We start from the raw sequence: 202,270 nt of genomic DNA on the forward strand, positions 1-202,270 counted from the left end.
TTCATTAACACAATGGCTGGGTGTTTTCCTGGTCATAGCTGCCATCCCGCTGGTGAACTCGTCAACCAAGAGAAATGTATAAAGAATAAGGCATGTGCTGTTTAAGGACATCTTAATTTCATAAAAAGATTTATTTAAAGTCGAATGGTGTCACACTGCCCAATAGACACTTTTTATGCTAGTACTTTGAGCAGAATCCCACCGAGGGAAAACGCTAACAACAACTCCTCCACCGGTATTGCATCCCGCTGATATTGGCATGATTCCAGTACAGTCTGACAAATTCCGGATGTGACGCCGCCATAGCGCTGAAGAACAGAAAATAAAATCCGGTTAAATTCAAGGCACGCCTGATGACATTGACTAACAGGTCCGGACGGCACAGTACCGTGGCGAGGTCACCATCCAGCAGACTCCACGATGCGATATAAATTGAATTCCACAAAGTCTGCCATTCCAGACTGATAAACAGACATACGGGGGAACTCAACAGAAGTTTGTGGTAGCGATGACGCCGGTTGTGCTTCTCACATTCCGCAACGGGAATGAATTTGTAGGTTCGAAACATCCCGTAGAGACTGCTGACCAGCCCCCAACGGCGAAGGAAAAGATAATGCTTTCCAGATAGAAGCCGCTTGTTGCACCCAAATCAAACATGGTGAGAGGAAACCAATATTCGGGATAGAAAAGCAGTTCAGACAGTCCTAACGGGGGTAGTACCGAGACTCATCGCCAGCATCTTTATTCGTTGTGACGTTTGTACCACAAATACCACTAGCAAAATGACTAGCAGAATCAAGCTCCAGAATAGGTAGGTATATTGCATTTCCACTATCGATCACCCTCTGAGTCAACGAGCATGGACAGTAGAGGTATCACAGTGGACGCGATAATAGCCGTCACTAGTGTCATCAACACCAACGCGATCATGGCATGATGTGACAAATGCCCCTGTTGAAGCCCTACACTGGCAACAACGAGAGCAACCTCTGCCCGGGGTAACAACGCAACCCCAAGCAGCCAGCGTTCGCGCATCGTCATAACGCCAGCTATCCCCCAGGGCGCAAGCAATTTTCCAATTACTGCGGCAACAATAACCAACAGTGCATAACTGATCAATCCTCCATCTTTCAGGGGGATTGCTGTTATTTGCAGGCCAATCGCCAAAAAAAACAACGGAGAAAAAAAACGGCTGATCCCAGAAAAAAATCCGCTGTCGCTGGCACTATTATTATTTCGTCTAACCAACTGATCCTTGAAGCCGGAGGCAACGGCACCGGCAACGAATCCCCCAACCACCGGAGAGAGCCCAAACCGCGCCGTCACCCAGGAAGATAGCAGTGCCAACGCAACAGCCGTTGCCCGACGAAAAGCGACAAACCGAACTACAGTCAAACGAGCGATCAACGCATTCAACAGACAAAGCAGCGCGCTTAACCCCGACAAAACGAGGAAACTCAATAACAGCGAGAATAGAATGACAGCCATACCACCGTCACTAACCAGACCCGCATGGGTAGCCGACAATAAATACAACACCAGAATGTCATCAACGATAGCTGCCGCCAACAAAATTTGGCCTACCTTGCTTTCGAGTACCGATGCATGACTCAACAGTGCGACACTGAGACCGATACTGGTAGCAGAAAGCGCGATACCTACATATAAAGCTTCGTCAATATCTTTCGACAAAAAATACGCAGCGGCGAAACCTGCCAGAAGACTTGTGACAATTCCGGACAAGCCCACCCATATTCCCGGCTTGATAGCAGCGATAAAGTGTGACCATTGAATGTTATAACCAGCAGAGAACAGCATAAGTATCACCGCGAGTTCAGACAGAGTATGTTCAAGCTCACCAATCTGAATGACATCGATAGCGGATGGCCCCAGCAAAACACCGACAGAAATAACCACAGCCGCTTGCGGCAGTTTAAAACGTTCAAATACACTACCGCAGGACACCATAAGAAGTGACGTAGTTAAAAAAATGGTCAGGTTAAAGATCAAATCTCGATTCCTTGCAGATTTATTGAATCACTGCCAGAACACCAAAAGGCAACTGATGACGGCCACAAAATAGGTTCTCGGACCAGATGTCCACGCCCATTTATAGAAAACGTCGTAGTGAAATGGGGTATTTTTTGTATCAAATTCACCCTATTCACAGCCAGCGTTTTATTATCATGGCTACCCGACCTTGCCATCGCGGTAAACCGCCGCGCCGCTCCCATACCTGTGATAAAATACGCTCCGCCAACGTCAAATCCTGCATAAATTGCTGCTTCAGTTCACCTGCTAGTTTCTGGTCAACAGTTGCCAAATTCAGTTCGTAATTAATAAATAAACTGCGATAGTCCAGATTGGATGTTCCTACTATAGAACAGTTGTCATCGATCACAACGGTCTTTGCGTGCAGCACACGCGGAAGGTACTCATATATTTTAACTCCAGATTCGAGTAGATGGGTATAAATATGACGAGCGGCCCAGCGGGCGATACGTACATCGGTTTGGCGAGGGACCAATAACCTGACATCCACACCCCGCTCTGCCGCCTTGCATAATTGCCTGAGCGTATGATTGTCGGGAACAAAATACGGTGTCGTCAAGAAAATATACTTTTTCGCATTGCTAAAGGCTTCCCCATACACGCAACTCAAACGGTGACGACAGGTCAGTGTTTGATTGTGTAGAAGTTTGCTACCCTCTGCCTTTTGCATAGGCTGCGTACGCAGCTTCCCGCGCCAAAATGCATCAAACAATTGCGCGGCCACAGCGACTAGAGTGCCATCAAAACTCACATGCGTATCGCGCCAGCGATCATCCCCATAGTATTTGCGGGAATTTTCTTTATGAATATTGAAGCCACCGAGATAGGCAATGCGATTATCAACTATCAGCAGCTTACGATGATTACGGCGGTTGTAGCGCCAGGGTCTGCGCCAGCTCCAGCGGTGAAACCAACGTAATTGAATACCATGAATGCGCATGTGGTTTTGCATCCCGCGAGAGAACCAGAATAGAGAACCCGCGGCATCGATATGAACTTTCACTTTAACGCCAGCCATCGCCCGTTCAATCAATGCTCGACAAAACTGTTGTCCCAAGCTATCGTCGGCAAAAATATAGCTTTCCAACAGTATGCTGTTTTCCGCCTTCGCAATAGAATCCAACATCGATGCATAGAGTGCGTCTCCCTCGTTAAAGACACAAAAGGACTCGCTCCCGATACTCAGGCTTTCTAGACATCCACAAACGGAAGGATTCGTGTCTATGATGCTATGCATTTCAATATACTCCTCCGTAAAACAGAACTAACGCTGATCATCAATGAGCTGTTCCAACTTAGCTTGCACAAGTGACAAAAATAAACTGATGCAATTCCAAATCCCGATTTTTAATACCAGTACTTTGGCAACATATTTATTCCCCCTTTCCAAGTTGTTGTAAAGTAAATGAAAATGATTTGCGTAAATATGATTACAGGACCAATGTCGATGAAAGATCCATGACCAATCCATATAATGAGATGAACAACTACTTTAACATATTGCAAAAAGTTTTAACTTACCTGGTAGGCTCAGTTATTATTGATGCTGTGTTTCTATTTCCTGCCACTTACGCTATTGTTAGAAAAGCTTTGCTCCTCTCTTTAGCTTTTGGAGAATATAAACACTCAACGACCATATCTGCATCAATCTATATTAGATTGTAAAGCATCGGCGCCAATTTCCAGGATACTGTTATCGAGGTACTGATGAGGTGGAATAATCAAATTAGTCGGTGCGGGCACGCCTTTGAATACCCTTCCAGCCAAATCAAATTTCGAACCGTGGCAGGGACAAAAAAACAAGGCATGCTCTACACCTTTCATTCCTTCAGGCTCATAGTTCGGCACACACCCCAGGTGTGTACAAACCCCCACCGCCACAAATATGTCATCTCTGATACTGCGGTAAGATTTTTTGGCGTACTCCGGCTGTTGATTAACTTCCGAGTCCGGATCTAGCAATTTGTCACGATGATCGGGCTTATCAAGACTCTGAAGGTTTTGAGGTGTGCGCCTCAGCACCCATACCGGCTTGCCCTGCCATTCAGCAGTAATCATGGTGCCCGACTCGATCTTGCTGACATCCACTCTTACCGGGGCACCCACCGCCCGCGCCTTAGTGCTTGGATTCCACGATTGCACGAACGGGGTGGCGACACCCACGAGGCCGGCACCGGCCACAAAAGAGGTAGCGCCTATCAAAAACCTGCGCCGGTTTTCGTTGGGTTCATTTATATCATTCATATACTTTTTCCCAAGTTAACAACGTGATTTTTTACTTTGAACAGCAGACATCAATGCTGATGCTGGTGCTTACCGTCTTCGTCTAGTAGTCGTTGCCGTCTATTCGAATGCAAGAACCAACCCTCGCCCGCTGCGATGAGTAACATCGTGATAAGGGCAACACCGATAACCCACGGGTCAGCGTTCAGTTTCACCCAAACAAAACCGATCAGTGCCAGCAAATCGAAAATAATGGCTACAATCGGTACCCAACGCATTGCTTTAATTTCATCCGCCAAATATCGAATCACGCCCCAGTGAATGGCGATGTCCATGACCAGATAAAAGACAATACCCAGGGCGGCTATCCGCGACAGGTCAAAAAAGGCCGTAAGAAAAATACCGAGTACCACGGTATAGACAAGTGTATGTTTTTGGATACTTCCCGGCATGCCGATATGTCTGTGGGGAACCAGTTTCATTTCGGTCAACATAGCCAGCATCCGGGACACCGCAAAAATACTAGCAAGAATGCCGCCCGCAGTTGCCGTCATGGCAATTGCGACTGTAAACCATACTCCGTATTCTCCAAGCGCTGGTCGCGCAGCCGCTGCCAGGGAATAATCGCGAGTATCTATGATTTCACTCAGGGATAGGTTACTGGCCACTGAAAAGCCAACCAGGGTGTAGATGACAACACACGCAACAATAGAAATAACGATAGCTCTTCCAACATTTCGCTTAGGATCGATTACCTCGGATCCACTGTTGGTAATGGTGGTAAAACCTTTAAAAGCCAGAATTCCGAGAGCGGTAGCGCCGAGAAAGTTTCCGGAGGTTTCAACGTTACCCGTGTGACCGAAATCTAGCGCTAGGCTATCGGCCACCCACACACCGATAATGCCGAAAATCAAAATGCCGCCAATCTTTAACACCCCGATAAACCCAGCTACCTTTTGAATAAAGCGGTTACTCAACAAATTGACGATAAACGAAAAAATAATCAGTCCCACACCCAGCATCGCCACCATTCGCCCGGATTCATCACCGCCGAATAATTGCATGGTATAGGAGCCAAAAGTGCGTGCCAGGAAGCTCTGTGCAATCACCATGGAGAAGTACATCAACAATGCATTGAATGCCGTCGGTAAGCTGTCGCCATAAGCCTTGTGTAAATACATTCCTATCCCTCCGGCAGAAGGGTAGGCATTTGAAATTTTGACGTAAGAGTAGGCACTGAAAGAAACGACCACCGCTGCTGCCAGAAATGCCAGCGGGAACAGTACGCCCGCCATTTCCGCCATTTGCCCGGTCAGTGCAAAAATGCCTGCGCCTATCATGACTCCTGTCCCCAGCATCACGGTACCGGAGAGCGTTAGGCTACCCTTATCATAGTAAGTCGTGCGATCTGTGTCTCGTTTCATTCAATCTTCTCCCGAACTTATTCTTTGTAGAATTTCAGCAACGATGAATTTGTCACTACACTGATTCGCTTCCAGCAAGCCCTGCGTATCCAATGTGCCACCGCGATTGCGATACCCAAATGCCAGGCAGCGGTCATGGCCCAAATCCAGCGGGCGACAAATGCCCAGCAATATTTCCGGCCGCAAGTGAGAGACAAAAACACGCAAACGAACCGCATTGTCAAACAGCCGCGACTGTTCGGCTGGTGTGCTGACAAAAGCCTGTTCGTGTTCATCGCGTGGAAGACGAAAACGACCGGGTTCAAGCAGATATGTGATACGGCTGCCAATACCGTTATCACGCAATGCCTGACGGACTTCCTGGCACACCCGTAACTGGTAGGCTCCAGCGGCCACCAGTTCCACATCGACGGTGTCATCCGCTTCCACTATCAGCGCACCCTGTTCGACCAATTCTTGTGCTTGCTCAGCGCTGAAAGTGGTCGTTATCTCCTGTTTGGGAATGGTCATGGCCCAAATCTGTCCGTGACTCTGGTAGCAGGCATCGAGACAGGCCACCGCACTGTTGGCATCGGCGGGATAGACCACCCGCGCCATATCGCTCATCTCCCCCATCAGCACTTCGCCAAAGGCGGAATCCTGGTGCGATTGCTCATTTTTTCCGTTTTCCCACAAATGCGAAGTTGCAATAACGGGCAACGATAGCCAGCGTGGTGTTCGATCCAGTTCTTTCTGGTGCCTCGCAAAAATAATTTCCTGGCGCAATGCGCCGACCATTTTCATGGCAAAAGCTTCGTAGCTGACCACCAGATTCATGCCAGCTTTATTAGCCAGTGCCGCGCTGACTACCGCCTCCTCATTAAGGGCTGTAATAACGGAACCGTGTATCGATTCGGCAACGCCATCTTCCGGCTTCAGCACCCGGTGCTTGAGTAGATCCAGCGCCTTTCCCATACGGTTACTGCGCAGCTCATCAGGATTGCCGATACGCACGCGTACATCAGGATTGGCAAGGTGCCATAGACACAGCCGTTCATCGACTGCGGACATAGGCGATAACTTTTCGCCTTTTTCGTACTGTGAAGCTTCAGTAGGCGTTTTCAGCACAACGTCACGCCGACAGAGTGCATGGTGCTTTTCTGGTACCCGATTGTCTGACTCGTGCTGGGAGATCCGCGCGATGGAGTCGTCTAGCTCAGTTTTCGACACAAACAATTGCTCCGCGTGATCGTTAAATAATTGGCGGGAGGTTTCGTCATCTCTTGGATTTCTGGGCAAGGGTGTGCCGTGCGCGGCATTGGTACCCGCGCCATAAAACCCGTAGCCTTTTTCCGTTTCGGCGATCAGGTACGGCAGCTTCACCGGATAACACATTTTGCCTGCATGGATATGCGCGCTACAGGCTTGCAGCCGCGATTCCGCTTCAAAAATCCCCCAGATAAACTCGGCGGGATCACGACCGTCGATGGCGATGGGGTGAAAGTCATTCTGCTCAAGGTGCGCGTAAAACCAGGACAGGCCGCCCTGCTGATACATGGTGGAACGCTGGTCGATACGCCGACCGTTGGCGATCATTACAGGCGTCACAAGCCCGCAATCATCAGCCCGCCACCAGCGGCTGGCCCAGTCGCTGCCACGCTGTTCCTCAAAGGCGCCATCGCTTAAAAACGCCACCAGCCGCTCTCCAGGCAGGGGCATATGTACATATTGCAATTCGGCAAAGCCCAGATAGCCACCCTCGATCAGGCCGCCGGCGGTATGGGGGTTCACATGGCTCCCCAGCGGTACACCAGGGCGACCGTCGTCAGCAATGGCGTAACTGTAAAAATCTCGGGCCAACTGCGACAACCCTACGTCACTCAGGGGATAACGCTCCGCCTGTTCCGGATAGAGGTTTTGCAGCAACACGTTGACCGCATCGATCGCCGCCACACAGTGGCCCTGCCCCATCGACCAACTACGGGTGATTCCAGCCAGGCGGTTGGCGACCATATAGGCCACATAGGCGGGGACCATGTTCAGCGAGCCACCGGTGTGCCCCTGAGGATTGGATTTAAAATCCTCAGCATCGAGTGCGATACCGGAAAAATCCACTTTCGTGCTGTAAGTCATGTGCACTACCAGCCACATGGCCGCGCTAGTTAAACGATCGGCGGCACTCAATATTTCCAATACCTCGTCAATGCCTTTGAAACGCCCCTCACAGACCAGTTGCTGGCACAAGTCAAACACCCGTACCTGGGTCTCGTCGCGGTGTTGAATCACCCCATAACCCTCTGCCCAATGAGCGAATGCCGGGTAGGTCTCACGATACATCCTAGCTCGTTGTTCTATACGGTGATCATTTTGTTGATCAATGACATACATGGTGAACCCTTAGCCAGCCGCCGGCTGGACTGTAAAATCATTTGGGAATTGTTCTTGTACTGAGTGCAGCATTGCACCCGCCTCATCTGCGGCGACAACCCAACACTGCACTTGCGATGTCGATGAGGAGAGCGATAACGGCAGGTTGCTCTCGACGGGTTCGGTGTGTATTTCAATGCCCAGATGCGACAGCCCCGACAACAGCTGCTGGCAGAGGGCCGGATTGTGTTCTGCGATACCGCCGCTGAGAACAATGCCGTCCAGTCCACCTAAAACAGCAAAGTATGAGCCCAATGTTTTCTGAAAGCGGTAGCGGAATAGAGCAAACGCCAGACGGCACTGCGGGTGGTCACTGACAAAAAGTTCGGCCATATTGTCAACGCCGCCGGACACCCCCCGCCAACCGGCTTCGTGATTGAGCTGATAATCGATTTCATCGGAGGACCAACCTTCCTGCTGCTGTAACCAGATCAACAAACCAGGGTCTATATCGCCGCTTCGTGTACGCATTAGCAAACCTTCATTGGGCGTAAAACCCATAGAGGTATCCACTGGTTTTCCATCGCGAATAGCCGCCATGGAACAACCGCTACCGAGCTGCGCGGTAACAACGGCGAAGTCTTGCCGGTGAGGATTCTTTTGCAGCCACTGCCTCACCATATCCTGGTGCGCAAACCCATGAAAACCATAACGGCGTATACGGTGCTTTTCGATTAATGCCCTTGGCAGGCCATAGGCCTGAGCCACAACTGGCAGGTCGGCGAAAAAATCTGTGTCAAATACGGCAAATATCCTGATTGTGTCATCCAGTCGATGCCAACCTTCGATAAGATTGATCGCTTTTTTATTGTGCAACGGCGCTAGCGAGACCATGGACCTCAATTGATTCAAGCTGCCGCCACTCACCTCTATCGGACTTGAAAAAACCGATCCACCATGGACCACTCGCACGATTAATGCGCTAAGGGCATGGTCGGCAGTGACTGTGCGCAGCTGTTCAATCGCATTCTTGCATTTCTCCACATTGATATGCCCCTCGGCAATGATGCTTGGTATTCCCGACCTAGGCTCTGGCGATGCACGGAACACCGTCCACTTAATGTTGGAACTACCGGGATTAAGTACTAGTATATCAGGCATAGCGGATGCTGAAACCAACAGGGTATTGACAGAATAATTATGACTCAATTCAGCAACCGATTATAAATAGCGGCAATCAACCACCCGGTAAAACCAGTCACCACAGCCCAGGCTACCAACCCCCAAAGCGCGCCAACCAAGGTTAAATGCCACCCCATATCCTGTAACTGCATATGTACCATGTCACCAGAAATGGACAACATCATTGAGGGAATCAACGCTACCAGGATACTGCAGATCACCCAAAGCACGCTGGCACTGACCGAACAGGCCAGGCCAAACTTCATCGCATGTAATTTCATATCATAATCTCCTCTTTCGTATTGAATTTGGTATCTATAAATCGCCAAGTCGATTGGACGATTGCGCTAAGCGCATCACCTCGTGTTCTTCCAGCGAACACAAGGACTCCAACAATTCCCTAGTCGACGAAATAGCCGCCCGTGAGGCGAGATAGCGATACAACTCGATGACCTGCTGGTGCTGATCGACGATCACATCCATAATTTGCGCGGTATCCAGTTCAACAAAGGGCGCATCGCAGTGAACATGCCGGGTAATCGGATTGTGGTGAACGTATTGATAGCACCAGGTGTTAAGGGCGTGCTCATCTCCGTTTTTTTCAAAACCACTGACCACATCGGTAAGCGTTTTTTCGTGTTCGGAAAGATAAGCCAGTATCATACGAGCCCGCTCGTCAGTGTTATTATCCGCGCAGTGGGACAAGCACTGGCTCAGCTGTTGGTGAAAATCTTTGGTCCAGTGCAATACATCTCTAATGGTTTCGATTTGCATCATTTTTTCCTCTAATTAATCAGCTCCGTATTTCGAAAAACATCTCGATTACAGAGATAAAATATCACGATAACCGGCCACATCAACCTTAAACTGGGTATGCTCTTGCAAATGCACTCGCAGCCCTTCAAGCGCTTCGGGATCACCGTGAATCAGTTTGATCGGCGTTGTCTTGGTCAATTTTGATTGGTGCAGCCACTTAGTGAGCTCAAGATAGTCCGCATGCCCCGAGAGCCCGGAAATCTCGTCAACCTCCGCCCTTAGTGGAATCCAGTTACCGTGGATTTTCACCGCATCGACACCTTCAAGCATCTTGGCACCGCGCGTACCACCGGCCTGATAACCGGTAAACAGAACCATGGTCCTGCTATCACTCAACAGCCGTTTAAAGTGGTGAAGAATCCGCCCACCGGTAGCCATGCCGCTGCCAGCAATAATGATGTGCGGAAACGCTTGACCCGCCAGTGCTTTCGATTCGTCCACTGTACGGGTATAGGTAACCAAGTCGCACATATGGTGACATTGCTCATGGCTTAAATGATGCTGATCGCTGAAGTGGCAAAAAATATCCGATACCTTGATGGCCATGGGACTGTCGAGATAGATGGGTAATTTGGGTATGGCACCCTGCTCCATCAAATTTGCCAGCAGATGCTGTAAAGCCTGCGCCCTACCCACGGCAAAAGCCGGCACCAGCAATACACTACCGGACTTAGCCACGCGGTTAACCACCGAGGCTAACTGCTGCGCAGCGTCCTGGGGATTGTGTTGTCGATTACCGTAGGTGGATTCCATCAGCAGCAAATCGAGTTCAGGCAGTGGGCGCGGCGGACGCATCAATAAATCATCGAAGCGGCCTACATCGCCGGAAAATCCAATGCGCTTGCCTTCTGCCTCGACGATAATGCTGGCAGCACCCAGAATATGTCCCGCAGGTTGCAGGTGAAAGCGGATATCGCCGACTTCAACCTGTTCATCAAAGTCAACTGATTGAAACAACGCCATACTCGATTCGGCGGTGTGACGGTCGTAGAGTGGTTCGGGCTGTTCGCGTTTGCTGAGCTTATGTTTGCTGTAGTATTTCGCGTCTTCTTCCTGAATATGACCGCTGTCGGCCAGAAGAATTTGGCACAAGGCCTTGGTGGCATGATGGGTAAACACCGGGCCGCGAAAACCGTGCTTATATAAGACGGGTATGTAACCGGAATGGTCCAGATGCGCATGGGTCAGCAAAACCGCATCCAGTTTGTCGATATCCAGGGGCAGCGATTGCCAATTGCGCTCCCGTAACCATTTATAGCCTTGATAAAGACCACAATCTATCAACACTTTGGTACGCTCGGTCTCCAGTAGAAACTTCGAGCCGGTAACGGTTTCAGTGCCGCCTAGAAAGGTAATTCTCATGATATTGCTCCTGTTGAATCCAACCTTGTTGATTGCAGCATGGAGATAACGGGAGTAATTAGCTGCGGCGTGATATCAATGGCATTGGATGAATGGGGAATGGTATTGGAGGTTGCTAATTGGCTGAGGCCGGCATGGATCAGAGCATGATCCGAGCCGTCGGCGAAAATACCGTGTACGGCGACACATTGGATGTGTTCAATGCCTTTGGATTTAAGGGCTTTGATGCACTCAAGAATGGTCTGCCCGCTGGATATGACATCATCAATAATGACGGCAGTTCTACCCATATATTCATCAATATTGGGAAGCGATACTTCAACATGACGATCACCGAAGCGTTGCTTTTCTCCGATTACAAAAGGGTGTTGGCTATAATCGGCTATATCGGATACCCACTGTTCACTCTCGCTATCTGGCCCCACCAGCAGCAGGTCGTTTTGTGTCTTCAGCCATTGCGCCAATGCCGGGGCACCTTGCACGACACGGCTGGGTACGGAATAAATCTCGTTCAGCGAGTGATAGCGATGCAGGTGAGGATCGACCGTCACCAACCAGTCAATATGCTGAGACAGGCATTTGGCAAAAATTCGGGAAGTAACGGCCTCTCCATCAACAAAACGGCGATCCTGACGCATATAGCTGAGGTAGGGTGCTACCAGGCCTACTTGCGAGGCGCCAAGTTCTCGCAGCGTTTCGACCAAAAACAGTAACGGCAGATACTTTGTATTGGGGTTTGACAAATCTGCCACAACAATACAGGCACGGCCTGCCACATCAGCGGTGATACGCAAATAGGATTCGCCATCGGGGAATTGGCGTGCACTAAATTCTCCCCGCTGCACACCCATCGCCTTTGCCAACGAATCTGCCAAAGGGTGTTCCTGCAGGCAAAACACCAAGGGCGGCTTCCTTGATAGAGATTGCAGTTTACTCATGAGACTACTCCAATAGTAAAAATGTTCGCTTGCCGGTAATAGGCCAGTGCGTATTGCAGTTCGCCTTCTGTATCACTGAGCAGTGTGAACAATGGTTCACCTCGCTCTACCTTATCACCGACACGCTTATGCAAGCGCAAACCCGCTGCCGCGACATTGGGCGCTCCCGCCAATTTCGCCAATCGCGCCAGTTGGCGATTATCAATGGCCTGCAAGGTGCCGGTTGATGTGGCGGTTTCCGTATGTTGAAAATCTGCAGAAGGCAAAGACTTGATCCCGCCCTGGGCTGTTAATATCCGCTGAAATTGTGTCCACGCCGCACCGCTGTCGAGAATATCTTTCGCTCTCTCCAGCCCTTGTTCATAACGCTCCTGAAAAGCAAGCGAGAACAGATGGGCAGCCAAAAACAGAGCCCGTTCACGCAGATCTTCAGGTGCATCGTTACCTCCCTGTAACACGGCCAATACATCACGGGCTTCCTCAACAGGGCCAACGCCGCGCCCGACCGGTTGACTACCATCGGTGATCAGGCAGCGAATCTGAATACCACAGGCGGCACCAACTTGTGTGAACAGTGAAGTCAACCGCTCGGCTTCTTTTTGCGAGCGAACTTTAGCTGTAGGTCCGACGGGAATATCGATTACCGCATGCGTGGAACCGGCAGCAATCTTTTTCGACAGTACCGAGGCGATCAACTGTCCTTCACCGTCCAGATCTAGGGCACGCTCGATCCTAATTAATAGATCATCCGCGGGGCTTAGATTCACGGCCCCACCCCAGGCGAGACAACCGTGAGTTTCTGCAACAACTCGCTGAATATCCGCAAGGCTGAGATTGACGGTCGTCAGCGCCTCCATAGTGTCGGCAGTACCCGCCGGTGACGTGATGGCGCGAGACGATGTTTTCGGGATGGTTAATCCTGCAGTGCTGACGATGGCTACCACCAGCGGTGTGGTGCGATTGCCCGGCAGGCCACCAATACAATGCTTATCCAGCACCATGGGGGAATCAGGCCAGCTGAGACGCTTACCGCAAGCCACCATGGCCTGTGTCAAGGCAATGATTTCATCAACATCCAGACGACTTCCTGCACATACACTGAGAAAACTGGCAATTTCAATATCGGAATAACGGTGGTCACTGATGTCCTGTACGATCTCGGTGACTTCCTCGTCGTTGAGCTTATGACCAAATATTTTTTTGCGAACAGCTGCCAGCGATGTCACCACTGGTGCATGACTGACGCTAATCGATGCCCCTTCGGCAACTCCCAACCGTTGCATGGCGATTTTGGATAAGCCAGCGTTGCCTGGCTCAAAAACCTTCTCATCCACCACGTTGATCGTTGCGACTATTTGGTTTTCGCCATAATCCACTGCAACGCGACTGTTCGCCGTAAAGCCCTCGGAGCGGCAGATATGGCAATCACTACGCATATACACCACCGGTTCATGGTAGGTATCAATGCCTATATCAATTACCTTTAGAGTGTTTAATGCTTCCATAGGATTTCCCGTAAGATTGACTTTACCGTTTGCGTGTATTTCCTTGAGAGGATTTGTGGCAGCTCCATGGCTCATGCCCCGCGTTTTCCTGCACGTTTTCATCAACAAACTTGTAATAGCTTTCTTTTAAGTGAGTCCACCAATCGTGGCCAACCTCAATGCCAAATTTCATCAGTACATCTTCAATGTCATCTAGGCAAATGCGTGATGCATCATAAGCAAGATTCAAAACCTGCGTTTTTTCGTCGAATGAAACAGCATCCAGTCCATACAACTTATCGATTTCACTTATAGCCTCGTTGATATTTGCATCATTTTTCAGGTCGATCTTCAAATGGCGTACGACTAGGTTGACTTCGGATACTCCCAAACGGTGCTCAGTTTTTTTCACGTTAATTCTCCTTTATTTGTTAGGGTAATCATTTCATCGATATCATGGTGAGAGGCGTCATAGGCTATTTTGAGATTCTGTTTTGTCTTACTAGGTTATACTGAATCAATACAAGCAAGTTCTTCGAGATCAATGACAATCAGTTATACATTATGTTTATTTAACCCGGAAAGACTCAGTATGTACCTGGTAACGAACCCAGGATTTATGCCAGGTTGATGCTCGCTCATTGGCCTACTCCTTATTTGACAACATCGATAATCTATTTTTTGTGTTTATGCACGGGCGCTTTTTTCGCTTCTGATTCGTGAACCATTATCTGCCCCATCATCATTTGCATCATGGCCATACGCTCTTCCATCATATCCATGCGCTTCATCATCTCCGTGGTCATGTGCTTTTTCCGCAAAGACCGGCGAAGAGATTGCAGCGACAAGAACGGCGATGGAAAGCAGTGTTTTATGGTGTTTTTCATCGCGCTTTTCATAAGGAATTCCTCAATAGGTTGATGCTGTATTTTCGGTAGCAAATTTTGGAATCCACGCAGGTGTGGATTTCATATAGTGTCGATACTCATCGCCAAACTCTTCAAGAGACATTTTCTCTTCCCGTTTCGCCAGACGCACATAGACAATCACAAGAATGGGAAACATCACCAGCGTAGGCAAAGTTGGCCACTGCAGGAGAAAGCCAAACATAATCATAATGAACGCAATGTATTGTGGGTGACGGCAGCGGGCGTACCAACCGGTTGTCGCCAATGAGCGGGTTTGTTGCGCTTTATGCAACACGTTCCACGCCGACGCGAGCAGGAAGAAGCCGAGCACGATTAGAATATTACTGGCGATATGCAGCGGATCCCAATGTGCATTACCTTCTAAGCCCAACAATGTGTGAAGTAAATGGCCATTTTCATGGGAGAGAAAGTCCACCCCAGGGTACTTTTCTGCCAGCCATCCGGACAGAAAATATATCGTCAGCGGAAATCCATACATCTCGGTAAAGAGCGCAATAATGAAGGCAGAGAAAGCCCCAAAACTGCGCCAGTCGGTTTTGGTTTGTGGCTTGGCAAAACTGAACGCAAAGAAAATAAATACTGCAGAATTCAGTATCACCAGTGTCCAGAGACCATAAGCTGAATCACCGTGCATTATCGTTCTCCTGTTTTCAATCAGTTTAATGGTGATGCCGATGTTCGCTATCCCGGCGCCCATCTTCTAATCCGCGCTGGTAAGCATCCTGATCTGACTCACCTTCATGCTGATGGCTCGCACTATGACCACCGTGCCCTCGGTTGACTCCATGTCCTCTGTGCATAAAAAAATGCATAAAAGGACATGCCAGCAAAATCAGAAACGGTAAAAACTGCCAGACATGCTGGCGGTGTTCGATCAGCAGAAAATACGTGGCAGCACCAATTAGGCCCAATGCTGCCAGTCCTTTCGGTGCTAACCAGAATGATGTTTTTTGCGTTGCCATATCACACCTCACGGATGAAATTGAAAATCGCTGTCTGTCGCACTGCACTTATCATGAATCCAGAACAAGTCATTCACCGGAAGAATGCAAACCAACCCTTCGCTATCAGCGCTCACGTGTGCCGCCTCCACAACCACTTGCGCGATGTCATTAGCCTGCTCTGACCTGGCGTAAATATCCATTTGAATGTGCTTAACCAAATGATTCTTGTTAAAGCTGTCGAAGTATCGGCCACGACCACGCACCGGGTGCAGGGTAAAGTCTCTAACGCCGTGTTTGATCAGCGCATCTTCTACGTCTTTCAATCGAAATTCGTCAAAAATGGCGGTCACTTTTTGGATCTTCATATTGCCTCCGAAGGTTGTCTTGTTGTGGCCCTATTCCCTAATTCACTGTGATCTGACCGCGATACATCTGCATCTGGCAATGAAAGACATACTCGCCCGACTTCAATGCTGGCAACTGGATGGATTTCAGTTTGTTGAGCGGTAAAGTGTCGCTGATTTGCAGTTCGGGAATCAGCAATGTTTCGGAGCAGGGTGATTCATCTTTACGTATGAATTTAAGTTCAACCGACTCCCCTGCTGGTACTTTGATTCGCGAAGGTGAGTAGGTGCCATTTTCTACGGTAATCACCAAATCACTTTCACCCAGTTCAGTCTCTTTGGGTTTGTAAAGCCAAAACCACCACACAAAAAGTGCGATTAAAACAATGCCTGCAATATTAATTATTAACATATCTACTCTCCCAAACGGGTTGCTGTTGGAATTGCCATTAGTGTTCCTGCGCCTTGAAAAAGCGTAGTCGATTGGCATTGGTCACGACCGTAAGCGACGAGAATGCCATTGCGGCACCGGCAATCACTGGATTCATAAGCATACCTAGCAAGGGATAAAGAACTCCCGCGGCCACGGGAATACCCGCCACGTTATAAATAAACGCTCCGAACAGATTCTGTTTGATGTTACGCAGTGTTGCCTTGCTCACGGCAATGGCATCAGCGAGTCCATGCAGTGACCCGCGCATCAGGGTAATATCAGCGCTCTCAATGGCGACATCGGTGCCTGTACCGATGGCAAAACCCACATTGGCAATTGCCAGCGCCGGTGCATCGTTAATACCGTCGCCTGTCATGCCGACCACTTCGCCCTCCATTTGCAGCTCCTGAACTTTTTTTGATTTTTCTTCCGGTAATACCTCGGCGAAAAACTCCTTAATGCCCGCCTTTTCCGCAACAGCTTTTGCAGTGGCGCGGTTATCGCCGGTCAACATAACGACGCGGATGCCGTTGTGTTGCAACCGCTTGATTGCGGCAATGGAGTCTTCCTTAATGGGGTCAGCCACCGCGATAATCGCAGAAAGTTGGTTATTCACGGCAAAATACATCGGTGTTTTCGCCTCGGACGCCAGGTTTTGCGCCTTTTCAACAAAACCGCTGAGTCCAATATTACGTTCCCGCATCAGTTTTTCATTGCCGAACAACAAGTTTTTGCCATCCACTTCCGCCATCACTCCGTGTCCGGCGATGGCATTGAAATTAGAGACCTTCCCTGTTTCGATACCTTTTTCCTGGGCAGACTCGACAATTGCCAGCGCCAGCGGATGTTCGGAGCCAGATTCCAGCGTTGCCGCCAATTTCAGTATGGTCTCTTCATCCTGCTCTCCGGCGACTACAATGTCGGTAACCTTAGGGGCACCCAAGGTGATAGTGCCGGTCTTATCCAGAATCATTGCCGATATCTTTGATGCGGTTTGCAGGGCTTCGCCGTTACGAATCAGCACACCCGCCTCGGCGGCTTTGCCCACCCCCACCATGACCGACATGGGTGTCGCCAAACCCAAAGCACATGGGCAGGCGATAATTAGTACCGTGGTGGCCGACACGATGGCATACGCCACGGCGAGATCGGGGCCAAAGTTGAGCCAAACCAAGGCACTGGTAACAGCTATAATCATCACCACAGGAACAAAATATGCGGAAATTACATCAGCCAAACGGCCGATAGGTGGTTTGGAGTTCTGCGCGCGTTTGACCATATTGATGATTTGCGCCAAAGCGGTGTCTTTACCGACACGGGTGGCCTTGAACAGAATGGAGCCGGTTTTATTAATGGTGCCTGCCGCAACACTATCGCCAACAGCTTTTTCTACGGGCATGGGCTCACCGGTTAACATAGACTCGTCAATGGCGGTATGACCTTCAATTACATCACCATCGACAGGGATTTTTTCACCGGGACGCACACGTACCATGTCGTCCATCAGTACCTGTTCAATGGCGATATCCAGTTCCTTATCATCGCGAATCACTCTAGCTGTTTTCGGCTGTAGACCAATCAGTCTCTTAATGGCCTCCGATGTCCGACCGCGAGCTTTTAATTCCAATGCCAAACCCAAATCGATCAGGCCGATAATGATCGCCGTGGCCTCAAAGTAAACATGGCGAGCTTGCTCAGGAACCGATTCAGGGAAAAACACCACTACCATGGAATACAACCATGCTGTACCAGTACCCAGCGCAATCAGGGTATCCATATTGGCGGAGTGATTCAGGAAGGATTTCCAGGCCCCGACAAAAAAATGTTTTCCCGAGAAGTACAAAACGCCAAAGGTCAGTATGCCCACGATCAGCCAGGCAACCCGTTCGGTCGTGGTATTGACATTGACCTCGCCTGTAATCAGCGCATAGGCCATCAAAGGTCCCCCCAGGGAAAGAGCGATCCAGGTTTCTTTCATCAGGCGCTTGTAATAAGCCTGATCCGCCTTTTCTTTTTCCGCCAGCGCATCATCCTCGCTTTCTGCGGCCGCAAGCTTGGCGTTGTAACCCGCTTTTTCCACCGCCTTTACCAGATCAGCGGCTTCGGCATTGCCCTTCACACTGACGGTACGCTGGGCAAAATTCATCTCTGCATTTTCAACCCCGGGCACTGCCTTTAAAGCCGACTCGATTTTCGCCACGCAACTGGCACAGCCTGCCCCCTCAATGATGAGTTCATGTAGACCAGCGTTACCAACTTGATCGTGATGATGTGCATGATGATCATGAGGCGGAGTTGCTGCCCCACCTTCATGGCAAGAGGCGCTGCCGGTTTCCGTATTCAGTGAACTCATACTAGACTCCTGATTTGTTCAATAACAGTTAAAAGATGACTACTGCGGGAAAGCCCCCACGTTGCAATGCTTCAACAAGCTGATCTGCCTCAACTATGCCAACGACTGAAGCAATACCTGTTGTCAGGTCCATGGATGCCTCACTAACCCCGGAAACGGATTTCAAAGTCTGCTCGATACTTTTCACGCAACCCCCACAGGTGGCACCCTGAACCTGCAACCTATGAAGGGGTTGTGATGGTTCTCGGACATTGTTGGCATCAGGGACCGTAGATGAAACAGATGACTTGCCTGCGCAGCAACAATTAAGTTGTTGCTGACTTCCGTTCAACGTTTGGTGTGTATTCATATTCACTCCTCCACAGAGAATTCTTCAATTAAATGGCAAAGCATATGACCCGTAGGTTCCTTGTCAGGCTTCTGATTCCACTCCAACACAGCGCGTTGCATCCGCTCCTTTAGTTTCAAAGTTTCAGCAAGCCTCTCTTCGGTTTCATGCAGGCGCTGATCAATCAGGCGACGCACTGTCGGGCAAGGTGTTTTTTTCTTGTCCGCATGACTGAGAATTTCTTGAATATCTTCGACCGAAAATCCCAACTTCCGTGCGCTCAACACAAAGCGCAATCGCTTAACATCTTTGTCGCTGAATTCCCGATAACCATTGGCCTTGCTTTTGGTGGGATTCAGAATTTTGATTCGGGTATAAAACCGTACTGTGTCTGCAGTAACCCCCAATAGTTTGGCAACCTCGATGACTTTCATGCCACCCTCCTTTTGATCCAGTCATGTCTTTCTAAGCTTCCGCCGGAACCAGGATCTTGATCTGAGTCAATCAGCGGCCTTAAACCTGAGAACTATATAACCGCGTGCTATAGGAGGTTATACACCTCTGTCCAAGACACAGGTCAAGCAATACCAAATACAGAGTAATGTCATATGTTAATAATTATGCTAACGGAGTAGAGGTGACAGGTAGATGACCCCATCATTACAGATTTGTAATGATGGGGTCTATGGATTGATCTTGATCAGGTAAAACTCAAGTCACTTGGACTGTTTTTCTTTTGGATTTCTCCAAAGAAGGTAAACAACTGGTAGAACTAACAGTGTAAGAATGACTGCGCTCAACATTCCTCCTACCATGGGTGCCGCAATTCGGCTCATGACTTCTGAACCGGTGCCTGTTCCATACATAATCGGTAATAACCCCACGATAATAGCAGCTGCTGTCATCATAACTGGACGTACTCTTAAGCCTGAACCTTGTAAAACAGCCTGACGCAGAGTTTCCAGTCGAGGTTCAACACCTTGCCGCTTGCACTCGTCCACCATATGCCGATAGGCCTGATTTAAATAAACCAGCATGATGACGCTGATTTCTACGGCAACACCAGCAAGGGCGATAAAACCCACGCCTACCGCTACAGAGAAGTTATAACCAAGCAAGTACATTAACCAGATTGAACCCACCATGGCAAGGGGCAAAGTGCCCATGATGATGGCTACTTCTGCAAAACTTCTAAAGTTAAAATAGAGCAATATAATAATGATAGCCAGTGTCAGAGGCACCACATAAGTCAGTTTTGCCTTTGCGCGCAGCATATACTCATATTGTCCAGACCAATTTAGTGAATAACCTGCTGGTAGATCAACCTGCTCCTCCACAACCTCCATTGCATTTTTGACATAACTACCAATATCAACCCCATCAATATCAACAAAGGTCCAGCCGTTAAGCCGCGCATTTTCACTTTTGATGGCAGGAGGCCCGTCTTCAATGTAAACATTCGCCACATCAGCCAACGCAATTTGCTGACCACTCTCAGTTACAATCGGCAGTAAGGCAAGCTGTTCCGGGGAACTGCGAAGATCCTGTGGGTAACGAAGATTGACAGGATAGCGCTCAAGCCCCTCGATAGTTTGAGTGACATTCATCCCTCCAATAGCCGTAGCTACAATTTGCTGGACATCTGCGATATTTAAACCATAACGAGCGGCTTTATCACGCTGAATATCCACTTTAATATAGCGGCCACCTGCCACTCGCTCAGAATATACAGAGGCAGTTCCTAGTACATCTTTTAAAACCTGTTCCAACCGCCTACCAATTTTTTCTATTTCTTTGAGATCTGGGCCAGCCACTTTAATACCCACCGGTGTTTTGATGCCGGTAGCCAGCATATCGATACGAGTTTTAATTGGCATAACCCAAGCATTTGTCAGCCCTGGAATTTTAACTAGAGCATCCAACTCTTTTTTAAGCTTGACTGTGGTCATCCCTTCTCGCCATTCTTTTCTTGGCTTTAATTGGATAAAAGTTTCAATCATGGTTAAGGGGGCTGGGTCGGTGGCTGTTTCTGCCCTCCCGATCTTACCGAAAACACTTTTAACCTCAGGCACAGTTGCAATTAGCTTGTCAGTCTGTTGCAAAATTTCTCGCGCTTTGCCGATGGATAAACCTGGATAAGTAGTTGGCATGTACATTAGATCACCTTCATCCAGAGGTGGAATAAATTCACTACCAATCTTATTCACTGGCCACAGCCCTACCACAGTGATAATGAAGGCCAATGCAAGAGTTGATCTTGGGTAATGAAGTACAGTCCTTAATGCTGGCATATACACGGCGATGAGTGCTCGGTTTAGTGGATTTTTATGTTCGGGCAAAACCTTACCGCGGATGAAATATCCCATAAGTACCGGAACCAGAGTTACCGCCAATGCGGCGCTGGCTGCCATCGCATAAGTTTTGGTGAAAGCTAGTGGCGAAAACATGCGGCCTTCTTGAGCTTCCAGTGTAAATACTGGTACAAAGCTTACAGTTATAATCAACAAACTGAAAAAAAGGGCTGGACCTACTTCTGCTGCGGATTCTGCGACAACTTGCCAGCGATTCTCTTTCGTTAACGGAGTTCGCTCCATGTGCTTATGCATGTTTTCGATCATTACGATGGCACCGTCTATCATCGCACCAATTGCAATAGCAATCCCTCCCAGTGACATGATGTTGGCATTGAGTCCTTGAGCATGCATGACGATAAAGGCTGCCAAAATACCAACCGGCAGGCTGACAATTGCTACAAGACTAGAGCGGACATGAAATAGGAAAGCTATACACACTAAGGCCACAACAATGAACTCTTCTAATAACTTGTACCAAAGGTTTTCAACTGCACGTTCGATCAGGCCAGATCGATCATAGACAGTCACAAGCTCAACACCCTCCGGTAGCCCATTTTTAAGGGTGTCAAGTTTGGCTTTGACACCATCAATGGTTTTTTGTGCATTCTCGCCAAAGCGCATTACTACTATGCCACCGACGACTTCACCTTCACCGTTGAGTTCTGCGATTCCACGACGCATTTGTGGTCCAACTGTAATATCAGCAACATCTTTGAGTAACAAAGGCGTGCCATTGACATTTAAACCAAGAGGTATATTGGCAAGATCTTCCTTCCCTTGGATGTAGCCGGAAGCGCGAACCATGTACTCAGCTTCAGCCATTTCTACCACTGATGCACCTACTTCCTGGTTCCCCCTTTGGATCGCCATTTGAATATGAGAAAGTGGAATATTGAAAGCTCGTAATTTATCCGGATGCACCTTTACTTGGTATTGCTTAACCATACCACCGAGGGCAGAGACTTCCGATACTCCAGGTACTGTTTGTAGTTCGTATTTTAGAAACCAATCTTGCAAACTACGCAACTGACTAATGTCGTGCTTTCCGGTTCGATCCACCAGAGCATATAGATAAACCCAACCAACCCCAGTGGCATCAGGACCGAGTTGCGGCTGGGCATTACTCGGCAAGGTTGGAGCTACTTGAGATAGATATTCTAGTACTCGGGAGCGAGCCCAATAAGCGTCTGTGTCCTCGTCAAAAATAACATAGACATATGAGTCCCCAAAAAATGAATATCCGCGAACAGTTACCGCACCCGGTACCGACAACATAGCAGTAGTTAAGGGGTAAGTGACCTGGTCCTCGACTACTTGAGGTGCTTGCCCAGGATAGTTCGTTTTAATTATCACCTGAACGTCTGATAGATCAGGGATCGCGTCTACTGGTGTGTTCTTAAGTGACCAACCACCAATCCCAGCTAGGATTAGCGTGGCAAGTAACACGAAAAAGCGGTTTTTGACAGACCAGCGAATTATACCTTCAATCATGGCTGAACCTCCATGTTTTCTTGAACATGATCCATATCCATTCCCTCATGATTTTTCGCTTTGTGTTGACCGTGACTCTTTTCCAAATATTCATTCTGCGAAGACTGATGTTGGCTGTGGTCCATTTCAATATCACTATGACCACTACTATGAACTTCTTGATCCTCCGCTTTATCCATTTTCATTTTATTCGTAGCATCAGGTCGATGAATTTGACTAACAATATATTCGTTATCAATTTGCTTAGTGATTTCCACATGCAGTCTCATATCAGGTTTGAGCCCCATTAAATCTACATTGGCGGCGACAGAAAAATCCATAGTCATAGCAGGCCATTGCCAGGCATCTACGGGATCATGTTCAAGCACAAGCATGCGGTGGTTGTCCATAATGCTTTCAATGCGAGCCGCTACCCATACCGATTGCGGCTGAGGGGTTGCGCCAGCATTGCCAGATTCATGGTTCATCCGTTGGAAATCTGAAGTCTTGCTCGACTCAGAATCAATTAGGAAATGTGCAGAAGTTACAATGCGATCACCAGCTTCGAGACCCGAAATGATTTCCGCCTGTTCGTTGTTGATATGTCCTACCTTAACAGCTACCGACTTAAAATGCCCTCCTTCCATTGCCAGTACAACCCGGGACTGGTTCCCAGTACGAATCAGAGCTTCCCGTGGGATTAATAAGACATTTGACATCGGCTTTGCCTCAATCCGCATCTGAGCGAACATACCCGGCTTGAGATAAGAATCGGGATTATTGAAATGTACTCTAACTTGGGCTGTACGAGTGACGTTATTGAGTGATGGGTAAATATAATCGACCCTTCCCAGCCATTCACGACCAGGCAAATAATTAAGATGCATACGAACAACATCCCCAACACTTACAAAGGAAGCCTCTCTTTCAAAGACTTCGCCAATTACCCAGATGTGATCTAATTGAGCGATTGCCATTATGCTCTCACCCGGTTTGACAAACATTCCTTCCCTAACCATTAACTTATCTACGACTCCTGCTTGTGGTGCACTCACTTGAATGGTCTGACTGACTTGACCAGTTTTTCTTACACGACCAATTTCTGATTGGGGAACTTGTAGAGCGGCCAGTCGCTCGTTTGCAGCTCTTATAAGGATTGGATCTTTGCGTCTAAGAGCCAAGAGCAGCTCTTCCTGAGCGTTGACTAATGTTGGAGCATAGAGTTCATATATTGGCTGACCTTTAATGACCGGTTCGCCCGCTGCTTTAACATAGAGTTTGTCGATCCAGCCTTCGACCCTGGGGTGGATATGTAACAAACGGTCTTCGTCATACTGGACGTATCCTACAGTTTGTACAGTGTTGTTCATATCACCACTCTTAACTTCAACTGTACGTACGCCCAAGTTGTTAACTACATCGGGATTTATACTGATTGTACCTTGTGACTTACCGTTACCTTTCTCCTCATATACAGGAATCAAGTCCATCCCCATAGGCGATTTACCGGGTTTATCACGTTTATAGTTAGGATCCATAGGCGCAACCCAATACAAAGGTTTTTCCTCATTGGAGTCGGTAGTAGTGTTAGATAATAACCAGACTCCCATAGCTCCCAAAAAAGCACCGATCAAAACACCGGTTATTGTTTTCGTTAATAGGTTCATATTTGCTCCTGAAAATTTATTTAACCGACTGGGCGTTTGTATCAGCCTTACCCACCAGTAGGTAATTAATTTGAGTAATCACATAAAATCGCTCTACTGAGATCTCTAGCGCTTCAATTTTCGCGTTCAGTTCAGCAATACGTGCGCGAACGGCTTCGGCAAAATCTCCATCGTCATTGTTATAAGCTGTAAGGGAAGCCTCTGCTTGCTCTGCCATTTGTGGTAAAAGTTCCTGGACATACAACTTTTGACGTTCGTTCAAACGGTTTAGCTGACTAATCGCAGTATCCAGTTCAGCTATTAATTTACGCACTAAAAGTTGTCTTTCGGTTCGAATGGCTTCGGCTCTTGATACAGCCGCACTGACTTCCTTATCCTGTAAATTGTCAGTAAAGATTGGCAGATCGAAGCTGATACCAACTGAAAACATGTCTGCCCGCTCACGTCCAAAGGAATCTTCTGCCCGATTACCATACTGGGCATTTAGTCCCCATTCAGGTTTATATTTCTGACGTGCTAATTCAACTTCTATTTCCATAGAATTAATTCGCTGATCCACCGCCTTTAAAGATGGGTGTTGATGTATCTTTTCGTACAATACCTCCAGTGCCATATTAGCTTCATTGCCTATAATAGGATTGAGGGTACTGACTTCTGGGAGATTATTGGGAAGTATAGGGTTCGGGAGGAAGCCAACCCACTCAGTTAGCCGCTGCAAATTGGCATCCTTCTCTTGTTGCAACACAGTTAGGCGATCATCTATCCGGGTCAACTCCAATTGAGCACGGACTAAATCTTGTTGTCTTGCACGCCCAACCACTGAGGAATAACTGGCTTTTGTTGCATCCAATAGTTGTTCAAACAAAGCAAGATCTTGCTCTATTAGTCGTATGCTCTCCTGTGCTTTAAAGACTTCTAGCCATAACCGTGTAACGATGACTCGAACTCTAGCAGCACGATCTTGACGTAAAAGAGGTTCTTGCTTAGCGAGTTCTATTTTTTTGCGGCTTCCTAACTCGAGAGTTTGGCCACGAGGAAACTTCTGGCTAACACCAATGCTTAGCTGGGTCATCGGCTCTTGATTAATGTCAAAACCGTCGGTTGGTAGATTAGCTGCCATTAGACTAACCTTAGGATCAGGTAGCGATAAAGCAGAAATTGATTCACTGGTCAATGCATCCTCACGGTAACGACTAGCATTCAGCCAGGGATCGGAAGTAATTGCCAAAACAACCGCGGATTCTAAGGTTAAATTGTTTTGAGTATGCATACGCTGCGTGTTTATAAATTCTTCCAAGGTATAAGCTTGAGAATTTACTCCTACCAGCAAAACTATTGGAAATAGCAATTGAATCTTCATTGTGATTTTACCTTTTGCTGTTCTTGACTAATTATTGAAGTAAATATTTCAGCTGAACCATCCTTTTTTAGTAGCAATACTTTATAAGGCATAAACTTCTGCCCCACTTCCATTCCAGGACTGCCCACCGGCATTCCCGGAACACTTAGACCGATTGCATCCTCTGGTGGATTTTGCAGAAACTGCTGTATAAAACGACCAGGTATATGGCCTTCGAATACATAGCCATCGCTTGTAACTGCTGTATGGCAAGAGCGGTATTTGGGCTGAATTTTATAATCGCTTTTAATGCTATATAAATCGGTTGGATGATAAATCTTAGTGGCAAAGCCGGCGTCTTCAATGTGGCGAATCCACTTTTGACAGCATTTGCAAGACTGACTTTTGTAAACATTAAGCAAGGCAATAGATGAGGTTTTTTCTGGCTCTTGTTCACCCTGTGAACAAGCGACTAGAAATAACAAAGAAAAAAACATTACAGTATGAGACAGATAATTCGATACGAATTTCATAGTAACTCCCGGTTAATTAGCGCGATGAGAGCTTTTAATAGCTGTTCCGCAGTACATTTAATATTTGAGTAGTAAAATGGTTACAAACCCGTATTTTAGGCGTAGTAACCCTATATCACTGGGAGATGGGGGGGCGAAACAGTGAAGTCCTCTCTTGGGTTTGAAAGGAAATTGTATTTTCTAAGTTGGGCATGTAAGACAACTTTGCGAGGAAAGTCTTAACAGTGCTCAGAACTGCAACCTTAGTATAGTTACAGTCCATCTGAGTGCATTCAACCTGGCTGCAGCAGATGTGGGAATCTACCTTTGCGATACCTATGGACGTTGTGCGATCTACATGATGTTGCCGAGTAACCAAGCCTAAGTTTACAGTTCCTTGAACAACAGTAATATCTTTAGGCTTCATTTCTTTGCATGACAATCCATCAACGCCAAAAAACTGGAAAGTAAAGGCCAGTAAAGCGATAATTGTAATGTAATATTTTAAACAAACTTTTCGCATGCAGTGATGATGAAACCTTTTTGGTAAATATTATCTAGTTACAAATCTAAAGATGTGACTGCTTATCTTTATCAATAGATCTGATGTTTAAAATTAATTTGCTCGTAATTTCTGATCAAATAAACTATTTCACACCAATTATCGAACAACTCCGCTGACAGCATTATGACGCCAAGATTACAATGTTGTAATAATTTGAAATAAACAAGATCTTAGTATTTAACTATCTTGTATTTAAGTTCGAATATCTATACCATCTGATTTCTTTTAATGACTGGCCGATACTTTGCTAGCACGTCGACTCGCACACAGTTTTGTTTTGCTCTTGCTAATACAGGCAGTCGCTCCTTTGGCTGATGCCTTTCAGTTATATGGCCAATATGCGGAAGGCTACACCTGCTCTTTAGCAATTAATTCTTTGGAATGTACGACAGAACTTGATGTTGATAAGGACACTTTTCATTTTGAACAAGAGCTATTGAGTGACGACTGTTCCGGATGTGTTAGTTGTTATCATTGCCATACATGTCATATCTATATGTATTTCCTCAAGGAATTCACTCTCTCCTTTTACTCCATAAATATTAAACCAAACAGCTTCAACCTCTCAGGTGAAGTGGGTGTAATCACTTCTTTGGAACGTCCTCCCAGACAATAGACGCATCATTAAAATCACATTAATTAACAGATTTTGATAAAAGCCCCTTTGTTTATTGGTTTGGAGAATAATTTATATGTTCTATGAGCACGTACGTCCTGCCGCTTTGCGGTTAATGATTTTGTTTTTTTTCGGAGTTGTCACATTACATGCGCCACAACAGTCGATTGCTATGGAAAATATGTCTGTGGCAAAGCTAACACTAAATTTACAACAAGCATTAAAAATGACTTTAGACAGCAACCCTGAACTGGAGCTATTTCAGTACCAGTTTAAGGAGCTTGAAGGTGCTATGACTACGGCATCAGTTAAACCCAGCTACCAGCTTGGTGTTGAACTTGAAAATTTTTCTGGTAATGGAGAGTATAGCGGATTAGACAATTCAGAATTGACCGTTTCACTTTCTTCAGCAATTGAGCTGGGTGGAAAGTTGGATGCCCGCCAACAAGTCGTGACAGCAAATAATGACTATCTGGGTACACAAAAACGACTTAAGACATTGGAATTGCTGTCTGAAACGACTAAACGATATCTTGAGGTTCTAGCAGCTCAAGAGCGAATAAAACTTGCCGAAGAGTCAGTACAGATAGCACAAAAAGCTATTACAATTGTTAAGCGGAGGGTGAAGCTTGGTGCCAGTATGACGGCTGAAGCGAGTAGAGCTGAGGCTTCTCTTGCTCAGGCAGAACTAACACTCAATAAAGAGCAATCTAATTATCGCGCAGCGCAAGTAAATCTCGCTTCTATGTGGGGAGAGTTGGATGTGTCCTCCTTTGCCGTTCAAGGAAATCTTTATCAATTTGGAAAGAGTCGAAGCCTCGAACAGTTACTTACTGAAATACAGAATAACCCATCAATCCGGCAATATGCTGCACTTGAACGTATCAGGGATGCTGAGTTAGATCTGGTCAGATCAAACAATCAAAGTGACCTGAACTGGTCTGTTGGCGTTGTTCGTAACGAGGCCAGTGGCGACATAGGGTTAAAAGCAGGGTTCAGCATGGAGCTGTTTACCGAGTCGCGAAATCAAGGCGCTTATCAACGCGCTCAAGCAGCAAAAGAACAAACCTTTGTTAGCAAGAGAACTGCCCTGCTTCGCCTACAGACTCAACTAGCGAAAACCTATCAATATAGAGAGCAATCGATAAAGACTACTCAACGTCTTGAGCAGGATATTATCCCTGCCCTTTTGTCTGCGCTAAGTGATTCTGAAGAGGCATATAAGCGCGGTAGATATAGCTATTTTGAGTATGTTTTGGCTAGACAGGAATTGATTGCTGCCAAGAGAAAACTGATTGATGAAGCTGTTGCTGTGTTGTTGTTTGGAGTGACCATTGAGCAATTAATTGCACAGCCACTGACTCAACCTGCAGTCGAACTCTAAAGCTATGTTAGCGCATAAGTTACAAACAGAATTCAGGACATTAAAAATGAACCTACAAAAGACACAATTTCTTAAACGTTGGTCGCTGCTTTTGCTGATTCCATTGATGGTCTTAGCCCATAACGTGACAAACGCCTTTGCACAGAGCGCCGAAACTAATAAAAGTCTCCAACAAGCTAAAGGCCCGAATGGCGGGAAGATACTAAGTGACGGCAATGTTACCTTAGAACTGGCGATTTTCGAACGTGGTGTTCCACCCGAATACCGTGCGTGGATTACACAAGATGGAAAACCTGTTAAAGACGCAAAACTGACGGTAACTTTAACACGTCTAGGTGGTCAGCAAGATATATTTAACTTCAACCAAAACAACGACTATTGGCTTGGTGATGGCGTTGTAACTGAGCCACACTCATTCGATGTGTCAGTGGACTTGCGTCTGGATGGCAGTAATTACCAATGGCAGTGGCAATCCTATGAAGGACGAATCCAAATTAAGGAAGACATGGCTAAAAAAGTAGGAATTACTACACAGCCTGCCGGTCCCGCTAGCATTGAGCGTCATTTACCAGTTTATGGCCGTTTGGTTACGCCTCCCGATCAGAAAGCGCACATTCGTGCACGATTCCCAGGCGTGGTGACTGCGGTTCATGTCAACATCGGTGACCAAGTCAATAAAGGGGATGTTCTGGCAATTATTGAGTCAAACGAAAGCCTGCAACGTTATGAATTGCGCGCCCCAATCGCTGGCATCATTCAGGAGCGCTCCGTCAATGTAGGTGAAACTGTTACTAATGCCCCGCTCTTAACATTGGTTAGTAACAAAAAGCTATGGGCCGAATTCAAAATCTTTCCAGGCCAACGCTCAGAGGTTCAAGCCGGGCAAATTGTCCATATCATCCATAATAATCACACTGACGAGAGCAAACTTACTCACATCACTACTACCTCCTCAGGATCACCGTATGTCATCGCTCGAGCAGTTTTAAATAATGAGGATGGTGAAATGGCGCCTGGTGATTTAGTTCAAGGTCAGATTGATGTCGAAAAAATTGAAGTACCCCTTGCCGTAGACAACCGAGGCTTGCAGAGTTTTCGCAACTGGACGGTAGTATTTATCAAAGTTGGTGATACCTATGAGATTCGTCCTCTGAAACTAGGGCTTAGTGATGGACGCTATACAGAGATTCTGATCGGTCTAAACCCTGGCGATAACTATGTGGTGGAAAACAGTTATTTGATCAAAGCCGATATCGAAAAATCCGGCGCTTCACACGATCACTAAGCGGGAGGCCAACATGATTAATGCAATTTTGCGCCTCTCTATAGAGAGACGCTTCCTGATTATGATCTTGATGCTGGCAGTAATTGGTATTGGGATCTGGAGTTACCAAAAGCTGCCAATTGATGCCGTGCCAGATATCACGAATGTGCAGGTGCAGATCAACACGGAAGCACCGGGGTATTCACCTCTGGAAGCTGAGCAGCGAATAACTTTTCCTGTAGAAACAGCACTCTACGGCTTGCCGGAACTTGATTATACCCGTTCACTATCACGCTACGGATTGTCACAAGTTACCGTAGTGTTCAAGGAAGGAACGGACATTTATCATGCCCGTAACCTTATAGATGAGCGCTTGTCTGCGATAAAAAGCGTGCTTCCTGCTGGGCTGGAGCCTGAAATGGGGCCTATCGCTACAGGTCTGGGTGAGATCTTCGTCTACACCGTCGAAGCGGCTCCAGAAGCTACACAGGAAAATGGAAAGCCCTGGGATGCCATGGCACTGCGCGAGGTACAGGACTGGATCATAAAGCCACAGTTGGCACAGGTTCCCGGAGTGGTAGAAATCAATACTATTGGCGGCTTTGATAAGCAATATCACGTACGTCCCGATCCACAACGATTGTTGCAGATGGGTGTTACCATGGAGGATGTGGCTAGCGCTCTGCGCAGTAATAACAACAATCGTGGTGCAGGTTATATCGAAAAGAATGGCCAGCAGTTACTGGTTCGTTCACCCGGTCAGCTTGCCACTATTTCGGAGATTGAGAGTGTCGTCGTTGGTCGCTTTGGCAATGTGCCAGTAACCATCAAGGATGTTGCAGAAGTAGCAATAGGCAAGGAATTGCGGACTGGTGCTGCGACCCGTGATGGGCACGAAACGGTCATGGGAACAGCGATGATGCTGATTGGTGAAAATCCCCAGGTCGTAGCTCAGGAGCTGGCGCAAAAGCTTGAGGAAATTAAGCTTTCTCTGCCAAAGGGGATAGAGGTAGAAGCGGTGTATAACCGCACTTCTTTGGTGGACAAAACCATTGCCACTGTACAGAAAAACCTGCTCGAAGGAGCGTTGTTGGTGATTGTGGTCTTGTTTCTTTTGCTTGGCAACATTCGTGCAGCGCTGATTACAGCTGCAGTGATACCTTTGTCAATGCTGGCCACTATCACGGGGATGGTACACACTGGTGTTTCAGCTAATCTGATGAGCCTTGGTGCATTAGATTTTGGTCTGATCGTTGATGGCGCTGTGATTATTGTTGAAAACTGTATCCGACGTCTATCCGAATCCCAGCAACAAACTGGCAAACGACTTGAACTTCGCGAGCGGCTGGAATTGGTCTATCAGGCAACCAGTGAAGTCATTCGACCCAGTTTGTTCGGGGTTGCGATAATCACCGTGGTCTACATCCCAATATTTACCCTTACTGGTGTGGAAGGAAAAATGTTCCACCCAATGGCTGCAACCGTAGTTATGGCATTATTGTCGGCTATGTTTCTGTCACTGACCTTTGTGCCAGCTGCCGTCGCTTTATTCATGGGCGGCAAAATCAGTGAAAAGGAAAGCCGTATTATTGTAGTCAGTAAGTCTTTCTATCGACCGGTTCTGGAGATGGCACTTCGATTTCGTTGGCTAGTGGTATCTGCCGCATCAGCACTGATTGTCTTCAGCGTTTGGTTACTGACGACTTTGGGTTCGGAATTTATTCCGCAACTGGATGAAGGTGATATTGCACTCCATGCGTTACGCATTCCTGGTACTGGCCTTGAGCAGTCCATTGATATGCAGGAGGTTCTTGAAGAGCGCTTAAAAGATTTTCCTGAAGTCGATAAAGTTTATGCAAAAATTGGGACACCCGAAGTAGCCACCGACCCCATGCCACCCAGTGTGGCGGATAACTTCGTAATTCTAAAGCCCCGCAGTGAGTGGCCCGATCCTGATCGCGAAAAGGCTGATTTAGTGGCGGAGATGGAAGCCGCTGTCACGCAACTGCCTGGTAATAAATACGAATTTACCCAGCCAATTCAGATGCGTTTTAATGAACTGATCTCAGGTGTACGGGCCGATCTGGGTATTAAAGTTTTTGGCGACGATCTGGATCAACTGGTCATAACAGCCAATGATATCCTGAAAGTACTTAAAGGCATTGAAGGCTCCGCAGATGCCCGTGTAGAACAGGTCACTGGCCTTCCCATGCTGTCGATTATCCCTAAACGTATGATGTTGGCACGCTATGGATTAAATTTGAATGACCTCCAGGAACTGGTTGCAGCTGGTATTGGTGGCGAAGAAGCAGGCTTAATCTATGAAGGAGATCGCCGGTTTAAACTGGTGGTTCGCTTGCCGGAAGCAATACGCACCGATATTGATAATCTGGCGTTTCTGCCCGTCCCTCTTCCTGATGGAGGCTTCGTGCCTTTGAATGAAGTAGCTGAACTGGCACTCAAGCCAGCGCCTGCACAGATTAGCCGTGAAAACGGTAAGCGTCGTGTGGTGGTCACTGCCAACGTGCGCGATAGGGATTTGGGCAGTTTTGTTGAAGAGGTTAAACAACGGATAAACCAGCAAGTAAATATCCCCAGTGGTTATTGGCTGGATTACGGGGGCACCTTTGAGCAGATGGAATCTGCCAGTCAGCGTCTTACGATTGTGGTACCGATTACCCTGTTAATTATCATTGCCCTTCTGGTGATGGCTTTTGGTTCGCTAAAGGATTCACTGATCATCTTTACCGGGGTGCCCCTGGCCTTAACTGGCGGTGTGTTAGCCTTATGGGTTAGAGACATGCCGCTATCAATTTCAGCTGGGGTTGGCTTTATTGCTTTATCCGGTGTTGCAGTATTGAACGGCTTAGTTATGGTGGCTTTTATCCGCGATCTATGGCATCAAACTGGAGATCTGACCAAAGCGGTGATTGATGGCGCATTGATTCGTCTTCGCCCCGTTCTAATGACTGCGTTGGTGGCGAGCTTAGGCTTTATTCCAATGGCGCTCAATACCGGCACTGGTGCAGAAGTTCAGAGACCTCTGGCAACAGTAGTCATCGGAGGAATTATTTCCTCTACTCTGCTGACGCTGATAGTGTTACCGATTTTGTACCAATTAGTTCATCGCGGTAAAAAATAAAGACCACCTACACCTAATAAAAGCAGGATAAGTCCCTGCTTTTATTAGACTCTGTCTAACTTTCTCAAGTTAAACTTAGCTTTTATTCTAGGCACTCCATTTAAAACTGGGTAATGTGAAGAAATTGTACCGTGCCACGAAACTATCCAGTAAATAATTCTCACTATACAACCAAATTTGGTTAACACACTTTGATTAGTAAAACCTGAAAAAATATTAAGTAATTTATACTTATTACAAACAAATGTGTTTAATTAAAGAAAAACTAATAAAGCCGTATAATTTCCAATAGTATATGTACAAATTATTTATATAAGATATTGAATTTTAAAGAGATAATTTACAAACCAAGGTGTAAAGAAGCGACTACGCAGATATTCTGTGGTAGACTGCGCATCTTATTATCACTCCACTCTCATATATCAATTTATATCTCATGCTAGATACCACTTTAATTTTACTCTTTATTCCTACGTTTCTATTGATTTCTGCCACACCTGGTATGTGTATGACACTTGCCCTGACACTTGGCATGAGTATCGGTGTTCGACGAACTATGTATATGATGTGGGGTGAATTGATTGGTGTAGCACTGGTGTCCGTGTTGGCTGTGGTAGGTGTAGCCACTATCATGCTGAACTACCCTGCTGCATTTTTGGTTCTTAAATATGGCGGTGGCGCCTATCTTATTTATTTAGGAATCCAGATGTGGCGCTCCCGTGGCAAGATGGCTATTGATTTGTCTAATAACCAACCCCAAACAGTTTCCGGAAAGCAGCTGGCCACACAAGGCTTTATTACTGCGATCGCAAACCCTAAGGGCTGGGCATTTACCGTTTCATTATTACCTTCATTTATCAATCCCGATATGCCAATGCCACCACAACTTGCCGCTCTTGTAGTCATTATCTTATTAAGTGAATTTACTTTTTTGATGCTCTATGCCACAGGCGGAAAGACTTTGAGACGTATCTTGCAGCGTAGTGATAATGTAAGAATAATCAATCGACTATCGGGAACCCTAATGATAGCAGTTGGTATTTGGCTAGCATTCGGTTAAATATGTAAACTCCTACTCATTTCATGGGTAGGAGTTTTTTATAATGCTATTGTCTCTGCTTGGGCGCTAGTTTCTCTTCAATTACCTGGCCATCCTGACGATAGATAACACCATTTTTCATGACAAAATCTACGTCTGAAAGTATGTTCATGTAACGCAAAACATCGCCTTCAACAGCAATAATGTCTGCCTGCTTCCCAGGAGTTAAGCTTCCCAGACGATCCTGCACTCCCATCATAACTGCCGGCCAGTATGTTGCTGAGCGAATAACGTCCATCGCTGGAATATTCATATCATTTGTCAAAACCGCCATTTCATTCCAAGTGCTTTGGCAATGGAATTTTGTCGGAATGCCACTATCAGTACCGATCAAGAAAACCACTCCGGCTTCTTTAAGTTGTGCAATTTTCTTTTTCAAAGTGGGTTGGCGAAGTGGCGTTAGCTGCATATAGTCCAGTTTACCAGGGTCGGTTAATGATGCTTTGATGTCTTTAATGGTGTCTGGCTTTAAGCCACGATGCCAGCATGTATTATCCAGACGCTCTGGGTTCTTAATTAGCTCAGGGTATTGATAGAGCCCTTCTACGGTTGGAGTCCAAAATAAAGGCCCTCCCGCTACACGCCCGGTTGCCGTACGCTCTTTGAGCAGCTTCATGACATCTTCTGGGTACTCTGGCGCTGTGGTTAATCCTGTATGCTCGAAATTATCAACACCTATTTTCAAACCCACTCGGATCTCGTCAGGTCGATGCGAATGGCCTATGACTTTTAGATTGTTCTCGTGTGCGGTATTGACTATAGCTTGTGCAACTTCGAGATCCATTTGGTCCTGATCGACCAGTTTAATCATGTCGACACCAGCTTTTGCTAGCTGTCTGACTTTTTGTTTGGCTTCACGAACTGTTTTTACGCCCCAGCGATAATGCTCGGAGCCCGGATAGAGTTCGTATTGTAAAAATGGACCTGAAACGAATAGGTTAGGACCTGCTATCTCGCCCTTCTCTATCTGACTTTTAATTTCAATTGAGTCTTCAAGGTTTGCGCCTAAATCTCGAGCACTGGTTACGCCAGCAAGTAATAATTGAACTGCGCTTGCCGGCATGATTTCACTGACCTGACGCTCACGATAAGTCGGTTGCCAATGACTATAATCCGCATGCCCATTCAGCATCAGGTGCGCATGACTTTCCCATAGGCCCGGCAATACATCCATACCTTCAGTCGAAACTATTTTAAAATCCTCTGGTATATCAAGCTGCCCAACCTGCCCAACGGCTTTAATGACACCATCCTCAACCAGAATAATGCTGTTAGCCAATGGCGGACCACCATAACCATCAATCAATCGACCGCCCTTTAGAGCATATTTATCAGCAGCCGCTTGATGAGATACCAGTAATAGCAGGAGAGTTAAAAAGGTAGATAGGAATTGAGATCTTGTCATTATTACCCCCAAATATTTATCAGAAAAAATACCTTAGCTTTAATGGGTGAATGACGCAAGAAGAGACCGCTGTTGATTTACTGAATAATCAAAGTAGCAAGAATGTAATAGCGCAGGAACTTACCGGTTGTCACAAGTAAAAGGAACCACAATAATCTTATACGTAATATACCGGCCATAACGGTGAGCGGGTCTCCAATGATTGGCACCCAGGCAAAAAGAAGCGCAATAATTCCATATTTCTTAAACCGTTCTTCAGCTCGCACAAATTCATACTCAGACATTCGCAACCAGCTCTGAATAACGGTTTTACTTGCCCAGTAACCTAAGCCATAGTTTGTTAACGACCCAAGGACATTCCCCAGGGTCGCAATTAAGACCAACGTTAATGGCGGTAAACCATTGAGTACTAGAGCGGTTAAAACCAATTCAGAGCTAAGAGGCAGGATAGTCGCCGCCAGAAATGCTGAAATGAAAAGGCCTAAATAGCCATATTCGATGAATATATCCATCAATGAAAGTCTTAAGTCATCATATATCGAAAGAGAATCATAGCACCGCTATTAGGACTTCTGTATTAATTACCAGGTATGTTTGTATTGAATTCCAAGGGCAAGGTTATTCACATCGCTTCTACGATATTGATTCAATCGCCACTCAGCTACAGCGTAGAGACCGCCCGTTATTCGATAACCCAGCTGAGCTTCCATTACAACCGGATTATCTGGAATATCAACGGGTAAGCTTTCATTAAACGTATGATCGATAAAACCGGCAAGGTAAAGACTGTCTGAAAATTCTGGTGCTCTTAAGAAGAAGCTATGCTCCATCTGCCATACATGATTCGGATCGTTATCGAATTGAACCAGGTGAAAATTAACTGCATAGGTTAGATGTATCGAATCAAAGGCTTCGCTCAGTAACTTTGTGTCACTCAGCCTCCACCTCAATCCCAAACGATGTCTATCATTGTTATCACCAGTTCTAAAGTTAGACTGAAACGTTAAATCAAGTGGGCTGTCCTCACTTATCTTCCATCTTAAATTCTGTTCGCTGTAATATGTCGTAGTATCATTCAGCTCACCGGTATTATCTTGATTGTAAAAGTTGAGTAAGCTGAAATAAGAAAATTGATTACCTAAATCCGCTGCAATGTTTAAAGTGAAGACACTATCAGAATCAACATCTGATAAATACGGGTAAGCATTAAAATCTAAAAATCCATGCAGCTCTTCACCTTCTTTAGCAAGAATTTGGCTTGAGAAAAAAACCAATTGCAAGAATAACCAGGATAGAATGATAAATTGAGCGGCATCAGATAGTTGCCGTTGAGCTGGCTGACTTTTACAAAAGTTTCCTAACATTTATTATCCCCTGGCAATAATTAATTGTGGGTAATACGCTGCAAATAATTGACACTGAATAAATCGTCATCATCCAACCAGCTTTTTTGCAATCTAAACCCGGCTTTTTCAGCAAGTTGAGCAATACCATCCAGCGTATATTTATAAGAATGTTCTGTATGAATTAACTCGCCTTGCTTAAAGGCGATAGTATAACCAAGTACCGAGCATTCCTGCTCAGCCCTGCTTTCTAAATACATTTCAATGCGTTGTTGTTGCGGATTATAAAGAGCAATATGTTTAAAGTTTGTAATGTCGATTTCAGACCCAAGAATCTGGTTGATATGCCTAAGTGTATTGAGGTTGAACTCAGCAGTTATGCCCTCCTCGTCATTATAAGCAGCGTGCAAAATATCATTATCTTTGTGCAAATCCACTCCTAATATTACTCCTCCATTCTCACCCACAAGTATATGCATATTTTTTAGAAACTGAACTGCGTCATCAGGCTCAAAATTTCCAATAGTGGAGCCAGGATAGAATACATGCTTTTGCATATTTTGATATTTGTCGGGCAAGACAATAGGTTCGGAAAAGTCACTGGCTATCGGCTCAACATGCAACCATGGGTATCGAGAAGACAATCGTGCTGCTGACTTTTGCAGGAATTCCTCTGAGACATCCTGAGGTACATAAACACTAGGATGAAGAGCTTCTAAAAGATATTCGATTTTTGTACAGTTGCCAGCACCTGGCTCAATAATCAGTGAGTCTTTTTGAATATATTGAGCAATATCTTGAGCATACTCATGTAAAATGGTGAGCTCAGTTCTCGTGGGATAATATTCTTCAAGCTCAGTAATTTGTTCGAACAACTTAGAGCCTCTATGATCATAAAAATACTTTGGGTTGATGTGTTTTTGCTCACTAGTTAAGCCATCAAGAATGTCTTGTTGCTCTTGGCTTATTGCTTGTGCTTTTGAATTCATGTCATAAGGCTCAATTAATATTAATGATCACGGGCTAAACGGATGCCAGAGAACTGCCAGCGCGCATCAGGATAGAAAAAATTGCGATAGGTTTTACGAATGTGGCTTCTGCTGGTAACGCATGAACCTCCTCGAAGCACATATTGATTGCACATAAACTTACCATTGTATTCACCAACTGCACCAGCGGCTGGCTTAAAGCCAGGATAAGCCGAGTATGAGCTGGATGTCCATTCCCACACATCACCGAATAACTGCTGTAACTGCTCATTGTCCGCAGCGGGTACTGGATGAAGGACATTATCCTCAACAAAATTATTCATAGCAGTTTCGGGTGTGTTACTGATAGCTATCGATTCCCACTCCTGCTCCGTTAATAAGCGTGCCCCACTCCAGCGAGCAAAAGCATCAGCTTCATAATAACTGACATGCGATAAAGGTTGATTAAGCGGCAACGGTTGCACACCGTTCAGGGTATAAATAAACCAGTTTCCATCTTTTTTGAACCAATACAATGGAGCTTGCCATTGGTGATTTCGAACTGCATCCCAACCATCGCTTAACCAATACTGAGGGTCGCTATAACCACCGTGCTCTATAAACTCTAGATACTCGCCATTAGTTATTAGTCGATTGGCGACTTCAAAAGAATGTCGGTAGAACTTGTGCCTGGGTGTTTCATTGTCGTATACAAAATCAGATTGGCTGATTGGTGCATCGGTTTGATTGACTCCAATGGACACCAGCTTTTCATCAAAAGTTATCCATTTAATTGATTCTAGTGAAGGTTCTTTGGGGGAGTATTGTGGCAAAGAATCTTCTGAGTCCCGATAAGCAGGATGCAAAGGGTTTTGAAATAAATTGTATTTGATGTCGGTCAACAGCAGTTCCTGGTGTTGCTGCTCATGATTGATTCCTAACCGTAACAAGCTCAACACATCATTAAGATTATTGCTATTAGCCTCTACTAAGTCGCTAACCAACTGTTTGATTTGCTCGGTGATAAATTGGCGATACCGATATACTACTTTAACATCAGGCTTTGATAGCAATCCCCTCTGGGGTCTGGGATATTGCTCACCAATAGCGTTGTAATAAGAATTGAAGAGGTATTCGAATTGAGAGTTAAAGCATGTATAGTCTGGTAAAAACTTTTTCAGGATAAAGGTTTCAAAAAACCAGCTTGTATGAGCCAGATGCCACTTGGCTGGGCTGGTTTCAGCGATAGCTTGCAGATTATAGTCTTCAGGTTTTAGTGGTTCACATAGCTTTTCAGAAAAAGTACGAACATCAACAAAGTCTTCTAAGACTTGTTCAAGATTGTCACTTAGTCCTACAGGCTTTGTCTGATCAAGCATCGATTATAACCTTTCCAGAAATCCAAACTGTTGCTTCTGCCGCTCCAGAGAGCTCTTGCGATTCGCATTCAATATCAATCACAGCACCCACATCTGATAGCTGCTGTGCTTTCAGTGTATGCAGTTTTAATCGCTTATTCCAATAACTACCCAGCACCCTGTTTGCAGAACCAGTAGCCTTATCCTCATTAACACCATGCTGTGGAGCAAAATATCGCATATCGTAGTCGAAACCTTTCGTTTTGGACTTCGTTGTTGCTATTAAAGCTCGCTCTGTTGCAAAGGTTAATTTATCAAAATTAACAGCGAGATCCTTCAAATCAAAAGTCTCGGGCCATTCAAAAACCCAGTAACCATTACATGGCCCCACTTTAGATACTTCAGCAGGTAAAATGTTACAGCAATCTTCAACCCAGTTTGGAATTGATGTTGGCTCAATTAGTGCCGGTTCAAATCCAATCCAGATTTGTTGTTTGTTATCTATTCTAGTACGGATATGTGAAGATTGAGTGATAAATGAAACAGGCATTTGTGATTGTTTAGAACGGCTTTCATAAAGGACTTTTGCCGCTGCCAATAAGCCGTGGCCACAAAGCTGAATTTCAGTATCTGGATTATAGAAACGAATGTGATAAGACGAGCTGTTATCAGAAGGCCAAACAAAACAGGTGGCCGAGATATCTTTGCGCTTTGCTATACCCTGCATTTCTTCGCTGGAAATAGGTTCATCCAGCAAAAAAATTAAAGCCTCAGTACCGGCATAGAGCTTGCCGAAATAATCACCGCTAAAGACTGACACATGAAAAACGGATTGGCCATTGAAACCTTCCATAAGCTCCCTCAAATTTGAATATAACTTCTAGCCTACTTGATTTGATAGATTATTCAAGCATCTGATTTTATTGAGTTTTATTCTTGAGAACTCGTAGGAAAACAAGCTCGCCAACCACAATCACAGTTAAGCCAATTAAACTTGCCCAGATAACGAATGGGTCCATTTGCCATTTAATCCAAAGAAAGACTGAGAGTATGATGGCATCAAGCGTAATCGCAATTAAAACAATTATCGGATTAGCGCCAACATCATTTCTTAACTTAACCAATACGCCCCAGTGAATGGCAATATCCATGAGGATATAAAAAATCACACCCATGGAAGCAATTCGACTTAAGTCAAAAAATAGAGTCAAAAACATGGCAATAACGACCGTGTAAACCACATTATGCTTTTGAATACTGCCGGGCATACCCAAATGACTATGTGGAACCAGTTTCATCTTGGTAAGCATGGTTAACATTCTTGAAACTGCGAAAATACTAGCAATAACACCGGAGACTGTCGCTACAATCGCAAATAGCACGGTAATGGTCAGCCCCCATTGTCCAAAGGCTGGTCTTGCTGCTTCAGCTAAAGAATAATCGCGAGCAGAAACTATTTCAGGAATACTAAGATTACTGCTAACTGAAACCGCGACCAGCAAGTAAACTAAGGTACAAATTCCAATTGCAATAGCAATGGCTCTGGGAATATTCTTTTTTGGCTCAATGAGTTCATCACCGCTATTCGTGATGGTTGTAAATCCCTTATAGGCCAAAACACTTAATGCCACTGCTGAGATAAAACCCCAGGCCGGATAAATATCTAACTTCTCAGTGAGTTGAGAACGGTTAGCGGTATCAAGCAAACTATTGAAATCGAATCCGGCCGCCCATAATCCTCCGAGAGCTAGAAGAAATAAACCAATAGCCTTAATGAAAGCCATGGCTACCGATAATCTTTCAATATACTTATTACCAATAATGTTAATCAGAAAAGCAAATACCAGTAACAATGCCCCTAACAAAGGAACTGCCCACTGTCCTAACTGGTCAATCTCAAAAAGCTGTAATGTGTAAGTACCAAATGTTCTGGCAACCAGGCTTTGATTGATGATCATTGAAAAGAACATCAATAATGCAAAAATCGCTGTGGTGGCACCCTTACCATAGGCCTTTTGCAGAAACATGGCGATACCGCCGGAAGAAGGATAGTTTTGTGAGAGTTTGATGTAGGAATATGCGCAAATACTGGTAACAATCATGCCAGCAAGAAAAGCCAGCGGAAATAAAGCATTAGCTAATTCAGCAATTTGCCCTGTTAAGGCAAAGATACCAGCGCCAATCATAACGCCCGTGCCCATTGAAACAGCGCCTAATAACGATAGCGATTTTTTCGAATCACTCATGCAAGCTCCATCAATCGGTTTTCAACCAGCCTACGTGAATGAAATAAATTTTCAAGCGTGAGCCTTTTCCTCCATAAGCCCCACTAGATTGTTATCAGGATCTCGCAGAAAACCAGTCCACAGATCATGGTCAGGCATATTGGCCGCCAATTGGGGTTCACGCTCCGCTTTCGCGCCCTGCTCTACAAACGCCTTATAAGCAGACTCGATATCATTGACGTTAAAATAAAGTATGGAATTGGCACCAACAGCTCCAGCGCCTTGAGGTGTGCTTAGCATAATTCTAACTGCATCAGCATTGAGGAAAGCTAGGTTAGGACCTGCGCTAAACAAAAACTCCAAACCTAAGATGTCTCTATAGAATTCTAAAGCTTTATCAACATCACTTACCGTAATGGCAATTTGTTTAATGCTGGACACTTTTGTAGTCATAATAAGTCCCTTCAAAATTATAATGTAAACACAGATAGTCTATTGCTAGTGCCTTTTGCTCCAGCTTGAGTTGCACCAGCAACTACATAAATACTATCGTTTATGGCTACTGCGCCCAGGCCGTGGCGAGGAACAGGCATTTCGCCAATGTGTTGCCACTTGTCTTCTTGTGGTGAATATTGCCATACCTTTTTATAGACGCCACCGCCATTATCAAAATACTCACCGCCAAAAACATAGATGTGATCATTCATCACCGCTGCGGCTAGTCCACCTTGCGCTTGCGGCAATGGTGCACGACTGTGCCATTTGTCAGCTTTATAATCATAGACTTCATGTTTGTCGAGATTGCCGCCTTCGACGGTACGCCCACCAATAACGTGCCAAAGCTCGTTGAGATATGCGCCTGCAGCACTGTTACGAGCGGTTGGAATCGGATGTGCACAATCCCAGGTCATGCTGGAAGGATCAAACACTTTATGGCTACTGGCGTCACTATGGTCACTCCAGTTGCCATTATTCAATCCTTTGGGTCTTCTTCCACTTGCTAAGTGAATGCGTCCGTTGATAGATGTAGCAACTGTTTCACACAGCGGATAACTCATATGGTTGGGATATTTGCGCCAGCGTTTATTTTCTTCATCAAGTACCAAGACATCTCGACTTCCCGTCCAGCTACCACGCTCAGAAACGGTAAAGCCACTGAAAGCGAATAGTTTGTCATTATGAGAAATTAGAAAAGGATGGTGCCTGGGTTCAGGCAAAGCAATGGATTGCTGCCACGAGTCAGCGGTTGGATCATAAACAACTACATCTGAAAGCACTTCAAGTTCATTATTGTTAACCGTTAAACCACCAGCCACATAAATCTTACCTTTATGTACCGCTGGATATATTTCCTGAACATTAAAAGGCAGCGAAGCCTTAGTTTCCCACTTAGCCACACCGGGCAAAGCAATCGCCGAAGCAGACAATAAAGAACCTTTTAGAAACGTACGGCGTGTGAACATAGTGTGTGCTCCTATTATGCGTAGGTTGCCCTACAAGAGCTAATACTAGACGTACCTTTGTGAATTGCAATAAAAAAATGCCTGTGAGCTATTCAACAAACAGGCACAACTGTGACTAACGTTAAGGGGAATTTAGTCTATTAATTACCTTGCCAGATAACCACCATCGATATTTATCGCTTGGCCAGTCACGAAGCTGGATTTGTCAGAACAGAGCCACATGACGCTGTCGGATATTTCTTCGGGCCGCCCTGCACGTTCCATTGGCTGCAATTTTGCAAACTCTGCCTGAATCGCCGGATCATGATTGGTAATCCTTTCAACCATCTCGGTCATAATAACTGCTGGGCAAATGGCGTTGACGCGAATATTACGAGTGGCGTATTCAAGCGCTGCGGTTTTGGTGAGCTGAATAACGCCGCCTTTTGAAGCGCAGTAGGCAGGTAAATTCATGAAGCCGACTTCGCCGGCAATGGAGGAGATGTTGACGATCACACCACTGCCCTGCTCGCGCATGATGTCTAGTTCATGTTTCATACCGTAGAAGACGCCATACAGATTGACTTTTATAGTGCGGTCAAAGTTTTCGAAGGTGCAGTCAGCTGTTTCATTCTGCTCGCCTTCAATACCAGCATTGTTGACTGCATAATCCAATCGTCCATATCGATCTTTGATAGTTTCAAATAGATATTTAACTGACTCAAGATCAGACACATCGGTTTTAACGAATAAAGCATCACCACCTTTCTGCCGAATGCTGTCAGCCAGTTTTTCACCACGCTCCTGATCGAGGTCGCTAATGACTACAGAGTCTTTACGTTCCGCAAATGCTTCTACAATAGCTTTTCCTATTCCTGCGCTGCCGCCGGTTACCAGTGCTACTTTACGTTCTGTCTGTGCCATAGTGTTTCCCTTTTCCTTGATATTGGCCTTAGAGTTAGATTAACTCTTTATAGGCTGGATTTCTTGATATATATCAAAAGAAAGGTCAATTTTAGTTTATAGTAGAATGTACTGAATTTAATGATTAGGGAGGCAAATGCATGAGTAACCTTGCAAACAATGAACTGGAAATACAGTGTCAGGAAAAGCCCTGCTCGGCTATTGAGCGAGTCATTAAGCCCCGCGATAAGGATTTAGGTGAGTTTATGGTTCGTCGCTCAATACCTACTCACGAACAGAAACAGATTGGTCCCTGGGTTTTCTTTGATCACATGGGTCCTGCAGTATTCCAACCCGGCCAAGGCGTTAACGTTCGCCCACATCCACACATTAACCTTGCCACCGTCACCTATTTGTTCGCAGGTGAAATCCTCCATCGTGATTCACTGGGTAGCGAGCAGCCCATTCAACCTGGCGATATTAATTTGATGGTTGCTGGCAAAGGCATTGTTCACTCTGAACGTGAGCGCCGCGAAGTAACAGATTCAGTTCATCAGTTGCATGGTTTACAGCTGTGGCTAGCCTTGCCCGAAAAAGATGAAGAGATTGAACCAGCCTTCTATCACTACCCGAGCGCCGATATTCCTGAGCTTGAGGTTGATGGCATAACAGTAAAGGTAATGATGGGTAGTGCCTTTGGTAAAACCTCGCCGGTAAAGACTTTTGCGAAGACTATTTATCTTGAGGCAAGCATGGATCATGAGCAAACTCTGGCGCTTCCTGATGCCGATGAACGTGGGCTTTATGTAGTCGAAGGTGAAGTAGAAATTGATGGTGTCACTATTGAAGAACACTCCATGGCTATATTGAACGGAAATCCCGAGTTAAAAGTGACCGCTACAAAATCCAGCCGCGTGGCACTGATTGGTGGCGAACACCTTGGAAAGCGCTATATTGAGTGGAACTTTGTTTCCAGCCGTAAAGAACGTATCGAACAGGCTAAGCAAGAATGGAAAGATGGTAAATATCCCAAAGTCCCGGGGGATGAGTTAGAATTTATTCCTCTTCCCGAGTAAATTTCAAGCCTGAAGCAGTCTCATTTTTAATCAAGTAGAACATTAAGAAGGAATACTAAATGATTGATATTAATTGGAGTTTGGTGGGCATGCACAGCATAACCCTTGCTGCGGCATATGTACTAGCACTCCCCATTGCACTCAATCGTGAAGCAAAAGCTCGCGGTGCTGGCTTGCGTACATTTCCTCTGGTCAGTATAGCAGCATGTGGTTTTGTATTGATTGGAATTGACATATTCGATGGCTCAGATGCTGAAGCGCGAGTTGTTTCAGGAATTATCACCGGTATTGGTTTTATTGGCGGTGGCGCGATTTTGAAAAATGATAATAAAGTCAGTGGTACTGCAACTGCCGCAAGTATCTGGGCAACGGGTGCAATTGGTATTGCTGCAGCTTATAGCAGATACGAAGTCGCTCTATTAATTAGTGTCATTACATTCTTTACATTGCATTTTGGCTACAACGCCAAGAAAGTGGTTAAAGAAAGCGATGTTGAAACAGAAGAGAAGTGTTAAAATCCAGCGCTTTTCATACCCTTAATAAATAGAATGCTTACATCACAAGAGCTCATTCATTACAGTCGCCACATCATTCTTCCTGAAATTGATGAACATGGACAGGAAAAGCTCAAGCAGAGTTCTGTGCTGATCGTTGGTGCGGGTGGTCTTGGTTCTCCGGTGGCGATGTATCTCGCAGCGGCGGGCATTGGGAAGCTGATTATTGCAGACCATGACACGGTTGAACGCTCCAATTTACAAAGACAAATTATCCACTCTCTGGATTCTATTGGTAATGCTAAAGTCGAATCAGCAAAAGATACGCTTGAGAAGCTCAATCCATGGCTTAGGGTTGAATTAATCGAAACAAAGTTGCAGGAAGAGTCATTAAATACAGCAGTGTCTGGGGCTGATTTAATTGTCGACTGTTCTGATAATTACCCTACCCGTTTTGCGCTTAATCAAGCCTGTGTTGGAGTAGGCAAACCATTAGTATCTGGCTCAGCTGTTCAGTTCAATGGACAAGTTGCCGTATTAAATCAGTCACCCCACTCCGCCTGCTATCACTGTTTATATCAAGACGGGCTGTTCAATGAAGAAAGCTGCGAAAGTCAGGGGGTTTTAGCACCTGTTGTAGGTGTAATCGGTTCATTACAGGCTACCGAAGCCCTAAAAGTGTTGCTTGGTATTGGAAACAGCCTTGATAGTCGTTTATTAATTTATGATGCCCTCAACGCAACCTTTAAAACCATTGGCATCACCAAAGATCCCGCCTGTGAGGTTTGTAGTCATTCTTAAAATCGTGTCATTGCGAGCGACTCTAAGTAGCGTTATTGAAGGAAATGCCTTCGGGTGCAATCTTGAAGGGTATAAGCCCTATTCAAGTGTTTCTAAAACCTCGCCTAGTGATCTACCAAGTAGTCCACCCGGTATGACTTCCTTAATAAAATCAATTGCTCCCTCCTTCGACGAAAGTAATCCAACCAGATACATGAGCTTCTCATCAATGAAAGCCCTTATATCTTTATGATCAGTCCGTAAAATGCATATGGAATCAACGTTTACTGGCCTGCCTATCAACGGCGGCAGAATATATTGCTTTGTGAGTTGTTCCCAATAACCGTAAGGCAGCATTTCTGGTTTTATGATATGCACCCACACTCTCAGAAATGCAGCATCCATTAGCTCAAAACTTATTGAACAGTAAGTATTCGAATGTATTTCTTTAACGAAAAGAGCTTTTCCATCAGAGGTCTGCTGCTTAAAACCTATAGTCGATAGTTTATTGCTGAAAATTGGTAGAATGTAGTTAGTAAGATAGAGTGAATCTAACGTTTTATTGGAAGGTTTATAAGAACCTAAACCTTCTGAATCAAGACAAGGAAACTTCTCGTTTAATGTTGCCAGTTCCTTATTAGAAAGAGTCTTTTCATTAGACTCAGTCGATAATATAGAAAGAACATTTTTAGTACTCTTGATATCATAAAATAGCTCAAACCATGGTAACACCATTGATTCAATTAATTGGGAAATATCTTGAACGCTTGAATCAATGCTCTCATCCTTATCTATGTCGATAAAACCATTCCCACAAACTCTAACCTTGGATACCTGTCCTCCAACCAATGGCTCATATTTACTGGGAAAGCTATTAAGCTCTGCGATACTCTGCACCAAATAAGGAGACCATATGTCAGCAAAGAGTTTGATTCTATAACCTGCTTCTGACCTAGATGTTCCTTTATCTAAAACTATCTGGACAACATGAAAAACATGATTTATGTTTCTTACGAAGTGCTTGCCAGGTGTTAAGATACTAAAACCTTTACTGTATAACTGGTCATCTAACTGCTTAGATAGGTTAGACTCGATTTCTTGTTTCATAGGTCTATAAATATTACTCACAAGACAAGCTTAGTTCAGACAGGCTTTCTAGAACTATCCAGAAATTTAACTCTTCATCAACCATGCTTCGAATATAAGCAAACTTCATAAGGTACTCAAAGTTCGGAAATCGGGCAGCACCTGGTAACTCTGAGCTCATAAACCAGGCCTCCCAGCCATCTCCAACTTCTTTAGCGTTAGGCACTAGTAGATACAAACCTGAGTCAACCAGCTCAGAGATTGCTATAGCATCTTTCAAAAACTCTGGAGGAAAGGTGGCAGGATCTTGCTCGTTATAATCATTAACATACTTTTTGGTAAACTCACCAGGCTGTTGCTTAGCCCATAAATCGTACCACTCTGGGTATTTATCACGAAGGTAACCCACATTAGTGGAATCTAATAACAATCCATCTTCAGCATCCAACTGCAACTGAATCCAACCATCGGTGGCACTGAGAAAATCTGTGTAAGAAACTGGGAGCGAGACTCCTAGCGTTTGCTCTAGCTGATTAATATCTTCCTCTGAAGCAGGTTCAAACATTTGTTTTTGCGAAGAAAAAACTTCTTTCTCATACTCTGTATACAACTCTTCCTGAGTGGATAGTTTGCTAAAAGTTTGCTTTTGCCAGCAATATAGAAAGTCATTCCAATCTTCGGTTGTAGATTCGTATTTATAGCTATCCATTCGCTCCCTACTCTCGTTACAGCCTAGTAAAACAATGACTGTAATGAGTAACATCAAGATTCTTAACATTTTCTAGGCCAATTAACTAATCAAAGGCTCATCATCCCAAAACTCTTTAACGAAGCCAAACCCTTTTAATCCAGAGTAAAGTACTCGCTGCTTAAACCGCTCAGAAACATAGCATGTTGTTTTACTGTCAGGTAAAACAAAAAGATCTACTCCTTCTAACTTTGACTCGTCAAAAACCCATGTATGGATAGAAGAAAAATATTCGGGACGTTTTTCGTATCCAGTGCGTTTACCAGTACTTTTCTCCCTATCAAGACAGTCAACTTCTGTTGTAACAACAATCATATAAAAATCTTCGTTAGGCGCATCCTTAAGTTTCACAGGATACAATTTTGCATGCTTATCAAATATATCCGATAAAGCATCAACAGCTTTTTGGCTAACCAAATGAATAACTCCAGATGAAGGGGCGTCACCTATGGGACTAGGTTTTCTTTTCTTTTTGCCATCACCTAAGTACTGTTCTAGTAAAGGTGGCTCCCATTCATTCATAGAGGTCGGCAGTGGCACGCCCATTAAAGGATCGTACCATTGCATTTTCTCATCGTCAGACTCACTTACAGCAAGGTAACCTGCGTAGGTTAAATTTGGATACGACCACTCATAAAACATATTTATAATGCTCTGGATTCTATTTTTTTGAGAGTATCTTCTTTCCAAACATCGAACTCTTTAGGGATTTCTTCTTGTTTGGAGGAAGCTAAAAGTATATCTAAAAACCTTACCCTTTCATTAATTTCTGCTTTGGTAAATTCTTCATCTTCTTTCACTCTAAGGATGTTTTGCTCACAGAGTGTTATTGCATCATCATATTGGCCAAGTTTTGAAAGACAAATAATTTCTTCGTAATCAAATAAAGCTTTATTAGGGTCACTGTGTATTTTCCCTAAATACTCTTTATAGCAATTAATCGAATCAAAAAACTCTATAGACTGAGTACTGGCCATACTCGCTATATCCTGTAAGAGCAATTCAATATCGGACTCATCATCTTCTGGCGCAAGCCATGCTCGCCCATTAATAGGGTTTCGGTCTAATCGAAAGCCAACTTTATAACTACTTAGATGATTAGCTAAAGGATTAACTAAAAGATTAATAAAGCTGTGTAAATACAAAGAACCTAAGCTTCTACCTACTTGTATAGAGACTACATCAACGAAGTCTCCTCTTACTCTGTAACAAGTAACTTTATCTCTGCATAGCATGAAGCCATTGCTGAGCAGAGGCTTCAGGCTTATGTTTGATACTTTTGCTTTCAGATTCGCTCTTGTTAATGGCATCAATATCTCTCTGTAACAACAAGTTCGGGCACACCAGAAAACAAACTCTCTAAATACTCACGTTTTTCAATGTACAGACCATATAACTCAGAACCTTTTAACAAAACTGGACGGAACTTAAGTCCTTTAAGGTTGTGTTTTTTATAAAAATCATAGAAGCTCTTACTAACGCAGCACAGCCCTGAACCATCTCCCGTCAAATTTTCCTGAGTAATATTCAAATCTTTTAACTCAGTGTTATCTAGCTTTCTTTGTTCAAACATTAACAACGTATCAAGGCTGTAACCCCATTCAGAAGTTGTCAAATATTTGTTATCTTTAATCATTTCAGGTAGCTCGTGACTGACTCCGAGCAAATGCAAACCCTCAAGCTTCTCTTGAGTAACCGGGTGTATCACCGGACACCTTGACCAACCAGTAATCCCAGCGTTATGCATTAAATCTGCAATATAATTTCCAAAAAAGAATTGCGAGCCACTCCCAGAACAAACCGCAAATGACTCTTCTTTTAACGTTTTAGCTTTTTTAAGATAATATTTCTTATAATCAAGCCTTCTAAACCCAAAAGGTTTTGCCTCTGACAACTTCCCAAGTTCTCGACTGTAATCAAGCATCTTATTGATACTCATGTCATCCTGAGAGATAAACTTAGTACCAAAAATTGTATAAAGTTTACAACTGCTAAGTTCTTTTTTAGTGAAGTTTGACACAAGTTCAATCCGATAACCAGTATGATGCTTATGCCCTAACTCAACTAAGCGTTGAATGATATCCATGTCATTCTCAAGTGATACTTTATCAACTCTTCTAATATACGGGTCTAACTTTTTACTAACAACCTCGTCAGCTTCAAGAATGTCACGAAACTGTACGGCATATTCATCTTTTGCATCTATATATAGTTCAAACTTCATATAAATCCTATAATAATAGTGAGTTGCCGCAACGCCCCCGACAACTCCAGTCCTCGGTGGTCCAATCAAGTAATTGACTTGCAGTTACCAAGCCAATAAATGGTACGATTCCTGGCATTTATCACAAAGTTGGCCGACATTAGCAGTATCAAATAACAGTCCATCTTCTGCATCCAACTGTAACTGAATCCAACCATTGGTAACAGTAAGAAAGTCTGTATAAGAATCTGGGAGCTTGACTCCAAGTCTTTTCTCAAGTTGATTAATGTCTTTCTTCGAAGTAGGTTCAAACATTTGTCTTTGTGAAGAGAAAACTTGCTTTTCATACTCTGTATATAGCTCTTCCTGACTGGACAACTTGGTTACAGTCTGTTCTTGCCAGCAAGTTAAGAAAGCATTCCAACCTTTAGGGTTTGATTAGTATTGGAACATATTATTTCCCCCACCATCCTTACTACACCCCAACAATAATAGGATGATCATAATGACTAATTCCTTTCTGAGCATAATTTTCTTTACTTTAAATAGTTAGGTGTTCATTAATCACTGTATTAGATATACAGGCCATACTTTTGAAAGGGTTGGTATGCTTTAGCTTTCTTTGAAACTTGGTTAACAATATCAGATGCTTTAGGCTTATAGTAACGAGTTCCGTCAAGACGTATGTATTCAAGACCATGATTAGAAAGCAATGACGAAATATCGCTTTCTGTGAATTTACTACCCCCTCCTACTGCAAGGGATTTTAAGTGTTTTAAGGGGGACAGGAAGGAAGCTGACTCTATATCGGTACCGGTCAGGAGCGCGAGCTCAAGTAAATCAAGGGATTTAATAAACTCCAGGTTGGAAAGCCTTTTACATGATTCTAACCTTAAATATTTAAGGTGTTCGCATTTGGTTAGAGCATTGCAATCAACCAGTTCTGGAGCAGAATAAACTTCTAAATATTCGATACTTGGAATTTTTGAAATACATTCCAAACTCATTAGACCCACCGGCTTTCTGAGGCTAAGATACTTTAGGTTCTTCAATTCCCCTAGCTCAAAGTACTTTTTCTTCCACCCGTTAATCTTAAGCGTTTCTAATTGCTCAAGGTCAGTTAAGCCATTAAAGGTTTTAGAATAGGTTAGCTCCAAGAATTTGAGTCGCTTTAGATTTTCAAATGACAATGGAGATTTAAACTTACCACCGATATAAAGCTCTTCCAGGTTCTTAAACTGAGATAGAAAACCTGGTTCTACAAACTCTGTTCCCAAGTGAAGGCTTGTAATTTTTTCAGCCGTTTCGTCAGCCAACACTAAGCTTTTCCAACTACCACTTTCAAATATTAACTCATTGTAATCATAAGAGTTAAAAGCTTCATACATTTCATCTATGTACTTACCGGAAACTGTGAGTTTCTTATAAATAACCTTGTTATCAATGTGAAACTCTTCATGCTCACATTTGATTCTGATACTTTCCTTTTCATCAAAAGAATTAACAAAAGTCGTGACTCTTGTTAGCTCAGTTTGATTATTATTTTCAAAAAGATATTCCTGTGTTTGGCTTGCTTTATATTTCATTAAGATTGCTTTATGTATGCTTCTAATAAATTCTGTATTTTGGTAGTGATGTTAAGCTCTTCAATAAACAGTTCTTCTAGCGCGATATCATTTTCTGACAATTCGGCTTGTCTAACTTTTTTTTGGATTTTCCTTTCTTCCTTAAGGAGCTTAAGATGCTCATCTCTTGGTACCCCAAACATATATTCAAACTTCCAGGCAGTCCATGAATAAAAGTCATTGACATCTGTAGGGAACTCTAACAATTTAAATCCTGCAAGCTTTAACTGTTCAACCATTTCCTCATAAGACAGGTTGTCTATAATAAATGGTTTCCAGAAAAACTCAGTATTGATAAAAAGGTCTTCGGGCTGCTGACCAAAGAAGTGATTTAATACTGATAGCGGTGGTATGCACTGACTTGAACTAATCATTGGTAATGACATTACAAGCTCGGATAACTCAATGGTTTCTTCGCTTACACCTTGTATTTCAACTTTAATTTCCATTTCTTTATTAGTTATATTTTGATACCAGGTTAATAGTCACTAACAATCATGATTACTATGCTATTAATTTCTTTAAATCAATAGCTTAGCTAAGAATACACACTTTGTTGACAAGTTCAAGTTCAAAGTATCTAAATACATAGTCATGTCAGGTCTTACCACACATCCTGCCCAACTCTTTCTAGCCCCAGCTTGATCCAGGTCAAGAGCTTTTGGCTCGCTAGCCGTTAATCTTACGCTCACATTTATATAGCTGAAAATATGGGGCTTCTGTTATGTCACATGCAACCAAGCATACTGATAATCATAATTATTTAGGGCTACGAGGTATCGAGTTTACTGAGTTTGCCAGTCCAGATAGCGATTACATGGAAAAGGTTTTCGCGGCTTTTGGCTTTTCTAAGCTAAAGAAGTTTAAAGGAAAGGACATCTTTTATTTCAATCAAAATGATATCCACTTTTTAATTAATCAGGAGCGAGCTGGCTTTTCGCGTGAATTCGCCAAAAGTCATGGACCAGCTATTACCTCAATGGGTTGGCGGGTAGATGATGCCGAAAAAGCATTATCCATTGCCGTTGACCGTGGTGCCATAGCTGCGAAACCAGAAGATACCGACCTTCCCTACCCTGCAATTTATGGTATTGGTGATAGCCTGATTTATTTTATCGATACCTATGCCGGCTCTGACAGCACTTCTCAAGACAATCTAGGTTCAATCTATGAGCAGGATTTTGAAGATTTAGATAACCCTGTCATGGTTGAAAACAAAGGTTTCTTACGCATCGATCACCTGACAAACAATGTTTACAAAGGCACCATGCAGAAATGGGCTGACTTTTATAAAAACGTATTCGGTTTCAGCGAAGTTCGTTATTTCGATATTAAAGGTCAGGAAACAGCGCTACTTTCTTATGCTTTGCGTTCACCAGATGGAAGCTTCTGCATTCCTATCAATGAAGGTAAAGGCGATGACCGTAATCAAATTGACGAATATCTACGCGAATACAATGGTCCAGGAGTGCAGCACATTGCCTTTGAAACCAATGATATTTTGGGTTCGTTAGATAAGCTTGACCATTCGGTGATTGATACTCTGGATATCCATGAAGACTACTACAAAACAGTTTTCGATCGTGTGCCGAATGTGCGAGAAGATCATCAACGAATACAGGATCATCAAGTACTGGTTGATGGGGATGAAAACTCCTACCTTCTTCAGATTTTCACTAAGAATTTATTTGGTCCTATCTTTATCGAGATTATTCAGCGAGCCAACAATCTTGGGTTTGGCGAAGGTAACTTCCAGGCTTTGTTTGAATCAATCGAGCGCGACCAAAAGAAACGCGGCGTACTGTAAAGGAGAATAATATGAAAATTGAACAGATACACCACGTGGCCTATCGCTGCAATGATGCAAAAGAAACCGTCGAGTTTTATACCAAAGTCTTGAACATGAACTTCATTCTGGCAATTGCAGAAGACCGAGTACCCTCTACTAAAGAACCCGACCCATATATGCACCTGTTTATGGATGCTGGTAACGGAAACATACTGGCTTTCTTTGAGTTGCCTAACTCACCACAGATGGGTAAAGACCCTAATACCCCAGAATGGGTACAGCATATTGCACTGCGCGTTAAGGATGAAGATGCCTTAATGGAAGCGAAAAAAGAAATCGAAGCGCATGGTATTGAAGTACTTGGCCCGACAAACCACGAGATCATCAAGTCGATTTATTTCTTTGACCCGAACGGTCATCGCTTAGAACTTACCTGCGTGACCGCTACTGATGACATGATGCGAAAGCTCGATGAAGTAAAGTGGGATATGTTGGAAGAATGGAGCAAAACTAAAAAAGCTCCTAAACACGCTGACTGGCTGCATAGCGAAGAGTTTGCCGAGGTATAAACCATGAGCGCTTATCAAGCTAAAACGCCCGATGAAAAAGACTTTGTCGCTTATACCGAAGAAGAAAATGGCACTTGGGAAATCCTTTATAAGCGGCAAATGGAGCTTATTAAAGGACGTGCATGTGACGCTTATATGGATGGCATTGAACGCCTTCAAATGTCCAGTAACAGTATTCCTCAGTTACCTGACATTAACCGTGTTCTACGCAAAGAAACTGGCTGGGAAGTTGCTGCAGTTCCAGCTTTGATACCGTTTGGTAAGTTCTTCGAATTATTAGCCAATAAGCAATTTCCAGCTGCAACCTTTATTCGAACTCGTCAAGAAATTGATTACTTACAGGAACCTGATATTTTCCATGAAATTTATGGGCACTGCCCGCTTCTAACCAATCCGGTATTCGCAAAGTTTGTAGAAAACTACGGTAAACTCGGCCTGGCTGCCTCTAAACAGGAGCGAGTCTATTTGGCTCGTGTGTTTTGGTTTACGGTTGAGTTTGGATTAATTCAACAGGCTAACAATGATCTGAAAATCTATGGTGCCGGAATTCTGTCTTCTACTGAAGAAACAGTCTATAGCTTGGAAAGTAACAAGCCTGTTCGCAAACCGTTCGAACTCATGACTGCATTAAGAACCCCTTATCGGATCGATATTCTGCAAACCACTTACTTTATCATTAAGCAATTTGAAGATATCTATAACATCATGGACAGCAACATTATTGAACGTATCCATGAAGCGATGGAGCTTGGTGATTTTGCAGCAAACTTTCCCGCAAAGTCAGAAGAACCGAAGAGTAACCATTCAATAAAACACGACTGCTAATTCAATCCTCACTTATGAAAATACCTGAACTACTGTCCCCTGCTGGGACTTTAAGAAACATGCGCTATGCTTTTGCCTACGGTGCAGATGCGGTTTATGCAGGACAACCTCGTTATAGCCTGAGAGTGCGTAATAATGACTTTGGGTTGGATAATATCGCCATTGGCATCGAAGAAGCTCATTCGCAAGGTAAAAAGTTCTATATAGCCAGCAACATTGCGCCTCACAACAGCAAAATCAAAACCTTTATGGATGATATCAAGGAAGTGATCGCCTTAAATCCAGATGCTTTGATCATGTCCGATCCCGGGCTGATAATGATGGTTCGTGAGGCTTACCCAGAACAGGAAGTCCATCTTTCTGTGCAGGCTAATGCAACCAACTATGCAACGGTAAAGTTCTGGTATCAGCAAGGTATCAAGCGAGTCATCTTATCCCGCGAATTATCGATCAAAGAGATTGAAGAAATTAAAACCCACTGTCCCGAGATGGAACTTGAAGTGTTTGTGCACGGTGCTTTGTGTATGGCCTACTCTGGACGCTGCCTACTCTCTGGATATTTTAATCATCGTGATCCTAATCAGGGAACCTGCACCAATGCCTGTCGTTGGAAATACGATTTGCATGAAGCAACACAAAACGAAGCTGGCGATATTATTGCAGTAAGCCAATCAGAGCCAACTGTGCAAACAGTCGACCCTCAGTCTGTATTTTTATTACAGGAAAAGGAACGTCCTGGAGAGTATATGCCGGTGTTTGAAGATGAACATGGCACCTACATAATGAACTCAAAAGATCTCCGCGCGGTGCAGCACGTTAATCAATTTACACACATGGGTATTGATTCTCTCAAAATTGAAGGCCGTACCAAATCACACTATTATGTTGCCCGGACAGCCCAGGTCTATCGCCAGGCCATTGATGATGCTGTGGCAGGGAAACCCTTCAATATGAAGCTGATGGATGAGCTTGAAAAACTGGCGCACAGAGGATACACCGAAGGATTTTACCGTCGGCACGTACACGATGAGTATCAAAACTATGAAACGGGCAATTCAATTCGCGACCGCCAGCTCTTTGTCGGTGAGATAAGTGATAAAAGCGAAAACACCATAACAGTTGAGGTGAAAAATCGTTTTGAAGTCGGTAATACCCTGGAAATCATGACACCACATGGAAACCAGTACTTTCAGCTCAATGATATGGAGTCTACTAAGGGGCAGTCTATAGATATTGCTCCAGGTTCAGGCCATCGAGTTGTTATACGGCTACCGGATGGCATGACTACAAACAATATCGACTCTATGCCATTGTTAATGAAGAATTTGTAGAAACGAGTAGTTTATTACTCGCTTCAGGTAGGGGCGGACCTGTGTTTCCGCCCATTTGTTTTCAGACACAGGCAAAGATCTTTCCATAAAGATGCATTAAAAATGCATTTATTGACATATATCAAAGTGGCGTTGATTTATTTCGGTAAGGTATCTAATGCCGAAAACAAAAATAGCTTATTGGAGCTGACTATGACTCATCTGACAAAAATCACCATTGCAGTTGCAAGTGCCTTGTTGCTTAGCAGCAATTTTGCACAGGCAAATGAATCTCAAGAGCAGGCAACCTCGTTTGCGGAGTCGCTTGAAAACACTGAGGTTAAGTGGCATTTCCGCTATCGCCTTGAGGATGTTGATCAAGATAATGCACTGGAAGATGCAACCGCTTCTACCCTGCTTTCCAGGGTAACACTGGATACCCAGACCTATAACGATTTCAGCTTTAAACTTGAGGTTGATAATGTCAGCGCTGTAACCAACAGAGATGACTACAACAGCACATTAAACGGTAATACCGATTATTCTGTAGTAGCCGATCCAGAAGCTACAGAAATCAATCAGGCTGCATTGACCTACAGTGGTTTCGATAACACAAAAGTGATTGCTGGCCGCCAAAGAATCAACTTAGGCACGCAACGTTTTGTCGGTGGCGTGGGCTGGCGTCAGAATGAACAGACCTATGATGGTGTTCTGATTAATAATAAGTCCATCAACAATACCAACCTTACCTACGCTTATGTAAACAACATCAACACTATTACCGATGGAAATGTTGATACACGCAGTCACTTCGTAAATTATGACTGGTCATTCTTAGATAACATGAGCCTAAACTTCTATGGATATTTCCTGGACTTTAAGGAAACTCCATTAAGTTCAACCAAAACCATTGGTGCGCGCTACAGTCTAAAGCCGACGTCTGACACTCCCTTCTTTGTGAATGCTGAATATGCGAAGCAATCGGAATATGAAGATAATCCAACCAATTTAGATACCGACTATCAGTTATTGGAAGTTGGTTACCAAATGCAAAATATCAACTTCATCATTGCACAGGAAGTCCTGTCTGGTGATGACTCGGTATCAGGACAGGCATTCCAAACTCCTTTAGCCACTAAACATAAGTTCCAGGGCTGGGCTGATCAGTTCTTAGTAACACCAGACGCAGGCATTGAAGATACTTATTTCGCAGTTAACGCAAAGTTCTCTATGCAATCATTTGGATTGGTTTATCACGACTTCAAGGCCGAAGCCACTTCGCAAGATTATGGTTCTGAAATTGGAGTCAACTATACCGCCAAAATTGATGAAAACTTAACATTTGTAGCTAAGTTGGCTGACTATTCATCGGATGGTTATTCCGTCGATACACGAAAAGTATGGCTCATGTTAGTAGCTAACTTTTAAGTATTTGACATGACTATTTTTTGGCTTAAATAAATATAGAGAGATTATGATGGAAGCTACGCAACTTACAAACCTGGCGCCGACACTGCGCCGCAATGCCATGTTTAACTGTCTCAGCGATGAACAGTTACAGAAGCTACTATCCATCAGTAAACTGACCTACTTTAAGCCAAACAAACCGGTAATCAGTCAGGGACAGCCCGCCAAGTACTTTTTCCTGGTACTTGACGGGCAAGTCAAGCTGCATCTGATTTCAACCGAAGGTAAAGAAAAAATCATAAAGTTCGTGAATGGCAACGATACTTTTGCAGAAGCCTTAATGTTTTTGCAAAAAAAGTTCTACCCAATAAATGCTACCAGTACAAAGCGCACCCAAATTTTAGCAGTACCCAGCGAGTACTTTTATAACTTACTACATAACAACAGTGACCTTGCCATGAAGATGCTTGGTAATATTTGCCTTAAAATGCGTGGCCACATTAATGAAATAGAAATGCTGACGGTGCTGGATGCTTCACAGCGTGTGGCTCGCTTTGTCTACGACATGATGCCGCATGATATTGAAGATGGTGGAACATTCCCGATCAATATTTCAAAAAAATCTATAGCCGGAAAGTTATCCATTCGACCTGAAACTTTCTCCCGATTACTAAAGAAATTTGAAGATGAAAATGTATTTTCCTTTAGTAATGGTAAGGTAACGGTTTTGCAGCGTGATCGCTTATCAGAGTATTACTTAGAATCCAGTGAGGGAGTAGCTAGTTTATAAATCAACAAACCCGTTACTCAACCCACCTAAACTTCTCAAATAAGGGTTCTATAGCAGCGCAAAGCTGCAGACGGGTTTGTTTATCAATCATAGAGTAGGCAAATTCATCGTTTTGCAAACTTTTATCAAGAGTGTTTTTGTTACGAGCTATTTGCAAGTTATAAGTTGTCACACCCTTTTCGGCAAGTGTTTCTGCCAGCTTTAATACCCGTTCTGGATTGGTTAAATTCCAGTGAATAGTTGTACGACATTCGTAATCCACACCACTTTCCAGCAGCATATCCAGACTTTGCCAATTAGCCTCGGCAGCTCCATTAACTCGTATGATGGCATCTCCATACTCTGGTAAGTCTTTGACATCAAAACCGACCCAGTCCACATTTGGAAGAATTGCTTTAAATCGCTTCGGTGCTGAACCTCCGGTATGTAAACCAACTTTAAATCCCATGTTCTTTACGGTTGCTATTGCCTGCACCAGAGCTGACTGTAATAGCGGTTCGCCACCACTAAACACCACTGCTTCCAGAAGGCCTTTGCGCTTATTCAAAAATTCTATTAGAGACTGCCAGTCATACGATTGATCGGCCTGAGTAGGAATTAATTCAGGGTTGTGACAATAGCGACAGCGCCAGGCGCAGCCCTGACAATAGACAACGCAGGACAGGTGGTTAGGGTAATCAATAGTCGTAAGGGGCGTTAAGCCCCCTACTCTCAAAGTAACCTCGTGTTCGACATTACTTATAGGTTGAGCCACTTTGAGCATTAGGCACGCTCTTTGAAGTGTTGCCGCTCTTTGTGCTCAGATTGTTTGCCCTTGTTAAAGGCTGACACTGGACGATGATAGCCCATGACGCGTGTCCAAACTTCGCACTTTTGACGGTCTTGATTATTAAGTTGCATAGTAGATTTCTCCTTTGTGGTTGAAAGCTTTAGGTCATACTTATTTGAGTGATACAAATTCACTAATTCAGCATCCTGTAAATAAAATTCAAACATCAGCAACACACCTTTTCACTATTCTGCCCACCTGACTTTTGAACCAGGACTTCATCACATCGAGGGCAATATTCGTGTTCACCCTGCAAATAGCCATGCACAGGACAGATCGAGAATGTTGGCGTTATGGTGATATAAGGTAGTCTGAAATTGGTTAAGGTTTTGCGCACCATTTTCTTACAGGCTTCGGCACTTGAAATTCGCTCACCCATATACAGATGCAGTACTGTGCCACCGGTATACTTGCTTTGCAGCTCATCTTGAAGCTCAAGCGCTTCGAATGCATCATCGGTATGCCCTACTGGTAACTGTGATGAGTTAGTGTAGTAAGGTGCGTCCTCATAGCCTGCCTGAATAATGTCCGAGAAGCGTTTCTTATCCTCTTTGGCAAAGCGATAAGTGGTACCTTCTGCCGGAGTGGCTTCCAAGTTGTATAAATGTCCGGTTTCTTCCTGGAACTGCACCATACGCGCACGAACATGATCGAGTAACTCAATGGCTAATGCATGACCTTCTTTTGAAGTAATATCATGCTCATCATTGGTGAAGTTTCGAACCATCTCATTAATACCATTAACACCAATCGTCGAGAAGTGATTACGTAGCGTGCCTAAATAGCGTTTGGTGTAAGGGAATAAATCACTATCAATATAGTGCTGAATAACTTTGCGTTTGACTTCCAAAGAGTCCTTAGCCATTAGCATCAACTCATCAATACGATCCAGTAAAGCCTTCTTATCACCTTTGTATAGATAGCCCAGTCGCGCACAGTTGATGGTTACAACGCCTAATGACCCCGTCTGCTCTGCCGAACCAAACAATCCATTACCCCGTTTTAACAGCTCTCTGAGATCCAGCTGTAATCGACAGCACATGGAGCGGATCATGTTGGGTGATAATTCTGAATTAATGAAATTCTGGAAATATGGCAATCCGTACTTTGCCGTCATCTCAAACAGTAAATCTGAATTTTCAGATTCCCAATCAAAATCAGGCGTAATATTGTAAGTTGGGATTGGGAAGGTAAAGACACGTTTCTTAGCATCACCTTCTATCATAACTTCAATATAGGCACGATTAATCATTTCCATTTCTTTTTGCAGATCTCCATAAGAGAATGGCATTTCCTCACCGGCTATAATCGGTATTTGCTCACGAAGATCTTCAGGGCAAACCCAGTCTAAGGTAATGTTGGTAAATGGTGTCTGTGTTCCCCAGCGCGAGGGTACGTTAAGGTTATAAATGAACTCCTGAATACACTGCTTCACATCCTCATACTTCATGGCGTCTTTACGAATATAAGGAGCCAGGTAAGTATCAAAGGAACTGAACGCCTGTGCTCCAGCCCATTCGTTTTGCAAAGTGCCTAAAAAATTTACCATTTGGCCAATAGCGCTGGATAAATGCTTTGGCGGACCGGAGTCAATCTTCCCAGGTACACCATTTAAACCTTCGTGTAACAAGGTTCTTAACGACCAGCCCGCGCAGTAACCTGCGAGCATATCAAGATCATGAATATGCAGATCTGCGTTTCTATGAGCCTGCCCGATTTCCGGTTCGTAAATATGATTAAGCCAATAGTTGGCAATGACTTTTCCAGAAACATTTAAAATCAACCCTCCTAGCGAATACCCCTGATTAGCATTGGCTTTGACGCGCCAGTCGGAGCCCGATAAATACTCTTCTACGGATGAGGTAATATCTAAAAGCGTACGCTTATTTTCACGTATTTGCTTATGCTTTTCGCGATAAAGAATATAAGCTTTTGCCGTAGCAAAATATCGATTCACAGCAAGACAATGCTCAACAATATCCTGAACCTGCTCGACCGTTGGGACGGTTAAGTTTGTAAATCGAAAGCTCAGAACATCAATAACCTGACGAGTCATCTTATCAGCAATATCAGCTTCAAATTCTCCTGATGCTTTACCTGCTTTAAGTATCGCTTCATAAATTTTAGCGCGTTCAAATTTGGCTTCTGTTAGATCCCGCTTTACAATCTTGAGTGGCATCGGTGCCTTTTCTGTTTCTATACCCATATCGTTATCTCCGTTCGTCTCTGCTGGTTTTAAAACCAATCAGATTCAATATATTGTGTTTTCGAAATTGATTTAATCAATATGTGGTATAGCTATCCTTGATCTAGCTCAACTAAGAACTATATTTTTGCTGCACCCTGATTGACTCAGATCAATTGCTAAATCTCTTGTAAGCGTTACATTGGCCAGCCAGCTAACAGAGACATTTTGGTTGGTGTTTAATGGCAACTAACGAGAAACCTCTTGTTTATTCATGCTCAGGCTGTTCAAACCTGGCGCAAACGGCAAATCACATAGCAGTTACTCTTAATGAGGAGCAGAAAGCGGAGATGTCGTGTATTGCAGGCGTCGGTGGGAATGTTCCTTCATTGGTAAAAAAAGCTAAATCTGGAAGGAAAATTATCGCAATTGATGGCTGCCATCTGGCCTGTGCCAAGGCCTGTCTGTCCAATCACGGAGTAACACCTGAACAGCATTTGGTATTGACCGAGTATGGCTATAAGAAGCGTTATAACCAGCCAGTTTCGAAAGATACTGTAAATGACCTGCTTATAAAAATTCGTTTGGTGGCAGAAGAGCTTTCAAATACCTAGTTTCTGATAGATTAATCTCCAAAAGCATTCTTGTTGATTATGATCAATACGCCCTTGGGTGAATCGCACTACTCTGTTTAAAACATCTTAGGATAAAAGATCATGAGTTTAGAATTTTTAGCACCATACTTTTTAGGGCCTTATGGAGAAAACAATGACGTTTTCGAAAAGGTTCTAACAGAGTTATTGCGGGACCATATTTATTGGCGCAGAAATATTCACCCCGAAGATTTACCAGCAATTTCAACTTTTGCTTCACAGTCTCCCGAGTATCAGGAAGCGATAGCAAAAATGCGAACTGAACTGCATAAATTAACCGCATCACTTAAACAGTCAGTTCCATTCTTTAGTCCACGTTATATCGGGCACATGTGTTCCGATTTGATGATGCCGGGTTTAATAGCGCAAATGGTTACGACTCTATATAACCCCAATAATGTATCATTTGAAGCAGCAACGGTGACTGTTGATTTGGAACTCAAGGTGGGTAAACAGTTTGCTGACATGTTTGGCTTTAATACTGATGAAACGAAATCACCTTGCGCCTGGGGCCATTTAACGTCAGGTGGAACAGTTGCTAACTATGAAAGCCTCTGGAATTTCAGAGCTGCAAAATATTATCCCGTTGCTCTTGCTGAAGCAGTAAAAGAGCTAGAACTGAAATTACCGAACAGTATTATTCTTAATGGCAAGCTGGCAGAAGCCAATTTATGGCAATTGACTAACTTATCGATTGATAACGTTTTAAGTCTAAAACATGAAACAGAAAAAGCCATAAGTGCTGCTTATCCAGAGGTAGCTGAAAGCTTTAATGACTGCGTAGAACAATATCGAATTGAAAGCGTAGGTCCAGCCTACTTCTATTCTAATCACCTTGGGCTTAAGCAGCCATTAGTCCTGGTGCCTGGCTCTGCACACTACAGCTGGCAAAAAGCAATGCGCGTGATGGGCTTCGGTTCAGATCAATTGGTTAAGATTCCAGTTCATTCCAATATGCGACTAGATGTGAAATCCTTGCGAAAAACTCTTGAGGGCGCATTAAGTAAAAATATTCCTATATTGGCATGTGTTGGCATATTGGGAACCACTGAGTTTGGCACAGTAGATCCCATCCATAAAATTCTAGAGTTACGAGATGAGTTTAGTGCAAAAGGCTTGGACTTTTATGTTCATGTCGATGCTGCATGGGGTGGTTACCTTGCAAGCATGTTCCGCCAGCAAGATGGTTCAACTATAAGTCATAGTAAGGCCAAGAAAATGTTCAAATACTTCCCCTCGAAGGAAGTATTTAACTCAATAACAAGTGTTAAAGATGTAGACTCAGTTACTATCGATCCGCATAAACTTGGCTACCTTCCGTTTGGAGCCGGCGGCTTTATCAGTCGCAATCAGAATATTACCGACCTGCTGACACAGGAAGCTCCCTATGTCTTTGAAGATATGGACAAGTCGGTAGAAACACCTGCGACTAAGCAGTTTGAAAAGTTGGGACAATACATCTTGGAAGGCTCTAAACCTGGCTCGGTAGCTGCTGCTAGCTATGTTACCAATCAAGTATTGCCACTGGACTACAAAAATTTTGGTAAAGTTATTCGACAAAGCATTAAGACATCGGAGTATTTTTACGACAAACTGCTTGAGTTAAAAGACAAAATCAAAAGTCGAGTAAATCTATGTTTACCATACACACCTGATACAAATTTGATCTGTATCGTCATTAATCCAGTAGGTAATAAATCCATTACCTACTTGAATGACTTCACTAAGCAAATTTATCAGCACTTAAAAATCTCCAGAGACAGCTCGCCTAAGGATCGTGAGTTTATCGGTTCCAGTACACAGATCATGCGTAAGAATATCAGTGACCATCATGCAGTAGAGTTGTGCGACATGCTGGGAGTCCAGGAAAAATATTTTGTTAGAGAAGTTAAAAACAAAACTCTTGAAAGTGATCGTGTCATGTTGCTTCGCCATACCATAATGAATCCATGGTTAGCTAATGACACTAATGGCAATGATTATGTGGTTAAGTATTGTGACTATCTTGAGTCACTAATTTTGAAATACTTGGATATCGCATAGACAAGATTAATAACTCTTGTGTGACATGGCTAGATATAGATATGTCACACAAAAGCTCTCTAATACCACTTTTTATACTTAAACCAAGCAAGCAGTGCGACGGCAATAACGATGCAAAATATAGAGACATAGATAAAAGCGTTTTCCTGCTCCAGACCGGGTAATCCCGCTACGTTCATACCAAACATACCGGTTAAAAATGTTAGTGGTAAAAATATTGCTGAAATTATCGCTAGAACATATAAGCGGCTATTTTGCTGATGAGCAATTCTTGCGAGATACTCTTCTTGCAAGACAATGGTTCGTTCACGTGTTAATTCGATATCCTCTAATAACCGAGTAAATTTATCGAGGTCATCTCTGATATTGTCTAGATCTTGTCGGGTGATAAATGGACTTTGACTACGATACAATTTTTCCAGGGCATCTTTCTGTGGTGTTAAGTAGCGTTTGATGGTCGCACTCTGGCGTCGTAGGTGACTAATTTGCGCATAAAATTCATCAAAACCCATACCAACTAATGTATCTTCCTGCTTATCGAGATTTACATCAATTTCTTCGAAAAACTCTTCAACCCGTATTGCCAATCTTTCCACCAGCAAAGAAATAAACTCACCGCTGGTCTTTGGGCCTGCTCCCTGCTCTAAAGCCTGCTTAATATCGGAAATCGACCAGCTATGGCGATTACAGCTGGAAATAATGGTATCTTCCGTAATCCATAGCCTGATTGATATCATATCCTCCGGCTGTGAACCAGGATTGAGGTTTACACCACGTAAACACATCAGCATAAAGCTATCTTCCATGTAAAAGCGTGGGCGAGTTTCTGCGCGTAACAAAATATCCTGCGCCACCTCGTTGACCCGAGGTTCCTGGTCGAGCCAATCTTTAGCTATTTGAGAAGTATAATTAATATGATGCCAAGTCAATGTTTCACCTGATTGCATCGTATCAATTGAATCGGGGCTGACTAACCCTCCTTTACGATTTAAATGCAGGCTTATAATCGGTGGATGATATTTTTCTGTCATATCGACTATCCTTAGCTCTGTTTATGGCTTTTTTCAGTTTCTTCAACCGAGCCTTCAGCTTGCTCACCTTTGGACTTATCTTCAATAGATTGCTGAGAGCCTGAGCTTTCAAGTTTTTTAGCAAGTTGCTTAGCAACGTCATCTGCAAAATGCAGATGCACATCTCTTTGTGGAAATGCGATAACAATGTCGTTTTCACGGAATTTCTTATCAATTTCGAACCTCAGATCACTGCGGATACCACGTAGCTCCCTAATGGTATTAATCTGTGCCCAGTACCAAACCTCAAAGAGCAATGCGCTATCACCAAAGTCTTCAAATATTACCGATGGCTCAGGATCCTTTAGTACGTTTTCGTTGTTGCTTAAAATGTCGAATAGAATGTCTCTAACTTTTTCTACGTCGCTCCCATAAGCAACACCAACTTTAATTGAGTTACGAATATTAGGATCGACAAGAGTCCAGTTAATAAGGTTGGATTGGAGTAATGTGCTATTTGGGATAACCATATGAGCACCATCAATTCGTCGAATCATGGTAGAACGGTTACCGACTTGAATGACTCTTCCCAGCTGGCTATCCATTTCAACCACATCATTAATCCGAACTGGGCGTTCTGACATCAATATCCAGCCACTGATAAAGTTATCCATGACGTTCTTTGCACCGAAACCAACACCGATGGCAATCGCACCAGAAATAAAGGCAAATGCTGTTAAAGGAACATTGAGGAAGGACAGGACCGTAATGACAATAATGCCGAGCATCACAAAGAAAACGAGCCGCTGAATAATGATGACATTATCATCACTAATGTTCATCATTTTGAGGATCTTACGACCAATAAACTTCGCCACAAAACGACTGACAAGCCATGCAATAATGACAAACAATAAAGCAAGTAACAGCTGCCAAAGGTTAATACTTGACCCCTCTTTTAAACTTATAAGAGGCTTGCTCATTATCTCTTCAAATTTTGAAAGCGTGCTTAACAAAGTGGGTAGTGCTTGCATTAATTAGTCCCGCAATAAGTTTCTAAATCCTTTTTATTATATCTCATACAAAAAAGCCAGCGGAATGCTGGCTTAATCGTAAAGGAGTGATTAGTTTTTAACCGCTTTTTGTTCGGCTAGAAAATTGGCCGCGATTTCAGGCTTTTCTCTTATCATGATTAAATCCGATAAGATATTGGCGGCTTCCTTAAGGAACAAGTCTTTTTGGTCTTCATCAACGATATCTGTAATATCACTGGACTCTGCTTCTTCCCCATCTTCTTCAGAGGCTAACTGCTCTAAAGGTTCAAGACCTTCAATTTTCCGACGAAGATTTTCACGTTCCAGTCGTATGTCATCATTGCGTTTACGCTCCGCCAACCGCTTTTCATAGTTCAGCGAAACCACTTTTTCATCACGACGTTCTGTTGCTCGTGTGATGTCCTCTTCTAAGAATGAAAACTCCTGACTTGAGGTCTTACGTTCGTGATGCTTAGAGCGTAAGAATGGAATGACTTCCTGTAAACCTTCAGTTTTCTGGAAGTTAGTCGACTTTATAGTATCCCAGGCCAAAGCGTTGTCATAAGAGCTTTCACCGTATTCTTCAACGTCAAAAATAGTTGGAAACTCAATGTCAGGTTTAACCCCTTTATTTTGAGTACTCTCACCGGTAATACGATAGTACTTTTCAACAGTTAACTTAAGAGCACCGACCTGTGTTTCAGGATTTCTGATGTATTGATTCAAATCAGCGACACTTTGAACGGTTCCCTTGCCAAAAGTATTTTCGCCAAGAACGATACCTCGACCGTAATCTTGGATTGCACCGGCAAAGATTTCCGACGCGCTGGCGCTGCCACCGTTAACCAACACCGCAAGAGGACCATGGTAAGCAACTCCGGAGTCCGTATCTCTTAAAATACGCAAGCGACCTCTGCTGTCTCTACCCTGCACAACAGGGCCTTTATCAATAAACAGCCCTACAAGATTGACAACTTCTGATAAAGAGCCACCGCCATTATTTCTAAGATCTATGACCAAACCATCAATGTCTTGCTTATCAAGCTCTTTAATGAGCTTAGCAACATCTTTAGTTGTGCTGGTAATTTCACTTTTACCATCACTATTGGAAGCTACAGATTCTGAGTAGAAGGATGGTAATTCAATCACGCCCATTTTAAAGTTCTTGTCGTACTGCTCTACTTCAAGAACTTTTGATTTGGCAGCCTGGTCTTCAAGTTTAATTTCCTCACGAACCAAGCTAACGACCTTAGGCATTCCATCACCTGATTTGGTATATGGAATTATCTGTAGTCGGACTATACTACCTGCTTCACCGCGGATTAAATCAACGACGTCATCATTTCTCCATCCTATAACATCGACCATCTCGCCCTTTTCACCTTGAGCGACACCGATAATCTTATCGTTAGGATGGACTTGGCCAGACTTGTCAGCAGGGCCTTTGTTTACGATTGAGACAATTTTGGTGAACATGTCTTCCTGAGTGAGTACCGCACCAATGCCCTGTAGCTTGAGACTCATATTGATTGTGAAGTTTTCAAACTGCCTTGGCGTGTAATAATTGGTGTGTGGGTCGATAGCTGCACTAACCGAATTCATGAAATAACCGAAAACATCTTCACTTTTGGTTTGTGACAGTCGACGAATAGCAGATTCATATCGCTTAGATAACTTTTCTTTAATCTGCTCATCAGTCTGCTCAGCAAGCTTTAGATTTAGAGCATCATTCAGCACACGCTTTTTCCAAATCTCATTCATCTCCTTCTCATCTTTTGGCCAAGGAGACTCACGACGGTCATACTCGAACTCACTTTCGGAATTGAAATCTAGCGGTTTCTTGAGCTGTTCTAAAGCAAACATATAGCGATCACGAAAACGTTCTTCGAAGAGTGCAAAGAAATCATAGGCCAATTCAATACGGCCAGTCCTTAGGGCATCATCAAACAGCGTCTTGTAATCATTGAGTTGCTCTATATCTTTTTGATAAAAATAACTGCGATTAGGGTCAAGAGCTTTTAAGAACTGGTTATAAGCTTCTTCTGAGAGTTCATCATCAAAATCAGGATGCTCATAGTGACTTTGCATTAACAGGAATGAAATTACTCTGCCTGTTTCACGAAACTTATTTTCTGGCTTTATACTTAAACTGGCGGGCTCAGGAATGACGAATTCTTCCGCCTTCTCTGAAGATGCATTTTTAACTTCTTCCGCCTGAATACTTAGCGGAATTGTTAAAGCCAGTAACGTAACCAACCACTTATTTTTGTTCATCTATATACCTTTTATGGGAAATCTTTCCAATAATGACTCTTCTCTATGCTAAAGGTTGCGTATATTTACGTAAATTACAAGCCATAGAGTGTGTAAAAGTATGTAATAAAATAAAAAATCTTTAAATATCAATGCCGTACTGAACGATGAAGAACCAGCCCATTCGGCCCAGCAGCTATTTCAGCTTCTTTCTGGTTACCATAGACGCCCTCAAAAAACTGAATATCTCTTGCAGCGTCGTAATTTGAAGCAGTATAGACTTCATCGGGATTTGGCTGATATCCGCGAACAGGCACTTCTACAACTTCGGGTTTGCCATGCAACTCGTGGCTTTCGACATAGCGTTGCGCCTTAGGTTTCTGGTCAAAAACGGCAATATCCTGGTCGCCATCCAATAAATGAGTTTCAATGACATAGACTTTCATAAGACCTCCTTGGACTTTTGACTACCTACTTTTCAGTGTAGCGCTCAGATTTGTTTCTCACAAGTGAAGCATGTATAAGTCAGTTAAATGTCACAAAGCTTGGCTAAAAACCAAACAAATCAACCTTTGCAGCCATAAAAAAAGGGCCTTGGAAGGCCCTTTAAAATATATAAAACAGCTTACATGAAAGCCTGCAATCCGGTCTGAGCACGACCAAGTATCAGGGCATGGATATCATGAGTGCCTTCATAGGTATTAACAGCTTCTAAGTTCATTACATGACGAATCACATGGTATTCATCTGCAATACCATTACCGCCATGCATATCACGAGACATACGAGCAATTTCGAGTGCTTTTCCGCATGAATTACGTTTAACCAATGAAATCATTTCAGGCTTAAAGCGTTTTTCATCAATTAGACGCCCCACTCGTAATGAGCCTTGCAGACCTAAAGCTATCTCTGTTTGCATGTCAGCAAGCTTTTTCTGGAACAATTGCATTGAGGCTAATGGCTTGTTGAACTGTTTACGATCAAGACCGTATTGACGCGCAGCATGCCAGCAGAACTCAGCGGCACCTAACGCGCCCCATGAAATACCGTAACGAGCTACATTTAAGCATCCGAAAGGACCTTTTAGGCCTTTGATTTCAGGAAACTTGTTTTCTTCTGGTACAAAAACATTGTCCATCACGATTTCACCAGTGATCGAGGCGCGTAATGCAAACTTACCTTCGATCTTGGGTGCTGAAAGACCTTCCATGCCTTTTTCCAGAATAAAGCCACGAATGTCGCCTTCATCATCTTTAGCCCAAACAATGAACACATCGGCAATTGGTGAGTTAGTGATCCACATTTTACTGCCGGTTAAACGGTAGCCACCATCAACCTTCTTGGCACGAGTTTTCATACTCGCTGGATCAGATCCTGAATCAGGCTCAGTCAGACCAAAACACCCTACCCACTCGCCGGAAGCTAATTTTGGCAGGAATTTTTCTTTCTGCGCTTCTGTGCCGTAAGCATTAATAGGATGCATAACCAAACTGGACTGGACTGATAAAGCAGAACGATAACCGGAATCAACTCGCTCAACTTCGCGAGCTACCAGGCCATAAGCAACATAGGATGCACCGGCACAGCCATAACCATCAATGGTTGAACCTAGCAAACCAAGTTCGCCTAGCTCGTTCATGATTTCGCGATCAAAAATTTCATGACGGTTAGCCTCTAGTACGCGAGGCATCAGTTTTTCCTGACAATAGTCACGTGCAGCATCACGGATCATGCGCTCTTCTTCCGTTAACTGCTCATCGAGTAATAGTATGTCGTCCCAGTGGTCAAGTAATGCTTTAGACATGATAAAAATCTGTTTGGTTAAGGGTAAAAAATTGAAGCACCGAATATACGCAATCTGGTCATAATTAACCAGTGGTTATGTACACATCTGACCAGAAAATATAAGAAAAGTGCCCAATCCTTGGGCTAGATCAATCCTTTATCAGGAGGGATAGAACTTATCGTGCGTTGTATAAGCGAGTCATTGCAACCGCAAAGCCAGCGCGAGTCATTTGATTATAAGGATTAAACTGAGCTTTGATGGTTGGCTCCAGGTCAAACATACCCTGCTCTACCGAAAATTGAGCATTCAGAATACCCAGGTCAAGTGCAAGCTGGACATAACCTTTGAACTCTTGAGGGATCATGGCCTGATCTTCAAGTACCACTCTGTCAGCACCAAAGATTGCAGTAATATCACCCGAGAAGCTATTGGCGAGTTCCTCCAGTCCAAGCGACTGAACCAGTGAATAAGCTACATCCAATTTGCTTACACCCGCGTTTGGGTTAAACATGTTGCCGTTTGCTGTCATAACTGGATCGGTTACTTGCGCTCTATCGCGAAGTGGAGAACCGCTCTGTGTTACAGCATTAATTGCTGAAGTATCGATGGTTACATCAATGAACTGAACACTATCTGCTGCATTTGACTGTCGAATACCGGCACCAAGTGTCAGATAGTCAGCCATTTGTGAGCGACTAATTACCACATCAGGTGCAAATCCATCGTCTAGTGCATCGACAAGTTGCTCGCTAACCGCAGCTTCAATGAAAGCCTGCGCAGGGTGACCAACAACATCATTGAGACCAACGAAGCCATCAGTGCGAGTGATTTTAACAACCGCATCAATTTCGCCCGGTAACGCATAACCATTAGTGGCATTCACAGGATCAACATCGACTCCAGAGACTCCACCAATGCCATTGGCGCGCAATGTCCAGGTCCCGGCTTCCGCAGGAGCTGTTACAGCGATGTTCTCACCCAAGACAGGCAGAGCAATGCTTGAGCCATAACGTTTGCCGCTAGGGCTGGTTAAAGACATTCCAACAGTATTTTCGGCAACATTGGCGCGAACCATCAACAATGAAGCTTCATCATTTACTTCGAAAGTTACGCCTTCATTCTCACCAACAGGGCTAAATGGAACGGTAATCTCAAACTCGCCTGCAACGGATGTTTGCGCCGCTGCATTAAATTCACGTTGGATTTTCGCCGTTTCGCCAAAGCTTTTAGACTCATCAAGCACTGCTTTTACCGCAGCATAAGCATTCACATATCCGGCACCGCTTTCCCATGGCTCAAGTCCCGGCATATTGGTTGCCGTTTCCTGAAGAATGCGCTTAACTTCACGCCAGGTCAGATTAGGATTGGCTTCAAGCATTAACGCAACAATACCTGATGCATGAGGTGCTGCCATCGAAGTACCACTCATAACCGTGTAATAAGGTACATGGTTGGCATCCATTACTTCGCTATCAGAAGTAATGCTTAATGCACTCAGACTTGATAATGATGCGCGCGCTGAAATAACATCCACACCAGGTGCAGTAATCGTTGGGCGATCTTCCCAGGTGAAGGTTTCGCCATCAACCACCGCTTGGCCTGTTTTACCTTTGACACCGCGTGAGCTGAAGTCGGCTAAATCGCCTTGCTTGTCACCTGCAGCAACTGTAATAACCCATGGAGCCTTTTTGAAGTTACCAGTAATGGTCGCTTCGCCTGATCCTGAGTTACCCGCAGAAAAAACCACAATAACTCCATTATCACTCAAGGCTTTGGTTGCTACGTTGGTTGGATCGTCAGGATTGAAGTCAGTACCTGTGTCACCGGTATTACCAAACGAATTTGAAATGACTCGGATGTTGTAGTCAAACTGATGAGTTAAGGCATAATCAAAGCCGCCCAGCGTATCTAGAATAAATAAACCAGCACCTGAACCATAACCAATCAGTTTCGCGCCCGGAGCTACACCTTGGTAAAGACCGCTCGACATGGCACCGTTACCACCGATAATACCCGCAACATGCGAACCATGGCCGCCGCCGATATCAGTGTTGGCAACATCTTCCTGATAAGTAATAGGCAGAATGCCTGACAAGGAATTCAAATTAACCTGAGCCAAAACATTTTGCGTGACATGATTGGGATACTTAATGTCGCTATGAGTGCCATCAACACCTGAATCGTTGATAACTACACCGATGCCACGGCCAGAATATGGCATACCCATATTACGCATTGACTGATCATCGCGTAAACGATCAACGCCTGTCAGCTCTGTGGAGCCATCATTTTCCAGAGTTAATGGTGCGTTGTACCAGACTGAACGAACATCATCACGCGAATAGATTGCATCAATTTGTTGCTTAGTTGCTGTAATACCCACCATCGGCAGACTGTTGAAACTTACACCGCTACTGACACCCAGGCTTTCAAGCGCCTGTAGTTGTGAAAGCGACGCAGGCTCATTGCCTTCAAAGGTTACGATAACCTCGAACACTTCTTGCTCAGTTGCCTCTGACAAAAGGTCAGAAAGCTGTGGACCAATTGATTTGGCATGACCTGCCACCGCAGATATACCTAAACCGGCAGCCAAAATGGCTCCGTAAATAGGCTTTGTTTTTAAGTTGAATTTACTCATGTTAGGAAACCCCCATTGGATTGAGGGTTTGAGCATCCCACAAAGTAGTAAAAAGAATAATTGGGGAAAACCCCTATTGGAAGTTAGTGATAGTACCCTCGTATGGCCAGCTTGCTGAATTTAAATAAATTTATAGCCAGCAATTAGGCCAAAAGGAACTGAGGTTATTAAAGCTATAACCAAGCCATAGATTCCAAAACCAAACATTTCACTGGGGCTAGCTTTAAAGTATAAAGCCCCTATTATCGCTGAAAGAATAAATCCAACGATTACACTAATAAATATCAAGGTAACTTGATTCAGGATGAATGTTTTTTTAATTGGCTTAATGATTGCGAAAAATGTTAATAGCATTGCGGGATAGATTATGGCTAATGTCACAAAGATAATGATGTGAGCGATCCAATCTCCTGGTAAAAATATTAAAGCAACTACCCAAAGTAACAGGCAGCTAATTAAAGGAGCGACAACTAATGCCAGTTTTTCTTTCGAACTAGTAGAATTTATATCTGTTACCATCATTTAAACCAACAGATTATGTTTCGCTGCATAGCGAACTAACTCAGCTGTATTGGATACGCCAAGTTTTTCCAGCACTTTTCCTCGATGATTTTCAGCAGTTTTCACGCTGATATCTAACGCTCGGGCAATGTCCTTTGTAGTCTTACCGTCAACTACTAGATGAAACACTTCACGCTCACGCTGGGTTAAGTTTTTATAAGGATCTTGCCATTCTTGATCGGGTTGCGAGTACTGAGTTGCCAAAACACTGGCTGCATACTGACTGTAGTAGGTTTTGCCACTGGCCAGCGCTTTAACCGCATCAATCAACTCTTCACTGGCACTGTCTTTTAATAAATAACCTGAAGCGCCGGCACGAACCATGTGAATGACATATTCCTGTTCTTCATGCATGGTCAAAACCAGAATTTTGCATTCCGGTAATTTGTCATGAATTCGCTTAACAACTTCCATGCCATTAAGTTCAGGCATTGAAATATCGATAACCGCTACCTGCGGCCTGGTTTCGAATGCTTTCTCAACAGCTTCCAGACCATTGGAAGCCTCCGCTACAACAGTGCAATCAGCGTCTTTACTTAATAAACTGACCAGACCTTGTCTAAGAATCGTATGATCATCAGCCAGCATGACACGTATCATGTTAATGCACCTCCCTCACCTATTGACCCCGTGATGACTACTTTAATTTCACAGCCTTCACCCGGTTGAGACTCAACCATCAATTGACCACCAAATGCTGCAACTCGATCACGCATGGCAGACAGGCCAAAGCCTTCAGCAGATTCAGATGTGTCTTGGGTCATACCCACGCCATTATCCTTAATTTTGATCACCAGCATCCGCTCGGTTGCAATTACCGTAATATCAATGTGGCTCGCTTTTGCATGCTTTATGGCATTTGTAATAGCTTCCTGCACCACTCTGAAAACCAGCGTCTGTGTTTCATCATCAAGATTGACTGATAATTGCTCATGGAGATCAATCTTAATCGAGTTTCTTTCGCTCATCACACGGGATAACCATTGCAACGCGGGAATCAAACCCAGGTCATCAAGAATTCTGGGGCGCATCAATCGTGATATTTCACGAGTATCACTAAGCGCCTGTCTAGCCAGAGTCAAAGCCTCATTAAGCTCCGCAGGGTCAGGTTCACCTTCCTTGTGCATTTGCTGTAATTGGTTAATTAAAGCGGTCAATAACTGCCCCACCCCGTCATGCAGTTCACGAGCAATATGCTTTCTCTCATCTTCCTGAACTCGCCATACTCGTTTCGCTAATGTGCGCATTTGCTGATTACCGCTAAGAAGTTCCTGTGCAATCTTTTGCTGTTTCTGACTAAGTTCATTTACCAGCTCTGAAATATCTTTTTCACTATTCATCGTTAACACTGAGCTCCATTAAGTCATCATCAAAAGCAACAATGTTTTGTTGTTCTATAAATACCATACGAGAGTCCTCTGGTAGTTGCTTTAATAGATGATTAAGTTGTTGTTGTGCTCGTTGGCGATAAAGTGCTGGTGATTCACCTGAGTGTTCTACCAGTAAAGCCCGAAGGCGATTGAGCTGGAAGCTTCTCCAGTAATCTCCCATTCTTCGCAAAAGCTGGTCTGCCTCATTTAACGATTGCTCCAACCTTTTCCAATCATTATTAATGAAAGAATAGGCAGCTTCTAATTCTAATAGATAAATATATTCATATTGATGAAGGGCCATGTCATAAAGGCGTATTTTTTCAACAAACTCAGGAAAACCTTCTTTATTTGTTTTGAGCGAGCGCCTGGCCTGGTCAAGTAAATATCGTAATTTGGTTGCCTCAGGTATGTTAGTTTTATCAAACATATCAAGCAGAAATTGTTCAGACTGTAACGATTGTTCCTCAGTGCGTAACAGCAAGGTCTTAAAGTAAAACTGTTGCTCTACACTTCCTTTATCAACCACCAAATCATTTATTGTTTGCAGCTGCTCCTGTAAAGCACCGTGATTACCTGTGAGTGAATGCCAGTCTGCCAGCCATAAGCCAAACTCAATCACGCCGCGGATATCATTACGTTCCTGCAATTGTTGATAAAGGGAATCTAACTTAGGAAGACTTTGCTCGAAATTACCCTGCAAAAAACTGAGTTTTGCGAGATAAGCTTCAGCCACTAGAGCCTCTTCAAATAATCCCAGCTCTCTAGAGTCCTGCAATGCTTTTTCAAATATGAAATAAGCACTGCGCCAATTCCCCATAGCTAGTTCCATCTGACCAAGGTTTTCGCGAACCCTGATAACGCCAACGGGATCCTGAACTTTTTGATACGCCTGCTCGGCCTGCTGCCAATAAACTAAAGCATTTTCTGGGTTTGAAAGTAAGTAGTAAATAAAGCCGATATTGTTCATGCTCTCAGCTTTAAGCCATTCGTCTCCAAGATTGATACGCAGGGATAATGCCTGACGATAATTCTCAAGCGCTTTTTCATACAGACCCTGTTCCTCATCAATGATACCCATTTCATTAAAGGCGTTGGCCTTGCCTTCCATGTCATTTAAGGACTCATAAACAGCAAGGCTCTGCTCAAGATAATTAGTAGCCTCTTCGTGCTGTCCCTGAATAGAGTGAACAGATGCAAGGTTTGACATACTCGTTGCCATACCATTTTGATCATCGGCTGTTTTACGCTTGTATAACCCCTGTTCATAATAGTCTTGTGCAAGCGCTAAATTACCAAGACGCTGGTATGCAACCCCCATTGCATTCAACACATCACCTTCTAAATTAATGTCTTTGAGTTTTTTAGCGATGACCAGTGCTTTTACCAAATAGTCATCAACAGCTGTTTGTGCGTCACCTGACCAAATTGATACTTTAGCCAATTCAAACCAGGCGCCAGGGTGATTAGGATCGAGAGCTACGACTTGTTGAAGCGTCTGTTCAGCTTTTGGAAACTGTTGCGTTGAAACGTAGAGTTCAGCAAGTGAAAATTTAATATCAATGTTTAAAGGATATTGTTCAATAAGACTAAGATAATCTATCTCAGCCTGGTCAAACTTTTCAGCAAGCTCATTTAATATGGCGGTTGAATGGATATGGATGAAGCTTTGAGCTGGACTTAACGATTGGGATTTGGCAAATGCACTTTCCGCCTGAGAATTTTCTCCCATGTTTAAGTACACCTGACCAAGCTCAAACCATAAGTGTTCGGAATCAGGCTGCTGATTAATTAACTCAGCAAGCTTGGTTGCTGCCTGTTGCCATTCACTATTCTTAATTAATTCTTGTACTGCACTTTGTAGAATAAAAGCTTCACTGCTTTCTATTGATGGCTGTTGGTTAATCTTCAAAGCCTGATTGAGATCAGAAACTAGCTGCCTAACTATTGAGTCAGCGGAATCGGACTGCATGACAACTTCAGAAACCGGTTGCTTATTTACAGTATTGCCGGATATGGATAACACTTCCACAAGCAATGTATTTTGATCGCTACTGGAAGCTATCACCCTTGCATTAACAATTTTGTTTACTTTAAGTAAATCAGCTAGCAGAAGTATCTGGTTATCATTTAGGGTGGATTGGTAGCCTAGCAAATCAAGAGTTTCTAATACACGCTCATTATTTACCAGTCTTAACTCTGGGTATTGAGTTAGCTGATAATTAAGATAGTCAGGAATACCGTATTTAACCCAGCTATCAACAGACTGGCCTCGTGTCTCACTCTCAAAAGGTAAAATTGCCAGCGAGGTATATTGCGATGAAACTATTGGCTGATTTTGATAACGCCACCAGAAAACTGCAGCCAGTGAAATAAGGATAACTGCAGCGACCAAACCAAAAACCTTATTTGCTCTGGCTTTAGGTGGCTGCTTGATGAAGGCATAATCAATCGCTAACTGTAAATCTACAGCTGATGGGTAGCGTGAATTACTGTATGGAGAAATTAGCTTAAGTACTACCGACTTAAATTTTTTGAAATCTGATCTTGCTGCTGGAAACTCTTTGGTTCCTTTCTGTTTTTGCTCAATAAGTATATCAAGTGAATTTCCATCAAAAGGCAATGTATTACATAAAATTTGATAGAGAATGACTCCAACGGCATAGAGATCGATGCTACTGCTTATTTCATTTCTTTGCAGGTATTCGGGTGGCAAGTATTGTGGCGTTCCACTAATAACGCCCTGTTCCTTTGATTCAGATAATACTGCAAGGCCAAAATCTGCCAGATAAAGCTGATCATTATGAGCGATAAGGATATTTTCTGGCTTAATGTCGCGATGATAAATATTATGACTCTCGGCAAAACTCAGGGCACTGATAATCTGATTAATATAGAGCTCAATCTGACTTTCTGAGAAAGTATCACCCGATTTATTATTGTGCTCCATTTTCTGTTCAAGGCTTTCCCCTTCAATCCAGTCCATGGTAAAAAAGTGTAGTTCGTTATCGCTATAGTATTCATGCACCCGAACGATATTGGGATGGGAAAGTTGCCTTAGGAGGAGAATTTCTTTTTTGAAGTCAGCAAGGGCTTGCTGATTTTTTGAGATAACCGGATGCAAGACTTTTAGCGCAACTATGACATCGAGCTGCAAGTCTTTTACTTTATAGACAGCACCAAATCGACCTACACCCTGTAATTTTTCAACTTGGAAACGTCCAGCCAGAAGGGTTCCAGTTTCAAGAATTTCAAAGTCTTCAATTACTTGAGTCTTTGATAAGTCCCCAGAATCATTTTGGCTTTGCTTCGGGTCATCATTCACCATTGAAGCTTAACCTTATAGTGTTAATGCACGAGTTGTAATATCGGTTTATTTAACAGGCTATCATAACTTCTTGATTCTGGCACCAGATTCATGAGATTGGTTATTTGATTTTGTAAAACAATCGCCTCGGAACTTAAAGTTATTTGCTGACTAATTATGGATAGGATATCCATATCTAGTTCAGTCAACACTTTGGTAGATTCTTTGCTGTCTGTATAGACCACACCAATTAACTGATTATCAGAAAATAACGGTACACAGGCCAATGCAGCAATTTGCTTGCGCTGAACACTCTCACGCTTTGCCAGCATGGCATCTTGACTGACATCCATTGCTACTACGGAATTAGCGGTATTGATGGCTTTCATCATAGCACCGACACTTCCTTCGAATGAGCGGTTATCAAAGTCAGCTGAAGACATGCCAAGTACAGCACCGACTTTTAAGCTTTGGAAATCGTTTCCGAGCATCACCAGGCCACGTTGAGTACCCATTAAACTGATAACGGAATTCAGTTGCTCCTGCAGGGTTTCGACTAACATGCCATCTGCTACATGATTAATAGATTTAGTCTGCTCCAAACGCCAATGGTTATGCGCCTCAATAGCTTGTAGCTGTTGTGCAGTCTTTGCTTCAAATAAACAATCTACGTCACCCACAGAAATCAGCTCATTGCCGTTCAGCAAGCTTGCCTCAACTTTTACCCCATTAACTTTAGTACCATTCTGGCTCGACTGATCATTCAAGTGCCAGCCATCGGCTAGATGAGACATAAGCGCATGTTGTCTGGAAACGGTTGGATGTTTTAAGACCAGGTCACAGGAGCTAGCCCGACCAATTCGATAGTCGGACCGCTCATAGAGAAATGCTTCAGTTGCGGGTTGGTCTGAATAACAGACCGTTATCTTTGCAGGCATAGTCGTCTATTCAAATTTAGTTAACAAGACGTAGGCTGAATCTAAGCGTATTGGCATACGCAATCAGCTCACCGGCAACATTGTCGATATCACGACTTGAGCGCCAGACATTGGGAATATCGGCTGGATCTGCCTGTTCAATGATTCGACTAAATTCATCTACTTTATTACTGGCCAAGGTGTAGTTCTGTTGAGTAATCAGTTGCTGTACTTCGCTCAACTTACTGCTTAACTGGCTATAAAGCACTGGGTCAATCTGGGTTGAGAAAGTTGCAAGACTGTTACTTAAACGGTTGTACTTGGTGTTCACAACCGTAAGAACTGGTCTTAAGTCAGCAACAATCAGAAACTGCGAGAACTTACCTGTTGTTCCGCGCGCACGATAACTCCCGGAACCCATGGTTGCAGTAATATCTTCAAACTGACCATTTAGAGGCGCCTTGAAGAATCGCAGTGGTGTACCCGGCAAGTAATCTAAATTATGGGTATGGATATCTACTGTAGCCAATCCTGAAAAAGCGAACCCTTTATTTGATGGGGGCTCAATCGTAATCAGCATTGGAAAAGCAGCCTGAAGATTGATATTGGTAACATCTGAAAGTCTATTAAGGATATTTATATCCGTAATATCAATTAACTCTGCAGTGATACCGATGTTATCTGCGGTTAATCCCACAGAATTTTCAAAAGTTAAAGTTAAATCAGCTGATACGTTCCCTGTAAGATTGATTACGGCTTCAACTTTGTCACCCTGGACCGTAAGTTCTACTGGATTAGCTTTACTGGCGATCGAGCCAAAGCTCATGAATAGAACGACTACGCTTAAGGCTAGAGCTTTAAAAGCTGACATCATCTTTACCTCGCAACGTGAGAGAAATATTTCATTAGATATAACTAATGCAACACTCCATTTCAAAATACTTAAATTTATGCCCTAAAGCAAGAATGCATTACAACAAATTGATTAAAAAGTAGGCATCCCTGCCTACTTTTCTCGTATATTCAATAGTAGTTAACAAATTTCTGAATGAGTTGCATCCAATTAATAAGCTAACTTATTGATAATACGAATCGTAAAAGCGACCAATTAATACAGCGTACTCCGCACGGCTAACAGTTTCAGCAGGCTCGAAGTAAGCGACCAATTTAGACTGTAGGTCAAATGGTCCCTGCTCAACATCAAAGCGTACGCCAACTATTGATAGATCCAGTGCTAACTGGACATAGCCACGTAGCTCAGCTGGAATATCATTCTGGTCAAGAACAGGAATGACTTCACCATTGTAATCGACCGTTACATCACCGCTGAAAGCCTTTGCTTCAGTTTCCAAACCTAAGCTTTGTACTAATGAATAAGCAAGCTCGACTCTACTGACATTGTCATTTGGGCGGAACTTATCGCCATTGCTCAACATGACTGGCTGTTGAGTTTGAACGCGGTCTTTTAACGCTCCTCCTTCAGCACCAGCAGATTCCGCATAAGGAGCTAGATCAGATCCTATATCCGTAAAGTTAACAGCTTGCTCGCCTAATAGATCTCGATACTGTCTTACGGCAGCACCCATCACTAAATACTGAGCCAATTCTTTACGCTTCAAAGCACGATCAGGACGGAAGAACTTGTCATTAAAGCTATCAACCAAGCGCTCACTGGTAGCAAACTGAATAGCTTTTTCCGCTGGGTGTCCGCCAATATCATCAAGACCTTCGTAACCACCTGAAGTAAAGATGCCAATTTGGCCACTGACTACTTCTGGTACGCCTGGTCCATTTGTTGCTCCTGTTGGGTCAGCTTCTACCCCAGAAAGCGATGTTAAACCATATGCGGAAAGTTTCCATGTACCCTCTTGAGCTGGCGCAGAGACACGCATTGAAGTCGTTAACACTGGTAGCGTCAAGTTTCCGAAGTACTCGGTACCATCCGGAGCTTCTAATTTTAGTTTGATGGTATTTGCTAGAGACTCAGCAGAAGCAGAAATCCAGACAGCATCAGGGCCCACAGTAAACTCATGAACTTCTGGCTCTCCTACTGGAGAATAAAGCACTTCAAACGCTTCTGGATCGGTAGGTGGTAGTACAATGGCATTACCGTTAAAGGTGTTAAAGTTGTTCACCGTAACTTTATGACCAGTGTCGTAATTAAGTGCTGCGGCAACTGCGGCATAGGCATTAACATAGCCGGCCCCTACTTCCCAGGTTTCATAACCAGGCATGTTAGTAGCAGTTTCCTGAATCAGGCGCTTTGTTTCAAGCGGTGTCAGGTTTGGATTAGCCTCAAGCATCAGAGCAATAATGCCGGCGACATGCGGCGTAGCCATCGAAGTACCGGAAATCATGGTGTAGTAAGGAAGATATTCAGTTTCGATAGCATCAATATCAGCATCGCCACCATTTGAAACCAGGTTGGTTTTGGCGCGAGTTGAAATAATATCGACCCCCGGAGCAACCACCGAAACCTCATTACGGTAAGTCCACTCGGTTCCATCAGGCATAGTAAATGTACCTGTCTCATCGCGCTGACCACGAGAAGAAAAGTCAATCAATGTACCCTGCTTGGTACCAGCACCAACAGACATACCCCAAGGGATCTGTGCATAAGGGTTGTGAGTATCTTCACCTGGGCCATCATTACCAGCAGCAAAAACAGAAATCATGCCTAACTTATAAGCTTTGTACGATGCTACAGAAATAGGACCATTTGGTTCATATTTACCGCTTGAGCCCCACGAATTGCTCATCACACGAATGGGCGAATTGAAGTCATAGATATGGGTAATGGCATAGTCATACCCACCAAGCGCATCAAGAATTGATAAGCCCGCTCCAGAACCATAGCCAACCAATTCAGCATCAGGAGCTGCGCCTTTGTACTTACCATCTGAGTTTGTACCCCAACCTGCTACCGTACCGGCACAGTGAGTACCATGACCAACATTAAGATCCGTATTCAACTGCCCCTCAATCCATGCTCCGCTGAAGCCTGTGAGAGATAACGCTTGTGCGTGTGTGAGAGCTTGAACATTTTCAACAACCTTAGTTCCGAACTGCAGGTCATCATGAGTCGCATCGATACCAGAGTCATTGACCATGACGGTAACGCCCTTACCGGTAAAGCTAATGCCATTTGTTTGCATAAACTCATCACTTTGCAACTTTTCTGCACCGGTTAATTCGCGAGCTTCAGCGTTGAAATATTTCAGGTTACGGTTAGCAAACACAGAACGGACACCATCCATTTTGCTGATTTGCTCAATCTGTAGCGGAGTTGCAACAACACCGATTATTGGCAGAGACTGGAACTGAACACCTTCAGTAATTCCCAAGTCCATCAATGACTGGATTTGCTGAGGTGCTAACTGATCAAGTTGATCGAAAGTCACCACAGCCATAGTGCTGTCAGTAACTGACATGGTCTGTAAGTTCTGCTGCAGCTCACTACCGATAACGGCTTCTGCTGCTGCATTCATGCTAAAGCCAGCTAATGTAGCCGCTAGCGCTAGTCGTTTGATTTGTGTGTTCATTAATACACTACCCCTTTGTGTGTTTAATAGATTGATGTTTCATCATCCATTGCAAGTCATTTTTGACTTATTAGCTATCGGTGCAATTACTTAGATTCCCTTAGGGAAAACCCCTATCAGAGATTGTTATTGTTTGAACTTTGTTAATGTGATTTCGCAGGAATTAAAAAAGAGGGCCCGAAGGCCCCCAACGCCTCTCACGAGCAGTTACTGGATCAGGTTCGATACTTCTACATCTATCGTGTAGTCAGTCGAAACACTAATATATCCGTTCACACGTAAGGTGTAGTCACCAGCCTGTTCTGGTCTGAATGAAATGACCTCAGGGTTATCCAGAGATGCACTGCTAGCAACAACATTTCCTTCAGCATCTAGCATTTGGAAATCGAGGTCAGCCACACCGCCCCAGCTCAATACTGCATCAATGGCTACTGCATCAGCACCAACGCTAATTACATGATCATTGAACTGGATGTTTTCAGCCGAAGGGCCAATGTTACCCTCAATAACCTGCTGGTCTGTAGTAATAGAGGTCCCGTTGTCCACTAGTTGACCATCCATTTTCAGGCCATCAAAGTTAATGGTGCCTTCAACGTTTTTGATAGACAGGCTGTGAACCTGTGAAGTATTTAAATCGCGCAGAACAAAAGCCTTTGCTGTTGACTCCGGAGCATAGAAGTCGATAACTCCTTTGCTTTGACCATTCAGGAAAACTTCACCATGGCCACCTTTTGAGTTGGCTGTGTAAAGAATCTGAATGCTATCACCGATGAAGTTAAACATGACTTCAGCATTGTTACGGCGGCTTTGCTGATAGCTACCCTCAGTACTTTCAGAGTCAGACTTAGTGCTCCAGCGTGAAACATAGTCAATCATAGAATCATTCTCTGAAACCACTTTCCAGTTACCCTGAGATGACCATTTTGTTTCGCCAGCTAGGAACTCAGCACGCTTACCTTCTGTAACGCGAGCAAGCTCTATCGCTGCTTTAACATTGATGTAACCGCCACCCACTTGATGGAATTCAAAACCTTCCATTGGGTCAGCTGTATCACGAATGATTTCTTCAATCTGGTCAGGAGATAGGTCAGGATTAACCTCAAGAAGTAAGCCTGCTACACCAGCAACGAATGGAGTAGCCATAGAAGTACCACTCATTCCGGCATAATAAACATCATACTCTGGATACTCAGGGTCAAGCACTGGACCTAATAGTGGCAGAACGGTATTCAATGCTTTTGTAGAGATGATATTACTACCTGGTGCAGTCACGTCAGGAGCTTTGAATTCATCTCCGGCAACACCGCGACTTGAAAAATCTGCTAAACCGCGATTTTCTGTACCCGCTGCAACATTAATAGTCCATGGAGCAACACCATAAGGGTTAAGAGTGTTATCACCTGGGCCGTCGTTACCCGCAGCGAAAGTTACAATGATGCCCTGTTTGTAAGCTTCGTATGATGCTTGATTGGTTGGGCTATTAGGGTCAAAGTTGGCGCCGCCCGAAGTTCCCCAGCTATTGGTGATTACATCAATGCCATATTTATCTTTGTTGCCAATTGCATAATCAAAACCCGCAATTGCATAAAGAATCGAGATGGCATCACCAGCACCTAAGCCAACCAGTTTTGCGTCAGGAGCAATACCATCATGGTAATTTGCACGGCGAGCATCATCGGCAGAAGCTGCACCGGTACCTGCAACCGTACCTGCTACGTGGGAGCCGTGACCTGAGCTGGTATCACTGTTTGGAACACCCTCAAGAAACACATTCAAACCGCCAGCCAAATCGAGATCGCCAACGATTTTAACGTTTTGTACAACTTTAGAACCAAACTGTAAATCAGGGTGTGTAGCATCAACTCCTGAATCTAATACAGCAATGGTTGCACCGCGGCCCGTGACATTTTCAACATCATGTACATAATGGCCGCCAGTGATTTCACCAGAGTTGTAGTTGTAATATTTTAAAGGCGCATCATAGTAGATACTTTTAACGCGCTCATCTTTAGCGAGTGCATTAATTTGCGCTTTAGTCAAAGTTGCACCAGCCATAGGCAAGGTTTTCATCGCCAGGTATGGCTGACCAAGGTTAGCCATCACATCATTCAGTTGTGATTGGTCATGGGTAGTCACAATAACTTTGGTTGGCGTTAACGCTGTAGGTAACATTTCAGTTAACTCAGGTCCGATAATAGCGTCTGCGTGAGCGGTCCCTGCTACGGCTGCCAAAACACTGGCTGTGATAATTGATACAGTTGGTTTCATGGTTTGGTCCTCGTAGTCAAAATAATAATTTTTAGGTCTCGACTACGACTATGCACAAAGCCAATGAAATCAGGTATTGGGTAAAGCCCCTAGATCATGCAGGGGTTTTCCCCTAGTTACTTGGCCACAATAAAAAAAGCCACCTGCATGAGGTGGCTTTATTGGCATTAAATTGATGCCTTAATTATAAAGGGTTTCCTTTTCTATCTAACATTATCGGTTCGCCATAACCAAAAGCTTTGACTCTCTCTAGCTGAGTTGCGGCATCACCAACGATAACATAGATCATTTCCTGCTCATCAGCATATTTTTGATAGATAATTTTCACTTCTTCTACCGTCATAGCCTCAAGCTGGGCCTGCTCTTTTTCAATAAAGTTAAATGGTAAATCAAACTTACTGACCTCATTCAACATAGTCAGTAAATTATTGATGGTTTCGTATTCACGCGTACTTCGTTTAATCAGAAGGTTTTTGGTGGTTTCCAGATCCTGCTGAGTAAAAGTTTCGTCATAGTTTGCAATAAGATCTTTGAAAATCTCCAAGGATTCAAGAGTAACGTTTGCACGTACCTGCGAATAAGCCATGAAAGGTGCTATGTAACGGGCTTTACCAATGGTCGAATAAGCTCCGTAGGTATAACCCTTTTCAATTCTCAAAGTCTGGAATAAACGCGCACTGCCGCCTGCTCCTAGACGGTTTTGCGCAACTGTGAATGGGAAATAATCAGGATCGTCACCACTTAAACCCCGCTTACCCACGATAATGACAGATTGCTTGGCATCTGGAATATCAACAAAAAAGACTTTAGGCGAATCAAATGTCTTTGGTTCTTCATACTCAGGCAAAGCAAGCAGCTCTCCAGTCCATGATTGAGACAGCTGCTTAATAGCTGACTTTGCCTGCTGATGATTGATTTGGCCTACAACATGAATCGCTGCATTTTTTGGTGATAGCGCTTTATCATAAAAAGCTTTTACGTTATCTAAAGTGATAGTCGCAACTGACTCGGAGGTGCCACCAACAGGAATACCTGCACGATGCTCATTGCCATATATCTGGCTATAGAAACCTCTGCTGGCAACTGCAAAAGGACTGGCTTCGCTCTGCTTAATCTCATTCAGCTGCTTAGCCTTCAACCGCTCGAACTCTTTAGCATCAAAGCGCGGCTCCAGTAACATTTCAGTCAGCAGCTCCATGGTTGGTTTGTAATTTCTTGCTAAGGTTGTGCCTACTACTGAAATTGAGTCGATACTGGCATCAAATCTGATACTTGCGCCTAACAAGCCAATGGCATCTTCTAACTCTTCAGGAGTTTTATTTGCAGTCCCTTCATTCATCAACTCAGCTAATAAATTAGCAACACCATACTGACCTTCGGTTTCTAACCAGGCGCCACCATCAATGCGCATGGCGAAACTGACGATTGGAAGCTCGTTATGTTCCATCGTGTAGATTTCCAAACCATTATCAGCAACTGACTTAGAAATCTCAGGAATAGATACCTTGGGTGTTTCACCCAATGGCGGCTCTGAACGATCATGTTTGGTAGGCGTTTTTTCATAATCAGCTAATGCATCAGCATCAAACTCTTCTTCCGCACCTTGAACAATCTGCTCTTCCACAACATTAGCTTTTTGTGAACCCTCGACAATTAAAGCTGGTTGATCTTGAGGTACGAAGCTGGTCATGATGAAGTTCTGACCTTTAATATACTCATCATAAACGCGCATAATGTCTTGGTGAGTTACGCTTTTGATATTAGCAATATCTTTCGCAACGTATGCCGGATCACCCGCATACTCATTATAGATACCTAACTGAAATGCTTTACTGAGAACGCTCGAAATACCATTGTAAAAAGAAGTCTCCTGTCTGGCTTTAATGCGTTGCAAATCATTATCACTGAAACCTTCTTTCTCAAAGTTAGCAAGAGCTTGTTGAATGGCTTGGTAGACTTCATCCAGGTCAACGCCCTCATTGGCTCTTACTCGAATAGTGAAAGTACCTGCTATTTCGTTCGAGCCGTTATATGCTGCGACGGATGGCGCTAATTTTTGCTCTTCAACAAGGGCTTTGTATAGATGCGCTCGTTTACCACGACTTAGGATTTCTCCTAATGCATCCAGTGCATAAGAATCTTTGTGGTATTGCTCAACAGTCGGAAAAGTTAATCGAATTTCTGGAACCTTAGCAAAGTTATCCAAATGATATAATTTTTTGGTTTCTTCCAACTCTACCGACATCGGTTCAGGATCGCTTACTGGCTCAGACGACTTTATTTCACTAAACCATTTAGCAACCATTTTTTTGGTTTCATCAAAATCAATATCACCAGCAATGACCAATGTTGCATTCGATGGGCCATAGTATTCGCTATAAAACTCTTTAACATCTGAAAGTGTTGCAGCCTGCAGGTCATCCAGATCACCGATAACGGTCCAGTTGTAAGGATGTCCTTCTGGATAAAGGTTTTTGAGAATCACATGCTGAGTATGGCCATAAGCTTGGTTATCAACGCGTTGTCTTTTTTCATTCTTAACAACCTGCTTTTCTCTTTCCAAAGCCCCTTCGGTTACCGTATTGATCATAAAGCCAAGGCGGTCTGAATCGATCCACATCAATTTTTCTAACGCATCCTTTGGCACAACCTCGTAATACATAGTACCGTCAGTCCAGGTACCACCATTACGCGTGCCACCTAACTCTTCGATCATCTTACGGTTTGCGCCTTGAGGAACGTTTTCTGAGTCATTAAATGCCATATGTTCAAAAAAGTGTGCAAAGCCTGTGCGGCCAGGTTTTTCACGATTTGAACCCACATGCACGATGGTCGCCATGGCAACAATAGGATCAGACTTATCCTGATGCAGAATAACTGTTAGCCCATTATCCAACTGATATTTTTCGAAAGGGATTTTAAATTCGGTTTCTTGGTTAGACTGTGACTTTTCAGAGGCTGGCTGTTTATCGCTCGTTCCGTTATGTTGGCAAGCAACGATGACAAAAGATAGACATAATAGAAGCAATAGTTTTTTCATTGATACATCCTGACTGTCTGACTAAAACTTAGTTTCGCATGATTTATAGCATTAGGTGATTGTAACCACGCTTTTATTAAATAGCATTTTGTAATTGTTAGCAGTTATTTCACACAACTCGTCATAATTAATGTGGTGTAAATCAGCAACGAACTGCCCTACTTCTTTAACATAGGCAGGCTGGTTACTTTTCCCTCGATAAGGTACAGGAGCTAAATAAGGAGAGTCTGTCTCAATTAAAAGTCTATCTAGTGGTATCTGACGGCATACTTCTCTTAACTCTTCGGCATTTCTAAATGTCACAATTCCTGAGAATGAAATATAAAAGCCCAGCTCCAATGCAGCCTGAGCCATTTCTAAACTCTCAGTAAAACAGTGCAATACACCGCCGCACTCTTCGGCTTTTTCTTCGCGCAGAATATCAATGGTATCCTGACGAGCATCGCGGGTATGGACAATTACTGGTAACTTAGCCTGACGAGCAGCCTGAATATGCTTGCGAAAACTGTCTTGTTGTAATTTATGATTATCAGGATCTTTGTTGTAGAAGTAATCAAGCCCAGTTTCACCGATAGCCACAACTTTAGGGTGTTTTGCTTTTTCAACCAGTAACTCAACATCTGCTTCAGACACCGCATCATAAAGCGGGTGGATACCTACTGAGCATGAAATATCATCATGAGCTTCTGCAATAAGCCGAACGTCATCGAACTTATCCAGAGTAATGCCGACACATAGCATGTGCTTAACACCACGGCTACGGGCAAAATCTAGAGCTTTATTGAGGTCGTTATCGTATGCACCCAGATCAAGGCGATCCAGGTGACAGTGTGAATCTATGAGCATAAGAAATTATATTGAATTAGAAATGAGTTACATCGTGTGGGTGGGTTTGTCAGAATCAAGACGACCGGCTAGCAAGTTTTCAATTTTATTTTTAGTTTGACCATTATCCTGATCGCTAAACTGAATACCGATGCCGGCGCGCTTATTACCCTGAGAACCAATTGGTGTGATCCAGACAACTTTACCAGCAATGGGCAATTTTTCTGGCTCATCAATGATGGCAAGCAGCATGAAAACATCATCGCCTAAGTTATATTCTTTATTGGTTTGAATAAAGATACCGCCATTCTCAAGGAACGGCATATAGGCTTTGTAGAGATCTTCTTTGTCTTCGACATGAATGGTTAATATGCCGGGACCGGTTCTTTCTATCCGCATCGGGTAACTGCCTTAATCATGAAAGTCTTAATAACCATCAACCAGTTTATAATAAAATTAACCTAATGACTTGTATTTACTGGCAATTTGGGTGACAAAAATCAATAAGCTTTGCCACGATGCCATTAGATTAACGGGACTTTTTTGCTTAATCAACCGTTGTAGCTCATTTATTTTCTCGAGCAACATCAACCAGCCCTGACCATTTATCGCTTTTGACAAGGTCACTAACTCCTGTTTTTGTTGAGCAAAAAGCAATTCGGCCTGATCACCGGCCTGCTGAATTAAGAGAACATCGCGCACCATTAACTGCATCCAGAATGCCACATCCGCAAGCTCTTCATGCCAGAACTGAGCCATTTGTACAGGGCTTTGGTTGCCTTGGACCAAATCAGTCATCTGTACAATAAACTCGGCATATTTGAGTGTATCACCATTAACTCCAAAGTCTTCGGCTTTATAGGGTGCCTGTGGGAACAGGTTTAGAGCAGCTTCAAGAGCCTGGGTCATATGCCCTTGTCGTTCCGTTAGCCATTCTTTGACTTGCTTATGATCGTCTACGCTAAGTGATAATAATTGTGCTCGACTACGTATGGTCGGTGGTACTCCCTGCAACTGTGAGGTTTGAAGAATCAGCAACGTATTATCCTGTGGTTCTTCAAGGGTTTTCAGCAGTGCATTGAACGAGCTGGCGTTCATAGCCTGAACATTGGCAATATTGGCAACTTTCCAGCCGCCCTGATGTGAAGATTCCTGCATTGAAACAATCAACTCACGGACCTGGCCGACTGATATTTGCGTTTTATCCTGCTCAACATCAAGAAGATGATAATCAGGATGATTACCGGCCTCAAATAAAAAACAACTTTTACATTCACCACAGGCTTCCTGTTGGCGATTGAGGCATAACAACCACTGCGCCAAACTTTCGGCGAAGGTTTCGCGTCCAATACCCTCTGGCCCCATTAAAAGAATGGCATGAGGTAATGAACCCTGCTGAAACTGATCCTGTACTCGCTTAAATTGACTTTGATTCCAAACTTCAACTTGCGTCATAGCACAGAATCCTGCTGTTGATAGAACTGAATGAGAACCTGTTCAATTTGCTGCTGAACCTCTTCCAGGCTACCTCTAGCATCAACAACCTTGACTCGCTGGGGCTCTTGCTCGGCAATTTGTAAATATCCACGGCGAACCTGCTCGAAAAACCCTATCTTTTCTTCTTCAAAGCGATCCACCGGTCCACGCTCCTGAGCACGAGAAAGACCAATCTCCACAGGCAAATCAAGCAGAATCGTCAAGTCAGGCTTGAAGCCTTCAAGGACCCACTGATCAAGTTCAACTAATTTCTCAAGGCCTAATGCCCTGCCTGCGCCTTGATAGGCAAAACTGGCATCACTGAAACGATCACACAAAACCCACTGGCCCCGCTCAAGCGCTGGTTTGATTTTCTGGCTAACATGCTGTGCGCGTGCTGCGTACATCAACAACAACTCACTTTTTGCATCAACCTGTTCATCACGCTTAGATAAAAGCAGTTCACGGATCTCTTCTGCGAATGGCGTTCCACCCGGTTCACGCGTATGCAGCAACGAAATATTCTTTGCCTCGAACCAAGCTTTGATAAAAGCAATGTTAGTGGACTTTCCAACGCCCTCAGTGCCCTCAATGGTGATAAATTTGCCTGTTTGCTTATTAGTCATAATTTCCATTGATCACTATCGGTTTAATTGATACTTACGAACTGCGCGATTGTGTTCTTCGAGAGTCTTACTGAAGTGGTGACTGCCATCACCTTTTGCCACAAAATATAAAGTGTCACCGGGCTTGGGGTTCAGTGCCGCCTGAATAGCTTCCCGTCCAACCATAGCAATCGGTGTTGGTGGCAAGCCTCTGTGTACATAGGTATTCCAAGGGTGAGGATTTCGAATATCATTGCGTCGGATATTGCCATCAAACTCAGGTAATAAGCCGTAAATAATGGTTGGATCCGTCTGCAGTAGCATATTCTTTGCCATACGGCGTACAAACACACCGGAAATTTCAGGACGTTCGGCCGGTACGGCGGTTTCCTTTTCTATAATCGACGCCATAATCAAGGCTTGATAAGGTGTCTCATATGGCAGGCCGTCAGCCCGACCAGACCATTCTTGGTCTAAGATAGTCAGCAGCCGATCGTGCGCACGCTTAAGAATATCAAGGTCGGAGTCGCCTTTAATGAATTGATAAGTGTCAGCATAAAACATGCCTTCTGGGTGCGACTGCCCAACAAATTGCATAGACCTAAAGATATCAGCATATTCCTTCTCATAGTTAAGCTCATGCACCAAGTCTGGATTTGCCTGCAATGCAACCAGCAACTCGTAAATATTGGAGCCTTCAATCACTGAAAACTGGTACTTGATGACATCCCCTGCAACTAGCTTCTGTAACACATCAACTGCTGTCATATCTGGAGTAATTTTGTAATTACCCGCTTTAATCGAACGTAGCTCAGGTTTCAACTTGAGCAGTAATTGGTAATAGTAAAATTGCTCAATAACGTCTTGTTTCTGCCATTTACGACCAAGACTATAGGCACTTGTGCCCTTCTCAACATCAAGCTCTTGTTCAAGACCCAATGGCTGTTGTATAAATTCCTGGAAGCCATTCCATAAATACCAGGTAATACCGGAAAAAATGAGAACCAGCAAAATAAAGAAAGTCAGAATTGGTTTTTTCATCAATACTCTTTTAAATCATTTATTGTAATAGGAGTTATTGTTTGCACTCTGAGAATGCAGACTGTCGATAGCTATGAGCTAATTCCTGCCAACCAGTAAATAGCTCATAATGAGTTGCCCCAATGGCGCACACTGGAATAATACCGACTATTGCATTAGATACCAAGCAGTAGCGAGCTGTAGCCATGTCTTTGTGCGTAATATCGCTCTCTACAAAGTAATGCTGGTTATTTAACAACCAACGCCGAACTGTGCCATTAACTCCTGCCAAGTCTAACTTTGGTGTTTGCCACTGCTCATTAAGATAAAAATAGATATTCGATTTAGTGCCGCATATCACCTTGTCATTAAGACTCATAATGCCATCAAAGCAATTTGCAGATATTTCCTCGGCAGCTAAGACCTCGGCAAGACGGTTGCAGTGCTTTATCCCCGCTAGCATAGGATTTAAGCTCGGTGGCGTTGAACACAAAGACAAACTGACACCAGAGTCAAAGGTAGTCGATGTGTTAATGGGCGCCCAGCTCAAGATACGCTGCACATCTGGAGAAGCAGGCGCTTTATAACCTCTTACCCCAGAGCCTCGACTAATGGTCAATCGGACAACACCATCCACTGATTGCGTAATGTCCGACTGTTCTTGAACGAAAGCCTGCAACTCCTCTTCAATGAGTGTTAAATCTGGAGAAGGAAAACCAAGCCTGCGAGCACTTTCGATCAACCGTTCGCTATGTAACATCCAGTGCTCGACACGCCCATCAGTAATTTTAATCGTCGTGAAGAAGCTATCACCATACAGTAAACCTCGATCATCAATTGCAACCTTATGATAAGGCGAACCATTGAGCCAGGTATTGTTAGATGACTTATTGATATCTTTAGAATTCATCAAAGCATTCTAATGCAAAAACAAACAAGATACAGCGCAAATTTATGGGCATTTATTTAAAACCCGGACAACAAAAAGGCCCTCAATTGAGAGCCTTTGTTAAGTCTAGAACTACTTATTACAACTTACTAAATATCAACGTGCCATTGGTACCACCAAAACCGAACGAGTTACAGATCGTATTATCAATCTTAGCTTCTCGGGCTGTATGTGGTACGTAATCAAGATCACAACCTTCGCTTGGATGGTCCAGATTGATTGTTGGCGGTGCCACTTGGTCACGGATTGCCAAGACGCTGAAGATTGCCTCAACTGCCCCGGCAGCACCAAGCAAGTGACCGGTCATAGACTTCGTTGAGCTGACCATGACTTTACGTGCTGACTCACCAAAAACGGTTTTGACAGCATTAGTTTCAGCCAGGTCGCCAGCCGGTGTTGAAGTACCATGAGCGTTTATGTATTGAATATCTTCAGGGTTAAGGTTGGCATCCTGCAGTGCATTGTGCATGGCGCTTGCAGCGCCTTCACCGTCAGCGGGTGGCGAAGTAATGTGGAAAGCATCAGCGCTCATGCCAAAGCCTGTTAACTCAGCATAAATCTTTGCGCCACGTGCTTTAGCATGTTCGTACTCTTCCAATACCATAACGCCAGCACCGTCACCCATGACAAAACCATCACGGTCTTTATCCCAGGGACGAGACGCAGCATGAGGCTCATCGTTACGAGTTGATAATGCTTTTGCCGCTGCAAAACCACCGATTGAGACAGGTGTTGAACCTTTTTCGGCACCGCCGGCCAACATTGCATCTGCGTCACCATAAGCGATCATACGAGCAGCATGACCAATTGAGTGAACACCAGTAGTACAAGCGGTAACGATTGAAATATTCGGACCCTTTAGACCATATCGAATCGATAGGTGACCCGAAATCATATTAATAATTGAGCCAGGGATGAAAAATGGTGAAATTCGACGAGGACCACGCTCGTGATTAAGCAACGTCGTTTCTTCTATGGTAGTCATACCACCAATACCAGCACCAACACAGGCACCAATACGATGAGCGTTTTGCTCATTGACTTCAAGACCAGAGTCTTCCCAGGCCTGAGCACCTGCAACAATACCGTACTGGATGAAGATATCCATTTTACGGGCATCTTTCTTTTCAAGAATAGGCTCTGCTTCAAAATTTTTAACCGAACAGACAAATCGAGTACTTAAATTGCTGGCATCAAAGTCCTCGATCATATTAGCACCGCTTTTCGATGCCAAAATGCCGTCCCATGAATCTTTAATGTTGTTACCAAGCGGGCTTAACATGCCCAAACCTGTAACTACAACTCTACGTTTACTCAAGGAAATTACCTCTCGCTAAGTATACAGTTATCAGTTCTTATTAAGCCTTAATACTTAAAGCTTATCAGAACAATTCTTCAGCCGTTGACTGGGTGCGTGCCCAATTTCTGATCTTATAAAAACACAAATGGGCAAAATACTTTCGTATTTTACCCATTTTAGATTCGCTAATTATTACGAATAGATTGCAGACGAGTTAAATTACGCGTCAACATTCGCCTTAATGTAGTCAATAGCGGCTTGAACTGTGTTGATTTTCTCAGCTTCTTCGTCTGGAATCTCAGTATCAAACTCTTCTTCAAGAGCCATAACCAATTCAACGGTATCCAATGAATCCGCACCTAAATCATCAACAAAAGAAGCTTCAGCAGTCACTTCTTCTTCTTTAACACCTAATTGCTCAACAACGATGTTCTTTACGCGTTCTTCGATAGTACTCATCTGTTTTAAATCCTCGTATATATCACAGTATTATACTGCGTCGGTAGTTTAGTTAACTCCAGCAAAGTTGCAAGCCTAAATTGACTTTTTTAGCAAAGGTCAGACCTGCATCAAATTTTGCATAATAGCAGAATTGGCCGGCATTTTAATATGATAAATCATGAATTTAAAGCGGTTATCAGTCCTGTAACTCAAATAGCTCTCAGATTGAAACAACCGTTTAAACCATATGCATGCCACCATTTACATTAATTGTTTCGCCAGTTATGTATCCAGCGTCATCGGACGCCAGGAAGTTTACGGCACTTGCAATTTCTTCAGGCTGACCTAGTCGAGCCATTGGGATCTGATCAAACATCGTCTGGCGTTGTTCGTCATTTAGGGCCTTAGTCATATCAGTATCGATAAAACCCGGAGCAACAACGTTCACGGTTATGCCACGAGATCCAACTTCTCTGGCCAACGACTTAGAGAAACCAATTAAACCAGCTTTAGCTGCTGAATAATTGGCTTGCCCCGCATTTCCCATGGTACCTACAACAGAACCGATGGTAATAATACGACCCCACTTTGACTTCATCATGCTGCGAAGACAGGCTTTAGAAAGACGGAAGATTGAGGTCAGGTTAGTATTTAAAATGCTTTCCCACTCATCATCTTTCATGCGCATTAATAAGTTATCGCGAGTGATACCAGCGTTGTTCACAAGGATGTCAGGTGTACGACCATATTCACCTTTGATGGCATCCAACACACTTTCAATACTTTCTGGATCAGTAACATTAAGCGCCATGCCAGTGCCATTCAGACCGGCAGCTTTAAAATTCTCAGTTATTTTCTCAGCACCACTTTCAGAGGTAGCGGTTCCAATAACCGTAGCACCTGACTGTGCTAAACGGTGAGCAATGGCCTGCCCAATGCCACGACTAGCGCCAGTTACTAATGCAATTTTATCATTCAAACTCATATCTTTATCCTTTCAAACTCTTTCTAGTTATTGCTGTTTTATTCCGAAAGTGCAGCTTCAAATTTGTCTAGAGTACCGAGTGGTGAAGCGTTCAATTCGCGATCAATTCGCTTTGCTAATCCACAAAGAACATTACCCGGACCACACTCAAACAAGTTTAGCGCATCTTCAGATTTTAATTTTTGTACGGTTTCAGTCCAACGCACAGGACTATATAACTGACGAATTAATGCATCTTTAATGGCTTTTGGCTCAGTTTCTGTAGCCACATCAACATTATTAATCACTGGGATGACAGGTGTATTAATATTGATGCTTTCAAGCATGTGAGCAAGTTTATCAGCAGCTGGGCGCATTAAGGCACAATGTGACGGAACGCTGACAGGTAACGGCAAAGCACGCTTTGCACCAGCCGTTTTACATGCTTCCATAGCACGCTCAACAGCCGCAGCACTACCAGCAATAACGACCTGACCTGGAGAATTATAGTTAACCGCTTCAACTACTTCGTCCTGAGCGGCAACCGCACAGGCATCACGCACTTTTTCATCGTCCAGACCAATAATCGCGGCCATCTTACCGGTTCCTTCAGGAACCGCTAATTGCATGAACTGACCACGTGCTTCTACTAGTTTAACTGCGTCAGACAAATCAATAACGCCTGCAGCGACCAAAGCACTATATTCACCCAGGCTATGACCAGCCAGAAAAGCAGGCTCTGAGCCACCCTCCTGTTGCCACAAACGCCACAAGGCAACACTCGCCGTCAATAAAGCTGGCTGAGTGAACTCGGTCTGGTTCAACTTACCCTCTTCATCCTTTTGCACCAACTGCCAAAGGTCATAGCCTAAAGCCTCAGATGCTTCAGCAAATGTGTGTTCAATGATTGGATACTTATCTGCAAGATCTGCAAGCATACCAACAGCTTGCGACCCCTGACCTGGAAATATAAATGCTGTTTTACTCATGATTAAATCTTTTTATTCAATAAGTTATCTGATTTATTTAAAGCCAATTCTGATAAAGAATCGGCAGCGATTTATTATTAAAGCCATTTAAAGTATGGCTTTTATAGCAAAAGCGGTACCCAAGGGGCAGCCCCTGCGTCACGACGCACCCTACAAGTGATACTGAAACTCAGCACTATCGAAAAAGAGCTAGACAATGCTGAGGCGAGGCATCAACTTTTTAAATATGACTACCTGCAACTCTTCTCTTTAAAGGGCGAGGCTAAGCTGATACGCGGCATAAACCATCGCAAAACAGGGAGTTGAGCTTTTCTTAAATGACCTGTTTTAAGATGGTTTATAACAAAGTATTAGCGACGAATCGCCCTTTAAATTAATAACGTATAAGGGCAGAACCCCAAGTAAACCCACCCCCAAAACTCTCCAACAAGCACACATCACCACGCTTAATGCGACCATCTTCAATCGCTTCACACATAGCTAAAGGAATGGAAGCGCTTGACGTATTACCATGGCGATCAACCGCTACAACGACTTTATCCATAGATGCACCGAGTTTCTTGGCTGTTGCCTGAATAATACGGATATTGGCCTGATGTGGAATTAACCAATCAATATCTTCTTTTTGCATATTGTTGGCTTCCAGAGTTTCATCTACGATCTGGCTTAGGGTTTTTACGGCTACTTTGAATACTTCATTGCCACGCATAACGATTTGTGGCTCTGGAAACTCACCCAACTGCCCTCTTAGACCGTTGTTACAGTACAGAAGATCACCATAGCCACCGTCTGCGTGAATATGGGTAGACAGAATACCCGGCTCGTCACTGCCAGTGACAACCGCCGCACCGGCACCATCACCAAAAATGACACAGGTTGAACGATCATCCCAGTTGACCAGACGCGACAAAACCTCTGTACCTACGACTAGCACGTTCTTACGATGGCCGGTTTTGATAAATTGATCGGCGATACTTAGGCCATAAACAAAGCCAGGGCATGCAGTTGTAATATCAAATGCTGGTACGCCGCCGATGCCTAAGGCATGACCGATATAGCAGGCAACGCTTGGAAACATTTTGTCGGGTGTTGCTGTACCGACAACGATCATATCGATTTCGCTGGCATCGATACCTGAGTTTTCGATGGCCTTTTTTGCTGCTTCGAAACCCAAATCCGAAGCCGACTGGTCATCAGCAGCGATATGACGCTTTTTGATACCAGTTCTTTCGGTAATCCACTTGTCTGTGGTATCGACCATCTTTTCAAGGTCAGCGTTTGTTAACACCTTCTCCGGCAAATAACTGCCCATACCAAGAATTTTTGAATATTTCACACTTACTACCCTTTAATCATTCACCGGATATTAATCTACAAATTGCTTATTTACTGACTTGTGAGAAAAAATCCACATGAGTATCAACAAAACATTACGACCATCTGGCACTATTGAACTTTCGAGTTAAAACTAGTGTTCAACTGGTAGTACTAAATGGCTTACTTTATTTTGGATTTCCTGAGGAACTTGACGTTCAATCTCAGAAATCGCTTTATTAATTGCACACAAAGTCGCTTTGATATCAGCGGAACCATGACTCTTGATCACAATTTCGCGTAATCCTAACAGACTTGCCCCATTATACTGGTCGGGGTTGATGCGTTTTTGAAAACTTTTTAAGACGGGTTTAACCATAGCCGCAATCAGCTTGCTTCGCCAATTACGAGTAAACTCAACCTTCAGTTGATCATACAGGAAACGAGTAATGCCTTCACAGGCTTTAAGGACATTATTACCGGTAAAACCATCACAAACTATAACATCCACATCGCCATTAAATATCTGATTTGCTTCCACATAACCCACATAATTGATTTCAGCCTGCTTGCTTAGGATATCGCCAGCCAATTTAATGCTGTCCCGTCCTTTACTTTGCTCTTCACCGATATTGAGTAAGGCGACCTTGGGGTTATCTTTGCCATCAACTGCCTGACACATGACATGCCCCATCATGGCAAAACTTGTCAATTGCTCAGCACTGGCATCAATATTTGCGCCTAGATCAAGCATATGAGTGACTGTATTCTTTTTATTGGGAAGTTCGGCAACAATCGCTGGTCGTTCAACACCTGGCAGCGTTCCCACAAGAATGGTCGCCAAAGCCATTAAAGCACCGGTGTTACCAGCACTGACACAAGCATCAGCAACATTGTCGCAAACCAGCTGTAAGCTGACGCGCATACTAGAATCGGATTTATTACGAATAGCCTGAGACGGTTTTTCGTCCATAGCAATCACTTCGGACGCATGCCGAATACGCAAGCGGTCACCGAAGATATCAAATGCACTGGGATTGAACTGAGAAACCTGTTTTTTGACCTGCTCTTGATGGCCAACCAGGTAAATGGTGATGTCGGAATGGATTTCCAGCGCTTTTAATGCGGCTGGAATAATAACTGAGGGGCCATAATCGCCCCCCATACAATCTATCGCTAGAGTTTTAGTCACGGTAACAGGTCAACATCATTTGTTTGTTAACGGTAAATTTATCATTGTTTTAGCCAGCTTTGAAACCAGCAATCAACAATAAATCGTTTCGGACCAAACACTAATCTTTTTATAGAGCCTTGAAAAGCCTCTAAAAAAGAATTAAACGACTTTACGACCTTTGTAGAAACCGTCTTTAGTCACGTGGTGACGACGATGAATTTCACCAGTTTCGTTTTCAACTGATAAAGTTGGTGCGCTCAAAGAGTCGTGCGAGCGACGCATGCCACGCTTAGAGCGAGTTTTGCGATTCTGTTGTACAGCCATTAGCGTTCTCCTGCTTAATCAAACTTTAAATCTTTTAAGGCATTAAAAGGATTATCCTTTTCTGCCTGCTCAATTGCTTCTTCTGGAAGCTCACCTGCCTGATAAGTTTCCAGCTCTTTACACTCACCATATAAAGGAATGAGTGGTAGCGATAAAATCAGCTCATCTTCTACAGCTGATTTTATATCTAATCCGTCTTCTCCAACAAGCACCGGCTCAACGTCTTCTGGGACATTAGCCATTTGCTCTTCCGAATACACCGGACGCAAAGTTGCCTGTCGGTCAAGTTTGAACATAAAAGGTTCAGTACAGCCCTGACATACTAATTCGACTTCACCAGTGAGAGCCACATGCAGTGAAGTTGTACGAGTATCTTTAACCCTTTCACCATTGATTTTGCAGTGAATTTCGCCTTTTGAAGAGTTCAACAATTGGCGAAACCGCTCGAAATAATCAATCTCAAGGGTGGCATCTATTTCTTTGCCCTGATCCACAAACTTATTGGGACTGAGCGATGCCGGGAACCTGCGACTTGACATAGGCGCGCAATAATACATATATCTTGTGGTCTAGTCAAAGCAAACCCGCTATTTTTAAGCAAATTTTGCCTATTTGATTGCTTTTTTAGCCAATTCTTACACAATTGCCCCTAAGCAACTGATTCTCTGATAAAAACTGGGATAAAAAAGGCTGATTAATATGCCACAACCACACATTATACTCGCCTCCTCCTCGCCATACCGAAAAGAGCTGCTAGGCCGTATTCTTGAGGATTTCGACGCGGTACCGCCTGATATTGACGAAACGCCTTTTCCTGACGAAGAACCAATAGAACTGGTGGCGCGCTTGGCTCAGCAGAAAGCACTCGCAATCGCAGTCAATCATCCAGAAGCACTGGTCATTGGCTCGGATCAGGTCTGTGTCCTCAATAACCAAATACTAGGCAAGCCAGGCACCATGGATAAAGCCATAGAACAGCTCAAGGCATGTTCAGGCCAGACCGTTACCTTCTACACCTCACTATGCGTCACCAGCGCCAACGAAACAGCCCAAAACACCACAGTTGTCGCTACCAAGGTCCAATTCAGACAATTAGCCGAAACAGAAATCATCAGCTACCTTGAAAAAGAACAACCACTTGACTGCGCTGGCTCCTTCAAATGCGAAGGATTAGGAATTGTTTTATTTGAAGCGATAGAATCAAAAGACCCAACAGCTTTGATCGGATTACCTTTGATAGCTTTGTCAACAAAGCTAAGAGAACTTGGGGTTAAGCTTATTTAAGACCCTACTTTTAATTCCTCTTAGGCAATGCATGTATTCACTACATATCTTCATAGAGTTGATACTTTATAATATTTGATTCCATAAAATCTTCAGCTCGATCTAGTAACAAATAAACATGGCCTTCCAGTTCCACTTGCTTAAACTTTATATCAGCCTTAATAAGCTCCTCCTTATAGTTTTCAAGGAGTTTACTGTTTATCGTCTGAGTCCTCTCTGCAGGTATAATCTTCTGTATACTCTCGTTATAAATCTTTTCAAATTGAGGCATCATTTCCTTATCTACTAGAATGATATTATTGTCTTCTTGAATGTAATCGATACTCTTACCTTTCAAATTTTCAAGAACCATTTCAGTAATAATCGGATCACCAAGGTCTATCTTTATAAAGGCTTTTTCGCCAGCCTGACTAATGCCCACCATAAATAACAAACAGCAGAATAATAATTTCATTAAACTTTTACCTCGATTAATATTTTTTTTATACACTAAATTGTCTTTCACGAATAACAGTAACCCACTACCAGATCTGCTTCCATCTAACCAAAATAATACTGAATCTGATCAACCAAACTGCGGCAGGACTGCAAATAGGAGTTGCCAAACAAATTGTAGTGGTTGAGGTAGTGATAAAGATTGTAGATGACCTTTTTCTGTGGGTAAACACTGGTTCTTGGGTAAACTTCATCATAGGCTTGATAGAAGCCTTCACTAAAACCACCAAACATTTCGGTCATGGCCAGATCCACTTCGCGGTCACCGTAATAGACAGCGGGATCGATTAACCAAGGGCCTTGCTCGTCAAATAGAACATTGCCTGACCATAAGTCACCGTGAACCAGACTTGGATGAATGCAGTGGCGATTGAGCCAGGTTTCCAGTAAATCCTGTCGTTCAAGAATTGGTACTTCCAGTAACTTTTTAACTTTTGGATCTTTTATTAAGTTTGTTTGATACAGCAGCCGCTGTTTAACGAAAAATTGCCCCCAGTGATCGAATTGGCCATTTACCTGCGGATTAAGCCCAATATAGTTATCATCTTCGAGTCCATAATAACTGGCTTTTACTTTATGCAGGTGTGCAAGCCCTTTACCCAGCTGCTCCATTAACTGTGGATTCCAACTTGAACTATTCACTTTCTGCAAGACTAGCTGCTCATCAGAAACCGATTCTATTTTGGGAATATTAAGGTGCGGGACTTGATGCTCTTGAATGGTCTGGCGTAACAGTTCCAGCCCTTTTGCTTCCTGTAAAAGGTGGTCATTGAATTGTGAACTGTTACTTTTATGGAACATGGAATCTTATAGTCTCTGGGTTAAAGCCGATAGGTTAAGAATCAGCCAGCAGTTGTCGATATATCGATACGCTTTCATCATCATAACAACTGAAGATAATTTCTCTTAACGACTCTGCACTATTAGCAAACATTCTGCAGACGTTCACAGCAATAACCGCAGCCTGTTGCTTGGGATAGCCATAAACACCGGTGCTGATACACGGAAAAGCAATACTTCTTAGTTGTTGCTGCTCGGCAAGCTCGAGGCTGTTCAAATAACAACTGGCCAATAACTCAGCTTCATTCTCATTACCACCATGCCAGACGGGGCCAACCGTGTGAATGACGTGTTTAGCAGGAAGGTCATAGCCTTTGGTTATTTTGGCTTCACCCGTTTCGCAACCGCCCAAGGTTTTACACTCTTCCAACAATTCAGAACCAGCGGCACGATGAATGGCTCCGTCCACTCCTCCACCACCAAGCAAACTTTTCTTGGCCGCATTGACGATAGCATCGACGTAAAGCTGAGTAATATCACCTGCATCCAGTCGTAACTTCATTCCTTCTCCCTTCTTGCTTTTAATACATTATTGATAGAGCCTTTCGTAGGTCTCTCTATCTATAGCATATTCAAGAGCTTCAATATCAAATAGAGTTAGCTTTTTGCTAAATGACTCACCTAAACGTTCGGCAACCTTTATTGATGCTTGGTTTTCTGGCTGTATCAGGCTGATTATCCGGTCTAGATTCATGACCTCGAAACCATATCGAATGGCTACTTTGGCGGCTTCAGAAGCATATCCTTTACCCCATGCGTCTCTATGCAATGACCAACCTGCTTCAATGGCTGGCCAACCTTCTGGCTTAAGGAAGCCTGCTCGTCCAACAAACAATCCCGTACTTCTCTCTTCAAGAGCCCATTGCCCAAAACCATTGAGCATCCAATGACCAGCCATAGTTGCAATACTCCGCCAGGCTTCGTGGCGAGACATTGGTTTACCCGAAAGAAGGTAGCGTGTCACATCAGGATCTGCCATCATTTCATAATAGCGCTCTAGATCGGACGATTTGTAGTGTCTAAGGATTAGGCGCTCGGTTTCAAGCACTGGCAATTGAATAATGGTATCTTGGTAAGTCTTCACAGAAAATTGAACTCGCTAGTATTAAGTTACACAATAGTTAATACAATCTTACAAAAGGCAAACGGTAATGAACACTTTATTCAAACACTTATTATTATCGGTATTGGTAGCGTTCAGTTTTGCAGCAACGGCAGAAACTGGCTGGGTTGGTGCGCTGGCACCAGACTTTAAGTTGCAGGACCAGAACGAGGAATGGAAAAGCCTTGAGGATTATAAAGGCCAATGGCTGGTACTGTATTTCTATCCTAAAGATGATACGCCTGGCTGTACCACGGAAGCCAAAAACTTTAGAGATGGTTATCAGACAATCAGAGATTTGAATGCTGATGTTGTGGGCATTTCATTGGATGACGTAGAGTCACACAAATCCTTTGCCGATATTTACAAGCTTCCCTTCAGTATCTTAGCGGATGTCAATAAAGAGGCATCAACAGCTTATGACGTTCTTGGTGGTTTTGGCCCGGTCGAGTACGCTAAACGCCAAACGTTTATCATCGACCCGGCTGGCAACATCGTTTACCACTATGATGATGTTGACCCAGATACTCACATGACAGATGTTGTTGCAAGATTAAAAGAACTGCAGGCAGGCCTAATCGAATAACTGATTAAGCCACCTTAAAGCTCTTTTTGGGTTCAAACTGAATAACTCTGTCGTCGGAAATATCTAACGACAGAGTTTTTTGTTCCATCAGCTCTTTGAGTTGTTTTTCTTCAACTTTAAAGTATGAAGCAATATCACTGTCTGTCACAACTGCAACTAACTTGCGACGGCTTTTGCCTCTAAATCGTAACTCATTAACTTTAGCCCAAGCTAAGAACACCACCCCAAGCAATACAATGACCTGTAGGTATATCAATAAAATATTGGCAAACTCTTTATAACCACCGAGTTCAATCATGTGGTCATAAAATAGTTCAAACCCAAAATACCAGGCAACCAAGCTAATTAGCGGCTGCCACAGATAAAAAATGATAGCCCAAAAAATAAAAGTAACACTTAAGTAGGTCACCTTATGATGTGCTTTTAGTGAGTGGGGCTTATCAATAATTAAATCATTCATCTCTAATTCCTCTATCGGGACTTTTCCATGTAGCTCGAATTCCCTCTTCTCTTAGTAATGCCTTCGGGACCCCCACGATCACGGTGATAACATTGATTAACCAATAGGCTAGCGGGTACCAGATCATCCAGTAGTAATATTTGCCCAAGCCTTTATCGTATGGACTATCAATTGCCAAACTAACTGCAAACTGCATTAGACAGGTCATGGCCAACATGACACCATTCCAGCCTGGAATGATGGTTCCAATGTGAAATGGCTCTGGAATATTGATTACAAGACCTAATAGCCAGAGTACAAAAATTGCCGCAACAACATAGCTCCAAACTGCGCTGGTAATGTATTCAGCAGCAACAATCCACATCCGACGGCTACGCCATTTGAATAGCTGTTTGAAATAACGCTTAAACACTTCCATACCGCCCTGCGCCCAACGCAGCCTTTGTCGCCACAATCCTGAAAATGTTTCAGGCATTAAAATCCAGCACAAAGCATTAGGCTCATAACGGACTTCCCAGTGGTTCAACTGCATCCGCCAGCTGACATCAATGTCTTCCGTAATCATGTCAGTGGTCCAATAACCAATTCTGTGTAACGCAGATTTTCGAAATGCAGAGACTACCCCTGAAACAGTAAAAATCCGTCCATAAATTCTCTGCGCACGTTTAATTAACCCAATGATTGAGGAAAACTCACCAACCTGAATTTTGCCCAATAATGTCGAGCGGTTTCGCACTCTCGGATTTCCTGTAACAGCCCCTACCCTGGTTCCGCCATCATTAATAAAATGGCTTACTAACCAATGAACTGCATGTGGTTCCAGAATCGCATCGCCATCAATACCTACAAGATATTCATATTTTGAAAGCATGGCTGCCATGTTCATGGCCATTGCTTTACCCTGATTAGACTCAAGGTGTATAACACGCAAGTTTTCAAATTCTTCACTAAGCTCATCTAGAACTTCACGGGTGTTATCAGTACTGCCATCATTAACCGCTATGACCTCAAAGTTTGGATAGGTCTGCTGAAATAAGCGCTCAATGGTCTCGCGCGCCAGTTCTCCCTCGTTGAAACACGGCAATAAGATGCTAACACCCGGATAACTTTTTAACTCTGGTGGCTCAAGGTAGGACTTACCTGCTGCGTGCTCCCAGTGAAAGCGATAATAAATAGCGCCAATCATCCACACGTAAGCCATGAATAATGGGTAATAAAAGGCAAATGAAAAAATAGAGCTCATCAAATCATTCATAAACCGCCTCCATTTGTGGGAAGGTGTTAATAGAGACGCCTTTAATGATCTGCTCTAACTCTGGGTGGTTATTGATAAAATCATCTGGATAGTAAGCAATGTTGATAAAGCCCTCCAATATAGCCTGTTTAACTTGCTCTAACAGAACAACATTGGGAACTGGCTTCTGGTTAAGCCAGTCATACGCTTGTAATTCAATCACCACTTTGTCTTTATTGACCTGTTTATCAATATGCATCAATAAATTCATGAACCATGCTTGCGGATCAGCTGCCTGCTCCATAAATGGCATTGCCATGACTGCACTGAAGTCATAAGTCTCGGCAAAAAGTTTTAAGTCTTGAGCAAACCATCTTTTCGCCAAGCTGTTGATGATTGGTTGAGCATAAATATTTCTAGCTGTGATTGTTTCACCATTATGATGTCGAACAATCTCAGCAAGCTCTACAGTGAAATCAATTAAGGCTTTTGTTTTTACTTCTGTCCAAGAATCTATCATCTGCTCAGAACGTAGCTCTTCTGCCAACTCAAACATCAGACCTTGAGATCTGTAGTAATCAAGCGCTTCTGGACTTACGTCTTCAAAGTCGGTGAGAAAAGCATCATCATGAAAAATCACACCTGCAAATGCACTATGCTTAGCCAGATCGTGATAAATATCCTTTATGACCTGTCTTGATGAATCATCAAAGATGGACAAGCGTTGATAATTATTTGCAGAGAGTTTAATACCGCTTTCAGTTAACTCCCTAACACCATGACTTTGATAAAAGTCTGTTCCCAAATCAAAAGCCATAACTGGCATCCAGGCTAAAACTTTCACGTTGGAACGTGTTTTAAGTTGCCAGGCAACTCGATTAAATAAATCGGCTCTCACAGGTAAATGACGATTCGGAAAATATAGAGCCGATGCATTACCGTCACCATCCGGATCAGCAAAAGCCTGCAAATAAACATGTGTGATATTTAAGGCTTTGACTCTCTCAAGCAGTAAACTTAAATTCTTATGTTGCTGAACTGGATCAGGGTCATAGACATAATCAAGATCAATATGAACAGCACGATGAGGTGTTTTGTAACTGTATGGCTCAAGAATAAGTCCCAACTCAATATCGGAAGGATCACCACTGATTAAGTGACGTTGAATATGGCTATCATTTACAGCATTTTTTCCTTGCTCCAAAACCAAGGACTGTTGGTACCCTATGGATTGGGCAAGTGACCAGCTATACTCAGAGTAACTACCATAGGGCCATACAATCGCGCGTGGAGCCTTACCTGTGTTCTGCTCGATTAAGTCATAACTGGTTTTTAAGTCTTTAATGATTCTCTTCTGGAATGCGGTATCAGTCTCATAGCTTTCACTTGAGAACTCTCGGGTAGTCGCTGCAGGTTGAGTATTTCCTTGCGGATTTGCTTGCAGTCCTCGGTGCATATCATGGCTATGCGATGCAATTTCAATTAAGCCCGATTGCTGCATTTCTCGTATCTGCTGCCAGCTTAAAAAATCATCCGCAGGCTTTTTTACGCCGCCATAATTTACAGGCTCTTCGCTTTCAATCCAGCTGGTAACAACGGCAAAGGTTGCCGGATAGTTGTACAGCTTCAATAGCGGGAAAATCTGGGTATAAAAGCTTTTATATCCATCGTCAAAAGTCAGAAGAACTGCTTTCTCTGGCAAAGATTGTTGTCCGCTTTTTGCCTTAATAATTTCATCCAGGCTAACAACCGTATAACCATTGTCTTTAAGCCACTCGAAATGTTCTACTAAATGGCGAGTTGTAACGGTACCTTCATCTGTTTGTTGTAGTGTCAGACCATGCGGCTTAACATCGTGATAACACAAAGCGAAGAAGTCGCCATTAGTCCGAATTAAAGAGCTACTGGCAGCTTGATTATTGGCTATCGTCTGTACGGGAAATAGCCAAAGAAATATTAATAGACAATAAACTGAAAAAGTCTGAAGACGCATCAGAAAGTCACTCCATAACTTAAATTATAATCGGGTCCAGACTCTGTTTGACCGTCGTAAATACGCTGCTTATAGCCAATTGAGTAGTTCAAGAAGCTGCGTTTGCTTAATTGCCACTGATGCTGATAGCGAGCGCTCCAGATATCACCAGAGCTAAAGTTTTTCTGTTGATAAATTCCTGCTTCGAGGCTAATCCCATGCCATAAAGACAAGTCAGAGTACTTGTAAAGCAGGTGCTGATAATTGGCGGTAAGAGAAAAGCCTAGTGCAGACTCTGGATTAAAATAGAGACGGTCCGTATCTTCGCTGTTTTCTTCAAGGTATAAATATTCGTTCAAGCTAAAACGCTGCTTGAATGACTGAAATAAACCTTGCGAACCAGAGATACTGAAAGTTTGACGCTTATTACCATCTGAGAAATCAGACTGATTCCAACTGGCTGAGTAACTTTGCTTGTCGCTATGCCGATAAGTTGTGCTAAATGACTTTAGATCAGAACTCACACCACTATAGAATGCTCTGACCGGTGTTTCTTTATTAAATGACTGATAGCCAGCATTAAAGCTTAAATAGTCACCATGGAAATACTCAATGCTACCAGCAAGTTCAGCACTATTAAGCTCTTCCACTTTAAAGAGCTCAAGCTCCGATATAAAACTCTTGGATATATATTGGCCGCCAATACCAATTGTCATAATGTTTTCATTGTCACCAAAAAAACTGGACTGATTGTTTTGCGCTTTGCTAAACATTCGCCAATGATGATTGAGTAATTGACTGTAGGCAGCCAGCTCAAAGTTTCTGTCATTACTGGAAAACTGCGAACCACTGGAGTTACCACCTGAAGTTGATGCATAGAAGCTTGCATCAGTGGCAATATCATAATCCTCAATTAACCTCTTAACGGAATTGTTGCGTTCTTTTTCAGGAAACTGTTCGATTAATTGATTAGCTTCATGAAACTGTCGATAGGCAATAAAATTATAGGCACGGGATATTTCAAGCGGAAGATAATCTGGGTCGGTAGCCTTAATGAGAGTTAGTTGCTGGTTAGATCGTTTAACAAATCCTCTCCAGCGTAATACATTCGCCAGATTGTATCGGTACTCATTATTATTAGGTGCAACGGCCAATAACTTCTGCAGTGCATCCTCTGCACCTTCTAAATCATTGGTGTAGGCTTTGTGCATTGCCTGCATCAAAGCAACAGTCTGATAGTCAGGATTTGGCTTTTTAATTTGTTTGTCAGCAGAATATAACCAAGCTGGACTTTGACTGATAAGTGTCTCTAGGTATTCCTCAGCGGTGACGAGCGCACCAATATCTAAAGCCGCATAATAAGCTAACTGCAAAGCATCTTTATTACTGGCTGCGATCTGATTATTGTTAAACCCATTATCAATAACATCCAATGCGTTATCCGGCTCTTGCTCTGCAAGGTAAGATTCAGTAATTGAAAGTACTCCATGATCTGGCATCTGAGGAACTAGATGATTCTGCTGTTGAGCGAGACTGATAACTTCCTTGTGTCGTGTGAGCGCATTTAGCAGTAGAACTCTATCAGCGTATGCATATGCTAATTGCTTATCGGTAGTCGAGTCGCTTCCTTGCAACAGCTTCAGGTACTCATCGTTGTTATCAAATGCTTTATTGACCAACTCTTCATTTTCACGAGAGCGGCCATCATTGGCAATTCGACGAATAGATTTAGTATTTTGCGCAGCTCTAAGCTTAATCCAGTCTTCAGTAAGGTATAGTTCTGGCGAACTCTCCATTGCTCGACTTGCAGGAGCAATCAAACCAAGCTCAAGCAAATTCAGCGTTTTAAGACGAGTAATTTCTTGGTCGTCTTGCGCCAGCTCCAGCATTTTGTCATAAACTGAAACCTTCTCCAGAGTTTTGTTATTTTGCTGGTTATATAGAAATGCTAATAAAGATAATCCCTCCTCATTCTCAGGCTCAACAGCCAATACCTTCTGAATATAAGCTTCTGCCTGAACGAAATTATTCTCACGAATGGCAACAGCAGCCAAGCCTAAAATAGCGTCATAGTATTGAGAGTCATCTTTTAATATTTGTAAGTAGAGCTTTTTAGAAAGCGCATAATTGCCGGTTTCGCGGGCAGATATAGCTACCGCGTTTAAGGCATAATGAGGCAGTTGCTGATTAAGCAGCTGATTTGAGTAATAGGACAATGCATCACTAAACTGGCTATTCCAGGTCAGTACAGTGACATAGTCAGCCTGCAATTTACGGTGTTTTGGGAATTGGTTGAGGACTCTTCGATAGATAGCTGCTCTATCAGTGAGGTCTGGGTATTCTGACTTAGTTTTGGATGCCCAAAGATCATAATCTTGCTCGACTAAATTAATCGACAAGTCATTATTGAATTCATCAAAAGCAGTATTTCCTTTTACTGTTGCGTCAGGAGTTTCAGCGATTTGTGATCGCTGCTGAGCCTGAAAGCCATAAACTGGATATAAGATAAAGGAATAAACTGCCAGTATAAGTACCAGCTTAGTTTTCAACGCGCATCCCAAATTTATTTATGATTCTATGCAAGCGCGCATTGTACTGAGTTATTTTTAAGCAGCAATAAATTTTGTGGACTAGATCAAGGTTTTCTCAGTGGATTCATGAAACTAAAGGTCGATCTTGTAAAACAAGCTGACAGAAGTGACTTTCTTTATGGCCTGCTATATTAGCCTTTAAGTTGTCGGATATCATCAATAATGGCCTTAGGCTGACAACTTCGTAACATCTCAATGGTATGAGCGCCAAAAGTTACGCCGATGCTCGGCATTCCAGCCTTTCTAGCCATTTCCAAATCAAATGTCGTATCACCGACCATTACCGATTGCTCAGGGCTGGTTTTGGTGTGAGCCATTAATTTATTAAGCATTTCCGGATGAGGCTTACCCTGTGCTTCATCGCTGGCGATAGTCACATCAAACATTGACTTCAGTCCAGAGTCATTTAATACCCTCTCAAGGCCTTCTCTTGCCTTACCGGTCGCGACTGCAATTAAATGCCCCTGGCTTTTGAGATGCTCAAGGGTTTCAGCCGTACCTTCAAATAGCGGGCTTGGGGTTGGATCACCTTCCACGTATTGGTAACGATATTCTTTAGTGATCCAGTCGTGATCGTCAACTTCCGGGAATAAGCGTCGGTAGCACTCAGTTAGATTTAGGCCAATTATACCGCGCACATCATCAACGGAAGGGACAGGCAATTTTAAATTTGTAGCCGTTGTCTGCATTGCTGAAACAATCCGCCCTGTTGAATCCATCAAAGTACCATCCCAGTCAAAAACAATTAATCGGGTTTGCTTTGATATCATCGACGTAAATACTCCAACATTTTCTGTAAATCTTCCGGTAAAGGAGCCTCTACCTTAATAGCCTTGTCTTCAGGAGTCACTTTAAACGTCAAGGAATAGGCATGAAGGAACAAACGTCCTGAGAGACCTTGCTGTTTGAAACGCTCAGTTATCTCATCATTACCGTATTTAGGATCACCAACTAATGGGTGCCCTGCCTGCTGAGCATGGACACGAATTTGATGTGTTCGACCGGTAACAGGCTCTGCTGATACCAGCGTAAAGTCTTTAAAGTTTTCGACAACACTGAATGAAGTTAATGATGGTTTACCACCCTCGGTCACTCTAACAATTCTTTCGCCTGACTTTAAATGATGTTTCGCCAACGGATAATCAATATGTTTTAACTTAGCAGGCCACTTACCTTCCACTAATGCCCAATATTGCTTACTCATCAGTTTCTTTTGCAGCTGTTCATGCAAAAAGCGCAGCGTACTTCGTTTTTTAGCAATTAATAGACAACCTGAAGTATCGCGGTCAAGTCTATGAACTAGCTCTAAAAATGGTGCCTCTGGTCTTAAGGCACGTAGCGCTTCGATAACCCCGAAACTCATGCCGCTACCGCCATGAACTGCCATACCATGCGGCTTATTCAATACAATCAGGCGCTTATCTTCATACAGAATAGCGTTTTCGAGATCCTGAACGATATTCAGGTTAACAGGGACTTCTGTTTCAGTATTGGTGGTTTTGACAGGCGGGATACGTACCGAATCCCCCTCTTCAATCTTGTATTCAGCTTTAACGCGCCCTTTATTAACACGGACTTCGCCTTTTCTAAGCATTTTATAGATACGAGATTTAGGAACGCCTTTCAGCTTTTTTAGCAAAAAGTTATCGATGCGCTGACCAGCTTCTTCAGTCTGCACTTCAACAAATTGGACTTTTGGACGGGATTCATTGTTCATCGGGCGCAACTATACCTGAAAACACGCCAAATCAATAGCTTAAATCAACAAAAGATTGCCCTGTATATATAAGCAGTCTATAATGCCGAACTGAGCTATATGCTCCGAAAGAGCGCCTGGTGTCGCTCCTTCCGCCTTAAACAAGCAAAGCTTGGGTCTGTTACCAATAGGCCTCTAAGGAAAAGGAAGCAAACAACATCTTATATGTAGGTATTTAATCAGCACAAACGTTAGACAACTCTAAACAAGAGATGAGAAACGTAAAAGCTGAAATACCATAAAAGTTGAAATGATTTTATAAAGCCGGTCACCGGAAAATAGCAGAATTGTAGAGTAGCATAACAAACGTTTATAAGAATAAACGTTCACGTTACTTGGTTAGTTTGGCTTCTTTCGCGCACAAAAAGCGGTAAGACGTGGAATAGCCAAACAGGAAATCAATAGGTTTAACAGTCAAATTAGTGATGAAAAGGCAGTTTAAGATACTGAACTTACAGAAACTCACAATAAAAACCCCTTGTTTTTAAAGGCTTGCTGGGTTTTTAACCCCTATTCCTAATATTCTTGCTAACTCTTCCTGTGTCCGCAGAAATTGAGAGTTAATAACAAATGAGACGTATGTTGATTAACGCAACGAATCATCATGAAGAGTTGCGTGTTGCGCTGGTGGATGGCCAGCGTTTGTATGATTTAGATATCGAACTGGCAGGAAGAGAACAAAAAAAAGGTAACATCTACAAAGGCAAGGTCACTCGTATCGAGCCGAGCCTTGAAGCCGCTTTTGTGGACTATGGCGCAGAACGCCATGGCTTCCTTCCTCTAAAAGAAGTCGCCCGCGAATATATGCATAATGCCCCATCGCGTGGTCGCCCTACCATTAAAGATGCCCTTAAAGAAGGCCAGGAAATCATTGTTCAGATTGATAAAGAAGAGCGTGGTAACAAAGGCGCAGCCTTAACTACATCAATCAGTCTGGCCGGCAGTTACCTGGTTCTGATGCCAAACAATCCTCGCGCTGGCGGTATATCACGCCGTATCGAAGGTGAAGAGCGTGCCGAACTTAAGCAGGTTATGAGTCAACTTCCTGTACCTAATGGTATGGGCTGCATCGTTCGTACCGCAGGTATTGGCAAAAGCCTCGAAGAAATCCAATACGATTTCAACTACTTGATCGATACCTGGAATGGCATTAAACAAGTTGCTGGCACCCGCCCTGCTCCTTTCTTAATTACTCAGGAATCTGACGTAATCACTCGAGCAATCCGTGATTATCTGCGTCCTGATATCGGTGAAATTATCATTGATCGCCAGGAAGTTTATGAGCGTGTAAAAACTGAACTTCAGTACCAGCGTCCTGACTTTGTGAACAAGGTTAAGCTGTATCGCGATGAAATCCCTTTATTCAACCGTTACCAGGTTGAAAGCCAGATTGAAAGCGCCTTCCAACGCGAAGTAAGACTTCCATCCGGTGGCTCAGTCGTTTTTGACCAAACAGAAGCTCTGTTATCAATCGATATTAACTCTGCCCGCGCAACCAAGGGTGGAGATATTGAAGAAACGGCTCTACACACTAACGTAGAAGCTGCTGAAGAAATTGCCCGCCAATTACGCTTGCGTGATATTGGAGGCTTAATTGTTATCGACTTCATCGACATGGGGCCTCCCCGTAACCAACGTGAAGTTGAGCGAGTATTAAAAGAATCAGTTGCTCGTGATCGCGCAAGAATTCAGATTGGTCGCATTTCTCGTTTTGGTTTGCTAGAAATGTCACGCCAACGCTTGCGTCCATCATTGGAAGAATCAAGCCAACACGTCTGTCCACGTTGTACTGGTTCAGGCGTTATTCGTGGTACCGACTCACTGGCCCTTTCTATTCTGCGTCTAATGGAAGACGAAGCAATGAAAGAGTCTACCGCAGAGGTTCAGGCTTTAGTTCCAGTAGAAGTTGCCACATTCCTGTTGAATGAAAAGCGTCGAAAAATCGAGCAAATCGAAAAGCGTCAAAAAGTTCGCCTGGTGGTAGTACCAAATCCTTACCTGGAAACACCTCATTATGAAGTGTTACGCGTCAAAGCTGGCGAAACCTTAGAGGATGCCAGCTACAGTCTAATTGGTGATGCGCCACAGGTTGAATTGGTAAGAAGCAGCACTCAAGCAGCACCTGCAAGTGATCAGCCAGCACTAAAAGGCGTTAAACCAACGACTCCACCGCCAGCACCAAGTAAACCAGTCAAGAAGAAAAAGCCCGGTCTATTTAAACGACTTTGGACTGCTTTATTTGGCGACAGTGATGACAAGAAAAAGAAAACCAAAAAATCACAAAATAACCGTGGTAAATACGACCGTAATAATCGTGGCCGTAATAACCGCTACCAGGGTAAAAAGCGCAACAACCAGAAAGGCCGTAATCAAAACCGCAATCAGCAGCAGGAACAGCGGGATGATAAAGAGAAGCCGCAACAAAAGTCTGGTGGTCGCCCACAAAAGAAACAACAAGACAAGCCGCAAAGAAAACAGCAGGCTGCTCATAAACAAGAACCAAAGCATGAACAGAAAAAAGAGCAGCAACCTGAAGCTAAGCGTCCTCCGCGTAAAACACGTGCTGAGCGTATGGCTGAAGCTCAACAAGGTAATAAGCCAGCTCAGGAGCAACAATCAAGTCCTAACAAAGAGCAAGCTCAACAACAGAAAAAACCTTCAGTTCGCTCAGCGATAAAAGGTAAACAGCCTCAAGCTGAAGTTGCTGAGAGTAAGCCGGCTACAAAGCAAGGTAAAACTGGTAATGAAAAACCTGCAAAGGAACGCACTCCTAAGAGTAAAGCTCAAGCAGAAGACATTATTGTGTATAAAGCCCATAAATCTTTAGAGCGCAGTATTACTGACGTTATGGGTTACACTAAAGACAAAAAGGCGAGTAATGTAGAACCAGATGCACCTGCGCAACAAGCAGCTAATGATTCTAATATTGAGCAGTCTACTTCATCTAAGCCTAAGGCAGCATCAGAGCAAGTCAAAGCTGAGCCTGTTGCTAAAACATTAGATGCAGAAACTGTTGAGCCATTTGTGAATAAAGATGTTGAAGCGGCAAATGAGAAACCTCAACCAAGCTCTGACATCCAGCAAGAAGCTAACTTGGCAAAACCATCTCCTGAAAATGATGATAATGCCAAAAGTAATGCATCTAAAGCAGAGTCGGACTCTAGCCAATCAACTGAGAATTTGGTTGCAAAGAAACATGAATCAACTCATGCTTCAGCGCCAATGGCAAAAGCTGTAACTACAGATACAGTCGTATCAGCAGCATTCACGCCAAAGCCTTATCAATTCTCAGATAGTGACATTATCACTTCTGATATTGAAGACAGCAGTGATAAGCACAGCAACAGCCCAGCAGCTAAAACCAGCTCTTTAAGTGATGCGTAAAAGCTAAGGGTGAGATAGAAAAAAAGGAGGCATAATCGCCTCCTTTTTTATTAGATATACACTTTTAGTAAAAAGTCATTGAGCAATCGTTATCAATCTTTGGTGCACATTTCCTTGTTCATTCTTGATGTGAAAGATGGCACCGTAATCATTTTCTGCTAAAAAAACTTGAGTATCCTGTTTCAAATCCTGCCCTGCAAAAGTTACCTCAAAATGACCTCCAAAAGAAGTAACTATACTTGGAACAGTGTTTGAGTGGCCGATAATCATAATACTCTTACCACAGTATTCCTTATAAACTCTCTCTACAAGTAATGGGTTATTGCTTGGATCGTAAATATAAACATCAAAGTCATATTTTTTCGCTGAAGGATTTATTGATTGTTTAGTTCTAAGATAATCAGTGGAAAAAGCGGCATCAATCTTACTCATGAATGATAGTTCCGATAATTGAATAGCCATTTCCTTGCCAAGAATACTAAGCTCTGGATCTTTATTAACAGGTAATTCTGTTGATACCTCTTTAGGCAGATGTCGCATAACAAAAACCTCGTAGTTTTGACATTCTGCGGTTTCTTTAGCCAACAATGAAAAGCTAGTCAATAAGCCAGAAGCTAGCAAAATGGTTTTTATTGGCTTCATTCATATCTCCTAAAGATTATCGAGAAACGTCTGGTCAAGAACTTCTACGCCTAGCTCTTGCGCCTTTTTCAATTTACTACCAGCACTTGCACCGGCTATTAACGCTGTGGTTTTACTGGAAACGGAGCCTGAGACCTTTGCTCCCAACTCTTCAAGTTTTGATTTTGCTTCGCTTCTACTGATGCCTTCTAGAGTACCCGTAATGACATAAGTCTTGCCCTTGAGTGGTAAGTCATCATCAGATTTCTTTTCTATATCAGGCCAGTTGACACCTAACTGCTTCAATTCATTGATTTGCTCAATGTTTTCTTCATTATCAAAAAAGGCTCGAATGTGGTGCGCGACAATTGGTCCCACATCTGGCACTGACTCAAGCTCTGCCTGACTGGCTGCAATGATTCCATCCAGCGAACAAAAGTGATTAGCGATATTCTTTGCAGTCACCTCGCCAACTTCACGAATACCCAGTGAGTATAAAAACTTTGGCAAAGTGGTACTTTTACTGAGCTCTAAAGCGTTAATAAGATTCTCCGCGGACTTCTCACCCATACGATCAAGAGCAGCAATATCACTGGCCTTTAATCGATAGAGGTCGCTGATTGTGTTAATCATCTCCTTCTCAGCAAAAATCTCTACCAGCTTATCACCGAGGCCATCAATATCCATGGCCTTGCGTGATGCAAAATGCTTGATGGATTCATTACGTTGCGCGGAACAAATTAAGCCACCAGTACATCGAATAACCGCTTCGCCTTCGGTTCTTTCAACTGGCGAGTCGCAGACGGGACAATTGGTGGGTGTTAAAATTTCTTCGGCATCAGATGGTCGCTTTTCAAGAATAACGCTAACAACTTGAGGAATGACATCACCAGCGCGGCGAATAATAACTGTGTCACCAATACGAGCATCAAGTCGTGCAATTTCATCCATGTTATGTAACGTAGCGTTACTAACGGTGACGCCACCCACAGAAACAGGCTCAAGCCTAGCAACGGGCGTTAATGCGCCAGTACGTCCAACCTGAAAATCGACACCGAGCAACTGGGTCATTTCTTCCTGAGCAGGAAACTTATGAGCAATGGCCCAACGAGGAGCCCGAGCTACAAAACCAAGTTCTTCCTGAAGTTCAATAGAATTAACCTTATTGACGACTCCATCAATTTCGTATGCCAATTTATCTCGTTTCTGCAATATCGACTGATGGTAATCCTGACAACCGTCGGCGCCCTTGACGACTTTGACCTCTTCACTAACAGGTAAACCCAAATTTTTAATCTGTTGCAACCGACCGTAATGAGAATCTTCTAATTCATAATCATCAGAGACAAGGCCCATTGAGTAGGCATAAAATGATAGCTTTCGTTTAGCCGTAATTGATGGATCTAATTGACGCAGACTGCCTGCAGCTGCATTGCGGGGATTAGCGAAGGTTTTACCGCCCTGCTCCCTAGCTTGATCATTTAGCGCTTCGAATACCGACTTTGGCATAAATACTTCGCCACGAATTTCAATCCTCTCAGGGATATGCTCACCACGTAACTTCAACGGAATAGCTTGTATGGTTCTGACGTTTAACGTGATATTTTCGCCGGTTGTGCCATCGCCGCGTGTTGCGCCTCTGACCAACTGCCCATTCTCATACAATAAGCTTACGGCCAGACCATCCAGCTTAGGTTCGCAGACATACTCAATGTCGGCGGATGACTTTAAACGGTCTTTAATCCGCTTGTCGAAACTCACCAGCTCTTCATCAGTCATAGCATTATCAAGAGACAACATGGGTAACTCATGAGTCACTTCCTCAAAGCCATTATCTGGCTTTGCGCCGACCCGCTGGGTTGGTGAGTCAGTTGAAACCAGTTCTGGATGCTCTGTTTCTATTTGCTGTAACTCACGAAGCAATCGATCATATTCGGCATCTGGAACTGTTGGATGATCAAGAACGTAATATTGGTAATTATAATTATCGAGTGTAGCGCGTAACTCTGCTACGCGCTTTTCAATTTCAGACTTGTTGTGACTCATGACTCTCGTCTATGTTGGAATTGGTTGGATTAATGTTTATTGAGCAGCTGTCGACGTTCAAACTCGCTGATTTGTTCTTTGTGGTGGGTTTCAATCTGACGACTAAAATTACTTCGACTTCCATCAAGAATACGTCCGCCCAATTGTTGCGTAATAGCTTGCGCGGTTTTAACCATCAATTCATAAGCTTGCATAGGCTTTTTAGGTCCTGGCAGTGTCATAAACAATGCCAGCCCTTTTGAATGCAAATTATCGATGTCATCTAAATCAAAAATGCCAGGTTCAAATGCATTGGCTAGACTGAACTGAACCGCACCACGACCATTTGCCTGGGCATGACGATGGAAAATATCCATATCACCATGTCGCATACCTTGCTCAACAAGAGTTTGCACCAATTCCGGACCGTGATAAGGCTTCTCCTGTGGCGCAACCACGTACAGTGAGAAAATCAGGTCTGGTTCAACTTCGACCGCAGGTTTTTCTTCTTCTACGTCTTCAAAAAGTGATGTTTGCTTTGGTTGCTCTGGCTTAGACTCAACTTTTGGTTCGGACTTAACAGTTTCTTTAGCGGCTTCACGCTTGAAGTGCTCGCTGGTGAATTCAAACAATGCATCATCAAGAACGGGAATATTGTCTTCATCTATAATGGGATCTTTATGTTCGTTCACATCATTCGATAAAACCCTACTCTGCTCATTGTCAGAGGTCATAGGTTTTGTGGCCTGAGTTTGCGCAATATCTTCTGAACCAACAGGTTGAGACATTTGCTCCTCAACATCATGGGCAGCAATCGTAGAAGTCGTTGCATTATTTGAGCTAGCTTCCTGACTATGAGCAGTAGTTGAATCTGACTTTTTGCCGACGACTCTGACTTCACCAATACCATCGGGATCAAAACCCGTCTTATCGCGCTGCTGCTCCAATCGCTGTTCATAAAGCTCACGCTCTACTTTTTCTCGCCTGACTTTACTTCGTCGTTTTGCATCAAAGTAAATAAAGCCAATAATAATTAAGCCTACGATTATCAGTAACAAAGTGAACTGCAAGTCCATCACTTCACCTTTTCATTCATTATATTAATTGTTAAGAAGCGGCTAATGCAGCTGCTTCGTCTACGTCCACTGAAACCACGCGAGAAACGCCTGGTTCACTCATAGTAACACCTAATAGATTGTGTGCCATTTCCATTGCAATCTTATTGTGTGTAATTGCAATGAACTGAACCTGATCGCTCATCTCTTTCACCAGATTGGCATAGCGACCAACGTTGGCATCATCCAGCGGTGCATCAACCTCATCCAGCATACAGAAAGGTGCCGGATTCAATCGGAAAATAGAGAACACCAATGAAATTGCGGTCAATGCCTTCTCTCCACCAGACAATAGATGAATGGTTGAGTTTCGCTTGCCTGGTGGACGAGCCATCACTGCAACACCTGTATCAAGCAGGTTTTCACCCGTTAACTCAAGATAGGCATGACCGCCGCCAAATACTTTTGGGAATAGTTCCTGCACACCCTTATTCACTTTATCGAATGTCTCTTTAAAGCGGGTACGGGTTTCGTGATCAATTTTACGAATAGCACTTTCTAAGGTTTCGAGTGCTTCGATAAGATCTTCATGTTGTGCGTCAAGGTAGGTTTTGCGTTCTTCAGCGGCTTTAAACTCTTCGATAGCAGCTAAGTTAATCGCACCCAGACGCTGAATCTTCCCGGTAATTTCTTCGATCTGATTCAGCCATTGCTGTTCATTAGCTTCTTCTGGCAACTCTTCTAAAATGGTTTCAACATTAGCTTTGGCATCGGCAAGAATTTCTGACTGAGTATTCTGGCGAGTTTTTGCTTCCTGCCAGTCCATGCGCAATTTTTCCAGACGAGAACGAACGCCCTGAGCTTGTTGCTCCGACTCGTGTCGCTGGCGCTCCAGCTTGCGCATTTTGTCATCAATCTCTGACAACTTATTTCGTGCCTGTTTGAGTTCTTCTTCCACCAGCAAGCGCTTCTCTAACGCCTGCTCAAGCTCAATTTGATAATCTTCAGTAGGATCCTGTTCAGAACTCAGTCGGTTCTCAAGCTCTACTTTGCGCGACGTCAACTCACCTATTTGTGAATTAACCCGCTCAAATCCAGCACGAGTTGAATTGACTTCTGCTTTAACGGCACTGACTCGAATCGCTAATTGATGCTGTTCGTCCTTAACTTGACGTGCCTGCTGTCTTTTGGCTTCTAATTGAGCACGCTTCTCTTCACGCTCTGCAGTCATCTTTTCGCGGCGTTCATTATCGTCAGCCATACTGTCAACCATCAGCTCAATCTGCTGACGGCTTTTCGCTAGCAACTCTTCGTCGTCCTGAAGCTGCTGCATCACGTCGCGCTGTTCTTTCTGTAATCGCTCAAGACGATTTTTAGCCTGCTCAAGTTTTGCCTGCTGTGAGCCCACTTTTGCACGAAGCTCGCTATATGTTCTACTGGCTTGAGCGAGTTGTGACTGCTTCGATTGCCACAACTGTTCCTGTTCGGATAACTGTTCAGCGAGACGCTCTTTGGTTTGTTCGTGCTCAGCAAGCACAGCTTCCTGTTGCTCAATCTTTTCAATCAGCTCATTAAGTTCGGCTTCACGTTCAAGAATACCAGCGCCCTGTTCCGACTGCTTTGCAACTCTTAGCCAACTTTTACCTAACCATAATCCATCTTGAGTAATCACCGACTCATCATCTGCAAGCTGAGCACGAATACTCATCGCCTGCTCTAACGAGTTAGCAACTTTAACCTTGCTTAACTGACCTGCAAGAGCATCTGCACCTTTGATTTTACTGTGTAAGGTATCGGGGTAACTGCCAGCAGATGAACTATCAGAAATTAAAATCAACTTACCGCTGGCAAGCTCCGCCAGTGAGCTTGCAAATTCGTAGCTATCGTTTACAACAACGGCTTCAAGATTTTCACCCAATACTGTTTCGGCAGCTAACTCCCAGCCAGAATCAACGGAGATATTTTGGGCAAGGCGAGACTTTGCATCCAGACCCTGTTGCTTTAACCAGTTAACAGACTCTTCGCTTTGACCTCCAAGGGCAGCACTTTGCAATGCTTCCAAAGAAATCTTGCGAGACTCAAGGCCACGCAGATCTTTTCGTGAAATTTCGAGCTTTTGATTATGCTCACGCTGTTGCTGACGAATCTGATTGATTTGCTCAACCGCATTAGAGACTTCTTCTTCTAGACGTTCTGACTGTTCTTCAGCCAGGCTTAATTCTTTAGCTATCTCAACCAGATCATTTTCCATCGGACTGGATTCTTGCTGATTGATTTCAGCGCGGATATCTTCAAGACGTTTGGTATAGCGTGCAATATGTGACTCAAGATGCTGTATGCGAGTTTTTTCCACTTCGGTTTTCTGCGCATTGGCGTGAGCCTGCTGGTTGAAGACATCCCAGTCCTGTTGCCACAGGCGCATATCTTCTTCCATATCCTGTAGCTGTTGTTGCTGCTCTTCAACCTGTTCTGTTTTCAATTCCAGATCTGGTTCAGATTGCAACAACTCAGTCATTAATTCTTCAAGTTTAGATTCATCGAATCGCAACTGCTCGCGAAGCTTATCTAATGAACTTTGTACCTGCGCCTTATCTTCCAGTAATTGAGATTTTTGCTGGCGGGCATGCTCGATGGCCTGCTCCAAACGAGCAATGTCTGCACCTATACCATAGAAGCGCCCCTGCACTTCACTATGTGCATCTGTTAATTCAATGTGCAGCTCGCGTGACTTTTCGATTTCACTGTCGGCGTGACGTTGATCGGCAATTTTGGCTTCAACTTCCGTTTCCATTTTCTGGATCGCATCATCCAGAGCTTCTATTTTAGTGTTGAAGGTCTGCCAACGAATTGCCGCTAACTGAGCTTTCAGTTCACGCTCTTCAGCTTTGTATTCTTTATATCGTTCGGCTGAGGTGGCCTGACGCTTAAGGTGAGAGAGCTGTTTACCTAGCTCTTCTCGTAAATCGGTTAATCGGTCTAAATTATCACGGGTGTGTCGAATGCGATTTTCAGTTTCTTTACGACGTTCTTTATACTTTGAGATACCAGCGGCTTCTTCGAGAAAAATTCGTAATTCATGCGGTTTAGATTCGATCAGGCGAGAGATCATGCCCTGCTCGATAATCGCATAACTGCGTGGGCCAAGACCGGTTCCCAGGAAAATATCGGTGATATCTTTGCGTCGACAGCGAGTACCGTTCAAGAAATAGCTTGATTGAGCTTCGCGGTTAACCATACGCTTAACTGAAATTTCGTTATAGTTGGCAAACTCGCCCTGTACCGTTCCGTCAGAATTGTCAAAAACCAGCTCAATACTGGCCTGGCCGACTGGTTTACGCCCCGTTGAGCCATTAAAAATGACGTCGGTCATTGCATCACCACGAAGGTTTTTTGCAGATGACTCGCCCATTACCCAACGTACCGCATCAATAAGATTCGACTTACCACAACCATTAGGCCCGACAATGGCGGTCAGGTTGCTCGGCAAGGATACCGTGGTTGGATCTACGAATGATTTAAAACCTGCTAATTTAATTTGTTTTAATCGCATCTATGTTATTCGTCTATTTTTTAGTCAAAAGCCAACCCAACATTCTGAACGAACTGGCAATATTATTAATTGTATGAAAGGCCCTGTTACATTTGCAGGGTTATAATCTAAAGCGTTTAAGTGTAAATTATTTTCATCCAATAAGCACATAGTAAACGTAAAAAAATCCACATGGCTCAAAACACTTTTCATGGCGCGCATTATCTCGCCGACGGTTTCCGCATGTTAACCCAAAAAGGCATCAAACGGTATGTCTTGATTCCTTTAGTAATTAATTTAATTTTACTATCTATTGCGTTGATTTTATTGGTTTCTCAGGTTTCCAGCTGGTCACAATGGGTTGAGCAGACCATATCCAGCTGGGGAGCCTGGGAATGGCTTGGAACAGCTCTGGCCTGGCTTATGTGGCCGGTAGTCATTCTGGGTGGCATTCTATTCGTTTTCTTCTTCTTTGCGATGCTCGCAAACTGGATTGCAGCTCCTTTCAATGGACTGCTTGCCGAGGCTGTTGAAAACAAGCTGCATGCCGCAGCAGGCTATGATGAAAAAGTACTCCCAGATCAAGGGTTCTGGGCATTAGTTAAGGATATTCCAAGACTGTTCGGACGTGAATGGACCAAACTTAAGTACTACATTCCCAGAGCATTAATCTGCCTTCTGATCTTTTTTATCCCACTGATTGGTGCGCTGGCCTTCCCTATTTTATGGTTCATTTTTAACGCCTGGATGATGTCAGTTCAGTATGTGGATTATCCGATGGATAACCATAAGGTTCCGTTTCAGGAGATGCTCAAGGCTTTACAGCAGAGACGTGGTGGTACATTTGGTTTTGGCGCCATGGTGATGCTGATGACGATGATTCCATTCATCAACTTGCTGGTTATGCCAGCTGCAGTCTGTGGAGCAACGAAAATGTGGTATGAGCATTACAGAAAAGACATGCTGGGAAGCCAGACAGTAAAACAAAATCAATAAAAAAACGCGCCACGAAAGTGGCGCGTTTGCGGGTTAAGTGGCTAGGAGACGCCACTTGGGGGTTAAGAGACAGATTATTGAGGTTGTGTCTCAATCAGTAAGCATGCAGTAGCTCCCACAAAACTACCTTGACCATCATCAGTTTTGATGAAGATACTCAAGCTGTCAAAGTCGCTCAGTACTCCAGCAGCTATGCCACTACATACGGTTCTATCCTCTGTTGGATCGCTTGGTACTAAGTCACAGCTACCTAGCGGTTGTCCAAATTGAGTAGGACCATCATGGTATACCCAAGCTTTACCAGAACGTGCGGTGTTACCCTGAGCAGCTTTTACTACGAACTGCTGAACAATTGCACCTTCAAGGAAAGGTACGACTACCCCTACTTCAACGTGATGTCCGCCCTGTTGGCCTAACCCCATGTATTTACCTTGCGAACCAATAGTTTGATCGGTTGCGAAGCATAGTAGGTTCGAACCACCACCAGCTGGGCCTGTTTCACCCTGTGGACCTTGAGGACCCATTGGGCCTGTGGCACCTGTATCACCCGTATCACCTTTTTCACCCTGTGGACCTTGGGGACCCATTGGGCCTGATGGACCTTGCGGGCCTGTGGCACCAGTTTCACCCTGAGGACCTGCTGGGCCTTGTGGACCAGTGGCTCCGGTATCGCCTGTGTCACCTTTTGGACCTTGTGGGCCTGTTGCACCAGTTTCACCCTGAGGACCTGCTGGACCTTGTGGGCCTGTTGCACCAGTTTCACCCTGAGGACCTGCTGGGCCTTGTGGGCCAGTGGCTCCGGTATCGCCTGTGTCACCTTTTGGACCTTGTGGGCCTGTTGCACCAGTTTCACCCTGAGGACCTGCTGGACCTTGTGGGCCTGTTGCACCAGTTTCACCCTGAGGACCTGCTGGGCCTTGTGGGCCTGTTGCACCAGTTTCACCCTGAGGACCTGCTGGACCTTGTGGACCAGTAGCACCAGTTTCACCCTGAGGACCTGCTGGACCTTGTGGACCAGTGGCACCAGTTTCACCCTGAGGACCTGCTGGACCTTGTGGGCCTGTTGCACCAGTTTCACCCTGAGGACCTGCTGGACCTTGTGGACCAGTGGCACCAGTATCACCTGTGTCGCCTTTAGGACCTTGTGGGCCTGTTGCTCCAGTTTCACCCTGAGGACCTGCTGGACCTTGTGGGCCTGTTGCTCCAGTTTCACCCTGAGGACCTGCTGGACCGGTGTCACCCTGAGGACCTGCTGGACCGGTGTCACCCTGAGGACCTGCTGGACCGGTATCACCCTGAGGACCTGCTGGACCAGTTTCACCTTGAGGACCTGCTGGACCAGTTTCACCTTGAGGGCCTGCTGGACCAGTTTCACCTTGAGGACCTGCTGGACCGGTATCACCTTGAGGACCTGCTGGGCCAGTTTCACCTTGAGGACCTGCTGGACCGGTATCACCTTGAGGACCTGCTGGGCCTGTATCACCAGGATCGCCTTTTTCACCCTGAGGACCTGCTGGGCCGACACCACCCAAAGTTAAATCATAAAGATCTATTTGCTGGCTGGGGCCACCGGCCTCACCAACAAAGTCAACCAATACAAAACTACCAAATACATCACCTATAAATAAGGGCTGAGAGCATGAAGTATGCAATCCAATCGACTGGCTTAAACCGCCTTCGCTAAAATTAACATTCAGTTCATTCCCCCACTTATTTCCTGCAGCAGTGAAGACAACATCTTCACCAGGATAAATCATGGTTGGATAACTCCATTTTTCAGAGTCTCTTCCTGAGACACTGACAGAAGTCGCACCAATTGCACCAGTCATATCTCCTGAGCAGGTACCGCCCTGGGCGTTATAACCGTTACAGTCTGATGGGATGTAATTGAATGTAAGCGAGCTTGGTTTTTCACCACAGACATCAATCCCACCTTCGACAACTATCTTTAAGAGATAATCACCAGATGGAACCGCTGGTGAGCCGTTATTGACATAAGGTAAGTCCACTACCAGACATTGAAAATCGGTCGGGTCAAGGGGTGGAGCAGGATTAAATGCCATAGCATCACATGCTGACTGATCTGCACTGATAACCAGTGGACTAGCATGGGTACCAAAATACACCTGTGGGTCATCAAAGCCAGTTCCCCAAATTACCAAATTGCTTGGAGCTTCATAGGGATAAGGTTGCACCTCATGAATTTTCGGTGCGGCAAAAGTTAGTTGAGCTGACACTAGTAACCCTAGACCCACTAAGGGTGTACTTAATGCCTTAAGATTAGTGTTCATGAATTTTCCCTCCATTGAACATCCATTGTTAAATAACCTCCCAAAACCCGACTGATTGTGATGCAAGCGCGCATCAATCAGTAGTTTTAAGAACTCAGTGGACCCAAAGTTAATAAAGCGTCTTTGTTTACCAAGAATTGAATTACTTGAAAGTATTAAAGGCGTTGTTACAAATTTAGGACTCTGAAATGAAATATATTTGGAACAGACAAAGCTGTCGAATGTCCGAAATTGATACATTTCAAAGTGATTAAGAAGCTACTAATGTTAAAAAACCTGACCCTTATAAACGATTCTTTACAGTGCTCATTTAGGCTGTATGTTTGATGCCTCTTTAATCCGCACTACAATGCAAATACGCATTAAGATCTTGTTTTTATGCTTATTTTTGGGAACGGTTACAATCCCAGAAAAGGATTATTGCTATCAAAGGAAGTAGTCAGGAATGGATCTGATGGTTTGATATTGTCGGATATCAATACAGTGAAATAGATCAAATTTTGAGAATTAACCCAGCAAATTTTACATTTAGTTTTTAACCCCGCACAGAAAACCTTTTAGAGTGTAATTAGGAGCATGAAAGCTGAGGGTTAAGAATCTGTGCATTTAAGGATCAGCTCCTATACAATCTCGATATTGGAATAAAGATACTAATACTTTGAAAAACATACTCGTTGTAGACGACAGTAAATTTTTCTGCGCATTGATCGAAAAGAAAATCACAGAAAGCCTGGATTACCAGGTTATGTCTGTTGGTACCTATGCGAGTGCAGAAGCTTTACTGGATGTCCTGGATATTGAACAGATTGATGCCTGCCTGGTAGATTTTCGGTTGCCAGATGCTCCTGAAGGTGAAATTGTTCAGCTCTTGGCCAAAAAGCGCATCCCTACCATTGTGTTAATCAGCGACATCACCGCCGAAATTCGTAACTATATCTGGAAGTTCAGAATCGTTGACTATGTTATCAAGAGTGATAACTACGTTACTGAATACATCATAGAAACGCTACAACGACTGCAAATCAACCCGAGCATCAAGATTGCTCTCGCTGATGACTCAAAAACCAGTCTAAGGATTATGAGCACTCTGCTCAGTGTGCACAAATACCAAACATTACAATTTAACGACCCTCTGGTACTGATCGAACATCTAAAGCAACATAGAGACATTAAGCTGGTGATTACCGATTACGACATGCCAGCAATGAATGGCTATGACCTCACAAAAAACATTCGCCGTTTATACAGTAAACAGGAACTGGCTATTATTGGCATGTCAGCTCGTGACGATGTATTAATGTCAGCCAACTTCCTAAAGTATGGCGCCGATGACTTCATCATTAAACAGTCATTTTTAGCTGAGGAATTTTATTTGCGGGTTGCTGTAAATACCAGCCGCGTTATTGAATACGAAAAATTGACAACAGCAGCGACCAAAGATTATCTCACTGGGCTCAATAACCGACGCCACTTCTATGAGCTGGTTGAAGTCATGCACAGTTCTGCTTTCCGTCATTCAACACCTGTTGCCTGCGCTCTGGTCGATATTGATCACTTCAAACAAGTGAACGATACCTACGGTCACCAGGTTGGTGATGCCGTGTTAACCAAGATTGCGCAGATTTTACAAAGCTCAGTCCGCAAGTCAGATGTTGTAGCCCGTTTCGGTGGTGAAGAGTTTTGTATGTATATGGTTGGTATTAACCGCGAAAACTCAGAAATATTCTTCGATAAGCTTTTAAAGCGTATTGAAGGAACGGTCATCGATGTGGATGGTCTAGAAATTAGTGTAACGGTCAGTATCGGTGTCAATATCAATCATCACCATGTTTTGGATAGCATGATAGAAATTGCTGATAAGTGTCTATACGATGCTAAGGAAACCGGTCGAAATAAAGTGGTCATTACTCCAGAGGAGCCCGGCAAATCCTGATCCGAAACTAGCTACAACGAGTCATTAACCCTAATAATAGATTTTCTCCAGCTCATCGAGCTGCTTCTGTAAGCGCTTGGCAGAGATCGGAAAACGAGTCTTTTGGCCTTGAGCAAAAAGTGAAATTCTAAACTCCTCCAACATCCAGTTAAATTCATCCACTTCAAAAGCAGGAATGGCTTTATCCTGTGCTAGGCTTTCGCGCACATCCACCCAATCCGAGATGGCAATCAAAGACTCAGCTTCTTTTAGCGGATTTAACTTAGCTCTTTCTATTCTCTTTTCAACCGCGGAGAGATAACGTTTAAAATCTTTTATTTTTTCCGCACCAAACCTGAAACAAAAGCCCGGCTGGAATAAGTAATCACACTGACCAATGATATCTTTTCGAGTACTGGCTAGAGATTTACCCATACCTTTTGCTTCTGCTAATACCGTCGCTCTCAATTGAAGCACCTGAACCAGATCATCCAGCATTGCAGTAGCAGCCGGTACCAGTTCCTTTTCTGCTTTCTGAGAAAGCGTTTGGTACTCACTCTTTTTATATGGAACATCACTCTCGACTAAGGCTCGTAAACAGGCCATGGCTGCGTCATCAATAAGCTCGTCCACGCTTCCTAAAGTACTAACTGACAGAGTTAACTTCTGCTTGTTGTGATATTTCTTTTTCATGTAGCCAAGCAGTGAGGCTTTTTCCAGCGCCAGTAATCGGCAGACACCACGAACATGTACATTTTGCGCCTGCTTTTTATTAACGACCGCAATAGATCGAACCTTATCACCACAGTCTTCGAGCGCATAAGTAACTGGAATTTTGGTGCCAGCCTCTTCCACCATGCCATCTTTAACAAAATCATCCGGCCAGCTGGTATAGGTTTGTGGTTTACTGTTCTTCTTTTTACTAACACTAATCTTGGCTTTCTTAATATCCTGCGATTGCTCAAGACTGCGACCGCTTTTAAGAGTTTTGCCTTTATCATCGACAATTTCGAAGCGCATTAAATAATGCTCAGGCAAGCTCAGCTCCTGCCAGGCTTCTTTGGGGAGAATTACCCCTGTCATTTTGAATAAGTGTCGACTGATAATATCAATTAAACTGCCCTGCTGCTCTAGGACCTGTTCATAACAGGCCTGTGCAAACTGAGGAATTGGTACAAAGTTTTTACGGAAGCGTTTTGGCAAAGAGCGCAGCATGAACTCAATTTTTTCTTCCAAAAGTCCTGGTACTAACCGTTCAAAATCAGAGTCTTTGAATTGCTGGCTAAGAGATAGTGGTATTTTAACCGTAACACCATCTGTAGGATGTCCAGGCTCAAAGTGATAACTTAAAGGCAACTCAATGTAATTAACCGTTAGCGTTTCAGGGTATAAATTAGCATCCTGCTCTTCTGCCTTGAATAAAACATCTTTATTCAAGGAGAGCAGTTGATTGTTCTGTTGTTTATTTTTCTTTAGCCACTGATTGAGTTGTTTTACATTACAGATACTCTCAGGCAATCGCTTGTCAAACCATGCAATTAAATCACGCTCATCAGCGCGCATATCTGCCTGTCTGGCCTTAGCGACTTCCTGTTCCACTTCATGCCACAGCTGCTCATTCTTCTGTTGAAAGTCATGTCGAACATCAAGCTCTCTTCTAACAAGCCCATGCAGAATAAAAAGCTCACGACACAGTTCAGGCTCTACTGCCGAATAATCGACGGTTCGATTTGAAACAATCTTCAGCCCCAACAATGTCTGCTGCAATGATGCAACCACAGCACCACGCTTTTTCTCCCAATGCGCATCAAAATAATGGCTTTTGATCAGGTGGCCACCGATTCTTTCAATCCAGGGCGTTTCAATCATAGCCGTCAATCGTGCATAGTTCTGGGTAGTCTCAACAATTTCAAATGCCATAACCCATGGCGGCTGCTTCTTAAAGTTTGCCGATTGTGGGTGAATCATAAATCGTGTCTGTCGCGTGCCAAGATAACCCTTCTCAATATCCTTTTGTCCAATAAAACTCAATAAGCCGGTCAATAAAATCGAATGCAGCTTGGCATAATAGACTTTGTCATCAGGATTGATGGGCTCTGCCTGCTTTTGAGTTTGATGATGTTCTGACTTAACTAAAGTCTTAAGCTGACGATAAGTACTTCGCCATTCTCTATAGGCATTGAAATTAATTAACTCTTCCTGGCAATAACGGCGGAATGCATTGTTCGACAAGTCTTCCTGCTGCTGATGCAGATGATCCCATAAATTAATAATCGCGATAAAATCAGATTGAGGATGCCTGTACTTAGCATGCTTCTGCTGAGCCAGTTCCCTCTTTTCAAAAGGCCACTCTCGAGGATCTTTAACCGACAGAAAAGCAGCAAGAATTAAAGCTTCACGGATGCAGGACTCATCCTGGGCAGCCAGAAGTATACGGGCCAGTCTTGGCTCAATAGGCAAGCGAGCCATTTTACGACCAATGGCAGTCAGTTGTTTCTTGGCATCTACAGCCTGCAATTCAGATAATAAATTTAAGCCGTCACTAATTTGCTTTGGTGCTGGCTCGTCAATAAAGGGGAAGGCCTCTATATCACCAAGCCCCAACTGCTTCATCTGCAAAATAACTGCAGCCAGATTGGTACGCAGGATTTCTGCATCGGTAAATTCAGGGCGGTTTAAAAAGTCTTCTTCCTCATACAGGCGAATACAAACACCCTCTGCGACACGACCACATCGACCTTTGCGTTGATTAGCGCTGGCCTGCGAGATTTTCTCAATTGGCAAGCGCTGAATCTTATTGCGCACCGAGTAACGACTGATTCGAGCAAAGCCAGGATCGATAACAAACCGTATTCCAGGCACAGTAACCGAAGTTTCAGCCACGTTAGTCGAAAGAATAATTCGCCGTTTGCCACCAGACGGATGGAAAATCTTTTCCTGCTCGCGCATAGACAACCGCGCATAGAGCGGCAACACTTCGCAGCCTTGAAAACGTTCTTTGCGCAGGAACTTTGCCGTTTCACGAATCTCAGCTTCGCCTGACAGGAATATCAATATATCACCTGGGGCATAATTGATGAGTTCATCAACTGCATGTCCTATACGCTCAACTTGCGGGCTGGGATTTTCCTCATCATCAGGTCGGTACCAGACGTCAACCGGATAAGTACGACCGCTAATCTCCAGTATTGGAGCAGGTTTGCCATCAAGTTCGAAATGTCTGGCAAAGCGCTCAACATCAATGGTTGCCGAGGTGATGATTACTTTTAAATCAGGACGCTTGGGTAAAATATTTTTGATATACCCAAGCAAAAAATCGATATTAAGACTGCGCTCATGGGCTTCATCAATGATCAAAGTGTCATACTGTCTCAGCAATGGATCATGAGTTATCTCATTCAATAAAATCCCGTCAGTCATGACACGAACAGGGGTAACTGGATTCGACTGATCATTAAATCGAATGCTGTAACCAACAACCTCGCCCAGATCGGTTTTTAATTCTTCTGCTATGCGACGCGCAACGCTGGTCGCTGCAACTCGTCGTGGTTGAGTGTGGCCAATTTTGCCATAAACCCCTAAGCCCAGTTGCAGGCATATTTTGGGTAGTTGAGTAGTTTTACCGGAACCTGTTTCGCCCGCAATAACCACAACCTGATTTTCTTCAACGGCCTTTCGAACATCGTCCCTGGCCTGACAAACCGGCAGCGCCAGATCGTACTCAATGTCTTTAGGAATGATTTGTTTACGCTGCTCAACAATTCGCATCGAATCGGTTAATAGCTGTTGAGCTTTATTGATCAGCTTGCTAACTGGCTGGTTATTTTTTTGCCGTTTGGTGATAACTGACTTCAGCTTTGACAGCTCAAACTGATCCACTAGCTGGCAGTCTGCAAGCTGTTCAGCAATCAGTTTCTGAATGGGGGGACTGTTGTTGTGAGAATTCTTATTATTTTCGATGCCAGGTTTAGTTGAAGCTTCTTTGCTGGAATCGTTAGGAGTTTTTGACATAAACGGCAATAAACACTCAGTCAATTGTTGATGGACTAAACAAACAGGCTCCTGCCAGTAGCTGGTTATATCCAGCACCAACAGGAGCTTGATTAAACGATTGAGCTATTGTCGCTTAAATTAAAGACTATGACAATTTCCAGAAATCGTGCGGAGCTCTAACTTCGCCCAAATATTGTGCCACTGGCTTATAGAAGTCTTTATCTTCCCAATAGCCCGTATGACAGGCAGGGTTCCATGAAGTCGCAGCGCTACCAACGTTAATTTCGATATCTTCATCAACTGCCTGATTGTAATCTTCACTAACGTTCTTCAATGGATAAGCAACGACATCATCTTTATCGTAGAAATTTAGCCACTTAACGCGATCTTTCAATCCATCTTCTAGTGCCTTACCAACTTTTGGCATTGGGCCATGGAAGTCATCATGATGTGCAGAGTAAACTCCAAGTGGACTGGCGAAAGTGATAATACCGGCTAAGGTCTGGAAACTCTCAAATGGACTTAAATCTGCGCCGTTATTAGCAAGGTCATGGATATAGTCAGACATGATGACTGAACCAAAAGAATGGGCCATTAATACCATCGGGGTTGAATCTGTATCAACATGACGATGAGTCGCAAACTTAGCCAGGCTTTCCTTAATTCGGCCATGAATCGCTTCATAAAGACCGCTACCACTGCCTTTGCGATAACTTAAACCCAGGCGCATAAAATCAACGAACATGTTACGAACACCCTGATAGGTCAGTTCGTTACGGTAATCTAACTGCTTAAGTAGCTCACCATGCTCATCTTTAACCAAATCGCCCCAATAGATTTCGTGGAACAACAGGTCATCTTCCATACGGTTCTCAGGGTCACCCTTCAGGTACTCCTGAACAATTCGATGTTTTAGCTCAACAGAGAAAAATTCCTTCTCAGATCCGATGCCGTGAATAATAGCTACAGCTAAACGCTTCATTTCCCGCTCCTCAATTTATCTTTATATTTTGTTCACGCCTATATTGTTACAACTGGTCTTTGAGTTCAAGCAGTTACAAACTTTGAAACAAAAAAATCACTCTAGCAAAACTGGTACGATGTGTTATTCTAGGGTGATAAGTTTCCCACAAATCTTTCTTGATAGATTCTCTTAAAAGGTAGGTTATTCCATGAATTTGCTTATCCTCACAATCGTTCTACTAGCAGCTCTAGGTATCACGCTATACCACCGATTGAGCCTGCTGGTATCAACTTTGACGCTGGCTGCTATTTTAGTTCTCTATAGCCTTCAAGTGTCTATTCCTTACGTTCATTGGGTGATATTTCTAGCAATCGCTATCCCTTTGAACTTAAAACCAGTTCGTAAAATCATTTCCAGTAAGTTACTCAAGGTCTTTAAAGGCATCATGCCTACTATTTCCGACACCGAGCAGGAAGCGCTTGACGCTGGTACTGTCTGGTGGGAAGCGGAAGTTTTTGGCGGCAAGCCCGACTGGAAGCGCCTGCATAAGGTTCCGCCAGCAAAGCTTACTGAAGAGGAGCAAGCCTATCTTGATGGGCCAGTTGAAGAGCTCTGTAAGATGATTGATGACTGGACTATCTCGGAATATGACCGCGATATGCCGCCTAAAATGTGGGAGTACATTAAGAAAAACGGCTTCTTCAGTTTTATCATCCCGAAAGAATATGGTGGCCTTGGCTTTTCTTCTTATGCTCAGTCACAGGTACTAACCAAGATTAACTCCTGTAGCGCCACCGTTGGCAGTATCGTATCAGTGCCAAACTCGCTAGGTCCTGCTGAATTACTTCTACACTATGGTACTGAAGAACAGAAGAAACATTATCTACCTCGCCTGGCCAGTGGCGAAGAAGTGCCCTGCTTTGCATTGACATCCGTTGAAGCAGGCTCTGACGCCGGCGGCATTCCTGATAAAGGCATCATCTGTAAAGGTGAATGGAATGGCGAAGAGGTACTGGGCATGCGTTTGACCTGGAACAAGCGATATATCACGCTTGCACCAGTAGCCACCCTACTAGGCCTGGCCTTCAAGCTTTATGACCCAGACGGCTTATTAGGCGACGAGGAAGATCTCGGCATCACCTGCGCCCTTATCCCAACAGATACCCCTGGGGTGAACTTTGGTCGACGCCACCACCCTATCAGCACTCCATTCCAGAATGGTCCAACAACCGGTAAAGATGTTTTCGTTCCGCTGGATTATATTATCGGCGGCGCAAAGAATGCCGGCATTGGCTGGCGCATGTTGGTTGACTGTCTTTCTGCAGGTCGTGCTATCTCATTACCATCAGGTGCAACCGGCGGTTCGAAAGCAGTTGCCTATACCACTGGTGCTTATGCTCGCATCCGTAAGCAGTTCAAAGTCCCTGTGGGCTATATGGAAGGCGTTATGGAAGCATTGGCCAGAATCGCAGGTAAAACTTACCTGATCGATGCTGTGCGTACCTTTACTGCTGCAGGTATTGATACCGGTGAAAAACCATCGGTAGCTTCTGCCATCGTCAAATACCACACCACCAATATGTCGCGTGAAATTGCTACTGACGGTATGGATGTCCATGGCGGCAAAGCAATCATTATGGGTCCTAAGAACTATATGGCTAAGGCTTATCAGAGCGCTCCAATTTCCATTACGGTTGAAGGCGCTAACATCCTGACTCGTAGTTTGATCATTTATGGCCAAGGCTCGATTCGCTGCCATCCATATGTTTTAAAAGAAATTGCAGCAACGCAAAATCCAGACACAAAACAGGCAGTTAAAGACTTCGATAAAGCGTTATTTGGTCACTTGGGCTTTGCAGCAAGTAACAAGATTCGTACCTTCTGGTTAGGTTTAACCAGCAGTCGCCTGGTGTTTAAACCAAAATCTGATTTTACCGGTCGTTACTATCAACACTTAACTCGCTTCTCGAGCACCTTAGCGTTTCTATCAGACGTTACCATGGGCGTGCTAGGTGGCGAGCTGAAGCGCCGCGAAATGATCTCAGGCCGTCTTGGTGACATGTTGAGTTATATGTACATCGCTTCTTCTGTGCTCAAGTTCTATGAGGATAAAGGCCGCCCAGAGCACGATCGTGACATCGTTAAGTGGGCACTGGATTTCTGTATGTATCAAACTCAAATGGCCGCTGATGGAGTTCTTCGCAACTTCCCTATCGGATGGTTGGGCAAGGCACTAAGGTTAGTCGTCTTCCCGCTGGGTATGCCAGTTTCAGCACCTTCTGATAAATTGCAGCGTAAAGTGGCTCGTCAATTACAAGAGCCAGGCGCAATGCGTGAAGAACTCACCCACGGTATGTTTAAGACTGCTGCTGAGTTCAACAATGCTGCTGAAGTTGATCGTGCTTTACGTCTTCAGCTGAAGATTGAACCACTGGTCAAAAAGGTAGCCAGTACTCTGGGTGTCAAACCTGATAATCACGAAGTGGTCATCTACGCCGAGCAAGCTAAAAATGACGGAATCATCACTGAAGATGAATACGACCTGATCATTGAAGCTGAAAAAGCTCGCCTTGATATCGTAAACGTTGATGACTTTTCACCAGAAGAAATGGTGCATGAAAAAGGTTAATCCGTAATACCCCTTGTAACAAGCAACACCCCTCAAAAGGCGTCCAATAGGACGCCTTTTTTTTTACATCAATATCCTAGCTAGGGGCAGGCCAATGTGCTTGCTCTTAAATTTATAGGATGTATAAAAGATTCGGGCGAGCACAAAGGCCCCCTACCGCTCTTGTACGAACAAGAGTCTGAGCCACTGGGTACTCATCAGTTGTCCATACCCTAGAAAACTACCAACCCACATTTGCATTAAACCGCAAAAAAGGCCACACTGAACGCGCAAAAATTTTTGAGGGCACCTTTATATGAAGTTTATTGTCAGTTTATTACTAGCAGGATTTTCGCTATCAGTTTATGCGCAGGACGCCCAACAGATTATCGCCGAAAAGGCCGATGCCATTGAGCCAAAAGTAATCGAATGGCGTCGTCACCTCCACCAGAATCCAGAACTCAGTAATCGCGAGTTCGAAACCAGCAAATACATTGAAAAACATTTACGTGAGCTTGGCCTTGAAATAGAAACAGAAGTAGCTCATACCGGTATTGTTGCTGTACTCAAAGGTGGCAAGCCTGGTCCAGTTGTAGCATTACGCGCTGATATGGATGCTCTACCAATCAAAGAGCGCAATGACTTACCTTTCAAGTCTACCGCAATCGGTGAATATCTCGGAAAAGAAGTGCCGGTCATGCACGCCTGTGGTCATGATACCCACGTAGCCATGTTAATGGGCGTTGCTGAAATTTTGACCAGCATGAAAGACGAGCTACCGGGTACGATTAAATTTTTCTTCCAACCTGCTGAAGAAGGCTCTCCTCCTGGTGAAGAAGGCGGTGCCGAACTGATGGTCAAAGAAGGTGCTCTGAAAAGCCCTGACGTAGATGTGGTCTTTGGCTTGCATATCTGGGCTGGCATTAATGTTGGTGAGATTGGTATTAAGTCCGAAGGTTTGATGGCTAGTGTTGATGACTTTAAGATCACTATCAAAGGTAAAGGCGCACACGGTTCAACGCCATGGCTTTCGGTTGATCCAGTTGTCACCTCTGCGCAAATTGTAAACAGTTTGCAGACTATCGTCAGTCGCAGTATGCCACTGACTCAACAAGCATCAGTGGTCAGTGTCGGTGCGATTCATGGTGGTGTTCGTTCAAACATTATTCCAGAAGAAGTGGAAATGCTTGGTACCATTCGTGCATTAGATGAAGACGATCGCAAAAACATTGCCAAACAGGTAAAAGAAAAAGCTGAATTGATCGCAAAGAGTATGGGCGCCACAGCTGTCGTTGAACTTCCCTACTCTAGCTCACTTCCAGTAACCTACAACGATCCGGAACTAACAGCTAAAATGATGCCAACGCTTGAAAACGTTATTGGTAAAGACAATATTCATATCGTTAACCCAGTAACTGGTGCGGAAGATTTTTCAATCTTCGCAAACGAAGTTCCTGGCATGTTCTTCTTCCTTGGTGGCAAGCCAGTAGACAAGCCGCTTTCTGAAGTAGCGCCTCACCACACTGCAGATTTCTACGTGGATGAAGCTGGTATGAAAACCGGTGTTAAAGCGTTATCACAACTAGCAATTGATTATTTGAATAGTCATTCAGAGTAATGATTCAATATTCAAAAAAAAGGTACTCCAAGGAGTACCTTTTTTGATCAAGCATTACCAATATACCAAAGCTCTGTAATAATTCTGTACAAGCCCTTCATTGCTTCCAGCTTATCCTTATCGACCAACATGTTCGACTGTCGTTGGTACTCCTCAACCAACTCCTGTTCCTGGAGTTCAGAAAGCTCAAAGTTAAAAATGATCCCGGCCAGCTCAAACAGTGGATCACTTAACGCAGCATACTCCCAGTCGACTAAAAACAACTGATGTCCAGACAACAAGTTACCTGGAGAGATATCATTATGGCAGCAATGAGATGCCTCGAAATAATCAGCTAATTTTTGTCCTTGCTCAAATAAGACTTGGGAGCGGATAGGATCTGCAGTCTTATTGGCTCGTGATATTTCATAATATTTTGCAAGGTGCGCATTCATATCAAGCTCGGGTAACGATAACTCAGAATGATGCAGCTCACTCAATAAACGACTCAGTTCAATAATTAAATCAGGGTTATTAAAGTGTTGATTAACAGTTGGGCTGGCATAAAGCCAAATCGATACACGGATTTCTTCGTTATCCAATAAACACTTTGGCAACCACTTAGAAAGTGCTGGATTTTCGCTAGCCAGTCTTGCCTGTGATCGATAGTGACCTCCAGGAAGCTGATCAACCTTTGCCTGATCAGCCAGCTGGACAAAGTAGTCTTGGAAAGTAAGGCTTAATTTATAATTCGAATTGGTATCGCCCTGGCGTAATAACTGCCAGTTAGTCTGGTTTGCACAATGACCAGCAGTATCCGGCTGGAGTTGATTTAACAGCTCCACCAGTTGCTGCCAGCAGCTAGTTGAGTATTGCCACCAGTCAGGCGGTTTTCTGTTGTGCATAATGCTTCTTCCACTGTAACCAGCCAACAATGGCCATGACTGTATAAGCCATAAACAAAATTGCAGTTATCAGCAAACCTTTTTCCCAATATAAAAACACTGAAACAAAGTCGATCACAACCCAGTACAACCAGTTTTCCAGCACCTTCTGCGCTAATAGATAAGTCGTAAACACTGCAAACCAGGTTGTGAATGAATCAACATAGGCAAAATCCTGAGTCGTGTAATTATCGAGCAGGTAACCGCTAATAACGACAACAGCTGACAGGCCTACTATCCAAGCCAAATGCACTTTCAATGACCAGCGACTTATGGGCTTCTCGTTCCCTCGTTTACCGGTAAAGCGCCATTGATAAAAGCCATAAACCGCCATCAACAAATAATAGACGTTAAGCAGCGACTCCATGAATAAATTAACGTCATAGAACAAAACCGTGTAGATCGCTGTACTAAAAAAAGCCGCAACCCAACACCAGATATTTTCTTTAATCGCTAACAGAATGTAAGCAATGGCCAAAGCAACCGCCAGCCACTCCCAACCTGAAGTGGCCGCTACTTGCTGGCTAAAAGTTTCAAAGAAGTCACTCATCTGATTTTATTATTCGCTTCTCTATTAATCGGGTCTACTAATCGGGCTTAACATCGCTGTTTAAAAACTTAGCAACAAACACCTGCTTGCCATAGGTCTTAAAGGAGTACTCAACAGTTTCATTAACCACCGCCATCACAGAATCAAAGTCACCAAAAATCTGCGTACTCATGGTATTTACGATAGCCTCAACACGCTGGTCGCCCATCAAACGCTCGACGATATCCTGAATAATCGGCAGGAATTGATCGTCTAGCGGATACAGGCTCAACTCAACTGAAATCTTCATTGCGTCATTCCCTCAATATTTAAAAGCTGTAGGCAGCACGAACACCAACAATTCTTGGTGTACCATACTGGAAATAAGGTTCGGTTTCATAAAACTTTCTTGGATCATTACCGAAGCTACCAAAGCCACGGTTAACAACCGTTTCGTCGGTCAGGTTGCGCCCATAAAATTCTAATAGCCAATGAGTATCTTCATAAGTAAGCGCCAGATGCCACAATTGATAATCGTCAGCTTTAACCTGATGACGATCTGACAAGTAGAACTCGTCCTTAAACTCGGTTTGTAGATTCAAACTCCAGTAATCGCTCAGATAAAAATCAGCGCCCAGCACCCATTGCAACTCTGGCGAGTGCGCCAGCTCGCGACCAGTCAAGTCATAGGGAACCGGAGGGTTAGCGGTTAAGTCTGCCAAGACATGAGTAAAGCTTTGCAAGTTTTCGAACTCAGTTTTTAATATGCCCATCGAACCATAAAAATGCGCCCAATCCAGTGAACGCCAATTCCATTCAACTTCTGCGCCGTAGCTTTTGGCGCCACCAGCGTTGATGTTGTAGTCAGTGAAATTACAGGGGCACTCGCCGCCTTCCTGCAAGGTACGCCCATCTGCCTGCGACGTCACATAAGATTGCTTGGACTGAATGTCATCGCGGTTTTGATAGAACACTGAGGCCTGCAAAGTGAATCCAGCATCAGGCCACATCCCTTTTACACCAAGCTCATGATTAAGCATGTATTCTGAATCGTACTCGCGTTGTGATTCAGGCAGTTCCTGAGCCGTGTTAAAGCCCCCTGCTTTGTAGCCACGCGACAGTAACGCATAAAGCATGGTCTGCTCATTGGCCTGATATTCAAGAGAAACCTTCCCACCCCAGAAATTTTCAGAACGCTCATCAGCAAACGGCTGGTTGTCATTGTAATCCGCAGTCTGACGCTCGTAACGCAACCCGCTCGCAAGAGTCCAGGCATTATTCAATGGAATGTCCAACTGTCCGTACAATGCAGCGTTGCGGGTGTCGTACTGATTTCTAAAATCAACGGGATTAAAAGTGTATTGGCGTAACAGGTCGACCGACTGGTCGCGGAAATATGCGCCGACTACCCACTGATTCGATAAGGTGTCTGTGCTGCCCTGCCCACCAATCAGTTTCATATCCAGGCTAAGATTGCGGTTATCTCTTAAGAAGCGGTCAAATGACGAATACCACCAATCAAAACCCCAGTCATCGCTGTCGCACGGTGTGCCCTCACAAATCCCGGTATGGCTCCAGTCTTCGTCATAAGCATAATCCAGTTCGCTATCGGCAAACGACAAGGTGCTTTGCAACTTGGTGGAGTCCCAAGCCCATTCAGCGATAAAAGAAGCACCGATGGTTTCCTGGCGATCATGTCCCGGCTCATCAGAATAGGTCTGGCGAGTATTATCCAGACTAAAGGCATCGTAGCCATTGTCCACATCGACAAAAATCAGATTAGAGGTTAAGGAAAAACTATCATCCGGCTGATAGACCAGACGTCCTTTCAAGCTCGATTCATCATAATTCTGAGTATCATCGCGCCCAAGGAAAATATTATCGGTATAGCCATCGCTGCGATACTGTCCCACCGCAATACGATAACCCAGGCTGTCAGACAACTGGTCACTACTAATCAAGGAAGCGCTACGACCGCTATAAGACTCAAGGGAAGCTGTAAATTTCAATAGGTCTTCCTCAGGAGCAGCTGACACCATATTAATCAAGCCGGCCAAAGCGTTAGCGCCATACAATGTGCCCTGTGGGCCACGCAGAATCTCAACTTGCTGCGTGTCCAGCATCAAGGCTCCGCCAGCAATACCCGTCATATCAATGCCATCAACAATCAGACCAACCGAATAATTGACCGGCTCAACAAACTCACTACGCTCGCCCACACCACGAATCTGAATAAAACGGCCCCGCGACGCTCCAGTAGCAAAGTTCACATTCGGAGCCAGATTCAAAATATTATCAAGATGATAAGCATTGTTCTTACGAGCTGTCTCACTATCGACCACCGTCACGCTTGACGGTAAAGTCAAAGGACTCTCAGTCAAATGCTCAGCATTGATTACCAAAGTCTCAATGTCGTCATCCATCTGCTCATCAGCAAGCGCCTGCTCATCAGCAAGAGCACCAAGCGACATCGCCAACAGACTGGTCAAAACAAGAGGTTTAAAAGAACGAATAGCGTGTTTCAAAAGACAACTCCACAAATAACTTATGTTTGGGCTATGCGGAGTAACAACAGAAAAGACAGAAACTTGCAGCGGTTAAACTAACCAGACTTAATCCCTGTCGATAAATGGCTTAAGGTCGAGAATAATAAGCCAGAATCCCAAAATGCAATATCTCTGAACTCCCTGTCCCTACGCCGGTATAACCCGGATCAGGTTCTAAGGGTCTGGCGCTCAAGCAATCACAAACAGTAATCGCAATGAGCCTCATCTCAGGCTAAAAGCCACCCCTCGGGAATGCCCGACATTATACACGTCTTAAAAATAAACAGCGAATGGAAAGATATGTGGTGGTAATACAGGTGTTTTGGATGGCCGTAGGGTGCGTCGCGACGCACCGCTCTTGGAGCTATATGTAGATTAACTGGTGCATCTCGACGCAGGTCCTAGCCTAGGAGCACACCCACCATACTGTAACTCTATTGAACACCTAAAGCTTCTTTACATATTTTTATGCTGACCTCATCACTTGTGCAAGCTGGCAAAGTTACAATATCCTTAATATACTGCTTTTCTATGGGAGATTTAGAATCATTCAAGACAAGGGACAAGAAGTCATGTTTTAGAGATGAATCTTTTATTTCACTTATTAAATCCAAAATAGAATACGCATAAGGCACACCTGAATATGGATTCTTATCATTTAAATCAGTTATGCTTACAATTTTATTTACCATAGCAACATCGAGCCTTTCAATGGCATAGGTAAGTGCTTTTTTATTTCCACCATCAATAAGATCAGAGTCAACACCATTCTCTAGTAAGTAATCTGCCAATTCATGATGTTGATAAAATGCAGCCCAATGCAATATTGTCTCACCAAATCTACTATAAGCTTTAAGGTCATCAACTTGTTTTGCAAGTGGCATAACACAATCAAGCTTGTCGTTACTTAACAAATAAAATATCGCATCATGCAACTGACTATCATTAAGATTGCTAGAGCCTTTTTTATTATTCTGAATAACACTTAAGAGGGCTTTATCGTTATTGTTAACACATGAATACACCATCAAGTGATACAGTTCATCGGGACTTAAATCTGTAGTATTTAACCCTTTCTCTAGAGTTTTCCCATCCTTGATATAAACTAGCTCATTAATTGCATCTGGATATTGTGATGCAAGCAGATTGCTCCCTGTGAACAACATCATTGTGAATATAAAAATCTTCATCACCAAACCTCGAAACATACTAACCTCTTTAATTATTGTATTAATTTTACAAGCATAGGACATCCTAGCTCAGGAGCCGCCTACTAATTTATTGGTGCCTCTCGGCGCAGATCCTGCCCTATGGGTACCCTACGAAAAGCTTAATTTTCAATAACGAAATCCCCTAACAGCCCCTCCTTAACATAAACCCTCTTATGAGATGAATCATCATTGGTATAAAAGATAACAACCCAAATTTTAGGTCTTAGCAGATCAAATGATCGTTTTGCGCGAGTATTAATCTTGATATCTTTAATGTTATCGAATTTGCTCTCTAGAAGAACTCTAATTTCTTCCTCTACAACAAGAGTCGGCTCCACCTTCCTATCCTCTATAGGGTAATACTTCTGAGTGACTATGACGCCTGCCGAAAAGGCAACAAAACACACGAAAGTGAGCTTATTCTTTAGGATAAACTTTAAAGTAGTAACGATTAAAAAAGCCAAGCCTACTAAAGAGAATAAGAGGAACGACTCAATAAACATTGTTCCGTGGTCGGTGGAATGAGGAGCGGAAAGGTAAAACAAACCAGCACCAATTAAAAAACTGAGAGCTGACTGCCAAGTAACTTTTAATATAATCTTTGAAATTTGATAATTATCATCCATGAGTGGCTCACCCCTACGTTTTAAGTAAAAATATATCTAGATTTTTATGTGCTTAAAATTATACTAAGCACAAACGAATCCTCATAAACCAGTAGCTTCTTTTAGTTTTTTGTATCTACTTGCATAAATTGCAGCAAATCTTTCATGAGCTTGCATGACTTTATAGCTTTTAGAGTCTTTGGTTATTAGGCTAGTAATATAATCACTTTTGAAGTCTCTCCTCGTCATACCTTCATCAAAACCAGAATAGTAGTTGTGGTGATTTTTAGTAGATTTGAGACTTTCTAATTCCTCGAATTCGATATTAAGAAGTCGTGCGAACACTATTACTCTCTTATAAGTGATAACCTTTTTATCTAAGTAGAAAGTTGTAATCCTGTAATTTAGACAAAAGGATATACACAGCAACCCCGCGACAATAGCAAGTATTAGCTGGCCTGCATTTTCCGAATCGAACTCAGGAAACCAGTATTGTTTAACAATATAAACAGCCCAAACAATTGCAGCCATTAAACCTAAATACCCAATTAAATTGGCAATGTTTGAGGGCTTGTCAGAGATTATTATTTTATTGTTTTCATTTATGTATGAGTAATTCATTTTTTCCCTTATGTAACTTAATGAACCATGTGGTAAGAGTATACTTAAAGTAAAGCTTAACTATCCAATAAGACTAAACCTGTTCTTTTTCTAAGCATATTAAGGTATTCGAAGTATTTTTCCCAAAACCTTCCATGTATATGGAACAGTTTAATTTTTTTACCTGAGTTTAAGACTAGGAAAGAACTAAAACTATGGTTAGGAGAGATATGTTCTCTATTCCTATATTGCCCCCCATAAGAGTGATCATTTCTTACCGACTTAACCCCTATCACCTCCCACATTTTTAAATAAATCGTTCTTGAAAAGACCAGGTGCTTTACAATTATTATACTGTCAGACTTTAGATCGAAATAAACTGTTTTATAGTTGAAACTAAAAAATACAGTCAACGCTATAAGTAAAACTGGATAGAATGCCCATCCCGCATTCTTAGTATCGAATTCAGGGAGCCAGTACTGATATACGATGTAGGCTAACCATAGAAAAGCAAAAATCAATAATAAAGAACCTATGACTCTACCTTTTAAGCTAGGTTTATTACTTATTGTTATCACATCATTTTTGTCTGAAAATTTATAAGTCATTTCTTTTATTACTTATTAGAGTTATTTAGCAGCAATCCATCAATCTACTGCTTTTAAAGCACGAATTGAAGCTTAGATTAAACTTTCGTTAATTGTCTTTTATTATAGCTCGAATACCTTAGCTTGAGCTTATAGTCCAGTAACCACTTTCAATTCGTTCAAGTACTTAACATACTTTTCACCATAAGTTCCATGGGCCTGAAATAATTTAATCCTCTGCCCATTTTCAAGAACTAGATAACTAATAAAGCTATGATTAGGTTGCAAATGCTCTCTATTCCTGTAGTTTCCACCATAAGTATGGTCAGCCCTAATTGAAGATATTTCTTGTACTTCTGAAAAGCTAAAATGCAGTTTTTTTTGAAAAACCCGCGTGAGTTCAAGAGTGATTCGTTTTTTTTGCACATCTACGATTATAGTTTTATAAGTAAAACAAAAGTAGCAAGTAAGAAGTATCAGGACAATAGGAAAGATTGCAGCCCCCGCATTATCCCTGTCGAAATCAGGAAACCAATAAGCATATAAGATGTAACCAAGCCATAAAATCGACAGCAGTATAAGCAGCTTCCCTATCAGGCTACCTGTAGGGGTGACTTTATTGCTAAGTCGAACAATATTATTTTCGTGAGAATATGTATAATTCATTCTTGTTTATTTAAGTAAAAAGATGTTAAACATTTTAAAGCGTGTTCAGAAAGCACCTACCCTACTTCTAAAATATCAATTTGTCACGCAGCACTTAAATCAAGCTTATACAAATTACTTCGCCTTAATGTTCTCTTCACTTGCTATTTATCATAATTACTCCGCATGGATAACCAGACTATAAGTTATTTGAACACGACTTCTTTATCCCTCTAATAAAAGTTATACTTCTGCCAACTTGTTGAATATACGAATGTCTCCCCTTACGCGGGATTGGCAAAGATTGAGCAATCTATGAAGAAGAAAAAAGTTTATATCGCTTATACCGGCGGTACAATTGGGATGAAGCCTAGTGATAAGGGTTTTGTGCCGCAGGAGGGTTTTCTGGAGAATACTCTAGCGAGCTTTCATGAGTTTAAGCATCCGGATATGCCGGAGATTACGATTCGTGATTACGCGGAGCCAATTGATTCAGCAAATATGACTCCTGAGGATTGGTATCTGATTGCGCAGGATATTCAGGGCAATTACGACGATTACGATGGCTTTGTGGTGTTGCATGGCACCGATACCATGGCTTATACGGCGTCAGCTTTGTCATTTATGCTTGAGGGTTTGCAGAAGCCTGTGATTCTGACCGGGTCGCAAATTCCTTTGACGCAACTACGCACCGATGCGCGCGATAACCTGATTAATGCAGTGTATCTGGCGGCTAACCACCCTATTCCTGAAGTCTGTTTGTTTTTCCATGATCATCTGCATCGCGGCAATCGTTGCAGCAAAACCGATGCCGATGGTTTCGCAGCATTTTCGTCACCGAACATGCCACCGCTGGCCAGTATCGGCAGCACCATTAAAGTGCGCGAGCATTTAATCTTTAAGCAAAACAAACCAGGGCTGAATGTCCAAAAGTTCAGCTCGCCCAAGATTGCGATACTGACTCTTTTCCCTGGTATTTCTGCTGATTTGGTAAAAGGCTTCTTAAGCCAACCACTGGATGGGGTTGTGTTGCAGTCTTATGGCTCAGGCAATGCACCGATTAAGAATCAGGCTTTGATGGACGCTATTCGCGAAGCCTGCGCCAATGGCCAGGTGATCGTTAACTGCACCCAATGCTTAAAAGGCAGCGTTAACATGGCGACCTATGAAACCGGCAACTTGTTGATGGATGCTGGCGTGATTTCGGGTTATGACATGACCACCGAAGCGGCACTGGCAAAGTTGTATTATTTGTTTAGCCGCGGATTGGATAGGCAGACGATTCGAGAAAAGATGATGGATAATTTACGGGGGGAGTTAACAATCCCTCAATAAACAAAAAGCTCCCGAGGGAGCTTTTTTTATGCGCTTTCTTCTAAACTACAAATACTCTTTCAAATACTCGTAGTTCGGCGTTAATTGACCTTTGTAGACGATGACTGCATCGGCAAGGTCTTCGGGTAAGCCACATTCCGCGAATGGTTTACTCAAATCCATTTGCATGATTTGCGGTGCGTAGGTGGTTAACGCTTTGGAAAAGTCATTGGAAGCATCAATCGGTAGTTCACACGGCAAGTTATCAATGGACATGACGGTGACGCCTTCCCAGCTGATGCCGTCTTTGCTTTCGTCGGTGTCGGCGTTGTAGGTAAAAGCTGGGTTGTCGATGTCGGAAGCTTTAGTAGTGCATTCGAGGCTGCCGTTAATGTCGCAGCTGATATCGCCAATCACTAATGGCAGTTTATCTTTGTTTTGCTGCATACGGTCTTTGGTCAGGTGTTTTGGGTACATCTCTTCCCAGTATGGGGTTTGCAGCAGGATGTTAAACTTACCCAAGACTTTGTCGAATGTACTTTCATACAACTCGGTACCCTTGGCAACGAATTCTTTCATGTTGAATTCGCCACCGTCTTTGCGACGGTTAATATGGCGGCTGCTCAAGACAGCATAGAAGCTACCTTCAGGTAAGTTACCTGCCAAAAAGTCTTTGGCACTGACCTTTGGCAAGCCTAACCATTCACACACCTCAATTGACCCTTTACCAACTTTGCCCGTTCCCACCACCAGTGCACGAATAGGTTCACCTTTGGAAAGGTCAATTCCTTCAAGGGTTTCTTTCAGATGTTCTACCGTTCCATAGTTATAGGTCATTTTGAGATCAGACAAGGGTGTGGTTAAGCCTTTCTGCGCCAACTTCTCACCCAAAATTGAAAAGCTATCCACTGCACCAGCAATACCGGCGTAACGACCAAACGCAATGGTTCTTTGCCCAGTAGCGGGATCGACGATTGGCTCATAGTCAAATAGCGTTGCTTCTTCATCCAGAAACTTCTTCAACAACGGCATGTTGTAGTCCTGACCTTTGATAGTGTGCGAAAAGGCTAAGTGCACCTGACCGTGTTTGATGGAATCAACGGGAGGCTCTTTGATGCCTAAAACGAATTCTGCTTGATCTGGTGAAGATGGATAGATGGCGCCGGCGGCTTGGTATTCTTGGTCTGGAAAGATGCGGATATCGCAGGGTTCTAATTCAATGGAGAGGCCTTGTTCGGTTAATGTTTTTACGGCCTTTGGTGTTAAAGGGGCTCGTTTCTCCCACTTGTTCTTATGTTCTTTTCGAATAATCGTTTTAAGCATAACTACCCTATTTTGCTGTAATTTTTTGAAATATTTAGACTGACGACTAAAGTACAGTGCCCTAACCCAGGCTAGTCGTCGGCGTTGTCTGATTGATCCACATCAATCGTCTTTGAATCAATCAGATGCCCTTGTTGGCGTAATCGATCGTTTGCGGACTGTCCTTCAAACTCACTGCGTATTTTTTTGCCGGTCTGGATTTCACCTGAAGCAGAAATAGTAAAAGGCTCATCGCTAGCATTGTGGCGTGCGTTATAAAGCATAATCGCCTGCATGCAGTTTTCGCGCTGTGCTTCTGAAACTGCGCTGCCATCGGGCCACTTGCCCGTTTCAACGGCTTCAGTAAAACGCTCAATGAGGTCGGGTGTTAATGAATCAACCAGTTGACTGTAATCAATTGACACGACAAAAGTCTCCACAACCAATGTTGTCTGAAACAAAATTGGGCGCAATTATCCTCGATTTTGTTATGAGTTGCCAGTATCAAAAAGTATCAGCACTAACCTATTGTTTTTCGTGCATTTCCTTTTCTATTTCTTGTAACTGCTTACGAATGAGCACGATATTGTTCAAAATATGAGCTTCTGTCTTTTGACTGCGTTCCATCGCTTTCTTCTGTTCCTTCACTTCATCGAGATTATTCAGCACTAAAGCGATAAACAAGTTAATGATGATGAAGGTACCAATTACGATAAAACTGACATAAAACATCCAAGCCCAGGTGTGATTGGCTAAATCGAGGTACATAACCTGTGTCCAGCCCTCAAGGGTCACAATGCGGAACAAGGTCAACATGGAGGTTCCAAGATCGCCCCAGAATTGAGGGTTTGTTTCATGGAATAAATTAAAGCCCGCGACAGCATAGATGTAGAAGAGAACTAGCATCAGCACCACCACATGGAACATAGAGGGGATGGTTTTGATTAACGTTGAAACAATAAGGCGCAGCTCTGGCAAGACTGAAATTAAACGGGCTACCCGTAAAAGACGTAGCAAACGACCTATCACAGCAAATTGCCCGGTCATTGGTATCAATGCGACAACAACAATCGAAAAATCAAAGACATTCCAGCCATCTTTAAAATATTTCTTAATATCTGGGGCGCATGCGTAAAGCTTGAGAACGACCTCTATAACGAAAATACCAAGAATCACTGCATGGGCTGTTTCAATCCAACTGACATGAGTTTGCGAAAGCGCCCTACTGGTTTCGAGCCCGATTAAAATACCGCTTAAAACAATTACAGAAATAATAAAGCGTTCGAACCATTTATTGTGTACTAAAGCAATTACCCTTGCGTGCATAGTTTTTGTCTTTTTCTTGGAATCATGACTGACAGGCGAAATTACCAGTAAATAAGGGTTCAGGCAACGACTAAAATGTAACGACAGCTTGCCACACATCGGCTTCAAGCAAGAACAGGCCTATTTATTCGAAACAATTTATAGAAATTGGCTATCAGAAGTAAAACCTGTCAGCCTTTTATACAAAATTTATAGATCTTTTGTATAAATGTGATAGAGTTAACCAATTGCGAACCATTTGGTTCACGTTTGGGGCTAGACTCGTATCACAGGGCACTTATGTCGCTTAAGGTAAAAATTCCTGCTGACTCATTACAGCTAGGCATGTATGTCGTTGAACTCGACAGGCCTTGGCTTGATGTGCCTTTGATGTTCCAGAAGTTCATGATCAAGCGCGAAGTCGAGCTCAAAACCCTCAAAGAATACTGCCAATACGTCTATATTGAAGTCGATGAGCAGTTCTGGTCGTTACAGAAAGACAAGCTCAAAGCTAAAGCGAAGACTGCCCCTCTTCCTGAAAATACCCCATTACATCACGAGTTGAAGCGTGCTCACGGTACTTACGAAGCAGCGCGCGAAGAAGCCATTAACTTATTTGAGCTAGCGAAAATGGGGATGAAGCTGGATATTTCCCATACGCGTCGAATCATTCAGAGCTGCATGATCAGCGTCATGTCCAATGCCAATGCTTTATTCTGGTTAACTCGTATCAAGGACAAAAGCCAATTTACTGCTGAACACAGCGTTCGAGTAGCCATTCTTGCCATTGCGTTAGGAAAGTACCTTAAGCTAGATGAGCAACAGCTAGAACTACTTGGCTTATGTGGTATGTTGCACGACCTGGGTAAAACTCAGATCCCGGAAGAGATTGTTGATAAGCCTTGCCAGCTGACTGAAGTTGAATTGCGTGTCATGCAGAAGCACACCATTTTGGGTTATGAGCTGGTCAATTCCGATCATTCAATCAACTCGACCGTTAAAGATGTCATCAAAAATCATCATGCTCATATTGATGGCACTGGTTACCCTAAACTACCCGCGGAACAGATTAGCTTCTATTGTCGCATCATCAGTATTGTTGATGCTTACGACACCATGACCAGTGATACCTGCTATAGCCGAAGCAGCTCTGCACGAGATGCTCTAAAGGAACTGTTTAACCAGCGCAATAAGCAGTTTGATGGCGAACTTGTTGAAGCCTTTATTCGTATGCTTGGAATCTATCCTCCAGGCACTCTAGTTGAAATGAGCAATGGCGAAGTCGGTATTGTGATTTCAACGCACCCTGAGAAAAAATTAAAACCGAAAGTCGAACTGGTTCGTGATAGCGAAGGAAAACTTCGTAAGTCACTGATTATCGATCTTAGCAAGTCACCTTCTGACAAGTCAGGTATGCGCTACTCAATTAAGCGTCCTTTAGCTGATGGTGCCATGGGCTTTGACATGCGAAGCTATATCCAGCAAACACATCATATTCAATCGAATAATCAGCGTTAATTCTTAACGATCTATTTCTGCACATAATATTGACGTTCAGCCCAATACACTCCCCTGCTTTGCAAATTGACGCCTAAGCGCTTGATTTATAAATCTCAGCGCAAGACAATGAGCCTTCATAACAATAACTCTTGTAACGGAACGCAACGGGAATTTTCATGACTCCAGATTTAGCATTAACCTTATCCGCAGTTTTGGCCATCGGAATTGGTGCTCAGTGGCTGGCCTGGTATTTAAAGCAGCCCTCAATTCTCTTCCTGTTGCTAATAGGTATTATCATTGGTCCCGTGCTTGGATGGTTTAATCCCGATCAGGCTATGGGTGATCTGCTTTTCCCCTTTATCTCGCTTGGTGTTGCAGTCATTCTTTTTGAAGGCTCTTTGACGCTTGAATTCCATGAGGTCAAAAGCCATGGGCGTGTGGTTCAGATGCTGGTTTCAGTTGGAGTTCTGATAACCATTGCAATCGCTGGCGCCGCAGCTTACTTCCTTTTCGATATGCACCCGCTGATTGCTTTACTGTTCGGTGCGCTTGTTTGCGTTACTGGGCCAACCGTTATTATTCCAATTCTGCGGAACCTACGCGCTAATCGTAATATCAGTAATGTCCTGCGCTGGGAAGGTATCATCATTGATCCAATTGGCGCTATCGCCGTGGTACTTGTCTATGAATACATCATATCTGGTGGTTCAGGTGAAAATGCCCTGTTGCTATTCGGTAAGATATTATTGGTGGGAGCAGTATTGGGATTGGCTGGTGCGGCTCTACTTGCCACGCTGCTAAAAAAACATTGGGTCCCAGAATATTTACGTAATATTTTTACGCTTGCATTCGTGCTACTGGTGTTTTCAGTTTCGAATCATATAGAGCATGAATCAGGGCTGTTAACCGTCACTATTTTAGGTGTCGCCCTGGCAAACTGGCCAAAGTTTCCCAAAGACGACATTCTCGATTTCAAAGAATCATTATCCATTCTTCTTATTTCAGTATTATTTATCGTACTTGCAGCGAGACTGGATCTGGCCAGCGTGGAACAGATTGGCTACACCAGCTTAATTCTACTAGCTATCATCATGTTTGTGGCCCGCCCGCTCGGAGTGTGGGTCTCAAGCATCGGCTCAAAGCTAAAAACCAATGAGAAGTTGATGATCAGCTGGATTGGCCCTAGAGGTATTGTTGCGGCTGCTATCTCATCATTATTTGCTATCCGCCTGGAAGAATTTGGGCTGGCAGGAACAGAGTTCTTAGTACCTTTGGTGTTTATCATTATTATTGGTACTGTATTGACGCAAAGCCTGACCGCGGCATTTGTTGGCAACTTGCTGGGTGTAAGAGAGCCATCGAATAATGGCGTATTAATCATTGGTAGTAACCCGGTGGCTTTAACTGTTGCCAAAGCTCTAAAAGATCACAATGTTGATGTTTTGATGGCTCATAACAATTACAGCAATATTGCCAAAGCCCGGATGGAAGGTATTCGAGTATATTTTGGTAACCCTATATCCGAGCATGCTGATAGAAACCTGGATTTGATAGGTTTTGGTCATGTGTTTGCCATGAGTATGGATCAGGAGTTAAACAGTTTAAGTGAGCTTAATTTCAGGCACACATTTGGCAAGCAAAACATCTATCGTTTACGCTCAGCAAAAGATAAGAACAAAAACAATCGTCAGGAAAAAGATGAGTACTATCAATCTCCTTGGTTGTTTGGTGAGTCAGTCACGTATGGGCAACTGGCCAGCATGATTGCCAAAAATGCGAAAATTAAGGTAACCAACATAACTGAAAGTTATAATTTTGAGCAGTATCAAAATGATAACCCTAATTATGTAGCGCTGTTTATGATTGATAAGAATGAAACCATGAAGGTCTTTTCATCAGAAACTGAAGGCAAAAATATCAAAGAAGGAACAAAGATCATTTCTATGATTATGGATTCAGAAGATCCAAAAGGCGAGCGCCCCACTCCCTCTGGTGAGCAGAAAGAACAGTTCCAGAAACTGGCTCAGAAAGAAAAAGGAATGAGTTAACTAGAGAAACGCTGGCTAGAGTAATTGAGTAACTTCAAGCCAGCGTTAATTTTTTGTATATTTTGACTCAACTTTTGACTTAACTTTCGATAGAAGAATTAATTGAGATAATTTTATCTTCAACTGATTTGTCCAAGGCCTGGTTTAAAATTACTTTTAAGCTTTTTCTATCAGGTATACTCTGAATAGATACCCAGCAGTCTCGTTGCTTGTGCTTACCATAATAAAGAGCCTGGTCTGCTAGAAGAACCAGTTTATTCCAAGAAATATCCTCTTCTTTATTGTACAGACAAGGATAAGCTACTGAACCAATCGTTGCAGTCAAGTCAATCGTTTGATTACTTCCTATGTTATAAGGTAATTCAGTAATTGCCTTACGTAGCCGTTGGGCTAAAACATTCAGTCCATCAAGATTCTCAAGCCGAGCCACTAGCAAAAACTCTTCACCACCCCACCTGACAAAAAGATCAGTTTCGCGGATAGCTTCGTTAATTCGACGAGTAAACTCGATCAGAACCGTATCTCCCACTTCATGCCCATAGGTATCATTGATTCTTTTAAAATGATCGATATCGAGTAAATAAATTCCTAATGCTTCTTGACCACCCTTAGCTCGAGAACGCTTAATAAAACTAAATTCTCTACCAATATTCTGCTCAAGGAATCTTCTGTTTTTTAATCCTGTAAGAACATCAATGACACTGAGTTCTTCGAACTGCTCTGCAAGCCTTCTTTTTTGGCGTAAACGAATAACAGTAATGAGAACTAGCAATAGCAAAGCCAGCACAGCAGCTATCATAAAACGGATTTGCCCTTCGCGTTGTTCTTGCTGAGCTGTCTTTAGAGCAATTTCTTTTTCCAGTAACTCATTACGTAAACGCGATTCCTGCTGTTGTCTATGCAGCTCAGCAGTTGATGCAACTGAAGTAGAGCTCTGTTTAATCTGACTTTCCAGTTTGTCCTCAAATAATTTATAGAATTGCTCCATCCCAGCGTATCGAATGCCATCATCTTCCAGGTTGGAAATCCGCTTATATACGTCAATCTTTACCTCAAGTGGCACATTCTCATGGAGAGGTAAACAGACATCAAAATCAACGGGCTGGCCAAGTTTGTATCTAACTAGTGTTTGATAACAATAGAGATAAGAAAACTCACTGTTGTTCACATCAGGCTCGTCATATGAACGAGCAAGAAAACGCTGAGCTTCCTGTTCACGACCGAGTTCAACTGCTGACAAGGCTGAAAAAAGTAACGATGACATTCGAAGGTGCGGAATAGAGGTTTTTGAATTGTTTACTATAGTGAACCACTCAAGTGCTTTTTCGTAATCATAGACATGTAGAGCATAAGCAACACCGATATTAAATTGAGGAATGATGATGGTATTCGGAATATCTCCAGTTCTACCCTCTTCCTTTAGCTTATCCTTTGTTCGCTCAATTGATTTTTTTAGCAGTTCAATTCCTTTATGCACATACTCTTCATCTCCATGAATGATGTACAAGGTGGCTGTGTTTACCATGGCGTCATTCAATGCATAAAATTCTAAATGCTCTCCCATAGATAAAGCTTCTTCATAACTTTTAAATGCTAGCTCAATATCACCATGTCCAGACTGATACCAGCCCATAGAGTTAAGAGTTTGAGCAACCATTTCTTTGTTGTCGGCTTCCATGGCATCCTGATAGAGCCCTAGTAGTTTATCAAGACGATTGTCATAACTGATATCACTGACCTGGATGCAGGCAAAACGGTATCTCAAATCGAACGATAAAGGGGGATTTTTTTGGCAAGCTTCTTGAGCTTCCATGTTTCTATAATTAAAGAAATGCTCGAAAGCTAAAGCTCTTTGATAGTTATAGTTTTGGACGGGAGTTGCGGCTTGGTCAATTTGGGTATTAAGCCAGTCCAGCCGAGCTTCTGGTGATAATTGATCGTAAAATTCGGGAAATGGTTCAAGCTGCTGAAGGTCTTCAAGGGTTATTCCTTCATCATTATTTTCAGCTTCAAGTTTAACTTCAGCTTCTGCTGCAATTACATTTTGTGTAGCTGCAAATATCAACCCAAGGGCTATTACAGCAAGCACCATACGAAGACATCTTAAGAGCATCGTCATAATTTATTATTTATCCCCATGGCCTAACTTGATTGTAACAACCTTAGGGAAATTGTCTATTTTTGAATCAATTCAAAATTAACTAAAAATAGAACAACTTAATATCCATCAGAGAACAATACGCGCTGCACACCCCGAACAGTCCATGGGCCTTTACCACCACCAGCAAGTGGCATCAATCGATAACGCTTTTCACCGTTAGGTTTGGTTTCGGTATTGAGGATGTGCGCAATTTGATTAGCAAGTTTGCTGGCAGCTATTTGCGTTTTCCATGAGCGATAACCGTTTGGCCATGGCAGTGTGTATTGGCGTGGACGTGTACCACCCCAGCCGGGTACTGTGCCAATATGTGGAAAACGATCACCAAGCTGTGTGACGCCTGCTTCAGCCAGCAGAAAATCGAGTCTTGAGATTACTGAGCTGGCAACCCTACTGTTCCAGCTTATGAGTGGTAATCTACCTTGCTCACCTTCTAAATGTGCGGTGCACAAGGCGGCGAGATAAGTCCAGCCACTATTCATTTTTGCCGTCGCATTTTCATCCGCATCGATGGCCGCTTTAATCACTTTTTTAACATTATCAACCGTAACGTCTTTCTGCGGCGTGCCACTGACATTAAACAATTCTGTTGCAGTCTTAACGGCCATGTCGCGCCATTCTTCATCCCAGTCATCGCCTCGCTCCAATGTTTTTGCTAATTCATTGGCGCGATAGTACAAAGGGTCTACAGCCGCATAATGAAGTGCATAGCTTATGCGCGGTTTAGGCCAGAAAAAGGCTAATAACCGATCATGCCATCCTGCCACTGCTTCACCAGCAGGTTTTTTCAGGTAATAAGCCTGATACGGAGCATCTTCAATCCAGCGAACCAAGGCGCGGACAAACTCTAAATCATCGGCATTTTTTTCGGGTATGTAAGGCGGATAAGTATCTTCACCAATAAGTTCGATGCCTTGGTCATCAAGCACCACCGGATCAGCTGACTTAACTTCGATATCTGCCTGTACGCGTGCTTCGGCATAATTCATGTAGGTATCCTGCTCAGCAAAGCTCATACTGTCCCAAAGCGCCAATGCATGGTCACTTAGGCAAGCTGCAGGCTCCTCGCTACCGGAGTCATAACCAATGGTTGTCTGTTGTATAAATTCGATGTGATCGCGGAGGAATGTATCGTCGACCTGAGCATTATTGCGGTAGGCCCAAGGCACCATCATGCGCGCCATAACTTCAAGGGTAAATCGTCTATCTTCGCGGATGAGATCACTTAGACTGCTATCACTTAGGCCAATCGGCATTTTGCCGTACTTCCAGGCATGTCGTTGTGCATCATGGCTGGGTGAGAACCGCTTAAACCAAACTTTCCAGGCGGCAATAAAGAAGCCAGCACTGATTTCGAAGTCTTCGGCCTGTTTGAATATGATTCTCATACTATCCCTAAGTGATTACTTTTAATATCAAATAAGATAGCTGTATTAAAGCGCTTCTGCAAATGGAAAGCTTTAATCCTGAAGCCTGTTCAAAATGTATCGGTGCCTATGTTTTGACGGCCACTATCAACATTTGACCAAGATCGCTATAATTCCGCGGCAATTCTTAAAATCACTAGTCATTAGGCATGAAGCTCGATTTACCGCAAATCACTGATAAAACCAACTTTGTCCATTATCTTGATGGGCTTGCTGGCTCAAGCCGTGCGCTGGCATTTGCTAAGCTTGCTGAGCAGCGCGAGCAACCGATCGTGGTTATCAGCGACGATACCCCTGCGCTGTGGCAGCTACAAAAAGAAATTCAGTATTTTCTGGGTAAAGACTCTGATATTCCGGTTATGGTTTTCCCCGACTGGGAAACTCTGCCCTATGACAACTTTTCCCCGCATCAGGACATCGTCTCAGAACGTTTATTGACGCTTTACAATCTACCGCGCCTAAAACATGGCATTGTATTGATTGCCGTGAACACCCTGCTGCTAAAGCTCCCTCCACAGGAGTATATCGAACAAAACAGTCTGATTGTTCACACGGGACAAAAACTGGATATGCATGAGGTGCGTAAACTGTTTGAAGAAAGCGGTTACCACTCAGTGAATCAGGTTTTCTCGCATGGTGAATATGCAGTTCGAGGCTCTATTCTTGATGTGTTTCCAATGGGCTCGGAAAAGCCACTACGACTGGACTTTTTTGATGATGAAATCGATAGCATTCGCTATTTTGATCCGGAAAGTCAACTATCAGACCAGAAGATTCAAAAGTTTGAGCTGCTGCCAGCCAAAGAGTTTCCACTGGATGACGAAGGCATTGCTACCTTCAGACAAAACTTCCGTGCTGAATTTGAAGTCAATCTACAGCGCGTCTGGCTCTATCAGGAAGTCAGCAATGGCAACTCTCCGGCAGGCATTGAATACTATTTACCCTTGTTCTTTGAGCAGCTGGACACTTTCTTCGATTACCTGCCACAGCAATCGCTGATTTGCACACTGGGCGATCATCAGCTGCATGCTGAACATTATTGGGACGAAATCACAGAGCGCTACGAGCAACGTCGTCATGACATTGAACGCCCTATTTTGGAGCCTAAAAAGCTTTATTTAGCTGCTGATGAACTCAATTCGCAATTGAAACAGCACATCCGCATTCATATCAAGCAAGAACGCCCTGATGCCGACTATCAGGCCAGTCCGATGCCAATGATGGCAATTGATCATAAAGCCAAGGATCCGGTAAACCAGTTTAGAAGTTTCTTAAAGCAGTGGACTGGGCAATGTTTTATCGCGACCGAATCACCCGGACGCCGCGAAGCTTTAAAGGACTTGCTGTCGCGCAACGAGATACAGGCATCAGTTGTCGAGCATTGGAGCGAGGCCTCAGATTCAAAAAATCTGGTCATTGGCGTTGCACCATTAAGTAAAGGTTTCGCTTTATCCGATCTGGCTGTTGTCACTGAAACCGAGTTGTTTGGCGAGAACGTCATTAAAACCCGCCGTCGCGACACCAAAGCAGCTGACCAGGCTGAGGACATGATCCGCAACCTGGCGGAGCTCAAAGAAGGCGATCCGGTCGTCCATATCGAGCAAGGTATTGGTCGCTACCGAGGACTGGTTAAACTGGAAAGTGGCGACATCGAAGCTGAATATCTGATGATTGAATATGCTGGTGGCGACAAACTGTATATGCCAGTGCAATCACTGCATTTGATTGGCCGCTATTCAGGTACCAATCCCGAACTGGCGCCCTGGCACAAGCTTGGAACTGAGCAATGGGATAAAGCTCGCCAGAAAGCTGCAGAAAAAGCACGAGATGTTGCTGCTGAGCTACTTGATATTTATGCCCGACGTGCCGCCAAAGAAGGTATCCAATATCAGCTCGACGAAGCTGAGTATCGTCGTTTCTGCGCTGAGTTTGCCTTTGAAGAAACTGTGGATCAAACCACCGCCATTAATGCTGTGATTCGTGATATGACTTCACATTTACCGATGGATCGTCTGGTCTGTGGTGATGTCGGCTTTGGTAAAACAGAAGTTGCGTTACGTGCGGCATTCATTGCTGCTCAGTCCGGTAAACAGGTGGCGGTACTTGTTCCGACTACCCTGCTCGCTCAACAGCACTTTGAAACCTTTAGTGATCGTTTTGCAGACTGGCCAATGAAAGTTGCCAGCCTGTCACGTTTTGCTACTAATAAAGAAGTTCAGGCAACTTTAAAAGGTCTTGAAGATGGGACTGTCGATATCGTGGTCGGTACCCATAAACTGATTCAACAAGATGTTAAATTTAAACGCCTCGGTCTACTCATAATCGATGAAGAGCATCGTTTCGGTGTGCGTCAAAAGGAACAGCTGAAAAAATTCCGTACCGAAGTGGATATTCTGACACTGACTGCAACGCCTATCCCTCGTACTTTAAACATGTCCATGTCAGGAATGCGTGACCTGTCCATTATTGCGACACCTCCTGCCAGACGCCTGTCAGTCAAAACCTTTGTTCGCGAATACCACAAGCCATTGATTCGCGAGGCGGTGCTGAGGGAGATTCTTCGCGGTGGTCAGGTATATTTCCTACATAATGCGGTGGATACCATTCAACGCACACTTGAAGAGCTTCAGGAGTTGTTGCCCGAAGCACGTATTCAGTTGGCTCATGGGCAGATGCGAGAGCGTGAACTTGAACAGGTCATGCGTGATTTCTATCACCAGCGCTTTAACGTTCTGGTCTGTACCACCATTGTTGAAACCGGTATCGATAATCCTAATGCCAACACCATGATTATTGATAGAGCCGACAAATTCGGCTTAGCTCAGCTGCACCAGCTTCGTGGCCGTGTTGGTCGTTCTCATCACCAGGCTTATGCCTATTTATTGACTCCGGCTGGAAGAAAAATCACCAAGGACGCAGAAAAACGCCTCGATGCCATTGCCTCGCTCGAAGATCTAGGGGCAGGTTTTACGCTGGCAACCCATGACCTTGAAATTCGCGGAGCTGGTGAACTGCTAGGAGACGAACAGTCTGGTCAGATGCAAGCTGTTGGCTTTAACTTATACATGGACATGCTGGAAGATGCCGTCAAGGCACTCAAAGATGGCAAAGAACCCTCGTTACAACAAAGCCTCAAGCAAAAAACAGAAATCGATCTCAGTGTTCCAGCTCTAATCCCTGACGATTATATTGGTGATGTGGCAACTCGACTGTCGCTATATAAACGTATCGCAAATGCCAAAACCAAAGAACAGCTGGATGCTTTGCAGGTTGAATTTATTGACCGCTTCGGGTTACTGCCAGAAGCTTTAAAAAACCTGTTTACCCTTACCGAACTGGCATTAAGGGTACAGCCACTGGGAATTAGTAAAATTGACCTGGTGAAAACAGGAATACGTATTCGCTTTACTCAGGACACTCAAATCGATCCAGGCAAACTCATCCGCCTGATCCAGCTTAACCCTTCCCGCTATCGATTCGAGCAAAATGTGATTTTGAAGATTCTGACCGAAGAGGAAGAAATTGCACCCCTGGTAAAAGAAATTAACGCGGTCATTGAGAAGATTTCCTAAAAGCTGAACACTCGCCCAGTCTTACAATTTAAGGCTGGGCTTTCCTTTCAATCATGGTAAACTCTAACCACTTAAAAGTGTTAACCAGTAATATTATGACCAGAAAAATCATTACCTTAGCCTTGATTTTTAGCCTTGTATTCAGTGCACAGAACAGTACGGCTCAAAGCATATTTGATATTGAGTTTGTGTTCTTCAAGCGCATTGATCAGCAGGATAATTCAGCACAGGTAAAAGATACAGAACTGCCTGAGATTGAAACTGAATTTACTTTTAGCAATTTACCCGAAGGCTTTACCCTTCTTACCGATAGCCAACTCAAATTGCATGGGGTCTGGGATCGCTTAAGAACCAGTCAGAACATTCGCCCAATGCTCCACATTGGCTGGCGACAACCGTTAATGGATAAGTCAGAAACTCCCTGGTTAGCTTATTCAGCAGCAGACGCGCCCGAAGAAACTGGCCTGGATGTCTTCAATGGCCTTATTCGCTTTAGCCGTAATCAAGGTTTATTGGTCGAGCACAAAGTCACTGGCTTTAAACCATTAAATCTACCCGATGAATTTATACAGTCAACTGACGATAACAATGCTGGCTATGAGTATGATGAAGTAGAATCTTTGGCAGCGACTCCGATTGAACAGCCAATGGTGGATATGCAAATGCCTGAACAGCTCCACGGCTATTTCTTACTCTCCGAAAATCGTAAAATCAAACTGGATGAGCTGCATTACTTCGACCATCCAAATATGGGAATTTTATTGAAAGTCACGCCATACAAAGCCAGTCTCGAAGAGCAAGAAGCTTTAGACAACCCAAAATAAGTCATTAAAACAAATATAGATTCAGGAAGAGTTATGAGTAATATTTTAGTCATTGGTGGCGGAATGGTCGGTAGCGTTATTGCTCGTGACCTGTCCGAGAAATATGACGTTACTGTTGCGGATGTCAGCAACACACGCTTGAAGCTTCTAAAAAAACGCCATCCTTCATTTTCTACTCTTGAGCTCGACGTGCTCAATCTGGATGAGCTGAAAAGCGCCGTAGCTCCCTTTGATATTATCGTCTGTGGCGTGCCTGGCCATTTGGGCTTCAAGGCACTGAAAAACATCATTGAAGCTGGCAAAGATGTTGTTGATATTTCCTTCTCTCCAGAAAACTGTCTGGAACTTGACTACCTTGCCAAAAAACACAAGGTAACAGCCGTCATTGATGCAGGCGTTGCACCAGGAATGGATAACCTTCTTCTAGGGTTTCACAATACCCGCATGGAAGTCAGCCACTTCGAATGCCTGGTTGGTGGCTTGCCTAAAATTCGTAAGAAACCATTTGAATACAAAGCTGCTTTCTCACCGATTGACGTCATTGAAGAATACACCCGCGCTGCCCGTTTTTTTGAGCATGGCAGAATGGTTACCCGTGAAGCATTAAGTGATCGAGAGCTGGTCGAGTTTGATAAGATCGGGACACTTGAAGCATTCAATACCGATGGGCTTCGCTCCCTCATGTTTACCATGAATAACGTGCCTAACATGAAGGAGAAAACACTGCGCTACCCCGGGCATGTTGAAGCCATTCGAACACTGAAAGCCAGCGGTTTTTTCAGTAAAGACAAAGTATCAGTTCGAGGCCTTGAAATATCGCCTTTGGAAGTCACCTCTGAGATTTTAATCAATGAGTGGAAGCTTAAGCCTAAAGAAGAAGAGTTCACCATTATGCGTGTAACCATTCGCGGGCTGGAGGGAGAAAAGAACAAAGAATACATCTACACCATGTATGATGAATATGACAAAGTGAAACATGAAACATCCATGGCTCGTACTACAGGCTTCACAGCTAATGCTGTTTGCCAATTGCTACTGAAAGGAAAATTTGATAAAAAAGGTGTGTTTGCACCTGAGCATATAGGTGGTCATACCGACTGCTGTAAAACGGTACTTGATTATTTAGAAGAACGAAAAGTTCGATACCGTTTAGAGGAAACTGTTTTATCAACCTGAGGCCAATGACGGCCTCATTTGTGAGACGACAACATGTCAACTAAAACGCAAAACATGCTTCATCTGCGAGTAGAGCTGGAGCACCTAAACCTTCCTGTTTGGCGCGATATCATTATTGACCCAAGCGCGACCCTTGAAGACCTTCATTATGCTATCCAGGCAATTTTTGGCTGGGAAGACTATCAGCAGCACGAATTCCAGAAAGATGGCAAGCGCTATGGTTATATTGACCCGGAAGGTGATGGCGATGAAGAATGGCAAAATGAAGCAAACATTGCCATAACGGATGTGCTAGCCAACAAGGAAGATAGTATTGAATATACCTATGATTTTGCCGATCACTGGCACCATAAAGTGACTTTGATGGGCTTTAAAGAACCTAAACCAGATGTATACGTTGAGTGTATTGATGGTAAAAATGCCTGCCCTCCTGAAGATGCTGGTGGCGTAGCTGGCTATGAACATTTGCTCAATGTTTTACGCTCCCCTAACCATTTCGAGCATGAAGAAGTCAGAGAATGGTTTGGTGAAGGGTTCTCTCCCAATCGTTTTAGCGTGGCTGAGGCAAATGCCAGCCTTCAGGACAGCTTCACTTACGAAGATGAGTAGCTAAGTCAGTTCAAAAAATTCATTAACAAAATGGAGACCCAATGAAGCCATTAACTGATCAACATATTCAAGAAGTTAAAGAACATTTTGATTATTTCGATACTGATAACAATGGCCAAATCGATCTCAAAGAATTCGAGCGTTTGCTTAAAGTACTATCCCCTGATGCAACTGATGAGCAGGTTAAACGTGGCTTCGATTTAGTCGATAAAAATCACGATACGCATATCGAGTTTGATGAGTTTCTCGAGTGGTGGGAAACCTGTTGGTGGGAATTTTAATTAATCAATTTTTTTCATTAATCAATTCCATACCCTGAGGGCGGCAAAATCAAATAGCCGCCCTTTTCATAAATAAATCTAATCAATAAGTTAAAAGCCATAACCCCTGCCCATATAACAGCTCTGACCAGCGCAACCATTGACTAATCTTTAACCAGCAATACCAAAATTAACTGGCGAAAAATGCCCTCTGGTGGTATGGTAGCGCCGCAAAATTATTAATCGCCAAAGCAATCATAAATCAATAGCTTTGGTGCAGTTTTAACCGAATTTAGAGGTATTTATGGATTTTTTGAAAGAGCTAGGTATCGAAGCCGTCAACCAATCAGCTAGTTGGGGCCAAGGTTACACCGACACTCAAGACGCAGGCGTAATTGAGTCTATCAATCCTGCAACTGGCGAAGTTATCGCAAAAGTAAACGCCAGTTCAGCAACCGATTACGACAAAGTTATGCAGGAAGCCGAAGCTGCTTTTGAAGAGTGGCGTAAAGTTCCAGCTCCTCTACGCGGTGAGCTTGTTCGCAAAATCGGAAATGCCTTACGTGAGCACAAAGATGCTCTAGGTAGCCTTGTTTCTGCCGAAATGGGCAAAATCAAAGCTGAAGGTGATGGTGAAGTTCAGGAAATGATTGATATGGCCGATTTCGCCGTAGGTCAATCTCGTATGTTGTATGGTAAAACTATGCACTCTGAGCGTCCTGAGCACCGCATGTATGAACAATGGCATCCGCTAGGTATCACTGGCGTAATGTCTGCTTTCAACTTCCCAGTTGCAGTTTGGTCATGGAATGCTTTCATAGCAGCTATCTGTGGTAACACAGTCGTTTGGAAACCATCTCCAAAAACTCCTTTAACTGCAATTGCAGTTCAAAATATCTGTAACAAGGTTCTTGAAGAAGAAGGCCTAAAAGGTATCTTCTGCTTGTTCATCGATACTGAAGAGAATAAGTTATCACAGCGCTTCATCGAAGACGCTCGTGTTAAGAAAATGTCTTTCACTGGTTCAAGTGAAGTTGGTCGTATGGTTGGCGTTAAAGTTGCTGAGCGTATGGGCAAAAGCTTGCTTGAGCTTTCAGGTAACAACGCGCTTATCCTTGATAAGACAGCCGATATGGATATTGCAGTTCCAGCAATCGTATTCGGTGCTGTAGGTACTGCCGGTCAACGTTGTACTTCAACTCGTCGCTTAATCGTACACAAAGACGTTGCTGATCAAGTGATTCCAGCAATCGTTAATGCCTACAAGCAAGTTAAAATCGGTAACCCACTGGATAAAGACACCTTGATGGGTCCACTAGTTGACGCTAACGCAGTTAAGAATTTCGAGAATGCGGTCGCTAAAGCTAAAGAAGCTGGTGGTGAAGTTCTTGCTGGTGGTAAAGCCATTGATGGTCCTGGCTTCTTCATCGAGCCAACGGTTATTCGCGCAGAAAACCACTGGGATGTTGTTCAGACTGAAACTTTCGCTTCAATTCTTTACGTTATGACTTATGAAACGACTGAAGAAGCGATTGCGATGCAGAACCACTCTAAAGCTGGTCTATCTTCAGCTATCTTCACACGCGACATGAAAGTTGCCGAGAAATTCCTTTCAGCTCTAGGCTCTGATTGCGGTATTGCTAACGTCAACATCGGTACTTCTGGTGCTGAAATTGGCGGTGCATTCGGTGGTGAAAAAGAAACTGGCGGCGGTCGTGAAGCTGGTTCAGATGCATGGAAAGCATACATGCGTCGTCAAACCAACACTATCTTCTGGGGTGACCAACCTACTCTAGCTCAGGGTATTAAGTTCGACCTGGGATAATCATTGTTTTTAATTGAAGCCGCAACTGTTGCGGCTTCCCTTGTTTATATCCTTATTAAAGGAGATCTTTATGGCAGTTTTTAATCTACGTGCATACGACGATCACGAACAAATCGTCTTTTGTCGTGATGTTGAATCTGGCTTAAAAGCCATTATTTGTATCCACAACACTAACCTGGGTCCTGCGGTTGGTGGCTGTCGTATGTGGGATTATAACTCTGACGAAGGCGCTTTGATTGATGCATTGCGTCTATCTCGCGGTATGACCTATAAAAATGCTATGGCTGGCCTACAAATGGGCGGCGGTAAATCGGTCATCATTGGTAACTCTAAAACTATGAAGTCGGAAGAACTTTTCCGTGCTTTCGGTCGCTTTGTTGAAAAGTTAAGCGGTAAATATATCACTGCGGAAGATGTTGGCATCAACCCAAACGATATGGCTATCGTTAACAAAGAAACCAATTATGTTTTAGGTTTGGAAGGCAAATCTGGTGACCCTTCTCCGGTTACAGCTTATGGCGTTTACAAAGGTATTAAAGCTGCTGTAAAGCATAAACTTGGTCGTGATGATTTAGATGGTCTTAAAGTTGCAGTACAAGGTCTTGGCCATGTTGGTTATTACCTGTGTAAGCACTTAAACGATGAAGGTGCAAAACTTGTTGTTACGGATATCAACAAAGAAAACGTTGACCGTGTGGTTAATGAGTTTGGTGCTGTGGCAGTTGATGTTAACGAGATCTATAGCCAGGATGTAGACGTTTACGCTCCTTGTGCTTTAGGTGCAACAATCAATGACACAACTATTCCTCACATCAAAGCATCTATCGTTGCTGGCGCAGCCAATAACCAGCTTGCTGAAGATCGTCACGGCGATATTCTGCTAAGCAAAGGTATCTTGTACGCACCTGATTATGTGATCAATGCTGGCGGTATCATCAATGTATCATTCGAAGAAAACTATAATCGTGATGCTGCATTAGAAAAAGTTGATGAGATTTATGGCACTTTAACTGAAGTGTTCGAAGCCTCAAAACTAAGTGGCCGCCCAACAAACGTAATCGCTGATGAGTTAGCTCGCCAACGTGTGGCAGCTGCCAAGAATAAATAATCTGATTAGTTATTCTTAGCTCATTTTAGAGCATAAAAAAACGGGCTTTTAGCCCGTTTTTTTATGCCTGAAAGCAACTCTATTAATCAATTGCGTACTGAAAATAAATGCGATATGCCGTTGACCATATCGGATAGTCAACTCTAACAAGATAAGCCGCATACTCTTTTCGAACACAGCCGGTTACCGTAAATAAGGTATCGACCAACTCATTAGCCATAGGATACTTAAGCTTTTCAGAGAAATTAGCATCATGGCTTGAAAGAACCAAGTCAGCCTCATCATGGAAACGGTCATACCAAAGTGCATCAGGACTGGTAATCATGGTTGCCAGTTGAGTATTCATTGAATAGATACCAGCATTAGCAACGCTACGCATGGCATAACTTCGCTCCAGGAAGCAAACCATATACAGACTTTTAACAGGAGTTCGAACCTGAACACTGACACAGCTAGCTTTTTTGCCGCCATAAAACGGCCCTAACTGCTCTTCAGGGTAATTTTTCATAGCAGCAATATTGATGCCGTTATCCTGTTCAGACGCTGCAGGAATGATGACTGAGTTTTCACCACGGGTGAATTCGTTAATACTTTTAACAACTGTGGCACTTGTCAGCTCTTCAATCAACGACAGGTTACCTAGCTTACTGCCTAACTCATCATCCTGAGAAATAAGCTCTGGCTTTTCAAGTTCTAGCTTTTGCTCACAGGGACCAATTGGAATAACTAAAGGACGGGCCGTTTCTGTCTTCTCGCAGTTATCGAAGAAAGTTAAAGTATATTGTTGAAGAAATTTATGATCCTGTTCATTTTCTTTCAGAATACAGGCAAAGAACAAATTCTCCATCTGCTCGCCAGTAACCATTCTCGATGCTTCGAAAAGAGCCTTACGCTGATCGCTCTTATTGCCCTGACTTTGCTTACTTTTATCAGACGCTTTGATCAGCGCCTTAAGAGCTGAGTGACTACGTGAATATTCATAAATCAGGTTTTCAAACCTTACCACCATGGATCTGGCTTCTTCGACCAGCTTAACATTCACTTTGTGCTTTTCTGCCAGATCAATGAAACCTCGAAGGCCTGCTGGCCCAGGTAGTGACTGAATGACCTGTAGACCATCAACCGCCTTGTTGATAGTTTCAACCATACGCTGGCAGGTGGATTTATTGGCATTAAGCCAATTAGCCATCCCAGTGATTGTCTTGGCATGATTAGGAAAGTCATCAACTAGGTTGGATAAACCATTTTTGATGCGCTCCCCTTCTCGATCGATAAGTGCTAATTCTGAGCGGGATAATGTTTTACTCACAGTACTGCCTTCTAGTAATACTTTGCTTTATGTAATTAGATACATTGTGACACAATGTTCTGTATATCTCATATACTATAAGATACTTGCTGTGCAAATTTACATTATTGTCACCATTTAGCAAGTCACAATTGCATCAATACATTAATTATCCTTAAGAAATCAGTGAGGAAGAATAACATCCTGTTATGCCTAGATGCACTATATCTAATTAATTAGCAAGGAATAGTGTCACTTTGGCCTGTGAAGAATATCAATTAAATACAAAAATATACAGTATTAGATACAGATATGATGCATCTAGGATAGTTTGAGGTATTTATCAATTTTCCTCTTCATCACGTCGACGCCAACGAAACCAGATTCCCAAAATATTGGCGAACAGTATCAATCCCGCTCCAAGCAACTGGACTGGGGATAACAACTCATCCAAAAAGACAAAACTGAATAGCATCGCAATCGGTACATACAAATAGTAAACCACCGAAGTGACCACATGATTGAGCTCGGTACTGACTTTGATCCAAAGGCTATGTGCTACCAGAGTACAAACTACTCCAAGAACAATAAGTCCTAACCAGCTTTCGCTCGGAATTTCCCAATCAGCCTGCGGAAGGCCAAAACTGAATATCACCATAGCGACAAAGAATTGACCAAATGTACGGCGCTCTCCGTTAATGTGGCGGTATTTTTGGTGCATTAACGGCAGTAAAGCGTAAAGAAAGCCTGAAATCACAGCAAGGATCAGACCAATGGTCATTCCATCAGCAAGGTTAAAGTCAGGTACTACTAAATAGACACCAACAAATGCCAATAAGACGCAGAATAGTTCTAGCCAATGAGGTGGCTGACGATGAACAAACCAACCCAGTAAAAGCAAATGTGCGCCAAAAGTGGAAACACCAATAGCGGCAATAGAAGCTGTTGATAATTGAATGCTATAAAAATAAGTCAGCCAATGGATTGCAAAGACCAAGCCTAATAATAAGATGAATATCCAGTTCTCTTTTCGAGCAATTAATGGTCTTCGAGTTATGCCTGCAAGCAGTATAAGACCGACCACACTGACAGCCAGTCTGAAGGCTCCAATTAGCCATGGATCGACCGCAATATACTTGATAATTACTGGCACCATAGCCATCAAAAAGACAGCAAAAACAGCCAGTAAAATAAGTCGCCAAAAACCTGTATTCATTCTTTATAAATCAGATGGTTATGATTAAAACTTGATGAAGCTTTTAAATTCAAATCAAGCTGTAAAGCCGACATTCTTTCACAATGGTTTTATAACCGATAGTTTTTTCCTTATTTCTAATCGAATTTTCTTGCATTTTTCGCCAAACAAAGTATAAAGCACATTCCATTTTGTGCTGATTGACTATTTTTTGCTCATGCCACTCCAGCTTGGAGGAACATGACATGATTAGCACGCCTGGTAGGTCTGGGAAGTTTCTATCGTTACGCCCCCAGAAATTTGTAAATAAGCTTGTTTATGGCTTCCCTGTATAGGAGATTAAAGAAGTGTATAAAGACTTCGACTATAACCAAGAGATTGATCCTACTGGCGCAACAGAAACTCAGTGGCCTTCTTTTAAGAACGTCAACGAGAACGATGAGCGAAACGATCATTTCATACACAGAAACGGCAAAATCTTTGCGGGCACTCATTTGATCATTGATCTTTGGGGTGCGTCAAAGTTAGATAACCTACAGCTGATGGAACAGGCGTTCCGCGAGTCTGTGGTAGAGTGTGGCGCTACCCTGCTTCACATTCACATGCACCACTTCACACCAAACGGTGGGATTTCGGGCGTTGCCGTACTAGCTGAATCTCATATCAGTGTGCACACCTGGCCTGAGCGCGACTATGCCGCGTTTGATGTTTTTATGTGTGGTGACGCTGAACCTCATAAAGCAGTAGAAATTTTACGCAAAGCCTTCCTACCTTCGAAAATCGAAGTAAGCGAAATCTTGCGTGGACAAGTTGAGAAATAAAGCCTAAGGCAATAAATCGACATGGCAAAAAGATTTATCGAAACCCTGTACAACACTTACGGGCAGAGCTTCATTGTTGATGAAGTTCTGTTTGAAAGTAAAACTGAGCATCAACATCTGATCATTTTTAACAATGAGCAGTTTGGTCATGTTATGGCGTTGGACGGGGTCATCCAAACCACTGAGAAAGACGAGTTTATCTATCACGAGATGCTAACTCATGTGCCATTATTTGCCCATGGTAATGCTAAACGTGTTTTGATCATTGGTGGTGGCGATGGCGGTATCTTGCGTGAGGTCTTGCGTCATCCGGAAGTTGAACATGTCACCATGGTAGAAATTGATGCTGCTGTTGTGGATATGTGCAAACAATACTTCCCGAAACATTCGGATGGCGCTTTTGATGATCCTCGCGTTAATCTGGTGATTGCCGATGGTGTCGATTTTATTGTTAACAACGCTAACTCAGAGAATGGCGAAAAGTTTGACGTGATTATTTCTGATTCAACTGATCCAGAAGGCCCTGGTGAAGTGTTATTCACATCGCGCTTCTATGAGGGTTGCAAGAATAGCCTTAACGAAGGTGGCATTTTAGCGACACAAAATGGCGTCAGCTTCATGCAAATTGATGAAGTAAAGACAACATTTAATCGCTTTGAAGGCTTATTTAGCGATCGTTGGTTCTATGTAACAGCCGTACCTACTTATGTGGGTGGTAATATGACCCTTTCATGGGGTTCTGATGATGCTTCATTACGCCAGCATACGGTTGAGACGATTCGTGAACGATTTAGTAAGGCTAATTTTAGTACCAGGTACTATAACCCTGAACTGCACGTCGCCAGCTTTGCCCTGCCCCAATACGTTGTTGAGGCGCTCAAGTAAAGCGTGCAAATGAACACAAAGGCGAACTTTCACAGTTCGCCTTTTTTGTATCTGGCATACAGAAATGATAGTTTTATGTGCTAACAAGGTATATAAAGTTTATCTATTTTAATGGTATCGACAGACCTCTGTCGGACTTTAAGGAGAACAAAGCCCAATGGCATTAGAGCAACAAGACGATTGGTCAATTGACAAAGCTCGTACACACTACAACCTTCCTTATTGGAGCGAAGGTTACTTTGATTTAAACGAACAGGGAAACCTGGTCGTAAAGCCGGATCGCAACCGTCCGGAATTCAACTTTGAATTAACAGAAATTTGCAAAGAGCTACAGAAGAAAGGCTTCCAGATGCCTGCTCTACTCCGCTTTAGTGACATCCTACACAATCGCGTCAACAGCCTGTGCGAAGCTTTTAATCAAGCCATCAGAGAGTATGAGTTCAAAGGCCATTACACTATATGCTATCCGATTAAAGTTAATCAGCAGCGTCGTGTTGTAGAAGAAATCGTTCAAAGCCAGGCCGCCATAAACAATAACAATGACAAGCAGATTGGCCTTGAAGCTGGTAGCAAACCGGAGCTAATGGCTGTGCTTGCCTTATCAGAGCACACAAACTCGACTATTGTCTGTAATGGCTATAAGGATCGCGAATATATTCGCACAGCGCTCATTGGTACACAGCTGGGCCATAAGGTTTATATCGTTGTTGAAAAACTGACTGAGCTACAGTTGGTGATGGAAGAAGCCGAAAGCATGGGCGTTAAGCCTACGATTGGTGTGCGTGCTCGCCTTGCTTCTAAAGGCGAATCCAAGTGGCAAACCTCTGGCGGTGACCATTCGAAGTTTGGCCTATCAGCCAGCCAAATTTTGCGCCTGGTAGAGACCTTGCAGGAAAAAGATCAGGTTGATATTTTCAAGCTGCTTCACTTCCATTTGGGTTCTCAAATCACCTCCATTCGCGATATCCAGAACGCTCTAAAAGAGTGTGCTCGTTTTTATGCCGAGCTGCACGCGCTTGGCGTACCTGTTGAAACAGTCGATGTTGGTGGCGGCCTTGGTGTGGACTATGAAGGCACACGCAGTCAGAGCCATTGCTCTATTAATTACAGCTTATCAGAATACGCTAATAACGTGGTCTGGGCGTTTTACGATGTAGCCAATGAAAATGACCTGCCCCATCCGAATATTATTACCGAGTCGGGACGCGCATTGACAGCACACCATGCTGTGTTAATCGCCAATGTTATTGACTCTGAAGCACCCGAAAAAGTTGATTTAGAGGCTCCTTCCGAGGAAGCACCCTTGGTCTTACATAACCTGTGGGAAAGCTATCAGGAAGCTATTAATACCAAAGACAACCGAAAACTCATGGAAAGTTTCCATGATGCCGGTTATTTACTGACAGAAGCACAGGGCATGTTTAGCCACCAGGTCTTATCGTTGGCTGAGCGGGCAATGGCTGAGCGCCTGCATCGTATGATTTTAATGCTGGTTAAAGAGAAATTGGTTCCAGAAATTCAGGAACATCAAAATATTCTGGATGAACTGAATGAAAAGTTAGCTAGCAAGTACTTCGTCAACTTTTCGATTTTTCAGTCTCTTCCGGACGCATGGGCAATCGATCAGATTTTCCCTGTTATGCCGTTGCTCGGTCTTAATGAAGAACCTACCGAAAGCGTTATTATTCAGGATATTACCTGCGACAGTGATGGCGTTTTAGAGCAGTATGTTAATGGTCAGGGCATCACGCCAACTATCCATTTACCGCCCTATAAGCCTGGTGATGAGTATCTACTCGGATTCTTCATGGTAGGAGCCTATCAGGAGATTCTCGGCGACATGCATAACCTATTCGGCGATACCCACACTATCGATCTGGTGCTAACCGAAATAGGTGAAATAAAGATTACTGGTACGGACTATGGTTCGGGCGTTGATGAAATGCTGGAGTATGTTGATTTTGATGCTAAATCATTGCTTGAGTCCTATCGTCGACAACTAAAATCAAGCAATCTAGAGCAGGCACAGCAACGCCAATACCTAGCGGAATTACGTGAAGGTATCTATGGTTATAGTTATCTAGAGGATTAATGGGAATGACTCAGTTAACAAGACGCTGGCCAGCCGAATGGGAAACACATCAGGCAACCTGGATGGCCTGGCCGTGCCGTACAGAAATTTGGACAAACGGGCTTGAAAAAGCCCAACTGGCCTTTGCTGAAGTGGCTAATACCATTGCAGACTATGAGCCGCTTTTTATGTTGGTAAAGCCTGAACACAAAGCATTTGCCACTAAGAAACTTAGTAGTTCCATCACGCTGGTTGAATGTGCAATTGATGATAGCTGGACACGAGATACAGCCCCCATTTGGATTGAAGACAATGGCCAGGCTATGGCTTTAGATTTCCAATTTAATGCATGGGGCAACAAGTTCTCCCCCTATGACAATGACGCCAAGGTTGCAGAAAACATCATCAAGTATACAGGCAGTCAATCACGTCAGTTTGATATGGTACTGGAAGGCGGTGCTATTCATTCGAACGGCAAAGGCATACTGCTAACTACCCAAGAATGTCTGTTAAACTCCAACCGCAATCCATCATTAACTCAGCAACAAATCGAGGCGGAGCTATTGGAACAGTTTGGCGCAGAAAAAGTCGTGTGGTTGGACAAAGGCATTGCCGGTGATGTTGATACCGACGGCCATATAGACAATATTGCCTGCTTCGTTGAAGAGGACTTAGTGATTAGTCAAAATTGCGACAAGTTGAGCGAAAACTATTCTATCTACGATGAAAACCGGGCTATTTTGAAAGAAAGCAATATCAAGCTTGTTGAAATATCAGAGCCTGAAGCACGATATGAAGATGGACTGCGTGTGCCACTATCATACATAAACTTTTATATTGCCAATGATGCCATCATTATGCCGTCTTTTGGCTGCAAGCAAGATGATGAAGCAAAGTCGGTTCTGACGGACCTCTTCCCACATCGAAGCGTTCATCAGATCGATGCTAACGAAATTTTAGTTGGTGGCGGTGGCATCCACTGCATCACCATGCAACAACCCAAGATTTAACGGCTCACATTGGAGCTAATTTAGGTGATAACACTATGAGAAATGTAACATTTGCAGCAACTCAATTTGCTGTCAGTTCAAACTTTGATGAGAACATCGCCAAAGGAGAAGCTTTAGTCAGACAGGCTGCAGAACAAGGCGCAAACGCCATTCTATTGCAGGAACTGTTTGCAGGTTATTACTGGTGCAAAGATCAGGATCCGAAGTATTTTGACTGGGCGGAGCCGTATCCTGAAAGCCGCGTTCTACAACACTTTTCAACCGTAGCAAAACAGCTGGGTGTTGTTTTACCGATTAGCTACTTTGAGAAAGCTGGCAATGCACACTTCAACTCACTGGCTATGATAGACGCTGATGGAACCATTATGGACAATTATCGCAAGATGCATATTCCTGATGGTCACGGTTATCAGGAGAAGTTTTACTTCTCGCCAGGTGATACCGGCTTTAAAGTGTGGGACACAAAATTTGGTCGCATGGGTGCCGCTATTTGCTGGGATCAATGGTTCCCGGAAGCAGCGAGAATTCTTGCGCTGCAAGGTGCTGAAGTGATTTATTACCCTACTGCTATCGGCTCTGAACCACAAGACCCGAATTGGGACTCACGCCAACACTGGCAACGAGTTATGCAAGGCCATAGCGGCGCCAACATGGTGCCTGTCGTAGCGTCAAATAGAATTGGTACTGAACAAGGCGAAACCTGTGGCATCACTTTCTATGGCTCGTCATTCATCACCGATCCATTTGGTGCCAAAGTTCAGGAAATGGACAAAACCAGCGAAGGTGTTATCTGCCAAGAGTTTGACTTGGATAAAGTGGCAAAACAACGTGCCAGCTGGGGATTGTTCAGAGATCGTCGACCTGAGTATTACCAGCGTATTACTCAGTTTTAGCTTTGAAGCTAAAAAGAACAAAAAAAGCCCAGCTAATTGCTGGGCTTTTTACCATTGAGGCCTTAATTATTATGGCATCTGCCATAATTCAATTTTGTTACCTTCGGGATCGACAAACCAGGCAAATTTGCCAAACCCCTCTTCCTCGCACACATCACCAATTTGTTGGCCGCCATTGGCGACTACCTGTTTTATGCAAGCTTCAACATCATCGACTATTAGATTTAGCATAAAATCTTTAGATGATGGTGCGAAATAGTCAGTATCTTCCTTAAAGGTACCCCAAACGGTATATGCACCATCCGGCAAGTCTTTTTTCGGGAAACTGGTTCCACCATAACTGGGATCAATTTTAAAACCTAATGACTTTTCGTACCATTTCCCTAAAGCATCCCTATCGCAGCACTTAAAAAAGACACCGCCAATTCCTAATACTTTTCCAGCCATAATTAATCCATTAGTTTGTACAAACTGTCTTCATTCACACCATTAATGACATTGGTGTAACCCATTGCTTCTAGTTCTTCTTTAGCTTTACCAGCACGATTACCACTTCTGCAATAAACAATAAAGGTTTCATCTTTAGCAAGGTTAAGTTCACCTATTCTCTTACCGATTTCATCAACAGGTATATGAACTGCTCCAGAATAGTGGCTATTGTTATACTCACCATCGGTTCTAACATCGATAATTGTGACATCTTCTAATGAACCTTCTTCTGCAACCACCAGTCTTGCAGTAAACTCATCGGGGCTTAATATAGTACCCTCTGAAGGTAGAGGTTCAAACGACATCAATCCAAATCTTATATTCTCAAATGAATGTACTGAGTTGTCACTAGTATCTAAGGTAAATGATTCAGCAGAATTCGGTGTTAAATATATAAAGCTTAAGATAGCCGATCCTTCGCTTACACATTGCACACCTTTTGGACACCTTGAGTCATTAACAATTTTCAAAAACTCCAAAGAGTTATTCTTGAATCTAACAATGTCTCCTGTAGACATCATGAACTCTTTAGCTTCTAACCTTTGTGTAGATTCAATCTCCTCATCACCACCAGACATAGAAGCACAAGATGCAAGTAAATAAGCAATTGATACTAAAGTGAAAGTTTTTAAAAATTTCATAAGTCCCCCCGATTAATAGAACAAAAGACACTTCCATTGTTATACGTTAGGACCAGAGAATCAAGACAGGAATGGCACCCCCGACAGGATTCGAACCTGTTACCTTCCCCTTAGGAGGGGGACGCTCTATCCAGATGAGCTACGGGGGTGCGGAAGCGTGATTTTTATTTAATATAAGACATTAATGCTTCAGGAATAGTGATAGTTCCATCTTCATTCTGGTAGTTTTCTAAAATGGCTACCAGTGTACGTCCTACTGCCAAACCTGAACCATTCAGGGTGTGTACCAGTTCTGGCTTACCGGTTTCTGGATTACGCCAGCGAGCTTGCATACGGCGAGCCTGAAAATCACCTGTGTTACTACATGAAGAAATCTCACGATAAGTATTCTGGCTTGGTAACCATACTTCGATATCGTAGGTTTTGTTTGCTCCAAACCCTATGTCTCCAGAACATAGGGTTACAACACGATATGGAAGCTCAAGTAGCTGCAAGACTTTCTCAGCATGACCAATTAATCGCTCTAACGCATCCATTGAGTCTTCTGGCTTAGTAATGTGTACCAACTCAACTTTCTCGAATTGGTGTAAGCGAATTAGGCCACGCACATCGCGGCCATATGAGCCCGCTTCACTACGGAAACATGGGGTATGAGCAACAAATTGCAGAGGAAGCTGTTCTGCTTCAACAATCTCGTCACGAACGAGGTTGGTTACAGGAACCTCGGCAGTTGGGATAAGGTACAAAGGTCGGTCATCTTGATTCTTACCCTGAGCTTTGAAAAGGTCTTCTTCGAATTTAGGTAATTGGCCAGTACCCGTTAAACTTTCGGCATTAACCATATATGGAACATAGACTTCTTCATAACCGTGTTCTTTGCTATGCAAATCGAGCATGAACTGAATCAAGGCCCGATGCAGCTTGGCAACCAGGCCTTTTTTGACAATGAAACGGCTGGCAGAGATTTTTGCAGCGCTGGCAAAGTCTAAACCATTGAGAGCTTCACCGACTTCAACGTGATCCTTGGGTTCAAAATCAAACTTGCGCGGCTCACCCCAACGACGAATCTCAACATTCTCGCTTTCGTCCTTACCTTCTGGAACTGACTCATCCAACAGGTTTGGAATGCCATAGTGAATATCATCAAGCTGGGCCATGACCTGATTGAGTCGCTCTTTTGCAGCATCTAACTTGCTGCCTAAATCAGCTACTTGCTCCAATAAGGGTTGGATGTCTTCACCACGTGCTTTTGCCTGCCCTATTGATTTGGAACTGGAGTTACGTTGGTTTTGTAATTCCTGCGTTTCAACTTGAATAGCTTTGCGCTCTTCTTCCAGCTTGTTGTATAGCTCTACATCAAGCTCAAAGCCGCGCTTTGCTAAGTTTTCAGCAACTGCGTCAATGTCAGTACGTAATAGTTTAGGGTCAAGCATTGTCTTTTTAGAATCCGTTATGGTTTGCGGTTAAATTTCAGGCGGCCATTCTACCACCAAGCCAAGCACCAAAAAACACGAAAAGCATGCAAAGTATCAAATTGGCGCTGATATTTAGTCCAGCTTTAAGCCATAGCTGTTGCTGCATTAGCTGAAAGGTTTCAACAGAAAAGGTCGAGAAAGTTGTCAAGGCACCTAGAAAACCAATAACAACCCCCATGCGAATATTATTGGAAACTTGTGCTGTCTGCCAAAAAGTCAACAAGAAGCCAGCAATAAAGCAACCAATAACATTTGCAAGTAAAGTACCCCACAGATAATGCTCGCCAAACAGCCACTCCGCAAGATCTCTACATTTGAATCTCGCAATAGCGCCAAGCGCTCCCCCAAGGCCAATGCTGGCAATAACTGCAATATTCATAGTTAGCCCTTATTAAATTGTTCGCTTTTAGCCTTGAGCCAGGCTAGTTTATCGGCAATCTTCTTTTCAAGCCCTCTGTCCACAGGGTGATAGTACTGGGTTTCCCCTTTCTCATCGGGAAAGTAAGTCTGCCCAGCTGAAAATGCATCCGGCTCATCATGGTCATAGCGATAACCGGTACCATAATCCAACTCTTTCATTAATTTGGTTGGGGCATTTCTGATATGCATGGGAACTTCATAAGTCGGTTCATTTTTCACATCGCGAAGAGCATTGTTATAAGCCATATAGACAGCGTTACTTTTTGGCGCGCAGGCGAGGTATATTATGGCCTGAGCAATTGCCAGCTCCCCTTCGGGACTTCCTAAGCGCTCCTGCACATCCCAGGCATTAAGCGCCAAGGTTAAACCACGCGGATCCGCATTGCCAATGTCCTCACTGGCCATGCGAACCACTCGACGTGCGACATACAAAGGATCACAACCACCATCAATCATGCGGCAGAACCAATAAAGCGCCCCATCAGGATTACTGCCGCGAACCGATTTATGCAATGCCGAAATCTGATCATAAAAATGCTCACCACCCTTATCAAATCTTCGAAGGGATTGTGTAAGAGTTTCCTCTAGCACTTCATCATCAATGACAGGAGATTCATCATCTTTTGCTAACGCCAGTTCGCTGGCTAGCTCGAGAAAATTCAGCAAGCGACGACCGTCACCATCAGCTGCATCGATTAAATGTTTTCGACTTTCTTCTGCGATATAAAGATGATACTTACCCAGGCCAAGATCTTCATCTGTCAGCGCCCTGCTTATTAATTTATCCAGCGCACTTTCTGAAAGATCTTTTAAAACAAACACGCGCGCCCTGGAAAGAAGAGCATTATTAAGTTCAAAGGAGGGGTTTTCAGTTGTAGCACCAATGAAAGTCAAAGTACCATCTTCAACATAGGGTAAAAAAGCATCCTGTTGAGCTTTGTTAAAGCGATGAACCTCATCGACAAATAATATGGTTGGCTTGCCCTGAGCCTGATATTGGCGAGCTTCATCTACCGCAGCGCGTATGTCTTTAACGCCGGCTAAAACCGCTGAAATAGTAATGAAATGAGCATTTGAACTTTGTGCAATTAATCGAGCAAGTGTCGTTTTACCGGTTCCGGGAGGCCCCCAGAAAATTAGTGAAAAAGGACGCTTGGTATCTATTGCCTGACGAAGAGGTTTGCCGGGAGCAAGCAGATGCTCCTGCCCAACGTAATTCTCTAGAGATGTCGGGCGCAAACGATCTGCCAACGGAGCATTGAGCGGAGAGTCTGAAAAAAGATTCGATTGTCCACTCATGAGATTTTAGAAGTCACCTTTCTCTAGTGCAGCACCTTCAATTGAATTTCGGCTATCAATGACATCAATACCTTCTGGAACCTCAAACTCGAAGTGGTCATCTTCAAATTCTGGGTTCATAGTTACATTGGTAAAATCGACTAAAGTAGCCTGCCCAAGGTTGTCTTTAACCTGTAAGGCAACCAGATCGGAACCATGGAATTCTAGAATCAGAACTTCGTATAAAGCATCAGGATCGCGTGGGGTCAGGTGATAGATTAATACGCCCTCACCCTCGCCTTTAACAGCTGCCACTTCATAGTTTGCCGCAACATCTAATTGAGCCTGGCTCAATAAAGCAGCAGGTGAATTAGCCAGAGTTTGATCAAGACTTGAAACATTGATTTGCTCAATATCCATATCAAACTGCCAAAGGTTAATACCATCAGCAACGATTTGCTGCTCAAACGGTTCTACCACAACCCAGCGGAATAACTGTGGACGCTTCAGTTCAAAGTGGCCAGATGATTTGTCGATTAGAGTGCCGAATTCATCTGTTATAACCTGACTGAAATCAGCTTTAAAACTATCAATTGCTGTTAATTTCTTTTCCAGTTCCTGAGGCGCGTCTGCTTGAGCAGCAATACTCAAACCCATTAAAGCGACGGCTGCAGTTAACTGGCCAAACTGTTTCTTTATACTTTTAATCATTTCGTTACCATAATTCGGTCAAATGTAATCACGTTATAACTGCCCAATACTGAATTAGGCCTTAATAGCTCAGTATGTTGCTACATACTTCTTAGAGCGTTAACGGTGCTCACCTGGCACCTCATATCAATTTCCGGTTGAATATCCAGCGTCTGTGGTGCAGCGAAGACTCGGTATTCTTAATTACTTAGTGAGAGTTTACGTGTTTTTGTAAATGACGACACAAAATGATTAAGAACAACAAAGCTATATTCATCCAGCTCTTTGAGCGTTAACGGTGCAGTTAAGACAAGGCATAAAATAATTAAATTGCGGAGTTTAGCTCTCTAAATGACAAAATTTAATTATTTTATAACGCCGTATTAACAAACAACCTACTCTCTTTTCTTTTTAGTAAAACTAAACCTATTAGCATACTTACGCGGATCCAGCGTCAGCTGTGCAGCCAAGACGCGGCGTTCTTTATTATTGAGCGAGGAGTTTACGCTCTTGTAAATGACGACGCGAAATAATAAAGAACAACAAAGTATTGGTAAGCAAGCTAGCTGGATCAGTCTTTAGGTGGCGGCGGAGCTAACACCTCCCTCGCCCCATTAGACCCCATCTCAGACACAATACCCGCAGCTTCCATTGCTTCAACCATACGTGCTGCTCGGTTATACCCAATTTTTAAGCGGCGCTGAATCCCTGAAATAGATGCTCTTCGGGTCTCAGTGACTATAGCAACCGCTTGATCAAATAACTCATCCTGCTCGCTGTCACTATCCGCTCCATCCATACCTGGTATACCCGGAACCGGCACTTCACTGGTACCACTTATCACTTCATCAAGATACTCAGGCTCACCGCGTTTTTTCCAGTCCTCGACCACACGATGTACTTCATCATCATCAACAAAGGCACCGTGGATACGCGTAGGGATATTCGAGCCACCGGGAAGGTACAACATATCACCCATTCCTAATAGCTGTTCCGCACCCATCTGATCAAGGATGGTTCTGGAGTCAATTTTAGATGACACTTGGAAAGCAATACGGGATGGAATATTCGCCTTAATCAAACCAGTTATCACATCAACCGAAGGACGCTGAGTAGCTAGAATCAGGTGAATACCCGCTGCACGTGCTTTCTGAGCAATTCGGGCAATCAGCTCTTCAACCTTCTTGCCGACAATCATCATCATATCAGCGAGCTCGTCAATGACGATGACAATTGAAGGTAACTTTTCCAGGGTTGGCGGCTCTTCTTCCAATCCATCAGTTGGTTGCCACAATGGATCTTTAATCGGCTCACCCGCTTTGATTGCATCTTGAATTTTTTTATTGAAGCCAGCCAAATTACGAACCCCCATAGCTGACATCAATCGATAACGTCGCTCCATTTCTCCAACTGACCAGCGCAATGCATTAGCAGCGTCTTTCATGTCAGTTACCACTTCACATAATAAGTGGGGGATGCCTTCATACACACTTAACTCAAGCATCTTTGGGTCAATCATGATTAAGCGGAGATCTTCTGGCGTAGCTTTATAAAGCATGCTGATAATCATGGCATTAACACCAACTGACTTACCGGAGCCTGTGGTACCGGCAACCAACAGGTGAGGCATTTTTGCCATATTGACAACAATCGGATTGCCCGCAATATCCTTACCTAATGCCATGCTGAGCGGTGCTTTTGATTTTTCAAACTCGTCACAGGCCAATACTTCACGTAAGCGCACTACTTCACGAGATTCATTTGGTATCTCAATACCAACATAAGTTTTACCAGGAATCACCTCAACCACGCGGACAGAAATTGTTGAAAGTGAGCGCGCCAAATCTTTAGCCAAATTTGAAATCTTGCTGACTTTGACACCAGGAGCAAGCTCAATCTCAAATCGAGTAATGACCGGACCTGGATGTACTTCCATGACCTGAGCTTCGACACCAAAATCTTTTAATTTCAACTCGACCAGGCGTGACATTGCTTCCAAAGCTTCCTCGGAAAAGTGATTTTTTGGAGGTTCTGGCTCATCGAGCAATTCCATGACAGGCATTGGTCCAGTTGGAATATCATCAAACAGAGGTTTTTGCTTTGCCTTTTGCACTGCTTTTGGTGGAGTCGAAGGCTGCATAACCTTTGGCTCAATCTTAACTGGGCTGCGCGTTTCTCTTTTTACCTTCTCCTGTTTCAAAGCCTCCTGACGTTTTACAACCGACTCTTTTACAGACTTTTGCTCGAGCTTGCGGTCTTTGAAGTTTTCATACCACTCCAGCAACTTACCCCATGACTTAATAACCCAGACACCCACTTTATCCATGGTTCTAAGCCAGGAAATTCCGGTGAATAAAGTTAATCCTGAAAGAAACAAGGCCAAAAGAATTAAGGTTGTGCCATAAAGGCCTAAGCCATCAATGATCAAACTGATAATAAATTCACCCAGAATTCCACCCGAGCTGTAACTGGGCTGGATAGCCGGGTCAAAAAAGTGAAGACTGCACAGTCCCGCTCCACCGACCACAGCCATTAGCAAACCGAGGCCTTTCACTGCCCAAAACGCTTTAGGATGCTCGTGTTCTATATTGCGTTCTACGTAGAGTAGATAACCTGAGTAGGCAAAAATAATGGGGATCAGGAAAGCCAGATAGCCAAATAAATGAAGAAAGAAATCAGCGAACCAAGCACCACCTTTTCCTGCGGCATTTTGAATTGGACCGCCACTGCCATTGGTAAAGGAACCTGGATCATTGGGGTTATAAGTCAATAAGGCTAGCAAAAAGAACAAAGCCAAAGTAACTAACAGGATCATGCCGCCTTCGCTAAGACGTCTGCGCAGGATAGCTCTGGACTCCAGCGACTGGGGGGACTTTCGAGTAGCAGATTGTTTAGTTTTTGTTTTACTCAAAACACTTTCCTTTCATAGTTTGCAGTTATTCTAAAGCAAGTTTCAGCTATCTCAAGCAGTTAATTGTGGCGAATTCTGAACTGTGAACAAACTTATCGTCTATCAAGATTTATGGGTAATAAATTGGTTTCCTTAACCTCTTCCATCACCATGTAGGAGCGAGAGGCACTGACGCCTGGTAGCATTAGCAGAGTTTCACCTAGTAATTTACGATAGGCTTTCATATCGGCTACTCGGGCTTTGAGCAAATAATCGAAGTCACCCGATACCAGATGACACTCTAGAATCGTAGGAAGTTTAGTTACCGCCTGTTTAAACTCCTCAAATACATCTGGCGAAGTTCTTGATAATCGTATCTCAACAAATACCAACAGTGATGCCGCCAATTTCATCGGATTTAAACGTGCAGAATAGCCTTCAATAAAGCCATTCGCTTCCAACCGTTTAACCCGTTCAAGACAGGGGGTAGCACTCAGCCCCACTTTCTTAGATAGCTCTACGTTTGAAATACGACCATTTTGTTGCAATTCATTGAGTATACGCAGGTCTATTCGATCCAGAATTTGCTTACTGTCACTTTGAACCTTCAAAGCATTTTCCTTGCTTAAAATAAACTTTATTAGTGTTTTATACTACAAAATACACAATAACAGCAAATAATTCTTCCGCTTCGTCATTATAATAGTGCATCCCTCTTCCGAGGCAAACCTTGATTTATTGGAGCTAGAAATATGTTGATTGGGGTCCCTAAAGAAATTAAAAACCACGAATATCGCGTGGGAATGGTACCAGCAAGTGTTCGTGAAGTGATTGCTCATGGGCATGAAGTTATCGTAGAAACCAATGCGGGTATCGGCATCGGTTTCACTGACGAAGATTATCAGGCTGTTGGGGCGACGATTGCACCATCTGCCGAAGATGTGTTTGCCAAGGCAGACATGATTGTAAAGGTAAAAGAACCTTTAGCCGAAGAACGCAAGCGTTTACGCGAAGGTCAAATCCTATTTACCTACCTTCACCTTGCTCCAGATATGCCTCAGACCGAAGATCTGGTTAAATCCGGTGCAGTCTGTATTGCTTATGAGACCGTAACAAGTGCTGCTGGTGGATTACCGCTGTTAGCGCCTATGTCTGAAGTTGCAGGCCGTATGTCGATTCAGGCTGGCGCAGAGTGCCTAGAGAAGTCTAATGGTGGTCGTGGCATGTTGCTCGGCGGCGTGCCTGGCGTTCAACCAGCCAAAGTCGTGGTTATCGGTGGCGGCGTGGTTGGTACTAACGCTATTAAAATGGCTGTTGGTATGGGCGCTCGCGTGATTGTGCTTGACCGCAATGTAAACGCGCTGCGTCGTATTGATGCTGAATTCGGCTCTCAGGTTGAAACAGTTTACTCAAGCCATGATTCGCTTGAGAAACATGTTATTTCAGCTGACCTTGTTATCGGTGGCGTACTGATTCCTGGTGCTGCAGCACCAAAACTGGTCACCGAAGAAATGGTTAAGCGTATGCAGCCTGGTGCAGTATTGGTTGACGTTGCGATAGATCAGGGTGGATGTTTTGAAACTTCAAAAGCAACTACCCATGCCGATCCAACCTATATCCTGCATGACGTTGTTCATTACTGTGTTGCAAACATGCCTGGTGCGGTACCTCGCACTTCAACCTTTGCCTTGAACAATGCAACTCTGCCTTTCATTATTAACATCGCCAATAAAGGCTATAAAAAGGCGTTAGCTGATGATCCCCATTTGCTAAACGGTCTTAACGTTTATCGCGGTAAAGTGACAGAGCGTTCTGTTGCTGAAAACCTGGGCTTTGATTATGTAGAGCCAACGACAGCTTTAGGTATCAGTACTGATACTCTATAACTGTAAACGTTGTTAGACAAAGATAAGAAAGCCACTCAATCGAGTGGCTTTCTTTTTATTTAATGATGGTTAGTTGATAACGACCTGAACCTGAATAAGAGTAAACCACCATCCGATAATATCCTGAATTGGCACTATAGTTTATACTCTCGTTCGAGCTTGGACTTTCTGATACAGCAACCCGCTGCCAGCCATAACCATTCCAACGCTCTAACCGAACATCGAAATCAGCATTGCCCGGGCCGATTAATTCGCCAGAAATAGTCCCTCCATAATAGTAGAACCAACTACCATCTGGCTGAATATGATAAGCATGATGACTCAAGTAACCACTGTAAATATCTCCCTGCTCAGGAGTTCCTGAGTCCGCTATTCCATAGTTATAAATATTTGTCCAAGCACAGTATTTATAGCCATTTCTGGACAACCAGAAGTACCCGCAATTAGAGTCATAACTGCTTCGTCCGGTGCGCACTTCATAACCAGAAAGCTTGATACCATTTAAGTGGTAAAACTGACCATCTTTTTTTAATGAGAAGTGGAGGTGTGGACCTGAAGACTGCCCACCATTGCATAGCGCCTGGGTCGTATCATTTGCATAGTTGGCAATTCGTGTATTTCTTTGCAGATTGCTTCCTGTCGGATATTGAATATTTTCAATGTGATAATAAGTCGTCGACCAGCCATCATCATGGATGATTTCAGAAAAACAGGACGAATGGTTTTTTATAACGCCCGGTGCTGAAGCCGATACCCAGATATGACTTAAATTATCGCCCCAGTATCCACCGGCATTAAAGTCTAATGATGATTGAGGGTAAGTACCGCTACCATGGTTGGTATGACTTCCTCCATTACGCCATGATTCACCTACTCGAAAAGGAAGCTGGAAATAATTATTGATATCAGCAATAACCAACGATTGCGTCTGCGTAGTGCTTTCCTCTTTCTTCGATTCCTCAAATAAGGTTCTATGAGTACGGCTAACCTTTTTACTTGAGCCTTTAGTACCGCGCTCCCGGTTTATCTCAAAAGCTTCTTCAGCCTGCTCAGGAATGACGGCCTCAATCGCACGATAAACATCCTCATCAGTAGTCATGACTTCGTTGCTGCCGGTGTCGCTGTAGGAGTGTCCGCGATAAAACTCTTTGGCAAGTCGAGAACTGATATCTTGGACCTGCTCTTTGAATCCTATTTTTGAGGAGAGGTCACCAAAAGGTCTTGTAATCGTAGTAGCGCTTACTGGATTTGAAATAATACCTGTTTGCTGTTCCATAATTGCGATAAGCACTTTCGGGCTTATTGAAGAGTAACCGGCATAATGAGAAATAATTTCTGCATAGCCCGCCAAATGTGGAGCGTTTGTTTGTAGATACGCTTCAACGTCGAAGTTCAACATTTCATCGTAGCTATAGACAAATTCCTCTTTGGTGATTAACTCATCTTCCGTGCTCTCTTCCTGATAGGCCTGAAGACTTGTACAACACAGGCTGGCAGCGAACAGACAGCTTGCTGTTAACAACCTTCGTGAAATACCCCTGACTATAGATCTCATTCCCCCCTCCTTAATTTAAACAGATAAATCTGAGAACACAGTAGAGTAAGGAGAATCGATTAAAGCATCAACTGAAAGCACTAAACTTGATGGTAAAATCAGTGGTTGGTCAAATATGTACCTTTTGATACAGATGAGATAAAACTAGACGATCATTTATGGGATTAAAACTTGATGGTGGCAGCTACAAATAACAAGACAATTACAACAGCTATGCAGACGTCTCTGACTAAATGGCTTTCTGACTGAGCTGGCTCGTGATAAAGCTCATCTTCTTCAGCAAATAAGTCGGCCTCGTCACTTACGAACTCTGCAGATTGCCAGTCATTAACAATTTCACGGGCAGCAGCATAATCTTCATCTTTCACCCAGACCTTAACATTATTCATAGCAGCAGCTTCGCCAACAGCTCCCTGAAGACCTTCGCCACGAACCTGCGCATAAATATCAGCAGATGCCAACACTCCTACCAGGATATTAGCATCCATACCATTCTCGGCATGATAAACAATTTTCATAAACATCAACCTTGATTGTTTTCTTTTGATGTATTCAGAGCATAAAAAAACCGCGCCAATGACGCGGTTTTTTTAGATCTAAATGTACAATTCTATAAATTATACTTTAGTTACGTTAGCAGCTTGAGCGCCTTTAGGGCCTTGCTCGATATCAAACTCAACACGCTGACCTTCTGCTAAAGTTTTGAAACCGTCACCTTGAATAGCACGGAAGTGTACAAACACATCTTCGCCTTGCTCTTGCTCGATGAAACCAAAACCTTTAGATTCGTTGAACCACTTAACGGTACCAGTGATCTTAGACATAATATAACTCCAAAGCTAATTTGCTTAAAAAATAAAGTTGTTGCCAAAATGGCGGTCTTACTGAGATAAAATTGACACTAACTTAGGTAACAAATAGCGAGGTACGACTTGAAGTGAATCTATGAAGCTAAGGCCCACTGATTTACTTGGTGTATCATCGAAAATGTATCCATTCGATAGCTGTTATTTTAACCAGCGATGAAAAGAATACTATAACCACCGAATAAGTAAAGTTTTATTTTAGCATTTAACCGAAAAGTAACACTTCTGTCATGAGCCAAAATATGCAATAGTTTCATCAACCTAGCAAAACTCAAAGCGGAGCCAGGCATGGCAAAATCAACCAATAAGACCCAACCGAACAACCTTAGCGTAAGTCACTTCATTAATCAGGTTGAGCCGGAGCAAAAACGTAAGGATTGTTTAGCCATTGCAGAGATGATGCGCCAGGCGACACAGGCCGAGCCGAAAATGTGGGGCGATAGTATGATTGGCTTTGGTGAATATCACTATAAATATGCCAGTGGTCGCGAAGGTGACTGGTTTTTGACCGGGTTTGCTCCACGCAAGCAGAATATCAGCCTATATATTATGGCTGGATTTAAGCGTTATGAGGAACTGATGCCTAAGCTTGGAAAATATAAAACGGGCAAGTCCTGTCTCTATATTAACAAACTGGCCGATGTTGACGAGAAGGTATTGAAGGAACTGATTCAGTTATCAGCAAGTTATGTCAAAGATAACCAGTCAGGCTGTTAATGAGCCTGCTGATCTTCAAGTTCGTTATCAGCAATTTGCTGAAGAAGCGCGGAAAACCAAATCTGCTTAACTCTTTCAGCATCTAAGCCATATAAACTGACATCGCTGGCTATTTGTTTAATAGCACTATCAATTTCTTTTTCTTCAGTCAGATACTCTTGTGTCATAAGAATCTCCAATGCATAAGCCTATAATTTAGGGTAATGCCAATTTGAAACTTTATCAATGCATATTTGCATTAACGGAGGCTCAATATCGTTATAACTAGTTTGAAGCTCTATTGGAGCAATAGATTAAGATTATCGAATAAAGGTTTATTTTTACCCTTTAAATCCCTACAATTTGCCCTTAAAAATCATTAATAGATAAGAATTTAGCGGAGAAACCTAATGAGCGAAACTCGCCATATTAAGTGCTTGATTTTGGGTTCTGGCCCTGCCGGATACAGTGCTGCTGTATACGCTGCTCGTGCCAATTTGAACCCTGCCATTATTACTGGATTGCAGCAAGGTGGACAGTTAACCACCACAACTGATGTTGATAACTGGCCAGGTGACCATGATGGAGTTCAAGGTCCAGACTTAATGATCCGCATGCAGAAACATGCCGAACGCTTTGGTACTGAAATTATCTTCGACCACATTCACACAGTTGACCTAAAAAATCGCCCTTTCACACTGACTGGCGATAGCGGCACCTATACTTGCGACGCATTAATTATCTGTACTGGCGCTTCAGCCAAATACCTTGGCCTTCCTTCTGAGGAAGCATTCATGGGTAAGGGTGTATCGGCCTGTGCGACTTGTGACGGTTTCTTCTACCGCCAGCAAAAAGTTGCCGTGGTTGGTGGCGGTAACACTGCAGTCGAAGAGGCTTTATACCTTTCAAACATTGCTAGTGAAGTACACTTGATTCACCGCCGTGAAGAACTCCGCTCTGAAAAAATTCTACAGGACAAGCTGTTTGAAAAGGCAAAGAACGGTAATGTTGTTCTGCATTGGAACCGCACTCTTGAAGAGGTGGTTGGTGATGACATGGGCGTTACAGGTATTCGCATCAAGAGTACTGAGGATGACTCTGTTGAAGAGCTGGAACTACAAGGCGTATTCATCGCGATAGGCCACAAGCCAAACACTGACATTTTTAAAGGCCAGCTTGAAATGAAAGATGGTTACATCATCGTTAAAAGTGGCTTAGCTGGTAACGCAACTGCGACTTCTGTTGAAGGTGTTTTTGCTGCCGGTGATGTTTCCGACCATGTATACCGCCAGGCAATCACGTCGGCTGGTACAGGCTGTATGGCTGCGTTAGATGCAGAGAAGTATCTCGATCAATAATTGAGCAGTTCATCAGAACATAAAAAAGGCCGCAGATGCGGCCTTTTTTGAGCTCAGTTACAGTGTATTAAGCGTACTGTTTTGCGAGCGTCATCCATGATGCCTTCTGCTCTTCAAAGCGCTTACGCAGCTGATGATAATTTTCCATTAGTCTTGAATGTTCTTGCTCATAGCTTTCAATCAGCTTATTTTTCTTGGCTTCCAGCCATTGCTTCTGTGCTTCATACACTTCTGCCAGGTGCTGAACCAGCTTTTCATACTCATCATGAAGCATTTGCATAACTTCTTCAGCATTGGGTAAGTGAGCAACTCGGTCTTTAGCCTTTAGCAATAATGTTTCCGCTTTGGCTTTTTCAATTTTCTCGACCGATACTTTCTTCAAGTTCGAAGTCACACCAATCCAGCTTAATGATTTAATCCACCACTTAGATGGGTCAAAGTGCCACCAGCGAATACCATTACGATAGTCATATTGAAATTTATGGTGATAATTATGGTAGCCTTCACCACCAGTCAATACCGCCAAAATCAGGTTGTCACGCGCTGAGTTTTCTTCAGTATAAGGTCGAGAACCCCACATATGAGCCAGTGAATTAATGAAGAAGGTCAAATGATGAGACCAGACCAGACGTAGAACGCCTGCCACCAGCATCATTTCCCAGAATATGCCATAAGCCAGTCCCAATAATGCAGGAACAAGAATGTTAAGACCAATGCTTAGCGGCCAGTAATATTTGTGCTGGAACATAACAATAGGGTCGCGTTGCAAGTCTTTGCAGCGATCATATTGTTCGTTGTAACGCCCATTATCACGACGCATCAGGAGCCAGCCGATATGAGAATGCCAGAAACCTAAACTGGCTGAATATGGGTCTTTCTCGTCATGGTCAACGTGTTTGTGGTGAATGCGGTGATCCGAAGACCAGTGCAATGCACTATTCTGCAATGCAAGACAGCCACCAATCGCAAGCACAGCTCGCAATAGTGGGTGAGCTTCATAGGCGCGATGCGACCATAGGCGGTGATAGCCCATAGATATTGCTGTACTGGAGAATAACCATAACCCTACTCCCCAAGCCCAGCTTGAGAAATGAAAGCCATATTGGATGCCGTACCATGGGACCAAGGTAATTGCGGCTAAAAAGCTTAATCCGAAAAAGATGATATTTGCCCAGATGGGCTGTGCGTGTTTTTGGGTGGAATCTGTCATGAAGTGCCTCTAACTTAAAATTAGCGTACACTTGTACGCTAAATCTTTGGCTAGTATAACCATCGAATATGACAATTGCAATCCAGCGTACAACTGTACACTTAAGCTATTGTTTTCTATACTGACGAAAACCACTGAGGAGAACGGCATGGCCGGAGCGCGTGCTTTACAGAAAGAAAAGACTCGCCAAGCTATTATTGACGCGGCTTTGATGCACCTATCGGCTGAGCATAGTTTTGCCAGCATGAGCTTGCGGGAAGTCGCTAGAGAAGCAGGCATTGCCCCCACCTCTTTCTACAGACATTTCAATGACATGGAAGAGCTTGGTCTAACTCTGGTTGATGAATCAGGCCTCACACTCCGTGAGCTGATGCGTAAAGCCCGTCAACGAATAGAGAAGAATGGCAGCGTGATTAATACCTCTGTAGAAACCTTTATGGAGTTCGTTGAGCGCAACCCGAATATTTTTCGCCTATTACTGCGCGAGCGCAGCGGAACTTCAGTCAGGTTCCGTGAAGCCGTAGCTCGCGAAATTAATCATTTCAAAGATGAGCTAACCGAGTACTTGATGGCTGAATCGGATTATTCTCAAGAATATGCATTTACACTGGCCGAAGGGCTAGTGACTCTAGTCTTTAATGCTGGCGCTGAAGCGTTAGATCTAAATCCTATTGAACGTGAGAAGCTTAAAGAGCGAACGATTCTACAGCTACGATTCATCACATTTGGCGCAGCCAGTACAAAAGAAAAAGCCTGACAGATTTCTCAGCCAGGCTTAGTTGTAACTCTATGGCTGATTAAGCAAAAAATACTTTAACCTGCTCCTCAATATAGTCCACATCCTTATCACTGATATTTAAATGCATTACCCAGCGCATGGTTTCAGCTGGAATGATAGTGATACCTTTATCTTTCAGGAACTTTGCCAGAGACTCAGCAGTGTCCATTCTTGTTTTCACAAACAGCATATTGGTTTGCACCAAATCCTGATTGATTGAAAGCTCTTCGATTCCCTGTAATCGTTGCGCTAACTGCTTGGCATGACGATGGTCTTCCGCTAGACGCTTAACATTATTCTGTAATGCGTAGATTCCAGCAGCAGCTAATATACCCGCCTGACGCATACCACCACCGACCATCTTTCGCCAACGCCTTGCCCATTTAATAAGCTCTTCACTGCCACATAGCACTGAACCCACAGGAGCACCAAGCCCCTTTGACAAGCATATCGAAACAGAGTCCGCATATTGTGTTAACTCATGAAGCTCACAACCAAGCTCAGTGATGGCGTTAAAAGCTCGCGCCCCATCGAGATGTACTGAGAGTTTTTTCGACTGAGCAAATTCATAAGCTGACTTCATGTACTCAAGGCTAATGACCTTGCCATTATGGGTGTTTTCCAGACAAAGTAGTTTACTTCGAGCAAAGTGATAATCATCTTTTTTAATCACAGCTTCTATCTTGGCAAAGTCCAGAGTACCATCTTGTTCAACTGCAATGGGCTGTGGAACTACACTTCCTAACACTGGCGCCCCACCCGCTTCATACAGATAAGTATGATAACCCTGACCAACGATATACTCTTCACCGCGCTGACAGTGTGCCAATAAAGCCACCAAATTCGACATGGTTCCCGAAGGCACAAACAAAGCCGCCTCCTTACCCGCCATTTCAGCCATCATCGCCTCAAGTCGATTCACCGTCGGATCATCATGAAATACATCATCACCCACCGCAGCCGTGGACATGGCTCGACGCATATCCTCAGATGGGACCGTTACCGTATCACTTCGCAAATCAATCATAGTTTTATTATGTTTAGTAAAGGTTTATTCATTGTAGATAAATTGATTTTTCTAGCAACAAAAAAGGCGCCCGCAGGCGCCAATCACTCTCAAAGATTTAATAAGCTTTAAGCCACTTCCCTCTTATCCATGCGAACGCTGTAATCCCTCTGAGTGAATAAGTCCAATCCACATTCAAGTTTAGAAATCCATTCAAGGAACTGCCGAACACTGAGCTCTCCTTTAAATGGCGAACCATGCTGCGGCACAATCATTTCAACATCCAAGTCTGCAACCATATTGGCCCACAGGCGACAGGCTTTATTGGCAACCATATAGCGCTGATGAAAGCCTTTCATATACTTGGTATGTTCTGCAAAGTCTTTGACACCAGTAAAGTCATCATCATCAACAATCGATGCGCCCATATCACCTGAGAATAGAATCTTACTGACTGGGTCATAGACCTGAAAATTACCAACTGAGTGCAGGAAGTGAGCTGGAACAGCGTACAAAAGATTGTCGCCTAGTCGAATAGCACCGCCCTCATCCTCCAATCCAATGATCCGCTTAGATAATTCAGTTTCATTGACCTGGTTATAAAACGATGATGCAAAGTGCGGCAGGAAGCGCTCCCAAAGCTTAGAACAGATAACCTTGGCTGGAGTTTGCATCATCCAGCGGCCTATCGAAGCAATAATATCTGGGTCTTGATGTGACGCGATGATGTAGTTTAATTGGCTGGTTGGCGACAACTTTTCAATCTCAAGTTTTAACTTGGCATATGTCAGATCGCCGCCAGGATCAAGTAAGGCAGTTTTGTCACCATCGATAATCAAAAACTGGTTAGCCTGAACCGCTTCACCAGTTACCAGGTTATTAAAGGCATAACATTTATGATGCCCATCGTTGTATAACTCAATCGCCTTACTTTTAAACATGCTACTAACCTTGTTTCAGCCCGATTTTTTAAGTGTGTTCAATATAATCGAGGGTAGCTTTAATGGCTTGATCTGGATCAAGCCTATGATAACTAAGGCTATCTTTTGTATGGTTTTTATACACCGATTAGCGGCTGACGCTATATGTGCGAATATGCTAATCTAATCAAGTTAAAAGAGAGAGTTCCCAGCATGACCATGATCAAATCTGTGAGTAACCATGAGTAAAGTTTCCATCCTTAAGCCAAGCGGCCAATATTCCGATATACCACTGTACTCCGGAAAAATATCTGCCGGATTTCCAGGCGTCGTTGATGAGCACATGGAAGATACACTTAGTCTGGATCAGCTGCTTATTCAAAATCCAGCGACGACTTTTTTTGCTAAAGTTGAAGGTGACTCAATGATCGGTGCCGGGATTTTTCAGAACGATATCCTGGTGGTCGATCGTTCTTTAACAGCGAAAGACAAAGATGTTGTCGTGGCAATGCTGGATAATGAGTTTACCGTGAAGCGACTACGCACCAGTGGTGGCTTGCGGCTACAGGCCGAAAACCCTGCTTATAAGGACATCCCCATCACTGGCGAAAGCGAACTTGTGATCTGGGGTGTAGTTACCGGATTGGCGCGGAGCTTGCGCTGATGGAAAAGCTTCATCCAACTTATGCACTGTGTGACGTTAACAGCTTTTATGTGTCATGTGAGCGTATGTTTCGCCCCGATTTATATGGTAAGCCAGTTATCGTTCTGAGCAACAATGATGGCTGCATCATAGCGCTTTCCGATGAAGCCAAGGCACTCGGTATTCAGATGGCCACGCCGTATTTTGAAGCCCGCTCAATCATTCAAAAGCATAAAGTCATCTGCTTTTCGTCCAACTATGGCCTGTATGGTGATATCTCCAAACGTTTTAACTGGATACTGGAGCAACATTGTGATCAGGTTGCTTCCTATTCCGTTGATGAGTCATTCATGCGCTTTGAAGGGTTTGATGATGACTTAACACAGCGAGCACAAGTCATACGCTCGGAACTGTGGCGTTGCTTATCATTGCCGGTTTGTATCGGCCTAGGCCCCACTAAAACACTGGCCAAGGTCGCCAATCATTTTGCCAAGAAACATAAGACCACAACGCATGGAGTCGTGGACCTATCTATTCCCAAAGTTCGCGAGTGGGCGCTTAAGCAAATCGCGGTACCCAAAATCTGGGGAATTGGTCGCCAGCTGTCAAAAAAATTGATCATGCAAGGTATTCATACGGCCTGGGACTTACATAATGCTGACTATAAAACGCTACAGAGACTTTTTTCAGTTAATATGGAGCGCACCATTTTAGAGCTTCGGGGTCAGCCCTGCCTGAAGTTTTCTGAACTGCCAGCACCTAAAAAATCGATTCTTAACTCGCGCTCTTTTGGTAAACCGCTCAGCACTTACTCAGACTTGAAAGAAGCAGTTGCTCACCACACCAGCCGTTGCTGTGAAAAGCTCCGTAACCAGTCATCGCTGGCATCATCCATCACTGTATTTCTTTATGGCCAACGCAAAGAACTGGTTTACTACAATCGACCAAGTGTTACGCTGCAGCTTCCTGAACCAACGGACGACACCAGTATTTTTCTGCAAGCCGTTGAGCAGGGATTAAAGCATATCGTTAAGCCCGGTGAATCCTATAAAAAGGCAGGCATCATGCTTAATGGCATTGTCGACAGTCGTGGTTATCAGCCTGATATTTTCCAGGCAGTGCCACAAAGACCTGAGCTCATGCAGAGTCTCGATAAAATCAATCGTCGATATGGACAGGACACCGTAAAGTTTGGCAGTCTTGGTTTTGCTAAGAACTGGGCAATGCGCGCGAACTCCTGCTCACCCCACTACACTTCACGCTGGCAGGATATATTAAAAGTTAGCTAAAAGAGATTCTGAATATCAAACAAAAAAGGCGCCTAATGGCGCCTTTCGTTTTTATCGCGAAATAATCAATTAGATTAATTCCAAAGCACTGTTTAAAGTTGCACTTGGACGCATCGCCTTAAAGCCAAGATTATCATCAGGCTTGTAGTAACCACCGATATCCATTGGTTGGCCCTGAACTTCATTGAGCTCAGTAACGATCTTATCTTCGTTGCTGGTCAATGCTTCAGATACTTTTGCAAAAAGCTCTTTCAACTCAACATCATCAGTTTGGCTAGCAAGCTCCTGCGCCCAGTACATTGCCAGATAGAAATGACTGCCACGATTATCAAGCTCTTTCACTTTACGTGAAGGCGACTTGCCATTATCAAGGAATTTACCAGTAGCGCGATCTAGCGTATCCGCCAACACTTGAGCTTTCTTGTTATTGGTTGTCTGAGCCATATGCTCAAAAGAAACAGCCAAGGCCAGGAACTCGCCCAATGAATCCCAACGCAAGTGATTTTCTTCCATAAACTGCTGTACGTGCTTTGGCGCAGAACCACCAGCACCCGTTTCAAATAAACCACCGCCATTCATCAATGGAACAATCGACAACATTTTTGCACTCGTTCCTAATTCAAGAATCGGGAACAAATCAGTCAGATAGTCACGCAATACGTTACCGGTTACCGAAATCGTATCTTTGCCATCCTTCATGCGCTGAAGTGTAAACTTAGTTGCTTCAACTGGAGACATGATATGAATTTCAAGACCGCTGGTATCATGGTCTTTCAGATAAGTTTCAACTTTCTTGATCAGCTGCGCATCGTGGGCACGGTTTTTATCCAACCAGAATACTGCCGGCATGCCACTTAAGCGTGAACGGTTAACGGCTAACTTTACCCAGTCACGGATTGGAGCATCTTTAACCTGACACATGCGCCAGATATCGCCCTCTTCAACCGCATGTTCAAATAGAACATTGCCATCTTTATCAGTAACACGCACATGACCATTACCTGTCATTTCGAAAGTCTTGTCATGTGAGCCATATTCTTCAGCTTTTTGCGCCATTAGACCGACGTTAGGTACAGTGCCCATAGTGCGTGGGTCAAATGCGCCATGCTCTTTACAGAAATCAATGGTTGCGCTGTAAACGCCTGAATAGCTGCTATCAGGAATAACTGCCTTGGTATCTTTTGGCTGACCATCCGGTCCCCACATTTGACCTGAATTACGAATCATAGCGGGCATAGATGCATCAATGATGACGTCACTGGGTACGTGCAGATTAGTAATGCCTTTATCAGAGTTAACCATGGCTAACTCAGGGTTCTTAGCATAAACCGCTTCGATATCAGCCATAATTTCATCACGCTTTTCAGCTGGTAAAGATTCAATAGCAGATAACACATTACCAAAACCATTATTTGGATTAGCACCAACTTGCGCTAATGCATCAGCGTGCTTTTCAAACACTTCCTTGAAGAAAACCTTTACCCCATGACCAAAAATAATCGGGTCAGACACTTTCATCATGGTTGCTTTCATATGCAGTGAGAAAAGCACATCTTGCTGCTTGGCTTCTTCGACCTGCTCCGCTAAAAACTTAACCAGAGCATTTTTGTTCATGACGGTTGCGTCAACAACTTCACCCGCCAATAACGGTGTTGATTCTTTAAGAACTTCTACTGAGCCATCATTACCAACAAATTCAATTTTTACGTCATTCTCTGAATCAACCGTTACTGATTTCTCATTTGAGAAGAAATCACCTGACTGCATGCTGGCAACATGTGACTTAGAATCTTTGCTCCACTCACCCATTGAGTGAGGGTTCTTTTTTGCATAATTTTTAACCGCATTTGGTGCTCGACGATCTGAGTTACCTTCACGCAATACTGGGTTTACCGCACTACCCTTAATTTTGTCATAACGGTTACGAATCTCTTTTTCTTCATCAGAGGATGGACTGTCAGGATACTCTGGCAGTGCGTAGCCCTTTTCTTGCAATTCTTTAATGGTAGCTTTCAGCTGAGGGATCGAAGCACTGATATTAGGAAGTTTGATGATGTTAGCTTCAGGCTTCTTAACTAGCTCGCCTAACTGAGCTAATGCATCAGGAATGCGTTGTTCTTCTTTAAGATATTCAGGGAAACTGGCAATGACTCGACCGGCCAAGGAAATATCGCTGGTTTCAACTTCGATACCAGCAGCTTTAGCAAAAGCCTCAACAATCGGTAGCAAAGAATAAGTTGCTAGAGCTGGGGCCTCATCAGTTTTAGTGTAAATAATCTTTGAACTTGTCATGATGCATCCTAATTAGTGTGCAGCTAAAAGTAGCAAGCACGTGATGAATTGAAGTCCCGGGCGCCTTCAATCAAGCACCCTGACGATTGGTGGCGCAAATTATACGCGAAAATTTCATTGCCTGCATGTAGTGTGAGCAAACTTAACATTCAGTTACTGATATTGGTCAATAGAATGGTTACAATCATTTAAAATTCGGTATTACCATTAACCCACTGATTAAAATTCAACCAGATCGAATGCATCTATGAGCAAATTGGTTCTTTTTAACAAACCCTTTAATACACTTTGCCAATTTACCGGAGAGGCTGGCGACAGCACCTTAGCGGACTATATAGATATCCCTGATGTTTACCCTGCAGGCAGGCTTGATAAAGATTCTGAGGGACTACTCCTGTTAACTGATGACGGTCAACTCCAGAACCAGATCGCCAGCCCAAAGCATAAAATGGAAAAAACTTACTGGGTTCAGGTTGAAGGTGCTCCAGATAATGATGCTCTTGAGCCACTGAGACGTGGGGTGACCATTCAAAACTACAAAACAAAACCGGCAAAAGTCAGACTCATGACGCCCCCTGACGTGTGGCCAAGACATCCTCCGATTAGAGAACGTAAAAATATTCCCACCAGCTGGCTTGAAGTTATTATTAGCGAAGGAAAGAATAGACAAGTCCGTCGAATGACTGCGGCTATTGGCTTTCCAACCTTGCGCCTTATTAGAGCCCAGATAGGCCCATGGAAATTGGAGAACCTTACCGTTGGTCAATATTCAATCATTGAAGTCGAACCCTCTCGACCATCATCCAGAACAAGGCATCAGCTATCAAAAAGGTTTAGCCAAAGACATAAATAAGCTAAAATAGCCGCTCATTTCAATCCTGTATCTTAATAGGCTTGCATGCTACCCGTTCATGTCACAGTTGCTGCTGTAATCGAGCACAATAACCGCTTTCTTATGGTTGAAGAGCGAACCTCGCGAGGAGAAATCGTCTTTAATCAACCGGCAGGCCATCTGGAATCAGATGAAAGCCTTATCGAGGCCGTTATCAGAGAAGTTAAAGAAGAAACCGGTTTAATTTTTAACCCGACGGAATTGGTGGGAACCTATACGCTAAACCCAGCCTCCAACAATCAGTATTACCAACGCTTCTGCTTCACTGGGACTTTTGAACAGCCATTTACATTAGCGCCTGAAGATGACGATATTATCGCTGCACATTGGATGACGATTGACGAGATATTAGGAAAAGTCCCTCAGCATAGAACCGGTCTAATCGTGCAATGCCTCAAGGACTATATTAAAGGCCAAAGGTATGCGCTTGACTCAATCCTGTGCAGCCGTGATGAACTCTCTTTACAAAGAGAAGGTATCAACTTTTTAAAGCAAATCGTAACTAAGCAAGAATAGAATGACTGAAAAAGCACCTGAAAATACACACGTGATCGTTGGCATGTCCGGCGGCGTAGATTCATCAGTATCGGCTTACCTGTTAAAACAACAGGGCTACCAGGTTGAAGGCCTGTTTATGAAAAACTGGGAGGAAGACGATACCGATGAATACTGCTCTGCAGCCGAAGATCTTGCTGACGCGCAGGCTGTATGCGACAAACTCGGTATTAAACTAAAAACCGTCAATTTTGCTGCAGAATACTGGGATCGCGTGTTCGAATATTTTCTCGAAGAATATAAAGCTGGGCGTACTCCAAACCCCGATATCATGTGCAACAAAGAAATTAAATTTAAAGCATTTCTGGATTACGCGCAGTTACTGGGCGCTGACTATATAGCAACGGGGCATTATGTTCGTCGTGGTGAGTCAAATGGCAAAGCAACCTTACTAAGGGGCCTAGACAGCAACAAGGATCAATCATACTTTTTGTATGCCGTCAGTCATGACAAGATCGCGAAGACTTTGTTCCCCGTTGGCAAGATTGCAAAGCCAGAGGTCAGAAAAATTGCCGAAGAACAAGGCTTAGTGACCGCGAAGAAAAAAGATAGTACTGGTATCTGCTTTATTGGTGAACGTAAGTTTACGGATTTTCTCCAACAGTACCTTCCCGCGCAGCCAGGTAATATAGAAACACCTGAAGGTGAAGTGATAGGGCAACATAATGGACTGATGTACCATACTCTCGGTCAACGCAAAGGACTGGGCATCGGTGGTAGACAGGACGCTTCAGAAGAACCCTGGTTTACTCTGGATAAAGATCTTGAAAGAAACGTTCTAATCGTTGGCCAAGGTCATGAACATCCACTATTAATGAGTCATAGTCTGGTTGCCAACAAACTGGACTGGGTTGCAGGAGAAGCGCCATCGGATGAGTTTAGATGCACTGCTAAAACACGCTATCGCCAAGATGACGTAGCCTGTACCGCGAAACGCTTGAATGAGACTGAGTGGCTGGTAGAATTTGATGACAAACAAAGAGCTGTCACTCCGGGTCAATCGGTTGTATTTTACCAGGATGAAGTTTGTCTTGGCGGCGGAATAATCAAAGAAATTAAACGATAATATGAATCAATCAAACTATCCCAATATTGTTCTGGCACTGGCAGGAATTTGTCAGGCGTTGGAATGCGTACGAACAATCGCCAGAACTGGTGAAGCCGATCCAACCGACGTTGAAATCATGTTGGAAAGTGTTTTAAAAACAGATGCAGAAAAAGCAGAAGACATTTATAAAAATCATAAATACCTTCATACAGGATTTAAAGTCCTCATAGAGCAGTTATCCGGAAGTAGAGCTGATGCAGACTTTGGCAGATATCTCGTGGGCGTACTCAATTTAGCGAAGCGATTCTTGTCAGACTCAAAGATGAAGGAAGTGATGGCTTCCAGAGTTAAACAAGCCAACAGACTTCATGAATACCACGAAGGTATAAATCATGACCTAATTGAGCAGTTGGCAAATATTTATAAAGATACGATTTCAACTTACTCAGCAAAAATCCAGGTCACAGGGAATGGACGATATCTTGAACAGGCCGCCAACCAGGCAAAAATTCGAGCCTTACTACTGGCGGCTATTCGGAGCGCTGTACTTTGGGATCAGGTGGGCGGTAAAAAGCGTCAATTCTTATTCAGTAAGAATAAAATTCTAGAAACAGCAAAAGCCTACTTAGCTTAAGTAGGCTTTTCTTATATCTAGAATTGAGTATGTCTAGGGCCGGCACTTAGACTCAGAGACCTTCCAAACCACAGGTTTCCAGTAAGCTTCATCAACTAAATTTAATCTTTTTTCAGGCTCAAACTGGGCAGCAATGTGATAGGTTTTATCAGGCTCAATCATTACCTCAAGATTTTTCGCTTTTTCTATACCTGCCTTACGACGAGGTAACATTTGTTCAGGTATGTATTCATGCACTTTAAGGGTATGTTGGCCAGCAGGTAGCTTAATCATTTCACGTAAATGAAACCCAGATTCTCCATCCACTTCAAATACTTTCGCAGGGTATTGATATTTAGTTCCAGGCGGAGTGAAGAATACAGAAACATAGCCACAGCCTATCATCTCAATGCTTTCAGAATTAACGTTCGTGGAGGATACCTCTAGGGTCCAGGCAGGGATGATTTTACTTTTAGCAGTAGTCTGAAGTGATAGTGATTGGTCATGACCAGTTCGGATAACTTCAGCGGAGATTATATTTCCTGCTTTTAACTGTATACCTTCAGACAAATCAGTAACTCTTTCTTCATCGATTTGTAATACAGATATTTTATCACCAACTTTTAAGCCTAAAGCTGCCGCATTCGAGTGAGGACTGACAGAAAGCACAACCTTTGAAACAGGATCGAGTACAGCTCCTAAATTGATAAAAGCAAAACCTGGCTGAGATAAAGAGACTGTATAGCTTTCGGATTGTTCAAGCTGTTCAAGACGGTGAATTTCTGCAAGAGTTTCATTAATTTCCCGTTTCAAATTATCTATCAATATCTGAGCTTCCGCGCTTTTAAATTCAGATACGTTATTGGCGGTTACCTGTATTGGGAGACACAAACAGAAAATTAACACTGTATATTTAATTAACATAATTTGGCTCCTATATATGGGTGACTTGGTAGTTATCTGCATTAGTCATAAGGGTAGTTAGTTTAGACAATGTTCTATTTCTCTGGTGCCACAGTTGTAATTTCTGTTGCAGGTTATCCTGCTCAAGGTAAGCTTCTGCCAAACGATTATTGATTGAATCTAATTCAGCCTCAAGCTGGAACTTTTGAACGTATACGAACTGATTAAATTCTTTATCTTTTAATTTTTCAAAGTCTGCATCTAGCTTATTGGATTGTTCAATAGCTGTAAGTAGAAGATTATTAGCATTAGAGACCTCACCTGCCGCCAAAAACTTCCACGAAATAAAAGCAACTAATAGACTGGCGGCAATGGCAGAGAACCATCGCAAAGTAGACGGCTTTTCTGATTGGCCTTTTCTCGAATGATAATCTTCGAATGCTTGTAGTAGCGAACTTTGAACCTGTTCATCATTGCTATACGGAACCGTATGATCCTGCGAACTTCGCCACTTACTTATAAACTTTTGTTCAATTGTTTGCTTAGTCATATGAACCTACCTTATTACCACTATAGCGCTCTAACTCTGCTAATTGAGATAACTTTTTTAATGCTCGACTGAATATTTGCTTCGAGTTACTCTCGCTTATACTTAACAAGCTGGCAATTTCCTGATGGGTATATTCCTCAATAGAGAATAAAATTAGAACGCTTCTCTCTCTAGCGTTTAAAGTTTCCAACAGTATGTCGAGATCATAATCATCGAATGAATTATGTTGAGGAGCTAAAAAGTCATCGGCGAAATAATCATCATTAACCCCAAGAGATTCACGGCTGTTAGCTCGAATATAATCAATTACACAATTATAGGTAATTCTCTTAATCCAAGAGCCAAGCTTTCTGTGATCATTGATATCGTCTAACCTCGTCATAACTTTTAAAAACACCTGCTGTAATATATCTGAAGAAGCATCTACATCTTGTAACATTCGAAAGGCTAAACTGTATACCGGCTGCTTATAAGTACTATAAATTTGAGCAAAAGCAAACTTGTCTCCTGCTAGAGCCTTCTTGATTATCTTTTTTGGACATGGTGCTGCAAATGACACAAATATAATCCTTCATTAAGTTACCATTTAGACGGGTAAGCTTAGGTGTAAGTGACAATAAACTACTTTAGCATGAAGAACATTACATCACATTCTTAGCGTTGTTTTGATAGATGTGAAAAAGGCCACTATGTGGCCTTTGTTTAACTTATGCATTGTGTATAGAAGGTTCCGTACGGCTCTTTCCACCAACTGCTTGATTGGCCACTATTAAGCTTTTCTTCTACAATAACTCTGTTATTTTTATCAAGTAACCTGCATTTTCGAGTAAAGTTTGCATTATTTTGAATGCTTACTTTCCAGGTACCACTTGAAAGCATACTATAGACAGAGTAGCGAGTTTCACTGTAACGATTTTGCAGTTTCGCAGCCCGCTCCCATGCTCTACAAGTTGCTTTTAAATAACCATTGTTCATTTGCGCTATAAATTTTTCATCAACAGCTTGCCCAGGGCCTGCAAACACACTATTAACGGGTCTTCCATCTAAAGTATGAGAACACTTGATCGTATACTCACTGTTATTTTTTAATGTACCTAACCATTGATTACAGTAACCACCAAACTCATAAGTATAGCCTTCACCATAAATGGTTTGGTAATCAGCTTCATATTGGCATGTTCGTTGCCCACCCATACCGGCATTAAATTCATCTAATGATCGTAAAAATAAATCGCCACAACCTGAAAGTAATAAAGAAAAGATTATTAAACTTATATATTTATACATACATAGTACTCCCCCACCTTCTTATTAGTAGAATACTAATGTGAAATAAGTCACATTTCAACATTTGCTATAGTAATCAACTACTAGTAGTTTGCTGTTAGGGACTCTGAGAGGAAGTTAAACTCAGATTTACTGGATATTGAAATGAATTTCTATTCAGGCAATAAAAAAACCGCGACCTTGCGGACGGTTTTTTGGTATAAGTGCTCGCGTGCCCTTAGGGTATGGCGATGATACCTAAAGGTATTCCCTCCAGCCTTGTAAAGCAAGGCTGTCGGTCGCCTACAGAGAGCAAGCTTAAAATGAGAGGTTATTTTCAATGACGTGCTTCTATTCGGCAGCCTATCCTAATTTTAAAAAGGAATTTCTGAAGATATAAAAAAAAGCCCTAGCATTGCTGCTAGGGCTTTTTCATGATAAGCGCTTGGCGATGACCTACTCTCACATGGGGAAGCCCCACACTACCATCGGCGATGAGTCGTTTCACTTCTGAGTTCGGGATGGGATCAGGTGGTTCCAACTCTCTATTGTCGCCAAGCATAAAAAAATTGAGTATCTATGCTTGTTCAAGTCTTTCAATTCGGCAGAAGAAGTTAAAATCTGTTTGCAGTATTCACCAGTGTTATATCGTTTCAGTTATTTGCTATACAAACCACTTGGGTGTTATATAGTCAAGCCTCTCGAGCAATTAGTATCAGTTAGCTTAACGTCTCACAACGCTTCCACACCTGACCTATCAACGTCGTAGTCTACA

Annotated in this window: 174 protein-coding genes, 1 tRNA gene, 2 rRNA genes and 1 riboswitch (1 of these 178 running past the window's edge); of the genes, 48 read left to right on the forward strand and 129 right to left on the reverse strand. The window is 43.5% G+C overall.

Features of this window, described 5'->3' with window-relative positions:
• Nucleotides 1-82 carry the final stretch of a DMT family transporter gene (locus tag B158_RS0108340; RefSeq protein WP_026309321.1) on the forward strand. The gene continues 818 nt to the left of window position 1, outside the view, so 82 of the gene's 900 nt are visible here — the last part of the coding sequence; its start codon lies off the left edge, out of view; the stop codon is at nt 80-82.
• 749 nt (nt 83-831) lie between these two features.
• On the opposite strand, the gene B158_RS0108345 is transcribed toward B158_RS0108340, so the two are convergent.
• The 24 genes from B158_RS0108345 to B158_RS13015 all read right to left on the reverse strand — a co-directional run bounded on the left by B158_RS0108345 (nt 832) and on the right by B158_RS13015 (nt 26,521).
• The gene (locus B158_RS0108345; RefSeq protein WP_018624915.1) at nt 832-2,010 is read right to left on the reverse strand and encodes a cation:proton antiporter; all 1,179 of its coding nucleotides are present in this window, start codon (nt 2,008-2,010) and stop codon (nt 832-834) included.
• A 154-nt stretch (nt 2,011-2,164) separates the two neighbouring features.
• On the reverse strand, nt 2,165-3,289 hold the full coding sequence (locus B158_RS13000; RefSeq protein WP_156823059.1) for a phospholipase D-like domain-containing protein: 1,125 nt from the start codon (nt 3,287-3,289) through the stop codon (nt 2,165-2,167).
• A gap of 407 nt (nt 3,290-3,696) precedes the next feature.
• Nucleotides 3,697-4,296, reverse strand: a complete 600-nt coding sequence (gene petA / locus B158_RS0108360) for a ubiquinol-cytochrome c reductase iron-sulfur subunit (RefSeq protein ID WP_018624917.1) — start codon at nt 4,294-4,296, stop codon at nt 3,697-3,699.
• A 50-nt stretch (nt 4,297-4,346) separates the two neighbouring features.
• Nucleotides 4,347-5,699, reverse strand: coding sequence for an APC family permease (locus B158_RS0108365; protein ID WP_018624918.1), 1,353 nt, complete (start codon nt 5,697-5,699; stop codon nt 4,347-4,349).
• The gene (locus tag B158_RS0108370; protein WP_018624919.1) at nt 5,700-8,066 is read right to left on the reverse strand and encodes a phosphoketolase family protein; all 2,367 of its coding nucleotides are present in this window, start codon (nt 8,064-8,066) and stop codon (nt 5,700-5,702) included.
• Between the two features lie 9 nt (nt 8,067-8,075).
• Complete coding sequence (locus tag B158_RS13005; RefSeq protein WP_083911926.1) at nt 8,076-9,206, reverse strand: hypothetical protein; 1,131 nt, start codon at nt 9,204-9,206, stop codon at nt 8,076-8,078.
• Nucleotides 9,207-9,250: 44 nt separating this feature from the next.
• Complete coding sequence (locus tag B158_RS0108380; RefSeq protein ID WP_018624921.1) at nt 9,251-9,508, reverse strand: DUF5676 family membrane protein; 258 nt, start codon at nt 9,506-9,508, stop codon at nt 9,251-9,253.
• 34 nt (nt 9,509-9,542) lie between these two features.
• On the reverse strand, nt 9,543-10,001 hold the full coding sequence (locus B158_RS0108385) for a hypothetical protein (RefSeq protein WP_018624922.1): 459 nt from the start codon (nt 9,999-10,001) through the stop codon (nt 9,543-9,545).
• Nucleotides 10,002-10,049: 48 nt separating this feature from the next.
• Nucleotides 10,050-11,405, reverse strand: a complete 1,356-nt coding sequence (locus B158_RS0108390) for an MBL fold metallo-hydrolase (protein ID WP_018624923.1) — start codon at nt 11,403-11,405, stop codon at nt 10,050-10,052.
• Nucleotides 11,402-12,343 (reverse strand): ribose-phosphate diphosphokinase, encoded by a 942-nt coding sequence (locus B158_RS0108395; protein WP_018624924.1) that lies wholly within the window; start codon nt 12,341-12,343, stop codon nt 11,402-11,404. Before B158_RS0108395 ends, B158_RS0108390 begins: the two co-directional genes overlap by 4 nt.
• Entirely contained in the window at nt 12,340-13,848 is a 1,509-nt protein-coding gene (locus tag B158_RS0108400; protein WP_018624925.1) for a thymidine phosphorylase family protein, read from the reverse strand. The genes B158_RS0108395 and B158_RS0108400 overlap by 4 nt, the downstream gene beginning before the upstream one ends.
• A 22-nt stretch (nt 13,849-13,870) precedes the next feature.
• Nucleotides 13,871-14,239 (reverse strand): hypothetical protein, encoded by a 369-nt coding sequence (locus tag B158_RS0108405; protein WP_018624926.1) that lies wholly within the window; start codon nt 14,237-14,239, stop codon nt 13,871-13,873.
• A 262-nt stretch (nt 14,240-14,501) separates the two neighbouring features.
• Nucleotides 14,502-14,726, reverse strand: a complete 225-nt coding sequence (locus tag B158_RS13465; RefSeq protein ID WP_018624927.1) for a hypothetical protein — start codon at nt 14,724-14,726, stop codon at nt 14,502-14,504.
• A 10-nt stretch (nt 14,727-14,736) separates the two neighbouring features.
• A complete protein-coding gene (locus tag B158_RS0108415) occupies nt 14,737-15,390 on the reverse strand; it encodes a methyltransferase family protein (RefSeq protein WP_018624928.1) in 654 nt (217 codons plus the stop codon).
• A gap of 25 nt (nt 15,391-15,415) precedes the next feature.
• The gene (locus B158_RS0108420; protein WP_018624929.1) at nt 15,416-15,718 is read right to left on the reverse strand and encodes a DUF2933 domain-containing protein; all 303 of its coding nucleotides are present in this window, start codon (nt 15,716-15,718) and stop codon (nt 15,416-15,418) included.
• Nucleotides 15,719-15,726: 8 nt separating this feature from the next.
• On the reverse strand, nt 15,727-16,065 hold the full coding sequence (locus tag B158_RS0108425) for a P-II family nitrogen regulator (RefSeq protein ID WP_018624930.1): 339 nt from the start codon (nt 16,063-16,065) through the stop codon (nt 15,727-15,729).
• 37 nt (nt 16,066-16,102) lie between these two features.
• A complete protein-coding gene (locus tag B158_RS0108430; RefSeq protein ID WP_018624931.1) occupies nt 16,103-16,456 on the reverse strand; it encodes a cupredoxin domain-containing protein in 354 nt (117 codons plus the stop codon).
• A gap of 37 nt (nt 16,457-16,493) precedes the next feature.
• The gene (locus tag B158_RS0108435) at nt 16,494-18,830 is read right to left on the reverse strand and encodes a heavy metal translocating P-type ATPase (protein WP_018624932.1); all 2,337 of its coding nucleotides are present in this window, start codon (nt 18,828-18,830) and stop codon (nt 16,494-16,496) included.
• 28 nt (nt 18,831-18,858) lie between these two features.
• Nucleotides 18,859-19,179 (reverse strand): heavy-metal-associated domain-containing protein, encoded by a 321-nt coding sequence (locus B158_RS13235; protein ID WP_018624933.1) that lies wholly within the window; start codon nt 19,177-19,179, stop codon nt 18,859-18,861.
• A gap of 2 nt (nt 19,180-19,181) precedes the next feature.
• The gene (locus B158_RS0108445) at nt 19,182-19,592 is read right to left on the reverse strand and encodes a MerR family transcriptional regulator (protein WP_018624934.1); all 411 of its coding nucleotides are present in this window, start codon (nt 19,590-19,592) and stop codon (nt 19,182-19,184) included.
• 282 nt (nt 19,593-19,874) lie between these two features.
• Nucleotides 19,875-23,003 carry an efflux RND transporter permease subunit gene (locus B158_RS0108450; RefSeq protein ID WP_018624935.1) on the reverse strand — a complete coding sequence of 1,043 codons (3,129 nt, stop codon included), beginning with the start codon at nt 23,001-23,003 and terminating at the stop codon, nt 19,875-19,877.
• Nucleotides 23,000-24,649 (reverse strand): efflux RND transporter periplasmic adaptor subunit, encoded by a 1,650-nt coding sequence (locus tag B158_RS0108455; protein WP_018624936.1) that lies wholly within the window; start codon nt 24,647-24,649, stop codon nt 23,000-23,002. Before B158_RS0108455 ends, B158_RS0108450 begins: the two co-directional genes overlap by 4 nt.
• A gap of 16 nt (nt 24,650-24,665) precedes the next feature.
• Nucleotides 24,666-26,009 carry a TolC family protein gene (locus B158_RS0108460; RefSeq protein WP_018624937.1) on the reverse strand — a complete coding sequence of 448 codons (1,344 nt, stop codon included), beginning with the start codon at nt 26,007-26,009 and terminating at the stop codon, nt 24,666-24,668.
• Nucleotides 26,006-26,521 carry a DUF411 domain-containing protein gene (locus B158_RS13015; RefSeq protein ID WP_018624938.1) on the reverse strand — a complete coding sequence of 172 codons (516 nt, stop codon included), beginning with the start codon at nt 26,519-26,521 and terminating at the stop codon, nt 26,006-26,008. The genes B158_RS0108460 and B158_RS13015 overlap by 4 nt, the downstream gene beginning before the upstream one ends.
• 1,341 nt (nt 26,522-27,862) lie before the next feature.
• On the opposite strand from B158_RS13015, the gene B158_RS13020 reads away from it, so the two are divergent.
• From B158_RS13020 to B158_RS0108490, 4 genes are all read left to right on the forward strand, one after another.
• Nucleotides 27,863-29,065: a TolC family protein gene (locus B158_RS13020; protein ID WP_228127092.1), complete on the forward strand. Its 1,203-nt coding sequence runs from the start codon at nt 27,863-27,865 to the stop codon at nt 29,063-29,065.
• Nucleotides 29,066-29,111: 46 nt separating this feature from the next.
• Complete coding sequence (locus B158_RS0108480; protein ID WP_018624941.1) at nt 29,112-30,350, forward strand: efflux RND transporter periplasmic adaptor subunit; 1,239 nt, start codon at nt 29,112-29,114, stop codon at nt 30,348-30,350.
• Between the two features lie 13 nt (nt 30,351-30,363).
• The gene (locus B158_RS0108485) at nt 30,364-33,471 is read left to right on the forward strand and encodes an efflux RND transporter permease subunit (RefSeq protein WP_018624942.1); all 3,108 of its coding nucleotides are present in this window, start codon (nt 30,364-30,366) and stop codon (nt 33,469-33,471) included.
• 436 nt (nt 33,472-33,907) lie between these two features.
• On the forward strand, nt 33,908-34,531 hold the full coding sequence (locus B158_RS0108490) for a LysE family translocator (protein WP_026309323.1): 624 nt from the start codon (nt 33,908-33,910) through the stop codon (nt 34,529-34,531).
• Between the two features lie 46 nt (nt 34,532-34,577).
• On the opposite strand, the gene B158_RS0108495 is transcribed toward B158_RS0108490, so the two are convergent.
• From B158_RS0108495 to B158_RS0108540, 10 genes are all read right to left on the reverse strand, one after another.
• Complete coding sequence (locus tag B158_RS0108495; RefSeq protein ID WP_018624944.1) at nt 34,578-35,975, reverse strand: amidohydrolase family protein; 1,398 nt, start codon at nt 35,973-35,975, stop codon at nt 34,578-34,580.
• Nucleotides 35,976-36,052: 77 nt separating this feature from the next.
• Nucleotides 36,053-36,487 carry a YqaA family protein gene (locus tag B158_RS0108500; RefSeq protein WP_018624945.1) on the reverse strand — a complete coding sequence of 145 codons (435 nt, stop codon included), beginning with the start codon at nt 36,485-36,487 and terminating at the stop codon, nt 36,053-36,055.
• Between the two features lie 69 nt (nt 36,488-36,556).
• Nucleotides 36,557-37,339 carry a hypothetical protein gene (locus B158_RS0108505; RefSeq protein WP_018624946.1) on the reverse strand — a complete coding sequence of 261 codons (783 nt, stop codon included), beginning with the start codon at nt 37,337-37,339 and terminating at the stop codon, nt 36,557-36,559.
• Between the two features lie 20 nt (nt 37,340-37,359).
• Nucleotides 37,360-38,307 (reverse strand): L-histidine N(alpha)-methyltransferase, encoded by a 948-nt coding sequence (gene egtD / locus B158_RS0108510; RefSeq protein ID WP_018624947.1) that lies wholly within the window; start codon nt 38,305-38,307, stop codon nt 37,360-37,362.
• 20 nt (nt 38,308-38,327) lie between these two features.
• Nucleotides 38,328-39,665 (reverse strand): ergothioneine biosynthesis protein EgtB, encoded by a 1,338-nt coding sequence (egtB, locus tag B158_RS0108515; RefSeq protein WP_018624948.1) that lies wholly within the window; start codon nt 39,663-39,665, stop codon nt 38,328-38,330.
• Nucleotides 39,658-40,497, reverse strand: a complete 840-nt coding sequence (locus B158_RS0108520) for a PhzF family phenazine biosynthesis protein (RefSeq protein ID WP_018624949.1) — start codon at nt 40,495-40,497, stop codon at nt 39,658-39,660. Before B158_RS0108520 ends, egtB begins: the two co-directional genes overlap by 8 nt.
• A gap of 67 nt (nt 40,498-40,564) precedes the next feature.
• Nucleotides 40,565-41,890: an APC family permease gene (locus B158_RS0108525; RefSeq protein ID WP_018624950.1), complete on the reverse strand. Its 1,326-nt coding sequence runs from the start codon at nt 41,888-41,890 to the stop codon at nt 40,565-40,567.
• A gap of 51 nt (nt 41,891-41,941) precedes the next feature.
• Complete coding sequence (locus tag B158_RS0108530; RefSeq protein WP_018624951.1) at nt 41,942-42,322, reverse strand: VOC family protein; 381 nt, start codon at nt 42,320-42,322, stop codon at nt 41,942-41,944.
• A gap of 17 nt (nt 42,323-42,339) precedes the next feature.
• On the reverse strand, nt 42,340-43,332 hold the full coding sequence (locus tag B158_RS0108535; RefSeq protein ID WP_018624952.1) for a Kelch repeat-containing protein: 993 nt from the start codon (nt 43,330-43,332) through the stop codon (nt 42,340-42,342).
• Nucleotides 43,333-43,476: 144 nt separating this feature from the next.
• Entirely contained in the window at nt 43,477-44,235 is a 759-nt protein-coding gene (locus tag B158_RS0108540) for an SDR family NAD(P)-dependent oxidoreductase (protein ID WP_018624953.1), read from the reverse strand.
• A 140-nt stretch (nt 44,236-44,375) separates the two neighbouring features.
• Here B158_RS0108540 and B158_RS0108545 point away from each other — a divergent pair, with 140 nt between their 5' ends.
• Genes B158_RS0108545 through B158_RS0108555 form a run of 3 tightly spaced genes read left to right on the forward strand, consistent with a single transcriptional unit; the run spans nt 44,376 to nt 46,585 of the window.
• Nucleotides 44,376-45,290, forward strand: a complete 915-nt coding sequence (locus B158_RS0108545) for a pirin family protein (protein WP_018624954.1) — start codon at nt 44,376-44,378, stop codon at nt 45,288-45,290.
• 59 nt (nt 45,291-45,349) lie between these two features.
• Nucleotides 45,350-45,805, forward strand: coding sequence for an MgtC/SapB family protein (locus tag B158_RS0108550; protein WP_018624955.1), 456 nt, complete (start codon nt 45,350-45,352; stop codon nt 45,803-45,805).
• A gap of 33 nt (nt 45,806-45,838) precedes the next feature.
• Complete coding sequence (locus tag B158_RS0108555) at nt 45,839-46,585, forward strand: HesA/MoeB/ThiF family protein (RefSeq protein WP_018624956.1); 747 nt, start codon at nt 45,839-45,841, stop codon at nt 46,583-46,585.
• Between the two features lie 78 nt (nt 46,586-46,663).
• Here B158_RS0108555 and B158_RS0108560 read toward each other — a convergent pair whose 3' ends face one another.
• The 8 genes from B158_RS0108560 to B158_RS0108595 all read right to left on the reverse strand — a co-directional run bounded on the left by B158_RS0108560 (nt 46,664) and on the right by B158_RS0108595 (nt 52,675).
• Nucleotides 46,664-47,671: a hypothetical protein gene (locus B158_RS0108560; RefSeq protein ID WP_018624957.1), complete on the reverse strand. Its 1,008-nt coding sequence runs from the start codon at nt 47,669-47,671 to the stop codon at nt 46,664-46,666.
• A gap of 13 nt (nt 47,672-47,684) precedes the next feature.
• Nucleotides 47,685-48,359 (reverse strand): SMI1/KNR4 family protein, encoded by a 675-nt coding sequence (locus B158_RS0108565; RefSeq protein WP_018624958.1) that lies wholly within the window; start codon nt 48,357-48,359, stop codon nt 47,685-47,687.
• A gap of 81 nt (nt 48,360-48,440) precedes the next feature.
• Nucleotides 48,441-49,040, reverse strand: a complete 600-nt coding sequence (locus tag B158_RS0108570) for an imm11 family protein (protein ID WP_018624959.1) — start codon at nt 49,038-49,040, stop codon at nt 48,441-48,443.
• 2 nt (nt 49,041-49,042) lie between these two features.
• Nucleotides 49,043-49,708 (reverse strand): hypothetical protein, encoded by a 666-nt coding sequence (locus tag B158_RS0108575; protein WP_018624960.1) that lies wholly within the window; start codon nt 49,706-49,708, stop codon nt 49,043-49,045.
• Complete coding sequence (locus B158_RS0108580; RefSeq protein ID WP_018624961.1) at nt 49,708-50,622, reverse strand: hypothetical protein; 915 nt, start codon at nt 50,620-50,622, stop codon at nt 49,708-49,710. The genes B158_RS0108575 and B158_RS0108580 overlap by 1 nt, the downstream gene beginning before the upstream one ends.
• A gap of 84 nt (nt 50,623-50,706) precedes the next feature.
• Nucleotides 50,707-50,916: an SMI1/KNR4 family protein gene (locus B158_RS0108585; protein WP_018624962.1), complete on the reverse strand. Its 210-nt coding sequence runs from the start codon at nt 50,914-50,916 to the stop codon at nt 50,707-50,709.
• A 257-nt stretch (nt 50,917-51,173) separates the two neighbouring features.
• Nucleotides 51,174-52,187 (reverse strand): leucine-rich repeat domain-containing protein, encoded by a 1,014-nt coding sequence (locus tag B158_RS0108590; protein ID WP_018624963.1) that lies wholly within the window; start codon nt 52,185-52,187, stop codon nt 51,174-51,176.
• Nucleotides 52,187-52,675 carry a hypothetical protein gene (locus B158_RS0108595; RefSeq protein ID WP_018624964.1) on the reverse strand — a complete coding sequence of 163 codons (489 nt, stop codon included), beginning with the start codon at nt 52,673-52,675 and terminating at the stop codon, nt 52,187-52,189. Before B158_RS0108595 ends, B158_RS0108590 begins: the two co-directional genes overlap by 1 nt.
• A gap of 275 nt (nt 52,676-52,950) precedes the next feature.
• Between B158_RS0108595 and hppD the strand changes: the two genes are divergently transcribed.
• The 6 genes from hppD to B158_RS0108625 all read left to right on the forward strand — a co-directional run bounded on the left by hppD (nt 52,951) and on the right by B158_RS0108625 (nt 58,916).
• A complete protein-coding gene (hppD, locus tag B158_RS0108600) occupies nt 52,951-54,033 on the forward strand; it encodes a 4-hydroxyphenylpyruvate dioxygenase (protein ID WP_018624965.1) in 1,083 nt (360 codons plus the stop codon).
• A gap of 11 nt (nt 54,034-54,044) precedes the next feature.
• Complete coding sequence (locus B158_RS0108605; RefSeq protein WP_018624966.1) at nt 54,045-54,584, forward strand: VOC family protein; 540 nt, start codon at nt 54,045-54,047, stop codon at nt 54,582-54,584.
• Between the two features lie 3 nt (nt 54,585-54,587).
• Entirely contained in the window at nt 54,588-55,409 is an 822-nt protein-coding gene (gene phhA, locus B158_RS0108610; protein ID WP_018624967.1) for a phenylalanine 4-monooxygenase, read from the forward strand.
• Nucleotides 55,410-55,423: 14 nt separating this feature from the next.
• Complete coding sequence (gene trhP, locus B158_RS0108615) at nt 55,424-56,740, forward strand: prephenate-dependent tRNA uridine(34) hydroxylase TrhP (protein ID WP_026309326.1); 1,317 nt, start codon at nt 55,424-55,426, stop codon at nt 56,738-56,740.
• A 102-nt stretch (nt 56,741-56,842) separates the two neighbouring features.
• Nucleotides 56,843-58,147 (forward strand): alginate export family protein, encoded by a 1,305-nt coding sequence (locus B158_RS0108620; protein WP_018624969.1) that lies wholly within the window; start codon nt 56,843-56,845, stop codon nt 58,145-58,147.
• Between the two features lie 46 nt (nt 58,148-58,193).
• On the forward strand, nt 58,194-58,916 hold the full coding sequence (locus B158_RS0108625; protein ID WP_018624970.1) for a Crp/Fnr family transcriptional regulator: 723 nt from the start codon (nt 58,194-58,196) through the stop codon (nt 58,914-58,916).
• Between the two features lie 13 nt (nt 58,917-58,929).
• On the opposite strand, the gene B158_RS0108630 is transcribed toward B158_RS0108625, so the two are convergent.
• The 3 genes from B158_RS0108630 to B158_RS0108640 all read right to left on the reverse strand — a co-directional run bounded on the left by B158_RS0108630 (nt 58,930) and on the right by B158_RS0108640 (nt 61,951).
• Complete coding sequence (locus B158_RS0108630; RefSeq protein WP_018624971.1) at nt 58,930-59,679, reverse strand: anaerobic ribonucleoside-triphosphate reductase activating protein; 750 nt, start codon at nt 59,677-59,679, stop codon at nt 58,930-58,932.
• On the reverse strand, nt 59,679-59,816 hold the full coding sequence (nrdD, locus tag B158_RS0108635) for an anaerobic ribonucleoside-triphosphate reductase (protein WP_026309329.1): 138 nt from the start codon (nt 59,814-59,816) through the stop codon (nt 59,679-59,681). Before nrdD ends, B158_RS0108630 begins: the two co-directional genes overlap by 1 nt.
• A gap of 95 nt (nt 59,817-59,911) precedes the next feature.
• On the reverse strand, nt 59,912-61,951 hold the full coding sequence (locus tag B158_RS0108640; RefSeq protein ID WP_018624973.1) for a ribonucleoside triphosphate reductase: 2,040 nt from the start codon (nt 61,949-61,951) through the stop codon (nt 59,912-59,914).
• Nucleotides 61,952-62,172: 221 nt separating this feature from the next.
• Here B158_RS0108640 and B158_RS0108645 point away from each other — a divergent pair, with 221 nt between their 5' ends.
• The gene (locus B158_RS0108645; RefSeq protein WP_018624974.1) at nt 62,173-62,544 is read left to right on the forward strand and encodes a putative zinc-binding protein; all 372 of its coding nucleotides are present in this window, start codon (nt 62,173-62,175) and stop codon (nt 62,542-62,544) included.
• A 102-nt stretch (nt 62,545-62,646) separates the two neighbouring features.
• On the forward strand, nt 62,647-64,626 hold the full coding sequence (locus B158_RS0108650; protein WP_018624975.1) for a pyridoxal phosphate-dependent decarboxylase family protein: 1,980 nt from the start codon (nt 62,647-62,649) through the stop codon (nt 64,624-64,626).
• A 59-nt stretch (nt 64,627-64,685) separates the two neighbouring features.
• Here the strand turns inward: B158_RS0108650 and B158_RS0108655 are convergent, their stop codons facing one another.
• The 29 genes from B158_RS0108655 to B158_RS0108795 form a co-directional block, all read right to left on the reverse strand.
• Entirely contained in the window at nt 64,686-65,657 is a 972-nt protein-coding gene (locus tag B158_RS0108655; protein ID WP_018624976.1) for a zinc transporter ZntB, read from the reverse strand.
• Nucleotides 65,658-65,668: 11 nt separating this feature from the next.
• The gene (locus B158_RS13025) at nt 65,669-66,619 is read right to left on the reverse strand and encodes a mechanosensitive ion channel family protein (RefSeq protein ID WP_228127082.1); all 951 of its coding nucleotides are present in this window, start codon (nt 66,617-66,619) and stop codon (nt 65,669-65,671) included.
• A 141-nt stretch (nt 66,620-66,760) separates the two neighbouring features.
• On the reverse strand, nt 66,761-68,944 hold the full coding sequence (locus B158_RS0108665; RefSeq protein ID WP_018624978.1) for a carboxy terminal-processing peptidase: 2,184 nt from the start codon (nt 68,942-68,944) through the stop codon (nt 66,761-66,763).
• A gap of 128 nt (nt 68,945-69,072) precedes the next feature.
• Nucleotides 69,073-69,369, reverse strand: a complete 297-nt coding sequence (locus B158_RS0108670; RefSeq protein WP_018624979.1) for a hypothetical protein — start codon at nt 69,367-69,369, stop codon at nt 69,073-69,075.
• A gap of 179 nt (nt 69,370-69,548) precedes the next feature.
• Entirely contained in the window at nt 69,549-70,727 is a 1,179-nt protein-coding gene (locus tag B158_RS0108675) for an acyl-CoA dehydrogenase (RefSeq protein WP_018624980.1), read from the reverse strand.
• A gap of 157 nt (nt 70,728-70,884) precedes the next feature.
• On the reverse strand, nt 70,885-73,347 hold the full coding sequence (locus B158_RS0108680) for a S8 family serine peptidase (protein WP_018624981.1): 2,463 nt from the start codon (nt 73,345-73,347) through the stop codon (nt 70,885-70,887).
• 120 nt (nt 73,348-73,467) lie between these two features.
• Nucleotides 73,468-73,869 (reverse strand): hypothetical protein, encoded by a 402-nt coding sequence (locus tag B158_RS0108685; protein ID WP_018624982.1) that lies wholly within the window; start codon nt 73,867-73,869, stop codon nt 73,468-73,470.
• Nucleotides 73,870-74,508, reverse strand: a complete 639-nt coding sequence (locus tag B158_RS0108690; RefSeq protein ID WP_018624983.1) for a response regulator transcription factor — start codon at nt 74,506-74,508, stop codon at nt 73,870-73,872. It abuts the gene before it with no gap.
• A complete protein-coding gene (locus B158_RS0108695; RefSeq protein ID WP_018624984.1) occupies nt 74,505-75,248 on the reverse strand; it encodes a sensor histidine kinase in 744 nt (247 codons plus the stop codon). Before B158_RS0108695 ends, B158_RS0108690 begins: the two co-directional genes overlap by 4 nt.
• On the reverse strand, nt 75,241-78,606 hold the full coding sequence (locus B158_RS0108700; RefSeq protein WP_018624985.1) for a serine/threonine-protein kinase: 3,366 nt from the start codon (nt 78,604-78,606) through the stop codon (nt 75,241-75,243). Before B158_RS0108700 ends, B158_RS0108695 begins: the two co-directional genes overlap by 8 nt.
• Before the next feature lie 20 nt (nt 78,607-78,626).
• Entirely contained in the window at nt 78,627-79,523 is an 897-nt protein-coding gene (locus B158_RS0108705; RefSeq protein ID WP_033413883.1) for an FHA domain-containing protein, read from the reverse strand.
• A gap of 16 nt (nt 79,524-79,539) precedes the next feature.
• Complete coding sequence (locus tag B158_RS0108710) at nt 79,540-80,376, reverse strand: DUF6689 family protein (protein WP_026309331.1); 837 nt, start codon at nt 80,374-80,376, stop codon at nt 79,540-79,542.
• Nucleotides 80,377-80,578: 202 nt separating this feature from the next.
• Entirely contained in the window at nt 80,579-83,044 is a 2,466-nt protein-coding gene (locus B158_RS0108715) for a S8 family peptidase (protein WP_018624988.1), read from the reverse strand.
• A gap of 207 nt (nt 83,045-83,251) precedes the next feature.
• Nucleotides 83,252-85,312, reverse strand: a complete 2,061-nt coding sequence (locus B158_RS0108720) for a S8 family serine peptidase (protein ID WP_018624989.1) — start codon at nt 85,310-85,312, stop codon at nt 83,252-83,254.
• Nucleotides 85,313-85,496: 184 nt separating this feature from the next.
• Entirely contained in the window at nt 85,497-88,352 is a 2,856-nt protein-coding gene (locus B158_RS0108725) for a M16 family metallopeptidase (RefSeq protein WP_018624990.1), read from the reverse strand.
• Between the two features lie 51 nt (nt 88,353-88,403).
• A complete protein-coding gene (locus B158_RS0108730; RefSeq protein WP_018624992.1) occupies nt 88,404-89,198 on the reverse strand; it encodes a TatD family hydrolase in 795 nt (264 codons plus the stop codon).
• A 27-nt stretch (nt 89,199-89,225) separates the two neighbouring features.
• Nucleotides 89,226-89,576 (reverse strand): PilZ domain-containing protein, encoded by a 351-nt coding sequence (locus B158_RS0108735; RefSeq protein WP_018624994.1) that lies wholly within the window; start codon nt 89,574-89,576, stop codon nt 89,226-89,228.
• A gap of 57 nt (nt 89,577-89,633) precedes the next feature.
• Nucleotides 89,634-90,632: a DNA polymerase III subunit delta' gene (holB, locus tag B158_RS0108740; protein WP_018624995.1), complete on the reverse strand. Its 999-nt coding sequence runs from the start codon at nt 90,630-90,632 to the stop codon at nt 89,634-89,636.
• Entirely contained in the window at nt 90,629-91,279 is a 651-nt protein-coding gene (gene tmk, locus B158_RS0108745) for a dTMP kinase (protein WP_033413884.1), read from the reverse strand. Before tmk ends, holB begins: the two co-directional genes overlap by 4 nt.
• A 15-nt stretch (nt 91,280-91,294) precedes the next feature.
• A complete protein-coding gene (gene mltG / locus B158_RS0108750; RefSeq protein WP_018624997.1) occupies nt 91,295-92,299 on the reverse strand; it encodes an endolytic transglycosylase MltG in 1,005 nt (334 codons plus the stop codon).
• A 34-nt stretch (nt 92,300-92,333) separates the two neighbouring features.
• Nucleotides 92,334-93,188 (reverse strand): aminodeoxychorismate lyase, encoded by an 855-nt coding sequence (gene pabC / locus B158_RS0108755; protein ID WP_018624998.1) that lies wholly within the window; start codon nt 93,186-93,188, stop codon nt 92,334-92,336.
• 118 nt (nt 93,189-93,306) lie between these two features.
• Nucleotides 93,307-94,545 (reverse strand): beta-ketoacyl-ACP synthase II, encoded by a 1,239-nt coding sequence (gene fabF, locus B158_RS0108760; RefSeq protein WP_026309333.1) that lies wholly within the window; start codon nt 94,543-94,545, stop codon nt 93,307-93,309.
• A gap of 201 nt (nt 94,546-94,746) precedes the next feature.
• Nucleotides 94,747-94,986, reverse strand: a complete 240-nt coding sequence (acpP, locus tag B158_RS0108765; RefSeq protein WP_012801122.1) for an acyl carrier protein — start codon at nt 94,984-94,986, stop codon at nt 94,747-94,749.
• A gap of 220 nt (nt 94,987-95,206) precedes the next feature.
• On the reverse strand, nt 95,207-95,953 hold the full coding sequence (gene fabG, locus B158_RS0108770) for a 3-oxoacyl-ACP reductase FabG (RefSeq protein ID WP_018625000.1): 747 nt from the start codon (nt 95,951-95,953) through the stop codon (nt 95,207-95,209).
• A 38-nt stretch (nt 95,954-95,991) separates the two neighbouring features.
• Nucleotides 95,992-96,921 carry an ACP S-malonyltransferase gene (gene fabD, locus B158_RS0108775; RefSeq protein ID WP_018625001.1) on the reverse strand — a complete coding sequence of 310 codons (930 nt, stop codon included), beginning with the start codon at nt 96,919-96,921 and terminating at the stop codon, nt 95,992-95,994.
• A gap of 373 nt (nt 96,922-97,294) precedes the next feature.
• Nucleotides 97,295-98,257, reverse strand: a complete 963-nt coding sequence (locus B158_RS0108780; protein ID WP_018625002.1) for a beta-ketoacyl-ACP synthase III — start codon at nt 98,255-98,257, stop codon at nt 97,295-97,297.
• Nucleotides 98,258-98,389: 132 nt separating this feature from the next.
• Nucleotides 98,390-99,427 (reverse strand): phosphate acyltransferase PlsX, encoded by a 1,038-nt coding sequence (gene plsX / locus B158_RS0108785; RefSeq protein ID WP_026309334.1) that lies wholly within the window; start codon nt 99,425-99,427, stop codon nt 98,390-98,392.
• Between the two features lie 141 nt (nt 99,428-99,568).
• Entirely contained in the window at nt 99,569-99,733 is a 165-nt protein-coding gene (gene rpmF, locus B158_RS0108790; RefSeq protein ID WP_018625004.1) for a 50S ribosomal protein L32, read from the reverse strand.
• Nucleotides 99,734-99,747: 14 nt separating this feature from the next.
• Nucleotides 99,748-100,272 (reverse strand): YceD family protein, encoded by a 525-nt coding sequence (locus tag B158_RS0108795; protein ID WP_018625005.1) that lies wholly within the window; start codon nt 100,270-100,272, stop codon nt 99,748-99,750.
• A gap of 154 nt (nt 100,273-100,426) precedes the next feature.
• Between B158_RS0108795 and B158_RS0108800 the strand changes: the two genes are divergently transcribed.
• Complete coding sequence (locus B158_RS0108800; RefSeq protein ID WP_407635765.1) at nt 100,427-101,017, forward strand: Maf family protein; 591 nt, start codon at nt 100,427-100,429, stop codon at nt 101,015-101,017.
• A gap of 40 nt (nt 101,018-101,057) precedes the next feature.
• Here B158_RS0108800 and B158_RS0108805 read toward each other — a convergent pair whose 3' ends face one another.
• The 4 genes from B158_RS0108805 to B158_RS0108820 all read right to left on the reverse strand — a co-directional run bounded on the left by B158_RS0108805 (nt 101,058) and on the right by B158_RS0108820 (nt 103,436).
• Entirely contained in the window at nt 101,058-101,471 is a 414-nt protein-coding gene (locus B158_RS0108805) for a hypothetical protein (RefSeq protein ID WP_018625007.1), read from the reverse strand.
• 86 nt (nt 101,472-101,557) lie between these two features.
• Nucleotides 101,558-102,313: a fructosamine kinase family protein gene (locus tag B158_RS0108810; protein WP_018625008.1), complete on the reverse strand. Its 756-nt coding sequence runs from the start codon at nt 102,311-102,313 to the stop codon at nt 101,558-101,560.
• A gap of 34 nt (nt 102,314-102,347) precedes the next feature.
• Nucleotides 102,348-102,854, reverse strand: a complete 507-nt coding sequence (locus tag B158_RS0108815) for an O-acetyl-ADP-ribose deacetylase (protein WP_018625009.1) — start codon at nt 102,852-102,854, stop codon at nt 102,348-102,350.
• A 27-nt stretch (nt 102,855-102,881) separates the two neighbouring features.
• Nucleotides 102,882-103,436, reverse strand: coding sequence for a GNAT family N-acetyltransferase (locus B158_RS0108820; RefSeq protein ID WP_018625010.1), 555 nt, complete (start codon nt 103,434-103,436; stop codon nt 102,882-102,884).
• A 67-nt stretch (nt 103,437-103,503) separates the two neighbouring features.
• Here B158_RS0108820 and B158_RS0108825 point away from each other — a divergent pair, with 67 nt between their 5' ends.
• Nucleotides 103,504-104,040, forward strand: a complete 537-nt coding sequence (locus B158_RS0108825) for a peroxiredoxin (RefSeq protein WP_018625011.1) — start codon at nt 103,504-103,506, stop codon at nt 104,038-104,040.
• Nucleotides 104,041-104,044: 4 nt separating this feature from the next.
• Here B158_RS0108825 and pgaD read toward each other — a convergent pair whose 3' ends face one another.
• From pgaD to rluC, 6 genes are all read right to left on the reverse strand, one after another.
• Entirely contained in the window at nt 104,045-104,500 is a 456-nt protein-coding gene (gene pgaD, locus B158_RS0108830) for a poly-beta-1,6-N-acetyl-D-glucosamine biosynthesis protein PgaD (protein ID WP_018625012.1), read from the reverse strand.
• Entirely contained in the window at nt 104,493-105,755 is a 1,263-nt protein-coding gene (gene pgaC, locus B158_RS0108835; RefSeq protein WP_018625013.1) for a poly-beta-1,6-N-acetyl-D-glucosamine synthase, read from the reverse strand. The genes pgaD and pgaC overlap by 8 nt, the downstream gene beginning before the upstream one ends.
• On the reverse strand, nt 105,748-107,727 hold the full coding sequence (gene pgaB, locus B158_RS0108840) for a poly-beta-1,6-N-acetyl-D-glucosamine N-deacetylase PgaB (RefSeq protein ID WP_018625014.1): 1,980 nt from the start codon (nt 107,725-107,727) through the stop codon (nt 105,748-105,750). Before pgaB ends, pgaC begins: the two co-directional genes overlap by 8 nt.
• A complete protein-coding gene (gene pgaA / locus B158_RS0108845; protein ID WP_018625015.1) occupies nt 107,727-110,255 on the reverse strand; it encodes a poly-beta-1,6 N-acetyl-D-glucosamine export porin PgaA in 2,529 nt (842 codons plus the stop codon). The genes pgaB and pgaA overlap by 1 nt, the downstream gene beginning before the upstream one ends.
• A 173-nt stretch (nt 110,256-110,428) precedes the next feature.
• Nucleotides 110,429-111,067, reverse strand: coding sequence for an HAD-IIIA family hydrolase (locus B158_RS0108850; protein WP_018625016.1), 639 nt, complete (start codon nt 111,065-111,067; stop codon nt 110,429-110,431).
• Nucleotides 111,064-112,014 carry a 23S rRNA pseudouridine(955/2504/2580) synthase RluC gene (rluC, locus tag B158_RS0108855; RefSeq protein WP_018625017.1) on the reverse strand — a complete coding sequence of 317 codons (951 nt, stop codon included), beginning with the start codon at nt 112,012-112,014 and terminating at the stop codon, nt 111,064-111,066. Before rluC ends, B158_RS0108850 begins: the two co-directional genes overlap by 4 nt.
• A gap of 609 nt (nt 112,015-112,623) precedes the next feature.
• Between rluC and rne the strand changes: the two genes are divergently transcribed.
• Nucleotides 112,624-115,437: a ribonuclease E gene (gene rne / locus B158_RS0108860; protein WP_026309335.1), complete on the forward strand. Its 2,814-nt coding sequence runs from the start codon at nt 112,624-112,626 to the stop codon at nt 115,435-115,437.
• Nucleotides 115,438-115,512: 75 nt separating this feature from the next.
• Here the strand turns inward: rne and B158_RS0108865 are convergent, their stop codons facing one another.
• Genes B158_RS0108865 through smc form a run of 4 tightly spaced genes read right to left on the reverse strand, consistent with a single transcriptional unit; the run spans nt 115,513 to nt 122,688 of the window.
• Nucleotides 115,513-116,079 carry a histidine phosphatase family protein gene (locus B158_RS0108865; RefSeq protein WP_018625019.1) on the reverse strand — a complete coding sequence of 189 codons (567 nt, stop codon included), beginning with the start codon at nt 116,077-116,079 and terminating at the stop codon, nt 115,513-115,515.
• A 9-nt stretch (nt 116,080-116,088) separates the two neighbouring features.
• Entirely contained in the window at nt 116,089-118,104 is a 2,016-nt protein-coding gene (ligA, locus tag B158_RS0108870; RefSeq protein WP_018625020.1) for an NAD-dependent DNA ligase LigA, read from the reverse strand.
• A gap of 29 nt (nt 118,105-118,133) precedes the next feature.
• Complete coding sequence (zipA, locus tag B158_RS0108875; protein WP_018625021.1) at nt 118,134-119,159, reverse strand: cell division protein ZipA; 1,026 nt, start codon at nt 119,157-119,159, stop codon at nt 118,134-118,136.
• 31 nt (nt 119,160-119,190) lie between these two features.
• Nucleotides 119,191-122,688 carry a chromosome segregation protein SMC gene (gene smc, locus B158_RS0108880; protein ID WP_018625022.1) on the reverse strand — a complete coding sequence of 1,166 codons (3,498 nt, stop codon included), beginning with the start codon at nt 122,686-122,688 and terminating at the stop codon, nt 119,191-119,193.
• A gap of 171 nt (nt 122,689-122,859) precedes the next feature.
• Here smc and cysZ point away from each other — a divergent pair, with 171 nt between their 5' ends.
• Nucleotides 122,860-123,663, forward strand: a complete 804-nt coding sequence (cysZ, locus tag B158_RS0108885; RefSeq protein ID WP_018625023.1) for a sulfate transporter CysZ — start codon at nt 122,860-122,862, stop codon at nt 123,661-123,663.
• Between the two features lie 74 nt (nt 123,664-123,737).
• On the opposite strand, the gene B158_RS13650 is transcribed toward cysZ, so the two are convergent.
• The gene (locus tag B158_RS13650; protein WP_018625024.1) at nt 123,738-125,954 is read right to left on the reverse strand and encodes a collagen-like protein; all 2,217 of its coding nucleotides are present in this window, start codon (nt 125,952-125,954) and stop codon (nt 123,738-123,740) included.
• Nucleotides 125,955-126,612: 658 nt separating this feature from the next.
• Between B158_RS13650 and B158_RS0108895 the strand changes: the two genes are divergently transcribed.
• Complete coding sequence (locus tag B158_RS0108895) at nt 126,613-127,887, forward strand: GGDEF domain-containing response regulator (RefSeq protein ID WP_018625025.1); 1,275 nt, start codon at nt 126,613-126,615, stop codon at nt 127,885-127,887.
• A gap of 30 nt (nt 127,888-127,917) precedes the next feature.
• On the opposite strand, the gene hrpA is transcribed toward B158_RS0108895, so the two are convergent.
• On the reverse strand, nt 127,918-131,877 hold the full coding sequence (gene hrpA / locus B158_RS0108900; protein ID WP_156823061.1) for an ATP-dependent RNA helicase HrpA: 3,960 nt from the start codon (nt 131,875-131,877) through the stop codon (nt 127,918-127,920).
• 127 nt (nt 131,878-132,004) lie between these two features.
• Nucleotides 132,005-132,841: a hypothetical protein gene (locus B158_RS0108905; protein WP_018625027.1), complete on the reverse strand. Its 837-nt coding sequence runs from the start codon at nt 132,839-132,841 to the stop codon at nt 132,005-132,007.
• A 190-nt stretch (nt 132,842-133,031) separates the two neighbouring features.
• Between B158_RS0108905 and B158_RS0108910 the strand changes: the two genes are divergently transcribed.
• Both B158_RS0108910 and B158_RS0108915 read left to right on the forward strand, forming a co-directional pair.
• Nucleotides 133,032-135,452, forward strand: a complete 2,421-nt coding sequence (locus B158_RS0108910; protein WP_018625028.1) for an acyl-CoA dehydrogenase — start codon at nt 133,032-133,034, stop codon at nt 135,450-135,452.
• Nucleotides 135,453-135,747: 295 nt separating this feature from the next.
• Entirely contained in the window at nt 135,748-137,049 is a 1,302-nt protein-coding gene (locus tag B158_RS0108915) for an amidohydrolase (protein WP_018625029.1), read from the forward strand.
• Nucleotides 137,050-137,096: 47 nt separating this feature from the next.
• Here B158_RS0108915 and B158_RS0108920 read toward each other — a convergent pair whose 3' ends face one another.
• From B158_RS0108920 to B158_RS0108960, 8 genes are all read right to left on the reverse strand, one after another.
• On the reverse strand, nt 137,097-137,933 hold the full coding sequence (locus B158_RS0108920; protein WP_018625030.1) for a phosphotransferase: 837 nt from the start codon (nt 137,931-137,933) through the stop codon (nt 137,097-137,099).
• On the reverse strand, nt 137,911-138,522 hold the full coding sequence (gene pnuC / locus B158_RS0108925) for a nicotinamide riboside transporter PnuC (protein WP_018625031.1): 612 nt from the start codon (nt 138,520-138,522) through the stop codon (nt 137,911-137,913). The genes B158_RS0108920 and pnuC overlap by 23 nt, the downstream gene beginning before the upstream one ends.
• Nucleotides 138,523-138,559: 37 nt before the next feature.
• Complete coding sequence (locus B158_RS0108930) at nt 138,560-138,811, reverse strand: thiamine-binding protein (protein WP_018625032.1); 252 nt, start codon at nt 138,809-138,811, stop codon at nt 138,560-138,562.
• A 19-nt stretch (nt 138,812-138,830) separates the two neighbouring features.
• A complete protein-coding gene (locus B158_RS0108935) occupies nt 138,831-141,026 on the reverse strand; it encodes a TonB-dependent receptor (RefSeq protein WP_018625033.1) in 2,196 nt (731 codons plus the stop codon).
• Between the two features lie 147 nt (nt 141,027-141,173).
• A riboswitch (TPP riboswitch) is annotated at nt 141,174-141,304 on the reverse strand.
• Between the two features lie 177 nt (nt 141,305-141,481).
• The gene (locus B158_RS0108940; RefSeq protein WP_169334652.1) at nt 141,482-142,237 is read right to left on the reverse strand and encodes an ankyrin repeat domain-containing protein; all 756 of its coding nucleotides are present in this window, start codon (nt 142,235-142,237) and stop codon (nt 141,482-141,484) included.
• A gap of 140 nt (nt 142,238-142,377) precedes the next feature.
• Complete coding sequence (locus B158_RS0108945) at nt 142,378-142,884, reverse strand: hypothetical protein (protein WP_018625035.1); 507 nt, start codon at nt 142,882-142,884, stop codon at nt 142,378-142,380.
• 81 nt (nt 142,885-142,965) lie between these two features.
• The gene (locus B158_RS0108950) at nt 142,966-143,484 is read right to left on the reverse strand and encodes a hypothetical protein (protein ID WP_018625036.1); all 519 of its coding nucleotides are present in this window, start codon (nt 143,482-143,484) and stop codon (nt 142,966-142,968) included.
• A 716-nt stretch (nt 143,485-144,200) separates the two neighbouring features.
• On the reverse strand, nt 144,201-144,716 hold the full coding sequence (locus tag B158_RS0108960; RefSeq protein ID WP_018625038.1) for a hypothetical protein: 516 nt from the start codon (nt 144,714-144,716) through the stop codon (nt 144,201-144,203).
• A gap of 294 nt (nt 144,717-145,010) precedes the next feature.
• Between B158_RS0108960 and ansA the strand changes: the two genes are divergently transcribed.
• Nucleotides 145,011-146,030 carry an asparaginase gene (ansA, locus tag B158_RS0108965; protein ID WP_018625039.1) on the forward strand — a complete coding sequence of 340 codons (1,020 nt, stop codon included), beginning with the start codon at nt 145,011-145,013 and terminating at the stop codon, nt 146,028-146,030.
• A 45-nt stretch (nt 146,031-146,075) separates the two neighbouring features.
• Here ansA and B158_RS0108970 read toward each other — a convergent pair whose 3' ends face one another.
• From B158_RS0108970 to B158_RS0108980, 3 genes are all read right to left on the reverse strand, one after another.
• Nucleotides 146,076-147,332, reverse strand: coding sequence for a bifunctional lysine ketoglutarate reductase /saccharopine dehydrogenase family protein (locus B158_RS0108970; RefSeq protein WP_018625040.1), 1,257 nt, complete (start codon nt 147,330-147,332; stop codon nt 146,076-146,078).
• Between the two features lie 71 nt (nt 147,333-147,403).
• Nucleotides 147,404-147,736, reverse strand: a complete 333-nt coding sequence (locus tag B158_RS13240; RefSeq protein ID WP_156823062.1) for a YeaC family protein — start codon at nt 147,734-147,736, stop codon at nt 147,404-147,406.
• Between the two features lie 100 nt (nt 147,737-147,836).
• Nucleotides 147,837-148,637 (reverse strand): ion transporter, encoded by an 801-nt coding sequence (locus B158_RS0108980; RefSeq protein WP_018625042.1) that lies wholly within the window; start codon nt 148,635-148,637, stop codon nt 147,837-147,839.
• Between the two features lie 279 nt (nt 148,638-148,916).
• Here B158_RS0108980 and B158_RS0108985 point away from each other — a divergent pair, with 279 nt between their 5' ends.
• Together B158_RS0108985 and B158_RS0108990 are read left to right on the forward strand one after the other, a co-directional pair.
• Nucleotides 148,917-150,134 carry an HD-GYP domain-containing protein gene (locus B158_RS0108985; RefSeq protein WP_018625043.1) on the forward strand — a complete coding sequence of 406 codons (1,218 nt, stop codon included), beginning with the start codon at nt 148,917-148,919 and terminating at the stop codon, nt 150,132-150,134.
• Between the two features lie 158 nt (nt 150,135-150,292).
• A complete protein-coding gene (locus B158_RS0108990) occupies nt 150,293-152,164 on the forward strand; it encodes a cation:proton antiporter (protein ID WP_018625044.1) in 1,872 nt (623 codons plus the stop codon).
• A 79-nt stretch (nt 152,165-152,243) separates the two neighbouring features.
• Here B158_RS0108990 and B158_RS0108995 read toward each other — a convergent pair whose 3' ends face one another.
• Together B158_RS0108995 and B158_RS0109000 are read right to left on the reverse strand one after the other, a co-directional pair.
• Nucleotides 152,244-154,283, reverse strand: coding sequence for a GGDEF domain-containing protein (locus B158_RS0108995; RefSeq protein ID WP_228127083.1), 2,040 nt, complete (start codon nt 154,281-154,283; stop codon nt 152,244-152,246).
• A 98-nt stretch (nt 154,284-154,381) separates the two neighbouring features.
• Nucleotides 154,382-155,710: a hypothetical protein gene (locus tag B158_RS0109000; protein WP_018625046.1), complete on the reverse strand. Its 1,329-nt coding sequence runs from the start codon at nt 155,708-155,710 to the stop codon at nt 154,382-154,384.
• Nucleotides 155,711-155,898: 188 nt separating this feature from the next.
• Here B158_RS0109000 and mfd point away from each other — a divergent pair, with 188 nt between their 5' ends.
• The 7 genes from mfd to B158_RS0109040 all read left to right on the forward strand — a co-directional run bounded on the left by mfd (nt 155,899) and on the right by B158_RS0109040 (nt 165,123).
• Nucleotides 155,899-159,321 carry a transcription-repair coupling factor gene (gene mfd, locus B158_RS0109005; RefSeq protein ID WP_018625047.1) on the forward strand — a complete coding sequence of 1,141 codons (3,423 nt, stop codon included), beginning with the start codon at nt 155,899-155,901 and terminating at the stop codon, nt 159,319-159,321.
• Between the two features lie 95 nt (nt 159,322-159,416).
• Nucleotides 159,417-160,145, forward strand: coding sequence for a CsiV family protein (locus tag B158_RS0109010; protein ID WP_156823063.1), 729 nt, complete (start codon nt 159,417-159,419; stop codon nt 160,143-160,145).
• Nucleotides 160,146-160,178: 33 nt separating this feature from the next.
• Nucleotides 160,179-161,321, forward strand: coding sequence for a saccharopine dehydrogenase family protein (locus B158_RS0109015; RefSeq protein WP_018625049.1), 1,143 nt, complete (start codon nt 160,179-160,181; stop codon nt 161,319-161,321).
• Nucleotides 161,322-161,354: 33 nt separating this feature from the next.
• The gene (locus B158_RS0109020; protein WP_018625050.1) at nt 161,355-161,930 is read left to right on the forward strand and encodes a plasmid pRiA4b ORF-3 family protein; all 576 of its coding nucleotides are present in this window, start codon (nt 161,355-161,357) and stop codon (nt 161,928-161,930) included.
• A gap of 41 nt (nt 161,931-161,971) precedes the next feature.
• The gene (locus B158_RS0109025; RefSeq protein WP_018625051.1) at nt 161,972-162,211 is read left to right on the forward strand and encodes an EF-hand domain-containing protein; all 240 of its coding nucleotides are present in this window, start codon (nt 161,972-161,974) and stop codon (nt 162,209-162,211) included.
• A gap of 283 nt (nt 162,212-162,494) precedes the next feature.
• Nucleotides 162,495-164,015, forward strand: coding sequence for an L-piperidine-6-carboxylate dehydrogenase (amaB, locus tag B158_RS0109035; protein WP_018625053.1), 1,521 nt, complete (start codon nt 162,495-162,497; stop codon nt 164,013-164,015).
• Nucleotides 164,016-164,085: 70 nt separating this feature from the next.
• Nucleotides 164,086-165,123 carry a Glu/Leu/Phe/Val family dehydrogenase gene (locus tag B158_RS0109040; RefSeq protein WP_018625054.1) on the forward strand — a complete coding sequence of 346 codons (1,038 nt, stop codon included), beginning with the start codon at nt 164,086-164,088 and terminating at the stop codon, nt 165,121-165,123.
• An 82-nt stretch (nt 165,124-165,205) separates the two neighbouring features.
• Here B158_RS0109040 and B158_RS0109045 read toward each other — a convergent pair whose 3' ends face one another.
• Together B158_RS0109045 and B158_RS0109050 are read right to left on the reverse strand one after the other, a co-directional pair.
• On the reverse strand, nt 165,206-166,432 hold the full coding sequence (locus B158_RS0109045) for a hypothetical protein (protein WP_018625055.1): 1,227 nt from the start codon (nt 166,430-166,432) through the stop codon (nt 165,206-165,208).
• Between the two features lie 322 nt (nt 166,433-166,754).
• Nucleotides 166,755-167,627, reverse strand: a complete 873-nt coding sequence (locus tag B158_RS0109050; RefSeq protein WP_018625056.1) for a DMT family transporter — start codon at nt 167,625-167,627, stop codon at nt 166,755-166,757.
• 326 nt (nt 167,628-167,953) lie between these two features.
• On the opposite strand from B158_RS0109050, the gene speD reads away from it, so the two are divergent.
• The 5 genes from speD (at nt 167,954) to aguB (ending at nt 173,286) form a co-directional block, all read left to right on the forward strand.
• On the forward strand, nt 167,954-168,427 hold the full coding sequence (gene speD, locus B158_RS0109060) for an adenosylmethionine decarboxylase (protein ID WP_018625058.1): 474 nt from the start codon (nt 167,954-167,956) through the stop codon (nt 168,425-168,427).
• Between the two features lie 21 nt (nt 168,428-168,448).
• Nucleotides 168,449-169,312, forward strand: a complete 864-nt coding sequence (gene speE / locus B158_RS0109065; protein ID WP_018625059.1) for a polyamine aminopropyltransferase — start codon at nt 168,449-168,451, stop codon at nt 169,310-169,312.
• 157 nt (nt 169,313-169,469) lie between these two features.
• Nucleotides 169,470-171,404 carry a biosynthetic arginine decarboxylase gene (gene speA, locus B158_RS0109070; protein ID WP_018625060.1) on the forward strand — a complete coding sequence of 645 codons (1,935 nt, stop codon included), beginning with the start codon at nt 169,470-169,472 and terminating at the stop codon, nt 171,402-171,404.
• Between the two features lie 5 nt (nt 171,405-171,409).
• Nucleotides 171,410-172,393 carry an agmatine deiminase family protein gene (locus B158_RS0109075; RefSeq protein WP_026309338.1) on the forward strand — a complete coding sequence of 328 codons (984 nt, stop codon included), beginning with the start codon at nt 171,410-171,412 and terminating at the stop codon, nt 172,391-172,393.
• A gap of 35 nt (nt 172,394-172,428) precedes the next feature.
• The gene (gene aguB, locus B158_RS0109080) at nt 172,429-173,286 is read left to right on the forward strand and encodes an N-carbamoylputrescine amidase (protein WP_018625062.1); all 858 of its coding nucleotides are present in this window, start codon (nt 172,429-172,431) and stop codon (nt 173,284-173,286) included.
• A 69-nt stretch (nt 173,287-173,355) separates the two neighbouring features.
• On the opposite strand, the gene B158_RS0109090 is transcribed toward aguB, so the two are convergent.
• The 9 genes from B158_RS0109090 to lrp all read right to left on the reverse strand — a co-directional run bounded on the left by B158_RS0109090 (nt 173,356) and on the right by lrp (nt 181,780).
• Nucleotides 173,356-173,733, reverse strand: coding sequence for a VOC family protein (locus tag B158_RS0109090; RefSeq protein ID WP_018625063.1), 378 nt, complete (start codon nt 173,731-173,733; stop codon nt 173,356-173,358).
• 2 nt (nt 173,734-173,735) lie between these two features.
• The gene (locus tag B158_RS13360) at nt 173,736-174,416 is read right to left on the reverse strand and encodes a rhodanese-like domain-containing protein (protein WP_018625064.1); all 681 of its coding nucleotides are present in this window, start codon (nt 174,414-174,416) and stop codon (nt 173,736-173,738) included.
• A 72-nt stretch (nt 174,417-174,488) separates the two neighbouring features.
• Nucleotides 174,489-174,565, reverse strand: a tRNA-Arg gene (locus B158_RS0109100).
• A gap of 15 nt (nt 174,566-174,580) precedes the next feature.
• Entirely contained in the window at nt 174,581-175,849 is a 1,269-nt protein-coding gene (gene serS / locus B158_RS0109105; protein ID WP_018625065.1) for a serine--tRNA ligase, read from the reverse strand.
• A gap of 37 nt (nt 175,850-175,886) precedes the next feature.
• The gene (gene crcB, locus B158_RS0109110; protein ID WP_018625066.1) at nt 175,887-176,270 is read right to left on the reverse strand and encodes a fluoride efflux transporter CrcB; all 384 of its coding nucleotides are present in this window, start codon (nt 176,268-176,270) and stop codon (nt 175,887-175,889) included.
• 2 nt (nt 176,271-176,272) lie between these two features.
• Nucleotides 176,273-177,610 carry a replication-associated recombination protein A gene (locus tag B158_RS0109115; protein WP_018625067.1) on the reverse strand — a complete coding sequence of 446 codons (1,338 nt, stop codon included), beginning with the start codon at nt 177,608-177,610 and terminating at the stop codon, nt 176,273-176,275.
• A gap of 6 nt (nt 177,611-177,616) precedes the next feature.
• Complete coding sequence (gene lolA, locus B158_RS0109120) at nt 177,617-178,300, reverse strand: outer membrane lipoprotein chaperone LolA (protein ID WP_018625068.1); 684 nt, start codon at nt 178,298-178,300, stop codon at nt 177,617-177,619.
• A 550-nt stretch (nt 178,301-178,850) separates the two neighbouring features.
• Nucleotides 178,851-181,190 carry a DNA translocase FtsK gene (locus B158_RS0109125; protein WP_026309339.1) on the reverse strand — a complete coding sequence of 780 codons (2,340 nt, stop codon included), beginning with the start codon at nt 181,188-181,190 and terminating at the stop codon, nt 178,851-178,853.
• Between the two features lie 92 nt (nt 181,191-181,282).
• Nucleotides 181,283-181,780 carry a leucine-responsive transcriptional regulator Lrp gene (lrp, locus tag B158_RS0109130; protein ID WP_018625070.1) on the reverse strand — a complete coding sequence of 166 codons (498 nt, stop codon included), beginning with the start codon at nt 181,778-181,780 and terminating at the stop codon, nt 181,283-181,285.
• Nucleotides 181,781-181,921: 141 nt separating this feature from the next.
• Here lrp and ald point away from each other — a divergent pair, with 141 nt between their 5' ends.
• Nucleotides 181,922-183,055 (forward strand): alanine dehydrogenase, encoded by a 1,134-nt coding sequence (gene ald / locus B158_RS0109135; protein ID WP_018625071.1) that lies wholly within the window; start codon nt 181,922-181,924, stop codon nt 183,053-183,055.
• 55 nt (nt 183,056-183,110) lie between these two features.
• Here the strand turns inward: ald and B158_RS0109140 are convergent, their stop codons facing one another.
• The 3 genes from B158_RS0109140 to cspE form a co-directional block, all read right to left on the reverse strand.
• Nucleotides 183,111-184,610 (reverse strand): M23 family metallopeptidase, encoded by a 1,500-nt coding sequence (locus B158_RS0109140; RefSeq protein ID WP_026309340.1) that lies wholly within the window; start codon nt 184,608-184,610, stop codon nt 183,111-183,113.
• 164 nt (nt 184,611-184,774) lie between these two features.
• Complete coding sequence (locus B158_RS0109145; protein ID WP_018625073.1) at nt 184,775-185,128, reverse strand: putative signal transducing protein; 354 nt, start codon at nt 185,126-185,128, stop codon at nt 184,775-184,777.
• A gap of 99 nt (nt 185,129-185,227) precedes the next feature.
• The gene (gene cspE, locus B158_RS0109150) at nt 185,228-185,434 is read right to left on the reverse strand and encodes a transcription antiterminator/RNA stability regulator CspE (RefSeq protein WP_012801047.1); all 207 of its coding nucleotides are present in this window, start codon (nt 185,432-185,434) and stop codon (nt 185,228-185,230) included.
• 330 nt (nt 185,435-185,764) lie between these two features.
• Between cspE and B158_RS0109155 the strand changes: the two genes are divergently transcribed.
• Entirely contained in the window at nt 185,765-186,193 is a 429-nt protein-coding gene (locus B158_RS0109155; RefSeq protein WP_018625074.1) for a DUF1801 domain-containing protein, read from the forward strand.
• Here the strand turns inward: B158_RS0109155 and B158_RS13470 are convergent.
• The gene (locus B158_RS13470) at nt 186,190-186,360 is read right to left on the reverse strand and encodes a hypothetical protein (RefSeq protein ID WP_018625075.1); all 171 of its coding nucleotides are present in this window, start codon (nt 186,358-186,360) and stop codon (nt 186,190-186,192) included. The genes B158_RS0109155 and B158_RS13470 overlap by 4 nt on opposite strands.
• Nucleotides 186,361-186,582: 222 nt before the next feature.
• On the opposite strand from B158_RS13470, the gene trxB reads away from it, so the two are divergent.
• Nucleotides 186,583-187,530: a thioredoxin-disulfide reductase gene (gene trxB, locus B158_RS0109165; protein ID WP_018625076.1), complete on the forward strand. Its 948-nt coding sequence runs from the start codon at nt 186,583-186,585 to the stop codon at nt 187,528-187,530.
• A gap of 67 nt (nt 187,531-187,597) precedes the next feature.
• Here trxB and B158_RS0109170 read toward each other — a convergent pair whose 3' ends face one another.
• On the reverse strand, nt 187,598-188,740 hold the full coding sequence (locus B158_RS0109170; protein ID WP_018625077.1) for a fatty acid desaturase: 1,143 nt from the start codon (nt 188,738-188,740) through the stop codon (nt 187,598-187,600).
• 148 nt (nt 188,741-188,888) lie between these two features.
• Between B158_RS0109170 and fabR the strand changes: the two genes are divergently transcribed.
• Nucleotides 188,889-189,497 carry an HTH-type transcriptional repressor FabR gene (gene fabR / locus B158_RS0109175; protein WP_018625078.1) on the forward strand — a complete coding sequence of 203 codons (609 nt, stop codon included), beginning with the start codon at nt 188,889-188,891 and terminating at the stop codon, nt 189,495-189,497.
• 40 nt (nt 189,498-189,537) lie between these two features.
• Here fabR and ltaE read toward each other — a convergent pair whose 3' ends face one another.
• Nucleotides 189,538-190,545 (reverse strand): low-specificity L-threonine aldolase, encoded by a 1,008-nt coding sequence (ltaE, locus tag B158_RS0109180; RefSeq protein ID WP_018625079.1) that lies wholly within the window; start codon nt 190,543-190,545, stop codon nt 189,538-189,540.
• A 107-nt stretch (nt 190,546-190,652) separates the two neighbouring features.
• Nucleotides 190,653-191,465, reverse strand: coding sequence for an oxygen-binding di-iron domain-containing protein (locus B158_RS0109185; RefSeq protein WP_018625080.1), 813 nt, complete (start codon nt 191,463-191,465; stop codon nt 190,653-190,655).
• Nucleotides 191,466-191,685: 220 nt separating this feature from the next.
• On the opposite strand from B158_RS0109185, the gene B158_RS0109190 reads away from it, so the two are divergent.
• A complete protein-coding gene (locus B158_RS0109190) occupies nt 191,686-192,108 on the forward strand; it encodes a LexA family protein (RefSeq protein WP_018625081.1) in 423 nt (140 codons plus the stop codon).
• A complete protein-coding gene (locus tag B158_RS0109195) occupies nt 192,108-193,376 on the forward strand; it encodes a Y-family DNA polymerase (RefSeq protein WP_018625082.1) in 1,269 nt (422 codons plus the stop codon). The genes B158_RS0109190 and B158_RS0109195 overlap by 1 nt, the downstream gene beginning before the upstream one ends.
• Before the next feature lie 69 nt (nt 193,377-193,445).
• On the opposite strand, the gene B158_RS0109200 is transcribed toward B158_RS0109195, so the two are convergent.
• Nucleotides 193,446-195,668, reverse strand: coding sequence for an NADP-dependent isocitrate dehydrogenase (locus B158_RS0109200; protein ID WP_018625083.1), 2,223 nt, complete (start codon nt 195,666-195,668; stop codon nt 193,446-193,448).
• 247 nt (nt 195,669-195,915) lie between these two features.
• Between B158_RS0109200 and B158_RS0109205 the strand changes: the two genes are divergently transcribed.
• The 4 genes from B158_RS0109205 to hflD are packed head-to-tail and all read left to right on the forward strand — an operon-like array spanning nt 195,916 to nt 198,797.
• Nucleotides 195,916-196,521: a pseudouridine synthase gene (locus B158_RS0109205; protein WP_018625084.1), complete on the forward strand. Its 606-nt coding sequence runs from the start codon at nt 195,916-195,918 to the stop codon at nt 196,519-196,521.
• Nucleotides 196,522-196,566: 45 nt separating this feature from the next.
• The gene (locus B158_RS0109210) at nt 196,567-197,076 is read left to right on the forward strand and encodes an NUDIX hydrolase (protein WP_018625085.1); all 510 of its coding nucleotides are present in this window, start codon (nt 196,567-196,569) and stop codon (nt 197,074-197,076) included.
• Nucleotide 197,077: 1 nt separating this feature from the next.
• The gene (mnmA, locus tag B158_RS0109215; RefSeq protein ID WP_018625086.1) at nt 197,078-198,181 is read left to right on the forward strand and encodes a tRNA 2-thiouridine(34) synthase MnmA; all 1,104 of its coding nucleotides are present in this window, start codon (nt 197,078-197,080) and stop codon (nt 198,179-198,181) included.
• A 1-nt stretch (nt 198,182) separates the two neighbouring features.
• A complete protein-coding gene (gene hflD / locus B158_RS0109220) occupies nt 198,183-198,797 on the forward strand; it encodes a high frequency lysogenization protein HflD (protein WP_018625087.1) in 615 nt (204 codons plus the stop codon).
• A gap of 33 nt (nt 198,798-198,830) precedes the next feature.
• On the opposite strand, the gene B158_RS0109225 is transcribed toward hflD, so the two are convergent.
• The 6 genes from B158_RS0109225 to B158_RS0109250 form a co-directional block, all read right to left on the reverse strand.
• On the reverse strand, nt 198,831-199,700 hold the full coding sequence (locus tag B158_RS0109225) for a hypothetical protein (protein ID WP_018625088.1): 870 nt from the start codon (nt 199,698-199,700) through the stop codon (nt 198,831-198,833).
• Nucleotides 199,701-199,710: 10 nt separating this feature from the next.
• Entirely contained in the window at nt 199,711-200,229 is a 519-nt protein-coding gene (locus B158_RS0109230; protein ID WP_018625089.1) for a hypothetical protein, read from the reverse strand.
• The gene (locus B158_RS0109235; RefSeq protein ID WP_018625090.1) at nt 200,222-200,788 is read right to left on the reverse strand and encodes an RNA polymerase sigma factor; all 567 of its coding nucleotides are present in this window, start codon (nt 200,786-200,788) and stop codon (nt 200,222-200,224) included. The genes B158_RS0109230 and B158_RS0109235 overlap by 8 nt, the downstream gene beginning before the upstream one ends.
• Nucleotides 200,789-200,931: 143 nt before the next feature.
• Complete coding sequence (locus B158_RS0109240; RefSeq protein WP_018625091.1) at nt 200,932-201,516, reverse strand: hypothetical protein; 585 nt, start codon at nt 201,514-201,516, stop codon at nt 200,932-200,934.
• A gap of 422 nt (nt 201,517-201,938) precedes the next feature.
• Nucleotides 201,939-202,054 (reverse strand): 5S ribosomal RNA (rrf, locus tag B158_RS0109245).
• Between the two features lie 129 nt (nt 202,055-202,183).
• Nucleotides 202,184-202,270: ribosomal RNA gene (locus B158_RS0109250) — 23S ribosomal RNA — on the reverse strand; the annotation flags it as partial.

The sequence above is a fragment of the Kangiella aquimarina DSM 16071 genome, assembly GCF_000374105.1.
Taxonomy (GTDB): domain Bacteria; phylum Pseudomonadota; class Gammaproteobacteria; order Enterobacterales; family Kangiellaceae; genus Kangiella; species Kangiella aquimarina.

Excerpts from the sequence above, each read along its gene's own strand:
- B158_RS13000 (WP_156823059.1), bottom strand. The coding sequence starts at position 3,289 with ATGCATAGCATCATAGACACGAATCCTTCCGTTTGTGGATGTCTAGAA.
- petA (WP_018624917.1), bottom strand. The coding sequence starts at position 4,296 with ATGAATGATATAAATGAACCCAACGAAAACCGGCGCAGGTTTTTGATA.
- B158_RS0108365 (WP_018624918.1), bottom strand. The coding sequence starts at position 5,699 with ATGAAACGAGACACAGATCGCACGACTTACTATGATAAGGGTAGCCTA.
- B158_RS0108370 (WP_018624919.1), bottom strand. The coding sequence starts at position 8,066 with ATGTATGTCATTGATCAACAAAATGATCACCGTATAGAACAACGAGCT.
- B158_RS13005 (WP_083911926.1), bottom strand. The coding sequence starts at position 9,206 with ATGCCTGATATACTAGTACTTAATCCCGGTAGTTCCAACATTAAGTGG.
- B158_RS0108380 (WP_018624921.1), bottom strand. The coding sequence starts at position 9,508 with ATGAAATTACATGCGATGAAGTTTGGCCTGGCCTGTTCGGTCAGTGCC.
- B158_RS0108385 (WP_018624922.1), bottom strand. The coding sequence starts at position 10,001 with ATGCAAATCGAAACCATTAGAGATGTATTGCACTGGACCAAAGATTTT.
- B158_RS0108390 (WP_018624923.1), bottom strand. The coding sequence starts at position 11,405 with ATGAGAATTACCTTTCTAGGCGGCACTGAAACCGTTACCGGCTCGAAG.
- B158_RS0108395 (WP_018624924.1), bottom strand. The coding sequence starts at position 12,343 with ATGAGTAAACTGCAATCTCTATCAAGGAAGCCGCCCTTGGTGTTTTGC.
- B158_RS0108400 (WP_018624925.1), bottom strand. The coding sequence starts at position 13,848 with ATGGAAGCATTAAACACTCTAAAGGTAATTGATATAGGCATTGATACC.
- B158_RS13465 (WP_018624927.1), bottom strand. The coding sequence starts at position 14,726 with ATGAAAAGCGCGATGAAAAACACCATAAAACACTGCTTTCCATCGCCG.
- B158_RS0108415 (WP_018624928.1), bottom strand. The coding sequence starts at position 15,390 with ATGCACGGTGATTCAGCTTATGGTCTCTGGACACTGGTGATACTGAAT.
- B158_RS0108420 (WP_018624929.1), bottom strand. The coding sequence starts at position 15,718 with ATGGCAACGCAAAAAACATCATTCTGGTTAGCACCGAAAGGACTGGCA.
- B158_RS0108425 (WP_018624930.1), bottom strand. The coding sequence starts at position 16,065 with ATGAAGATCCAAAAAGTGACCGCCATTTTTGACGAATTTCGATTGAAA.
- B158_RS0108430 (WP_018624931.1), bottom strand. The coding sequence starts at position 16,456 with ATGTTAATAATTAATATTGCAGGCATTGTTTTAATCGCACTTTTTGTG.
- B158_RS0108435 (WP_018624932.1), bottom strand. The coding sequence starts at position 18,830 with ATGAGTTCACTGAATACGGAAACCGGCAGCGCCTCTTGCCATGAAGGT.
- B158_RS13235 (WP_018624933.1), bottom strand. The coding sequence starts at position 19,179 with ATGAATACACACCAAACGTTGAACGGAAGTCAGCAACAACTTAATTGT.
- B158_RS0108445 (WP_018624934.1), bottom strand. The coding sequence starts at position 19,592 with ATGAAAGTCATCGAGGTTGCCAAACTATTGGGGGTTACTGCAGACACA.
- B158_RS0108450 (WP_018624935.1), bottom strand. The coding sequence starts at position 23,003 with ATGATTGAAGGTATAATTCGCTGGTCTGTCAAAAACCGCTTTTTCGTG.
- B158_RS0108455 (WP_018624936.1), bottom strand. The coding sequence starts at position 24,649 with ATGAACCTATTAACGAAAACAATAACCGGTGTTTTGATCGGTGCTTTT.
- B158_RS0108460 (WP_018624937.1), bottom strand. The coding sequence starts at position 26,009 with ATGAAGATTCAATTGCTATTTCCAATAGTTTTGCTGGTAGGAGTAAAT.
- B158_RS13015 (WP_018624938.1), bottom strand. The coding sequence starts at position 26,521 with ATGAAATTCGTATCGAATTATCTGTCTCATACTGTAATGTTTTTTTCT.
- B158_RS13020 (WP_228127092.1), top strand. The coding sequence starts at position 27,863 with ATGTCTGTGGCAAAGCTAACACTAAATTTACAACAAGCATTAAAAATG.
- B158_RS0108480 (WP_018624941.1), top strand. The coding sequence starts at position 29,112 with ATGAACCTACAAAAGACACAATTTCTTAAACGTTGGTCGCTGCTTTTG.
- B158_RS0108485 (WP_018624942.1), top strand. The coding sequence starts at position 30,364 with ATGATTAATGCAATTTTGCGCCTCTCTATAGAGAGACGCTTCCTGATT.
- B158_RS0108490 (WP_026309323.1), top strand. The coding sequence starts at position 33,908 with ATGCTAGATACCACTTTAATTTTACTCTTTATTCCTACGTTTCTATTG.
- B158_RS0108495 (WP_018624944.1), bottom strand. The coding sequence starts at position 35,975 with ATGACAAGATCTCAATTCCTATCTACCTTTTTAACTCTCCTGCTATTA.
- B158_RS0108500 (WP_018624945.1), bottom strand. The coding sequence starts at position 36,487 with ATGGATATATTCATCGAATATGGCTATTTAGGCCTTTTCATTTCAGCA.
- B158_RS0108505 (WP_018624946.1), bottom strand. The coding sequence starts at position 37,339 with ATGTTAGGAAACTTTTGTAAAAGTCAGCCAGCTCAACGGCAACTATCT.
- egtD (WP_018624947.1), bottom strand. The coding sequence starts at position 38,307 with ATGAATTCAAAAGCACAAGCAATAAGCCAAGAGCAACAAGACATTCTT.
- egtB (WP_018624948.1), bottom strand. The coding sequence starts at position 39,665 with ATGCTTGATCAGACAAAGCCTGTAGGACTAAGTGACAATCTTGAACAA.
- B158_RS0108520 (WP_018624949.1), bottom strand. The coding sequence starts at position 40,497 with ATGGAAGGTTTCAATGGCCAATCCGTTTTTCATGTGTCAGTCTTTAGC.
- B158_RS0108525 (WP_018624950.1), bottom strand. The coding sequence starts at position 41,890 with ATGAGTGATTCGAAAAAATCGCTATCGTTATTAGGCGCTGTTTCAATG.
- B158_RS0108530 (WP_018624951.1), bottom strand. The coding sequence starts at position 42,322 with ATGACTACAAAAGTGTCCAGCATTAAACAAATTGCCATTACGGTAAGT.
- B158_RS0108535 (WP_018624952.1), bottom strand. The coding sequence starts at position 43,332 with ATGTTCACACGCCGTACGTTTCTAAAAGGTTCTTTATTGTCTGCTTCG.
- B158_RS0108540 (WP_018624953.1), bottom strand. The coding sequence starts at position 44,235 with ATGGCACAGACAGAACGTAAAGTAGCACTGGTAACCGGCGGCAGCGCA.
- B158_RS0108545 (WP_018624954.1), top strand. The coding sequence starts at position 44,376 with ATGAGTAACCTTGCAAACAATGAACTGGAAATACAGTGTCAGGAAAAG.
- B158_RS0108550 (WP_018624955.1), top strand. The coding sequence starts at position 45,350 with ATGATTGATATTAATTGGAGTTTGGTGGGCATGCACAGCATAACCCTT.
- B158_RS0108555 (WP_018624956.1), top strand. The coding sequence starts at position 45,839 with ATGCTTACATCACAAGAGCTCATTCATTACAGTCGCCACATCATTCTT.
- B158_RS0108560 (WP_018624957.1), bottom strand. The coding sequence starts at position 47,671 with ATGAAACAAGAAATCGAGTCTAACCTATCTAAGCAGTTAGATGACCAG.
- B158_RS0108565 (WP_018624958.1), bottom strand. The coding sequence starts at position 48,359 with ATGGATAGCTATAAATACGAATCTACAACCGAAGATTGGAATGACTTT.
- B158_RS0108570 (WP_018624959.1), bottom strand. The coding sequence starts at position 49,040 with ATGTTTTATGAGTGGTCGTATCCAAATTTAACCTACGCAGGTTACCTT.
- B158_RS0108575 (WP_018624960.1), bottom strand. The coding sequence starts at position 49,708 with ATGCCATTAACAAGAGCGAATCTGAAAGCAAAAGTATCAAACATAAGC.
- B158_RS0108580 (WP_018624961.1), bottom strand. The coding sequence starts at position 50,622 with ATGAAGTTTGAACTATATATAGATGCAAAAGATGAATATGCCGTACAG.
- B158_RS0108585 (WP_018624962.1), bottom strand. The coding sequence starts at position 50,916 with ATGTTTGAACCTACTTCGAAGAAAGACATTAATCAACTTGAGAAAAGA.
- B158_RS0108590 (WP_018624963.1), bottom strand. The coding sequence starts at position 52,187 with ATGAAATATAAAGCAAGCCAAACACAGGAATATCTTTTTGAAAATAAT.
- B158_RS0108595 (WP_018624964.1), bottom strand. The coding sequence starts at position 52,675 with ATGGAAATTAAAGTTGAAATACAAGGTGTAAGCGAAGAAACCATTGAG.
- hppD (WP_018624965.1), top strand. The coding sequence starts at position 52,951 with ATGTCACATGCAACCAAGCATACTGATAATCATAATTATTTAGGGCTA.
- B158_RS0108605 (WP_018624966.1), top strand. The coding sequence starts at position 54,045 with ATGAAAATTGAACAGATACACCACGTGGCCTATCGCTGCAATGATGCA.
- phhA (WP_018624967.1), top strand. The coding sequence starts at position 54,588 with ATGAGCGCTTATCAAGCTAAAACGCCCGATGAAAAAGACTTTGTCGCT.
- trhP (WP_026309326.1), top strand. The coding sequence starts at position 55,424 with ATGAAAATACCTGAACTACTGTCCCCTGCTGGGACTTTAAGAAACATG.
- B158_RS0108620 (WP_018624969.1), top strand. The coding sequence starts at position 56,843 with ATGCATTTATTGACATATATCAAAGTGGCGTTGATTTATTTCGGTAAG.
- B158_RS0108625 (WP_018624970.1), top strand. The coding sequence starts at position 58,194 with ATGATGGAAGCTACGCAACTTACAAACCTGGCGCCGACACTGCGCCGC.
- B158_RS0108630 (WP_018624971.1), bottom strand. The coding sequence starts at position 59,679 with ATGCTCAAAGTGGCTCAACCTATAAGTAATGTCGAACACGAGGTTACT.
- nrdD (WP_026309329.1), bottom strand. The coding sequence starts at position 59,816 with ATGCAACTTAATAATCAAGACCGTCAAAAGTGCGAAGTTTGGACACGC.
- B158_RS0108640 (WP_018624973.1), bottom strand. The coding sequence starts at position 61,951 with ATGGGTATAGAAACAGAAAAGGCACCGATGCCACTCAAGATTGTAAAG.
- B158_RS0108645 (WP_018624974.1), top strand. The coding sequence starts at position 62,173 with ATGGCAACTAACGAGAAACCTCTTGTTTATTCATGCTCAGGCTGTTCA.
- B158_RS0108650 (WP_018624975.1), top strand. The coding sequence starts at position 62,647 with ATGAGTTTAGAATTTTTAGCACCATACTTTTTAGGGCCTTATGGAGAA.
- B158_RS0108655 (WP_018624976.1), bottom strand. The coding sequence starts at position 65,657 with ATGACAGAAAAATATCATCCACCGATTATAAGCCTGCATTTAAATCGT.
- B158_RS13025 (WP_228127082.1), bottom strand. The coding sequence starts at position 66,619 with ATGAGCAAGCCTCTTATAAGTTTAAAAGAGGGGTCAAGTATTAACCTT.
- B158_RS0108665 (WP_018624978.1), bottom strand. The coding sequence starts at position 68,944 with ATGAACAAAAATAAGTGGTTGGTTACGTTACTGGCTTTAACAATTCCG.
- B158_RS0108670 (WP_018624979.1), bottom strand. The coding sequence starts at position 69,369 with ATGAAAGTCTATGTCATTGAAACTCATTTATTGGATGGCGACCAGGAT.
- B158_RS0108675 (WP_018624980.1), bottom strand. The coding sequence starts at position 70,727 with ATGTCTAAAGCATTACTTGACCACTGGGACGACATACTATTACTCGAT.
- B158_RS0108680 (WP_018624981.1), bottom strand. The coding sequence starts at position 73,347 with ATGAGTAAATTCAACTTAAAAACAAAGCCTATTTACGGAGCCATTTTG.
- B158_RS0108685 (WP_018624982.1), bottom strand. The coding sequence starts at position 73,869 with ATGATGGTAACAGATATAAATTCTACTAGTTCGAAAGAAAAACTGGCA.
- B158_RS0108690 (WP_018624983.1), bottom strand. The coding sequence starts at position 74,508 with ATGATACGTGTCATGCTGGCTGATGATCATACGATTCTTAGACAAGGT.
- B158_RS0108695 (WP_018624984.1), bottom strand. The coding sequence starts at position 75,248 with ATGAATAGTGAAAAAGATATTTCAGAGCTGGTAAATGAACTTAGTCAG.
- B158_RS0108700 (WP_018624985.1), bottom strand. The coding sequence starts at position 78,606 with ATGGTGAATGATGACCCGAAGCAAAGCCAAAATGATTCTGGGGACTTA.
- B158_RS0108705 (WP_033413883.1), bottom strand. The coding sequence starts at position 79,523 with ATGCCTGCAAAGATAACGGTCTGTTATTCAGACCAACCCGCAACTGAA.
- B158_RS0108710 (WP_026309331.1), bottom strand. The coding sequence starts at position 80,376 with ATGATGTCAGCTTTTAAAGCTCTAGCCTTAAGCGTAGTCGTTCTATTC.
- B158_RS0108715 (WP_018624988.1), bottom strand. The coding sequence starts at position 83,044 with ATGAACACACAAATCAAACGACTAGCGCTAGCGGCTACATTAGCTGGC.
- B158_RS0108720 (WP_018624989.1), bottom strand. The coding sequence starts at position 85,312 with ATGAAACCAACTGTATCAATTATCACAGCCAGTGTTTTGGCAGCCGTA.
- B158_RS0108725 (WP_018624990.1), bottom strand. The coding sequence starts at position 88,352 with ATGAAAAAACTATTGCTTCTATTATGTCTATCTTTTGTCATCGTTGCT.
- B158_RS0108730 (WP_018624992.1), bottom strand. The coding sequence starts at position 89,198 with ATGCTCATAGATTCACACTGTCACCTGGATCGCCTTGATCTGGGTGCA.
- B158_RS0108735 (WP_018624994.1), bottom strand. The coding sequence starts at position 89,576 with ATGCGGATAGAAAGAACCGGTCCCGGCATATTAACCATTCATGTCGAA.
- holB (WP_018624995.1), bottom strand. The coding sequence starts at position 90,632 with ATGACGCAAGTTGAAGTTTGGAATCAAAGTCAATTTAAGCGAGTACAG.
- tmk (WP_033413884.1), bottom strand. The coding sequence starts at position 91,279 with ATGACTAATAAGCAAACAGGCAAATTTATCACCATTGAGGGCACTGAG.
- mltG (WP_018624997.1), bottom strand. The coding sequence starts at position 92,299 with ATGAAAAAACCAATTCTGACTTTCTTTATTTTGCTGGTTCTCATTTTT.
- pabC (WP_018624998.1), bottom strand. The coding sequence starts at position 93,188 with ATGAATTCTAAAGATATCAATAAGTCATCTAACAATACCTGGCTCAAT.
- acpP (WP_012801122.1), bottom strand. The coding sequence starts at position 94,986 with ATGAGTACTATCGAAGAACGCGTAAAGAACATCGTTGTTGAGCAATTA.
- fabG (WP_018625000.1), bottom strand. The coding sequence starts at position 95,953 with ATGAGTTTGAATGATAAAATTGCATTAGTAACTGGCGCTAGTCGTGGC.
- fabD (WP_018625001.1), bottom strand. The coding sequence starts at position 96,921 with ATGAGTAAAACAGCATTTATATTTCCAGGTCAGGGGTCGCAAGCTGTT.
- rpmF (WP_018625004.1), bottom strand. The coding sequence starts at position 99,733 with ATGGCTGTACAACAGAATCGCAAAACTCGCTCTAAGCGTGGCATGCGT.
- B158_RS0108795 (WP_018625005.1), bottom strand. The coding sequence starts at position 100,272 with ATGTCAAGTCGCAGGTTCCCGGCATCGCTCAGTCCCAATAAGTTTGTG.
- B158_RS0108805 (WP_018625007.1), bottom strand. The coding sequence starts at position 101,471 with ATGAAATTATTATTCTGCTGTTTGTTATTTATGGTGGGCATTAGTCAG.
- B158_RS0108810 (WP_018625008.1), bottom strand. The coding sequence starts at position 102,313 with ATGTTCCATAAAAGTAACAGTTCACAATTCAATGACCACCTTTTACAG.
- B158_RS0108815 (WP_018625009.1), bottom strand. The coding sequence starts at position 102,854 with ATGAAGTTACGACTGGATGCAGGTGATATTACTCAGCTTTACGTCGAT.
- B158_RS0108825 (WP_018625011.1), top strand. The coding sequence starts at position 103,504 with ATGAACACTTTATTCAAACACTTATTATTATCGGTATTGGTAGCGTTC.
- pgaD (WP_018625012.1), bottom strand. The coding sequence starts at position 104,500 with ATGAATGATTTAATTATTGATAAGCCCCACTCACTAAAAGCACATCAT.
- pgaC (WP_018625013.1), bottom strand. The coding sequence starts at position 105,755 with ATGAATGATTTGATGAGCTCTATTTTTTCATTTGCCTTTTATTACCCA.
- pgaB (WP_018625014.1), bottom strand. The coding sequence starts at position 107,727 with ATGCGTCTTCAGACTTTTTCAGTTTATTGTCTATTAATATTTCTTTGG.
- B158_RS0108850 (WP_018625016.1), bottom strand. The coding sequence starts at position 111,067 with ATGATATCAAAGCAAACCCGATTAATTGTTTTTGACTGGGATGGTACT.
- rluC (WP_018625017.1), bottom strand. The coding sequence starts at position 112,014 with ATGAACAATGAATCCCGTCCAAAAGTCCAATTTGTTGAAGTGCAGACT.
- rne (WP_026309335.1), top strand. The coding sequence starts at position 112,624 with ATGAGACGTATGTTGATTAACGCAACGAATCATCATGAAGAGTTGCGT.
- B158_RS0108865 (WP_018625019.1), bottom strand. The coding sequence starts at position 116,079 with ATGAAGCCAATAAAAACCATTTTGCTAGCTTCTGGCTTATTGACTAGC.
- ligA (WP_018625020.1), bottom strand. The coding sequence starts at position 118,104 with ATGAGTCACAACAAGTCTGAAATTGAAAAGCGCGTAGCAGAGTTACGC.
- zipA (WP_018625021.1), bottom strand. The coding sequence starts at position 119,159 with ATGGACTTGCAGTTCACTTTGTTACTGATAATCGTAGGCTTAATTATT.
- smc (WP_018625022.1), bottom strand. The coding sequence starts at position 122,688 with ATGCGATTAAAACAAATTAAATTAGCAGGTTTTAAATCATTCGTAGAT.
- cysZ (WP_018625023.1), top strand. The coding sequence starts at position 122,860 with ATGGCTCAAAACACTTTTCATGGCGCGCATTATCTCGCCGACGGTTTC.
- B158_RS13650 (WP_018625024.1), bottom strand. The coding sequence starts at position 125,954 with ATGAACACTAATCTTAAGGCATTAAGTACACCCTTAGTGGGTCTAGGG.
- hrpA (WP_156823061.1), bottom strand. The coding sequence starts at position 131,877 with ATGTCAAAAACTCCTAACGATTCCAGCAAAGAAGCTTCAACTAAACCT.
- B158_RS0108905 (WP_018625027.1), bottom strand. The coding sequence starts at position 132,841 with ATGAAGCGTTTAGCTGTAGCTATTATTCACGGCATCGGATCTGAGAAG.
- B158_RS0108910 (WP_018625028.1), top strand. The coding sequence starts at position 133,032 with ATGAATTTGCTTATCCTCACAATCGTTCTACTAGCAGCTCTAGGTATC.
- B158_RS0108915 (WP_018625029.1), top strand. The coding sequence starts at position 135,748 with ATGAAGTTTATTGTCAGTTTATTACTAGCAGGATTTTCGCTATCAGTT.
- B158_RS0108920 (WP_018625030.1), bottom strand. The coding sequence starts at position 137,933 with ATGCACAACAGAAAACCGCCTGACTGGTGGCAATACTCAACTAGCTGC.
- pnuC (WP_018625031.1), bottom strand. The coding sequence starts at position 138,522 with ATGAGTGACTTCTTTGAAACTTTTAGCCAGCAAGTAGCGGCCACTTCA.
- B158_RS0108930 (WP_018625032.1), bottom strand. The coding sequence starts at position 138,811 with ATGAAGATTTCAGTTGAGTTGAGCCTGTATCCGCTAGACGATCAATTC.
- B158_RS0108940 (WP_169334652.1), bottom strand. The coding sequence starts at position 142,237 with ATGAAGATTTTTATATTCACAATGATGTTGTTCACAGGGAGCAATCTG.
- B158_RS0108945 (WP_018625035.1), bottom strand. The coding sequence starts at position 142,884 with ATGGATGATAATTATCAAATTTCAAAGATTATATTAAAAGTTACTTGG.
- B158_RS0108950 (WP_018625036.1), bottom strand. The coding sequence starts at position 143,484 with ATGAATTACTCATACATAAATGAAAACAATAAAATAATAATCTCTGAC.
- B158_RS0108960 (WP_018625038.1), bottom strand. The coding sequence starts at position 144,716 with ATGAATTATACATATTCTCACGAAAATAATATTGTTCGACTTAGCAAT.
- ansA (WP_018625039.1), top strand. The coding sequence starts at position 145,011 with ATGAAGAAGAAAAAAGTTTATATCGCTTATACCGGCGGTACAATTGGG.
- B158_RS0108970 (WP_018625040.1), bottom strand. The coding sequence starts at position 147,332 with ATGCTTAAAACGATTATTCGAAAAGAACATAAGAACAAGTGGGAGAAA.
- B158_RS0108980 (WP_018625042.1), bottom strand. The coding sequence starts at position 148,637 with ATGCACGCAAGGGTAATTGCTTTAGTACACAATAAATGGTTCGAACGC.
- B158_RS0108985 (WP_018625043.1), top strand. The coding sequence starts at position 148,917 with ATGTCGCTTAAGGTAAAAATTCCTGCTGACTCATTACAGCTAGGCATG.
- B158_RS0108990 (WP_018625044.1), top strand. The coding sequence starts at position 150,293 with ATGACTCCAGATTTAGCATTAACCTTATCCGCAGTTTTGGCCATCGGA.
- B158_RS0108995 (WP_228127083.1), bottom strand. The coding sequence starts at position 154,283 with ATGACGATGCTCTTAAGATGTCTTCGTATGGTGCTTGCTGTAATAGCC.
- B158_RS0109000 (WP_018625046.1), bottom strand. The coding sequence starts at position 155,710 with ATGAGAATCATATTCAAACAGGCCGAAGACTTCGAAATCAGTGCTGGC.
- mfd (WP_018625047.1), top strand. The coding sequence starts at position 155,899 with ATGAAGCTCGATTTACCGCAAATCACTGATAAAACCAACTTTGTCCAT.
- B158_RS0109010 (WP_156823063.1), top strand. The coding sequence starts at position 159,417 with ATGACCAGAAAAATCATTACCTTAGCCTTGATTTTTAGCCTTGTATTC.
- B158_RS0109015 (WP_018625049.1), top strand. The coding sequence starts at position 160,179 with ATGAGTAATATTTTAGTCATTGGTGGCGGAATGGTCGGTAGCGTTATT.
- B158_RS0109020 (WP_018625050.1), top strand. The coding sequence starts at position 161,355 with ATGTCAACTAAAACGCAAAACATGCTTCATCTGCGAGTAGAGCTGGAG.
- B158_RS0109025 (WP_018625051.1), top strand. The coding sequence starts at position 161,972 with ATGAAGCCATTAACTGATCAACATATTCAAGAAGTTAAAGAACATTTT.
- amaB (WP_018625053.1), top strand. The coding sequence starts at position 162,495 with ATGGATTTTTTGAAAGAGCTAGGTATCGAAGCCGTCAACCAATCAGCT.
- B158_RS0109040 (WP_018625054.1), top strand. The coding sequence starts at position 164,086 with ATGGCAGTTTTTAATCTACGTGCATACGACGATCACGAACAAATCGTC.
- B158_RS0109050 (WP_018625056.1), bottom strand. The coding sequence starts at position 167,627 with ATGAATACAGGTTTTTGGCGACTTATTTTACTGGCTGTTTTTGCTGTC.
- speE (WP_018625059.1), top strand. The coding sequence starts at position 168,449 with ATGGCAAAAAGATTTATCGAAACCCTGTACAACACTTACGGGCAGAGC.
- speA (WP_018625060.1), top strand. The coding sequence starts at position 169,470 with ATGGCATTAGAGCAACAAGACGATTGGTCAATTGACAAAGCTCGTACA.
- B158_RS0109075 (WP_026309338.1), top strand. The coding sequence starts at position 171,410 with ATGACTCAGTTAACAAGACGCTGGCCAGCCGAATGGGAAACACATCAG.
- aguB (WP_018625062.1), top strand. The coding sequence starts at position 172,429 with ATGAGAAATGTAACATTTGCAGCAACTCAATTTGCTGTCAGTTCAAAC.
- B158_RS0109090 (WP_018625063.1), bottom strand. The coding sequence starts at position 173,733 with ATGGCTGGAAAAGTATTAGGAATTGGCGGTGTCTTTTTTAAGTGCTGC.
- B158_RS13360 (WP_018625064.1), bottom strand. The coding sequence starts at position 174,416 with ATGAAATTTTTAAAAACTTTCACTTTAGTATCAATTGCTTATTTACTT.
- serS (WP_018625065.1), bottom strand. The coding sequence starts at position 175,849 with ATGCTTGACCCTAAACTATTACGTACTGACATTGACGCAGTTGCTGAA.
- crcB (WP_018625066.1), bottom strand. The coding sequence starts at position 176,270 with ATGAATATTGCAGTTATTGCCAGCATTGGCCTTGGGGGAGCGCTTGGC.
- B158_RS0109115 (WP_018625067.1), bottom strand. The coding sequence starts at position 177,610 with ATGAGTGGACAATCGAATCTTTTTTCAGACTCTCCGCTCAATGCTCCG.
- lolA (WP_018625068.1), bottom strand. The coding sequence starts at position 178,300 with ATGATTAAAAGTATAAAGAAACAGTTTGGCCAGTTAACTGCAGCCGTC.
- ald (WP_018625071.1), top strand. The coding sequence starts at position 181,922 with ATGTTGATTGGGGTCCCTAAAGAAATTAAAAACCACGAATATCGCGTG.
- B158_RS0109140 (WP_026309340.1), bottom strand. The coding sequence starts at position 184,610 with ATGAGATCTATAGTCAGGGGTATTTCACGAAGGTTGTTAACAGCAAGC.
- B158_RS0109145 (WP_018625073.1), bottom strand. The coding sequence starts at position 185,128 with ATGAAAATTGTTTATCATGCCGAGAATGGTATGGATGCTAATATCCTG.
- cspE (WP_012801047.1), bottom strand. The coding sequence starts at position 185,434 with ATGTCTAAGATCACTGGTACCGTTAAGTGGTTCAACGAATCTAAAGGT.
- B158_RS0109155 (WP_018625074.1), top strand. The coding sequence starts at position 185,765 with ATGGCAAAATCAACCAATAAGACCCAACCGAACAACCTTAGCGTAAGT.
- B158_RS13470 (WP_018625075.1), bottom strand. The coding sequence starts at position 186,360 with ATGACACAAGAGTATCTGACTGAAGAAAAAGAAATTGATAGTGCTATT.
- trxB (WP_018625076.1), top strand. The coding sequence starts at position 186,583 with ATGAGCGAAACTCGCCATATTAAGTGCTTGATTTTGGGTTCTGGCCCT.
- B158_RS0109170 (WP_018625077.1), bottom strand. The coding sequence starts at position 188,740 with ATGACAGATTCCACCCAAAAACACGCACAGCCCATCTGGGCAAATATC.
- fabR (WP_018625078.1), top strand. The coding sequence starts at position 188,889 with ATGGCCGGAGCGCGTGCTTTACAGAAAGAAAAGACTCGCCAAGCTATT.
- ltaE (WP_018625079.1), bottom strand. The coding sequence starts at position 190,545 with ATGATTGATTTGCGAAGTGATACGGTAACGGTCCCATCTGAGGATATG.
- B158_RS0109185 (WP_018625080.1), bottom strand. The coding sequence starts at position 191,465 with ATGTTTAAAAGTAAGGCGATTGAGTTATACAACGATGGGCATCATAAA.
- B158_RS0109190 (WP_018625081.1), top strand. The coding sequence starts at position 191,686 with ATGAGTAAAGTTTCCATCCTTAAGCCAAGCGGCCAATATTCCGATATA.
- B158_RS0109195 (WP_018625082.1), top strand. The coding sequence starts at position 192,108 with ATGGAAAAGCTTCATCCAACTTATGCACTGTGTGACGTTAACAGCTTT.
- B158_RS0109200 (WP_018625083.1), bottom strand. The coding sequence starts at position 195,668 with ATGACAAGTTCAAAGATTATTTACACTAAAACTGATGAGGCCCCAGCT.
- B158_RS0109205 (WP_018625084.1), top strand. The coding sequence starts at position 195,916 with ATGAGCAAATTGGTTCTTTTTAACAAACCCTTTAATACACTTTGCCAA.
- B158_RS0109210 (WP_018625085.1), top strand. The coding sequence starts at position 196,567 with ATGCTACCCGTTCATGTCACAGTTGCTGCTGTAATCGAGCACAATAAC.
- mnmA (WP_018625086.1), top strand. The coding sequence starts at position 197,078 with ATGACTGAAAAAGCACCTGAAAATACACACGTGATCGTTGGCATGTCC.
- hflD (WP_018625087.1), top strand. The coding sequence starts at position 198,183 with ATGAATCAATCAAACTATCCCAATATTGTTCTGGCACTGGCAGGAATT.
- B158_RS0109225 (WP_018625088.1), bottom strand. The coding sequence starts at position 199,700 with ATGTTAATTAAATATACAGTGTTAATTTTCTGTTTGTGTCTCCCAATA.
- B158_RS0109230 (WP_018625089.1), bottom strand. The coding sequence starts at position 200,229 with ATGACTAAGCAAACAATTGAACAAAAGTTTATAAGTAAGTGGCGAAGT.
- B158_RS0109240 (WP_018625091.1), bottom strand. The coding sequence starts at position 201,516 with ATGTATAAATATATAAGTTTAATAATCTTTTCTTTATTACTTTCAGGT.